This window comes from Mucilaginibacter terrae, assembly GCF_031951985.1.
GTDB lineage: Bacteria > Bacteroidota > Bacteroidia > Sphingobacteriales > Sphingobacteriaceae > Mucilaginibacter > Mucilaginibacter terrae_A.
Map to the genome: position 1 here is coordinate 3,632,687 of NZ_JAVLVU010000001.1, position 230,686 is coordinate 3,863,372.

220 protein-coding genes, 2 tRNA genes, 1 pseudogene and 2 riboswitches (2 of these 225 cut by a window edge) are annotated in these 230,686 nt (G+C 43.7%); of the genes and pseudogenes, 99 read left to right on the forward strand and 124 right to left on the reverse strand.

Going from position 1 to position 230,686, the window contains the following annotated elements; all coding sequences use genetic code 11:
* Both QE417_RS15425 and QE417_RS15430 read left to right on the forward strand, forming a co-directional pair.
* A protein-coding gene (locus QE417_RS15425) for a zinc finger domain-containing protein (RefSeq protein WP_311951360.1) crosses the window boundary here: on the forward strand, window positions 1–429 show its 3' portion. Its footprint begins 687 nt before the window's first position; the window shows 429 of its 1,116 coding nt (coding positions 688–1,116); the start codon falls outside the window, past its left edge; it ends in the stop codon at window positions 427–429.
* A gap of 102 nt (window positions 430–531) precedes the next feature.
* Window positions 532–2,976 (forward strand): AsmA family protein, encoded by a 2,445-nt coding sequence (locus QE417_RS15430; RefSeq protein ID WP_311951361.1) that lies wholly within the window; start codon window positions 532–534, stop codon window positions 2,974–2,976.
* Here QE417_RS15430 and QE417_RS15435 read toward each other — a convergent pair.
* The gene (locus QE417_RS15435) at window positions 2,973–3,848 is read right to left on the reverse strand and encodes a PfkB family carbohydrate kinase (protein WP_311951362.1); all 876 of its coding nucleotides are present in this window, start codon (window positions 3,846–3,848) and stop codon (window positions 2,973–2,975) included. The two genes, QE417_RS15430 and QE417_RS15435, sit on opposite strands and share 4 nt — an antisense overlap.
* 88 nt (window positions 3,849–3,936) lie before the next feature.
* On the opposite strand from QE417_RS15435, the gene QE417_RS15440 reads away from it, so the two are divergent.
* Window positions 3,937–4,356, forward strand: coding sequence for a DUF1801 domain-containing protein (locus QE417_RS15440; protein ID WP_311951363.1), 420 nt, complete (start codon window positions 3,937–3,939; stop codon window positions 4,354–4,356).
* On the opposite strand, the gene budA is transcribed toward QE417_RS15440, so the two are convergent.
* Window positions 4,357–5,160 (reverse strand): acetolactate decarboxylase, encoded by an 804-nt coding sequence (gene budA, locus QE417_RS15445; RefSeq protein WP_311951364.1) that lies wholly within the window; start codon window positions 5,158–5,160, stop codon window positions 4,357–4,359.
* A 44-nt stretch (window positions 5,161–5,204) separates the two neighbouring features.
* Here budA and QE417_RS15450 point away from each other — a divergent pair, with 44 nt between their 5' ends.
* Window positions 5,205–5,501, forward strand: coding sequence for a Dabb family protein (locus tag QE417_RS15450; protein ID WP_311951365.1), 297 nt, complete (start codon window positions 5,205–5,207; stop codon window positions 5,499–5,501).
* 66 nt (window positions 5,502–5,567) lie between these two features.
* Here QE417_RS15450 and QE417_RS15455 read toward each other — a convergent pair whose 3' ends face one another.
* The 3 genes from QE417_RS15455 to QE417_RS15465 form a co-directional block, all read right to left on the reverse strand.
* Window positions 5,568–6,671, reverse strand: a complete 1,104-nt coding sequence (locus QE417_RS15455) for an ABC transporter permease (protein ID WP_311954674.1) — start codon at window positions 6,669–6,671, stop codon at window positions 5,568–5,570.
* A 97-nt stretch (window positions 6,672–6,768) separates the two neighbouring features.
* Complete coding sequence (locus QE417_RS15460) at window positions 6,769–8,262, reverse strand: ABC transporter permease (protein ID WP_311951366.1); 1,494 nt, start codon at window positions 8,260–8,262, stop codon at window positions 6,769–6,771.
* A 216-nt stretch (window positions 8,263–8,478) separates the two neighbouring features.
* Window positions 8,479–9,357, reverse strand: a complete 879-nt coding sequence (locus QE417_RS15465) for an NmrA family NAD(P)-binding protein (RefSeq protein ID WP_311951367.1) — start codon at window positions 9,355–9,357, stop codon at window positions 8,479–8,481.
* An 81-nt stretch (window positions 9,358–9,438) separates the two neighbouring features.
* On the opposite strand from QE417_RS15465, the gene QE417_RS15470 reads away from it, so the two are divergent.
* Window positions 9,439–9,804, forward strand: coding sequence for a winged helix-turn-helix transcriptional regulator (locus tag QE417_RS15470; protein WP_311951368.1), 366 nt, complete (start codon window positions 9,439–9,441; stop codon window positions 9,802–9,804).
* 32 nt (window positions 9,805–9,836) lie between these two features.
* Here the strand turns inward: QE417_RS15470 and QE417_RS15475 are convergent, their stop codons facing one another.
* A complete protein-coding gene (locus QE417_RS15475) occupies window positions 9,837–10,391 on the reverse strand; it encodes a DUF4256 domain-containing protein (protein ID WP_311951369.1) in 555 nt (184 codons plus the stop codon).
* 157 nt (window positions 10,392–10,548) lie between these two features.
* Between QE417_RS15475 and QE417_RS15480 the strand changes: the two genes are divergently transcribed.
* Together QE417_RS15480 and QE417_RS15485 are read left to right on the forward strand one after the other, a co-directional pair.
* Window positions 10,549–11,298 carry a glucose 1-dehydrogenase gene (locus QE417_RS15480; RefSeq protein WP_311951370.1) on the forward strand — a complete coding sequence of 250 codons (750 nt, stop codon included), beginning with the start codon at window positions 10,549–10,551 and terminating at the stop codon, window positions 11,296–11,298.
* Between the two features lie 68 nt (window positions 11,299–11,366).
* Window positions 11,367–11,948, forward strand: coding sequence for a TetR/AcrR family transcriptional regulator (locus tag QE417_RS15485; RefSeq protein WP_311951371.1), 582 nt, complete (start codon window positions 11,367–11,369; stop codon window positions 11,946–11,948).
* A 285-nt stretch (window positions 11,949–12,233) separates the two neighbouring features.
* Here the strand turns inward: QE417_RS15485 and QE417_RS15490 are convergent.
* Both QE417_RS15490 and QE417_RS15495 read right to left on the reverse strand, forming a co-directional pair.
* Window positions 12,234–12,305: transfer RNA gene (locus QE417_RS15490), tRNA-Glu, on the reverse strand.
* Between the two features lie 66 nt (window positions 12,306–12,371).
* Window positions 12,372–12,443, reverse strand: a tRNA-Glu gene (locus QE417_RS15495).
* Window positions 12,444–12,701: 258 nt separating this feature from the next.
* Between QE417_RS15495 and QE417_RS15500 the strand changes: the two genes are divergently transcribed.
* The 7 genes from QE417_RS15500 to QE417_RS15530 all read left to right on the forward strand — a co-directional run bounded on the left by QE417_RS15500 (window position 12,702) and on the right by QE417_RS15530 (window position 20,213).
* Entirely contained in the window at window positions 12,702–12,983 is a 282-nt protein-coding gene (locus tag QE417_RS15500; RefSeq protein ID WP_311951372.1) for a DUF427 domain-containing protein, read from the forward strand.
* Window positions 12,980–14,362, forward strand: coding sequence for a mercuric reductase (locus tag QE417_RS15505; protein ID WP_311951373.1), 1,383 nt, complete (start codon window positions 12,980–12,982; stop codon window positions 14,360–14,362). The genes QE417_RS15500 and QE417_RS15505 overlap by 4 nt, the downstream gene beginning before the upstream one ends.
* Before the next feature lie 141 nt (window positions 14,363–14,503).
* Complete coding sequence (locus QE417_RS15510) at window positions 14,504–15,466, forward strand: ABC transporter ATP-binding protein (protein WP_311951374.1); 963 nt, start codon at window positions 14,504–14,506, stop codon at window positions 15,464–15,466.
* Complete coding sequence (locus QE417_RS15515; RefSeq protein WP_311951375.1) at window positions 15,463–17,034, forward strand: ABC transporter permease/substrate-binding protein; 1,572 nt, start codon at window positions 15,463–15,465, stop codon at window positions 17,032–17,034. Before QE417_RS15510 ends, QE417_RS15515 begins: the two co-directional genes overlap by 4 nt.
* A 5-nt stretch (window positions 17,035–17,039) precedes the next feature.
* Window positions 17,040–18,185 carry an ergothioneine biosynthesis protein EgtB gene (egtB, locus tag QE417_RS15520; RefSeq protein ID WP_311951376.1) on the forward strand — a complete coding sequence of 382 codons (1,146 nt, stop codon included), beginning with the start codon at window positions 17,040–17,042 and terminating at the stop codon, window positions 18,183–18,185.
* A 17-nt stretch (window positions 18,186–18,202) separates the two neighbouring features.
* Window positions 18,203–19,198: an L-histidine N(alpha)-methyltransferase gene (locus QE417_RS15525; RefSeq protein WP_311951377.1), complete on the forward strand. Its 996-nt coding sequence runs from the start codon at window positions 18,203–18,205 to the stop codon at window positions 19,196–19,198.
* Between the two features lie 202 nt (window positions 19,199–19,400).
* Complete coding sequence (locus QE417_RS15530) at window positions 19,401–20,213, forward strand: SDR family oxidoreductase (RefSeq protein ID WP_311951378.1); 813 nt, start codon at window positions 19,401–19,403, stop codon at window positions 20,211–20,213.
* Between the two features lie 207 nt (window positions 20,214–20,420).
* Here QE417_RS15530 and QE417_RS15535 read toward each other — a convergent pair whose 3' ends face one another.
* Window positions 20,421–21,050 carry a DNA-3-methyladenine glycosylase family protein gene (locus tag QE417_RS15535; protein WP_311951379.1) on the reverse strand — a complete coding sequence of 210 codons (630 nt, stop codon included), beginning with the start codon at window positions 21,048–21,050 and terminating at the stop codon, window positions 20,421–20,423.
* A 23-nt stretch (window positions 21,051–21,073) separates the two neighbouring features.
* Window positions 21,074–21,385 carry a hypothetical protein gene (locus tag QE417_RS15540; protein ID WP_311951380.1) on the reverse strand — a complete coding sequence of 104 codons (312 nt, stop codon included), beginning with the start codon at window positions 21,383–21,385 and terminating at the stop codon, window positions 21,074–21,076.
* A gap of 152 nt (window positions 21,386–21,537) precedes the next feature.
* On the opposite strand from QE417_RS15540, the gene QE417_RS15545 reads away from it, so the two are divergent.
* Window positions 21,538–21,708, forward strand: a complete 171-nt coding sequence (locus QE417_RS15545) for a hypothetical protein (RefSeq protein ID WP_311951381.1) — start codon at window positions 21,538–21,540, stop codon at window positions 21,706–21,708.
* A gap of 232 nt (window positions 21,709–21,940) precedes the next feature.
* On the opposite strand, the gene QE417_RS15550 is transcribed toward QE417_RS15545, so the two are convergent.
* The 3 genes from QE417_RS15550 to QE417_RS15560 form a co-directional block, all read right to left on the reverse strand.
* Window positions 21,941–22,372: a thioredoxin family protein gene (locus tag QE417_RS15550; protein WP_311951382.1), complete on the reverse strand. Its 432-nt coding sequence runs from the start codon at window positions 22,370–22,372 to the stop codon at window positions 21,941–21,943.
* 64 nt (window positions 22,373–22,436) lie between these two features.
* Window positions 22,437–22,919: a DinB family protein gene (locus tag QE417_RS15555; RefSeq protein ID WP_311951383.1), complete on the reverse strand. Its 483-nt coding sequence runs from the start codon at window positions 22,917–22,919 to the stop codon at window positions 22,437–22,439.
* Between the two features lie 10 nt (window positions 22,920–22,929).
* Entirely contained in the window at window positions 22,930–23,724 is a 795-nt protein-coding gene (locus tag QE417_RS15560) for a M90 family metallopeptidase (protein ID WP_311951384.1), read from the reverse strand.
* A 98-nt stretch (window positions 23,725–23,822) separates the two neighbouring features.
* Between QE417_RS15560 and QE417_RS15565 the strand changes: the two genes are divergently transcribed.
* Window positions 23,823–24,251, forward strand: coding sequence for a VOC family protein (locus QE417_RS15565; RefSeq protein ID WP_311951385.1), 429 nt, complete (start codon window positions 23,823–23,825; stop codon window positions 24,249–24,251).
* An 83-nt stretch (window positions 24,252–24,334) separates the two neighbouring features.
* On the opposite strand, the gene rfbB is transcribed toward QE417_RS15565, so the two are convergent.
* Both rfbB and galE read right to left on the reverse strand, forming a co-directional pair.
* A complete protein-coding gene (gene rfbB, locus QE417_RS15570; protein ID WP_311951386.1) occupies window positions 24,335–25,387 on the reverse strand; it encodes a dTDP-glucose 4,6-dehydratase in 1,053 nt (350 codons plus the stop codon).
* Between the two features lie 7 nt (window positions 25,388–25,394).
* Window positions 25,395–26,417: a UDP-glucose 4-epimerase GalE gene (gene galE, locus QE417_RS15575; protein ID WP_311951387.1), complete on the reverse strand. Its 1,023-nt coding sequence runs from the start codon at window positions 26,415–26,417 to the stop codon at window positions 25,395–25,397.
* A gap of 315 nt (window positions 26,418–26,732) precedes the next feature.
* Here galE and QE417_RS15580 point away from each other — a divergent pair, with 315 nt between their 5' ends.
* Window positions 26,733–27,947 (forward strand): 3-deoxy-D-manno-octulosonic acid transferase, encoded by a 1,215-nt coding sequence (locus QE417_RS15580; protein WP_311951388.1) that lies wholly within the window; start codon window positions 26,733–26,735, stop codon window positions 27,945–27,947.
* 55 nt (window positions 27,948–28,002) lie between these two features.
* On the forward strand, window positions 28,003–28,683 hold the full coding sequence (locus QE417_RS15585; RefSeq protein ID WP_311951389.1) for a response regulator transcription factor: 681 nt from the start codon (window positions 28,003–28,005) through the stop codon (window positions 28,681–28,683).
* Between the two features lie 5 nt (window positions 28,684–28,688).
* Here the strand turns inward: QE417_RS15585 and QE417_RS15590 are convergent, their stop codons facing one another.
* From QE417_RS15590 to QE417_RS15600, 3 genes are all read right to left on the reverse strand, one after another.
* Window positions 28,689–29,375 carry an SIR2 family NAD-dependent protein deacylase gene (locus QE417_RS15590; protein ID WP_311951390.1) on the reverse strand — a complete coding sequence of 229 codons (687 nt, stop codon included), beginning with the start codon at window positions 29,373–29,375 and terminating at the stop codon, window positions 28,689–28,691.
* Between the two features lie 179 nt (window positions 29,376–29,554).
* On the reverse strand, window positions 29,555–30,601 hold the full coding sequence (locus QE417_RS15595; protein WP_311951391.1) for an endonuclease/exonuclease/phosphatase family protein: 1,047 nt from the start codon (window positions 30,599–30,601) through the stop codon (window positions 29,555–29,557).
* A gap of 129 nt (window positions 30,602–30,730) precedes the next feature.
* On the reverse strand, window positions 30,731–32,302 hold the full coding sequence (locus QE417_RS15600; RefSeq protein ID WP_311951392.1) for a M28 family metallopeptidase: 1,572 nt from the start codon (window positions 32,300–32,302) through the stop codon (window positions 30,731–30,733).
* Between the two features lie 244 nt (window positions 32,303–32,546).
* On the opposite strand from QE417_RS15600, the gene QE417_RS15605 reads away from it, so the two are divergent.
* Complete coding sequence (locus QE417_RS15605) at window positions 32,547–32,927, forward strand: VOC family protein (protein ID WP_311951393.1); 381 nt, start codon at window positions 32,547–32,549, stop codon at window positions 32,925–32,927.
* Window positions 32,924–33,445 (forward strand): hypothetical protein, encoded by a 522-nt coding sequence (locus tag QE417_RS15610; RefSeq protein WP_311951394.1) that lies wholly within the window; start codon window positions 32,924–32,926, stop codon window positions 33,443–33,445. Before QE417_RS15605 ends, QE417_RS15610 begins: the two co-directional genes overlap by 4 nt.
* 72 nt (window positions 33,446–33,517) lie before the next feature.
* Here the strand turns inward: QE417_RS15610 and QE417_RS15615 are convergent, their stop codons facing one another.
* Window positions 33,518–33,727, reverse strand: a complete 210-nt coding sequence (locus tag QE417_RS15615) for a hypothetical protein (RefSeq protein ID WP_311951395.1) — start codon at window positions 33,725–33,727, stop codon at window positions 33,518–33,520.
* Window positions 33,728–33,946: 219 nt separating this feature from the next.
* On the opposite strand from QE417_RS15615, the gene bshA reads away from it, so the two are divergent.
* Window positions 33,947–35,083: an N-acetyl-alpha-D-glucosaminyl L-malate synthase BshA gene (gene bshA / locus QE417_RS15620; RefSeq protein WP_311951396.1), complete on the forward strand. Its 1,137-nt coding sequence runs from the start codon at window positions 33,947–33,949 to the stop codon at window positions 35,081–35,083.
* Between the two features lie 106 nt (window positions 35,084–35,189).
* Window positions 35,190–35,672: a hypothetical protein gene (locus QE417_RS15625; protein ID WP_311951397.1), complete on the forward strand. Its 483-nt coding sequence runs from the start codon at window positions 35,190–35,192 to the stop codon at window positions 35,670–35,672.
* 203 nt (window positions 35,673–35,875) lie between these two features.
* Here the strand turns inward: QE417_RS15625 and QE417_RS15630 are convergent, their stop codons facing one another.
* From QE417_RS15630 to QE417_RS15650, 5 genes are all read right to left on the reverse strand, one after another.
* A complete protein-coding gene (locus tag QE417_RS15630; RefSeq protein WP_311951398.1) occupies window positions 35,876–38,005 on the reverse strand; it encodes a hypothetical protein in 2,130 nt (709 codons plus the stop codon).
* 268 nt (window positions 38,006–38,273) lie between these two features.
* Entirely contained in the window at window positions 38,274–41,978 is a 3,705-nt protein-coding gene (locus QE417_RS15635; protein ID WP_311951399.1) for a DUF4450 domain-containing protein, read from the reverse strand.
* Between the two features lie 766 nt (window positions 41,979–42,744).
* Window positions 42,745–43,620, reverse strand: a complete 876-nt coding sequence (gene galU / locus QE417_RS15640; RefSeq protein WP_311951400.1) for a UTP--glucose-1-phosphate uridylyltransferase GalU — start codon at window positions 43,618–43,620, stop codon at window positions 42,745–42,747.
* Between the two features lies 1 nt (window position 43,621).
* Window positions 43,622–44,617, reverse strand: a complete 996-nt coding sequence (locus tag QE417_RS15645) for a mevalonate kinase family protein (RefSeq protein ID WP_311951401.1) — start codon at window positions 44,615–44,617, stop codon at window positions 43,622–43,624.
* A 172-nt stretch (window positions 44,618–44,789) separates the two neighbouring features.
* The gene (locus tag QE417_RS15650; protein WP_311951402.1) at window positions 44,790–47,279 is read right to left on the reverse strand and encodes a carboxypeptidase-like regulatory domain-containing protein; all 2,490 of its coding nucleotides are present in this window, start codon (window positions 47,277–47,279) and stop codon (window positions 44,790–44,792) included.
* A 771-nt stretch (window positions 47,280–48,050) separates the two neighbouring features.
* On the opposite strand from QE417_RS15650, the gene QE417_RS15655 reads away from it, so the two are divergent.
* From QE417_RS15655 to def, 10 genes are all read left to right on the forward strand, one after another.
* The gene (locus QE417_RS15655) at window positions 48,051–50,294 is read left to right on the forward strand and encodes a fasciclin domain-containing protein (RefSeq protein WP_311951403.1); all 2,244 of its coding nucleotides are present in this window, start codon (window positions 48,051–48,053) and stop codon (window positions 50,292–50,294) included.
* Window positions 50,295–50,309: 15 nt separating this feature from the next.
* Window positions 50,310–50,885 carry a carboxypeptidase-like regulatory domain-containing protein gene (locus QE417_RS15660; RefSeq protein ID WP_311951404.1) on the forward strand — a complete coding sequence of 192 codons (576 nt, stop codon included), beginning with the start codon at window positions 50,310–50,312 and terminating at the stop codon, window positions 50,883–50,885.
* On the forward strand, window positions 50,852–53,617 hold the full coding sequence (locus tag QE417_RS15665) for a SusC/RagA family TonB-linked outer membrane protein (RefSeq protein ID WP_311951405.1): 2,766 nt from the start codon (window positions 50,852–50,854) through the stop codon (window positions 53,615–53,617). The genes QE417_RS15660 and QE417_RS15665 overlap by 34 nt, the downstream gene beginning before the upstream one ends.
* Before the next feature lie 18 nt (window positions 53,618–53,635).
* Window positions 53,636–55,120 carry a RagB/SusD family nutrient uptake outer membrane protein gene (locus QE417_RS15670; RefSeq protein WP_311951406.1) on the forward strand — a complete coding sequence of 495 codons (1,485 nt, stop codon included), beginning with the start codon at window positions 53,636–53,638 and terminating at the stop codon, window positions 55,118–55,120.
* Window positions 55,121–55,148: 28 nt separating this feature from the next.
* A complete protein-coding gene (locus QE417_RS15675; RefSeq protein ID WP_311951407.1) occupies window positions 55,149–56,870 on the forward strand; it encodes a fasciclin domain-containing protein in 1,722 nt (573 codons plus the stop codon).
* A 45-nt stretch (window positions 56,871–56,915) separates the two neighbouring features.
* Window positions 56,916–58,550 (forward strand): fasciclin domain-containing protein, encoded by a 1,635-nt coding sequence (locus QE417_RS15680; protein WP_311951408.1) that lies wholly within the window; start codon window positions 56,916–56,918, stop codon window positions 58,548–58,550.
* Between the two features lie 16 nt (window positions 58,551–58,566).
* A complete protein-coding gene (locus QE417_RS15685; RefSeq protein ID WP_311951409.1) occupies window positions 58,567–61,791 on the forward strand; it encodes a SusC/RagA family TonB-linked outer membrane protein in 3,225 nt (1,074 codons plus the stop codon).
* A gap of 20 nt (window positions 61,792–61,811) precedes the next feature.
* Window positions 61,812–63,587 carry a RagB/SusD family nutrient uptake outer membrane protein gene (locus tag QE417_RS15690; RefSeq protein ID WP_311951410.1) on the forward strand — a complete coding sequence of 592 codons (1,776 nt, stop codon included), beginning with the start codon at window positions 61,812–61,814 and terminating at the stop codon, window positions 63,585–63,587.
* A 167-nt stretch (window positions 63,588–63,754) separates the two neighbouring features.
* Complete coding sequence (locus QE417_RS15695) at window positions 63,755–64,180, forward strand: hypothetical protein (protein ID WP_311951411.1); 426 nt, start codon at window positions 63,755–63,757, stop codon at window positions 64,178–64,180.
* Window positions 64,181–64,363: 183 nt separating this feature from the next.
* Window positions 64,364–64,936: a peptide deformylase gene (gene def, locus QE417_RS15700; RefSeq protein ID WP_311954675.1), complete on the forward strand. Its 573-nt coding sequence runs from the start codon at window positions 64,364–64,366 to the stop codon at window positions 64,934–64,936.
* A 333-nt stretch (window positions 64,937–65,269) separates the two neighbouring features.
* Here the strand turns inward: def and QE417_RS15705 are convergent, their stop codons facing one another.
* The gene (locus QE417_RS15705) at window positions 65,270–65,416 is read right to left on the reverse strand and encodes a hypothetical protein (protein WP_311951412.1); all 147 of its coding nucleotides are present in this window, start codon (window positions 65,414–65,416) and stop codon (window positions 65,270–65,272) included.
* A gap of 40 nt (window positions 65,417–65,456) precedes the next feature.
* Window positions 65,457–66,476 carry a dipeptide epimerase gene (locus QE417_RS15710; RefSeq protein WP_311951413.1) on the reverse strand — a complete coding sequence of 340 codons (1,020 nt, stop codon included), beginning with the start codon at window positions 66,474–66,476 and terminating at the stop codon, window positions 65,457–65,459.
* Between the two features lie 78 nt (window positions 66,477–66,554).
* Here QE417_RS15710 and QE417_RS15715 point away from each other — a divergent pair, with 78 nt between their 5' ends.
* Complete coding sequence (locus QE417_RS15715) at window positions 66,555–67,550, forward strand: hypothetical protein (RefSeq protein ID WP_311951414.1); 996 nt, start codon at window positions 66,555–66,557, stop codon at window positions 67,548–67,550.
* A 166-nt stretch (window positions 67,551–67,716) separates the two neighbouring features.
* Here the strand turns inward: QE417_RS15715 and QE417_RS15720 are convergent, their stop codons facing one another.
* A complete protein-coding gene (locus QE417_RS15720; protein ID WP_311951415.1) occupies window positions 67,717–69,912 on the reverse strand; it encodes a transglycosylase domain-containing protein in 2,196 nt (731 codons plus the stop codon).
* A 118-nt stretch (window positions 69,913–70,030) separates the two neighbouring features.
* Between QE417_RS15720 and QE417_RS15725 the strand changes: the two genes are divergently transcribed.
* The 3 genes from QE417_RS15725 to QE417_RS15735 all read left to right on the forward strand — a co-directional run bounded on the left by QE417_RS15725 (window position 70,031) and on the right by QE417_RS15735 (window position 72,182).
* Entirely contained in the window at window positions 70,031–71,119 is a 1,089-nt protein-coding gene (locus QE417_RS15725) for an Mrp/NBP35 family ATP-binding protein (RefSeq protein ID WP_311951416.1), read from the forward strand.
* Between the two features lie 37 nt (window positions 71,120–71,156).
* Window positions 71,157–71,435, forward strand: coding sequence for a NifU family protein (locus QE417_RS15730; RefSeq protein ID WP_311951417.1), 279 nt, complete (start codon window positions 71,157–71,159; stop codon window positions 71,433–71,435).
* A gap of 108 nt (window positions 71,436–71,543) precedes the next feature.
* On the forward strand, window positions 71,544–72,182 hold the full coding sequence (locus tag QE417_RS15735; RefSeq protein WP_311951418.1) for a hypothetical protein: 639 nt from the start codon (window positions 71,544–71,546) through the stop codon (window positions 72,180–72,182).
* 409 nt (window positions 72,183–72,591) lie between these two features.
* Here the strand turns inward: QE417_RS15735 and QE417_RS15740 are convergent, their stop codons facing one another.
* On the reverse strand, window positions 72,592–73,932 hold the full coding sequence (locus QE417_RS15740; RefSeq protein WP_311951419.1) for a glycoside hydrolase family 88/105 protein: 1,341 nt from the start codon (window positions 73,930–73,932) through the stop codon (window positions 72,592–72,594).
* Between the two features lie 349 nt (window positions 73,933–74,281).
* Here QE417_RS15740 and QE417_RS15745 point away from each other — a divergent pair, with 349 nt between their 5' ends.
* Together QE417_RS15745 and QE417_RS15750 are read left to right on the forward strand one after the other, a co-directional pair.
* Window positions 74,282–75,217 (forward strand): glycoside hydrolase family 43 protein, encoded by a 936-nt coding sequence (locus QE417_RS15745; RefSeq protein ID WP_311951420.1) that lies wholly within the window; start codon window positions 74,282–74,284, stop codon window positions 75,215–75,217.
* 261 nt (window positions 75,218–75,478) lie between these two features.
* Window positions 75,479–76,498 carry a family 43 glycosylhydrolase gene (locus tag QE417_RS15750; protein ID WP_311951421.1) on the forward strand — a complete coding sequence of 340 codons (1,020 nt, stop codon included), beginning with the start codon at window positions 75,479–75,481 and terminating at the stop codon, window positions 76,496–76,498.
* A 56-nt stretch (window positions 76,499–76,554) separates the two neighbouring features.
* Here QE417_RS15750 and QE417_RS15755 read toward each other — a convergent pair whose 3' ends face one another.
* From QE417_RS15755 to QE417_RS15790, 8 genes are all read right to left on the reverse strand, one after another.
* A complete protein-coding gene (locus tag QE417_RS15755; protein WP_311951422.1) occupies window positions 76,555–77,700 on the reverse strand; it encodes a glycoside hydrolase family 88/105 protein in 1,146 nt (381 codons plus the stop codon).
* Window positions 77,701–77,729: 29 nt separating this feature from the next.
* Window positions 77,730–78,530: a rhamnogalacturonan acetylesterase gene (locus QE417_RS15760; RefSeq protein ID WP_311951423.1), complete on the reverse strand. Its 801-nt coding sequence runs from the start codon at window positions 78,528–78,530 to the stop codon at window positions 77,730–77,732.
* A gap of 6 nt (window positions 78,531–78,536) precedes the next feature.
* Window positions 78,537–79,304, reverse strand: a complete 768-nt coding sequence (locus QE417_RS15765) for a rhamnogalacturonan acetylesterase (protein WP_311951424.1) — start codon at window positions 79,302–79,304, stop codon at window positions 78,537–78,539.
* Window positions 79,305–79,398: 94 nt separating this feature from the next.
* Complete coding sequence (locus QE417_RS15770) at window positions 79,399–81,711, reverse strand: glycoside hydrolase family 2 TIM barrel-domain containing protein (protein WP_311951425.1); 2,313 nt, start codon at window positions 81,709–81,711, stop codon at window positions 79,399–79,401.
* A gap of 26 nt (window positions 81,712–81,737) precedes the next feature.
* Complete coding sequence (locus tag QE417_RS15775) at window positions 81,738–83,135, reverse strand: glycoside hydrolase family 28 protein (protein WP_311951426.1); 1,398 nt, start codon at window positions 83,133–83,135, stop codon at window positions 81,738–81,740.
* Window positions 83,136–83,367: 232 nt separating this feature from the next.
* A complete protein-coding gene (locus QE417_RS15780; RefSeq protein ID WP_311951427.1) occupies window positions 83,368–84,591 on the reverse strand; it encodes an oligogalacturonate lyase family protein in 1,224 nt (407 codons plus the stop codon).
* 14 nt (window positions 84,592–84,605) lie between these two features.
* Entirely contained in the window at window positions 84,606–85,922 is a 1,317-nt protein-coding gene (locus tag QE417_RS15785) for a rhamnogalacturonan acetylesterase (protein ID WP_311951428.1), read from the reverse strand.
* A gap of 269 nt (window positions 85,923–86,191) precedes the next feature.
* Complete coding sequence (locus tag QE417_RS15790) at window positions 86,192–87,310, reverse strand: DUF4407 domain-containing protein (protein WP_311951429.1); 1,119 nt, start codon at window positions 87,308–87,310, stop codon at window positions 86,192–86,194.
* A 128-nt stretch (window positions 87,311–87,438) separates the two neighbouring features.
* Here QE417_RS15790 and QE417_RS15795 point away from each other — a divergent pair, with 128 nt between their 5' ends.
* On the forward strand, window positions 87,439–87,753 hold the full coding sequence (locus QE417_RS15795; protein WP_311951430.1) for a rhodanese-like domain-containing protein: 315 nt from the start codon (window positions 87,439–87,441) through the stop codon (window positions 87,751–87,753).
* 1 nt (window position 87,754) lies between these two features.
* Window positions 87,755–87,958 (forward strand): DUF6358 family protein, encoded by a 204-nt coding sequence (locus QE417_RS15800; protein ID WP_311951431.1) that lies wholly within the window; start codon window positions 87,755–87,757, stop codon window positions 87,956–87,958.
* A 152-nt stretch (window positions 87,959–88,110) separates the two neighbouring features.
* Here QE417_RS15800 and QE417_RS15805 read toward each other — a convergent pair whose 3' ends face one another.
* From QE417_RS15805 to QE417_RS15860, 12 genes are all read right to left on the reverse strand, one after another.
* A complete protein-coding gene (locus QE417_RS15805) occupies window positions 88,111–88,731 on the reverse strand; it encodes a tetratricopeptide repeat protein (protein WP_311951432.1) in 621 nt (206 codons plus the stop codon).
* On the reverse strand, window positions 88,719–89,909 hold the full coding sequence (locus tag QE417_RS15810; RefSeq protein WP_311951433.1) for a hypothetical protein: 1,191 nt from the start codon (window positions 89,907–89,909) through the stop codon (window positions 88,719–88,721). The genes QE417_RS15805 and QE417_RS15810 overlap by 13 nt, the downstream gene beginning before the upstream one ends.
* A complete protein-coding gene (locus QE417_RS15815) occupies window positions 89,885–92,056 on the reverse strand; it encodes an urea transporter (protein ID WP_311951434.1) in 2,172 nt (723 codons plus the stop codon). The genes QE417_RS15810 and QE417_RS15815 overlap by 25 nt, the downstream gene beginning before the upstream one ends.
* A gap of 337 nt (window positions 92,057–92,393) precedes the next feature.
* Window positions 92,394–93,761 carry a hypothetical protein gene (locus QE417_RS15820; RefSeq protein ID WP_311951435.1) on the reverse strand — a complete coding sequence of 456 codons (1,368 nt, stop codon included), beginning with the start codon at window positions 93,759–93,761 and terminating at the stop codon, window positions 92,394–92,396.
* 303 nt (window positions 93,762–94,064) lie between these two features.
* Entirely contained in the window at window positions 94,065–95,117 is a 1,053-nt protein-coding gene (locus QE417_RS15825) for an ATP-grasp domain-containing protein (protein WP_311951436.1), read from the reverse strand.
* Window positions 95,118–95,125: 8 nt separating this feature from the next.
* Window positions 95,126–95,368: a PqqD family protein gene (locus QE417_RS15830; RefSeq protein WP_311951437.1), complete on the reverse strand. Its 243-nt coding sequence runs from the start codon at window positions 95,366–95,368 to the stop codon at window positions 95,126–95,128.
* A 147-nt stretch (window positions 95,369–95,515) separates the two neighbouring features.
* The gene (locus QE417_RS15835; RefSeq protein ID WP_311951438.1) at window positions 95,516–95,656 is read right to left on the reverse strand and encodes a Sec-independent protein translocase subunit TatA/TatB; all 141 of its coding nucleotides are present in this window, start codon (window positions 95,654–95,656) and stop codon (window positions 95,516–95,518) included.
* A gap of 237 nt (window positions 95,657–95,893) precedes the next feature.
* Window positions 95,894–96,604 (reverse strand): pirin family protein, encoded by a 711-nt coding sequence (locus tag QE417_RS15840; RefSeq protein ID WP_311951439.1) that lies wholly within the window; start codon window positions 96,602–96,604, stop codon window positions 95,894–95,896.
* Window positions 96,601–97,113 (reverse strand): hypothetical protein, encoded by a 513-nt coding sequence (locus QE417_RS15845; RefSeq protein WP_311951440.1) that lies wholly within the window; start codon window positions 97,111–97,113, stop codon window positions 96,601–96,603. The genes QE417_RS15840 and QE417_RS15845 overlap by 4 nt, the downstream gene beginning before the upstream one ends.
* Window positions 97,114–97,182: 69 nt before the next feature.
* On the reverse strand, window positions 97,183–97,902 hold the full coding sequence (locus tag QE417_RS15850; RefSeq protein WP_311951441.1) for a dioxygenase family protein: 720 nt from the start codon (window positions 97,900–97,902) through the stop codon (window positions 97,183–97,185).
* A 115-nt stretch (window positions 97,903–98,017) separates the two neighbouring features.
* Window positions 98,018–98,380: a response regulator gene (locus tag QE417_RS15855; protein ID WP_311951442.1), complete on the reverse strand. Its 363-nt coding sequence runs from the start codon at window positions 98,378–98,380 to the stop codon at window positions 98,018–98,020.
* Between the two features lie 126 nt (window positions 98,381–98,506).
* Window positions 98,507–98,707 (reverse strand): YtxH domain-containing protein, encoded by a 201-nt coding sequence (locus tag QE417_RS15860; RefSeq protein WP_311951443.1) that lies wholly within the window; start codon window positions 98,705–98,707, stop codon window positions 98,507–98,509.
* A gap of 201 nt (window positions 98,708–98,908) precedes the next feature.
* Here QE417_RS15860 and QE417_RS15865 point away from each other — a divergent pair, with 201 nt between their 5' ends.
* Window positions 98,909–100,444 carry a SulP family inorganic anion transporter gene (locus tag QE417_RS15865; RefSeq protein ID WP_311951444.1) on the forward strand — a complete coding sequence of 512 codons (1,536 nt, stop codon included), beginning with the start codon at window positions 98,909–98,911 and terminating at the stop codon, window positions 100,442–100,444.
* 197 nt (window positions 100,445–100,641) lie between these two features.
* Here QE417_RS15865 and QE417_RS15870 read toward each other — a convergent pair whose 3' ends face one another.
* From QE417_RS15870 to rsfS, 3 genes are all read right to left on the reverse strand, one after another.
* Window positions 100,642–101,286 (reverse strand): LutC/YkgG family protein, encoded by a 645-nt coding sequence (locus tag QE417_RS15870; protein WP_311951445.1) that lies wholly within the window; start codon window positions 101,284–101,286, stop codon window positions 100,642–100,644.
* A gap of 58 nt (window positions 101,287–101,344) precedes the next feature.
* Window positions 101,345–103,438 (reverse strand): ATP-dependent zinc metalloprotease FtsH, encoded by a 2,094-nt coding sequence (ftsH, locus tag QE417_RS15875; protein ID WP_311951446.1) that lies wholly within the window; start codon window positions 103,436–103,438, stop codon window positions 101,345–101,347.
* A 64-nt stretch (window positions 103,439–103,502) separates the two neighbouring features.
* Window positions 103,503–103,877 carry a ribosome silencing factor gene (gene rsfS / locus QE417_RS15880; RefSeq protein ID WP_311951447.1) on the reverse strand — a complete coding sequence of 125 codons (375 nt, stop codon included), beginning with the start codon at window positions 103,875–103,877 and terminating at the stop codon, window positions 103,503–103,505.
* Window positions 103,878–103,936: 59 nt separating this feature from the next.
* Here rsfS and QE417_RS15885 point away from each other — a divergent pair, with 59 nt between their 5' ends.
* The 6 genes from QE417_RS15885 (at window position 103,937) to QE417_RS15910 (ending at window position 108,355) form a co-directional block, all read left to right on the forward strand.
* A complete protein-coding gene (locus QE417_RS15885; RefSeq protein WP_311951448.1) occupies window positions 103,937–104,707 on the forward strand; it encodes a biotin--[acetyl-CoA-carboxylase] ligase in 771 nt (256 codons plus the stop codon).
* A gap of 7 nt (window positions 104,708–104,714) precedes the next feature.
* Window positions 104,715–105,164, forward strand: coding sequence for a protein-disulfide reductase DsbD N-terminal domain-containing protein (locus tag QE417_RS15890; RefSeq protein WP_311951449.1), 450 nt, complete (start codon window positions 104,715–104,717; stop codon window positions 105,162–105,164).
* Window positions 105,165–105,177: 13 nt separating this feature from the next.
* On the forward strand, window positions 105,178–106,371 hold the full coding sequence (locus QE417_RS15895; protein ID WP_311951450.1) for a protein-disulfide reductase DsbD family protein: 1,194 nt from the start codon (window positions 105,178–105,180) through the stop codon (window positions 106,369–106,371).
* 115 nt (window positions 106,372–106,486) lie between these two features.
* The gene (locus QE417_RS15900) at window positions 106,487–106,909 is read left to right on the forward strand and encodes a thioredoxin family protein (RefSeq protein WP_311951451.1); all 423 of its coding nucleotides are present in this window, start codon (window positions 106,487–106,489) and stop codon (window positions 106,907–106,909) included.
* A complete protein-coding gene (pfkA, locus tag QE417_RS15905; RefSeq protein ID WP_311951452.1) occupies window positions 106,896–107,873 on the forward strand; it encodes a 6-phosphofructokinase in 978 nt (325 codons plus the stop codon). Before QE417_RS15900 ends, pfkA begins: the two co-directional genes overlap by 14 nt.
* Window positions 107,874–107,965: 92 nt before the next feature.
* Window positions 107,966–108,355, forward strand: coding sequence for a hypothetical protein (locus tag QE417_RS15910; protein WP_311951453.1), 390 nt, complete (start codon window positions 107,966–107,968; stop codon window positions 108,353–108,355).
* 3 nt (window positions 108,356–108,358) lie between these two features.
* Here the strand turns inward: QE417_RS15910 and QE417_RS15915 are convergent, their stop codons facing one another.
* Window positions 108,359–108,565 carry a hypothetical protein gene (locus tag QE417_RS15915; RefSeq protein ID WP_311951454.1) on the reverse strand — a complete coding sequence of 69 codons (207 nt, stop codon included), beginning with the start codon at window positions 108,563–108,565 and terminating at the stop codon, window positions 108,359–108,361.
* Window positions 108,566–108,619: 54 nt separating this feature from the next.
* Window positions 108,620–108,907, reverse strand: coding sequence for a Bor family protein (locus tag QE417_RS15920; RefSeq protein WP_311951455.1), 288 nt, complete (start codon window positions 108,905–108,907; stop codon window positions 108,620–108,622).
* 205 nt (window positions 108,908–109,112) lie between these two features.
* Between QE417_RS15920 and QE417_RS15925 the strand changes: the two genes are divergently transcribed.
* From QE417_RS15925 to rplS, 6 genes are all read left to right on the forward strand, one after another.
* Window positions 109,113–109,658, forward strand: a complete 546-nt coding sequence (locus QE417_RS15925) for a 30S ribosomal protein S16 (RefSeq protein ID WP_311951456.1) — start codon at window positions 109,113–109,115, stop codon at window positions 109,656–109,658.
* Window positions 109,659–109,850: 192 nt separating this feature from the next.
* Window positions 109,851–110,378: a ribosome maturation factor RimM gene (gene rimM, locus QE417_RS15930; protein WP_311951457.1), complete on the forward strand. Its 528-nt coding sequence runs from the start codon at window positions 109,851–109,853 to the stop codon at window positions 110,376–110,378.
* 130 nt (window positions 110,379–110,508) lie between these two features.
* Window positions 110,509–111,435, forward strand: coding sequence for a hypothetical protein (locus QE417_RS15935; RefSeq protein WP_311951458.1), 927 nt, complete (start codon window positions 110,509–110,511; stop codon window positions 111,433–111,435).
* A gap of 17 nt (window positions 111,436–111,452) precedes the next feature.
* Entirely contained in the window at window positions 111,453–111,653 is a 201-nt protein-coding gene (locus QE417_RS15940) for a helix-turn-helix transcriptional regulator (RefSeq protein ID WP_311951459.1), read from the forward strand.
* Window positions 111,654–111,784: 131 nt separating this feature from the next.
* Window positions 111,785–112,462 (forward strand): tRNA (guanosine(37)-N1)-methyltransferase TrmD, encoded by a 678-nt coding sequence (gene trmD, locus QE417_RS15945; RefSeq protein ID WP_311951460.1) that lies wholly within the window; start codon window positions 111,785–111,787, stop codon window positions 112,460–112,462.
* Window positions 112,463–112,664: 202 nt separating this feature from the next.
* Window positions 112,665–113,012: a 50S ribosomal protein L19 gene (gene rplS, locus QE417_RS15950; protein ID WP_376717530.1), complete on the forward strand. Its 348-nt coding sequence runs from the start codon at window positions 112,665–112,667 to the stop codon at window positions 113,010–113,012.
* 275 nt (window positions 113,013–113,287) lie between these two features.
* On the opposite strand, the gene QE417_RS15955 is transcribed toward rplS, so the two are convergent.
* The 4 genes from QE417_RS15955 to QE417_RS15970 form a co-directional block, all read right to left on the reverse strand.
* A complete protein-coding gene (locus QE417_RS15955; RefSeq protein WP_311951461.1) occupies window positions 113,288–113,965 on the reverse strand; it encodes a LytR/AlgR family response regulator transcription factor in 678 nt (225 codons plus the stop codon).
* On the reverse strand, window positions 113,966–115,495 hold the full coding sequence (locus QE417_RS15960) for a TlpA family protein disulfide reductase (RefSeq protein ID WP_311951462.1): 1,530 nt from the start codon (window positions 115,493–115,495) through the stop codon (window positions 113,966–113,968).
* Window positions 115,492–116,991 (reverse strand): sensor histidine kinase, encoded by a 1,500-nt coding sequence (locus tag QE417_RS15965; protein ID WP_311951463.1) that lies wholly within the window; start codon window positions 116,989–116,991, stop codon window positions 115,492–115,494. The genes QE417_RS15960 and QE417_RS15965 overlap by 4 nt, the downstream gene beginning before the upstream one ends.
* A gap of 86 nt (window positions 116,992–117,077) precedes the next feature.
* Entirely contained in the window at window positions 117,078–117,314 is a 237-nt protein-coding gene (locus QE417_RS15970; RefSeq protein ID WP_311951464.1) for a hypothetical protein, read from the reverse strand.
* Window positions 117,315–117,476: 162 nt separating this feature from the next.
* Between QE417_RS15970 and QE417_RS15975 the strand changes: the two genes are divergently transcribed.
* The 7 genes from QE417_RS15975 (at window position 117,477) to QE417_RS16005 (ending at window position 126,523) form a co-directional block, all read left to right on the forward strand.
* Window positions 117,477–118,061 (forward strand): RNA polymerase sigma factor, encoded by a 585-nt coding sequence (locus QE417_RS15975; protein WP_311951465.1) that lies wholly within the window; start codon window positions 117,477–117,479, stop codon window positions 118,059–118,061.
* A complete protein-coding gene (locus tag QE417_RS15980; protein WP_311951466.1) occupies window positions 118,058–119,767 on the forward strand; it encodes a hypothetical protein in 1,710 nt (569 codons plus the stop codon). Before QE417_RS15975 ends, QE417_RS15980 begins: the two co-directional genes overlap by 4 nt.
* Window positions 119,768–120,031: 264 nt before the next feature.
* On the forward strand, window positions 120,032–123,424 hold the full coding sequence (gene ileS, locus QE417_RS15985) for an isoleucine--tRNA ligase (RefSeq protein ID WP_311951467.1): 3,393 nt from the start codon (window positions 120,032–120,034) through the stop codon (window positions 123,422–123,424).
* Window positions 123,424–123,810: a TraR/DksA family transcriptional regulator gene (locus QE417_RS15990; protein ID WP_311951468.1), complete on the forward strand. Its 387-nt coding sequence runs from the start codon at window positions 123,424–123,426 to the stop codon at window positions 123,808–123,810. Before ileS ends, QE417_RS15990 begins: the two co-directional genes overlap by 1 nt.
* A 6-nt stretch (window positions 123,811–123,816) precedes the next feature.
* The gene (locus tag QE417_RS15995; RefSeq protein ID WP_311951469.1) at window positions 123,817–124,422 is read left to right on the forward strand and encodes a lipoprotein signal peptidase; all 606 of its coding nucleotides are present in this window, start codon (window positions 123,817–123,819) and stop codon (window positions 124,420–124,422) included.
* A 618-nt stretch (window positions 124,423–125,040) separates the two neighbouring features.
* Window positions 125,041–125,823, forward strand: coding sequence for a hypothetical protein (locus QE417_RS16000; protein WP_311951470.1), 783 nt, complete (start codon window positions 125,041–125,043; stop codon window positions 125,821–125,823).
* A 43-nt stretch (window positions 125,824–125,866) separates the two neighbouring features.
* On the forward strand, window positions 125,867–126,523 hold the full coding sequence (locus tag QE417_RS16005; RefSeq protein WP_311951471.1) for an HAD family hydrolase: 657 nt from the start codon (window positions 125,867–125,869) through the stop codon (window positions 126,521–126,523).
* Window positions 126,524–126,526: 3 nt separating this feature from the next.
* Here the strand turns inward: QE417_RS16005 and QE417_RS16010 are convergent, their stop codons facing one another.
* The 6 genes from QE417_RS16010 to QE417_RS16035 all read right to left on the reverse strand — a co-directional run bounded on the left by QE417_RS16010 (window position 126,527) and on the right by QE417_RS16035 (window position 134,819).
* A complete protein-coding gene (locus tag QE417_RS16010; RefSeq protein WP_311951472.1) occupies window positions 126,527–127,756 on the reverse strand; it encodes a hypothetical protein in 1,230 nt (409 codons plus the stop codon).
* 64 nt (window positions 127,757–127,820) lie between these two features.
* The gene (gene metF, locus QE417_RS16015; RefSeq protein ID WP_311951473.1) at window positions 127,821–128,777 is read right to left on the reverse strand and encodes a methylenetetrahydrofolate reductase [NAD(P)H]; all 957 of its coding nucleotides are present in this window, start codon (window positions 128,775–128,777) and stop codon (window positions 127,821–127,823) included.
* Between the two features lie 24 nt (window positions 128,778–128,801).
* Window positions 128,802–129,155 (reverse strand): four helix bundle protein, encoded by a 354-nt coding sequence (locus tag QE417_RS16020; RefSeq protein WP_311951474.1) that lies wholly within the window; start codon window positions 129,153–129,155, stop codon window positions 128,802–128,804.
* Window positions 129,156–129,195: 40 nt separating this feature from the next.
* Window positions 129,196–132,870 carry a methionine synthase gene (gene metH, locus QE417_RS16025; protein WP_311951475.1) on the reverse strand — a complete coding sequence of 1,225 codons (3,675 nt, stop codon included), beginning with the start codon at window positions 132,868–132,870 and terminating at the stop codon, window positions 129,196–129,198.
* A gap of 152 nt (window positions 132,871–133,022) precedes the next feature.
* A riboswitch (SAM riboswitch) is annotated at window positions 133,023–133,135 on the reverse strand.
* 107 nt (window positions 133,136–133,242) lie between these two features.
* Window positions 133,243–133,923 (reverse strand): OmpW/AlkL family protein, encoded by a 681-nt coding sequence (locus QE417_RS16030; protein ID WP_311951476.1) that lies wholly within the window; start codon window positions 133,921–133,923, stop codon window positions 133,243–133,245.
* A gap of 158 nt (window positions 133,924–134,081) precedes the next feature.
* Window positions 134,082–134,819, reverse strand: coding sequence for a Bax inhibitor-1/YccA family protein (locus tag QE417_RS16035; RefSeq protein WP_311951477.1), 738 nt, complete (start codon window positions 134,817–134,819; stop codon window positions 134,082–134,084).
* A gap of 274 nt (window positions 134,820–135,093) precedes the next feature.
* Here QE417_RS16035 and QE417_RS16040 point away from each other — a divergent pair, with 274 nt between their 5' ends.
* Entirely contained in the window at window positions 135,094–136,953 is a 1,860-nt protein-coding gene (locus tag QE417_RS16040) for an acyltransferase family protein (RefSeq protein ID WP_311951478.1), read from the forward strand.
* On the opposite strand, the gene nth is transcribed toward QE417_RS16040, so the two are convergent.
* The 3 genes from nth to QE417_RS16055 form a co-directional block, all read right to left on the reverse strand.
* Window positions 136,946–137,710 (reverse strand): endonuclease III, encoded by a 765-nt coding sequence (gene nth / locus QE417_RS16045; protein WP_311951479.1) that lies wholly within the window; start codon window positions 137,708–137,710, stop codon window positions 136,946–136,948. The genes QE417_RS16040 and nth overlap by 8 nt on opposite strands.
* Before the next feature lie 47 nt (window positions 137,711–137,757).
* The gene (locus QE417_RS16050) at window positions 137,758–137,958 is read right to left on the reverse strand and encodes a hypothetical protein (protein WP_311951480.1); all 201 of its coding nucleotides are present in this window, start codon (window positions 137,956–137,958) and stop codon (window positions 137,758–137,760) included.
* A 101-nt stretch (window positions 137,959–138,059) separates the two neighbouring features.
* Entirely contained in the window at window positions 138,060–138,644 is a 585-nt protein-coding gene (locus QE417_RS16055; protein ID WP_311951481.1) for an RNA polymerase sigma factor, read from the reverse strand.
* Window positions 138,645–139,191: 547 nt separating this feature from the next.
* Between QE417_RS16055 and uvrA the strand changes: the two genes are divergently transcribed.
* Complete coding sequence (gene uvrA / locus QE417_RS16060) at window positions 139,192–142,011, forward strand: excinuclease ABC subunit UvrA (RefSeq protein ID WP_311951482.1); 2,820 nt, start codon at window positions 139,192–139,194, stop codon at window positions 142,009–142,011.
* 115 nt (window positions 142,012–142,126) lie between these two features.
* Here uvrA and QE417_RS16065 read toward each other — a convergent pair whose 3' ends face one another.
* The 5 genes from QE417_RS16065 to QE417_RS16085 all read right to left on the reverse strand — a co-directional run bounded on the left by QE417_RS16065 (window position 142,127) and on the right by QE417_RS16085 (window position 146,193).
* Entirely contained in the window at window positions 142,127–142,384 is a 258-nt protein-coding gene (locus QE417_RS16065) for a Trm112 family protein (RefSeq protein WP_311951483.1), read from the reverse strand.
* A 2-nt stretch (window positions 142,385–142,386) separates the two neighbouring features.
* Window positions 142,387–143,031 carry a thiamine phosphate synthase gene (locus tag QE417_RS16070; RefSeq protein WP_311951484.1) on the reverse strand — a complete coding sequence of 215 codons (645 nt, stop codon included), beginning with the start codon at window positions 143,029–143,031 and terminating at the stop codon, window positions 142,387–142,389.
* Window positions 143,031–144,083, reverse strand: coding sequence for an AIR synthase-related protein (locus QE417_RS16075; protein WP_311951485.1), 1,053 nt, complete (start codon window positions 144,081–144,083; stop codon window positions 143,031–143,033). Before QE417_RS16075 ends, QE417_RS16070 begins: the two co-directional genes overlap by 1 nt.
* Before the next feature lie 5 nt (window positions 144,084–144,088).
* The gene (locus QE417_RS16080) at window positions 144,089–144,808 is read right to left on the reverse strand and encodes a class I SAM-dependent methyltransferase (protein WP_311951486.1); all 720 of its coding nucleotides are present in this window, start codon (window positions 144,806–144,808) and stop codon (window positions 144,089–144,091) included.
* A 117-nt stretch (window positions 144,809–144,925) separates the two neighbouring features.
* Window positions 144,926–145,026: riboswitch (TPP riboswitch) on the reverse strand.
* A 60-nt stretch (window positions 145,027–145,086) separates the two neighbouring features.
* On the reverse strand, window positions 145,087–146,193 hold the full coding sequence (locus QE417_RS16085) for a lipase family protein (RefSeq protein WP_311951487.1): 1,107 nt from the start codon (window positions 146,191–146,193) through the stop codon (window positions 145,087–145,089).
* 102 nt (window positions 146,194–146,295) lie between these two features.
* Between QE417_RS16085 and QE417_RS16090 the strand changes: the two genes are divergently transcribed.
* On the forward strand, window positions 146,296–147,036 hold the full coding sequence (locus QE417_RS16090) for a TlpA family protein disulfide reductase (RefSeq protein ID WP_311951488.1): 741 nt from the start codon (window positions 146,296–146,298) through the stop codon (window positions 147,034–147,036).
* Window positions 147,037–147,123: 87 nt separating this feature from the next.
* Here the strand turns inward: QE417_RS16090 and QE417_RS16095 are convergent, their stop codons facing one another.
* Entirely contained in the window at window positions 147,124–147,471 is a 348-nt protein-coding gene (locus tag QE417_RS16095) for a HesB/IscA family protein (RefSeq protein WP_311951489.1), read from the reverse strand.
* Window positions 147,472–147,566: 95 nt separating this feature from the next.
* Here QE417_RS16095 and QE417_RS16100 point away from each other — a divergent pair, with 95 nt between their 5' ends.
* From QE417_RS16100 to QE417_RS16110, 3 genes are all read left to right on the forward strand, one after another.
* A complete protein-coding gene (locus QE417_RS16100) occupies window positions 147,567–148,097 on the forward strand; it encodes a DUF7935 family protein (RefSeq protein WP_311951490.1) in 531 nt (176 codons plus the stop codon).
* 490 nt (window positions 148,098–148,587) lie between these two features.
* Window positions 148,588–150,015 carry a chromosomal replication initiator protein DnaA gene (gene dnaA / locus QE417_RS16105; RefSeq protein WP_311951491.1) on the forward strand — a complete coding sequence of 476 codons (1,428 nt, stop codon included), beginning with the start codon at window positions 148,588–148,590 and terminating at the stop codon, window positions 150,013–150,015.
* Window positions 150,016–150,125: 110 nt separating this feature from the next.
* Entirely contained in the window at window positions 150,126–150,584 is a 459-nt protein-coding gene (locus tag QE417_RS16110) for a nuclear transport factor 2 family protein (RefSeq protein ID WP_311951492.1), read from the forward strand.
* 4 nt (window positions 150,585–150,588) lie between these two features.
* Here QE417_RS16110 and QE417_RS16115 read toward each other — a convergent pair.
* The 6 genes and pseudogenes from QE417_RS16115 to QE417_RS16140 all read right to left on the reverse strand — a co-directional run.
* A pseudogene (locus QE417_RS16115) lies at window positions 150,589–150,996 on the reverse strand (Uma2 family endonuclease); the annotation flags it as partial.
* Between the two features lie 169 nt (window positions 150,997–151,165).
* Window positions 151,166–151,723, reverse strand: a complete 558-nt coding sequence (locus tag QE417_RS16120) for an NUDIX hydrolase (protein ID WP_311951493.1) — start codon at window positions 151,721–151,723, stop codon at window positions 151,166–151,168.
* Window positions 151,713–152,123 carry a hypothetical protein gene (locus QE417_RS16125; RefSeq protein WP_311951494.1) on the reverse strand — a complete coding sequence of 137 codons (411 nt, stop codon included), beginning with the start codon at window positions 152,121–152,123 and terminating at the stop codon, window positions 151,713–151,715. The genes QE417_RS16120 and QE417_RS16125 overlap by 11 nt, the downstream gene beginning before the upstream one ends.
* A gap of 11 nt (window positions 152,124–152,134) precedes the next feature.
* Entirely contained in the window at window positions 152,135–152,935 is an 801-nt protein-coding gene (locus QE417_RS16130; protein ID WP_311951495.1) for a TPM domain-containing protein, read from the reverse strand.
* 15 nt (window positions 152,936–152,950) lie between these two features.
* Entirely contained in the window at window positions 152,951–153,385 is a 435-nt protein-coding gene (locus QE417_RS16135; protein WP_311951496.1) for a TPM domain-containing protein, read from the reverse strand.
* Window positions 153,386–153,488: 103 nt separating this feature from the next.
* On the reverse strand, window positions 153,489–154,067 hold the full coding sequence (locus QE417_RS16140) for a LemA family protein (RefSeq protein ID WP_311951497.1): 579 nt from the start codon (window positions 154,065–154,067) through the stop codon (window positions 153,489–153,491).
* A 137-nt stretch (window positions 154,068–154,204) separates the two neighbouring features.
* Between QE417_RS16140 and QE417_RS16145 the strand changes: the two genes are divergently transcribed.
* Together QE417_RS16145 and QE417_RS16150 are read left to right on the forward strand one after the other, a co-directional pair.
* Window positions 154,205–156,508 carry a GH92 family glycosyl hydrolase gene (locus QE417_RS16145; RefSeq protein WP_311951498.1) on the forward strand — a complete coding sequence of 768 codons (2,304 nt, stop codon included), beginning with the start codon at window positions 154,205–154,207 and terminating at the stop codon, window positions 156,506–156,508.
* A gap of 75 nt (window positions 156,509–156,583) precedes the next feature.
* Window positions 156,584–157,144: an REP-associated tyrosine transposase gene (locus QE417_RS16150; protein WP_311951499.1), complete on the forward strand. Its 561-nt coding sequence runs from the start codon at window positions 156,584–156,586 to the stop codon at window positions 157,142–157,144.
* 167 nt (window positions 157,145–157,311) lie between these two features.
* Here QE417_RS16150 and trhO read toward each other — a convergent pair whose 3' ends face one another.
* The gene (gene trhO, locus QE417_RS16155; RefSeq protein WP_311951500.1) at window positions 157,312–158,271 is read right to left on the reverse strand and encodes an oxygen-dependent tRNA uridine(34) hydroxylase TrhO; all 960 of its coding nucleotides are present in this window, start codon (window positions 158,269–158,271) and stop codon (window positions 157,312–157,314) included.
* 143 nt (window positions 158,272–158,414) lie between these two features.
* Window positions 158,415–160,919, reverse strand: coding sequence for a DUF5686 family protein (locus QE417_RS16160; RefSeq protein WP_311951501.1), 2,505 nt, complete (start codon window positions 160,917–160,919; stop codon window positions 158,415–158,417).
* Window positions 160,920–161,051: 132 nt separating this feature from the next.
* On the opposite strand from QE417_RS16160, the gene kbl reads away from it, so the two are divergent.
* The 6 genes from kbl (at window position 161,052) to QE417_RS16190 (ending at window position 165,031) form a co-directional block, all read left to right on the forward strand.
* The gene (gene kbl / locus QE417_RS16165) at window positions 161,052–162,242 is read left to right on the forward strand and encodes a glycine C-acetyltransferase (protein ID WP_311951502.1); all 1,191 of its coding nucleotides are present in this window, start codon (window positions 161,052–161,054) and stop codon (window positions 162,240–162,242) included.
* A gap of 121 nt (window positions 162,243–162,363) precedes the next feature.
* Window positions 162,364–162,570 carry a hypothetical protein gene (locus tag QE417_RS16170; RefSeq protein WP_311951503.1) on the forward strand — a complete coding sequence of 69 codons (207 nt, stop codon included), beginning with the start codon at window positions 162,364–162,366 and terminating at the stop codon, window positions 162,568–162,570.
* Window positions 162,560–162,982 carry a PIN domain-containing protein gene (locus tag QE417_RS16175; protein ID WP_311951504.1) on the forward strand — a complete coding sequence of 141 codons (423 nt, stop codon included), beginning with the start codon at window positions 162,560–162,562 and terminating at the stop codon, window positions 162,980–162,982. Before QE417_RS16170 ends, QE417_RS16175 begins: the two co-directional genes overlap by 11 nt.
* 8 nt (window positions 162,983–162,990) lie before the next feature.
* The gene (gene pheS, locus QE417_RS16180) at window positions 162,991–164,025 is read left to right on the forward strand and encodes a phenylalanine--tRNA ligase subunit alpha (RefSeq protein ID WP_311951505.1); all 1,035 of its coding nucleotides are present in this window, start codon (window positions 162,991–162,993) and stop codon (window positions 164,023–164,025) included.
* A 4-nt stretch (window positions 164,026–164,029) separates the two neighbouring features.
* The gene (locus QE417_RS16185) at window positions 164,030–164,443 is read left to right on the forward strand and encodes a hypothetical protein (RefSeq protein WP_311951506.1); all 414 of its coding nucleotides are present in this window, start codon (window positions 164,030–164,032) and stop codon (window positions 164,441–164,443) included.
* A 3-nt stretch (window positions 164,444–164,446) separates the two neighbouring features.
* Window positions 164,447–165,031: a TetR/AcrR family transcriptional regulator gene (locus tag QE417_RS16190; protein ID WP_311951507.1), complete on the forward strand. Its 585-nt coding sequence runs from the start codon at window positions 164,447–164,449 to the stop codon at window positions 165,029–165,031.
* Between the two features lie 3 nt (window positions 165,032–165,034).
* Here the strand turns inward: QE417_RS16190 and QE417_RS16195 are convergent, their stop codons facing one another.
* From QE417_RS16195 to QE417_RS16205, 3 genes are all read right to left on the reverse strand, one after another.
* Window positions 165,035–166,258, reverse strand: coding sequence for a hypothetical protein (locus QE417_RS16195; protein WP_311951508.1), 1,224 nt, complete (start codon window positions 166,256–166,258; stop codon window positions 165,035–165,037).
* Between the two features lie 205 nt (window positions 166,259–166,463).
* Window positions 166,464–167,189: a YebC/PmpR family DNA-binding transcriptional regulator gene (locus QE417_RS16200; RefSeq protein ID WP_311951509.1), complete on the reverse strand. Its 726-nt coding sequence runs from the start codon at window positions 167,187–167,189 to the stop codon at window positions 166,464–166,466.
* A 137-nt stretch (window positions 167,190–167,326) separates the two neighbouring features.
* Window positions 167,327–168,283 (reverse strand): NAD-dependent epimerase/dehydratase family protein, encoded by a 957-nt coding sequence (locus QE417_RS16205; RefSeq protein WP_311951510.1) that lies wholly within the window; start codon window positions 168,281–168,283, stop codon window positions 167,327–167,329.
* A gap of 284 nt (window positions 168,284–168,567) precedes the next feature.
* Here QE417_RS16205 and QE417_RS16210 point away from each other — a divergent pair, with 284 nt between their 5' ends.
* Both QE417_RS16210 and QE417_RS16215 read left to right on the forward strand, forming a co-directional pair.
* Window positions 168,568–169,575 carry an aspartate-semialdehyde dehydrogenase gene (locus QE417_RS16210; protein WP_311951511.1) on the forward strand — a complete coding sequence of 336 codons (1,008 nt, stop codon included), beginning with the start codon at window positions 168,568–168,570 and terminating at the stop codon, window positions 169,573–169,575.
* Window positions 169,576–169,664: 89 nt separating this feature from the next.
* Window positions 169,665–170,429 carry a hypothetical protein gene (locus tag QE417_RS16215; protein WP_311951512.1) on the forward strand — a complete coding sequence of 255 codons (765 nt, stop codon included), beginning with the start codon at window positions 169,665–169,667 and terminating at the stop codon, window positions 170,427–170,429.
* Here QE417_RS16215 and QE417_RS16220 read toward each other — a convergent pair whose 3' ends face one another.
* Window positions 170,430–171,647, reverse strand: a complete 1,218-nt coding sequence (locus QE417_RS16220; protein WP_311951513.1) for a glycosyltransferase family 87 protein — start codon at window positions 171,645–171,647, stop codon at window positions 170,430–170,432.
* Window positions 171,648–171,757: 110 nt separating this feature from the next.
* On the opposite strand from QE417_RS16220, the gene QE417_RS16225 reads away from it, so the two are divergent.
* The 3 genes from QE417_RS16225 (at window position 171,758) to QE417_RS16235 (ending at window position 173,877) form a co-directional block, all read left to right on the forward strand.
* Window positions 171,758–172,651, forward strand: coding sequence for a LysR family transcriptional regulator (locus tag QE417_RS16225; protein ID WP_311951514.1), 894 nt, complete (start codon window positions 171,758–171,760; stop codon window positions 172,649–172,651).
* A 75-nt stretch (window positions 172,652–172,726) separates the two neighbouring features.
* Window positions 172,727–173,284: a type 1 glutamine amidotransferase domain-containing protein gene (locus tag QE417_RS16230; protein WP_311951515.1), complete on the forward strand. Its 558-nt coding sequence runs from the start codon at window positions 172,727–172,729 to the stop codon at window positions 173,282–173,284.
* Between the two features lie 98 nt (window positions 173,285–173,382).
* Window positions 173,383–173,877, forward strand: a complete 495-nt coding sequence (locus QE417_RS16235; RefSeq protein WP_311951516.1) for a GNAT family N-acetyltransferase — start codon at window positions 173,383–173,385, stop codon at window positions 173,875–173,877.
* Here the strand turns inward: QE417_RS16235 and QE417_RS16240 are convergent.
* From QE417_RS16240 to QE417_RS16250, 3 genes are all read right to left on the reverse strand, one after another.
* Complete coding sequence (locus tag QE417_RS16240; RefSeq protein WP_311951517.1) at window positions 173,874–174,386, reverse strand: GNAT family N-acetyltransferase; 513 nt, start codon at window positions 174,384–174,386, stop codon at window positions 173,874–173,876. The two genes, QE417_RS16235 and QE417_RS16240, sit on opposite strands and share 4 nt — an antisense overlap.
* Before the next feature lie 82 nt (window positions 174,387–174,468).
* Window positions 174,469–175,776: a M20/M25/M40 family metallo-hydrolase gene (locus QE417_RS16245; RefSeq protein WP_311951518.1), complete on the reverse strand. Its 1,308-nt coding sequence runs from the start codon at window positions 175,774–175,776 to the stop codon at window positions 174,469–174,471.
* A 1-nt stretch (window position 175,777) separates the two neighbouring features.
* On the reverse strand, window positions 175,778–177,643 hold the full coding sequence (locus tag QE417_RS16250; RefSeq protein WP_311951519.1) for a M61 family metallopeptidase: 1,866 nt from the start codon (window positions 177,641–177,643) through the stop codon (window positions 175,778–175,780).
* A gap of 259 nt (window positions 177,644–177,902) precedes the next feature.
* On the opposite strand from QE417_RS16250, the gene QE417_RS16255 reads away from it, so the two are divergent.
* Window positions 177,903–178,232 (forward strand): putative quinol monooxygenase, encoded by a 330-nt coding sequence (locus tag QE417_RS16255; RefSeq protein ID WP_311951520.1) that lies wholly within the window; start codon window positions 177,903–177,905, stop codon window positions 178,230–178,232.
* Between the two features lie 23 nt (window positions 178,233–178,255).
* Here the strand turns inward: QE417_RS16255 and hemH are convergent, their stop codons facing one another.
* From hemH to tilS, 12 genes are all read right to left on the reverse strand, one after another.
* On the reverse strand, window positions 178,256–179,269 hold the full coding sequence (gene hemH / locus QE417_RS16260) for a ferrochelatase (RefSeq protein WP_311951521.1): 1,014 nt from the start codon (window positions 179,267–179,269) through the stop codon (window positions 178,256–178,258).
* 108 nt (window positions 179,270–179,377) lie between these two features.
* A complete protein-coding gene (locus QE417_RS16265; protein ID WP_311951522.1) occupies window positions 179,378–179,602 on the reverse strand; it encodes a DUF4287 domain-containing protein in 225 nt (74 codons plus the stop codon).
* 84 nt (window positions 179,603–179,686) lie between these two features.
* Window positions 179,687–180,394, reverse strand: a complete 708-nt coding sequence (locus tag QE417_RS16270; protein WP_311951523.1) for a fatty acid desaturase — start codon at window positions 180,392–180,394, stop codon at window positions 179,687–179,689.
* 52 nt (window positions 180,395–180,446) lie between these two features.
* Window positions 180,447–181,298, reverse strand: coding sequence for a 4-hydroxy-3-methylbut-2-enyl diphosphate reductase (locus tag QE417_RS16275; RefSeq protein WP_311951524.1), 852 nt, complete (start codon window positions 181,296–181,298; stop codon window positions 180,447–180,449).
* A 143-nt stretch (window positions 181,299–181,441) separates the two neighbouring features.
* Window positions 181,442–182,092, reverse strand: a complete 651-nt coding sequence (locus tag QE417_RS16280; RefSeq protein WP_311951525.1) for a carotenoid biosynthesis protein — start codon at window positions 182,090–182,092, stop codon at window positions 181,442–181,444.
* Complete coding sequence (locus QE417_RS16285) at window positions 182,071–183,159, reverse strand: glycosyltransferase (protein WP_311951526.1); 1,089 nt, start codon at window positions 183,157–183,159, stop codon at window positions 182,071–182,073. Before QE417_RS16285 ends, QE417_RS16280 begins: the two co-directional genes overlap by 22 nt.
* A gap of 1 nt (window position 183,160) precedes the next feature.
* Entirely contained in the window at window positions 183,161–183,781 is a 621-nt protein-coding gene (locus QE417_RS16290; RefSeq protein ID WP_311951527.1) for a 1-acyl-sn-glycerol-3-phosphate acyltransferase, read from the reverse strand.
* A gap of 167 nt (window positions 183,782–183,948) precedes the next feature.
* Window positions 183,949–184,572, reverse strand: coding sequence for a lysophospholipid acyltransferase family protein (locus QE417_RS16295; RefSeq protein WP_311951528.1), 624 nt, complete (start codon window positions 184,570–184,572; stop codon window positions 183,949–183,951).
* Window positions 184,569–185,387, reverse strand: a complete 819-nt coding sequence (locus QE417_RS16300) for an alpha/beta fold hydrolase (RefSeq protein WP_311951529.1) — start codon at window positions 185,385–185,387, stop codon at window positions 184,569–184,571. Before QE417_RS16300 ends, QE417_RS16295 begins: the two co-directional genes overlap by 4 nt.
* A gap of 189 nt (window positions 185,388–185,576) precedes the next feature.
* Window positions 185,577–187,049, reverse strand: coding sequence for a 1-hydroxycarotenoid 3,4-desaturase CrtD (crtD, locus tag QE417_RS16305; protein ID WP_311951530.1), 1,473 nt, complete (start codon window positions 187,047–187,049; stop codon window positions 185,577–185,579).
* 15 nt (window positions 187,050–187,064) lie between these two features.
* The gene (locus QE417_RS16310) at window positions 187,065–187,550 is read right to left on the reverse strand and encodes a hypothetical protein (protein ID WP_311951531.1); all 486 of its coding nucleotides are present in this window, start codon (window positions 187,548–187,550) and stop codon (window positions 187,065–187,067) included.
* 6 nt (window positions 187,551–187,556) lie between these two features.
* Window positions 187,557–188,885, reverse strand: a complete 1,329-nt coding sequence (tilS, locus tag QE417_RS16315) for a tRNA lysidine(34) synthetase TilS (protein WP_311954678.1) — start codon at window positions 188,883–188,885, stop codon at window positions 187,557–187,559.
* Between the two features lie 50 nt (window positions 188,886–188,935).
* Between tilS and QE417_RS16320 the strand changes: the two genes are divergently transcribed.
* Window positions 188,936–191,308, forward strand: coding sequence for an OstA-like protein (locus QE417_RS16320; RefSeq protein ID WP_311951532.1), 2,373 nt, complete (start codon window positions 188,936–188,938; stop codon window positions 191,306–191,308).
* A 361-nt stretch (window positions 191,309–191,669) separates the two neighbouring features.
* Here the strand turns inward: QE417_RS16320 and QE417_RS16325 are convergent, their stop codons facing one another.
* The 3 genes from QE417_RS16325 to QE417_RS16335 all read right to left on the reverse strand — a co-directional run bounded on the left by QE417_RS16325 (window position 191,670) and on the right by QE417_RS16335 (window position 194,580).
* Entirely contained in the window at window positions 191,670–192,284 is a 615-nt protein-coding gene (locus QE417_RS16325) for an acyltransferase (protein ID WP_311951533.1), read from the reverse strand.
* 199 nt (window positions 192,285–192,483) lie between these two features.
* Window positions 192,484–193,653 carry a glycosyltransferase family 2 protein gene (locus QE417_RS16330; protein ID WP_311951534.1) on the reverse strand — a complete coding sequence of 390 codons (1,170 nt, stop codon included), beginning with the start codon at window positions 193,651–193,653 and terminating at the stop codon, window positions 192,484–192,486.
* A gap of 3 nt (window positions 193,654–193,656) precedes the next feature.
* A complete protein-coding gene (locus tag QE417_RS16335) occupies window positions 193,657–194,580 on the reverse strand; it encodes a glycosyltransferase family 2 protein (protein WP_311951535.1) in 924 nt (307 codons plus the stop codon).
* A gap of 57 nt (window positions 194,581–194,637) precedes the next feature.
* Between QE417_RS16335 and QE417_RS16340 the strand changes: the two genes are divergently transcribed.
* Genes QE417_RS16340 through QE417_RS16355 form a run of 4 tightly spaced genes read left to right on the forward strand, consistent with a single transcriptional unit; the run spans window position 194,638 to window position 197,174 of the window.
* Window positions 194,638–195,183: a hypothetical protein gene (locus QE417_RS16340; protein ID WP_311951536.1), complete on the forward strand. Its 546-nt coding sequence runs from the start codon at window positions 194,638–194,640 to the stop codon at window positions 195,181–195,183.
* Window position 195,184: 1 nt separating this feature from the next.
* Complete coding sequence (locus QE417_RS16345; RefSeq protein WP_311951537.1) at window positions 195,185–196,324, forward strand: fused response regulator/phosphatase; 1,140 nt, start codon at window positions 195,185–195,187, stop codon at window positions 196,322–196,324.
* Window positions 196,317–196,655, forward strand: coding sequence for an STAS domain-containing protein (locus QE417_RS16350; RefSeq protein WP_311951538.1), 339 nt, complete (start codon window positions 196,317–196,319; stop codon window positions 196,653–196,655). Before QE417_RS16345 ends, QE417_RS16350 begins: the two co-directional genes overlap by 8 nt.
* Before the next feature lie 6 nt (window positions 196,656–196,661).
* A complete protein-coding gene (locus tag QE417_RS16355) occupies window positions 196,662–197,174 on the forward strand; it encodes an ATP-binding protein (protein WP_311951539.1) in 513 nt (170 codons plus the stop codon).
* On the opposite strand, the gene QE417_RS16360 is transcribed toward QE417_RS16355, so the two are convergent.
* On the reverse strand, window positions 197,166–198,044 hold the full coding sequence (locus tag QE417_RS16360; RefSeq protein ID WP_311951540.1) for a beta-1,6-N-acetylglucosaminyltransferase: 879 nt from the start codon (window positions 198,042–198,044) through the stop codon (window positions 197,166–197,168). The two genes, QE417_RS16355 and QE417_RS16360, sit on opposite strands and share 9 nt — an antisense overlap.
* 56 nt (window positions 198,045–198,100) lie before the next feature.
* Window positions 198,101–199,450, reverse strand: coding sequence for an oligosaccharide flippase family protein (locus QE417_RS16365; RefSeq protein WP_311951541.1), 1,350 nt, complete (start codon window positions 199,448–199,450; stop codon window positions 198,101–198,103).
* Window positions 199,451–199,526: 76 nt separating this feature from the next.
* Here QE417_RS16365 and QE417_RS16370 point away from each other — a divergent pair, with 76 nt between their 5' ends.
* Complete coding sequence (locus QE417_RS16370; protein WP_311951542.1) at window positions 199,527–200,318, forward strand: glycosyltransferase; 792 nt, start codon at window positions 199,527–199,529, stop codon at window positions 200,316–200,318.
* Between the two features lie 149 nt (window positions 200,319–200,467).
* Entirely contained in the window at window positions 200,468–201,229 is a 762-nt protein-coding gene (locus QE417_RS16375) for a glycosyltransferase family 2 protein (RefSeq protein ID WP_311951543.1), read from the forward strand.
* Here the strand turns inward: QE417_RS16375 and QE417_RS16380 are convergent.
* The 9 genes from QE417_RS16380 to QE417_RS16420 form a co-directional block, all read right to left on the reverse strand.
* Window positions 201,201–202,421: a glycosyltransferase gene (locus QE417_RS16380; RefSeq protein WP_311951544.1), complete on the reverse strand. Its 1,221-nt coding sequence runs from the start codon at window positions 202,419–202,421 to the stop codon at window positions 201,201–201,203. The genes QE417_RS16375 and QE417_RS16380 overlap by 29 nt on opposite strands.
* Before the next feature lie 20 nt (window positions 202,422–202,441).
* The gene (locus QE417_RS16385) at window positions 202,442–203,965 is read right to left on the reverse strand and encodes an O-antigen ligase family protein (protein ID WP_311951545.1); all 1,524 of its coding nucleotides are present in this window, start codon (window positions 203,963–203,965) and stop codon (window positions 202,442–202,444) included.
* Window positions 203,966–204,078: 113 nt separating this feature from the next.
* A complete protein-coding gene (locus QE417_RS16390) occupies window positions 204,079–204,228 on the reverse strand; it encodes a hypothetical protein (RefSeq protein ID WP_311951546.1) in 150 nt (49 codons plus the stop codon).
* A 71-nt stretch (window positions 204,229–204,299) separates the two neighbouring features.
* On the reverse strand, window positions 204,300–205,406 hold the full coding sequence (locus tag QE417_RS16395; protein WP_311951547.1) for a glycosyltransferase: 1,107 nt from the start codon (window positions 205,404–205,406) through the stop codon (window positions 204,300–204,302).
* A gap of 11 nt (window positions 205,407–205,417) precedes the next feature.
* Window positions 205,418–207,586 carry an exopolysaccharide transport family protein gene (locus QE417_RS16400; protein ID WP_311951548.1) on the reverse strand — a complete coding sequence of 723 codons (2,169 nt, stop codon included), beginning with the start codon at window positions 207,584–207,586 and terminating at the stop codon, window positions 205,418–205,420.
* A complete protein-coding gene (locus tag QE417_RS16405) occupies window positions 207,586–208,317 on the reverse strand; it encodes a TolC family protein (RefSeq protein WP_311951549.1) in 732 nt (243 codons plus the stop codon). The genes QE417_RS16400 and QE417_RS16405 overlap by 1 nt, the downstream gene beginning before the upstream one ends.
* A gap of 413 nt (window positions 208,318–208,730) precedes the next feature.
* The gene (locus QE417_RS16410; RefSeq protein ID WP_311951550.1) at window positions 208,731–209,816 is read right to left on the reverse strand and encodes a DegT/DnrJ/EryC1/StrS family aminotransferase; all 1,086 of its coding nucleotides are present in this window, start codon (window positions 209,814–209,816) and stop codon (window positions 208,731–208,733) included.
* Window positions 209,813–210,199, reverse strand: coding sequence for a sugar 3,4-ketoisomerase (locus tag QE417_RS16415; protein WP_311951551.1), 387 nt, complete (start codon window positions 210,197–210,199; stop codon window positions 209,813–209,815). The genes QE417_RS16410 and QE417_RS16415 overlap by 4 nt, the downstream gene beginning before the upstream one ends.
* On the reverse strand, window positions 210,199–211,065 hold the full coding sequence (locus QE417_RS16420; RefSeq protein WP_311951552.1) for a beta-1,6-N-acetylglucosaminyltransferase: 867 nt from the start codon (window positions 211,063–211,065) through the stop codon (window positions 210,199–210,201). Before QE417_RS16420 ends, QE417_RS16415 begins: the two co-directional genes overlap by 1 nt.
* Window positions 211,066–211,278: 213 nt before the next feature.
* On the opposite strand from QE417_RS16420, the gene QE417_RS16425 reads away from it, so the two are divergent.
* The 5 genes from QE417_RS16425 to QE417_RS16445 all read left to right on the forward strand — a co-directional run bounded on the left by QE417_RS16425 (window position 211,279) and on the right by QE417_RS16445 (window position 216,979).
* Window positions 211,279–211,983, forward strand: coding sequence for an NUDIX hydrolase (locus tag QE417_RS16425; RefSeq protein WP_311951553.1), 705 nt, complete (start codon window positions 211,279–211,281; stop codon window positions 211,981–211,983).
* Between the two features lie 92 nt (window positions 211,984–212,075).
* Window positions 212,076–213,749: a ribulokinase gene (locus QE417_RS16430; protein WP_311951554.1), complete on the forward strand. Its 1,674-nt coding sequence runs from the start codon at window positions 212,076–212,078 to the stop codon at window positions 213,747–213,749.
* A gap of 98 nt (window positions 213,750–213,847) precedes the next feature.
* Window positions 213,848–214,552, forward strand: a complete 705-nt coding sequence (locus QE417_RS16435) for an L-ribulose-5-phosphate 4-epimerase (protein ID WP_311951555.1) — start codon at window positions 213,848–213,850, stop codon at window positions 214,550–214,552.
* A 121-nt stretch (window positions 214,553–214,673) separates the two neighbouring features.
* Window positions 214,674–216,176 (forward strand): L-arabinose isomerase, encoded by a 1,503-nt coding sequence (gene araA / locus QE417_RS16440; RefSeq protein ID WP_311951556.1) that lies wholly within the window; start codon window positions 214,674–214,676, stop codon window positions 216,174–216,176.
* Between the two features lie 122 nt (window positions 216,177–216,298).
* A complete protein-coding gene (locus QE417_RS16445) occupies window positions 216,299–216,979 on the forward strand; it encodes a hypothetical protein (RefSeq protein WP_311951557.1) in 681 nt (226 codons plus the stop codon).
* A gap of 53 nt (window positions 216,980–217,032) precedes the next feature.
* On the opposite strand, the gene QE417_RS16450 is transcribed toward QE417_RS16445, so the two are convergent.
* Window positions 217,033–217,692, reverse strand: a complete 660-nt coding sequence (locus QE417_RS16450; RefSeq protein WP_311951558.1) for a hypothetical protein — start codon at window positions 217,690–217,692, stop codon at window positions 217,033–217,035.
* 113 nt (window positions 217,693–217,805) lie between these two features.
* On the opposite strand from QE417_RS16450, the gene QE417_RS16455 reads away from it, so the two are divergent.
* Window positions 217,806–218,540: a head GIN domain-containing protein gene (locus QE417_RS16455; RefSeq protein WP_311951559.1), complete on the forward strand. Its 735-nt coding sequence runs from the start codon at window positions 217,806–217,808 to the stop codon at window positions 218,538–218,540.
* 134 nt (window positions 218,541–218,674) lie between these two features.
* Window positions 218,675–219,307 carry a DUF47 domain-containing protein gene (locus QE417_RS16460; protein WP_311951560.1) on the forward strand — a complete coding sequence of 211 codons (633 nt, stop codon included), beginning with the start codon at window positions 218,675–218,677 and terminating at the stop codon, window positions 219,305–219,307.
* 124 nt (window positions 219,308–219,431) lie between these two features.
* Here QE417_RS16460 and QE417_RS16465 read toward each other — a convergent pair whose 3' ends face one another.
* Window positions 219,432–220,835, reverse strand: coding sequence for a pectate lyase family protein (locus tag QE417_RS16465; protein WP_311951561.1), 1,404 nt, complete (start codon window positions 220,833–220,835; stop codon window positions 219,432–219,434).
* Between the two features lie 157 nt (window positions 220,836–220,992).
* A complete protein-coding gene (locus QE417_RS16470; protein WP_311951562.1) occupies window positions 220,993–221,736 on the reverse strand; it encodes an SDR family oxidoreductase in 744 nt (247 codons plus the stop codon).
* Between the two features lie 101 nt (window positions 221,737–221,837).
* Between QE417_RS16470 and QE417_RS16475 the strand changes: the two genes are divergently transcribed.
* Window positions 221,838–222,188, forward strand: a complete 351-nt coding sequence (locus QE417_RS16475; protein ID WP_311951563.1) for a winged helix-turn-helix transcriptional regulator — start codon at window positions 221,838–221,840, stop codon at window positions 222,186–222,188.
* Between the two features lie 21 nt (window positions 222,189–222,209).
* Here QE417_RS16475 and QE417_RS16480 read toward each other — a convergent pair whose 3' ends face one another.
* The 7 genes from QE417_RS16480 to QE417_RS16510 form a co-directional block, all read right to left on the reverse strand.
* Window positions 222,210–222,833, reverse strand: coding sequence for a polysaccharide deacetylase family protein (locus QE417_RS16480; RefSeq protein ID WP_311951564.1), 624 nt, complete (start codon window positions 222,831–222,833; stop codon window positions 222,210–222,212).
* A 52-nt stretch (window positions 222,834–222,885) separates the two neighbouring features.
* Window positions 222,886–223,233 carry a hypothetical protein gene (locus QE417_RS16485; RefSeq protein WP_311951565.1) on the reverse strand — a complete coding sequence of 116 codons (348 nt, stop codon included), beginning with the start codon at window positions 223,231–223,233 and terminating at the stop codon, window positions 222,886–222,888.
* Complete coding sequence (locus QE417_RS16490) at window positions 223,230–223,790, reverse strand: RNA polymerase sigma factor (protein WP_311951566.1); 561 nt, start codon at window positions 223,788–223,790, stop codon at window positions 223,230–223,232. Before QE417_RS16490 ends, QE417_RS16485 begins: the two co-directional genes overlap by 4 nt.
* Entirely contained in the window at window positions 223,780–224,112 is a 333-nt protein-coding gene (locus QE417_RS16495; RefSeq protein WP_311951567.1) for a DUF6249 domain-containing protein, read from the reverse strand. Before QE417_RS16495 ends, QE417_RS16490 begins: the two co-directional genes overlap by 11 nt.
* Window positions 224,113–224,251: 139 nt before the next feature.
* Window positions 224,252–225,253: a peroxiredoxin family protein gene (locus QE417_RS16500; RefSeq protein ID WP_311951568.1), complete on the reverse strand. Its 1,002-nt coding sequence runs from the start codon at window positions 225,251–225,253 to the stop codon at window positions 224,252–224,254.
* 275 nt (window positions 225,254–225,528) lie between these two features.
* Complete coding sequence (locus tag QE417_RS16505; protein ID WP_311951569.1) at window positions 225,529–225,717, reverse strand: DUF1398 family protein; 189 nt, start codon at window positions 225,715–225,717, stop codon at window positions 225,529–225,531.
* 91 nt (window positions 225,718–225,808) lie between these two features.
* Entirely contained in the window at window positions 225,809–227,293 is a 1,485-nt protein-coding gene (locus QE417_RS16510) for a phytoene desaturase family protein (protein ID WP_311951570.1), read from the reverse strand.
* A gap of 96 nt (window positions 227,294–227,389) precedes the next feature.
* Between QE417_RS16510 and QE417_RS16515 the strand changes: the two genes are divergently transcribed.
* From QE417_RS16515 to QE417_RS16530, 4 genes are read left to right on the forward strand one after another with little or no spacing between them, the layout of a single operon-like run.
* Entirely contained in the window at window positions 227,390–228,223 is an 834-nt protein-coding gene (locus tag QE417_RS16515) for a phytoene/squalene synthase family protein (RefSeq protein ID WP_311951571.1), read from the forward strand.
* A complete protein-coding gene (locus QE417_RS16520) occupies window positions 228,223–228,768 on the forward strand; it encodes a hypothetical protein (RefSeq protein WP_311951572.1) in 546 nt (181 codons plus the stop codon). The genes QE417_RS16515 and QE417_RS16520 overlap by 1 nt, the downstream gene beginning before the upstream one ends.
* Complete coding sequence (locus tag QE417_RS16525) at window positions 228,765–229,448, forward strand: lycopene cyclase domain-containing protein (RefSeq protein WP_311951573.1); 684 nt, start codon at window positions 228,765–228,767, stop codon at window positions 229,446–229,448. The genes QE417_RS16520 and QE417_RS16525 overlap by 4 nt, the downstream gene beginning before the upstream one ends.
* A complete protein-coding gene (locus QE417_RS16530; RefSeq protein WP_311951574.1) occupies window positions 229,445–229,678 on the forward strand; it encodes a cytochrome b5 domain-containing protein in 234 nt (77 codons plus the stop codon). The genes QE417_RS16525 and QE417_RS16530 overlap by 4 nt, the downstream gene beginning before the upstream one ends.
* A gap of 122 nt (window positions 229,679–229,800) precedes the next feature.
* Here the strand turns inward: QE417_RS16530 and QE417_RS16535 are convergent, their stop codons facing one another.
* Window positions 229,801–230,686: the 3' portion of a PfkB family carbohydrate kinase gene (locus QE417_RS16535; protein WP_311951575.1), read on the reverse strand. Its footprint extends 35 nt past the window's final position; the window shows 886 of its 921 coding nt (coding positions 36–921); its start codon lies off the right edge, out of view; it ends in the stop codon at window positions 229,801–229,803.

Genomic DNA, 230,686 nt, shown 5'->3' on the forward strand with positions numbered 1-230,686 from the left:
GCCGAAACTCTTACCGAGCTTAATCCCTGGAATTTTAAAGCGCTTAAAGCTTATGACGAAAGATACTTGAGCGGCCTAAGTGCCGAAACCTACCAGATAAAACCCGATGCTGGTTTGGAAATGGCCAAACAGATTATGGTTGATACTATTGAAGATGCCATACGTGATGATATTGGCGGCGATGAGCAACGTATATCAAGCCATCATAGTCAGTATAACAACGTGGCCATAAAATATGTGATGCTTCCTGTTTGGGTGAGCGCCTATATATACGGCAAAAAGGTTTACCAATTTACGGTTAATGCCTGCACCGGCGAGGTGGTTGGCAAAAGGCCATACAGCGCAATCAAAATTGCGCTGGCTATTATACTGGGTTTAATACTTATTGCCCTCATTATTGTAGCACTTGCTGCAAAACAAATACGTTAAGTGCAGGAGCTGATGCTTTTAAGTATCTAACTATTTAAACACAATTGCTCTATTTAAAACAAAAAGGTAACATTCAGGCTTTTATGAGGAAATATCCTCAAAATGCCTAAGTGGTTAAAAATCATATTAAAAATAGTTGCCGGTGTAGTATTGCTGTTTATGCTACTCTCAGTAGGGTTATTTATTTACATCAATACCAATAAAACCAAAGTACTCTCCTTAATTACCTCTACGCTTAATAAAAACCTGGATGGTAATCTGAGTATAGGGGATATGGAAACTACTTTTTTTAAAGGATTTCCGGGTATATCGGTATCGCTAAAAAATGTGATCATAAAAGATAAGCGCTGGGCCGAGCACAAGCATACCCTGCTGAGTGCTAAAGATTTTGATGTGTCGATAAATACCGCTGCTTTGTTACGCGGTACTATCCGCATCAGCAATATCGAAATAAGCAATGCGGCTATCGAACTGTATAAGGATAGTACCGGCTACAGTAATACTTCAGTCTTTAAAAAGAAAAAAGATCAGCCTAAAAAAACTACCGAAGATGATGGCGGAGGCAGTTCGGCAGAGTTTGGCAGGTTTACGCTGAACAATGTAAGTTTTGCGGTGAATAACCAAGCAAATAATAAGCTTTTTGCATTTGATATTAATAAACTGGCCGGTAAAATGGCTTACCCCGATAGCGGTTGGCGGGCAGCGCTTGACTTAAAAGTTATGGCGCGCAGCATGGCCTTTAATACCGATAAAGGCAGCTTTATTAAAGACAAAGAAATATCGGGACAAATGCTGGCCGGGTATAATGAGGAGAGCAATAAAATTTACGTTTCTTCAAAAGGATTGAAGATCGGGTACGATGTTTTCCAGGTAAACGCATTGTTCGATACCGGTAGAAAGGAAACTGAATTTGCCATTCACCTTAATGTGAATAAAATTATGTGGCGCAGCGCATCCCTGTTACTGGCCGACAACATCAGGAAAACGCTCGACAAGTTCAATATGTCAAAACCCATCGATCTTAAAGCCAGCATTTCAGGCAGCTTAGGTGGCGGCGACCCTTTTCTTTATGTGGAGGGCAAGATCAAGGATAACACGTTGACCATCCCCGGTAGTAAAATTGACAGCTGTACGTTTGATGCTGTTTTTACCAACCATGTAGACAAAACTAAAGGCTACGATGATGCAAACTCAGCTATACATTTATATAAGTTTTCGGGCCGGTACAATCATTTGCCTTTTATAATTGATACCGGTAGCATTGTTAACTTCGAAAAGCCTGTTGCCACCGGTAACTTCCGGTCGAGTTTTGCGCTGGCCAATATGAATTACCTGCTGGCCGATATAGCCAAATTTAGCAAGGGCAGTGCCGATATGAACCTGCGTTACAAGGCCGATGTGGTAAACTATACCATTAATAAGCCCTTTATTGCCGGGGTAATTAACTTTAAAAACGCCGACGCAGTTTACCTGCCGCGTAACCTTGCTTTTAAAAACACTTCGCTATCGCTCAACTTTATTAAGGGCAATTTAATACTTAACAACATTAGGGTACAAAGCGGCCACAGCGTGGTAATGATGAACGGGCGTGTAAATAATTTTTTAAACTTTTATTACGATGAGCCCGAGAAGATCTTACTCACCTGGAACATCAAAAGTCCGGAGTTAAGATTGGCAGAGTTTATGGGCTTTTTGGGCAACCGCAAGAACGTACAAACCAAAACAGTGCGCAGGGGAGGTAGTAACAGCGGCAACATTATCGATCAGTTGGGTAACGTGTTGGATAAGGGTAATGCCGAAATGCACATGGATGTAGCCAAGGTATACTATAAAAAGTTTTTAGCTACCGATGTAAGGGCAAATTTGTTGACAACTTCCGATGGTATCATTATTAAAGATGTTGGTTTAAAGCATGCAAATGGTACGTTGCGCTTAAATGGTAAGTTGTTACAAGGAGCCAATCTAAACAGATTTAACCTCAATACTACCGTTAGCAATGTAGATATACGCCAGTTTTTTTACTCGTTTGATAATTTTGGGTTGAGTGCCATTACTTACGAAAACCTGAAAGGATACTTATCTGCCAAAGCCAATATTACCGGCGGCGTAACTGATAATGGAACGTTAGTGCCCCGTTCAATTCATGGTACAACCTTAGTTAGTTTACGTAACAGCGCCCTGCTAAACTTCGATCCGTTGATTAAAGTTGGTAAGTTTGCCTTCCCGTTCCGCGATCTAAAGAATATCGAAATACCTAAGCTGGATGCCAAATTTGATTTAGAGGGCGATAAGATCATCATCAACCCCATGCAGTTTAGCTCGAGTGTGTTGAATGCTGATATTTCGGGGGTGTATGGCCTTAACCACGGTACTAATATAGCCTTTGATGTGCCTTTGCGTAACCCTAAAAAGGATGAGGACATTACCGATAAGGATGAGTTACAAAAGCGCCGCTACCGGGGCATTGTATTGCACCTGGCCGCTAAAGAAGATGAAACTGGTAAAGTTAAAATTGGCTTTAATAAGGATCGGAAGAAGAAAGATTAATCTTGTTTTACAGCCAAAAAGTTCATTACATCGGCCTCGGTGCCTGTAAATGCACCTGAATTGGCAATTTTAATACTGGCCATGGCTGCTGCAAATTCGCCGGCCTCTTGTATGTCAGCACCTTTAACGCGCTTAAATAAATAGCCTGCCATGTAAGTATCGCCGCAGCCGGTGGCATCGGTTACGCTATCGGGTATGTAAGCGGGTACGTTGTAAAATACGCCATCGGTGTATATTACCGAACCCATGCTGCCCAGCGTAATTACCACTTCTTTTACGCCCCAGTTGGCCAAAATAAGTGCGCCGGCTTTAATGTCGGTTTCACCGGTTAGTGCTTCCAGTTCGTGCTCGTTAACTTTGAGTATGCTGATGTATTGCAGGGCTTCCTGTTTTTGCGGCCAGTCTACTGCGTGTACTGCTAAATTACGCACCTCGCGTAAGTAGCCTTGTGCATCTAATGATAAGCGGCCTTTGCCAGCCAGGTATTTGATCACATCTAACGACATATCATCGGCCAGTAGCGGACCTAAATGGAAGATTTCGGCTTCTACATCCTGCAATTGGTCAATGCTAAAAGCATCGGCTTTTTGCAATACACGTTGTGTACGTTGGTCTTGGTTAGCGCTGTAACTGTTTTCGAAGTAAACCGAATGTGCACTGGTAAAGGCTGTAATTGGAGTGCCCTGCGACCGTAGCTTTTCAACCACAGGCATTTCGCTATTGCCCAGCGAGGTTACCAAACCGTAATTTACATCCATTAACTGCAACGCTTTTGAGAAATAGTACGATGTACCGCCAGCCATGTGTACCGTGTTGTGCGGAGTAATAACTTTATCTAACGTAATATGACCTATGCAGCAAATGTTTAACATGTAATTTACTTTAACCTAAACCGCAAATATACGTTGTTCATTATAATGTGAATGTCAATCGTTATCTTCATAGCTATATATCCTAAATATGCCTAAATCAAAAGACGTCCATGATCCTGAAGCTGTAAGTGCATATATTGAAAAACTGCCCCAGGCACGAGCCATGTTGGTTGAAGCCATAAGGCAGGCCATTTTAGGTACTGATACCGTTATTGGCGAACAAATTAAATGGAACGCACCTGCATACTTTTACAACGCGGAAATGAAAGCGTTTGATGCTAAAGAGTACAAGCGCGATATTGTAGTGTTTAACCTCAGGCAAAAAGACCATGTGCTGCTCATCTTCCCCACAGGGAACATTATTGCAAGTGATGCGGGGTTGTTACAAGGCGATTATGCCGATGGCCGCCGCATGGTGAAGATATTTGATATAATCGACTTACACGCCAAGCAGCAAGCTTTGCTACGGGCAATTAAAAGCTGGATTAATTTGGTGGAGAAGCCGTAATTAATTCTTCCCGTTTTCCACGCGTTTGAGTTCATCGCTGCGGTCTTTTTTAAAGTCGAAGTTGATAAAGTCTTTTGATGTAGGCAAATCAACGGTAAAAGATGTAAGCAGATCTATTTCGATGGTAATATCACCTGTTAATATGTCGATAATGTGGCCGCCATTCTGTTTATTGGCCGATAGGTAATGAAAGTGATAACCGCTGATGTTTGGCCCTTCCATGTAAGCCGGGATACGGTAGCCCACCAAATCGCCCTGGATATTATCAAAACTAAAAAAATGCTGCAAAGGCAACATAGTTGCCAAAGCTGTGTAAGGTTTTTGGCTAACCAGTGGAAAGGCCCGTGTTTTTATATTACCGAACGAACCTTTAATGTGAATGGCATAAATACTGTTTTGCTGCGGCAGAAGGCTGTCGAGATAGGCAAACAGTTTCTCTTTGTTCATGCGGGAGGTTACCCGTATAGTTTTATCGGCATGGAAGAAATTGACAACGGCAAAGGAAGTAAGTTCGGTATCCTTTACTTCGAAAGTTTTGCCGCTGGCCTGGGTTTGGTATATTTTGTTGTTGAGGATGAGCAACTCTCCATCTAATTTATCAGGTGCTCCCAAGCCAAAGTTACCATGCTGTTTAAGCTTGTTGTACGGGTAATAACCATCGTACAATCCGCCTATAAAAGCTGCGGCATGGCCGGCGGTAAAAAGCGTATTTTCCTGGCCGGGCTGTGTTTGGCCTTTAGCACCAATGGTAACTGCAAAAATGAATATGGTGATAATGAATATGCGATAAAGGTTTGTGCTCATTTAATGTAAATGTATAGATATATTTGGCAAAAAATATATCATCCATGTTAGCACATCACGTAATATTTTGGCTTAAAGCCGATACCACCGACGAACAAAAAACAGCTTTCCGCGCAAGCCTCGAAACTTTGGCCGGTGTAGAAACCGTTAAAACCATACACATTGGCACACCAGCTCCTATTGAGCGCGCCGTAGTTGATACTACTTATACCTTCAGCTTGGTATTGCTGTTTGAAGATATGGCCGGGCACGATGTGTACCAGGTTCACCCGCTGCACAAAGCGTTCTTAGAAGAATTTCGCGTGTACTTTGAAAAGGTTGTTATATACGACGCACAATAAGCATCAGGATAAAACAAAGAAAAGCGACTCAAAAGGTCGCTTTTCTTTGTTTTACAGCATTTGGGTTTATTCGGCTTTTAAACTACTCACCGGATTAACAATGGCTGCTTTAATAGCCTGGTATGCCACGGTTGAAAATGCAATAATGATAGAGCATAAGCCTGTTATGCCAAATATCCACCAGCTCAAATTAGTATGGTATGGGTAATGCGATAGCCATCCGCTCATCAACCACCAGGCAATAGGTGCGGCTATTACAAACGAAATGCAAATTAGGATTAAAAAGTCTTTAGTGAGCAGCGTGGCAATGCGCGTTACCGATGCCCCCAAAACTTTGCGTATACCTATCTCTTTTACCCGCCCTTCGGCCATACAAGCTGCCAGTGCAAACAAGCCCATGCATGATATAAAAATGGTTAAGCCGGCAAATACGGCGGCAATTTTACCGGTGTTTTTGTCGTCTTCAAACATTACACTGTACGAGTCGTCGTAAAACTTATAATCAAATGGGTAATCGGGATTGTACTTTTTAAATATTGAACTGATAGCACTAATATTCTTTGAAGTAGAATTATCACCATTAAGCCGTAACGATATGGTGCCAAATTCTTTTTTATTATGCCCTTGTATTACCATCGGCAAAGGTGGTGCATAAGGCGACCCGGCCACAAAATTTTTAACAACTCCAACCACCATTAAATTGCCTTTCCAGCTTTTAATGTGCTGGCCTACGGCATTGGTAAATCCCATGGTTTTGGCCGCGTGCTCATTTAGTAATACAGAAGCGGTATCGGCCGGGTACCGGTTCACATCAATATCACGGCCCTGAACAATTGGTAAGCCAAGCGTTTTGGCAAACATACCGTCGGTTATATATTCGGCAAAGCTTTGGCGGGTGTTGGGGTTTTTGCCAGGCCATTCGTACGAGTCGTTATTAGTCCATATATCCAAAGCAGGCGAATTTGTGCGGGTGATATTGGTAACTACACCGCTGCGCAATAGTTCGCTTTTGATGATGGGGTAGTTGCGGGCAATATCGCCCTTCATGTACACATATGCCAGGTTATTGAGGTCGTAGCCGGTATCGCGGTTTTGTGCAAACTTTATTTGCCGGTATATGACCACCGTACAAATAATAAAAGCAATGGCAAAGGTAAATTGAACTACCACCAAAAACTTACGCGGTGCAATAAGCGTGTTAGCCGCTTTAAAAGTGCCCTTTAAAGTATTGATAGGTTTAAAACCCGACAGGTAAAATGCGGGGTAACTACCCGATATAATGCCGGTAAATAAAATGAAACCAATGCCGGTTAACCAAAAAATGGGATTTGGTGTAAGGAATAACTAACTCTTTGCCAATAACGCTGTTAAACCACGGCAAACTCAACCAAACCAACGCCAAGCCAATAGCACCCGATACAAAGGCGATCAAAACCGATTCACCCAGAAATTGCTTGATCAGCCATTCCTTACCCGCGCCAGATACCTTGCGTATGCCGACCTCCTTAGCTCGCCTGGTACTGCGGGCGGTGCCCAAATTCATGTAGTTAATGCAGGCAATTATCATAATAAAAGCCGCAATAATCATAAACAAACGAACAATAACAATATGCCCAGCTACCAGTTGGCCGTTTTCAGAATTTGAATACAGCCACCATTTGGCCATGGGGTGTACAAATACTTCTTCGTTTTGCTCGCCGTTGTGCTGTTTATAAATGTTTTTAAATGCTTTATCGGCTGCCGCTAATGTTACGCCGGGTTTAAGTAGTGCGTAGGTATCTACCGAATGATTTTTCCATTCATTATTATCCCAGCCAACTTCTTTCATGTAGCTCCAGGGCACCAGGTACTCAAAGTTAAGCATGGTATTGTTGGGCAAATCTTGTAAAACGCCGGTCACGGTAAAATTTGCCGTGCTGTCAACTTTTACAATTTTGCCCATGGCGTTGGCATTGCCAAATAGTTTTTTGGCGAGTTTTTGTGTGAGTACGATATTATGCACACCGCTTAGCGCCTGTCCGGCATTACCCTCAATTAAAGGGAAACTAAATATTTTAAAGAAACCCGGATCAGTAGCATAGCCTGCCGTTTCCAGTTTTTTATCTCCGTTTTTGAGTACAAATGCGCCTATCCAGTTTAAGCGGGCAAAGTCTTCCACCTGCGGATAATTGGCTTTCAAGGTTGGTCCCAGCGGAATAGGGGTAACCCGCCAGGCCTGCATTTCGCCATCAACTTTGGCGCGGTTGTAAAGACGCACCACGCGGTCTTTATTTTGGTGAAACTGGTCGTAACTCACTTGGTTTTGCACCCATATGAGTATAACAATGGCGCTGGCAATGCCCACGGCTAATCCCACAATATTAATTAACGAAATAGCCCGGTTACGTTGCAAATTGCGGATGGCAATTTTAAAGAAATGGCCGGCCATAGTCAGCTCGCTTTGCAGCTTATTAATTAGATTTTGTGTACGCGTAGGAGCAGGCCATGCAGTAACCGTGTTGTATGGAATCTTTTTAGTTTTGTATAAATGATTTTTAACAGGAGTGGCGTCAGCTATCAGGTAATCTACCTCAGTTAAAAAGTGGTTTACCTGTGCCTGGGTAATTTGTGGTTCAGGGTCTTTATAGGTTGATAAAAATTCTTTTACCGATACATATAGTTCAGGATATACGGCCAGCAACTGTTGCAACTCACGCTGCTCGGCACCCGAGGCTTCACCCGAAATAAATTTCTCCACCAGAAACCATATATGCTCTTCCATAACCACGGCCTTTAATTAAATGTAAAGGTTAAATGGGTAAGCAGGAGCATATTATAAGCCATGTATTTAAAGTATTGAATTATAGATATTTGTGATTTGGTGTTAAAATGTAACTGTGCGTTTTCGTACAGTCAACCGTTCGGTTGAAGAACGATTACCTGAAATGCAAAAGCCGCCCTGCATATCGCAAAGCGGCTTTCAAATAGACCTTTAAATTCAAAACTTCGCTGCAAACTCCTTAGCAAAATCGTCAAGCTTAATGCTGCCTGTAACCGGCGAACCGCTTTGTTCAAAATGCTCAGGTATATTTCCGTTACGGAAACCTGTACCCATTTCGGTATACAACGCGGCAATTTCTTCGGGCACACCTGCCCCAACCATGCCTTGTAACGATTGATCATCGGTAAACTCAACCCAAGGTAACTCTGGTTTACCAATGGCTGCGCCAAATACTTTAGCTACCTGGGCAGGGGTAACTACATCGCTAACTACATAGCGTATGTTGCTACCAGTTGCCGGGCGTTGTAACTCTTCGGCTGCTGCGGTGGCAATATCAACCGGATGCACCAGCAGTAACTGAACGTTATCAGGATAATTTGCCCCAATAATATTGTTGTATTTGATGAGCGGCACGTCGTTATAATAGTTGGTATAAAAATACCCGGCACGTAAAAAAGTAAAGGCAATGCCGTCAAGCTGTTTGTATAGTTCCTCAATTTGATGTATACCGGCAATTGGTCCGTTACCAGCCGGTAAATGCCCGCCAATACTACTGAGCATTACTATGCGCTTTATCCCTGCTTGTTTAAATGCAGCCGCATAAGCCTTACCAGCTGCAACAGTATTGGCTATTATGTTGCTGCCACCCAGGTTGGGCGGAGTCATGGCAAACACGGCATCAGCACCGTTAAAAGTTTGGGCTAAAAAGTCGGCATTGCTAACCAATCCTATGGCGGCTTGGGCTCCAAGGTTCTCAATTTCAGCTTTGCGGTCGGCATTGCTGCTTACTACAGTTACCTGGTGCCCGGCGGCAACCAACTTTTGGGTTAAAGGCTTTCCTATATTTCCTAATGATCCTGTGATTACGATTTTCATTTTTTATTTGTTATTGATGTAAGACAAAGATATTTTTGTACTTACTTTTTTACAAGTACTTACCCTAAAGTATGTATTGCCATGACTGCCATTAAAGAAAATTCGACCATACAGGAAAACAAAAAGTACGCACTGGAAAAATGCCCGGTAACGCATACTATGGAGAAAATTGGTGGCTACTGGAAACCTATTATTCTGTACCACCTATCGCACGGCGACAGGCGCTACAGTGAACTGAAACGAGCTATTCCGGCTATTACCGAAAAGATGCTGATTCAGCATTTAAAGCAATTAGAAGTTGATAATATTGTAATAAGGGAATCGAAGCAGGTGATCCCACCTTACGTTACCTACAGGTTGAGCAACGCCGGTAAAGATCTTATGCCTGTTATAGATGCCATGGCCGAGTGGGCTCTTAAAGATATGGATGTTGCTTTTAATAAATAGCTGTGTAAGTAACTCAGCCTGCTATTTCCACCCTATACTTTTAAGCAGCCGCGGAAGCCCCGTGCTGCATAATAAGATTGTGCACCATTGTGATATACAAATACGGTATCATACCTGCGGTCACAAAACAACGAACCGCCAAGTTTGCGAATAGGGGCTGGCGTAGCTATCCAGCTGGAGGTTTTAAGGTCGAATTTGCCGAGCGTTTGAAGCATGCGGTATTGTTCTTCAGTTATAATTTCGATGCCCATTTCGGCGGCCATATTTACGGCACTGTTTTGCGGTTTGGCTTCTTTGCGTGCTTCTAAAGCTTCATGGTCATAACAAAAACTACGGCGACCGGCCGGGCTTTCGGCCGAGCAATCAAAAAAAATATACTCGCCGGTATTTTCATCATACCCCACTACATCGGGTTCGCCGCCGGTAATTTCCATTTCATTTAATACCCATAGCTTACTGGTATCAGCCTCAAGCTTTGCGCTAACTTTTTTCCATTCCACATTTTCATGCCGTTTTATGTTTTTAGCAAAACGGGTTTGCAAGGTGCTGAGTAATTCTTGCTGTTGTTGGGGCGAAAGGCTTTTCATGAGGTTTAATTGGGTAAAGTAAATATAGCTATATCCTTTCAAAAGAGCTATTGTCATCCTAACCTAATAAAAAATAATTACGGAACAATCGTTCCGAATTGAATTTATATTTGCGGAACGATTGTTCCAAACATAGAAATAACAATCACTCAAAATCATGAAAAAGTTAGAAAATAAAGTAGCCGTAGTAACAGGAGCTTCAAAAGGTATAGGTGCAGGTATTGCTAAAGGTTTAGCTGCAGAGGGCGCCAGCGTAGTGGTTAATTATGCATCGGCCAAAGCCGGAGCCGACCAGGTGGTAGCTGAAATTACCGCCGCAGGAGGTAAAGCCGTAGCCATACAAGCCAACGTATCAAACGAAGCTGATATAACCCGTTTGTTTGACGAAACTGCCAAGGCTTTCGGTGCGGTTAATATTTTGGTAAATAATGCAGGTGTTTACAAATTCAACACAATTGAAGAGGTAACTGCAGAGGAATTTCATAACCAGTTTAACACTAACGTACTGGGTTTATTGTTAGCCACCAAAGGCGCGGTAAAAAACTTTGCCCCTGAGGGTGGAAGCGTTATTAACATCGGTTCGGCTGTAACCGCTATTACCCCTCCTGCAAGTTCAATTTACACGGCAACTAAAGGCGCTGTTGATGCCATTACCGGTGTGCTGGCTAAAGAACTGGCTCCTAAAAAAATACGCGTGAACTCATTAAACCCCGGAATGGTTGAAACAGAAGGCACTCACACTGCCGGCTTTATAGGTAGCGATTTTCAGCACGAAATGGTGCGTACAACACCGCTTGGTCGTTTAGGTCAGCCTGATGATATTGCCGATGTAGCTGTGTTCCTGGCCTCCGAAGATTCGCGCTGGTTAACCGGCGAAACATTGCTTGCAAGCGGCGGTGTTAGATAATTGCCAGATTTAATAAATAATTAAAATTTGAATAGCTTTGCTTTTTACAGGCAAAGCTATTTTACGTTATGGCACGAACTAAAGATTTTGACGAGAACGAGGTGTTATGCAAAGCCATACAACTGTTTTGGCATAAGGGCTATAACGCTACATCGATGCAAGATCTGGTTGACGGACTGGGCATCAGCCGCTCAAGCTTGTACGATACTTATACCGATAAGCACACCCTATTCCTGAAAGCCCTGGAAAGCTATCAAACCAAAGGTGCTGCCAAAATTCAGGGTATAATTAATGAAGGCAACCCAACCAAAGAAACCATCAAAAAACTACTTCAACTGGCCACTAACGATTTAACGGCTGACGCACAGCAACGTGGCTGCTTTATGGTGAATGCCGAAATTGAAGTAGCGTCGAGCGATGAGGAAGTAAACCAAATGGTGTGCAAAAACGATCAGCAAATGGAAGAAGCATTTTACCAGGTAATTAAACGAGGACAGGATAACGGCGAAATAAAAAACAGCCGGGATGCCCGCGCGCTATCAAGGTTTATACTCAATACGCTGAAAGGTATGCGCGTTTCGGCCAAGTCAATTAGTGATAAAGTTTTTTTTGAAGATATTATTAATTTGACGGTATCGGTGTTGGGGTAGTAGCTATGTTTATAGAATTAAAAGCCGCTTTGCAAATTGTGAAGCGGCTTTTTCGTGAATGGTATTTTTTATCCTTTGTTAGAATAAGAGTTAAATATTTAGGATATATATATATCGAATGCTAATAATAGTACACCTAATGATATGAGTATAATTACTGTGTAATGCTTTGGGCTTGAGGGTGAGTGCCGGCAACTACTTGCACAGGCTAACCGGGATATTGACTGAATTGCATAACAACAAAAAAGCCGCTTTACAAAAAATATAGCGGCTTTTAAATTTCAGTAGTCCATAGGGGAATCGAACCCCTGTTTCCAGAATGAAAATCTGGCGTCCTAACCCCTAGACGAATAGACCGGTTATTCAATTGATTATAGCGAGAGTAGTGAATATTGGCTATTCACCATTAACAACTCACTACAGTAGTCCATAGGGGAATCGAACCCCTGTTTCCAGAATGAAAATCTGGCGTCCTAACCCCTAGACGAATAGACCAATTGTTAAATTGTTTTGCAGAGTGATGGTGTAAGCCATCGTTTGCGGGTTCAATTTTAAAGAACAATCCCTTATTTTGGGACTGCAAAGATAGATGTTTATCTGAAAAAATAAAAAATATTTAGGCAAAAAATTTAGATTTTTTTATACTCATTCTTTAAAGTGGTATTACCAAACAAAAGGGATATATTTTAATTTTACCTGTGTTGTTGAACCGGAGCATTATACAGGCACCTAAAACGTCGATAACATGAACCTATGAAAGCTGTATGGAACAACCAGGTTATAGCCGAAAGCGACCAAACTATAGTTGTAGATAACAATCATTACTTTCCTAAAGAAAGTGTTAAAGCAGATTTTTTAAAAGAATGCGAAACGCATACAACCTGCTCGTGGAAAGGGCTGGCATCCTATTATAACATAGAAGTAGACGGAAAACAAAACCTCGATGCTGCATGGTATTATGCTAATCCTAAGCCAGCAGCTGCACAAATAAAAGGTTACATAGCCTTTTGGAAGGGAGTGAAAATTACCGAATGAAACAGTACGACGTAATTATAATAGGGGCGGGCCAGGCTGGTAGTCCGTTAGCGCGCAAAATGGGCAAGGCCGGTAAAAAAACAGCCATTATTGAAAAACGCTGGATAGGCGGTACCTGCGTAAACGATGGCTGCACGCCAACCAAAACCTGGGTGGCATCGGCACGTGCGGCATATTTGGCCGGGCGTTGTAATAACCTGGGTGTACACATCGATGGCTACAGCATTGATATGCCGCAGATTAAAAAGCGCAAAGACGATATTGTGATGCATTCGCGCAGCGGCAATCAAAAAAGCCTGGAAGAAGATCCTAACATTGATGTGTTGTTTGGCGAGGCATCCTTTAGCGGTCATAAAACCCTCACCGTAAAATTGAATGATGGCGGTACCGAAGAAATTCTGGCCGAGCAAATATTCATCAACGCCGGGTTGCAAACCGTAATTCCTGATATTGAAGGATTAAGTGATATTGACTATCTAACTTCAACATCTATCCTTGAGTTAGAAACCGTACCTCAGCATATTTTAGTGATAGGTGGTAATTACATCGGCTTAGAGTTTGGGCAAATGTTCAGGCGCTTTGGTAGCCAGATCACTTTGCTCGAACGAGGCCCGCGCATTATGAGCCACGAGGATGAAGACGTATCGCATGAAGTGCATAATATTCTCGAAGAAGAGGGTATAGCCATTTTTACAAATACGCGTGCTACTAAATTCGAGAAAAACGCACATGGCCGTATACTGGCAACACTTGATATTGATGGGCGTACCGAAGTAATGGAAGTTACCCATGTGCTTGTTGCTGCAGGTCGTGAACCTCAAACCGAGGCATTGAAGATTGATGCAACCGGAGTTGAAACCGATGAAAAGGGTTTTGTTAAGGTAGATAATAAATTACAAACCAATGTGCCCGGCATTTATGCTTTGGGCGATATAACCGGTGGTCCGGCCTTTACCCATATATCATACAACGATTTTACCATAGTTTGGCGCAACCTGCTCATGGGCGAAAACCTGACCACAGATGACCGCCCGCTACCTTACTGTATGTTTACCGACCCGCAACTGGGCCGCGTGGGCATCACCGAAACCGAAGCCAAAAAGCAGGGCATCAATTATAAGGTAGCCGTACTTAAAATGACCGGCGTAGCCCGGGCCGTAGAAGTTGGCGAAACCCGCGGCCTCATGAAAGCCGTAGTAAATGCCGATACCAAAGAGATCCTGGGTGTGGCTATCCTGTCCGAAGAAGGCGGCGAAATTATGTCGGTTATGCAAATGGCCATGCAGGGCGGCATTACGTACGACCGTATCCGCTACTGCGTATTTGCGCACCCTACGTATTCCGAGTCGCTGAATAATTTGTTTATGAAGCTGGAATAGTTCCTCCAATCATTAAAACCGCGTCATTGCGAGGTACGAAGCAATCTCTGAACTTTGCATATCCGCTTTTCATCCACAGAGATTGCTTCGTACCTCGCAATGACGTTGTGTTTGATGCAATAATCTGTTTACCTTTAAAACATGATCAAGGTTCAAAACCTCAGTAAACAATATGGCCAAACGATGGCTGTCGATAACATCTCGTTCGAAGTAGCTGAGGGCGACAACCTGATACTTTTGGGTACAAGCGGTTGCGGTAAAACCACCACGCTTAAAATGCTCAACCGACTTATTGAGCCAACCGCCGGGCAAATATTTATCAACGGGCAAGACATTACCACACAACAACCCGAACTATTGCGCCGCAACATAGGCTACGTGTTGCAAAACAACGGACTCTTTCCGCATTATACCGTGGCCCAAAACATTGCCGTGGTGCCCAACCTGTTAAATTGGGATAAAGAGAAAATACGCAGTCGTACTTACGAACTGCTCGAAAAACTGCATTTATCAACTGAATTATTAGATAAGTATCCCGCACAGCTAAGCGGCGGCCAGCAACAACGTGTTGGGCTTGCCAGGGCACTTATGACCAATGCTCCGGTACTCTTAATGGACGAGCCCTTCGGTGCGCTCGATAATATTACCCGTGCCAAAATACAGCAAGAATTTAAGGCGCTGGATGAGTTGCAGCGCAAAACCATAGTAATGGTAACGCACGATGTGCAGGAAGCCTTTGAACTGGGTAACCGCATTGCCATTATGGATAAGGGGAAGATAGTGCAAATGGGTACACCTGCCGAACTGCTGTTTAAACCCGCTAACAATTTTGTTAATGATTTTCTCCATGCCCAACGCCTCCAGCTTGAATTGAAGGCTATTACCCTGCATAATGTTTGGTATAGCCTGCCATCGGCAAATGAAATGCCTGTTGCCGGTACCGAGGTTGATATTGAAGAGAGTATATGGCAGGCCATGCAACAGCTTAAAGGCGATGTAAAATATGTTACCCTTAAACTGCCGCAAACCAATGAGGTTAAATCGGTAAATTTTGAACAATTGATGGCCGCCTATCACCAATTTCAAATTACCCTGCCAGCATGAACGATCAACAACAAACCTTATGGCAGTTTATGCAGCAGCAAAGCGATAAGCTGCTCACCCAAACGCTCGAGCACATTGGGTTAACGCTGGTATCGTTGCTAATAGCCGTGGTTATTGGTTTGCCGCTGGGCATCCTCATTGCTCGCAAAAGGCAACTTTCGGGTACGGTATTGGGTATTGCCGGGGTTCTGCAAACTATACCAAGCATTGCCCTTTTGGGTTTTATGATACCGCTGTTGGGTATTGGTGCCAAGCCAGCTATTGTGGCTTTATTTTTATATGCACTGTTGCCCATTATCCGTAATACATACACGGGTATAACCGGGGTAGAGGCATCGGTTAAGGAAGCTGCCCTGGCTATGGGCATGAGCGCCCGGCAAATACTGTTTAAGGTTGAGCTGCCTTTGGCAATGCCGGTAATATTGGCGGGCATACGCACCGCAACGGTTATCAACGTAGGGGTAGCAACGCTGGCTTCATACATTGCGGCCGGTGGCCTGGGCGAATTTATCTTCGGTGGAATATCGCTTAATAATAGCAATATGATATTGGCGGGGGCCATACCGGCAGCCTTGCTGGCCATTTTGTTTGATGTGTTGTTGTCGGTAGTGCAGCGTGTCAGCTTTAAAAAATTGCAGTATGGTTTGTATGCCGTTCCGGTTATTGTAGTGGCATTTGCGCTATTCTACCTCATTACTTCGGCATCGGGCAACGAACTCACTGCTGGTTTTACGCCAGAGTTTATGGGTAGGCAAGACGGTAACCTCGGTCTTCAACAAAAGTACGGACTGAAAATTCATACCACGGTTATTAATGATGCCGTGATGTATAAAGCTGCTTTTGAGAAGCAAATAGACGTAATTAGCGGGTATTCTACCGATGGCCGCTTAAAAGCATTTAATTTGGTAGTGCTCGATGATGATAAAAAGATATTCCCACCATATTACGCCGCGCCGATTGTAAGGTCAGATGCATTGAAAAAATATCCCGGCCTCGAAGATGCCCTCAATCTGTTGTCTGGCCACATCAATGATTCGGTAATGACCGATTTGAATTACCGCACCGATCAATTGCACCAAACACCCGAACGTGTGGCTAAAGATTTTTTAGTAGCTAACAAGTTGTTTAAACCTAGTCGCAACGGAAAAGCAGGTGTTATTCGCATAGGCTCTAAAGTTTTTGGAGAACAATACATTTTGGCCGAAATGTACCGCATGCTTATTGAAGGTAATACGGAGTACACCACATTGGCCAAAACCGGTTTGGGTGGTACCAAAATATGTTTTGATGCCCTAACCAATAACCAAATTGATTTTTACCCCGAATATACGGGTACAGGCCTGCTGGTTTTATTACAGCCATCGGCACAAAAAGTTAAAGAAGTAACGGTTGATAAGCAGAAAACTTACGACTATGTGCAGCAGCAGTTTAATAAAAATTACCACATAAAGTGGTTAAAACCCATCGGCTTCAACAATGCCTATGCATTAATGATGCGAAAACAACAGGCAGATGACTTGGGCATTAAAACAATTTCGGACCTTAAACACTTTTTGGATAGGAACTAATTTACATGACTTTAGCTGAGCGTTATAAAACAGTGCGCCGCCGCACCGAAGATATTTGTAGTCACCTGCAAACCGAGGATTATGTGGTGCAACCCGTGGGTGATGTGAGCCCGCCTAAGTGGCATATTGGGCATACTACGTGGTTTTTCGAGACCTTTATACTCAAGGCCTATTTTATGGGCTACCAGGATTATAACCCCGATTACAACTACGTATTCAACAGCTATTACGAAACCGTAGGCGCACGCGTTATCCGTACCGATAGGGGCAACCTCAGCCGTCCAACCGTGTTGGATGTTTATCGCTACCGCGAATATGTGGACGAAGCCATTTACAAATTCCTATGCGAAGGGCCATCACCCGAAGTAGAAGAACTGTTTGTACTTGGTCTTAACCACGAGGAGCAGCACCAAGAACTCCTGTATTACGACATTAAATATATTTTGGGGCATAACCCGCTGTTTCCGGCATATAATCCGCAATATTCATCACCAAAAATTGAGGAACAACCAGGTTTCATCAGCATAAACGAAGGGGTTTATGAGGTAGGGCACACAGGAGAGGATTTTTGTTTTGACAATGAGTTGAGCCGCCACAAGGTATATCTCAATGCTTACCACATAAGTACGGCGCTGGTAACCAATGCCGAGTACCTGGAATTTATTAACAGCGGCGGCTATCAGGATTTTAGATATTGGCATGCCGAGGCCTGGGATTGGGTTAAAACCAACAATATTACAGCGCCTATGTACTGGCATAATATTGATGGCGAATGGCATAATTACACTCTGCGTGGTTTGGAGCCTTTGCATTTGCACGATAGCGTTCAGCATGTAAGTTTTTACGAGGCTTATGCTTATGCCTCGTGGAAAGGTATGCGCCTGCCTACCGAGTATGAGTGGGAGGTTGCCGCCACGCAATTTAACTGGGGTAAAAGCTGGGAATGGACCGAAAGTGCTTACCTGCCTTATCCGGGTTTCAGCAAAGCACCGGGAGCTATTGGCGAATACAACGGCAAATTTATGGTGAACCAAAAAGTGCTTCGCGGAGCATCTGAAGCTACACCGCCCGGGCATAGCCGCACTACCTACCGAAATTTTTTTCACCCTAACCTGCGCTGGCATTTTACCGGCATACGTTTGGCCCAATAATACAATACCATCTACCTATGAAAAATTTTGAGAACAACGTATTTACCGACACCACGCTTGAGGAGCAGGATTTTAACCAACAGTTTTGCAATGATGTGATCAAGGGACTTACCTCAACACCCAAATGTTTACAAGCCAAGTATTTTTATGATACCGTAGGCGATGAACTTTTTCAGAAAATTATGGGCAGCCCCGAGTACTATCCTACCAATTGCGAGCTGGAAATATTCACTCAGCAAACTCAAGAATTAGGTAAAGCCTTGATAGCCGATGGCAGTCCGTTTGATTTGATAGAGCTGGGTGCGGGCGATGCCATGAAATCCACCCATTTGCTGCGCCATTTGATGGATAAGGAAGTCGATTTCAGGTATGTACCTATCGATATTTCGGGACATGTGATTAACTATTTGAAAGAAACCTTGCCCGCAACCGTACCCGGCCTGCAAGTGATTGGATTAACGGGCGAATATTTTCACATGCTGAAAGAAGCCGCCGAACTATCGCCACGCCGTAAAGTGGTTTTGTTTTTGGGCTCCAACATTGGCAATATGCCGGTGGCCGAGGCCGAAGCGTTTTGTACTGAGCTCCGTAATCATTTAGCCAAAGGCGACAGGGTTTTAATGGGTGTGGATTTAAAAAAGCATCCTAAAACTATTTTGGCTGCTTATAATGATGCCGATGGCTATACCCGCGATTTTAATTTAAACCTACTCACCCGCATAAATCGCGAATTGGAGGCTGATTTTGATTTGTCGCAGTTTGAGCATTACCCTATGTACGACCCTGAAACCGGTGCCTGTAAAAGCTATTTGATTAGCCTGGCCGATCAGCAGGTAAATCTTTGCGATCAAACCATTCAGTTTGCAAAAGATGAGTACATATACATGGAGATATCGCAAAAATATACCGTTGCCCAAACTAACTACATGGCCTCATTTTCGGGCTTTAAACCGGTGCAGCATTTTTACGATATCCGTAACTGGTTTTTAGACGCAGTTTGGCTGGTAGAGTAGTAGAAACAAGAGCCAAGAAATTTAGAGTCAGGAATCAAGATTCAAGATAAAAAACTACGCCGCTGTATGTGTCCTCACATACAGCTTTTTTATTACAACCCCGCCTTTATCTGTGTCTTCACATACAGCTTTTTTTATACAACATTACTTAATTGAAGATATATTTGCATATCACCTTCCTCAAGGGGGTGGAATATAGACCATGAGCAACTTCTCGTTAAAAGACAAAGTAATTATTGTAACCGGTGGCACCGGCGTTTTGGGTGAGGCCTTTATTAATGGCATTGCCGAAGCGGGTGGCATTGTGGGTGTTTTAGGACGTAAACAAGAGGTAGCCCAGGAACGGGCCGATGCTATTATAGCCAAAGGCGGACAAGCCATTGCCCTTGTTGCCGATGTGATGAACGAAGCCGACCTTGTGGCAGCCCGTAATAAGGTAGTTGACACCTATGGCCGCATTGATGGTTTGGTTAACGGCGCAGGCGGTAGCATACCCGGTGCGGTGCTCACGCCCGAAACTAATTTGTTTGAGATGAACCTCGATGGTATGCGCCGCGTAATGGACCTTAACCTTTGGGGCAGCATTGTACCCACACAGGTATTTGGCGAAGTAATGGCTAAAGGCGGTAAGGGTAGTATTGTTAACATCTCATCAATGGCGGCACAACAGGCGGTTACTAAGGTATTGGGATACAGCATGGCCAAAGCTTCTATTGATATTTATACCAAGTGGTTTGCCCTCGAGGCAGCCAACCGCTACGGCGATTGCCTCCGCATGAACGCCATTGCTCCCGGCTTTTTCCTTACCGATCAAAACCGTGCCCTGCTCACCAACCCCGACGGTACCTATACCCAACGCGGCAATCTTGTACTCAACAACACACCCTATAAACGTTTCGGCAAACCCGAAGAATTGATAGGCGGCCTTATTTGGTTATTAAGTGATGCTTCGGCCTTTGTAACCGGCACCGTGGTTACTATTGACGGCGGATTTTCAATGTTTAGCGGAGTTTAAGATAGAGTCAAGAACCAAGAGCCAAGAATCAAGACTTTCTTTGCAATAGGGTAGATTTTCTCTCTACCTTGTCATTTCGAGGAACGAGAAATCTTTTCGACCTGAACAAGTTAGTCGCCTCGAAAAAATTTCTCTCTATCGTTCGAAATGACATATTTTTAATTATGTTGCAGGATAATCGTAGCTCCTAGTTCCTGGTTCTCGCTTCTATTTCCCCCGGCTTAAATAATAGTGCCACAATATCATAGTCGCAATGCTCCTGTACGGTTGCCATTGTTCGGCTATCAGCAGCAATTCGTCTTTGGTGGTAGCAGTTGGCAAACGTTTCAATCTTTTCATGGCATTCACAACGGCCAGGTCGCCAATAGGAAAAATGTTGGTACGGTGAAGGGTCATGAGCAGGTAAATATCGGCCGTCCAGTTGCCAATGCCTTTGAGGGAAGTGAGGCGGTGCCGCACCTTTTCATCAGGTAAATTCTCCAACTCTTCAAGCTTGAGTTGACCACTTAGCAAGGCTTCGGCCAGGTAGCGCACATAAGCCATTTTTTGGCGGCTAAAATAACAGGCCCGTAATTCTTCATCAGTTAATAAAAGCAAACGTGCAGGAGTCACTTCTTGTATATTCTCTTTCAGCTTATTTAAAGCTGCCAATGCCGATGCCAGCGATACTTGCTGTTCGAGTATTACATGTACTAAAGATTCAAATGTATTACTGCGCGACCAAAACCGCGGGTAGCCATAATGTTTGATAACCCAAGCCAGATCGGCATCCGCTAAGGCTAATTCATCGCATAAGCTATGCAGGGTTTGCTGGTTGAATATGAATTGGTTTTGCACCTGATAAATGTAAGTTAACAAACTTACATAGCAATATCCTGATCAATGCGTGGGTCTTCGGGTAAAATTTCCATGTCAGGGAAATCGATGTATTCCGCGTACCATTGTATTGCGTTAATTACGTCGAGCGCATCATCAGGCGAAATATTGATGGTTTCAAAAGCATATAGCTTTTTATCAGCATAGCCATAGAGTTGAATTTCGCTTGTGTCGGGCGTAAAGTTTTCGTTGGTAACACAGTAAACTTTCACCTTCAAGCCGGTATCACGCGAGTGAATTACGTCACGGCAAGCGTCATTCGGATCGGTTGCTAAAAGAAATACGGACTGTTCCATATTATCCTAACACAACAATTTATATATAGTTTATTATTAATGTGTTTAAATATTTAGCAATAGGTTGAAAATATAACCGCGGAATAATTTTAAGTTTCAAGAAAATCAGAACAATGATTTACCGACAATGTTAAAATTTTAAAGAAACTAACATGAAGCCAAGCCTCCAATATTTATTGATGTCATTATTAGCCATATTGCTGTACTCGTGCCATGAAGACCCGAAAAATAAGTTTGGAGGGCCATCGAATGCGCGGGATACAGCCACATCTCGCCGGGATACCAGTTCTGTAGGAACACGTACTGATGGACATGGTGAATAACCTTTGATTAAAAATATAAATGTGGAATTAATTATCCCAAATTCCACATTTGTGGGAAATTTTTCTACAAGAGAAAAATAATTAACTATGAAAGGTGCTGATTTTTGCTTGTAGAGGCCGGATTAAACCATTGGTACAAGAATTGTCTATGTATTAATGCCCTACTCAAAAGGGCTGTTTTTCATAGGTAGATGTAGAGTCGGATTACTGCGAGAGTTGTCCGACTTTCTTTTTATATATCTTTCCGTCGGCGCAAGGCTTCTTCTCCAAAGCTTATTAAATCTTTAGCCGTTATAAAGCCAACCGTGTTCAATACAATTTTTCCTTTGCTGTCAAATATAATGAGGGTAGGATAAGCCCGCATGCCCCATTGCTGTGCTAATTGCGGGTGGTTGCCTCTTTCCATATCTAATGCAACGTTTATAAAGTTTTGATTATAAAACGTTGCGGCATTTTTGTTTTTAAAGGTGGTTGCCTTCAGCATTTTGCACGGGCCGCACCAAGAGGCATAGGCATCTACAAAAATGTATTTATTTTGAGCAGCAGCCTGTTTCAGGGCTTCGGGCCATGAATTTTCAATAAAGTTTATCTGCTTATCGGTTTGTGCATACAGGGTGGCGCACATTGTGAGGGTAATAACCCATATAATCAATGTTCTTCTCAAGTAATTCATAATTATATACCAGTTTCTTTATTGGTAAAGTTGGACAAGCATTTGCAGCAAAGGATTAAAACCTGATCACATCCGTATCGGGCGGTATGTGGCCTAACAGCCTGAACATACTCAAAATTTGTCCTTTATGATGAAACTCGTGCGTAGCAACATGGGTGAAAATTTGTAATGGCGTTGACTGTGCCTGTTTGCCGCTGGCAGTAATTCCATTGATGGTTTCGGTAAGCCTGTTCTCGTAAGTGTTAATAAAGCTGATTACCAGTTGATCAACCTGAATATAAAAATTGCGTATGCTTTGTAAATCGGGATAGTCTTTTTCATCGGCATAAGGCATGTTCAGTTTCATTGTGAAATTGGCCATCCAGTGCAGGTATACGTTGGCGTTATGAACCCACAAGTAGGCAATGCTCTTATCAACAAAGGCAGGTACGGGCGTGTGCAATTGACCAGGTAAATTGGTTTCAGCAAACTGAAGTACCACACCGCGCGAACCGCGAATCATTTCGTATTGCTGATATAGGAGAGCTGCATTTTCCATGTATGTAAATTTAATTAGCTGCCGGGTCTTGTGCAAATATGCGGCTTAACTGCTCATACAATTCGGGATGTTTATCCTGCAACTGGTCAGGTTTCTCAAAAAAGTATTCAGACACCACGGCCAAAAACTCAGCCTCATTGGTGGCCGCGTAAGCATCAATGTCCGATTTGCCCCGCTCAATGCGGTTGATTTCCTGGTGCATCATTTTTAGCCAGGGTGTGGCATATTCGTGCGGTATCAGGTTTTCAGGCACGCCATCGGTTGCGCCGTCGCTTTTATCAAGCAGGTGTACAAACTCGTGTATGCCGGTGTTGCTTTTGCCCGATGATTTGCTAAACCCATGCAACAAAGCCGAACGCGATAGCAACATCTGACCGTTCATATACCCCGAGCCAACCATGCCCATAATGTTCCGGTTTTCATCGCCTTCAAACTGAAAATCGTTGTTAAAAGTATCGGGATAGAGTATTACATTGGTGAGGTTGTTATAACGCCACTCTTTGTAGCCAAAAATAGGAATTACGGCACTGGAGGCCACCAGCACCCGGTCAAGATCGGTTATCTCAAGCCCTACGCCTTCAATATGCACACGATCTAAAAATGCGGCTATCATGCTTTCAAAGCGTAATTGGTTAGCATCATCAAGGTTGGTGTAGTAGTCTACATGGTCGTTTAACAACTTTTTTAATGATTCATTTAACGATAAGGCAGGCGTATTATCCTTAGGTTTTTTGCCAAATAAGCTATATGCGGCTAAAATAAGCGCCAACACAATCAGCGCAGTAACAACAACAAATGTGTTCATGGTTTTGGGTAACGTTTGTGTTTGAATATAGTTCGGATGAATATAAGAATGCCTGAAGTTTGTAATTTGCAGTAAACAATATAAAACTAAACAAAACCATGAGAGCAATAAATCCTTGGATCAACTTCAATGGTAATGCCGAAGAAGCATTTAATTTTTACCAATCAGTTTTTGGTGGAGAATTTACCAGGATCACCCGTTTTAAAGACTTGGCAGGTCCTGATTTTGAGGTGCCGGAAGAGGAGGCCGATAAGATCATGCATATTGGTTTACCGCTTGGTAAAAACAATGTGCTGATAGGCAACGATGTTCCTGCCTTTTTTGGCAGTGTAAGCGAAGATGAAAACAGGTCGAAAATACATGTAAGCACCGAAAGCCGCGAAGAAGCTGATAAAATATTCAACAGCCTATCGGCAGGTGGAGATGTGGAAGGGCCAATCGACGACAGTCCATGGGGCACCTATGCCGGTATGTTCAGAGATAAGTATGGCATTGAATGGATCGTGGATTTTGACCCGAGTTTGTAATGAGTAAACTTTACATCTAATAAAAAAGGGCTGTTTTTAGAAAAAAAAACAGCCCCTTTTTTAATTTTATATATGATGAGGGATTACCGGTCGGTATACTGTTCATCGTAATATTGCTGATAGTGCCCTGATGTTACATCATTCAGCCATTCTTCGTTAGCCAGGTACCAGTCAACGGTTTTCTCCAAACCTTCTTCAAAGGTAATGCTTGGGGTCCAGCCTAACTCGTTTTTAAGTTTGGTGGCATCAATGGCGTAACGTAAATCGTGGCCGGCGCGGTCGGTTACGTAGGTGATCAGTTTTGCTGATGTGCCTGCTTCGCGACCTAATTTCTGGTCCATGATCTCGCACAAAAGCTTGATCAGTTCAATGTTCTGCCATTCGTTATGGCCGCCAATATTGTATGTTTCGCCTGATTTTGCTTTGTGAAAAATCACGTCAATAGCGCGGGCATGATCTTCAACCCATAACCAGTCGCGCACGTTTTCGCCTTTGCCGTAAATTGGTATAGGCTTGTTTTGCTTGATGTTATGTATTGAAAGCGGTATCAGCTTCTCGGGAAAATGATACGAGCCATAGTTGTTAGAGCAATTCGAGATCACGGCATCCATACCATAAGTATCCTGGTAGGCACGCACCATGTGGTCGGAGCTTGCCTTTGAGGCCGAGTACGGCGAATGCGGATCATAAGCGGTTTCTTCAGTAAACATTCCGGTTTCGCCTAATGTGCCGTAAACCTCATCGGTTGATACGTGGTAAAAACGGGTTTCATCGTAACGACCTTTCCAGTGGTAGCGAGCTGCGTTAAGCAGGTTTACCGTGCCCACCACGTTGGTCATTACAAATTCCAGCGGGTTCGATATAGAGCGGTCAACGTGCGATTCGGCAGCTAAATGGATAACCGCATCAGGCTTTTCGGCACCAAAAAGCTCATCTATAAACTGGGCATCAACAATATCACCTTTTACAAATTTATAGTTAGGCTCATTCTCAATGTCTTTAAGGTTAGCCAGGTTACCGGCATAGGTTAATTTATCAAGATTGATGATCTGGTATTCAGGGTGAAACTTCACAAACCTGCGCACCACATGCGACCCAATAAAGCCGGCACCGCCGGTAATGATAATTTTTTTCATATAAACCTTATAATGGTTTGTTGGCAATTGCTTTTTCCCACTCCCACGCCGATGCCATCATGGTATCAACATTCAGCTCGGCTTTCCATTTCAGCACTTCTGATGATTTGGTTACATCTCCCCAAACCTGCTCCACATCGCCCTCGCGGCGCGGACCAATGCTCCATGCAAATTTAACGCCGGTGGTGCGCTCAAAAGCATTTACTATTTCCAGTACCGAAGTGCCTTTGCCGGTACCGATGTTAAATACATCATAACCTTTAAAGCCTTCATCTTCCATATATTTTAATGCGGCAACGTGTGCTTTAGCCAAGTCAACCACATGAATATAGTCGCGTATACAGCTACCATCAGGCGTATTGTAATCATCACCAAAAACGGTTACTTTTTCGCGTTTGCCAATGGCGGTTTGAGTAATAAACGGTACCAGGTTTTGTGGTACACCAATTGGCAACTCGCCAATTAAGGCCGACTCATGCGCACCAACAGGGTTAAAGTAGCGTAATGATACCACTTTATAGTTAGCGCCCGAAGCGATCATGTCTTGCAGTATTTCTTCTGCAATTTGCTTGGTGTTACCATAAGGTGATTGCGCAGCTTTTACAGGTGCATCTTCGGTTACAGGCAAATGATCGGGCTGACCATAAACGGTGCAGCTTGATGAGAACACAAAGTTTAAGGGCTTGCCATAGTACCCGTTTAACAGGTTAAGCAGTGAGTAAAAATTGTTACGGTAGTATTTCAACGGATGAGCAACCGATTCGCCCACGGCCTTAAAGGCCGCAAAGTGAATAATGCCACTAACATCGGCAATTGAAGTTGCCAGGTTTTTTACTGCAGCTTCATCACAAAGGTCTACCTGGTGAAATTGTGGTTTAAAACCCAGAATGGTAGTTAATTGATCTAAAATGCTGATGTGCGAGTTAGACAGATCATCAATTATGACAGGTTCGTAACCAGCCTGCACCAGTTCAACAACCGTATGCGAGCCTATAAAACCCAATCCACCGGTTACCAATATTTTTTTCATAGAAATACTTTTCGCAATTATAATTATTATTTATTGTATTGAGAGAACTCCTTGTGTTCAATGATGTACTAAGGCAATGCTTAAAGCACTCGTAAGTAATCTTTAAAACCTCCTGGTGGTTTAACTCCACCTACCAGTTAAAATAGTTTTGGCTTTAGCCATGTCAAATAATTCTTACTCAGGATTATTAGGGCAGTTACCATTAAACCATGAACCATTACCAAAAAACTAAAGAGCATTTTAAGCATGTAATTAATTATGTTGCTGGTTAAATTGTTACTTTTACAGTCAACGAATATAATACTTATAACACGGATGCTTATTATCTACAATATTAGCATTAAATTATATTATCTGCTTGCCATTATTGCATCTAACTTTAGTGCCAAAGCTAAAGCATGGGTAAACGGACGCCGCACCCAAAAGGTTACACCGCTACCTAAAAGTATATGGTTCCATTTTGCTTCGTTAGGTGAGTTTGAGCAAGGCAGGCCGGTTTTAGAGCAAGCCAAACTTAAGTACCCCGATCATAAAATAGTAATAACATTCTTTTCGCCATCGGGCTACGAGATACGTAAGAATACCGTTTTTGCCGATACAGTGTACTATTTGCCATTAGATAGCGCCAAGAATGCCCGGCAATTTATTGAAGCCATAAAGCCATCGATAGTTGTTTTTACCAAGTACGAGTATTGGTACCATTATTTTAACGAGCTGCATAAACGGCAAATACCGCTTTACGTTATATCGGCCATATTTAGGCCTAATCAAATATTTTTTAAATGGTATGGTGGCCTTCACCGCAAAATTTTGAGCAAGGTTACCCGCTTTTTTGTGCAGGATGAGGCTTCAAAGGATCTGCTCAAAACCATAGGTGTTAACAACGTATTGATAAGCGGAGATACCCGTTTTGATCGGGTGTTTACGAATGCCAAATCTCCAAAGGCTTTGCCACTTATTGAAACTTTTATTGAAGATCAAAAGGTTTTTATAGCAGGTAGCACCTGGCCGCCTGATGAAGACCTGATCATTCCGCTGATTGAGCGCCACCCCGACTGGAAATTTATATTTGCCCCACACGAGATAGGGGAGGATAAAATATTACGGCTCACTAATGCTATTCCACAGAGTAAAATTATGCGTTTCTCGGAGTTTCCGCGCATGACTGATATTTCGGGTTACCAGGTTTTGGTCATCGATAATATCGGGATGCTTTCATCTCTTTATCAATACGGCAACATGGCTTACATTGGCGGTGGTTTTGGCGTTGGCATTCACAACACGCTCGAAGCTGCGGCGTTTGGTATCCCGGTAATATTTGGCCCCAACTACGAGCGATTTAAAGAAGCACGAGATTTAATCAGCCTGCGAGGCGGTTTCAGCATTAGCAATGCCGAAGAGCTAAAAAAGCTAACCGATAAGCTGGTGTTTGATAATGAGTTTCGCGAAGCTACCGGCCATATTTGCAGCGATTATGTTAACAAAAGCAAAGGTGCTACCGAGCTAATTATGACTACGCTGTTGCGCTAAATATTTAATCTATACTTTGGGTAGATTATTTATATTTGAGGTACAATAACCCCACTTGTCATATTCTACTTTGTCTACTGATACCTTTAACAAGCATATTGCCGAACTTGCCCGGCTGTCAAACACTCTTCCCGGGGTAGTAATTATTCATAAACTCGATGGCTCGGTGGTGTGGATGTCTGAACGTGGACTTGCCCTGCTGGGTATTACGCAAGAGGAAGCCACCCAACTTTCATCGGCCGAATACTACAACAAGTTTTTTAACGGAGAAGATGCCAAAGATTATGTGCCCAAGATATTAACTATGTTGGAGCATAATAATGATGATGAGTTTTGCACCTACTTTCAGCAGGTACGATATAAGGGGCAAGCAGATTATACCTGGCATATGAGCAGCGTTAAAATATGGATGCGCGATGCTGCAGGCGCACCACTTTACACCATTACTATGGCCTTCCCTGTAGAGGCTATGCACCACATGAAGGCCAAGGCCGAGCGCCTCTTGCAGGAAAATAATTTTTTGCGGCAGAATATTAATAAGTATGCATCATTAAGTCAGCGCGAACGCGACATACTGAAATATATGGCAGAAGGTAAAAGTTCGGGCGATACAGCAGCCGAGCTATTCATCTCATTCAATACAGTTGAAACACACCGTAAAAACATTAAAAGAAAGTTGGGCACCAACTCTTTTTACGAATTAAGCCAATATGCCCGCGCCTTTGACCTGATATAGTGTTTTTAATCTGCCAGCAGTTTTGCTACCACTTGCGGCACACCTATAGTTGCCTTCGCTTCAATTTTATGCACCAAAGCACTCTCGCGTACTTTCGGTATGTTAGGGTCTATGATGTATTTGGGAGAGTAATTGGGTACATAATTAATGAGCCCGGCTGCCGGGTATACTGCCAGTGAAGTACCGATCAGCATAAAAATATCAGCCTCTGAACATAGCTTTGCTGCAGTTTCTATCATGGGCACGTCCTCGCCAAACCAAACCACATGCGGGCGAAGCTGTGACCCCAATTCGCACAACTGACCAAATTTAAGTTCCCAGCCATCAATGGGGTAGGTTAAGGTTGGATCAATATCTGATTGCGACCGTATAATTACACCATGTAAGTGTTCCACCTTGCCTGATCCCGCCCGCTCGTGTAAATCATCAATGTTTTGGGTAATAATGGTTACATCGTACTTGTTTTCCAACTCAACCAGCGCATGATGGGCTGCATTAGGCTGGGCTTCCAAAACCGACTTTCGGCGCATGTTGTAAAACTCCTGTACCAACGCCGGATTTTTTCGCCAACCTTGCGGTGTAGCTACCTCTTCAATATCGTAACCTTCCCACAATCCATCACTGTCGCGAAAAGTTTTTAAGCCGCTCTCGGCACTGATGCCGGCCCCGGTTAGGATGATAAGTTTTTTCATAGATAGGCTCAAAATAAAAAAAGCCCCTGCATAATGCAAGGGCTTTGAGTGATAAGGCTTAAGAAATACTTTTAATAAGGATTTATAAGCGGAATTTTAAAACTATTTAAATAGCGCAATATGCCATTAAACTCTCGGCTAATCAATCACCGGAAATGGGTATTTTGCTATTAATTGGCTTAAATCTTAGCTTTCTTTTCCTGTGCTTCCTCAATCTCATCGGCGTCGGGCCTTAACGGCTCCTGCTCCTTTACGGCCTCGGGTTCAAATTGCATATTTAGGTAAATAGGAAAATGGTCGGACCCGAAATTGTTAAGGCGCTTTATTTGTTTGAGTTTGAAATGCCTTGATGTGAAGGCATGATCTAACGGAAAGCGCATAAAAGGATGATGCGCATTAAATGAATTAAAAAATCCTCTTCCCCTGCGTGGGTCAAGCAGTCCGCTCATTTTTAAAAACAGTTCTGTTGTATGGCTCCAGGCCACATCATTAAGGTCGCCTGCTACTATTACGGGCAGGTTGCATGCCTTGGCTAAATCGGCGACCAGCAATAATTCTTTATCGCGTTCGGTTGAGCGTACGTTTTCGCCGGGCACGGGAGGGGTGGGGTGCACGGCATACAATTGCACCGGCTGCCCGCAAGGCAATATAACGCGGGTATGTATGGATGGAATGTCCTTTTCCACAAGATACTTTACCGAGGTGTCTTCAAGCTTTAATTTTGAATAAAGCAAAAGTCCATAAGTGTTTTCTAACGGCACCCGCACATGATAGGTGTAGTTCTCTTCCAGTTTGCGGGTTTGCTCATCCCAGTTTTTATTGGTTTCCAGGAGGATTACTACATCAGGGTCGGCTTTTGCTATTTCGGCAAGGCATCCTTCGTAGTTGTCGTTATCTTCTAACACATTGGTTATCATAAGGCTAATACTTTGCCCCGGCCTACTTTTACTAACGGCCAATACCTGCTTTTTACCAAAGGGGGTAAACGGCCATATAAGCGTGGTAAGAAAAATGGTGTTAACAGATAATGCAACGAGGAATACCAGATCAATAATACTATCTCTTTGGTAAAATATTATCCATAAACCGATGCCTGTTATGTTCAGCACCAGCTTTTGTAATCGCGGATAATCAAATACCCGGAATATCCAGTAATCATGCCTCACGAGAGGCAACAGCGTGAAAACAAATAACAGCGACGAGTAAATGATGTTAAATATATGCAAGGCGTAAACAGCTAATAGTAATTGTTAGTGCAGCTAATTAATGCACAACTGCAGGTTTTGTTTTGCCATAAATAAAAAGCGGGCAATATCACTAAGATAGCCCGCTTGAAAGTCATAATAAAATTAAAATTAGTTGGTACCTGCTTTAGGTGCTTCTTTACGGGGAAGCATTTCGGCACGTTGCGAGGTGTGGTATACAAATGATGCAACAATGGTGGCTGCCTGTTTTAAATCATCTTCAACCAAACGGTCGTAAGTGTCCTGGTTACTGTGGTGGGTACGGGTATTGTAGTCCATACCATCCTGAATAAACTGGAAGCCTGGGATGTTAACTGCATCGAAAGATTGGTGGTCGGTACCGCCGGTATTGCCAATGGTAACGGTGGTAGCACCTAAATCTTTAAAAGGTTCTAACCAGCTTTGAAAAATAGGACCAACACCCGCATTACCTTGCTGGTAAACACCGCGAATTTTACCGGTACCGTTATCTAAGTTGTAATAGGCCGATACTTTGGCTTGCTCGGCTTTTAATGAATCTTTTTTGCCAAAGTGGGCAGCCACATAACCACGCGAGCCAAACAGGCCCTGCTCTTCAGAACTCCACAAAGCAATTCGGATGGTACGTTTTGGTTTAAAGCCAATGGTTTTCAGGATGCGCATTGCCTCCATCATTACGGCGCTGCCTGCGGCGTTATCGGTGGCACCGGTACCGGCATGCCACGAGTCAAAGTGACCACCCAGCATTACCACCTGGTCTTTCAGTTTTTTATCGGTGCCGGCAATTTCAGCCACTACGTTATAACCTTGCAGGTCATCATTGTAAAACTGGGTTTGTACATCGGCTTCCATGCTAACTTTTTGACCGGCACGCAACAGGCGCACAATGCGTAAAAAGTCTTCGCCACTGGTCTCTAATTCAGGGAGGGCTGCTTTCGCAGTATCAGCGTATGATGCGCCGTTAGTGGTAAACACTGTACCATCGGTACCACGGCCCTGGCTCAATATTAAGGCTACGTTTTCTTGCTGAAAGAATGCACTAATGGCACCACGCATAGCCGCAGCTTTTGCACGGGCAGCCATAAACGTAGCCATTTGCGGGTTACCGCCACCGCGCTGACCGCCGCGGGCGCCGCCAGCAGGTTGAGGCGTAGCAGCAGCCATTTTTGCTAATTCTTCATCCGTATAGCGCGACAAGTCGGGGTTTTTGCTGCGTACTAATGCAGGGGCATTATTATCAATAATTACAATTTTACCAGCTAACTGGCCTTTATATTTTTGCAGGTCGGTTACGGTATCAACTTTTAGCAGGGTAACATCACCTTTGATGGCACCTTTGGTACTGCTGGTCCAGGCTTTAGGAATGGCAATAATGGCGTGATAGTAAGGAACGGTAATAGCCGCATAGTTTTTGTTTACCTGCCAGCCTTTACCAAATTTACCCCACGGCTCTAATTTAGCATTTACCAGTCCGTAGCTTTTTAACTCGTTGGCAGCCCAGTTTTGAGCTTTTTTTAAACCCGGAGATCCTGACAAACGCGGACCCGCCACATCAGTTAAATAAAAGGCAGTTTTCATTACTTGCGAATGATTCAGGCCTTCTTCGCGTATTTTTTTTACCGCTTCGGCATCAATAACTTCCTGCGCTAATGCAGAAAAGCCCATCCCAGCGGTTAAAAGTGAAAGGAGTAGAGTTTTTTTCATGTTTGCGTTAATTAGTTGAGAGTTTCTTTCAAAACTATCGATTTATAAAACCAAATTTTATTCTGATAGCTAAAATCTTCGTTACAATTGTAAGTTATTAGTGCTTATTTTAATACCAAGCAAGCATAAAGCTAACTAAATAGCTATAGGCCCGGTTATTTCTTCTGGAAACCGCGAGATTTAACATGGATATTTGCGTTTGCCCAATTACTTGCTTAACTTGCTGATCACCAATTTGTCGATCATGGAAAACCTGAACATTCCTGCCGGTTACCAGCGTATTATGCCGTACCTTATTGTAAAAGATGCCGCTGCGTTTTTTACGTTCATGCAAACCGTTTTTGGTGCCACCGAAAAAATGAAGGTGATGCGCGATGAGCATACTTACATGCACGCCGAAATGCAGATTGGTGATGCCACCATCATGTTTACTGATGCCACAGAGCAATTTCCTGCACAAAACGCCGGATTGTTTATTTACGTTGCCGATTGTGACGGCACCTACAAAAAAGCCACGGATAACGGAGCCAGTACCATTATGCCACCCGCTAATCAGGATTACGGCCGTAGCTGTGGTGTGTTGGATGCCTTTGGTAATACGTGGTGGATTACGCAGGCCGTATGATTAAGAAGAGTTATGTTTTAGCCGAATTATTATGGGTGGTTGCTGTTTTGCTTTTCTGTTGGGGATTTGCCATATGGCTAACACCAGCTACAGGCTTGTTTAATTTAGATATTGAGGTAACTGTTTACACTATTCCGTTTATTGTTAAGGGCTTTGGATTAATTGTTTTTCCGTTTATGTTACTGGGGATAGTTATATATTATGTGAAGGAAAGCTTTTATAGTTACCGACGGTTTTTACCCAATACCATATTGCTTTGCTTTAATTTTTTGCTGTTGCTACTGATTATAAGTGTGCCACTGTTAATCTCTTATTTCTTTAATTTCAAAGAGCAAGGTATCACCATTTATCCGCCTTTATCGGCATTGCCCAAGGCTAACAGTGCTGAAATGTTGCTTGTAAATTTGGCTAAGGCAGGATATATATTATATGGTATTTTGATAGGCCTAATGATAAGTCTTGTAATATCGGCATTGTTAACAAGGAGAGCATGGAGCTACCTGCCTTTGCACCAATGATAACGTGGGTAAATTGAGGCTCAAGTATTCCGCGTTTGCTCCATTATCATAGTCACGTATTCCTGAAACCACCTACCGCATAAACCAATGCATAAAACCGCAACTGCTGCATACAAAGCACATGGCGGTACTATCTGTCCACTCTAAATTAAAAAAGGTGCGGGTGGGTGAGTGCAGTTGTTCTCGGCGGGTATAAAAGGTTTCGTTTTCGCAAAAAGTGCAAATCAGTTGCTTATTATCTATTTGATAAGGTTTTGCTTCTTCGGCGCTAAATAAGCCCATATATTAAGTGGTTTAGTGTTTAGTAAATATAGTAAACCAATGCCACATCGTCACAACCTTATAACAAACAACTTAGCTTTGTAAAGTTTACATATACATAACACATTTGCCGCTAAATGCTGTTAAACTTGCAGCCATGAAACCACGCTGTGCATTTCCTGCTTTATGTATGAGAGAAGCCATCGTGTGTTCATCTCAACTCTTAATCATACCATTTTCATGAAAATAGGCATTGTATGCTATCCTACCTTTGGCGGTAGCGGTGTAGTGGCCACCGAACTGGGTAAGGCCCTGGCCGACCGCGGTCATCAGGTTCACTTTGTTACTTATAACCAGCCCGTACGGCTCGATTTTTTCTCCGAAAACTTATTTTACCATGAGGTTGCCGTAAGCAAGTACCCGCTTTTTGAGTACCCGCCTTATGAGTTGGCCCTGGCCAGCCGTTTGGTTGATGTGGTGCGCTTTGAAAAACTCGACGTGCTGCATGTGCATTATGCTATTCCGCATGCATCGGCCGCTTATATGGCTAAGCAAATACTGGCCACCTACGGCATCAACATACCATTTATTACCACGCTGCACGGTACCGATATAACCCTTGTGGGAAATGACCGTACTTACAAACCCGTGGTAACTTTTTCTATTAACCAAAGCGATGGCGTAACCTCGGTGTCTGAACATTTGAAACAAGACACCTACAAGTTCTTCGACATTGAAAAAGACATTAAGGTAATTACCAACTTTATTGATCTGAAACGCTTTAACCATACCCCTAAAGAACACTTCAAAAAAGCTATTGCCCCCGAGGGCGAAAAGATACTGGTACACACCTCCAACTTTAGGCGGGTAAAGCGCACTGCAGATGTGATCAGCATTTTTGCCAAGGTAAATGCGGTAATACCCTCCAAGCTTTTAATGGTAGGCGATGGGCAAGACCGCCCCGAGTGCGAACAAATGGCGCGCGATTTAGGCGTAAGCCATAACGTACGCTTTTTGGGTAAGCAGGATGCCGTAGAAGAAATTATGTCGGTATCTGATCTGTTCCTGATGCCATCACAATCTGAAAGCTTTGGTTTGGCAGCATTAGAAGCCATGGCATGCCATGTGCCGGTTATTAGTACCAATGCCGGTGGTTTGCCCGAACTTAACGTGGAAGGCTATACCGGCTTTTTACGCGATGTAGGTGATGTGGACGGTATGGCCGAGCGCGCGATCTATATTTTAGAAGACGAAGCCCGGTTACAACAGTTTAAAGAAAATGCCCTTACCCACGCCCGTAAGTTCGATTTGGCTAATATTTTACCCGAATACGAAAACTTTTACATGCAGGTAATTGAAAACAGTAAACGTGTTTAATTAAACCGTTCGTCAACATAACGGTCTGAGTTAATAATAAAGCGCAAAACCTGTACAAACAAGCGTGCCGGTTTTGTGTATTATTATACATTCAATAAACACTACAATGAAAAGAATATTTCAAATCGTTTTAACTGCCGTTGTTATAGGGCTAACCTTTGCGGCTTGTTCTACACAAAATGCAGCCACCGGCGTTCAAAACGTTGGTCGTGGTAAATTTACCGGCACCTGGACCGTAAGCCGGGTAAGCTATGAAGGATTGGTTGAAAACGCCGTATCGAGCGCGTTCGACGAGGCCAAACCATCGGCCTTTGTAGGCAGTACCTGGAAACTGACCAACAGCGGTAATGGCATGTACACGCTGAGCAGTGGTGTATCGCAAACCATTTTCTGGTCGGTAAACAATACCGGCGCTAACGGACAAATGTTCCAGTTCAAAAAAATATTTGAGGGCGACAAAGCCAAAAACGTGCAACAAGGCTACCAGTTACTGGTAAGCAGCAACGATGGCAGCAAAATGGTGCTTAAAACCCCGGTTGCCATTGGCAACAGCACCGGCTATGTGGTGTATAGCTTCAGCAAGCAATAAGATAGTTTTTTTTCTTTTAATAAGGGAGCGCCGGTTAGTAATAGCCGGCGTTTTTTTGTGTGACATTTATTTTTGTGTCATTGCGAGGAGCGGAAAGGAAAAGAGCATTGGGGCGACGTGGCAATCTCAGCCAGGCAGGTATACAACCTTGCATGTGGAGATTGCCACGCTATCGCTCGCAATGGCACTGAAGGTTAGACACCTTACGGCATCCTCTTCAAACCTTCCCATTTCACCCTCCACTTCCCATCCTTAGGAAACCCCGGATTCATACCCTTACTACCATCCCAACCTGCACACATCATAGCTACTGCGGCTAACAAGCCACCGTTGCCGGGCAGGTACAGGCGCAGGCGATCGTCCTGATAGTTGTGTCCATTAATAAGGTATACGTTAGTATGGATGTTCATAAACAAGGCATCAACCGCCTTATCGGGTTTACCCAAACGGCCGGCTGTCATAGCTACCATCGGGAAATCCCAGCCCCAGGTGTCTTGCCAGTCCCAGGTGTTCCAAACCAGGTCAAATGTTTTATTCATTACGCCCATGTCGAGGCGTTTGTTGTAAGGTACCATACCTAAGGCACCCATTACCGATGGATGGTCGGTTTTGTACTTAAGATTGGTGTACGAGTCGGGAGCGCTTTCGGTAGCCAGGTAAACGCCATCAGCCTGTGGCAGGGCCGATAGTTTTTGCATCACCTCAGCATACTTTTTATTAGGCTGCATACCCAGGCGTTTGCGCCATTGCTGGGCTGTTTGGAGTGCCCAGTACCAATATTGAAGCTCGTAGGTTGGGTTAAATGTATCTTCGGCATTGTACCGTTCCTGTGCCGGTATAACGCCTTTACCTAAAATATAGCGGTTTTTATCCTTTTCATAATAAGGGAACGATGCCATGAAATCGGCCGTGGCCATTACGTTCTTTTTATAAGCGGCAAGCGTTTTGGCATTGGGGTGAGCACGGTAAGCCAGCTCGGCAAAGTAAATAAAGTGTGGCTGCTGCCAAATTAGTAGCGCACCTACCGATGATGGACTTTCGTTACCATCGGGGTCGGTCATTTTTTGCCAGCGGGCACCTTCGTAGCCCTGGCGTTGGGCAATTTTTACCGCATTATCATAAACATGGTCGTACCATTTCATGCCTTTTTCCAGTAGTTGCTCACGTCCCCAAAGGGCAAAGTGTATGCCGTGCCACCAGTGCATTTCAAGGTGGGGCTTGCCATACCAGCTGTTGTAAGTGAGACCAGTCTCTTGCGGAGGTTGCGAGCCTGCACATTGTATTTTAGTAAGGTATTGCGAGAGGATAACGCGACGCTCCAGTTCTTTGGCGCGTTTATCGGTACTGCCGCTAAAATCAATCGCACCACCGCTCATCCAAAACGCTTTCCAGTTTTGTATGCTGTTGGCATCAACCGCTGTAAAGGCGGCCAAGGTTGCTTGCTGGGTTTTGCTAAACAAACAGCTGAACTGTAAACTGCTGCCTCCTTTGGCTGATAACACAAAATCATGAGCTGCCGTGTTTGTAACGATAGCTGCACCGGTCCAGGCCAGTTCAGCATAGTAGGCATTGGTATCTAACTGGTGTTTAATAACTGCCATTTGCGCACCATTTTTAACTAACGATGAAGTATGCTTACTTGCATTTTTATAATTGGTAGCTACATCTGCCCATTCATTAGTAGGGAACGGGAAGCGCAAACGCACTTTTAACCGGCCTTGTTTCATCAGGTCCGATTGTATATTGAACGCCAGCAGATCCTGCTGCTGGTGCGAAACCGTGATTACTTTAACCGGCACACCATCAAACGTAAACGAACTGGTAATTTCTCCCGTCCATAAATTGAGGGTTTGAGTTATGTTTTTAATATCCGAAGGTTTGGCTTCACTACCATCCTTTTTGGTAAGCAATAGACCCAGGTTACCTAACTGCAAACGGTGCACATTTTGCCTGAACCAATCCGATGCCAACTTGCCACGCTCAGGCGTTTTTAGCTGTACCATGTAGCTCACCTTACGGCCATTAAGCATGTAATCCCTTAACGACTCCTCGGGTTTTAAATTCATGGTGTCTTTAAAACTGTGCCAGCCCCATTCTGATTGTGTGCCCAGCGGCACGCCTTTTTCGTATTTTTGCGGAAAGGTTTGCATGCCCGTAGCATCAACCGTGTAAGCAAATTTGCCATTGCCTACGGATAGCGACGACAATGAATCGATAGCCTTCACCACCACATTATGGCGTTTAACCAGCTGCTCGCGGTTAATACGCTGCGCATAGCCAGTTGAAGCCGCCACGCAACCCAGCGTAAATAAAATAATTTTAAGGTTCTTCATATTGGTTTTATTCTTGTGCTGCTCTTAAAAAGGGCAGTGTGTTTTGTTTTTCTGTTTACTGTCATGCTGAACTTGTTTCAGCATCCCACAGGCACCTCCTCCCCCTCACGTCATTGCGAGACAGCGGTGGATTGTGAAAGGGGCGTCGAAGCAATCTCTGCACTTGCTCGTCCTGCGCAGAGGTTGCTTCGTACCTCGCAATTACGAGAGGGTATTACCTCGCCAAACTATCTATCACGCCGTTGTCTGTGTCCTCACAAACAACAACCTACCTCACCAAACTAACCCCCATCAACCCAATCACCACATCGTTTGTAATGGTCTTTAACTCTAAACTCTTCAACTTCTTCGATGGGTCGAGCCACATATCCAGCACCGTGGCTGCACCACCGTCAATGCCCTTATTGCTGAAACCTTTTATGGTTGTAAAATCTTTAAAATCTAACGTAGCGGTGCCGGTTTTAAGGTAAACACGTAACGGTTTGGCAGCGCCGGGGTTAAAGGCAAAGCCATCGTTATCGTAATCCTGCTCAATAGGCCACCAGTTTTCGGGATTCCTTAATTCGAGTAACTGTTTACTGCCATCTTCATAAGTAATAGTCACCGTGCCGTTTACCAAACGGGTTTGCATAGGGTTGGTTGAACCGGCCATGAGCAAATAAGCATGCGATGCCGAACCGTTTAAAGGCACGTTCATACTACGAGGGTAATTATCCCATTGCGAGGTAAAGGCAATGTTTTTACCCGCGCTGCCCGGTGTTGCAAAGTTGATATGTTGTTGTAATTCGAGCAGGTTTTTATTGCCTGCTGCCTTGCGTAAACCACTATCATCAATATGTGCAGTAGTTAGCGGGTAGCACCAGTTGCCAATACCCTGCGTAGGCAGTTGCAGCGTTACACTTTTCGGCCGTGGCGAAAGGTATTGATTGGTGTAAATATGCGTAACCTCGTCGTTAAAGCGTGCCGACAGGTCAACCGGCTGCATAGCCTGACCGGTGTTCACCCGCCAGTTGATGATAGCTGTATCAATCACTTTACCTCCGTATTGCAGGCGTATATGATTACTGCCTGGCATTAAATGCTGTGCAGATACGGTTATTGGGGCCGATGTGCCTTTGGCGTCAACTTGTACGGTTTGCGTATAGGTCGATTTTAGTTCGGGATTAACCTGAACCTGAACAGCGCCCTCAGCCGCGTGGTTTATTACGGCAAACTTAATTTGATCAGCAGCTTGTTCTACATCAAATTTAAGCTCAACAGGCGAAGCGTGAACCAACACGTTAAGCGGTTGCCACCAGATTAAGGCACCTTGTTTAAGCTGAACAAACGCGGTGTGATTGCCGGTAATGGGCTTCAGCGTATAATTAAGCTGATTGGCTTTAAACGAGTGTGAGGCGAAAATACCTTGCGGGTCGTTTACCTTTAAAACACTGGCTTTGCCAAAAGATTGGTTGTAAGCCTGTCCCGCTATCCCTTCGGTTTCGGGTGTTGCTGCAATGATGGCTTCGGTACCCCAAACCAATTTAATTACGTATTGCTTTTGTGTTCCGGCGGCAATTTGGATAACCGGGTTACCCACTGCCGATGTTTGGCATGTCCATTTAACGGGTTTACCGTTTACTGTAACCTGTTTAACTTGTGCTGCTCGTGCGTTCAGTTCAAAATTTAAAGAGACGGTTTTTGGTAATGATGAACTGATGGTATAACTATCGGAATTACCGGTTCGCTTAAAATCAAAGCTCATATCGGGCACCTTAAGCGATGCATAAGCCCACCCGGCCGGTAAGCCGGGTTTAATGATAAGGCGGCTGTTGAGCATGTCGGGTTTTACGCCAAACAGGCCTTCAACCAGCGTGCGGGCGGTTATACCAATGGGGTCGCCAAAATCGCGATACAACTCGCCGCGTATGGCATCGTAGAAAGATAATTGCTGAAAATTACCCGGACTTGCGCCCAAATACATACTTTCGAGCAAAGTGCTTTTCCAAAGTTTATAGGCTTCTTCGGCACGGCCGCCCTGCCAGTAGGCCAAGGTGGTGTGCATGTTTTCGGCCATAGCCACATTATTGAGCGACCACGTGTAAGGCAGCCAATTGGTGGTAGACAGGAGGTAGTTATTTCCGGTTAAGCCTTTAGCCACAACAGGGATGTGCGGAATTTCGGTATCCACATATCTTAAGCTTTGGTAGGCCTGCATGGCATCGGGTATACCCTCGTCAATGGCATGGTAAATAGTCCACAACCCCGGCGAGGTATGCAGCAGTTTGTTTCCCAGCAAATCTTTAAATTCGGCATACGTGCCTTTGCCCGGCATCCATAGGTTTTTGGCAATAGCGGTTTTTATTTTTTCTGCCTCTTGCTTGTAGGGCGTGGCATCGTCGCCCGCTATTTGCGCCAGCTGGGCGGCAACAAAGTTAGCACGGTAATTATAGGCTGATGAATGCGTTACGCCACCGCCGCTGTATTGGAGGGCATCGCTGGCCCAAATGCAGCAGTAGGCATCGTAAAGGCCATCGCCATCGTGGTCGTAATTACGTTTTTCCCAAACGAGGTGACGTTTAATGGTAGGCCAGAGTTTTTTAACACTCGCTATGTCGCCCGTCCAGTAAAAGTGGGTGAGCATCTGATCAACAAAAACCAGGTTCATGTCATAATGGTGCGGCCGAATATCTCCGCCCGGATTACGTGCAATATATCCGCTGCTGAACATAGAATTACCCAGTTTTTCCTGCTGACGTGCCAGGTGCAGGGCGGTATCGGCAATCACAGGGCCGCTTTCGGGGTTAATAATTTGCGATAGGGCATAGCTACTGAAATGCTGCCATGCCCTATCATGCCATCCCAGCGGATCGGCCACGTAAGCACCGCGCCAGGCCGGTAAACGCATGCGCCAGGCCACTGCACCGTGCATGTATGAGGGCGCTTCCCATATGGCATCGGCAGCTACGGCAAGCGCTCCGCCCAAAGTATTAATGTATGGATCGGGCGTATTAAGCTGTACGCGCGAGGTTAGTTTTATACGTGCGGCTTCGGCCTTATTGGCTTCGGCAGCAAGTTGGGAATAGGATTTATCTAAACTTCCCCTGCCTATCATCCAGTATAAAGGCTTGGCCGTATCTTTAATTAAGCCGCATACCAATGGCTTGCCGGTGGAGGTTGAGTTATACAATTCCAAAGGTGCGCTTTGTTTATCGGCATCCGCTTGCTTTACAGCTACCGATGCAGGGTATACGCCTGTAATGCTGTTTTTAGAAACTTCGGCTTTGTTCTCCTTGATCGGGCTTTGTTCGTTTTCATACCGCGAAGCCTCAGTGGTTGCCTTTGCGGTAAAATCAAGCACAAAGGTTCCTGTTTTAAGCTGATAGCGGTTGTTAACGCAATATTCGGGTTTGAGATAAAAGGACGATTCCGGGTCGGCACCTATGTCGCCATCGCGCGAGAATTTTTTGCCCGTAGCACCGCCGTATGCCCATAAAAGCTGCACATCACCTGCGTTTTTCATCTCGGCTTTTAATATCAGGGTTTCGCTATTGGCCCCGGCCAGCACCTGTAAGTTGATGGTGCCTGCGCCCAGCATAGGGTCGGTGATGGTATATAGCATGGAACCCGGACGATACCTTGCTTCAATGTGTTGGGCATTGATGAGCCACTTGCTTTCGGTGCCTTTAATGAGGCCAAGTTTGAGATTGCCCCCCATGCCGGGCAGGTACAGGGCAAATTCAGGTAAATCCCCGGCCTCTATCCTAAACGCCGTGTTGGTTCCGTAAATGGCGCGGTTAAAGCGGCGGGTTCCGTTTTTAATCACAAAGTCTTGTCCGCTGGGTTGGTAACGTATGGTACGCTCTATGTTATGCCAGGGTTTTGCAGGAGTTTGCGCTTTAGTTTGCTGCGCCAAACAGCATAAACTGATAGGCGCGAGCCATAACGCCAGCGATTTGGGTAGCAATTTATTAAATATCACAGATAGAAACATGTATAGTTATTACGTTTTTAAGTAATGACTACGCTGCTTAATTGGTTTGCGCTAAGGTGGCTAAACTGAGGGTTAAATCAAAATTAATTGTGGAGGAGCAGGATAGATAAGGATGGAGGATGTGCAAAGTTGGTTAGGCATGGCGTCTACCGCTCATTGCCGCGGGGGCTATTTCTTTTGTCATAGCCACAAAAGAAACAAAAAGGCCTATTCATCGCAATCCCTCCCCACGCACGGGCAGCTCCCGGCCGGGTGCGCTGAATGCCCTGCGCTCCTTTTAGCTTCAATCAATTCTGTAAATTCTTTAATTCTGACCAATTCCAGTTCAGACAATTTCTCTGCCGTCGTCTCCCAGCTTCGGGGCGAAAGCGGGGCAGCACATGATGGCCTGTGCGGTAGGAAAGGGCCTTTTAGATTTTGCTGAAGGGGTGGCTTTTAGGGAACGAAGTTGGGCAAAAGATAAAAAGCCCGTGGTGCTGTCCTGTTTTGCAGCGTGGGGACTGTGCGACAAACGAAGCATTGTGGAGGTGACTTGATTTTTTGCTACCTTTTGTATCAAGACAAAAGTAGTAGCCCTCACGGCAATGAGCGGTATAAAAGCGATAAACTAACCGATAATATAGGCATTTACCACGCATTTCTTCGCCAGAAAACTCGGTAATTACTCCGAACAAGATTTCTCTCTATCGTTCGAAATGACAGCGGGGGATAAATGCAAAAAAGGCCGCTATTGTTATAGCGGCCTTCCTTATATTAATCAGTAATATTAAAACTGGTCTTTATGTGATTCTACGATCTCTTTCAGGAAGTTGTAAAACGGTTTGGCAAACTCCTTACGGCGCAGGGCAAACTCCACGTTAGTTTTCAGGAAATCGAGTTTGTTACCAATGTCGTAACGTTTACCTTCGATGGTGTGGGCATACATGCTTTCACTTTTCAGCAGGTTTACCATGGCATCGGTTAATTGTACCTCGTTGTTTTTTCCCGGAGGAGTTTTTTCAAGCGCGGTGTAAATTTCGGGCGTTAATACATACCTGCCGGCAATGGCCAGGTTTGATGGGGCACTTTCGGTTGATGGTTTCTCGATCAATTGGTCAAGGCTCATCAGTGTGTCAGACAGCATGCTGCCGCCTACAATACCATAACGTGATACCTTATCGTGCGGAACAGTTTCTACCGCAATAACAGTACTTTGGTATTGCTCGTAAATGTCAATTAATTGCTGGGTAACGGGTATTACCGAGTTGATAATGGTATCGCCCAGTAAAACGGCAAATGGCTCATTACCGGTGTGGTGACGGGCATAGTAAATGGCATCGCCCAGTCCGCTAATTTCTTTTTGGCGGATGAAGTGTATATTGGCCATGTCTGAAAGGTGCATGATCTCGTCATACATCTTGTCTTCTTTTTCCAGCAGGCGCTCTTCTAACTCAGGGTGGCGGTCAAAATGGTCTTCGATAGAACGTTTGCCCTTGCCCGAAATAATCAAAATATCTTCGATACCCGAGTCTACAGCTTCCTGAACAACGTATTGGATGGTTGGGGTATCAATTATAGGAAGCATTTCTTTTGGAGATGCCTTGGTAGCGGGTAAAAATCGGGTACCTAAACCTGCCGCTGGTATTACTGCTTTTTTTACCATTTTATATAATGTAAGGTTTTATAACTCTTGCGTTTAATTTTTTAAGACTGTATACCAGTTTCTTCAGCATTTCATCGTCTTGGTATGTACCAATAATTGCACCACCCGACCCGGTGAACGATGCTGATGCACCACAGTTGCGTGCTGTATTGATAAGTTCCATGTTGCTTTCGCTAATGGTCATGATTTTGCAACGGTTGTCAAAGTTGGCATTAATTAATTCGCCAAGCAAATTGTAATCTTGCGCTTCTATGGCTTTAATGCCTTCATCGGCCAGGCTGGCTATGGTTTGCAGGGTGGCTATAGTATGTTCATCCCCTTTGTCGTATTTAGCGCGAATTTCGTTCAGCACCTTGCCCGATACTTTGCCCAACTGGGTTTTATAAGCTAAATACAGTTTAGGCATTTTGTTAGGGTCCAGCGGGGTATAAACACCGTGGCCATGCTGTGCCATTTGGTCTTTGTTAAAGTCCATGTGTACAACACCTTCATAACATTGTATAACGCGGTCTTGCAAACCGGCGTTAATGCCCATTTCCTGGGTTTCGGCCTCTAAGGCAACGTTTGGCAGTATATGTAAAGGAATTTCAACCTGGTAAAACTGCATTAAGGCCTTAAGGGTAGCAATAATAATGGCACTTGAGCCAGCCATACCTACCTGGCGCGGTATGGTTGAATTATAGCGTATAGTAAAGTTTTTATTGGCCAGCCTGATGTTGTTAGTAATGCAGTAATCACAAAACTTTTTAATGGCCGCCTTAATAATGGGTATACCACCGTTATAGCCAATTAAAGCAGCAGTATCGCGCAGGTGATATATGTTGCGGAACGAATTGGCATCGGCTTCCTGCGGTTCAATAACCAACTCGGGCGATTGGAACAGTAAAATGTGAGCGCCAAAGTTTTTAATGCTCAGGCTTATGGTTTTGCCAAAATAGCCATCGCTTGGGTTACCAAGCAGGCCTGCCCTTGCATAGGCCCTTGAATCAATAATCATAGGTAATGTATTGTGTTATTGAATATGTTGTTTAAGTGTTTAATTGAAATTTATTATTATACAATTATAAAGCATTGGTGCAATATTTTCATTGTTTGCCTTAAATTGGTTATAAAAATATAATAATTATTATAAAGTTGTGAAAAAATGATACTTTATAAATTGATCGGTGTTATTGAATTTTGTAGGTTTTTATGCCGGCAACAGGTACGCCATTGCTGCCTATACCTTGCACAATAATACGTATTGTTGATTTACTATCACTATTATAAAAGCTAATATTGCTTTTTCCCGAATTGTTTACCGTTGCATTAGGCTGCCAGTATAAAGTAGGGCGGGCATCGGTGCGGTTATCGTTTTTTGATGGATTGTAAACCGGGCTGTAAAAGGTACGGGCCTCGTAATAACCGGTAATGTTGGCTTGGGTTGCGCCTACAGCCAGTTTGTTAAGCCCCTCGGGATTGAGGGTGATGTATATGGCAAACACAATACCTAAATCTTTACTGCTTTGAGTAGCGCGGCCGGCTGGGCTGGCTGCGGCAGTGGTTGCTGCCAGGCCTTCGGCATTTTCAACCATTAGGAGCGGGCCGCCAACCAGTTTTTTTATAACTACTTTTTTAACTGCCGAAATTGGTAACTCCAGGTAATGGTTCGACATCAGGTCTACCACATCCGGTGCATCATTATCGCTAAACGCGGCATCCTTATTATCAACTACTATGCGGGGGCGCACAAGTTTACCATCGGCTATGAAAACAAGATTGTTGCTATCATTAGTGCGAGCCTGGTTTGATTTTGCGAGGATGTAGTTGCGTAACGAGTTTAATTTCTCGTCTTCGGGCGTAACGGTTAGTACTTCGTCTTTATACCCCAAAGTGGTAACCATGCGGTCTACAAATTGTTGCCTGTTGGGCGTGCGCACTTCAACATCTTTTAGGCGGATGATGGTATCGCTCAGGCTACGCTGCCGAGCAAGGGCTACCTGTTTTATAAGCGAGGCTTTGGTTAGGGCCGGAAGTTGCGCCATAGCAGGTGTGTTATATAAAGTATTATTAGTAACGGGCAGGTGTTTGGCCGCTAATGAGTCGAGCGTTAGGCTGCCCAGTGGTTTGCCTTTAGCGTCTTTGGCGTTTAGTTTTACTTTTTGCTTGCCGAGTAATTGCAAATTGTCAAAAAAGTATTTACCCTGAGCATCGGTTTGTGCCCCAAATAATCTGCCGTTAATAGCGTTGGCAGCAATAAGGGTTACGTTGGCATTAGGGATGGGTACGTTCTTTTTATCGAGCACGGTACCCGAAAGACTAATGCCCTGCTCGGGGATGTAGGCTATGCGCAATGTAGTATCAGCAAGGCGTTTCCATATAAAATCGCGCCATCCCTGGGTTAGTAGTAGTATATCCAACTGTTTGTTATGTTGTACATTGGTAGTATCAAAATACCGGGCTGCATTTTTTATATCCCCCTTAAGTTCTGATTGCAGCATCAAGTAACTCAATATATTGCTCTCTTCAAGCGGGGAAATGGATGCATCAACCGCACTAACCGAAAGTTCTCCTTTTAAAGGCTGCCCCTTGGTATCGCTGAGTTGTATGTTTATTCCTACCTTTTCGCGGGTATTGTAAATCGGTTTGTTAAGGCTGAGTTTAAGTGTAGCTTTTTCGGTGCCGGTATTATATATAAGGCGTTCGCAGTTGGGTTTTTGCTCGCCATCATATAAAGTTATGGCTGCCAGCCCGCCGGGCATTTGCCAGGTAGGTATAACTACGGCTGCAGTATTTCCTTTAAGCTGAAAGCTTTGCTGAAAGGTTACCCGCCCAAAACTGCGGGCTTTAATAGATAAAGTTTGCTGCCCGTATGCGGCTACCGATTGTTCATTACAAGTAACTACTGCGTATAAGGATGTATCTTGTCTTACAATTTTTAAGGTAAGTCCGCTGTTTAATGCAGCGGGTAATGTGCTTTGTACGGGTTTACCTTTAATAAGGGTTTTAGCCTGGTAACTTTGCCCCTGTAAGGGTAGAAGTGTAAATATTCCCATCCCAAAACTGTCGGTAGTGTAATGGGCAACAGTATCGCCCGATGATGTATAAACAGCTCCGCGCACCGCATAGCCCTGTCCCGAGCTATCCTCGGCCTTTACAGCTACTATTGAGCCCAGCCCTGTAACCAGCGATCCTCCCTCGGGGAAAAATCGGACGATAAACTCACCTGCTTTTGTTACAGCGGGGGCTGATGGTTTGGTGCTTACAACAGTGAGTTTTTTTTCAAATATAAAGTTGTTGCCAAAATTGCGCATCCAGTTGGTGTAGGCACGCAGGCTGTAATTACCAGCGGCCAGCGAGTCGGGGAGTTTGAAATCACCATTGCCCAGGCCATTGTTTAGCGCAATCATTTCCTGGCCAATAATTTTATTATCGGGCGCAATTACTTCAACGTACAAGTTTTTGCTGGTGGCTACCAAATGATTGTCTTGCGCATTTAATAAATAAGCCTTAAACCATATATCATCGGCAGGAGTGTAAATCTGCCTGTCGGTATGAATGAATACTTTTTCAAAAAAAAGTTTAACCTGTTTTTGTGCAGGTGCGGTTTGTGCGTACACCGGTAATATATATATACATATCAAAAATGCATATACAATGCATAGAGCTGCTTTTTTCACGGGGCAAGAAGGTTTATAGTTACAGGAATGTATAATGGTTTACTGCATGCAATTTATGCAAGTTTTTAAATATTAAGCAATCATGCCATCCTGCTGCTACATGCTTTAATAATGCTTGAAAAATTACTGCCTGCTGAAGAAGCAGATGTATGGTTTAAAAGTTAAAAATCGCCACAATCTAATTGTATTCTAATGTTTATTATAACGCCGGTTCAAAGATATTTTTATAACGTATGTGATGTATTTAAGTGTTTTTAGGGATTGATGTTGCAACATTAATATGTAAATTTTAATACAGGATAGTTGATTTTGATTGGATATTAGCCCTTATTTGTTATAAATAACCCATATAAAATTTGGCTATTGTTAATGTTTGTGTTAAATAATTACTGATATGATAATTTATTTGGCTTATTATTCGTGAATTTAACAAAATTAACAAATAAAGGACAGTGCAGGATGGTTTGTGCGCCTGAAGTAGATAATTTTAGTTCAGATAAAATAGTATACAGACCCGCTAATATCGTATACAATATTTTTATTGATTAAACCAATTAAAACTCAACGAATGAATAAACTTTTACAAGACCATTTCTTGACCGTACGTGTCCCCAATTATTTAATTAGTCAAACCGACAATTATTAATAACCGATAGGTTTATCTATCGGCCTTTAGCGTTTTAGCTCACCCATTTCCATCTAACATATTTAGATATAAGTATGATGTATAAATTATTGAAAAATTTATTGCTATTGTTATGCGTAAGCATAGTGTTTACAAGCTGTCGTAAGGAGGCTTTAGACAACTATTACGGCAGGCCCGAAAATTTAGGCCCACCCATTTATCAAACCCTCGAAAGTAAAGGCAACTTTAAATCTTTGCTTGCCGTAATTGATAAGTCGGGGTATAAAAATACCTTGAGCGCAGCCGGTTATTGGACACTTTTTGCTCCTAACGATGCTGCTTTTCAGAAGTATTTTACCGATAACAGTACCAGCCTTGATAAAATTGACGCGGAAACTGCCCGTAAAATTGTTACCTATTGTTTAGTATATAACGCATACCAAACCGACCACATTGCCGACTTTCAGTCAACCACGCAGCCAGTGGGATGGGTTCCAAACAACGCTTATAAACGTCGTACCGCATATTATGATAGTTATTATACAGGCAATGGCCCTGACGGAGCCTCGACAACGCTTTTGAGCAGCAATCGTAACGGTATCCTTTATTTGTTAGGCGATAACAATAATAAGTACATTCCATACTTTTATTCAACTTACATGGCTACACGCGGCCTAACCGAAGCTGACTATAAGTATTTCTTTCCTAACGCTACTTACAGTGGCTTTAATGTGGTTGATGCCCAGGTTACCAACCGTAATATTTTAGCCGAAAACGGGGTTATACATGAAATTGACCGTGTGCTGCTGCCGCTGCCAAGCCTCGAAGATCAAATAACCAAAAATGCCCAGTACAGCCTTTACAAGCGTATACTCGACCAGTTTATGGTTACTTATTTAACCAGCCCGGATTTGAATAACCGTTACAGGGTTAATACCGGCAAATCAAACAGTGTATATGTAAAGTTATATTCAAACCTGCTGGCATACTCGCCAAACAATGAGAACTTTTTGAAGGTGCAGGATAATGACGGTCAGGCTGAAGGATATACGCTGTTTGCACCAACCAATGATGTATTGTATAAATACTTGAATGATGTGGTGCTGGAATTCTTCAAATCCACCCCAACGCAGCAACTTACCAATGCGCAAATTGATGCGCTGGTAAATACCCTTCCTCCGGGTATTATTGCCGATTTGCTGAATGCTCATATGTTTCAGGCAACAGTATGGCCTTCAAAATTTGCAACCACCAATAACTTTTTAAACGAACCTGCCCGTTTCAGTTCAACTGCCGATATTGTGCAGAAGCAGTTTTGCAGCAACGGCGTGTTTTACGGAGCCACTAAGGTACAGGCTACCAACGTGTTCAGTACGGTATATGCCAGGGCTTACCTCGATCCTAACAACTACTCTATCATGACCTTGCTGCTTAACCAGGGTTTGCGTATTGCCTTAACTAATCCGGGTATACGTTACACCGTGTTTATGATGCCTGATGCTGCTTTAAAAGCAGCCGGTTATAATTATGATGCAACTACAACCACCTTCAGCTACACCTCCAACGGTGCTACAGTTAGCGGTAATGCCGTGCGCGACCAATTGATACGCATACTGCAATTATCAATAGTGCCTACCCAAAACAACGAACTTAATGACCTTTCGGGCAGTGGTATCATCGAAACCAATAACGGCGAGTATATTCGCTGGAATAACAATACCATATCATCGGGCGGCACAGTTGAATCCGGTACTACCTTAAATGTAGTTGGCTCAAAAGATTACTCAAACGGAAGGGTTTATTATCTGGGTAATAACGGCATCATAACCTACCCGGTAAAAACACTACCGCAGCAAATTGCAGTTAATGCGGCAACTACAACTTCGCCTTATTATAATTTTTACCGTTACCTGGTTAACTCACAAATTTACAATGCTAACACGCAAGATTTGACCGGTTTAACCCTCGGCGCTAACTATACGGTGTTTATACCAACCAATGAGGCTATAGTTCAAGCCGTAAGAGATGGGGTATTACCCGGCAACGCAGCCACAGGTGTGCCAAACTTTACGCCAACAGCAACCCTGGACAAGGACAATGTGGCCAGGTTTATTTACTATCATTTTTTAAGCGGTATTACTATTGCTCCTGATGGTAAAAAATCACCTAATGGTACGGCGCAGCCCACTTTGCTTAAAAATGCCAATGGCGATGTGGTTAATATTACCGTTATTAACCAGCCTAATAACCTGCGGGTTGTAGATGTAAACGGTAGGCAGGCTACTGTTTTGCCACCTAACAACGCAAGTAACTTTCCGGCAACCAGTAACTACCTGGGTACACGCACCCTGTTTCACCAAATTAATAATTATTTAAAATACATTTATTAACAACCGGCCTTACTCATGAGAAGAATTTATACTACTGTTTTTTATACGGTTTTTGCCTTATGCGTAGCTCTTGTTAACGCACATGCGCAAACAGCCGAAAAAATATTAATAAAGGGCCGGGTAACCGACTCGCGCGATAAGCTGCCCGTTGTAGGGGCCACCGTTGTTGAGCAGGATAAGGACGGTCGTACCATTAGCGGCCAGGCTACTGATATTGATGGTAACTTTGTTCTTAAAATAACCGATGTTACTCACAAATTAGTTATATCGACCATTGGCTATAAGCCACGTACACTGGAGATCGGCCCAAAACGCCAGTTTAACGTTGCGCTTGAATCAAGCGCCCGCGCATTAACCGATGTGGTGGTAACAGCCCGCCCGCCGGTTAATAACGGTACGGGTTTATTGATCGATAAACGCGACCAAACCACTTCGACCGTTACGCTGAATGCTAAAGACGTTGAAGAATTAGCCGCAACCAGTATTGACCAGGCTATTCAAGGCCGTTTACCGGGTGTAGACATAATATCGAACTCGCGGGCGATCCGGGCGCTGGTATGTCAATCAAAATTCGTGGTACCTCAACCTTGAATGGTAATACCAACCCATTGATCGTGGTTGATGGTGTGCCTTTTCAAACCACTGTACCTAATGATTTTAACTTCAGTACAGCAGACCAAAATCAGTATGCCGATCTGTTGAGCATTGCCCCATCAGATATTAAAGATATATCGATCTTGAAAGATGCAGCCGCTACAGCAGTTTGGGGTGCACAAGCAGCCAACGGTGTGTTAATTATTAACACCAAACGTGGCCAAAAAGGTGCGCCAACTATCAGCTATACTTTTAAAGGTACCTTATCAAGACAGCCAAGCGCCATCCCGCTGCTTACCGGCGACCAGTATTCAACCTTCATCCCTGAGATGTATATGAACGTAGCCGGTGTGCCGCTACCAACCAGTACCATTAAGGAATTTGCTTATGATCCGTTGGATAAATATTATTACAATAACTACAGCCAAAATACTAATTGGGTAAAAGCCATTACGCAAGACGGCTACTTAACCGATAATAACCTATCCATATCGGGTGGTGGCGATAAAGCCCGTTATTTTGCATCGGTAGGTTACAACGGCCAAACAGGTACTACCGTAGGTACAGGCTTTAAGCGTTTAAATACCCGCTTAAACTTAGATTACATTGTATCGAGCAAAATAAGGTTTACTACATTTATTTCGTACGCTCACAACGTAACCGATTATAACTACTCAAACGCAAGCAACGGCACCGGACCTGATGGTGTACGTAACATAGCTATGATACGCATGCCCAACATGAGTATATATGAGTATAATGATGCAGGTGTGCTTACGCCAAACTTCTTTTCGCCGTCGGCCAATATACAAGGGGCATATAACCCAACTGCAAGGGTACCTATTTACAACCCTTTAGCTATGGCTACTGCCGCGCAAAACACCTTAATTACCGATAGGGTTATACCGCACTTCAATTTAACATATAACATCATCCCTGAAGTACTTAACCTCAATGGCGACATCGTTTTTGATATTGCCAATGGTAAACAAAACCGCTTTTTGCCGCAAATTGCCACAGGCCGTCCGTTTACCGAAACTTCGGTAAACCGCGCCGGTAGCTCGGATTATGATACTTACTCGGTTGCCTCAAAAACCAACCTTATTTTTACCCCGCGTTTAAACGAAAAGCATGCTTTAACCGGCTTACTTTCAATTCAAACCAATGATAATAAATCGGTAACTCAATCGCAGTTAATTGCTGGTACAGCTTCACCTTATTTGCAAGATCCATCGGTACCCGGCCGTATCACTAATAGCGATCTGTCTATCGGCTCGGGCCTGGTGCAGCAGCGTTCGGTTGCAGCTTTATTAAACGCGCAATACAAGTTTTTAGACCGCTACATTGTAAACGTTGCGTTACGCGGCGAGGGTAGCTCAAACGTTGGTCCTGAGCGCCGTTACGGCCTCTTCCCTTCGGCATCGTTCCGATACCGTTTTTCGGGCGAAAAATTCATGAAAAAGTTTGAAAGCTTTTTGGATGAGTTTAGTTTCCGTGGCGGTATTGGCCGCAGTGGTAACCCGCCGCCTTCAAGGTTCCCTTATATTTATTATAACACTTTTGTAAGTACGCCAAATAGCTATTTAGGACAAACTGGTTTATACTCAAATAATATTCAGCTCGATAACCTGCGCTGGGAGCAATTAACAGGTTTAGATGCCGGTGTTAACATCATATTATTTAAACAGCGTTTAAACATTGACTTTGGTATATACCGTAACCGTACCCGCGATCTGTTTTCGCCCAACCTCGGTATATCTAGCGTGACAGGTTATGACGCGGTATCGCTTAATGTGGGAACCATGGATAACCAAGGATACGAACTGAGCATATTTACTACACCTGTAAAAACCAAGAACTGGATAGTTGATTTCAACTTTAACATTGCGCAAAACATCAATGCTGTAAGGTCAATATCGCCGTTCTATCAAACTTCTTCAGGTAACGTTTCGGTAAACGGGCAGTATTTGCAATTGCTGCAGGTTAACAACCCGTTGGGCTCTTTTTACGGCTACAAATTTTCAGGTGTTTATAAAGATGCCGATGCCACCATTGCCCGCGATGCCAATGGCAATAAAATTGTTAGCCCAAGCGGCCAGCCGGTGCAAATGCGCTTCAATTACCCGGCAACCGATTACCTGTTCCAACAGGGCGATGCCATGTACGAAGACATTAACCACGATGGTAACATCAACTATCAGGACGTAGTTTACCTGGGTAATGGTAGCCCTAAGTTTACCGGTGGTTTTGGCCCGAGCATAACTTTTAAAGGCAATCTTAAAATACAAGGTTTCTTCTCGTTCCGTACCGGCAGCCAGATCATCAACTATACCAAAATGATCACCACCAACATGGCTTCATTTAATAACCAAAGTACTGCCATATTAAGAAGATGGCGCACAAGCGGAGATGTAACCGATATGCCGCGTGCTTTATACAATACAGGTTATAACTGGTTAGGCTCATCAAGGTATATTGAGAGTGGCACGTTCCTGAGGTTCCGTTCGGTAACAGCGCGTTACACCTTTGATAAGAAGTTTGCAAACAAGATTAAGGCCAAAAACCTGAGCGCTTATGTAACCGCCGAAAACCTGATGACCTTTACCCGCTATACCGGGCAAGATCCCGAGGTATCGTTAAGAGGTACGGGCATATTCCAGTTGGCGCAGGATGATAGTGCTACGCCACCTTTAAAGATGTTCACTTTAGGTTTAACCGCATCATTTTAAATATTAAACTGCATAATAATGTTTAACAAGAATTTTTATAAAGCAATATTACTTACTGTAATGATGGTGTTGGTAACGGCAACCTCATGCAACAAGTACCTGGAGTTGCGTCCGCAGGATGGCATAACGCGCGATAAGTTCTGGCAAACCAAAGAACAATTATCATCGGCAGTGATAGCATTATACAATGCTATGGGCAATACTACAGCCAATTTTTTCATTTGGGGCGAATTACGTGCCGACATGGTAATACCCGGACTAAACTCACGACAGGATGATATTAACGTAGTAAATAATAATATTTTATCAACTAATAGTATAACCGATTGGGGCGAATTTTACAGGGTAATTAACCTTTGTAATACCGTGCTCGATTTTGGTCCGCAGGTTATCAGTCGCGATGCTACCTTAACGCAAACCCAGTTAAATGCTTATCTGGCCGAAGCGTTGACCATTCGCTCCATCATGTATTTTTACCTGGCACGTACCTTTGGCGATGTTCCGCTTAAATTAAACTCAACCTCATCTGACTCGGATCTGGGCCAGTTACCTAAAAACCCTCAGGCCGAGATATTGAACCGCATAGTTGCCGATTTGCAAACAGCCGAAGGCTATGCCGTAATAAGTTATGGTAACAATGCATATGATAAAGGGCGTGTTACCAAATATAGTGTAAACGCCCTGCAGGCCGATGTTTACCTGTGGATGGAGCGCTATGCTGATTGTATTACCGCGTGCGATAAAATTATAAGCACAGGTAAGTTTGCCCTGGTACCTACCGAAAGTGGTTGGTTTAACCGGTTGTTCGTGGCAGGTAACTCACAGGAAGCCATTTTTGAACTGCAGTTTGACAACCAGTTTTTAAACCCGTTCTATACTATGTTTTTGCTCCCGATCCGTTTTAAGGCTCCGGGCGATATTATTGACAACTTTTGGGGGCAGGATGATTTTGACCCTATCAACGTTAGAGACGTAAGGGGCATTGATGCCTCGGTACGCCAAAGCGATCAATTTATATACAAATACATAGGCTTATCTTCCAATTCAGTACGATCAGTTGACAACTCGTTTGCTCACTGGATATTTTACCGCTATGCAGATGTTTTATTAATGAAAGCTGAGGCCTGTGCCAACAGCAACCGCGGGCAGGAAACACTTGATATTGTAAGTCAGATACGTACACGCGCCAGGGCTCTGCCAAAGTCGGCACAGGTTAATCCACAACCGGGAGATGTAAGCGGGCTTAATGATTACGTTTTACAGGAGCGTGCTCTTGAGCTTGCTTACGAAGGCAAACGTTGGTACGATTTAATTCGCCACGCCAAGCGTAACAATTATGCACGTATAGACGTATTGCTAAATGCTGTAATTAAGGTAATTCCGCCGGAAGCCCAGCAGGCAGCGCTGAATAAATTGCGCGATAAGAACAACCACTATCTGCCAATAAACCAATACGAAATACAAACAAACCCTAACCTGATTCAAAACCCATTCTACAAATAGTTTTTGCACCAACAAAATGAAGACTGATATGAGAAAAATATTTGACCGGATGCCTGCAATACTGATGGTATTGGGCTTCACCGTAATGATTGGTTTTAATAGTTGTAAACGGGAAGCGCTTACTTACACAACCACAAGTACGGTAAACATGTATTCGTACATTAAACAAAACCCCGATTACTCGCTGTTTAAGCAAATAGTTGATAAAGCAGGTTATGCAAGTTACCTGGATGCTTATGGCGCATACACCTTGTTTGTATCAAACAATGCCGGTGTAAATGCATATTTAAAAGCCACCAATAAAGCCAGTGTTGATGCTATTGATGAAGCTACGGCAAAAAAAATAGTATCGGTAAGTATGCTGGCCGATACTTTGAATACCAATTATTTTAAAGATGGCAAACTGCGTACCCCAACACAATCGGGCCAATATATAATCACCGGCACCCGTAGTGTAAACGGAGTAACTTCAATTGTAATTAACAAGCAAGCTAACTTTGTTACCGGTAATATTAAAACCGGTAACGGTTTAATTCACATTATTGATAACGTGCTTTTCCCGGCCGAGCTTACTTTGGCACGTACGCTGGAAACAAATCCTAAGTACAGCATTTTTACTACTGCCTTAAAGGAAACCGGTTTTTATGATACCTTGAATGTATCGAGTAATGCCAATACCAACGTTTCGCGTAAATTTTTAACGCTCATAGCCGAAACCGACAGTGCCTTTAACGCAAACGGTATAGCCAACTACAATGCCTTAAAAACCCGTTATTCAAAAACAGGCGATCCTAAAAACCATGCCGACAGCCTTTGGTTATTTTGTGCATACCGTGTGTGGCCCGAATTAGCTTACTTGTCAGATATTGCAACATCTACTGCACATGCCACATTGGCCCCTCTTGAGGTTACTACAAGCGAGCTGGATGGCCAAACCGTACTGCTAAATAACGATACTTTTAATGGTGTATTAGAACCCGGAATTGCGCTTGATCGCCCTAATAGTGATATATCTGCCAGCAATGGCGTATTGCACCGCCCATTAGGTACTTACAGAATAAAAGTGCGTTTCCCAACACCGGTTTATTTCGATGTGGCTAATCAACCCGAAATCAGGCGTTCTGGTTTCTATCGTGTGCCAGGGCAATCAGGCAAAATATTCAACTACGCATCACTTAGCGAAGTTGTATTGGTGGGCGAATCGAGTGATAATAACAGGTTGGCGTATTCGACTACTGCTGCAAACCCCGGACCAGAGGAATATTTTTTTGGAAACGATTACGTAAATATAGGATTACGTTTCAGAACCGGAGCCAAAACAAGTAATACATCACAGGCAACATTTACCACGCCTGTAATTGTGAAGGGGCGCTATAAAATATGGATCGATTATAAAGTTGGTGGCGGTAGTCAAAGTATACCTGTTGCTTTTGACGGTGTTACCCTACCTAACATTTTAAATCCTGCTGATGCACTTATTTATGGTGAAACAGAGGCACAAGCTGAGTCGAGAGGATTTAAAAGCTATTCAGAATGGCCTATAGCCAACTTTACTAAGGCCCCGTCGCATGTTGGCCGTTTGGTTGGTATTGTTAACGTAGCTACCACTGCACGTCACACCGTAACCCTAACGGCTACAGCATGTACAGGTTGTGCAACACAGTTTGTGCTCGACGCCATTGAATTCAGGCCGGTTGACATGGATCAGTTAAGACCTAAGCTGGGCCGTAGCGGCGGGTTGATACCTTAATATGAAGGTGTATTAATACTTAATAAATCTGAATTATCTGAAAGAATGAAGAGTTTCAAAAATAAATATATGATAGCCTTACTGCTGATAACCATAGCATTAAGCGCTTGTAAAAAACAGTGGGACGAGCGTACCGAGGCTGTTGACCAGCAATTGGATAAGAACGTTGTACAGCAAATACAAGAGAACGGTAACCTGAGCACTTTCTCGGGTTACCTAACCAAATTGGGGTATGATAAATTACTGGCAGGTTCAAAAACCTATACCATTTGGGCGCCTACCAACCAGGCGCTGCAGGGTATTGACCCGGCCACGGTGAATGATACGGCCAAACTTAAAAAGTTTGTAAATAACCATATTGCAAGCCAGGTTTATTTAACTACTGCCCCTAAACCAACCATGCGTGTACGTACCCTGGGCGGTAAAAATGTAACTTTTACTTCAACTACTGTTGAAGATGCCCAGATTACTACTGCTAACCAGTATGTAAGTAATGGTGTGATACATGTCATTGATAAGGCAATTCCGCCTAAAATGAACATCTCTGAATACATCAGAAGTTTAAATGGCGTAGCCGATAAGCACAAGGCTTATATATTACGTAACGATACCAATTATGTTGATACCTCAAAAGCTACAGTACAAAGCTACGACCCTAAAACAGGTAAACCCATACTGGTGCCCGGTACAGGTTTAGTGAGCATTAACAAGTACTTTAACCGTGTAGCCAGCCTGGCTAACGAAGATAGTACCTATACGTACTTTGTATTAACCGATGCTGCTTACGATGCCGAACGAAACAAAGTGAGCAAATACTTTGCAACCGTGACCAACTCTGAGGATACTACCATGAATATTTTGGCTGGCTTTAATGTATTGAAAGATGCCGCCGTACGTGGAATGGTTCCGCAAACCGGATTAAATAATTTAGTGTCGGTAAATAATGTACCCGTGCCTGCAGCAGCAACAGCTGTTGTGCAAAGTTACAGTGCCAGCAACGGTATGGTGTATGTGGTAAACAGCCTGCCTTTTGATATTAAAAACAAGATAACAGAAATTGTTATACAGGGTGAGCAACCTAGTTTTTTTGCCCGTACCGATGCCCGCGGCAGTATGTTTTACCGCAGCCGCCGCGATAAGAATGGCCTGACGTTAAATGATATCATGATAGGCACCACCGCAACATTACCGGCTAACTTTTTTGCTGCCTATAAATTACCAAACCTATACACCTGCCAGTATAAAATAGTTGTGCGTGCTATAAATGATATAAGCTTTACTACCCCAACCGATATTGTTGAGAGCTTCAATTTTGGACAGATAACAGCACCAACGATCTCTGGCGGTACCATCGCACCCAACGATGTGGTGAAATTCCCGGCGCAGCGCATGGGGCCGGTTAGCTTTAACGGTGTACCTTTAGTTAATTGGGATGAAGTTACTTTACCAACGCCGGCAAACAAAAGTGCAACCAGTTTGCTCACGCCGCCTACCAATATTGCGGGTGGTAATCCTACCACAACAGCAACCGCAGCAAATACCATTAATTTAACCAATGGTAACTTAACTGTGCTTAAGCGTACATCAATTAATATGTATGTGATAGGTGCAAATGCTACAGCAGCCAACACAAATAACATCACATTCGATTACGTAAAACTGGTACCTATTATACAATAACTTCTCAACCTTAACTATGCAAAATTTTACTAAATCATTTAGTTTACTGCTCTTTATATGCCTTTTATGGGGCGTAAAAGCCAAAGCGCAGGAAACAGATAGCGTATCAGTACGGCTTGCAGATAGTATTGCACGTTACAAGGCCGATTCTATAAGCCGGGCTAAAGGGCCAAAAATAAGCGGTGTTATTAAAGATGCCGCAACTAAACGCCCTATATCGGGCATCAACATTGGTGTGCCTTTATATTCATCGGCCATTAGTGACGAGAACGGACGTTTTACCATTAGCTTGCCCAATGCCGATGTGGTTTTAAACATAAGCGGCCAGGGCTACCAGGAAAAGAAAGTTCCGGTTAAAGGCCGTCGTACATCATTGCCTGATATTTTCCTTTTTGAGGGTTCATACAGTTCGGTTTATGATGTTGCCCGAATGCCATTTGGTGCTGTTCCGCATGCGTATGTTTCAAACGCAGTATCATCGGTAAATACACAGGGTGCCTGGGATCCGGTGTCGCAGGAAACCCCGGATAGTTATTTACAGGGTAAAGTGGCCGGCTTAGATGTTATCCGCCGTTCGGGTACGCCAAATATTGGTGCTAACTTATTTTTACGTGGTTATAACTCCTTATATGGAGGTAACGCTCCGCTGGTGTTAGTTGATGGTATGATATATGATACTTATCGCTACGGCCGTTCATTAATAAGCGGACACATCCACAACCCGTTTGCTAACCTCGATTTACACGATGTAGATAACTATACAATTTTAAAGGATGCTTCGGCAGGTATGTATGGTACAAAAGGTGCCAATGGTGTAATTTTAATAACCACCAACAATAACCCCGATTTAGCTACCAAAATTGATTTTTCGGCATACAGTGCTTACAATTATATGCCAACAGGCAATAAATTGCCTATCATGCAAGCCGGTGATTATCGTACTTACTTGTCTGACTTGCTGCGTACCACCAACCTTACTTCGTCACAAATTTCGGCATTGCCTTACATGAACGATGACCCTTCGCAGGCTAATTATTATGTATACCATAACAATACCGACTGGCAAAAACGCGCATTTAAAAACGGCTTCAACCAAAACTATAACCTGCGTGTATCGGGTGGTGATGATATTGCCCGTTACGTATTATCATTAGGCTATGGAGGTAATAAAGGCATTACCCCAATGACCGATTTGAGCAAGTTTAACACTCGTTTCAACGCCGATTTAAATATCAGCCGAAACTTTACGGTAAAGGCAAACCTGTCATTTCAGTACAACGAGCAAAACCTGCGCGACCAGGGTTTATCGCCAAATACCAATCAATTGTACCTGGGCTTAATTAAATCGCCATTACTCCGTACCAATGATGTAAATGCGCAGGGTATCGAATCGCCTAACCTGGCCGATACTGATATATTTGGCATCAGTAACCCTGCCGCTATTATAGCAAATTCAATAGGCCGTAACCGCAACTATCGCTTTTTTGGTAACCTTGTTTTCAGGTACCAGTTTAGCCGCAGCTTTGCTGCCCAAACCCTCATTGGCGTAACTACCGATAAGGTGCGCGAGAATACGTTTATGCCACGCGCCGGTGTTGCTAATGATACTACTGCTACTGTTGTTATTGATAGTCGCCTGGGTAGTCAAACCCAGCGTTTGTATAGCTTGTATAACGATACTTACCTATCGTACAACCGCACCTTTAACCGCGTACATACTTTGGGAGTTTACCTGGGTACAAGATTTACACACTTTACCTCGCAGTATAACGTTAACGGCAGCTACAACTCGGCTATCGATCAGCTGATTACCGTGAGTAACGGTTTGGCTACAACCCGTATGGTAGGCGGCGATATTGGTAAATACCGCTGGATGAACAATTATTTGAGTGCCAACTACCAATTATATAACAAATACATATTTGGCTTTAACTTAACCGCCGATGCGTCTTCGCGCTTTGGCTCACAGGCCGACGGTGTATCGTTAGGCGGTGTTAAAATGGCTGTATTACCATCGGCGTCGGCTGCATGGGTTATGTCGTCTGAAAAATTCATGGCCAACATCAACTTTATCGAATTACTTAAACTTCGCGCCAGCTACGGTTTAACCGGTAACGATAATATTGGTAACTACGCTTCTCGTCAGTATTATGTATCGCAAAACTTATTAGGCCTGCAAGGTTTGGTAAGGGCTAACTTTGGCAACCCTATGCTGCAATGGGAAATTGGTAAAAAGCTCGATATTGGTATCGATGCGGCCTTCTTTCAGGAGCGTTTGAGCATCACTGCTGATTACTTCAGAAACACTACCACCAAAATGATAACCCAGGAGCCCGTTGCTGCCGCAGGTGGTTTGGCTTATGCCGTTACCAACAATAGCGGTATGCGTACCAACGGTTTCGAGTTGTCGGTTAATGGCCGTGTAATCAGTCAGCCTAATTTTAAATGGGATTTAGGCTTTAATATAGCAGCTTACCGCAATAAAATAACCAGCTTGCCTGCTACCATGAAAACCCAGTACGCCGGTGCAACTATCCTAACCGAGGTTGGCCGCCCTGCAGGTGTATTTTACGGTTACAAAACAAATGGTGTATATACCACCAGTACCGAGGCCTCAACAGCCGGTTTATCATACCGCAACTCACAGGGTAGCTTAGTTCCGCTTCAAGGTGGCGATATGCGCTTTGTTGATGTAAATGGTGATAAGATTATAGACGCGCAGGATATGCAGGTAATAGGCAACCCTAACCCCGATTTTGTGGGTGGTATAAGTACCGGCATAGTTTACAAACGCTTTACTGTAAGTGCTTTGTTTACCTTTAGCAAGGGCAACCAGTTGTACAACTATACCCGTCGTCAAATTGAGTCGCAAAGCAACTACAACAACCAGTCGCTGGCCATTAACAACAGGTGGCGTGCCGATGGGCAGGTTACCTCAACCCCGCGTGCATCCTTTGGCGACCCAAGCGGAAACTCAAGTTTCTCTGACCGCTGGATCGAAGACGGATCATATTTTCGCCTGCGTACTTTAACCGTAAATTACGACGTAAACCTTAAAAAATTGAAGTTTCCTAAATATGTAAAAATTTATGCTACAGGTAACAACCTGGTAACCTTTACCAAGTATTTAGGCTACGATCCGGAGTTTGCAGCGAGCGAAAACCTGCTGTTGCGTGGTATTGATACTACGCTTGAGCCTCAGTTCAGAACGGTACAATTAGGAGTGCGTATAGGTATATAGTTAAGTTGACTAATCATATTATGAAAAGAAATTCATACAAATTTTTATATAAGGTTTTACTGGCGGGCGCATTAATGTCCTCTTTCTCGTGCCAAAAGCTCATGGACGTTAAGCCCGAAGATCAGGTTGATATTGCCAATCATTATCAAACCATTTACGATGCCAATGCAGCCGTAATTGGTATATACGGCCAGTTGCAGGGCATTGCCGACCGTTACATTGTGCTTAACGAGCTACGTGCCGATTTGATGAGCCCAACCGCAAATGCCGATCAGTATTTGAGGCAGTTAAACACGTTTAGCGTAACGCCTGACAACCCTTGGGCCGACCCTAAGCCATTCTATAAGATCATTTTAAACTGTAATGATGCCTTGAAGAATTTCGACATCATGCTGGCATCATCCAAATTAACCCAGGCTGATTACAATGAACGTTATGCCGATGTAAATGCTATGCGTTGCTTTTTATACCTGCAACTGGGTATGCACTGGGGCAGCGTACCTTACGTGACCGATCCGCTGGAAACAGTTGATGCATTAAAGGATGCCAACAAGTTCCCTAAGATCAGCTTTAATGATCTGCTGGATAAACTCATTGCTTCAATGGTAAGCCGTAGCTTGCAAGACTATTCAAGCACTAATATCACAGGATCAACCAGTACTTCTTTGAATACCACAGTTGATGGGTACCCTACCAACCTGTTTTTTGTAAACAAACGATGCTTACTGGCCGATTTATACCTGTGGAAAGGAAATTATAATGCTGCAGCAACGCTATACCGTTACGTTTCTGACACTGGTTATCGGAATATTGCAGGTGCAGGTGATGCCGGCTATTGGCAGTACAAGGCTAACTGGGGTGTATTCCTTATTACTTATAACCGTGCTGGCGACGAAAGCTCATTTTTAGACGATAATACCAATAAAAGTGGCTGGCGGGCAATATTTGGTAATCCTGTACAAGGTACCGATACAGGGTCGGAGTGGATATGGACCATACCTTTTGACCGTAATTTTGCACCGGTTAATCCGTTTATCGATTTGTTTTCGAATCAGGGCGGGCGCTATTTGCTAACCTCATCAAAACTTGCCTTAAATACCTGGGCTACACAAACACAGGCCAATGGTTTTGTTGGCGATGCTCGTGCAAAAATTTCGGTCAGAACTATAAATGGACAGCCGGTAATTGCAAAGCCGTTATATTATTATTTAAATGAAAGTACGCTAATACCCACAAACGTGTTGCAAAGGCAAGGCCGCTGGCTGCTATACCGTGGAAGTGCCTTAAACCTGCGCTTTGCCGAGGCCGCCTGCCGTGATAACCAGGTTAAAGTAGCTTATGCTTTAACTAATGTGGGCGTAAAAGGAGTTTACAATGGCGTGTTTCCGGGTACAGGCACCGTACCTTCAGATGTTACTAACATTATGCAAACAATGGCGCCAGCCCCATATGATATGGATGCCCGCGAAGGACAGGTACCTTACTATCGTAGCCCATGGTACCGTCAAATTGGTACCCGTACCCGCGCTAATATGCCTAACCTGCCGGCTACTTTGTTCCAAAATAATGATGTAACTGGTATGGAAAACGCTATTGTTGATGAAGATGCCGCCGAACTTGCTTTTGAAGGCTACCGTTGGGGCGATCTGTTGCGCATATCGTTACGCCGTAATGATATGAGCTTTTTGGCCGACAAAGTGTACAATAAATTAGTAAGCGAAGGCAACGCTTCGGCATCAACTGCCCGTGCCAAGATCATGAGCACAAACGGAGCTTATTTGCCGTTTAATTTATAAGACTAAAACAGGCAGTTTCTCAAAATAGAAACTGCCTGTTTTTTTTATCTCTCTTTTTCATTTTACCCCTATCTCATTTTAAGCAATTGATTTTTGTGTTTAACCAACGCAGAGGAAGCCGAAAATCTTAAACAGAGTAGGCGATCAATTATAAACCTATATTAGTTATGAAAAAGTTTTTAGTGCTATCATTTTTAATGGTGTTGTTTGCGTGTGCAGTAAGTTTTGCGCAAACAACAACCACAAGCCAGTGGACAACAAACGGGTATCATCGTGTACAGCCTAATTTTTCGTCCTACCTTAATTCGGCCGGCGATTTGGTGGTTGATATGGGAGCATCGGTTGATATCTTTACCAATCCCTTGCCGCCGGGAGTTACCATTACCCGCATTGCCGTAAACATTCTTAACGACTCGAACCACGAATTGCCAACCGGAGGATACACCTATGATTTTTATAACGAAGGTACCAGCGGCACTGTGTGGTTAAACGCTGTATTTACCGAATCGTTGTTTTACCGCACCCAGTACGAATTTTTGGTTGATTACTCTGATAATACTTATGAGAGCTACTCTATCCTTGTTCAAAGATAATTACACCTGTTAAGGTGTATACAGAAAAGCTACTCAACAATGTGCAGCTTTTCTGTAAATATGAGTTTGATTGAAGTTGCAGGCACGATTTTTTAGTATAATAATATGGCTTAATGCCATGGTTTAATCATATTGTAAATGCATGTTTTCGGTACAAATTATAAAATGCGTAATTTTGTAGCTATGAAATTGCCCATTGTAGCTTACGGCGACCCTGTTTTAAGAAAAAAAGCCACCGATTTTGCTCCCAAAGAAATTGCGGGATTAAAGCAATTGGTTGCCGATATGTACGAAACCATGTATAACGCCCGTGGTGTTGGGTTAGCCGCTCCGCAGGTTGGCCTGTCAAAACGTTTATTTGTAATTGATGCCACCCCGTTTGATGATGAAGAGCCCGAACTGAAAGATTTCAAAAAAGCATTTATTAACCCGCAAATACTGGAAGAAACAGGAGAGGAGTGGCCTTTTAATGAAGGCTGCCTGAGCATACCTGATGTGCGCGAAGATGTATATCGCCAGCCAGAAGTGCGCATGAGCTACTATGATGAAGACATGAAACCGCACGAAGAAACCTTTAAAGGCATGGCTGCACGTATCATTCAACACGAGTACGATCATATTGAAGGCAAATTGTTTACCGACAAGTTGAGCCCGCTGCGTAAACGCCTGTTAGAAAAACGCCTCAATGATATATCAAAAGGTGTTGTTAAGGTTGATTATAAAATGAAATTCCCTGCTGCCAAAAAAGGCAGATAATTCACATATAAAGTATTATACCCAAAGACACGATTATCGTGTCTTTTTTTTGTGATAATAAATACGTTATTACTGCGAGGCAGAGAGGATAAGATGTGTGTGACGCAATCTCTGAATTTTGTATAGCAGATATAAGTAGAAAAATTTATAAAGTGTTGTCATTGCGAGCGATAGCGTGGCAATATCTTCATGCAAAGTTGAAACGCGAGGAGATTGCCACGTCGCCCCATCACACACCTCCTCACCCGCTTCTCGCAATGACACGGGTTATAGAATTTGAAGCACAAAAAGCCTAACTCTGTCTCAAATTAACACTTAAAATTAAGCGATTGATCATTCACTTTTCGCAGACTGTGCCTGCCCATCTTTAACACCTTCCACAAAACCCTGCTTTACATCTTTCCAGTTTTTAATTATTACAATCAGCAGCACTATGAGTATGGCTGCTATCACTCTTTTTATAGTAATTCCATTGTGCATAAGGCAGTGTATTTGGTAATAGGCAATTTACGAAAATTAATTAAGCAACCGATGGTTGTAAGCCTAAGCCGGGTTCATTGGTTAAAACCCATTTACCGTTTTGTATTAATGGCGTTGCGTACGGGTTGTTACTGGTGAGCAAAGGCCCGTCAAGGTCGGCCCAGTTGCATTGCGGGGCAAGGGCGGCGGCGGCAAGGGTTGCGCAACTGGTTTCGCTCATGCAGCCTATCAGCACTTTTAAATCCAGCTCGCGTGCTTTATCTATCATCAGTTTAGCCTCATACATTCCGGCCGATTTCATGAGCTTTAAATTAATGCCATGATATATGCCTTTGGCCCGTTCCACATCAGGCAGGCGCTGCACCGCTTCATCGCCAATAATAGGGATGGGGCTGCGTTGCGTTAACCAGGCATTGCTATCTGAATCGGTTTTGGCAAATGGCTGCTCAATCAATTGCACGCCCTGTTCATGCAGCCAGTATACCATATCAAGACTTTTTTCGAGGCCGGTCCAGCCCTGGTTGGCATCTACATACAGCGGCACATTAGTTACTGAGCGTACAGTTTCAATCAACATTTTATCGGCCTCTCCGCTTAGCTTTACTTTAATAACTTTCATGCCGGCAGCTTCCTTGGCTTTTTGTATTACCACTTCGGGGGTATCAATACCAAGGGTAATACTGGTAAGGGGCATATGGCCTGGTTGGCTGCCAAGGAGCTGCCAGCAGGGCTTATGCATTAGTTTGCCTTCTAAATCGTGCAGGGCAATATCAATAGCGGCTTTGACAGCAGGATTACCAGAGGCAAGGCTATCCAGGTAAGCCATAATCTCCCCATAGTTAAACGGAAAGCTAAACCTGTTTACCTCAACTTTTTGCAGGAACTCCGTTGCTGTTTGTGTACTCTCGCCCAAATACGGAACCATCGATGCTTCGCCATAGCCCTTTTGTCCTTCGTGCTCAATTTGTACCAGCATAAGCGGCGTAGAAGTGCGTGAAAACTTAGCAATGGTAAAGCGGTGTTTCAGGATCAGTTCGAAAGGAGCGTAAGTGAGTTTCATGTAAGCCTAAACTAATCATTTTACAATTCATCCATATAATAAAACGGTGGGTTTGGGCAAGGTATTTATCTTTGCGGCATGTCGGCAATTTTGTATAACCCGTTCGAGCGCTTTAATTTCAGCAATCGTAACTGTTTTTTAACCGGGCAAACCCTAACATCCGAAGAGGAAAAGATTCAGGTTTTCCCGGCCTGGCTTATGAGCCGTTATGGTTTAGAAGACAAGGTAATTAAGCTGTTAGACGAAAGCTATGTGGGTTATAAAGATTTGAAAGTTCCATGCACTGCAGCAGTTAATGAGCAATACATAGCGCCGCTCGAAACTGAAATTGAGGCTGCCTTTACCCAGGGCTACGATGTCGTAAAGGAGTTAGAACCGCTTAAACTGTTTCAGTGGGCGGGTAAGTTATTGTATGGTATAATATTTAATGAGCTGCAGGCCGGTATTAAACAGCAGCATGCGCAGGGCGAAGCGTTCAACGTTTCGGAGGGTTTACAGCATAAGTTTAGCCACCTGCATTTAATGCTGCAAAGCCTTAACCAGCCCATCATATTTGACGAGTTTACGCCATACAGCCTGTTTTTGTTTAAGGTTGATAACCCCGAAAACGAGTTTGCGTACCGCGACGAAATTAACACCCTCACGTTCTCGTTACGTATTCAGGATTTTGGATTGATCATTTGTTTGCAGGATAACGGCGCTAACCGCCGCTACCACCAGGAACTGTTTGAAAAATTAGGCAACGATACGCTGCACCCCATTCAGTTTGAAGAAATTAACGCGAAAGTATTTTATTCGGCTTTTTTATTTAACCGTTTGCCCGAGTATGATATTATGCCCGTTGGCGATGAAATATACATTGAAGCCAACGCCCTGCGCGGCACCAGCGGCCGCCCGGTGTTTGACGAATGGCAAAATAAAACTTACGGCCAGGTGCTCGAAAACTTCTGGAAACGCTGGGGCTTTATCCTCCTCGAAATTATCAAAGACCCGGAACACCCCATGAGTTTTTTGTTTACTAAAGACGGGTATAAGATAGGTGCGGAGGCTTGCCCGTCAGAGAAGTTGTTGTAAAAACAAAAATACCTTGTCATTGCGAGGTACGAAGCAATCTCCGGCAGAAAAGCTGACGACTTTACAAGAGGAGATTGCCACTCCGCCTAAGGCGGATCGCAATAACATATTATTTTATACTTTAAACAAAAAGAGACACAAAGTATGGTGTCTCTACGGTATATCATTACATCAAGCCTCTCTCCCTTAGCTGCTTTTTACGCTCTTTTTCTAATCGTTTCTGCTCTCGCTTCGCGTCTTTTTCGCGTTTCTTGGCGGCGTCTATCGAGTCTTGTATGGCTTCTTTCTTTTTGTCGGTGCTATCTTTTTTACCGCCGCCAAACAAGCGCTGAAAGAAACCCGGTTTTTTATCTTCTTCTTTCCCTTCTTCAACCACACCCGGAATAATCATCCCATCACCATCCGGATCATCGGGGTCTTGCCTTAATAAGCTATCTACAACAGCGGTATCAATTGGCGCAATTTTTTGGCGCAAGCCTTCGCGTAAGCGTACATTATAAAATCCGTAGGCACTGCTGTCGGGCTGTGTCCAGCCACGTTTGGCCATTAAGTTACCAATGAGCCTGAAATAACCATGCAGCCTGTACCGTAAGGTTCCATCGGGTTCAAAGGCGTATAGGCCCTTTTTAGGGCTCGGCACAATGCTGGCCAGGTAAATACTCTCGCCTAAATTAAGTTCACTCGGGTGTTTGCCAAAATAGTAGCGCGATGCCTCGCCTATACCGTAAATATTGCGCCCCCACTCAATAATGTTGAGATATACTTCCAGCATACGGTTTTTGGTCATTACATCGCCGTTAACAATAAGCCATACGATGAGTATCTCCTCAAATTTGCGCGTAAGCGTTTTTTGCCTGCTCAGAAAAGCATTTTTAACCAATTGCATGGATATGGTACTTCCACCGCGTTTAAAGCGTTTCTCTTTAAAATCTTCGGCTATTGATTTGCGTAACGATTCCTGTACAAAGCCTTTGTTGCTGTAAAACGACGGATCTTCGGCCGTCATGAGTGCATTGCGTAGATTAGGCGATACTTGGTTTAACGACGTGTAATTAGGGTTAGCCGGCGAAATATTGCGTGGAGGCATGGGCTTACCCTTTTCGTACGGTGTGTATACAAATTCACGGTTCAATCTACCCAGGTCAACCTTGCCAAACTTCAGTATCCTGAAATCTTTTTTAGCCAGTCCCGATTCAAATTGCGTATTATCAGGGTCAGAGGTGTTTAAATACAGGTGTACATTATATTTCAACTGCCCGGCAACCTGTATACCATCTAACGATTCAAACAAGCCTTTAGGGAACGAGTCGAAAAAGTCCTGAGCATCCTGCCAATCGGTGTGCATTTTTACCGTGTAGGCTTTAACCGGGCGTATCTGGTACTTAATGTAAGGGTGCAGGTTAAGTTTTTTAATGTGTACCACCGATGAGCTGTCTAACGAAATATACCTGTCGCCCACAAAAATATTGGCATCTATAGAGCCATCAGGTACCACCACATCGGTATCTGACAGTGCCGGATGGTTTACCAGCATGTTTTTTACGGCCAGGTAAGTATAAACCTCGGTTTGTTCATCGCCCGCTTCCACTTTGTTTAAACGGGTGGTAAGGGTATCAAAATTAAATTTAAGGTTGAACTTTTTTTCCAGCAGCGGAAATTCTACTTTTTTGCCGTCGGCATAAAGCTTAACGTCGATCTCCTTATCGCCGGGGTGCAGCTTGCCGGCAAAGTGCCAGGTAGATTCATGGTCGTTCACGTCAATGGTCGACATCAGATCGCCATCGTCAATTTTGGCCGATTTAGCCAGCAACTTAATATGCGTGCTGTCGTCCTCAAAGCTCATTCTGAAGTTTTGCAGGTCGAGGTTTTCGGGTATTTTGTAGAGTACCTGGTTAATGAGGTTATCCACCAGTTCGTTAAGCCCCGATGAGGATTTGGTATTGGTCGAGTCTTTTTTGCGGTGGAACAGGAAATCAAAATTGCGCTGCCCTTTTTTGTCGGTCAAGTTCAAATAACCGTCTTTAAGGCTTACATCGGCCAGTTTGATTTTTCCGGCAATAAGCGGCATCAGCTTCACGCTTACGGCAAAATTATTAATGCGTACCAGGCTGTCGCGCTGCTCGGGCACTACGGTTATATTGGTAAAGGCTACGGTGCTGAGGCCGGTAAAACGGGCAGTGCCTATTTTTACATCTAAATTATAATCGCGCTTAGCTTTAGCCTTAGCTTTGTAAATGGCTTTTTCAAGCAAGGCTTCGCGCTTGGAATATGCTATAAAGCCGCCAACTATAAGTATGATGAAAAGTGCACCGGCTACAATTCCGGCTATACGAAGATATTTTCTAAAGTCAGGGCGATGCATCAGGTAAATTTTTCCAAAACTAAATCTTATCGGCTATAAAACGATTTTAGAACCACAATTATTTCTCTAACAAAAGCAAACCGCCCCTGTTTTAGTATTTTTGTACCATATTATAAATATGCAACTTACCAAAGAACAAGTATTACAAGCCCTTAGCCATGTTGAAGAGCCGGATCTGAAGAAAGACCTGGTTACGCTGAACATGATTCAGGACATTAACATAGATGGAAACAAGCTCGTGTTTTCGGTAGTATTAACTACGCCAGCCTGCCCTTTAAAGGATCTGATTGAAAATGCCTGCCGCAATGCCATCAAGCATTTCATCAGTCCCGAGGTTGAGGTTACCGTAAACATGACCTCGCGGGTTACTACGTTAAAAAATACCGGGGTACCGGGCGTTAAAAATATTATTGCGGTGGCATCGGGCAAAGGTGGTGTGGGTAAATCAACCGTGGCGGCTAATCTGGCTTTAGGCTTGGCAGCTACCGGTGCAAAAGTGGGTTTAATTGATGCCGATATTTACGGCCCATCGGTGCCTATTATGTTTGGGTTAGAGGGTGCACGCCCTAAAGCCACGCAGGAGAACGGCAAGACCCGCATCGAACCCATAGAGAAATATGGCATCAAGCTGTTATCAATCGGTTTCTTTACCGACCCTAACCAGCCCGTGCCGTGGCGCGGACCAATGGTTTCAACCGCGGTTAAGCAGTTATTTAACGATGCCGACTGGGGCGAACTGGATTACCTCGTGGTAGATCTTCCTCCGGGTACCGGCGATATACATATTACGGTTACGCAAAGCTTCCCTATTACCGGTGCCGTTATAGTAACCACGCCGCAAAACGTGGCTCTGGCCGATGCCAAGAAAGGTGTGGGTATGCTCATGATGGAATCTATAAACGTGCCTATACTGGGTGTGATCGAGAACATGTCATACTTTACACCTGCCGAACTGCCCGAAAATAAATACTATATTTTTGGCAAGGGTGGTGGCGCTAAACTGGCCGAAATGATAGGTGCGCCGTTTTTAGGCGAATTGCCTTTAGTGCGCAGTGTGAGCGAAAGCGGCGATGCCGGCAAACCGGTAGTACTAACCGATGATGGCATTATGGGCACTGCATTTAAGAATATTGCCGAGCGGGTTGCCCAGCAAATATCCATTAATAACGCTAAGGCGGCACACTATACCGATGTGATAAATCGTTAAAAATTAATATCTTTACATTCAGAATAAAATTATAAACATGAGTTTAGTTGAACAGGTAGAAACAGCACTTGATACCATCCGCCCTTATCTTGAAGCTGATGGTGGCAATGTTTCGGTGGAAGAGATAACTCCTGAAAAAGTGGTTAAGCTGAAGTTGTTGGGTTCATGTGGTTCATGCCCCATGAGCATTATGACACTGAAGGCAGGCATTGAGCAGGCTATTATGAAAGCCGTGCCCGAAATTACCGGTGTTGAAGCTATAAACCTTACAGATATAGATGATCCTAACGCGGTAATGCCCGCAAATATGCGTTAGTGTTAATAAGTGTTAAATGCTGAGAAGCATTACAACCGAAATTATATTTTTGCATAAAAAACTATTATAAACCCGGCGACGTATAAATTGTTGGGTTTTTATATATACATGAAAAAGTGCTTTTTAGCTTTATTAGTATGCCTGCTTACCGCAGCGGCCGCCTTTGCTCAAAAAGGCGATAAGCCACTTGTGCAGTTTACCGGTATAACTTATAATGCCGATAGTACCCGCATCATTATTCCGTACGTAACCATTACCAATCTTACTAATAAAGGTTCGGTAGTGGTGGCTAACTATAAAGGCTATTTTTCATTTGTAACTCGCGAAAACGATACCCTGCGCTTTACTGCCGTAGGTTATGCCCCGGTTGATATGGTTATACCTGCTAACCTCGAAAGCAAAAGCTACACGGTTAAGGTGTTAATGAAACCAGAGGTTATTGTGCTCCCGGCTTTTCATATGCTGCCATGGGCCACTACCGATGAGTTTAAAAAAGATTTTTTAACCATGAAGCTGGCCGACGACGACCTGGAGCTGGCGCGCAAAAACCTGAGCAAAGGGCTAACCGGCGTATCATACACCGAGCTACCGCGCGATGCCAGCGAAATACAATCGGCCGTGGCGTCTGATATGCACAACCGCATCCTTAACTCGCACTCGTTAATGCCCAACCCGCTGCTAAACCCACTGGCCTGGGGTAGCTTAATCAAGTCTATCTCGGCGGGCGATAAGAGCCGTAGCAATTAATCAGGCTTTCCCTCTATATACTTTTTTTGTCATTTCAAACGATAATCTTAGGCGCTTTGCAATCTTGTCGCGCATATAGGGTTTCCTCTTTGAGGTGAATGCTTCTTCGTTTTAAGAAATTAATAAGTCATCATTCAACTCAATGACTAATACTTGGGCGTTTCCGCCTCAGGCTGACTGCGCTATCCGCTACAATTCCTCACTTCGCTATGCTGCGTTCCGGGCTTTCCGCTACTATCGCTAACGCAAACTGCAATTTTCGTGAATCAGGGTTTACAGAATAATAACTCATGTTTGGAAACCCAAAGATTGCTTCGACAGCCAACGCTTTCTATAACGACGCGATGGGTAGGGCACTTCGAAAAGATTTCTCCTAACGTCGAAATGACAAGAGGTTGATTAATAATAATTAATTCTTCATCATTACCGCACTGTCATTCACTTCAAACGTGTGTTTCTTCAGCAAGTTAATTACTTCGGCACCGGCCAATAAAACCGGGCCGTAGCCGTGGGCGGCAAATACATTAACGGGGCGGTAATAGTAAAAAGCAGGGTCGAAGGCCATGCCGGTGCCCACGCAAACACCCTCCACCTGGCCTTGTGCGTTTACTTTGGTAGCGGTGGCGTTCCAGGCCAATAGGGTGGCAGGGCCAAAGGCTTTGCCGTTTAGCCAGCCGTTGTTAATGCCGCGGGCAAAGCAATAAGCATAAATAGCCGTGGCCGATGTTTCGAGGTAGCTGTCGTTACGGTCTACCAACTGGTGCCAAAAACCCAGGCTGGTTTGATAAGCTACCAAGCCTTTGGCTAATTTTTGGTATTGCTCCAATACGGCTTTACGGCCGGGGTGGGTTTCGGGCAGCACATCTAACAATTCGGTCATGGCCATTAAAGCCCAGCCGTTGGCGCGTCCCCAATGAAATTGCGGATGCACGTCCATTTCCTCAACCCAGCCATGCATGTAAACATTTTTTTCGTTGTTAAACATGCGCTTGCTGAATTGCAGTACCTGTTTTACCGCATCATCATAATACTTATTATCGCCGGTTAGCTTACCAAACTGGGCTATGGCGGGCACGCTCATAAACATATCATCCAGCCACAACGTGTTTTTAAGCGGACGGTTGCGGGCTAAAGTGCCATCGGCAAAGCGTTGTTGTTTAGTGGTTACAAAGTTGATAAAGCCATCGGCCAGTGGGCGCAAGCTGGCTGATGCACCTCCGGCACGAATAGTTTTTACCGAGGCTGCGCATAAAGCGCCGCAATCATCAAGCGCGCCGGGTTCCATCATAGAGTGCAGCGGGTTACGGCGGGCAACCTCTTTGCCTGTTTTTTTATATGCGGCAACGGCATCTGCCAAAAAGTTGAGGCGGGTTTTGGTGTATTCGGTATAGCGGTTGTCGCCGGTGGCTTGTCCGGCCAGTAACATACCGGCGTAGGTTACGCCCCATTCGTAGCTGGTTAGCCTGAAATCGCCGGGTTTAAATGTGGTTGAGGTATCAATAGCATTTAAAGCAACAGGCTGGTTGGTGCCGCGTTTAACAAACTGCGGCGGCGTGGTTTTGTCGAGGTATTCGAGCACACGGTCGAGTGTTTGCTTTACCTGGGCCGGGGTGGTAATATCGTACGGGGTAGGATAGTTTACCTTCATGGCATGTAAAGGCGTTACCACGTCGTTTACCTTTTGGCCAAAGGCAAGGTTGCAGGTTATTAGTCCGCAGCAAAGCAGCAGCGAGGCTTTAGTGGCTTTCATATTAGGTTGGTTGTGTTGAATAATTGGTTTGAGGAAAATGCAATAAGAGATCGTGCTTTTTAAAATTCCCCTCTTGAGAGGGGGCGGGCAAGACTGAGCGTTAGCAGGGGTGTGTAATTTGCAAACTTTGTATCTTCGAAAATACACACCCCTCCACCCCTCTCCAAAGGGGAACCGCACAAGTCCGTTGCGCTTTCTTTTAAAAGCTTTCCTGACAATGCACTCCTACACAAATAAAAACAAAATAACACAAACTATCTACCCAAAAACCGACAGTATAGGACGGTTAAACTATTTCAGGATTGCACAATCTCATTAACTTTGAAACATACCAATTAATCAACCCTACATGAGAAGTTTATACCTCTTCTTAATCCTGCTGCTTTCGGGCATAACGCGGGCACAAACTACCGATAACGGCGCATATGTGTTTTGTTATTTTAAAGGCAACAGCGCCGATGGCCTGCATTTAGCGTACAGCACCGACGGCCTTAAATGGCAAGCCCTCAAAAACGACAGCTCATTTTTAAGACCCGCCGTAGCCAAAGACCGCCTCATGCGCGACCCATGTATCATTCGTGGTGCCGATGGCTTGTTTCACATGGTTTGGACCGTAAGCTGGGCCGACAAAGGCATTGGTTACGCGAGTTCAAAAGACCTTATTACCTGGAGCGAACAGCAATTTGTGCCCGTAATGGCTAAAGAAGAAGGCGCGCGCAACTCATGGGCGCCCGAAATTACGTACGATGCCAAAAGCAAACAGTACATGATTTATTGGGCAACCACCATTAAAGGCCGTTTCCCGGCACCCGATAGTACTGCCGAGGCCGGCTACAATCACCGCATTTACTACACCCTTACTAAAGATTTTAAAACTTACAGCGATGTAAAACTGCTGTACGAACCGGGCTTTAACATTATTGATGCTACCATACTGCCTTACGGCAAAAAGTACCTCATGTTTTTTAAGGACGAAACCCTGAAACCGGTTCAAAAAAACATTAAGATAGCCTATGCCGATAAACTGACCGGCCCCTACAAACAAGACGGTGGCAAAATAACCGGCGACTACTGGGCCGAAGGACCAACTGCCCTGCAAAAAGGCAAAGAATGGATTGTGTACTTTGACAAGTACCGCAACCACAAGTACGGCGCAGTATCATCAAGCGACCTTAAAACCTGGACCGATATATCCGACCAGATTCAGCTGCCGTCGGGGATTCGTCATGGTACTATATTTAAGGTTACTACTGCCGAGTTGGAGAGGTTGAAGGCGGTGAAGTAATGGTATATCCACAATAAATACCCACCCTGTCATTTCGAACGATAGTGAGAAATCTTTTCTGATTGATAGGCTTATCGACTTGAAAAGATTTCTCGTACCTCGAAATGACAGGTTTGTGGTGCTCGTGAGAAGTGTAAATTCACGCCAGTACTAACAACCCCAACTGTAAACCTAATTCAGGACGGGTCAATATGTTTCATGAAACACTTTATGAAACACCGGGCAAAACCAGGCAATTTCGTGGTTTTTAACTGCAAAAAAATGGAACAGACAAAGATATTCAAGATACTTTCAATCCTGCTTTTGGCAATGCTGCTTTGTGACAATTTAGTAGCGCAAAATAACAAGCAAGGCAAATTAGCACCCAAGCCCGCCTTCCGCGACCCGGTCTACGACGGCGCTGCCGACCCGGTAGTGATATGGAATAAGGGAGAGAAGAAATGGTTTATGTTTTACACCAATCGCCGGGCAAAAGACACTACTATTAGCGGCGTGGAGTGGGTGCACGGCACCCGCATAGGCATAGCCGAATCAAAAGATGGCGCTACGTGGAAATACCGCGATACGGCCGATATTCAGTACCGCCCCACAGCGGGCTACACTCATTGGGCACCCGAAATTATTGAGCACAAGGGTTTGTACCATATGTACTTAACCTATGTTCCGGGTGTGTTTAGCGATTGGAACCACCCGCGTAACATACTGCACCTCACCAGCAAAAACCTGCTCAGCTGGAAGTACGAATCGACCCTGAAACTGGCTAATGATAAGGTAATTGATGCCTGTGTAATGCCCATGCCCGATGGCAGCTGGCGCATGTGGTACAATAACGAAAGAGACCGAAAATCAGTTTACTACGCCGATAGCAAAGACCTTTATAATTGGACCGACGGCAAAAAAGCCATAGCCGACCAGGGCGGCGAAGGCCCAAAAGTTTTTAAATGGAAAGGCAAATACTGGATGATAACCGATGTATGGAAAGGCCTGGCCGTTTACAGCTCAGTCGATATGCAAAACTGGACCCGCCAACCCGGCCAGATATTGCAAACGCCCGGCACCGGCCCCGATGATGGTGTTATAGGCGGCCATGCCGATGTGGTGGTAAACAACAACAGAGCATATATCTATTACTTTACGCATCCCGGCCGTACTACGCCGCCGGCATCAAGCCAGTATCAGCGTCAGCGAAGTTCCATACAGGTTGCCGAATTAAAAGAGGAAAACGGCGTTATATCCTGCGACAGGAATGCGCCAACTTACGTTAATCTCAAAGCTAACTAATAACAAAGGGCAGCAGTGTTACCACGCTGCCCTTCGTTATATTATCACGGATGCGATTATTTAGTTAAACCGTATATCTCGCTTCCGGCTAACAGGAAACAGCCTAAACCGTAATCCTCAAAATCGGGAATGTGGTCGTAGTTAACCGGTTGCCCGTCTTTTGGCTCTTTACCAGTGCCCTGCACAAAGCCCAGCATACCATCAGGGTGAATACACTCTTTGCTCATGGCGTTCCATGCTTTGGTAATAACCGGCAGGTATTTCTTTTTGCTTACAATGCCGTTTTTAACTCCCCAGGCCATGCCGTAAATAAACAGCGAGGTACCGGTAAGCTCTTTGCCACCGTAATTGGTTGGGTCCATCAAGCTTACGTTCCAGTAACCATCGGCACGTTGAAGTGGTACCAGTGCTTCCAGCATGTCTTTTAGCATGGTTACGTATTCCTGGCGGTGAGGGGCATTTTTAGGCATAACCTCCAGCACACGCACCATGGCGGCAACTACCCAACCATTACCGCGCGACCAGTAGCAATTAGCGCCGTTAGGCTCTTTATACGGTGGCACAAAGTCTTTATCTCTCCACCAAAGTTTTTCGGCAGGGTTGTATAAGCCGTTGCCGCCGTGCTTGGTTTTTGAGTAGTTGTAAATTTCGTACATCTTCTCATAGTAGCGATCGTCTTTATAAATGGCACCTAACTTAGCAAATATGGGCATAGCCATTTGTAGGGCATCAATCCAATGCCAATCGTCAACTTTATCGCTGGCAAGCATCAGGTCAATGTTTTTCTTGGTAGGCTCTATGTACTCAGGCTTTTTCTCGATCTGGTACAATTCAATATAAGTTTGGCTGCAGCATTGGTTATCGGCATTACGGGTATCCAAACCGTCGCGGGTTTCCCATTTGTGGTGGTTGCTCCAGTCCATGGCGTATTTGTAATATTTTTGCTGTTTATCAACTTTGTGCAATGCCATTAGGCCCTCATAGTAAACGGCGCGGGTCCACAGGTTACTGGTGCGTATGCGTTTAACGTTGGTTGGCGTAGCCGGGTCGGGCCATTTCTTCATAAAGTATTCATTGGCCAGGGCCATGTCGCTCACAATTTTGGCTTTAGATGGCAGCTTTTGCGCTTCGGCTCCTTTAAAAGGCGCAACCAGCATTAAACCCGCTATCACTACCGGTAAGGTTAGTTTACTCTTCAGCATATTTATAAGTTAAGTGTATTCTGTTGTTATTACTTTGCAAGGTACTTATTCAGGGCAAAATCTTTACTTTGTTTGATGCCTTGGGCTACCAGTTTGGCGTTTAGTATGGCACCTGCTTCAATGGTATGGGTATGGTCTTTATCATTAAAGTAGGTCGATTTTACTTTTGCTTCGCCCTCGGTATCATAATCATCGGCCACTAAGGTGTTGAGGTCTATGAAGGTTGCGCCGGCTTGTTTGGCAGCTTCGGCAGCCCACTTGCCGTAATCGTTGGTGCTGCGGGTTACTTTGCCGTCTTTCCAGCTGTTGCGAGGGATAAGCGAGCAAACAGCCACGGTTGCGCCCTTGGCTTTGGCCTCGGTAATCATTTTGCGCAAATACCAGCCATAGCTGTGTATCACCTCGTTCTTTTTGGTAAGCGGATTGTATAGCTCCTGCGATTCATCGCTATTGCTTTTTATAGTACCACGTGCGCGTGAAGTATCCACCAACGGGCTCGAATCATTATGACCGAACTGCATAATTACGTAGTCGCCCGGTTTAATTTTAGCAGCAACCTTGTCCCACCAACCCTGTGTTTGAAAGGTACGGCTACTGGTTCCGCCAAGCGCATCATTCTCTACGGTAATTTTTGTGGTATCGAAATGATTAGCCAGGTAACTACCCCAGCCCCACAGGCCGCCATCGCCCTTGCCTTTACCATTTTTCACGGTCGAATCACCAACCAGGTAAAGCGTAGTTTTTGATTTCTGTATAAATGAAAAAAGCGCACTTGCACCCGCAAGCAGCAGCACGGCAACAAAAAATACTTTGATATATCTGTTCAGCATCGTAATTTATTTTTTAAGGTATTTATTGAGTGCTATTGATTTATTGGCTTTGATACCCTCCACTACCGATTCGGCATTTACGGTAGCACCCATTTTATTGGTGTGGGTATGGTCGCCGGGGAAGAATTTCTTAACCGAATCGGCTCCCCATTTGTCGTATTTATCGGCCGATATGCCATTAAGGTTTACAAAGGCTACTTTTTCCTGTTCGGCAATTTCTTTAGCCCATTTGCCGTAGCTGCTATCAGCACGCAGCACTTTACCATTTTTAAATTGATTACGCGGAATCATCGACAATACAATCGGAGTAGCGCCTTTGGCTTTAGTTTCGCGGATGAATTTGCGCAGGTACCAGCCGTAAGTATGCACGGTTTCTTTAACGCCGTCTTTCCAGGTTAATTCTACGGTTTCTTCACCGGTGCCGCGCAATACGCCACGGTAGCCTGCTTTATTGGTGTCGGGCTTGCTGCCTTCGTTATGGCCAAACTGCATCAGCACATAATCGCCCGGTTTCAGCATCGAATCAACCCGGTGCCAGCGGTTTTCTTTAATAAAGGTACGGGTACTGCGACCGGCCATAGCCTGGTTATTTACGCTTATTTTACTCTCGTCAAAATAATTGCCTATGATGGAACCCCAGCCCCATTGTTCTTTGTCGTTATTATGAACGGTAGAATCGCCGATGAGGTAAATAACCGGTTTAGATGGCTGCTTAAAGGCCAGCGTTGCCGCCAGTGCTATCAGGCCTATCCCTGTGAACTTTAATAGTTTCATTTTAATTAGTATGGTTGGTTTGATTGGATAAAAGTAATATAGTTTAACCTCTCCCAACTCTTCCGTCTTAGGCGGAAGGGCTTTTGGATGCCTATTATTTAGTTATTTGTAATGCGATACTTGCCTCAGGTAAACCGGCTACGCTCACTTTTAAGGTGGCTGTACCCGAACCTGCCCCGGCTTTAACTATGGCAATACACTTACCCTGAAATGCTTTATGTTCGGTTCCCTGGTATTGCTCATGGCTGATGATGTCGCCGTTATCAACGGCCTGTAATATACCCGATCCGCTGATGCTGAATTTAACCATATTATCGGCATTGGCACATACGTTTCCTTCGGCATCAACAATACTAACCTTTACTATCGAAGCATCATCAAAATTGTGTGTTAGTTTATCCTGCGTAGCAGTTAACAATATTTTTGCAGGAGCACCGGCCGATTTAAATTCTTCAACCGCTACCTCTTTGCCTTTGTTACGGCCAACGGCTTTAAGGCTTCCTTTTTCAAAGGTTAAATCCCAATCGCGCGGAGAATCATCGGCCGGTTTGGGTTTTATGCCCTGCGATTTTCCGTTCAAAAACAATTCCACTTCATCGCAATTGCTGTATACCTGAACCTTAGCATTATCGTAGGTACCAAAGTCAACCGGGGTCCAGTCGGCTACCCAGTTGCCCGCGCCATCATTGTCTGATTTGCGTACCATGTGCACCACAGGTTTTTCGCTCCACCAGCTTTGGCGTTGTAGGCCTTGCTGTTTCCACTCACCGGTACGGGTAAACAGGCCCTGGTTATTAGTGGTTTCGGGCCAGGCAGCCTCGCCTAAATAATCAATCCCTGTCCATAAAAACTGACCGGCCATGTAAGGCTTGTCACGTAAAGCCAGCCACATGCTTAGTACGTGGGTATTTTCGGTGCCTATAACTTTCCAGTTGGGGTGAGCCTCGTGAGCAGCTATCAGCTCATTTTCACGGTAATTTTGACCTACCACGTCCATCATATCGGCAAAGCCGTTGGCATACACGCCCGATACGTTTGGCCTGAATAATGCCATGGTAACGGGACGACCGGGGTCGAGCTTGTGAATCAAATTTTGCTGGTCGCGATATTTTTTAAAGCCTACCGAATCTTTCAAACTGTCATGAATTTCGTTACCAACGCTGTAGAGCACTATGGATGGATGATTACGGTCGCGCATTACCATGTCGCGAGTATCGCGTTCCCACCACTCGGTAAAGTATAGGTTATAACCTTTTGCTGCACCGGGTTTTGAAGCGGTCCAGGTATCGAAGGTTTCGTCCATTACCACAAAACCCATGCGGTCGCATAAATCTAAAAACTCAGGCGCAACCGGGTTATGCGCGGTGCGGATGCCGTTTACACCAGCCTGTTTAAGCAATTTAAAACGTTGTTCCCAAACACTCAATGGCACTGCAGCGCCCACAGCGCCACCATCATGGTGTAAGCAAACGCCCTTAATTTTGATGTTTTGGCCATTGAGCCAAAAGCCTGTGGCCGCCTCAAACTTTGCTTCGCGAATGCCGACAGGCGTTTTAACCTCATCAATTATTTCGCTGCCTTTAGCAATGCGGGTTACAGCGGTGTATAGGTAAGGCTCGTCTAAATTCCATAACTTGGGGTTTGCCACCTGTGCATCAAAGCTAAAATCAACCGTTTGCCCTGCGGCAACAGTTTTTGCGCTGCCTGCTGTGCTAACCGTTTTACCGGCAGCATCTAAAACAGTGGTGGTTACCTTATACTCGCCTGCGACCTTGGTTGAATTAACAACCTGAGCCTGTATTTGTACGGTTGCCTTGGCAACAGTTGCCACTGGCGATTTTACATAAACACTCCACGGGGCAAAGTGAACCGTATTGTATGCCACCAATCTTACGTGCCTGTAAATGCCCGCACCGGTATAATAGCGTGATGCGGTTTGCAGGCTATTATCGGCCTTAACGGCAATTACATTGGGTTTGTCGTATGAAATATAAGGCGTTAAATCGTATATAAAACTGATGTAGCCATAAGGGCGCTTGCCTAAATGATGACCGTTGACCCAAACATCGCTGTTAGCCATTACACCGTCGAACTCAACGGTTACATTTTTACTCGCGTAGGTTTTACCAAGCGTAAATTGCTTGCGGTACCAGCCAATTCCGGCAGGTAAATAACCGCCGCCGCGGCTGGTTGGGTTGGCCTGGTCATAAGGCCCTTCAATACTCCAATCATGCGGAACGCTTAGCTTGCGCCAGGCTTTATCATTAAATGCAGTTTGCTCGGCACCCGTGGCATCACCTTTGTAAAATAGCCAGCTATCATCAAACGGGGTAATAATACGCGACTGCTGGGCATACAATGAAGCTGTTGCCAGCAAGAGGGAAATAAATAGGTAAATCTTCTTCATAAAGGTTGGTTTGGTTAGGCTTATATTTACTCAGGTATAGTTAGTTTGGTACCATCGGTAGCGGTAATGGTACTGTTCGTCCATTTCCATCCCTGGCTAAACTTTACATCGCCGGCTGTTTTGGCTTGAATGTTTACGTTGGTAAATTGAAAGTTTTGCAATTGCGATTCTGGCAAACCAATAGCATTTATAGCCTTTTTAGCCCCGGTTGCGTTAACGTTACTTATATATACATCCTTAAAATGCGGAATGCCTTTTGATGCCGGTTCAACTTTGGCAAGCAGCTTTTTCCAGTGTGGAGGGAGCGTGCTTTCGGTATAGCCATCGGGCAGTTTAGAGTAGCTGTAAGCCGGGTTCCAGTTGAGGGTAATTTGAAAGGCTGTACCCACGCCATTCATAGTAATATTTTGAAAGTGGATATCCTCCAATGTGCCGCCCCGCGTGGTGGCCGATTTAAGATTTAATCCGTTACTGGTGCCGTTTCCTTTTAGGTTGGTAGCCAATACGTGGCGTATACCGCCCGAGGTTTCACTGCCAAGTGTTAACAAACCGGCTCCTGCACGAGCCAGGCAATCGCGGATAACTACGTACTCTGTTGGCTTATTTACCCGTAATCCATCCCAATCGCGGCCGGATTTAAGACAAAAATTATCGTCGTTGCAATCAATATCACAGTTTTGAATCAGTATGCGGGTTGATGAATCCACGTCCACACCATCGGTGCTCGGGCCATGCCCGTCAACGTTATTGCGAATGGTTATGCCATCAACGGTTACCTGGTTTGAGTACAGGAGCTGCACCGTCCAAAAACCGGCTTGTTGCAGTGTAATGCCCTTGATGGTAACATCGGTTGAATTAGTAACCAGCAAAGTACGAGGGCGTTTGGCATCGTAATCCACAATCCAGCGCAGGCCTTTGGCTTCGTATTCTTTGCGCAGGTTCCAGTACATATCCCAAAAAGGTTTTCCCTGGGCATTTACCAAACCTTTGCCGGTTATAGCAGCATTGCTTTGGCTTGATATATTGAGCAAAGCGGCCGTCCATTTCATTTCGATGCCAGCCACACGAGTATCAATATCTGGGTAATCGGTAATGTTTTGACTTCCCATTAGTTCGGCACCTTCATCAAGCATAAAGTTCACATTGCTTTTGATAAACAGCGAACCGGTTAAATATTTGCCTGCCTTTACATGCACAATACCTCCACCCGCGCCCGCGCATTTATCAATAGCCAGCTGAATGCTCTTGGTATTGAGTGTTTTGCCATCGGCCACGGCACCAAAATCGGTCACTACAAATTCCCTGGTTTTGGCGGGGAACTTTTTAGCGCCTACAGTTTTCGCCCAGGCAGGTTCATCGGCCTTGGCGTTTGCCGCAGTTATGATGAATAATGCAAGAGTGAATATTTTGAGGTGTTTTTTCATTGATTATATTTTGATGGGATGGTTCGTGAGGACACACCCCTGCCCCTCTCAAGAGGGGAATTGAAAAATGTATTATTCGGTTTTTGATTTAGCCCAGTGCCAATTCAAGCGTCCACGCTTGAATTTATTCTCAAGTAAGCGTCCACGCTTACATTTTTAAATTATACAGGAGCGTGGACGCTCCAAAAAACTTAACTGTCAAGCGTGGACGCTTGACCGGGCATATTTATTATTATTCGGTTTTTGCTTTAGCTATCTCTACGGCATAAATTTCTTCGTGGCCTTCAAAATTGGCGCGGAAGATTACCCACTTTTCATCAGGCGAAAAATGCACGTTGGGTTCAAACTTGTAACCGTGATGCTTCATATTCACCAGTTTTTCTGATTTGAATTTGTCGCCATCAGGGCGGAACAGGTATATCCACATGCCATCCGGAGCCTTGGCTACCTGGCCCGGGTCGCCGCCATCGCCGCAAAATACCTTTTCATCAGCAGTAACGTTAAAGTGGATCGACCATTCGTTGCGGTTCATTTCATAGATTTTCTCTATGCCGGTTTTCATATCATACCCGGCTAAAAAGAAGGTTTGCCCTTTGGGCTTTTGTAAATCGAACCACTCGGTATTACCCCGTGGCGACCAAAATTCATGACCGGCAATTTCCATAGGCATGGTGCGCTTGTGTAATAGGGTCGACTTATTGGTTGCTATATTATAATTCCAAATACGGTCTACCTTTTCCCATGGCCCTTCGTGGCAATAAGATAATACGTTAGGATCGGTAGGAGAGAAGAGCAGGTGATTGGTCCATTCATTTTCGCGGTTAACCTCTTTAAGCTCTTTGGTTTTGGTATTAAGCACATATAATACATGTTCGATATGGGCATTATAGATACGCTGGAAATAATCCTTTTTTGCAGGGTATTGCTTGTAAATTTCGCGTTCCTGGTCACCTACGGCTTTTACGCAGGCCATGTAGGTACCATCGGCATTTATGGTGCCAACCCGCCCTTTAAACTCAGGGTCGAAGGCATAAATAAAGCGTTCTTTAAGAGTATTTACGTTGACTGCAAAAATGCTATCGCCGCATTGGTAATAAGCCTCACTGGTTTTGGGGCAAACCATTTCGCCGGCTACCTTGGCACGGTTGGTTAGTTGCTTAACTTCTTTAGTTTTAAGGTTGATGCTGAACAACTGTTTGCCTTTAGGCGTTCCTCCTGCAAATACCATTAAATTGCCCTCGGCTTTTAGCTGGGGCACAAATGGGTTGTTGTTGAAGTAGAAACTTGTGTTGCCTCCCTCGCGGTTAACCAAACGTACTACCCTATGGCCGGTATCCTTATCTATCCACTCGCTTACAGGCATAGGCTTTTGCCCGCCGGTTTCGAGTACTTGCTGGGCATTGGCAGCCAAACCAAAACAGCTTATTGCCAATAGCAGGTTTACGATTTTCTTCATAACAGGGTGGTTGATTAGTTGCCGTCGGGCTTAATCGTCGAATTTTTGGGGCTCATAGGCCAGCTAAAACTATCAAAAGCATCAGGGTGCGATGGATCGAATGCGGGGATATCAACCAAATATTTCTTCAATTTCAAGTCGCTTGCTTTAATCCCTTCCACAATACATTTTGCCAGTTCATAAGCCCCATACGGGTTAAAATGGGTATTGTCTTCTAAAGCCTTATCCTGACCGGGGAAGGTATTAGCGGGATAATGCACAAATGCCTTTTTAGACGGCTCTACACCCATGGCATCATAAAATTTGGCGGTCATGGCATTCAGGTCAATCAGGGTAACCTTCTCTTCTTCGGCTATTTTGCGGGCAGCGGCCGGGTAATCTCCCAATGTATTTACGGTTTTTCCGTCAGCATCAAAAGAGCGTCGTGAGGTAGAGGTTACAATAACCGGGATAGCGCCTTTCGCGCGCGCACGGCCGATGAAGGTTTTAAAACGCTCGGTATATGATTTGTACGGGCCGTCGTTAGGCCCTTTTTCTTTTTGGTCATTGTGTCCAAATTCAATGAACAGGTAGTCGCCGGGTTTAATAGTGCTCATTACCTTATCCAAACGCTTGCTGCCCATAAAGCTACCCAGCGTTAAGCCCGATTCGGCATGATTGGCAATGGCCACACCCGGTTTAAAAAAGCGCGGAATCATTTGTCCCCAGGCGGCCCAAGGCTCGTCGTCCTGGTCTACTACGGTCGAATTACCAGCCAGGTAAACGGTGATCTGGTTGTCCACCTTTTCTATTTCCATGGCGGCAATGCTGGGTTGCTCATCAAATTCAAGGGTTAGTTTATCATCCCAATCCAGTTTACCGTTTTCGCGGGGTTTTAGTTTTACGCGGTCGGTGGTGCCAATTTCGGGTTTACGCACATTTACTATAAAGCTTACCTTTTTAGTTTCGCCGGGTTGGGTGGCCACCTTTTCGAGCATCAAGCGGCGCGATTCGGCTTTTACGGTGGTTAAGCTGGCATCGGTACCGCCTAAGGTTAAAGTTACCTTGTAATTTCCCTCAGGCACGTTTACCGAAAAGTAAAAAGGCTTGTCAGCCGTAATGTATCCGCTGTTTTTGCCCTTTGCGGGCACGGTTTGTGCAGTGGTGCCAAAGTCAAAGCCGTAGGCATCAATGTATGTTTTATCGGTTTTTACTTGCGTAAAGCCCGATTTTACTTTGCTTGTACCAAAATCAAATTTGTAGGATGTGGCCTGCGCATTGGCATACAGAGTTATGCCCGCAAGTATAGTGGTTAGCGATAACGCTAATAATTCTGAAGAGGTTGACCTCATAAATTGCAGCTTAAAGTTTATAGCACAGTGGTTTATATTGCCGTTAGGGCATGCTTGGTTATTATACTGTTGGTCAAATTTATTTTAAGTAGGGTTGAAAGGTATCCTGTACCGTCCTGAAAATAGCTTCCGTCCTCTTGAATGGGGAGTTTGTAGCAGCATTGATACATTTGCTGTTCAAGTATTTAGGGCCGATGATGTGTTATAAAAAAAGCGGCCTGTTCATTTTCAGAACAGGCCGATTCGGTATTTTATTTTATCAGCAAACGTTAGTCATAACTATGCCGCTCAAGGTCATAGTCTGATTGTGCCGATATGATTTTCTTTTTCTTGTTAATGTCGGCACCAACCTGGTGGTCAAAAACTTCGTCGGTTACAATAATCTCACGGTCTTTGTCGCGCTCGGCGTAGTGGATGTTGGCTTCGGCCAGGCGGGCAACGGCCACATCATACGGGCCCCGGGGCGACATCAGCTTTACAAATACCGGCAAACACTCGAACAGGATAAACAAATACCCGATGAACGATTGCGCTAAGTAGGTATCCAAGTCTTTCGTTCCATCCTGCCTGAAGGAGAGTTGCCCCAAGGCCCAGTTACGGTCGGCAAAACCGGCAATATTGGCCAGGCTATCTAACTGTGTGTTGGTAAACAAACGGGTGCTGCTCAGTCCCTCGTAATCTTTACGCTGGCCTAAGTATTGTTCCATTTTGCCTAAATCTTCGGTAACGGTTTTCAGGCGGGCTTCTTTTTCCAGCAAAACGGATTCTTTTTGTTTGGCGTAAGTGCCATACCCTTGTATGCCCGATGTTTGGCTGGTTTTACCGCCAAATACCTCTTCGTTCAATTGTACCCGTGAGCGGTTAATGTCGCGCTCCAATGAGTCTTTTTCCTTTTTAAGATCGATGTTTTTGGTTAACTCCATGGCATACTTTTGTGAGTATGTTTTTTGGAGCGTATCAATTTTACGGTTCTGGCCTTTTATGTAGGCTTCCTTAAGTTTGCCACGAATTTCCTTGTCAAAAATTTTGAGTTCGAGCGGGCGCGAGATTACCACGCCTATCATGATGGCCAGTAAAATACGCGGTGTGGCCTGTAAAACCTGCTGATTGGTGCTGCCCTGTTTATTGATGCTCGATACAATGTACCTGTCCATATTAAAAATGGCCAGCCCCCACAATACGCCGAACAGTATGGCAAAAACCGTAGCCAACGGATTACCGCTGAACACGAAATACATGGCGTACCCGCCTGATAATGATGCAAATAAAGCCGTAAAGAATATAGTAGCCCCTATACCGAAATACCTGTTATGCTCAATAGGGTATTTTTTAAGGGTATCAATATGTGCTCCCGAACAGAACCAAAAAAAACGGGTTACTTTTTTCATCTATAACTAATGTACAAAAATTGTGCAGTATTTGTAATTGAAACGCCGCCCGGGGCTGATTGTTACACTATTACGACTGAATTATTATAAATTAAAACAATACCTTTGACCTCAAAATTTAATTACCGATGAAAGAAGTAACTGTAGAAGACCTGCAAAGGATGAAGGAAAACGGCGAAGATTTTCAGCTTATTGACGTGCGCGAAGATTTTGAATACCAGATGTCGAACCTTGAGGGCGAAAATATTCCGTTGAGCGGCGTGCTTATTGAGGCCGACAAAATTAGCCACGATAAACCGGTAGTTATTATGTGCCGTAGCGGTAAGCGCAGCGCCATGGCCGTTATGCAGTTAGAGCAGCAAGGTTACGAAAACCTGTACAACTTAAAAGGCGGTATACTGGCCTGGCAACAAGAAATTGATCCAACCATAAGCGTGTACTAAAATGGCTTTAAAGCTTTTATTAAACGTACTTTATACCATTGGCATTTTGGTGAGCCTGTATACCATTTACTGGGGTGTTACCAATGGCCGCTGGGAATTTATTGTGGGTGGTGCATTTGTGGGCATTATTTTCTTTTTGCTCAAAATAACGCTCATGAAAGAGGTAAGGGCTATGCAAAAGCCGGTGCCTAAGGGTAAAAAATAACCGTCATTGCGAGGAACGAAGCAATCTCTGCGGAGGACAGTCCGTTTGCATGTTCTACGCAGAGATTGCTTCGACGCCCCCGCTCTTACCCACTGCTGTCTCGCAATGACGTGGCTTATTTTAGCCCTCCCTCCCGGGGAGGGTTGCGGCACTTACTTACTCTTACTCAAACCATCCACACTCGACGCATCATCAGGCTTAATTAACAGTGCTTGCTCAAAATACGGACGCGCTTGTTGTTTTTTACCGGCAAGTAAATAACTCCAGGCCAGCATGTGGTTGCCATCATAATCAAACGGGTACAGGGTTACCACCTTTATAAAATATTGGGCGGCGGCATCGTACTGCTTACGGTAATAATGAATAATGCCGGCCCAGTAATTGGCCTGTGTATTTTGCGGATCGGTTTTTAAAATGGCATTGTATTGAGCCAGCACCTTGTCGTTTTTTTCGAGCAGCGAAAGGGGTTTTACATAACCAAACCGCGCCTCGATGGCGTTTGGTTTGAGGTTAACCGCCTTGGCATAATAAGCTTCGGATGCGGTGTAGTTTTTACTCAGAAAGTACAGCCATCCCAATCGAAGATTTGATTCATAATCGCTATCGCTGTAAAACGGCTTAATATCATTAATGGCTAAAATGTAATTCTTCTTACTCTCGTTGGTGTAGCTATTTTGATAAGCCTTTTGCATGGCCGCGGCCGATTGTGCCTGCACTTGTAAAGTAAGCAGGAGGCCTCCGGCTGCAAAAGCTATTCGTTTCAAAACTTCCATGTAAATCCTCCGGTTATTGAATGTTGATTATAATTGGTGGCGTGGTAATAATCGTCTTTACGTTCGTGTGTGTAATTTAAGTACAATAAGGCGTGCCTGGTTAACTGCCAAAAACCTGTTGCGCCGGCCCTAAATTTAATAATATCCAACGCATTATATAGGTATAAACCATCGGCCTCAAGGTAGTTGTTTTGGCTGCCCAAAACAGCATTGGTTTCCATCCACAATTTTGGTGTAAGCTTAAAGCCAAATAACTGGCTAAATACGCCGTTGGTATTGTTAATTTGATGCAATACCGAACCGCGTGTTATACTGTACAACGTTAAATTCCCTAACGGATATAAATTAAGTTGCGTATTGTACTGCCGCACATTATTATTGGTTATAGTACCCGAGCTAACATCGGCCTGTAAATCAAAATAAGGATGACTGTACTTTAATCCCAGTAAGGCAATATGGCTGTGATAAGTGGTTCGTTCGTATTTGGTGTTAAGGTAATGGTACGCTCCCCAAACAGCCAGCTTGTTACTCATGGTATAGCCCAGCTTGCCAAAATACTCGGCCTGATGAACCGAATTGCTGCGTACCTGCTGCAGGGGATAAGGCAGGTACGCAGGGAAGCGATAATTAATGCTTTGGCCAAAGTACGCTACCGATTGATCTAACTGAAACCTCCAGCCTAAACGGTTGGCCAGGTTAACCCTCGAGTACACGCCATTGCCCCGTAGTTTAATGATTGGTACTTTAATACTGGTTTCAAATCCGGCCTGTAAGAGGCCGTACGGGGTCAGTTTTTCCTCCTCAAGCGTTGCCTTACCCAAATAGCTTACATGATAATAGGCCGATGCATTACGGTTTAAGTATATATTACACAAATAGCTGTAATACCTTGCCGTAGAATTATGCGAATCATCGGCCAGTACCACGTGATATTGTTGGAGAGCTGCGCTATAATTTTGGAGCTCGAACTCGGCATAGGCCACGCGTAAACGCAATTGCGGAAAATCGGTGCCCGAGGCAATTACTTTTTGCCCGTAATTAACCAGTTCCTGCCAGGCGGCCGACTGGTATTGAGCCAGTGACACGCTATCGGCCTCCACAAAGTTAATTTGTTGTGCACGCGCTGATAGCCACACTGCGCAGCACAAAAACGCTAATAAGTACTTACGGTATACCATTGTGCTTCTGTTTTTTGCTTATTGCGGGTAAGTGTAAATCCGGCCACCCCATTGTTATCTATTTGTATGCAAGCCTCCATAACCTGCTTTTTACTACCGGCTGTTTCCTGGTATTCTGTTGCGTGAATGATGATTTTATTATGCTGATGCTGGCTGCAGCTTTGATAGCCACGCCTGTTAAAACGGTAAAACGGCGCAACCAAATCATGCAGCCACATGCCTATATGGGAGCCTTCCATTTGCAGCGGGTAGCTATCGGTAACGGTGGCCACATTGCCTACGCTATAAACCACGCGATAGGCGGCCAGGTAAAAGCTATACAATAACGATGATTGGTTGCCAAAAAAACTGGTAAAGTAAAACGAGGTATCGTTATTAACGAAGTAAGCCATCGAATCATCCTGCACACTGTACAAGTAGGTATGGTTAAGCGAATCGGTATGTACTTCCCAGGTTTGGGTTTCTCCATTAGCGGTAACCATGCTGGCAGTGTAACCCGGTTGCAAACTAAAAGCCGCTTTAAGCATTGGGTTAATTTCGAGGGAGCTAACCACTGTTCCGGCTTCGGGTATTTTAAAATTAAAGAGTTTTTCATCAGCACCCTGTTTGCCAATGTAAGCAGCAAAAGGGTATGGCACAGTACGCGATCCAATGTAAGGTGCAGCCTGTGCCTGGAAATGCAAATGCGGTAGGGGCGAGCGGCCGGAGTTTCCGCACAGAGCCAGTAAATCGCCCTGCTTAACAAAATCGCCCACGTTAACCTTTGCCGAATATTGTTTTAAATGCGATACCTGCGTGTACAAGCCGCTAAGGTGACGGATGACGATACAATTACCCCAGTTTTGTACGGTGTTTACCTGTCCAATTTCATTGTCGGGCACGTGGTTAATCAAGGAGTCCACCACGCCATCGGCGCAAGCTAAAACGGGTTTGCCAAAACAATAAAAGTGTTCTGGAAGGGTGGCATCGGGCAGGTGGCTTTGGCCGTCTTCGTCCAGTATGGCAAAATCCAGCGCATGCGCCCAGCCGCCTTTGTGGGTAATATCGCCGTGATACCCCTGGGTAACCGTCCAGCTGCCCATAAACGGCAGATTTAGCTTAAAGTACTGTGCATCGTGCTGGCGTTCGCGGTTGTTATAGTATTGGTATAAATTGGTTTCGGGCGAGTAATGCTGCACGGGTGTTAACTGTAATCTGCCGGGATTTGCCCGTAGTATAAAAAAGTACAACAATGATAAGGTGATAATGCAAAACGGTAATGATAGCACCGGCAAACTGTAAATACTCAACATTTTGGTACAGGCGCCCACCACCAAAAAGGCCACCGGTACACCCACCACCGCCCACAGGTACGACCGCCACGATGGTATCAGGAAGAACCCGCCGATAGCCACCGTAACCATCATAAAGTTAACCCCTAAGTGGTAGTGGCTAACCCCATCAGGATATATATGAGTAAGGCCGTTGAGCAGGCAGGCCGCAGCAAAACCCAGCACCAGTAAGCTAAAACTAATGCGCGAGTGAATAAACAAGCCAATGCTCATCACAATACCCGCCATTACATTATCCTGAAACAGCACCGCACTTAATGCCCTGAAGAAAAGACTTACGGTAGGTGGTAAAGGCATTTGATTAAACCCGGCAAAAAGCATGTTAGCGCTGCTATGATAACCGGGCGATAGCTCGTTGAGCATATAGCTTTCTTTAGGTAACAGCCCCATTTCGGTATAACCGGTTACGGCCGAAAGCAACAGCCAGAAAGCCAGTACAAAAGGCAATGATAATGCAGGCAAGCCATATTTACCTAACCAGGCCGTTAACGTAACTGATAGCACCACCGTTATTACACATGCTGCCCCCAGCCAAAGCCAAAAAGCTGTATTGTAATAATAGAAGGTACCTAACCCAATCCCTAACAGCAGCGAGTTAAACGTATAGAGCCCCGCTTGAATATTTTCTTTAACAAACCCCAACGCGTTTACCAGTAACAAACTTGCGCATACTGCCACCAAACCACTTAACCCCGCCGCCGGGTTAAAAAACGACACCACTACCAGCAAAGCACCCAGCACACTATTTTGCGAAAAAAACAAAATAGCATAGCTGTTGAGCAGCGCCTGGAAGAAGTGTAGTATGCGTTTTTTCAATTGTTTATCGGTTTGTTGTTTGTGAGGACACAAACAACGGCGTTTATTTTCTTTCTTTATAATTTCATGTCATTGCGAGCGACAGCGTGGCAATCTCCTCATGCAAGGTTGTTCAGCCATTCTGGTGGAGATTGCTTCGTACCTCGCAATGACACATTTTTTTATTTTATCACGTCATTGCGAGGCGGGGGCGGACTGTGCGTTTGGAGCCGAAGCAATCTCCGAGTGCTGTATAGTAACCTATGTTTGTGCTACTAACTCCCGGATTGCTTCGACGGCTTCAGCTCATGCCCTTACTGTCTCGCAATGACGTGTTCTTTATTTCTCAAAGTGCTTCCTACCGGGGAGGATTCAAAACAGGTTCCAAATGCACCGGCACCTGCTCCATCATTTCTATATATTCTAAATTTTCGGGTTTACGTATTTGGTGCGGCTGGCCCTGCTCATCAATCATGACCACGGCCGGGCGGGTGGTAATAAACTGCATCCACTGCGTCATGTTGTAGGCGCCAACTTTGTGTACTACCACGTTATCGCCTGCTTCCATCAAGGGTAGGTGGGCACTTTCGCGAACCATGTCAATGTTCATGCACAGCGGGCCATACAGTACCACATCTTCGGTATGTTGGCTGCCATCCTGCGCGGGGCTAATCTGGTGGTCGTACCAAAAGGCGGTAAACAACGTATTTACCCCGAAGTTAAGTACCATTGCACGGCGGCCATCGCTCAGGCGCTTATTAGCAACTACACTGCCCAGCAGGTAACCGGCATCGTCAATCAAAGCGCGACCTGTTTCCAATATCAGCAAAGGCAGTTCATCCTGCTTAAAGCCGAAGTTTAGTATAGTTGTAGTAATTGCCTCTGCAAAATCATCAACCAATTGTACGGTATCTACCCCCGGCAAATAAGCACCTTTTAAGGTATTGGTAGACGGAAAACCACCGCCCATATCTAAATACTGTATAGGGTTTTGTAGTTCGGTGCGGCAACGCATAAGCAAATCGCACATTTTACCAGCGGCTACGACATATGCCGCTGTTGACAGCATAAACGTACCAATATGGCAATGCAAGCCCACCAGCTGCATTTTGCCCGAAGCCACAATTTTGCCCATGGCATTCCAGGCCTGTCCGTTCTCGTAATTAAAGCCAAAGCGGTCCCATTGCGGGTAAACGCCCGTATCCATATTTACGCGGATGGCCACTCGGGGTTGTATATTCACCTCGTTGCACAGTTCAATGAGGTTAAACAATTCATCAAAGTTATCGATGTGGATTAACGAATTATTCTCCATGGCCAGCAGCAAATCTTCGCGGCGCTTTTCGGGGCCGTTAAATATGATCTGGTTGCCGGCAACGCCATTACCTAAAGCCTTGCGGTACTCAAAGCCCGACACCACCTCGGCCCAGCTCCCTTCCTGGTGAAAAACCTGGCAAACGGCATTGAGGTAGTTGGTTTTATAGCTCCAGGCAAACTGTACCCGTGGGTAACGGGTTTTAAATGCCCGCGCCGCAGCACGGTAGTTACGCCTGATCTGCCGCTCCGAAAGCACAAACACAGGCGAGCCAAACTGGGCCAGCAAACTTGCTACCGGCACACCGTCAATATGCTTAACCGGCTGTACGTTACTGCTCGTCCCAAATTTGTTCATCGACCCTATGTTCATCTTGCGAATGAACGGCCTTTCATATTTTAATTTTTGCATTGCAAAAAGGTTAAATCACGTTTTCTTTTATCATTTGTAGAGGCACAATAGTTTTTGTCTCTTTTCGATAATCATGGGCGTTTCCGCCTCAGGCGGCCCGGGCTATCCGCTGCAAGTCCTCGTTTCGCTCTGCTGCACTCCGGGCTTTACGCTACTATCCCTAACGCAAGCTTCGGCCACTTTCGACCTCCGTCATTGCGAGGAATGAAGCAATCTCTGAACTATACCAGTTAGGCTGCTTGTCCTACGCAGGGATTGCTTCGTTCCTCGCAATGACGGTTTTATTTAAAATTCCGAAACCTCCTAAAGCTCTCCAAACGCCGATAGCTGTTGAAACTCGCTCACATCCGTCACGTGGTCCCAGGCATAGCGGATGAAAATTTTGCCAACTTTATAATCAGTAAAGGGTTCAACCGGTTGTCCCAAAGCCATTTTTACCAATGCTGCAGGCTGATTTTGCCCCGCCGCAGCCGTTAAATATATCCATGCCGGGAAACGAGGGTTTACTTCCATAATAAAAAGCTTGCCGTTGTTATCGCGCATTATTTCCAGTTCAAAGCCGCCGCGCCAGTGGGTGGCCTGTGTAAAATCACGGGCCACTTGTAGCAAGCTGTCATCTTGTATAGTAATACCTGCCCAGGCCTTGCCCTTATCGGTTATATATAGTTTGCGCATGGGCACAATACTCAGGGTATTACCCTGGCCGTTGCCTAAGGCAGCTACGTTTATTTCGGTTCCTTTAACAAATTCCTGAACTATAACCGGTGTACCCCAACGCGCGCTTAAATGGTAAAATGCTTTTTTAGCCTGATCAATATTGTACACCACCTGTGCCTCGTAAAACCGGCCTTTAACCACCATGGGGTAATTCAATTCTTCGGCAACTTTAATTAGATCATTTGCATGGTGTATGTTTTTTGATTGCGGCACGTGCAGGTTGTACTTTTTACCAAATGCCGATAGGTTGAGCTTATCGCGGGCATCCAACTGCTCGTGAGAGGGTAAAAATGTATGTATGCCCATTAAGCGCAACTGTGCGCTTACCTTAATAAAGTTATATAGCTCGGCATCAAAATTAGGTATCAGCACATCCATATGTTCAATGGTTTGAATGTGCTCCAAACGTTCAACCAGTGCTTGTACCCCGGCCGATGGATAGGGGATATGATAGGTTTTATCAACCCAATCGTGCAGGTAAGCACCCGGTTCTAACGACTCGTATGCTAAACCAATAATGCGCACATTGCCTAACCCCTCGCGCAAGGCCCGTATAACGGCCACGCCAGGGCCCGGACTATCAATGGCATTGAGCCCGGTAACACCAATAACTAAGGGTTGAGTAGAGGTTTCGGTCATACGCAGGTTCAGGCTTCAAGCAGGTTGGCTTCTTTGAGTTGTAAAATCCAGTCTTCCCAGTCGCGGTTAAGTTGAGCGGGTTCTACATCGTATTTATTTAATAACTGCTGTTTAACTTCATCTGATGAATGCCCGGCTTTCATCAGGGCCAGTATATCGGCCGCAATGGCATTGCCCGAAAATGAATCGCCCGTGGCGGGGTTAAATATAAACCCGTTCTCGCTGGTGGCAATATTCTTCTTCAGTTTCATCAGTTTATGGGTTATGGTAGCTACAAAGCTAATATTTTATTGCTGCGGTGATTGTTCTTCTCTTAACCAAAAAAAATCCGACATGATAATTATTACAACCATGCCGGACTTCAATCACTCACTCTGCTTACTTATGCATTAACGTGCTCAGGCTTCACCCTTGGCATCATTAAACTCTTTTACGCCGCGGCCTAAGCCACGCATTAATTCGGGTAGTTTTTTGCCGCCAAAAAGCAATAGTATGGCTGCCACAATCAGTATCAGCTCCGGTGTTCCTAATCCGCCCATAATTTTTTAGATTTATATATGTTATACTAAACGTAGTTGCTCTCTTTTAAAATAAGGGCCTTGCGCTTCGCGCGCAAGACCCTCCACCTTATCATACAACACCAATTAGCAGAGGAAAAGTGCTGCACTTGATACAGCTTACTAATCCCCCTCTTGGATTATGATGTAAAGATGCGGCCATAGCGCATCATGTTTTTTAATGTATCGGTAAACCCGAGGTATGTATCGATAAACACCCTAAGCAGCTGTCAGTAGCTCGATAATCAGTATCAGGGCGTTATTGCTTAGTGCTTCTAAATCAACTTCTGCAGCATTCCACAAAGCTAATCCATCGCGCTCGTGCAAAAGGCGGCCCTGCATTTCAAATGCTCCGGCCAGGGCAAAGGCAAACAGTTGCGACCCCGATTTAGGCCGGTAAATGGCTTCTTTACGGCCACTAAACCTGCCTATGCTCAATGCAAATGGCAATATGTTATTTGTTGTAGGAATAACCGTTGCCAAATTATCTGGCTTTGCATCCAAATCAAGTTCAAACAGCATGTTTATCCGATCTTCTTCAAGAGTGTCCGCCTGTATATGAATTTGCAGGTAATTTATCCAATCAACCTCGTAAGGGTTGCTCAGGGTATAGCTGCTTTGGGCTGTTAAATAGCTTACGTAAACTTCGCCAACATCTACCACGGTTTTGCTGCCCAACGTGTCTCCATAATTTAATGCCCCGGTAACTGGTATGATCACTATATAAGTCGCCTCATCAACATTAGTTGCGGTACTTTGTAGTCCGGCCAGCATCTCATCGTTAAAAGCTTTTAACCGGCCTACCGGGTGCCGCGCATCGTCATAATAATTACCAAAATTAAGGGTACTGTATCGCTGCAAGCCGTTGGCTTGAGCAAAGCCGCGCCTATCGGCCAGGTAAATAGTGCCGGGAGTTAGGGTGCTCATCATTTTATAATTTTGAGTGAGTGGATATTAACATATGGCTGTATCTCAAACAGGTTGGTATGTATTTCTTCTCCATCTTCAACTACGGCTGCGGCATCAGATACGAGCATGAAATTCTGAATACTATCATGCCATACCAATGGCTCGGTATAAAAGTTAACGGCTACCTGGTGCCTGGCTTTATCGGTAATGCTGGAGTTAATTAGCTCGAACTGGAAGTTTTTGAACTGGAGAAACCTGCGGCCCAGGTTATTCAGTATATCGGGTACGGTTTCGTTCAACTGCTGTACATAGCTGATAACAGCCGGCGTAACCATGCCCGAAAGTTTGGCTGCATGGGGAACTTTGGCCAGCAACTCACCATAAGTAGTGTATGTTGACCCCTGCGCCATAAGCTGCGCCTGAATTTTAAATTCGAGGTAGCTGTCTTCAAAAACCGCCTTGTCCCAGGGTTTGGTTGAGGCGCCATCAATAATTTTACGGTAGCAGAGGGTGATAATTCGTTTTTCCATAAATAAAATAAAGCGCCGGGATGTTAGCTTCCCCGACGCTCCTGATTAATTAATAGAACACATTGCTTTTTAAACATTAATGAGCTTGGTTAGCTCAAAACCGGCGGCTATACTGCCCGTAACCGTGGCAATTTCAATGCCTGTGCTATCATCGCTAAAAACATTATCGCTTTTGTTGTAAGTGTAGCCGGTTAAGCCTTTGCCGTAACCATTTACAATAGCCACTGCCGAACCTGTACCTTCGGGAAAAGCAATTTGCGTTACCTTTAACGAGGTTCCCGATGAATTATACACGTGCACATGTATGTGCGTTGCCCGCCCCGAATACCAGCCCGGAAAAATAGTAGTAAACGTTACCACGCCGTTGGCATCGGTGGTTTGGCGGCCACGTAAAAAATGTACGGAGGTGTAGTTGGTGCTTTGCATGCCTGATCCGCCATATTCCGAATAGTTACCCTCGGCATCGCAATGCCAAATATCAACCATGGTATTAGCCAATGCCGCGCACGTACTGGTACTGTTTATGGTTATTTTAACCGTTGTTTTGTAGCCGCTGCGACCATCAGTAATATCGCTGCGCACGTATGATGCCGGAGCTTTTGTGGGGAAAGGGCCTTCGGTTTCGGTAGGGGCAACGGTACAACTGTTTGATGCCGAACTGCTGCCGGTGTTGCTTACGGTTTCGGTGCTTGCAGTGCTATCCGAACTATCTTTTTTACAGGCATCTAAAAATACCGGGGCCGATGCCGCGCCGATGATCAGGCTTCTTAAAAAATTCTTCCTCTCCATATCTTTATGTTTTAGTTGGGTGTATTTGTTTGTTGATGTAAAGATGGAGCTCTTCAACAAGCCTGTGGTAGGAGTATCGGTTAACTATGCCTTTGTATCGACGAACCGTTTTAGGTTACGAAGCCACCAGGTAGTTAATAGCTGAAGCGAGTTTTTCGGTATCTAAAGGTTTCATAAATAGGGCATCGTGGCTAAAGCTTTCCAGGTCTATTTTCTTATTCTGGTAGGCCGAAATAAGTATTACCGGAACATCTTTAAATTCCTCATCATGCTTAAAGGTTTCGCAAATGCTGGCATCGCGCTCTTCGATCAGTAAAAAATCGAGGATGATCAAATCGGGCTTGTAGTTTTTGGCGATCGAATACACCGAATGGCTGTCGGACGTGATGTGCACATCTGAGTATCCGTAATACATCATATCGTCAGCCAGGCGCAGAAGGTCGCCGTCGTTATCCAGTAATAATATCCTTTTTTGCATACCATGTTGTATTTAAGTATGACATAAAAGTGATTATTGGTGTGATGAATAGAAGTGATGTATCGGTAAACGGGGTGTTTGTGTGGATGAAGGGAATAAAAAAAGCCTCAATAGAGGCTTTTTTTATTATTGGTAATTTTCCCTGATTTTGCTGGTTGCTTTAGAAACAGCTTCATCAGTATATTGCTTGGCTTTTTCTATCCATTCCGGAGCTTTTTCGTTCCAATCGTCAATGATAGATTTGCCGTCTTCTTTACGTTTCTCGGTGATGTATTTGATGCCGTAGGCTGCAGCTGCACCAACAACTGCCCATTTCAATAAACCCATTTTATTTCGAATTTAAGTTGTTTCTATTTAATTATCTGTGTGTTATATAACAAGTTTAGTGCCAGCTTTTTTTAATATTTTATGGTTCATCCACCCGTTATTAATATTTAGATGCGTTGTACTTATGAAATGTTACAACTTATTGCTATTTCTTAATTTATGAGACTTAGTTGGGTATCACTGTTGTAATTTTGTACGAGCATGAATACAGCTTTCCGTCTTTTTAACTTTTCGCAAAAGGTAAACTATAAAAATGAGGTTTTGGCAGGTTTAACCGTGGCCATGACCATGATGCCCGAATCTCTTTCATTCGCCATATTGGCGGGGTTTCCGCCTTTGGTGGGTTTATATGCGGCTTTTATAATGGGTTTAGTAACAGCAGTGTTAGGCGGAAGACCGGGGCTGATCTCGGGCGGTGCCGGTGCTACGGTGGTAGTACTTATTGCGCTGATGAAATCGCACGGTATCGAGTATGTGTTTGCAGCCGTAGCTTTAGCCGGCGTTTTTCAAATATTAGTGGGCTTATTTAAGCTTGGAAAGTTTATAAGACTGGTGCCTCAACCCGTTATGTATGGTTTTGTAAACGGATTAGCTGTTATTATTTTCACAGCTCAGTTAGAACAATTTAAAACCGTTGTAAACGGGCAAACTACATGGCTAAGCGGTACACCCTTGCTTATTATGGGCGGATTAGTGGCCTTAACTATTGCCATTGTGTTCATATTTCCGCGTATTACCAAGGCGGTGCCTCCATCATTAGTAGCTATTATAGTGGTGTTTTTAATTGTGCTTGGTTTTGGTATTCACACTAAAACGGTTAAAGATATTGCTGCCGTTAGTGGTGGTTTTCCGCCTTTTCATATACCGGTTGTGCCTTTTGATTTTGATACGCTGAAACTTATATTTCCATACTCGTTGATTATGGCTGGCGTAGGTTTAACCGAAGGCTTACTTACCCTTAGCCTTGTTGATGAAATGACCGCCACCCGGGGCAATAGTAACCGCGAATGTGTAGCGCAGGGAACCGCCAATATTTTAAACGGCTTCTTTTTTGGGATGGGCGGTTGCCCTATGATCGCACAAACGCTGGTTAACCTGTCGGCAGGGGCAAGGGCCCGCTTGTCGGGCATTATTGCGGCTTTAACCATATTGCTGATCATCCTGTTTGGTGCGCCAATTATTGAGCGAGTGCCCATGGCGGCCTTAACCGGGGTAATGATCATGGTTGCTATCGGTACGTTTGAGTGGGCCAGTTTCCGCATCATCAACAAAATGCCTAAGCAGGATATTTTTGTGGGGATGTTGGTTGCGCTCATCACTATTTGGTTACATAATCTGGCCTTGGCCGTTTTAATTGGCGTAATTATTTCGGCACTGGTATTTGCGTGGGAAAGTGCCAAACGGATACGCGCCCGCAAATACATTGATGAACAAGGAACCAAGCATTACGAAATTTATGGTCCGCTGTTTTTTGGTTCGATAACGGCTTTTAACGAGAAATTTGATGTTGCCAACGACCCCGCCGAGGTGATCATTGATTTTAAAGACAGCCGTGTTGCCGACATGTCGGCCATTGAGGCCTTAAACAAGTTGACTGAACGTTACAAGCAAGCCGGTAAAACCCTTCACCTGCTTCACCTGAGTAATGATTGCCGCTTACTACTCAAAAATGCCGAAGATGTGATTGAACTAAATATTATGGAAGACCCGGGGTACAGGGTGGTTTCGAAAGGGTAGGGTTTAAGTTGTCTGTGAGGACACAGACAACGGCTTTTTTATAATCCGTCATTGCGAGGAACGAAGCAATCTCTGCGTAGGACAAGCGGCTGTGCATAGTTCAGAGATTGCTTCGTTCCTCGCAATGACGTGATAATTAATTTAGGCTAACTGCCACTGCTACTAATTCCTGCTACTCACCTCTGCTACTCAAAAACTTACCCATCTAATAAAAACACAAACAACTCCTTAGGACCATGCGCTCCTAATACCAGTGTTTTCTCAATATCGGCGGTACGGCTTGGACCTGTTACGGTGGTAATCATGCTGGGCAGGTGACGACCGTATTTATCCTGAATGAGCTTAAATCCGTCTTTTAGATCGAGTACCAGTTGTGAGGTGTAGGCCAGCACAATATGTACGGGCGGATAGATGCTTAACCGCCTGCCGGCCATACCCGCGTTACTGAGTAATATACTGCCATTGCGGGCTACCAGGGCTTCGCAAAGGGTAAAGCCAACTTCGGCTTGTTCAAAATCTTTGTCGGTTTCGTAGTATGGGTAATCGTATTGTGCCAGTATTTCCTGCAAGCCGGGCTCCCAACAGTATATTTTATGCCAGTTGCGTGCCTCGGCCAGGTTTAATAACGATTCAATGAACTGTATTTCGTCCTCACAAAAAACAAACTGACCGGCTACTGCTACAAACTCTTCGGCAAACATTACCTCCAGCAAATCATCCTCGGCGGGTGCTGCATATAAAGGCTGGTCTTCGAGGTTAGGGTATGGGTTGTCGCGGCGCTCAAGGAGTGCCTTGCGCACCTTTTTCAGCATTTTTTCTTTCGAGGTAGTGTTGTCCTTCATCTATAAAAATAAAAAGCCGCTATTTGCATAGCGGCTTTAAATATAAACACAATTTATATTAATTGTTTTCCTGGGTACCGTCTATACGGGCAGTTTCAGGGTTGGTAACGCTTTCGGGGATGGCATTATTATCCACTTCAGGGTTTAATGCAGCCTCACCATTTACAAACTTGTCGTAAGTGGTACGGTTTTCAAACGGGCGCTCACCCAATAGTTCAACCAAATCCTGTTGAAACAGTACTTCTTTTTCTAACAGTTTGGCAGCCAGTAACTCCAGGCCGTCGCGTTTTTCGTTCAACAGGTTTTTGGTACGTTGGTAAACGTCGTCAACCATTTGGCGCACCTCAGCATCTATCAGTTCGGCTGTAGTATCTGAATAGGGTTTGTTAAACTGGTATTCGCCCTGCGGATCATAAAACGACAGGTTACCTACTTTGGCGTTCATCCCATAAATTTTAACCATGGCGTAGGCCAGTTTGGTAATGCGTTCCAAATCGCTCAAGGCACCGGTCGATATACGTCCAAAAACAATATCTTCGGCAACACGGCCACCCATTGATACCACCATCTCGTCCATTAACTGCTCGGTAGTATGTAAGAACTGCTCCCTCGGTAAGTACTGGGCGTAACCTAAAGCGGCAACACCACGCGGTACAATAGATACTTTAACCAACGGATCGGCATGCTCCAAAAACCAGCCTGCAATAGCATGACCAGCCTCGTGGTAAGCCACTATGCGTTTTTCTTCGGGAGATATAATCTTGTTCTTTTTCTCTAAACCACCAATTACACGGTCAATAGCATCTTGAAAATCCTGCATGTCAACCGCAACTTTGTCGCGGCGGGCGGCTATCAGGGCTGCTTCGTTACAAACGTTGGCAATTTCGGCACCGGCAAAGCCCGGGGTTTGCGCCGATAGTTTTTTAGCATCCACACCTTCGGCCAGTTTTAACGGACCTAAGTGTACTTTAAATATTTGCTCGCGGCCAATCAAGTCTGGTTTATCAATTGATATCTGGCGGTCAAAACGTCCCGGACGAAGCAGGGCAGAGTCCAGTACATCAGGGCGGTTAGTTGCAGCCAGGATAATGATACCCGAATCGGTACCGAAACCATCCATCTCTACCAGTAACTGGTTCAGCGTGTTTTCGCGTTCATCGTTACCGCCTACAATATTATTTTTACCACGGGCGCGGCCAATAGCGTCGATCTCATCAATAAAGATGATACAAGGGGCCTTGTCTTTAGCTTGTTTAAACAGATCGCGTACACGTGATGCACCTACACCCACAAACATTTCCACAAAGTCGGAACCTGAAAGAGAGAAGAAAGGCACTTGTGCTTCGCCGGCAACGGCTTTAGCCATTAAGGTTTTACCGGTCCCCGGCGAACCTACCAATAACGCACCTTTAGGTATTTTACCACCCAGGTTGGTGTATTTTTTAGGGTTTTTAAGGAAATCAACAATTTCCATTACCTCTTCTTTGGCCTCTTGTAAACCGGCTACATCGTTAAACGTAACGTTGATCTGGGCTTCTTTATCAAACAAGGTAGCTTTTGATTTACCGATGTTGAAGATTTGACCGCCCGGGCCACCACCTGCACCACCACTCATGCGGCGCATAATGAATATCCATAAACCGGCCATCAGCAACAACATGATAATGCCTTGTACCAGCCAGTTTGACAGCCAGCTATCATGCGCAGGCTCAAATTGAATAGGCACTTTTGCGTTTTCAGGCAAGTCTTTTTCGGCTGCCAGTATCGATTGCTTCATGCTATCGAAAGAGGCATCGGTGAAGTAATACTGCGGGTTGGTAGTATTCATGCTGAGTGTGCGCTGGTCTTTCAACTTGGCATAATCAGGCTTTTTAAGGCTGTCTTTTTTAATATAAACTTCGGCAATGGTACGTTCGCCATCTTTATAGGCTACTACCTTTTCAACGTCGCCGTTGCGCAGCATGGTTACAAAACCGGGGTTAAAATCAATTTTGCTGCCGGGGCTGCCACCCAAAATATACGGAACCACCAGTAATGCTACAATTACAATGGCATACAGCCACATAAAATTAAAGCGGGGCGGCTTTGGGGTTATTTTTCTATTCGGAACCCTTCTGAATTTGGGCTTATTGTCTGATTTAGTGTCTTTCATTTTATTTAATACAGCTCATACATAACCATCATAATCATATTGCAGCGTTAAAAAAAGCAGATGGTTAAGCGCTTTTATAATACTTTATTTCGGCATCGCCCCACAAATCTTCTACGCCGTAAAACTCTCTTTTGTCGGTTTTAAAAATGTGTACAACTACATCTATATAATCCAGCAAAATCCACTCGGCATGTTCAAGACCCTCTTTACGCCAGGGCTCCTGTTGGGTGGCTTTAAAAATTTCGTCTTCTATACTGTTGGCAATGGCTTTTACCTGTGTGCTCGAATCGGCATGGCAAATTACAAAATAATCAGATACTGAACTTTTAATATTTCGCAGGTCTAATCTCACAATGTCATTCCCCTTTTTTTCCTGAATGCCGTGAATGGCTAACTCAGACAGGTAGGCAGATTCACTTAACGCTTTGTTTTTTACCATTAAAAACCTTTAATTTTGAACGATTTGAATGTAATAATTATTATTTAGACTTATATACTTTGCAAAATAACAATTTTTCGGAAGTATTTGTTGCACAAAATTTAGTCATCTTAAAAGAAGTTGACTCTACAAACACATTCCTTAAAAATATATTGTCAAATAATGAGCCAGTACCCGAGGGTACGGTCATATTGGCAGAAAGCCAAACCGCAGGCCGCGGGCAGCAGCAAAACAAGTGGTACAGCAGCAAGGGTGAGAGCTTAGCTTTCAGCCTGTTACTTAAGCCATCTTTTTTATCACTTGCACAACAATTTAACTTAATACGCATAGTTAGCTTAGGGGTATACGACGCCTTATTGCCCTTAGTTGGCAATTCACTCAAAATAAAATGGCCTAACGATATTTATATAGGCGACCGTAAGCTGGGAGGCATGTTAATTGAAAACCAGGTACAGGGAAGCACTATTAAAAGCTCGGTAGTGGGCATAGGATTGAATATTAATCAAAACAATTTTCCTGATTGGGTACCCAACCCAATATCTGTAAAGCAGATATTACATACAGATTATGATTTGAAGGCGTTAATGTTTGACATTTGTAACCGTATAGGCCAATGGTATATTAAACTAATGGCGGGTAACGAAAGTCAGATACAGGATGCTTATTTAAATACCTTGTATTGGTTAAACAAACCCGGACGCTTTAAAGCGCAAGATGCTATATTTGGTGGCATTATTAAAGGCGTAAGCAATGCCGGTCTTTTGCTGTTGGAATGTAACGGTAAAACAACCGCCTATAATTTAAAAGAGATTGAATTTTTAAACAAATAAACCCCTGATGAAAAAGGTACTATTAATGATGGTTGCCCTGTTTTTTACAGTTGCAGCTTTTGCCCAAATTGAAGCACCTGTTAAATGGAGCTATGCCGCTAAAAAAACAAGTGCAACCGAAGCTGTTGTGTTTGTAAAAGCCACCATTGAACCCGGATGGCATGTGTACTCGCAAAATATTAAAGAAGGCGGCCCTATTGCCACTACCTTCACCTTTACACCTGGCAAAGACTATACTTTAGTTGGCAAACCTGCCGAGCCTAAAGCCATTACCAAGTATGAAGATAACTTCAAAATGAACGTAAGCTACTTTGAAAACTCGGTTATATTTCAGCAAAAAGTTAAGCTAAAAGCTAAAGGCGAAACCACTGTGAAAGGGAAAGTGGAGTACATGACCTGCAACGACCGCAAGTGCTTACCACCCGATGAAGTTGAATTTAGCGTAAACGTAAAATAAGGCTGCTGTAGTAATGAACAACCGACATAGCCGCCTGGCATTTGTATTTATTTTAGCCCTCATTGCAGGGCTAACCTTTTTAATGCCTGCTTACCAGGCAAAAGCCGCTGTACAGCAAACTACCGATACGGTATCGACCGATGGCATAGAGTTTACCGATGTGGAAGCTCCTAAGCCTGGAGCCGCCAAAGTTGACACAGTTGCTGCACAAGTAAAAGCCGAAACTTCAAAAGCCGGAAAAGCAACCACAGCCGCTGCCGTAAAAACTACCGAAAAGCCTAAAACCATATGGCAAATATTTATTGAGGGATTTTTAGGCGGTTTTGCTGCACTAATTATGCCATGTATATATCCGTTATTGCCTTTAACGGTTAGCTTTTTTACCAAAAAGGCTGGCTCGCGTAGCAAAGGCATTATGCACTCGCTTATATATGGTATATCAATTATTGTAATTTATGTAGCATTAGGGTTGGTTATCACACTCATATTTGGGTCGGATGCGTTGAATGAGTTGGCCACCAGCGGTGCATTTAATTTGTTTTTCTTTGTGCTGCTCATTGTGTTCGGTATATCATTTTTGGGTGCGTTCGAATTACAGTTACCTACATCGCTGGCTAATAAGCTCGATGCCAATTCAGATAAAGGTGGCGTTGCCGGAATATTCTTTATGGCAGCTACCCTGGCCGTGGTATCATTCTCCTGTACGGGGCCAATAATTGGCTACCTGTTGGTTGAGGCCACCTCAAAAGGCGAACGTTTGGCACCAATTATGGGTATGCTGGGCTTTTCGTCGGCATTGGCAATTCCGTTTACTATATTTGCTTTATTCCCTTCGCTATTAAAATCGCTGCCAAAATCGGGTGGATGGCTAAACAGTGTAAAGGTTGTTTTAGGTTTCCTGGAACTGGCATTTGCGCTCAAGTTCCTATCGGGTGTTGATTTGGCTTACCACTGGAACTGGTTCGATCGCGAGGTGTTCTTGTCATTATGGATAGCTTTAGGTGTTTTGCTGTTCCTATACCTTATAGGCAAGATCAAGTTTTCGCATGATAGTGATTTACCGCATCTTTCGGTGCTGCGTACTTTTATTGCCATTTTGGTATTGGCGTTTACCGTATATATGATTCCCGGACTATGGGGCGCACCGTTAAAAGTAATTAGCGGGTTTTTTACCGCCGCCCGCCACACAGGATTTTATACTAAGTAACGGTGAATCAGGTAGTTCGGTAGCATCATCAACTCCAGCTGTCTCAATTAAAGAAAAAAAATACGAAGAAATATTTAAACGCGGCAAACATGCAGGGCTTAACGAGTGGTATGATATGGAGCAGGCCTTACAAGTTTCAAAAGAACTTAATAAGCCCATTTTAATTGATTTTACGGGTTGGTTTTGTGCCAACTGCCGCAGAATGGAGAATGAGGTTTGGAGTGACCCGCAGGTACATAAGCGCTTATCTGAAGATTATATTTTGCTCGAACTGTATGTGGATGAAAAGTTGGAATTGCCTAAAGATGAGCAATATGTCTCAAAATTTAGCGGAAAGACTATTAAAACCATAGGAAATAAGTGGAGCGATTATGAAGCTAAGAATTTTAATGTAAATTCGCAGCCGTATTACGTTATCGTTAATACTAAAGGCGATGTACTTGTGCCACCACAAGGTGCCAACTACAGCGTTCAGAATTATATTGAATTTTTAGATAGCGGCAAAGCCGCCTATGAGAAAAACAATGGCAGAAATTAAAAATATTGGTGTATATACTTCGGGTGGTGACTCGCCCGGTATGAATTCGGCTATACGTGCCGTTGTACGAACGGCTTTATATTATAACCTCGAAGTTACAGGCATACGCCGCGGGTATGAAGGTATGATCACCGGCGACTTGTTCCCAATGGATCGTAAATCGGTAGCCAACATTGTTCAGCGTGGTGGTACCATTTTAAAAACCGCCCGCAGCGAGGAGTTTCGCACTCCCGAAGGTCGCCAAAAAGCTTATAAACAACTAAAACGCTACGGTGTTGATGCCTTGGTGGGTATTGGCGGCGACGGTACTTTTACCGGTGCCAAAGTTTTCAGTAATGAGTTTGGTATTCCTATTGTAGGCTTGCCTGGTACTATTGATAACGATTTACAAGGAACCGATTTTACCATTGGTTATGATACCGCTTTAAATACTGTGGTTGAAGCGGTGGATAAAATTCGTGATACTGCCGAGTCGCACGATCGCCTTTTTATTGTTGAGGTGATGGGCCGCGATTCGGGCTTAATTGCCCTGCGCACCGGTATTGCATCGGGTGCCGAAGCCATCCTTATCCCCGAAACTAAAACCAACCTTGAGGCCCTTTATCATCGTTTAGAGCAAGGCCGCAGAGATAAATCATCAAAAATTTTAATTGTTGCCGAAGGTGACGAAGCCGGTGGTGCATTTGAGATAGGCCGTTTGGTTAAAGAGAAATATCCTAACTACGATACCCGCGTATCGGTATTAGGGCACATGCAACGTGGTGGTCACCCAAGCTGTATGGACCGTGTGCTGGCCAGCCGCGTAGGCGTAGCCGCTGTTGAAGCCCTTATGGCCGGACACAGCCACGAAATGATAGGTGTTATTAACGGACAAATTTCTTATACCCCGTTTGAAAATGCCATTAAACACAATGCCGAAATTGACAGCAACTTGTTAAGAATTGTAGATATTCTTTCATTGTAACATACACATTTGTATCAGTATAAAAAATGGACCGTTGGCTTAGCTTACGGTCCATTTTTGTTTTTTAGAGCTTATTGTTGTATTTTGGGCTTATGTTGAGGCTGTTAGCAATTGGTGTAATTTTAATGTTGTGCATTGCTGAAGCAGGGGCGCAGTCACTGCCCGACTCGATAGCAAAAGCTGTGGCTAAGCGGGATGCTTTGACTTTTAAACTCAAACAAAAGGACTTTAAAAAATTTATGCGAGCCCGTGAGGATAGCTTGTCGGATATGTTTAAGCCAAGTAAGCAATATGCGAGTGATACCATTTTGCTGACCGATTCGGGTTACAATTCCACTTTTCGCAACGCAGCATATCAAAAAACGCTGCATCGGTATTACGCCAACAGGCATGGGGCTGGTTATTTAGGTGCCATGGTAGCCGGCGTAATAGCTATAACTGCAATAGGAGGCATCTCGATATTGGTGCGGAAGATCTTTTAAATGTTAAACCTCCACTTCGCTTAGGCGTTTATATATTTTCTTTCCCGAAAAAAAGGCGGTTAATGAGAAAATAATGATCAGCAAAACAATGCCGGTAAGGTAACCATAACCAAAATTAGTAGTACGGCTAAGGTCAACAGGTAGCGAAGTTAGCTTTAACACCATTGCTGCAACAATCAGGCAGCTTACTGTAAAAACAAGATATTTCATGGCATTTAAATAATTCCGGGAAGCTGTTAAAACTTCTTCCCGGATCAAATACAATTACTTGGTAACAACAGTAGTTGTTGGTGAGTAAATACCAAAAGTAATAGCGTTTACTAAACCGTTCACAAAGCTGTGTTTAATGGTTACTGTGTAATCGGTAGCGCCACCGGCCATTTCTTTAGGGTCAGATACGCCAACAGGTGCAAGTCCAAATATCACATAATGGTTCCATTTTGATACGCTGGTGTTTGATTGTGCACCTTTACCAACGTTAAAAGTGTTTACGTAACAAGAAGATAATGACATTACAGCAACAACTGCTGCAGAGAAGAATGCTTTTTTCATAAAACTGTAAAAAGGTTTTTTGTTAATTGTAGCAAGTATAATCAAATTATATTTATGTCAAAATAGTGTCATGCAATTTACTTTGTATGTCATTATAAAACTCATTTAATTGCGTGCTTGTACATTACATATTTAATTTGTATCTTTGCGTCCCCGCAGAAATAGCTCCGGGGGAATGTTGAATACATAATCAAAGAGAAAAGAAATGGCAACTAAAATCAGATTGCAAAGACACGGTAAAAAAGGAAAACCTTTTTACTACATCGTAGTGGCCGACGCACGTGCTCCACGTGATGGTCGTTTTATTGAGCGTATAGGTTCATACAACCCTAATACCAATCCCGCTACTATCGATATTAACTTCGATAAAACTTTCGAATGGGTAAGCAATGGTGCACAGCCAACCGATACTTGTCGTGCTATCCTTTCTTACAAAGGTATATTATACAAAAAACACTTAGCAGGTGGCGTTAAAAAAGGTGCTTTAACTCAAGAGCAGGCTGATGCCAAATTTACTGCATGGTTAGATCAAAAAGACGGTAAAATTACCGGCAAAAAAGATAACTTAAGCACTGCTAAAGCTGATGCCCGTAAAGCCGCGTTAATTGCCGAAGCTAAAAAGAACGAAGACAGAGCTGCTGCTCTTGCCGCTAAAAATGCTCCTGTAGCTGAAGAAGTGGTAGAAGAAGAATCTCCGGCAACTGAAGAAGGTGCCGCTGCAGAATCAACTGAAGAAACTGCTGCTGAGTAATTTTTAAACTCATCAATTTACGCAATAGCGAAACAACCCTGTTGTTTCGCTATTGTTGTTTTAGGGAAAAGTGTAAATAGTACTCTCTCAAAAGCTGTCATTCGACACAAGTAGGAATCTTATAAGCCTGATAAGTCGCTTATATAAAATTCTTCTCTATCGTTCAGAATGACACAAAACCTTTAATATTAAATGAAAACAGAAGACCATTTCAGAATAGGCACCTTAACCAAAACCCGTGGCTTAAAAGGTGAATTACAGGTATACGTTGATTTTGACGGGCTGCAAGATATTGACTTTACTGCCATTTTTTTAGACGTAGCTGGTAAATTGGTTCCGTACTTTGTAAGCAGCATAAAGTATCCTATGCCCAATACTGCCTATTTATTTTTGGAGGAGATTGACCACATTGATAAGGCTACCCCGCTTGTAAAAAAGGATATTTACCTGCCCAATAAATTAAAGCCCGAAAAAGATCCTAACGATTTTACGCTGATGGACCTCGAAGGCTTTATAGCTATCGATGAAAACCACGGCGAACTGGGCGAAATTACCGATGTAACTGAATACCCGCAGCAGGTAATTGCTACAGTGCATTACCAAAACCGCGAGGTGTTATTTCCACTGAATACGGAATTTATTAAAGGCATAGACATTGAAGGCGGCGAAATATACCTCGATTTGCCCGAGGGTTTGTTGGATGTGTACCTTAATGATTAAGGTACTTTACTCTAAATGATATTGAAAAGCATGGTATTACAATGTTTTTTTTATTAAAAAAATAAAATGTAAAAAATACTTGACTTTTGTAAAGTTTACTTTACCTTTAGACTATTAAACTTTACACTTTATGAAATCAAGATTTTTATTTCCCCGTTATTTCCGGCCTTTGGGCTGGCTGCTTATTATTCCCGGTTTTATACTGGGTTACTTTGTTGTTTTTCAGTCTTACGAAATTGCCGGCTTTGGCCTGGTATTGCGCGAAAAAAGCTCAATGTTTATCCCCGCGTTTGAGAATCTCACTAACGAATTGGCGCTAACCATGGTAATCATCGGCTTGTTATTTGTTGCCTTTGCCCGGTTAAAGCAAGAGGACGAACTTACGGCATTGTTAAGGCTCAATGCCTTATACTGGGCCATATTGGTTAACTATATATTTTATGGAGTGCTTTTGCTGCTTATGTTATTTAACAGTATAGCTGCAACCAATGAAATTAACAGTACTATTAACTGGCTTACCGGTAATATGAAGTTTATGATTTATAACCTTTTTATGCCACTGGTGATATTTATTGGCAGGTTTTATTACTTGCTGCATAAAAGCAAAACAGAGTATCAGGTTAAACCACTTCGCTTTTTACCTCATAAACCTTATAATTTGATAGGGAAGGTGCTGAGTATTCCATTAATAATAATTGCTTTTCCATTACTATTTGGAATCATGGACTTTTTTGGAAAGTATAATAATTTTGCCGGAGTGTTATTCTGCATCCTGCCGTTTATAATGTTGATTTGGGTGTATTCAAAAGAAAAACAGGAAGACAAGTATATAAATCATATCAGGCTCGAAGCCATGCAAATAGCAGTATATGGCAACTATGCTATGTTGCTACTAAGTAATTTGTTTCTTTTTAGCGTATTATTTCTCCTGATATTATGGGTTAACTTAATTACCATACCGCTTATCTTTCTTATCGTGTTTAAATACCGCATGTGGAAGTTAAGCAAACAAGATAGTACAGCAAGAATAGACAGTTTAAAACTCGGTATTTTATAATTTAGCGCACTTCAAAAATGAAAAATACACTGCGTGTAGAACGCGCTATTAAAGATATAACCCAGGCTGATTTGGCCGAGAAAATAGGGGTATCGCGGCAAACTATCAATACTATTGAGAGCAATAAATACGTGCCATCAACCGTGCTTGCCCTCAAAATAGCCCGTGTGTTTGGCAAGCCAGTTGAACAGATTTTTAGTTTAGAAGAAGGAGATTAAGCACATGGCCGTTGTCTGTGTCGGCATATAAAATTACCTTTGCAGTCTTTAATACTCGAATACGGTTGGTTTGTACAGGTATTATTTGTAGTCTGTATTCTTGAATCTGTACTCTTTATTCTGAAAAAAATATGCGTTTTGATATCCTCACCGTATTGCCCGGCCTGCTCGAAAGTCCGTTTGCCCATTCAATTTTGCAGCGTGCCCAAAAAAAGGGTATAGCCGAAATACACGTACATAACCTGCGCGATTACTCCACCCTCAAGCATAAAAACGTTGACGATTACCCTTATGGTGGCGGTAGCGGCATGGTAATGATGATAGAGCCTTTTGCGCTATGCATCGAAAAACTAAAAAGCGAGCGCGAGTACGACGAGGTAATATTTATGACTCCCGATGGTATAACGCTCAACCAGGGCATTGCCAATGAGTTATCTATCAAGGGCAATATCATCATTCTTTGCGGGCATTATAAAGGGATCGATCAGCGTGTACGCGATTTGTATGTAACCCGTGAGCTGTCTATAGGCGATTACGTGCTATCGGGTGGTGAGTTGCCTGCGGCCGTGCTGGTCGATTCGGTAATAAGGTTGATACCGGGCGTACTGTCTGACGAAACATCGGCTTTGTCTGATTCTTTCCAGGGCGAATTGCTGGATGCCCCGGTTTACACCCGTCCGGCCGACTGGAAAGGACACCGTGTGCCCGATATTTTGCTGAGCGGTAACACGCCCGAAATTGAGAAATGGCGCTTTGAGCAATCGCTCGAACGCACCCGCCAGCGCAGGCCCGATTTGCTGGGAGAGTAGTAGAGCGAGGATTTTGGAGCGAAGAGCGTTTGTTGTTGAGTATCATTAATTTCTCTTAGTTTATACTCCGCTCCCCGCTCTTGTAGCCTCGCTCCATAACAAAATGAAATATTTTCAAAATCAACTTTCAAAATCAAAAAATTATCCCTATTATTGCAATCCGATTTTTACGGGTTAAAAATTGCATTAAGAGCTTAAAATCATGGATTTAATTAAATTTGTTGAAGAGCAGTCAGTAGAAAAAAAGCAAGTTCCTGAATTCAAATCAGGCGACACTGTAACTGTACACTATAAAATCAGAGAAGGTAACAAAGAGCGTGTGCAGCTATACCAAGGTGTAGTTATTCAACGTAACAGCACTGGTAGCACCGAAACTTTTACCGTACGTAAAGTATCAAACGGTATTGGTGTTGAGCGTATTTTTCCTGTAAATTCGCCAAATATCGACAAGATCGAGGTTAACAGCCGCGGTAAAGTACGTCGTGCTAAATTATTCTACCTGCGCGCCCTTACCGGTAAAGCTGCTCGTATCAAATCAAAACGCGTTTAATTACCGTTTTCGGTTAACAGCTTAGCTTCAGCTGCAATAAAATATTAAAAGGCCGTTCCGGGAATTTCCGGAACGGCCTTTTTGTGCTTTAGCCCTTAAACACTTTTAATTAAAGATATGAGAATGAGCGGTGGCTTGTCACAATGCCCGGCCGGGAGCTGCCTGTGTAGTGGAAGGGATCATTGTGACTTGTCCGCCTGAGGCGGATGTTACTTTTTGTTTCAAGACAAAAAGTAATGGGCATCTCCGGCCAAGAGGAGTAGACTAATTTTTAATCAAAATTTAGTCTCAGTACTTATATTTCCACTTACCGGTACCACATTTCCCCCAATATGCACCTGGTGCCGTTCCATCCGGTCTATTTTATGCTTATTTACAATAAACGAGCGGTGTACCCGGGCAAACTGCTCTGTGGGTAACATATCCAATGCTTCACTAATTGTTAGCCGGCTCATCACGCGTTTATCATCGGCCAAAACAAAGGTTACATAATTGCCCGCTGCTTCTAAAAATAAGATATCCTCAAAATTCACCCGTACCGATTCATAGCCCGACTTTACAAAAATGTTGTTCACCGGTTGTTTTTTGCCTTGTCGCAGTTGTAGCACATCATTAGCTTTGTGGCAGGCTTTCAGGAAACGGGCTAATGAAAAAGGTTTTAACAGGTAATCAACCGCGTTAAGTTCATAGCTCTGCACCGCATGCTCGGCATAAGCGGTAGTAAATATTACCAACGGCTTTTGCTGTAAACTCTCCACGAGTTCAATGCCCGATATATCGGGCATTTTTATATCTAAAAAAAGCAGGTCGACCGGGTTTTGTGCCAGGTATGCAATGGCCTCAAAAGCATTGGTAAAACAGGCCTTCAGCTCCATAAACGGTACCTTGGCCGCGTGCGAGCGTATTACCTCCAGTGCAAAGGGTTCATCATCAATGGCTATGGCGTTTATCATTTACAGGTATTGGGCTATTTGCTGGTACAACAGCATTTTATCACTTGGGCGCTTAATGTTATTTATAACGGGTTTCCCGCTCTTATCAAATATAAAATAAGTTGGGTAAGATCCCTGCTTGTTTTTATCAGGCTGCAGCTCATCCCAAAACTTTTGAATATCGGCATTGCTTTTACGCAGGTGTATGCCCGTCATGTTGTTTACTTTAATAAACTCACGCCAATGTGCTTCTTTAATATCATCATCCATATCCAAATAAACAAACACTACATCTTTGCCCTCAAATTGCTTTTTTAATTCGGGCACAAAGCGTAGCTCATCGCGGCAGGGGCCACACCAGGTACCCCATACATCAAGGTATACTACCTTGCCTTTATATTGGTTAACTATTTCGTATATCGAATTTATCTTCTTGTAACCTTCAACAATGTGAATAGCCTCATTGCTTTTATTAGTAACCAAGGCACTTTCCATATTGGCAATACGGGCGGACAGTTGAGCGCGGTATTTACTTTGCGGATACAGGCTTATCATTTCATCCATTAACGGGCGTGCTTCGGTCAGGTCTCTCTCGGCGCATTTGGCGGTAATAAATTGTGCCAGCATGACCTCGGCTACAGGTTTACTATAGTTGTTTTTTACAGCTAACCAGTTTACATACAATTTGCCTTTAGATTTTGAAAGAGTAATGGCATCATCAAAAGAAACATTAAAGTAGGGTAGAGGCGTTGTATTGGCTTTGTCCTTATCAAGCCCCTGCATAAAGATTACCGCCTGCGATTCCATGTACCCAATATAATCATCGGCAAACTGGTAAAACTGTGGCCCGGCGGGCAGTACCTCAGGCTCTGGCTTAATGTTGCTGTATAGCAGTTTGTATAATCCCATCAAATCGGTTTTATTGATGTTCATAATACCGCGCACAAGAAAGTTGAGCCAGTTGAGGGTTTCGGTACGTGTTTCCTGCGCTATAAGGCGTTTGTCGGCGGTGTTAAGTGTCGATGCCTGTACCTGTGCAACCCGGGTTTCGCCTAATGCCAGTTGGGGTTTAATTACCTTTTCGGTTATTTCGGCTACCGTACCTTTGGCATAGCTGTTCTTTCCTCGTGCACCGGCCGCAATAAACGCAGGTCTTTGCCCGGCATTAACCTCATGCAAAACTTTGTTTTCGGCAGCCACCGAACCTTTGAACGCTGTAACAGTAGTATCGGTGGCGTTAATAGTTACTTCCAGTTGTTTGCCGGGCTTCATCATAATGGTCCATAACCTTCCATGATACGTGAGCGTAGCAAACTTGGTGGCACTTAACTCAATGTTGGTGGTAAAAGTGCCTTGTTTGTTTAATGGTATGTGTCTTATGTTTTCATTATAATAGCCGTATACATATGGAATGTTCAGGTCAATAGTATCGGCTTTTTTCAGGTGTGCAACTGTGCCGCTTAGTTTAAACTGTGCCATGGTTTTGCCGGGTTTAAGCAGTAGAGCAAAGCTGGCACACAGGGTAAATAAAATGGTGATAAGTTTTTTCATTTGAGGTTAAGGGTTAAATAGATGAAAAATTCAGTTGGTTTTTGACGGATAACTAATTCGTGTTTTTGCGGATAGAGCAGCTGCAAACGCTGGCGCACGTTCTCGAGGCCAATGCCTGAGCGGGCACTTTCGGGGTCGTCGGCCGGGCGCTCGTGTACGCTGTTATGTACATCAAATTGCAGGGTGTCATTAGTAATTTGCAGGCTGATGCTTATCCCCGATTCTTCGCGCAGGCTGATGCCATGTTTATAAGCATTCTCCACAAATGGAATGAGCAGCATGGGCGCAATAGAATAGCTGCCTTCCACCTCGGGCAAATCAACCTCAATTTTGATGAGTGATGATGCAGCCGTGCGCATGTTTTGCAAATCGATGTAGTTGCGCAAATAATCGATCTCCTGTGATAGCGCAATTTTTTCGAGCGTGTTTTCATGCAGCATAAAACGCATCATATCGCCCAGTTTTTGTATGCCTTCGCCCGTTCTTTCGGCCTGCTCGGTAAGTGCCAGTCCGTACAGGGTATTGAGTGCATTAAACAAAAAGTGAGGATTAATTTGCGAGCGTAAAAATTGCAGATTGGCCGTTGAGGTGCCCAGGTCGGTACGTAAGCCCGATAGTTCGGCCTCCAAACTTTTGCGGTATTGATGAATGTAAAAACTTAGTGGAGTGATGAGCAGTAGTTGGCCAAACCAAAAAACACAGAATGCAAAAACATGCATTACCGGCGAGTAGGTTGCCTTTAGTGCAAAAATGCCGTTGAGTGGCAAATTAATGCCGAGTGTTATCAATAGCATTATGAACCAAAATCCCATCCGCTCGGAGCGCTGATCCCAATAAACAGGTATTAGCCAGTATAAAATGGTGATGTAGCACAAAAAAGCACACGGAAGAATCAAACCTAAAAATAAACTAACTCCCCAATAAGCTCTCAAAATAAAACAGCCTACCATCAAAGCCCCCCAAAACATCAGGAAGTAAGCCGTTTCGCGGCTAATACGCATGCGGACTTTGGTGTACTGTTGCGTTTTGTAACCCAGTAGCCATTGAATAAGTTGTTTGGCTATTTGATAACATAGTAGTGCAGCAAACCATAGGGTGGCCTGTGGTAGTTTTTTTATTAAAGCACGATAATGTAGATCATCATAATAAGGAAAATGAAGGGCATAATTAAGACAAAATAGTAGGAGGGTTACTATAAAACCTGCCGCAATAGCTGCCATTGCTTTTCCCCATTTTTGCGCTGAGAGGTATTTGTTAGGCAACAAACAGGCTACCCATACAAAAGACAAGTAATAACCTATATACTCAACCAGGTTAGGCAACAGGTAATTGATGGAGAATTGAAAAATATAGCCATGCTTTCTAAAAACGTCGGCACTGAATGAGTCGGCTGTGTAAAGGCCGCGCATGTAGCTATCGGCTGTGTTTAACTGGCCGTAGGAGTGGGTTAATAACAGTAATGTGGCTAAGGCAATTTCGAGGTGTTTAAGTTTCATGCTGCAATCATAAGCAGCATTGCATCCACCCGAAAATAAATGTGACGAAGCCCGCTAAAAATGTGACGAAATATTAAGGGCTGTTATTAAATCTTCTGCCTGTTGTTATATTCATCCAGTTCTCTTTGTGATAGCAGCCTGCCGCCCTGCCACTGGCAATGGTCGGGTTTAGTGAATTTTTCGGCATACCGTTTATTAAATTGGTTAGGGGTGGGTTTCCATATATGGGTAATGGCATGAATTAAGCTGCGCAATATGTTTTTCATGATAGGTTGTTGAACGGCATTAGCGGTAAGGCTAATGCCGTTTGTTGTTTTTAACATGGTCTTAGGTTTATAAGCTGTACATTTATATACGTTACCAAGGCTTGCAATGCTGGGTAAAACGGCTAAAAAATAAATTTTACAAATTGCCCAGCGTTTTGCCTTCGGCTTACGTAAGGTATAGTAGCTATTGCTATATGCCTTGTTGTTTTAATCATCTTAATGAGCCTCTTTACTAAAAAACTGCCCGCCGTTATAAAGGGCTGCAAGGCCAATAAGCGCCCGGACCAGGAGGCTTTATACAAGCTTTTTTATACCGATATGCTGCGGTTGTGCTACCGTTATTTAAAAAGCGACGAGCTGGCGCAGGAGGCTTTAAATGCTGGGTTTTTAAAAGTATTTCAAAATATAGGCGGCTTTAATGAGCAAAAAGGCGAACCCGGAGCCTGGATACATGCTATTATGGTTAACACCTGTATTGACCTTGGACGCAAGGAGGCACGTTTTAACGAGATTACAAGTACAGATGAACTGGGCGATGAGGCTTTTGTAGCGCCGGAAGTGTTAGATAAACTATATGTAGAAGACTTGCTCATAGCCATAAGGACGCTACCCGCTGCAACACAATTGGTGTTCAACCTTTCGGTGCTGGATGGGTATGCGCACCACGAAATAGCCGAACAGTTGCACATTACCGAAAGTACATCGCGCTGGCATTTATCTGAGGCAAAAAAGCAATTGCGCACGCTGCTTCAGCCCAAACAAACAAAAGTTACACCTACTGAAAACCCCCGTAAGGCCCAATGAAAAGTTCAGCATGGTATAATAAACTTTGGCGTAACAAGCTGAATAAATTGCCTGTTAAAGGCGATGCCGGTGCCGCGTGGGCAAACATGCAGCAAATGCTGGATGCGCACCTGCCTGTAAGCGGGGTGCCTGGAGCTTCCCCTGCGGCGGCTAAATCAATTGTGGCAAAAATTGTAAGCATGGCGGCTTATGTGCTACCCGCTGCCGCTATGGTTGGTGCCGCCACCTGGTTTGTGGTAAAACCTCCTGCCAGGCAAAAAATAGCCTTAAAGCCCGGCAAACAAAAAGAATATCATTTAAAGGCGGATTCTGTAAATCGTGAAAAAGGTTTTATAACCGATAATACAGTGGCTGCGGAGCGCATGGGCGCTGATACGGCCGGTAATAATCATGCTGATACAGTAGTTGCTTATGCCGATAATGCAAAGAATAATAGTTTACCGATCCCTGAAAACGGGACTACTGAAAGCATTAATAAATCTACCCCGGGTAAAACAGTTACCGGTGGCGATGTGCTGTTGGGCAAGAACGGAACAGCGGAAAAAGCATCATTAAAAGGTAAGCCAATTACTTCGGGTGGCAATAGCCCTCATGGCCCTGACCATTCAACTGCAACTCATAAAAGAATAGATAATGGCGCATTTCCATCGAACTATAAAGCTGCCGATAAAAGAGGCAATAGCCGCGTGCCGTTAGCCTATTTGACTAAGTTGGCAAACGGCAGTATTCATTCGGGGAGGAATAACTCAACCCGCATCAAAAATAACGGAACGTTAAGTAATGGCGGTATTAAAGCAGTTTGGGAGCATGATCAAAAAATTAATGCTGTTGCCAACCGGTATAAGGCTGAAATACCCAAAGAGCTTAACAATTATATTAGTGCGTCGTTGAATTTTAGTGGTTTACCCACCACTGCCAGTTCCCCGGTATTATATATTCCAAAAGATGCCTCAGGAAAAGTGGAGTTTAACAATTCGCTGCTTGTAGCCGAAGATAAGCCGGGTAAGGCTGTCAATAGCAGTGTGAATGAACTGGCTAATAACAAACCAGCCAGTGCAAAGCCGCCTAAAAACAAAGTACCTAAAGAGTTTAATACGCCTTTGTATAACTGGGGTTTGGAAGCAGGCCTTAACCTGAACAATGGTGCCGGTTGGTATGTTGGGATAGCGGCCGATTATGCCCTTACCAATCGCCTGCTTATTGGTGCGGGCTTACGGCTAACCAGTGGCAGCAAAATTAGTGGCAGCTATAAGCATCCCAGCTTTTTCCAGCCCGATTCGGCCGCTGCATTCACCATTACCGAAGAGCGTAAGATAAGCGCCATACAAGTGCCGTTTAACCTTACTTATAAAGTGAGTGATCTCATTAGTATCAAAGCCGGGGCGGTTATTAACTTTGCCGGTAGCTCAGGCAGTGCAAGTTATACATTGGGGTCGGTGGGCAGTTTTAGTGATACACTTAGGCGCACAAAAAGTATTGATACTGCGGTTAGCAAGTCGGTATTGGCGGGTAAGGTAAGCCTGGGTTTTACCGGCGGGGTTAGCCTTAACTTTAAAAACTTGAGTATTGATGCCCGGTACCTGGCCCTGCCTCCATACCAGGTTAACAATCCTTTGGGCAATTATTCCGGCTCGTATCACCCTTTTCAGGTTGGTGTAACTTACTGGTTTGATCAGGGGGCTAAAAAGCAGCCGGGGGCGAAATAATATTCATCAGTAAAATTCAGGTACTGACAGGATCTTGTCAGTGTTCAACCCGTTCAACTAAATTGAACACCGCGGAAAAATGGGGTAATTTCGCGGTTTTCAGAATAGAAAATCGGAGAGTAGCATAAGGGGGAGTGAGGGATCAGGAGCGAAGAGCGTTATACAGGTATTGGTCAAAGTAAATTCTATTTACTGTGCTAAAAACTAAATTATTACTTTAAAAATCCGTATTTTTGCACCTCTTAATTTTTGTGGAAACCACTGATGTACAAGGAATATAAACAGTTAAATTTATCACAGATAGGCAAGGATGTACTCGAGTTCTGGAAAGAGAACGGCATTTTCGAAAAAAGCATCAGTAGTCGCCCTGCCTCAAACCCCTATACATTTTACGAAGGGCCGCCATCGGCCAATGGTATGCCCGGCATTCACCATGCCATGGCACGGTCTATTAAAGATATATTTTGCCGCTACAAAACCTTAAAAGGCTACCAGGTTAAGCGTAAAGGCGGTTGGGACACCCACGGCCTGCCTATCGAGCTGGCGGTTGAAAAGTCGTTAGGCATAACCAAGGATGATATTGGCAAAAGCATTTCGGTAGATGATTATAACCAGGCCTGCCGCAAGGAGGTAATGCGTTATACCGATGTTTGGAATGACCTTACCCTCAAAATGGGCTACTGGGTTGATTTGGATAACCCCTACATTACCTACGAAAACGATTATATTGAAACCCTTTGGTGGATCTTAAAGCAGCTTTACAACAAAGGCTGGTTGTATAAAGGTTACACGGTACAACCGTACTCGCCAAAATCGGGTACGGGGCTAAGTTCTCATGAGCTTAACCAGCCGGGTACCTACAAAATGGTGAAGGATACCACCATTACGGCGCAGTTTCATTTAAAGAATGATCAGCAGCACCCGCTCATCTCAACCCTGTTTAGCGAAGCCGAAGAAGATACCGTTATACTGGCCTGGACAACTACGCCCTGGACACTGCCATCAAACTGTGCCCTGGCCGTTGGCGAGGATATTGACTATGTTAAAATATCCACCTTTAACCCATATACCTACAAACCGGTAAGCGTGGTTTTGGCCAAAGCACTGGTAGGTAAATACTTTAAAGCCGAAGGCGAAAATGCTTCGTTCGAGGATTATAAAGAAGGTGATAAAGTTATTCCGTGGACAGTTAAAGCCGAATTTAAAGGTTCAGAGCTGATTGGCTTACGCTATCACCAGTTAATGCCATACGTTACCAATGAGGAGCTGGAGAAAAATGCATTCCGCGTTATCCCGGCCGATTTTGTGACAACGGGCGATGGTACGGGTATCGTACACACCGCATCGGTTTTTGGTGCGGATGACTTTAGGGCCTGTAAAGAAAACAACGTACCATCGGTGATGGTGTTAGACGAAACAGGCAAGGAAGTGCCCTTGGTAAATAAACAAGGACGTTTTGTTGACGAGGTGATTGATTACGCCGGCCGTTACGTAAAAGAAGAATATTATAGCAAGGAAGAGCGCGAAGAACCCGGTTTTAAACCAACCGACGTGCTCATCTCTATTAAGCTGAAAGAAGATAACAAGGCATTCAACGTACAAAGATACGAGCACAGTTACCCACACTCGTGGCGTACCGATGAGCCAATTTTGTACTACCCGCTCGATAGCTGGTTTATTAAAACCACTGCCGTTAAGGATAAGCTTATCGAACTAAACAAAACCATCAACTGGAAACCCGAAGCTACCGGTACCGGTCGTTTTGGTAACTGGTTAGAAAACCTGGTTGACTGGAACTTATCGCGTTCACGCTACTGGGGTACCCCGCTGCCCATCTGGCGCGAGGAGAACGGTACCGAGGAAAAATGTATAGGTTCGGTTGAAGAACTGAACAAAGAAATTGACGCTTCTATTGCCGCAGGGTTTATGCCCGCAGGTTTCCGTTTGGCCGATATGCACCGCCCGTATGTGGATGATGTGATATTGGTTTCGGCCAACGGTAAAAAAATGCTGCGCGAGCCCGATCTGATCGACGTTTGGTTTGATTCGGGTGCTATGCCGTATGCACAATGGCATTTCCCGTTCGAGAACAAAGAGCAGTTTGCCGATGCCTACCCGGCCGATTTTATTGCTGAGGGTGTTGACCAAACCCGTGGCTGGTTTTTTACCCTGCACGCCATTGCCGTTATGCTAAGCGAGGCCAGCGACGAGGTAAAAGCCGTAAATGAAAAAGTAGGCAACCGCGGTATTGCATTTAAAAACGTGGTATCAAACGGTTTGGTGCTCGATAAAAACGGCAACAAAATGTCGAAACGTTTAGGCAACGCTGTCGATCCGTTTGAAACTATTGAACAATACGGTGCCGATGCCGCCCGCTGGTACATGATCAGCAATGCATCGCCATGGGATAACCTTAAATTCAATATCGAGGGGTTAGACGAGGTTCGTCGTAAATTCTTCGGTACTTTATATAACACCTACTCGTTCTTTTCGCTTTACGCCAACATCGATATGTTTGATTACAGCGCACCCGAAATAGAACTGAGCCAACGCCCCGAAATTGACCGTTGGATTTTATCGTTATTAAACACCTTAACCCAGGAGGTTGATGGTTTTTATGCCGATTTTGAGCCTACCAAAGCAGCCCGCGCTATTCAGGATTATGTGGATGCCCACCTGAGCAACTGGTACGTACGCCTGAGCCGCCGCCGTTTCTGGAAGTCAGACAATTCGGAAGATAAAACATCGGCTTACCAAACACTTTATACCTGTTTAGTTACCATAGCCAAACTCATGTCGCCCATTGCGCCGTTTTTTGCCGAGCGTTTGTATAACGATTTAAACACCGCTACCGGTAAAGAGCAATTCGAGTCGGTACACTTGACCAATTTCCCTGTCTATCAATCTGAAATAGTTGACAAGGAACTGGAAGAGCGTATGCAACTGGCGCAAGATATATCATCGTTAACCTTATCGTTACGTAAAAAGGTGGGCATCAACGTGCGCCAGCCTTTGAGCAAGATATTGTTGCCCATACTCGATAAAAACTTTGAGCACCAGGTGGAAGCCGTTAAGGAGCTGATCCTGTCGGAAACCAATATTAAGGCCATTGAGTATATTACCGATACAGCCGGTTTTATCAAGCGTAAAATAAAGCCAAACTTTAAGGCATTAGGTCAAAAAGTGGGTAAAGATATGAAGGCCGTGGCCGATGCCATTACCAACTTTACCCAGGATGATATTGCCAAATTGGAAAATGATGGTGAGATTGCCGTATTAGATAATAAATACATTATACTTGCTACAGAGGTTGAAATAACTGCCGAAGACGTTCCGGGGTGGCAGGTTGCTAATTTAGGCAAACTAACAGTAGCCTTAGATGTTACCCTAACCGAAGACCTGAAACAGGAAGGTATATCGCGCGAACTGATCAACCGTATACAAAACCTGCGTAAGAACAGCAATTTTGATGTTACCGATAAAATTAACGTACGCCTGAATTGCCCTATAGTAATTGCCGAAGCTTTAGATAAAAACAAGACCTATATTTGCGCCGAAATTTTGGCTGCGGATATAACAGTAGACAGTTTGCTGAATGATGGCGAGAAAACAACTATTGACGAAAACGAAGTAATTATTTCTATAAGTAAAATATAATGAGCACACCACAAACTGAAAAAACCAGATATTCTGACGCTGAGTTACAAGAGTTTAAAGACCTTATCTTAGACAAAATACGTATTGCACGCGAAGAGCTGAACGCACTTGCATCATCATTAAGTAACCCAAACACTAACGGTACTGATGATACTGCAGGCACCTATAAAACTTTAGAAGATGGATCTGCTACTTTAGAAAAAGAGCAAATTAATCAATTAGCTGCTCGTCAAAAGAAGTTTATTGAGCAGTTGGAGGCCGCTTTAGTACGCATCGAGACCAAAACTTATGGCATTTGCCGCGAAACAGGTAAGTTGATACAAAAGGAGCGCCTGCGTGCCGTGCCGCATACTACCCTGAGCATGGAAGCCAAACTGAAGCAGTAATTATACATGAAGGCATCGTACTTAAAACCTTTCCTTTTAGCTTTTTTGGTGGTACTGGCCGATCAGCTCATTAAAATATGGGTACGCGGCAACATGTACATGGGCCAGGAAATTCATTTTTTGGGCGATAGGGGCATGTTGCTTTACACCGAGAACAATGGTATGGCCTTTGGCTGGGAGTTGGGTGGTGTTGCCGGTAAACTGGCTTTAACCCTGTTCCGTATTGTTGCTGTTGGAGGTATAGGTTACGGCTTGTATTATTTAATAAAGCATAAACACAATCGCGGTCTTATCCTTTGCGTAGCCCTAATTTTTGCAGGTGCGTTGGGTAATATTATCGATTCTACTTTTTACGGCATTATATACGGTTATGCCCCTATATTTCAGGGCCGCGTAGTAGATATGTTCTATTTTCCGCTCATCAGAGGGCATTACCCAACCTGGGTGCCTAAAGTAGGCGGCGATCCGTTCATTTTCTTCCAGCCTATATTTAACCTGGCCGATTCGGCCATTTCGGTAGGCGTTATCCTGATACTTATTTTTCAGAATAAGTATTTTAAAAAGGAGGAAGAAGTAGCCAGCAGCCCTAATAGCGAGGTTGTTGAAGAATAAATTTTAAATGTTCAGATGCGCTAATATGCAAGTGTATATTTCTTAGAAATAAAAAAAGCCGCTCAATTTGAGCGGCTTTTTTTATTTTACAATAAGCGACTAAATTTTCTACTTCTTGGGATTGGCGCAAAGGTAATATGGTTCTAGGTTATCTTTTCCTATATTAATATATTTTGAAAATCAAGAAGTTATAGATTTTTTAAGAAAAAAACTATGTATAATTAAACCTTTAGTTGGCTGCCCTACTCTATAAGGTGCTTTTAATGACAAGGCAAAGCATTTATAAAGGCTGAGAAAAAATAATTTGACTGCCTGTAACAAATATGTTAGTACTTACGTCTTTGCTCTGTTATTAAAAGTATTTCAACCAAATCACAGTTCACAATGTCACTAAATCTACAACCTATATCACCAGTTAGTGCGCCGGCCAACCCCGGCGCCCAAACACCCTCCCTGCGGGGAGATGCTAAGACGATCCGCTCTTAGCTAACAAACAACCTGATCGGTATAACAATTTTAGGTAATGCTTTAGCATAACCCGGGAAAGGTATTGCTTACAATTTTTGTACGGTCAAATTATTAACAAACAAATTTTCAATCAAATCACAATTAAATTTTATGAAACCATTTACAATTTTCAATCGCTTCTTAACAATTACTTTAGCTTCGGCAGCTTTATTAACCACATCTTGTAAAAAAGATAATGAAAAAACACCCGATAATGGTGGAGCCAAACTTGTCAAAATAGAGGAATCGGCAAGTGAATATACCTCGTTTGGCTACAATGCTGCCGGAAAGGTTGATAAAATAACTTCAAAAGGTACCGATGGCGAAGAAACCATCCAAATCGCTTACGATGCCAATCATCCAACCACGGCAACAACGGCTGAGGGGAGCACAAAATTCATCTATGCTAATAATAAATTGGATATAGCCGAGCTATATGCTGGTACCACCAAGTTTGGCCAAATCAAAATCAACTATGTAAATGGCACCGTTAATAACGTAGTGGTATCGCACAACCTGCAGGGAAATTCTGTAAACTTTGCCAAAACCGTTTACGAGTACTATGCCAATGGCGATATTAAAAAGGAAACCGACTATGGCTGGAACATGGCAACCGAAACCTTTGTAATAAGCGGCTCTACTACGTTTGAGTACGATGATAAAAACAACCCATTACTGGCACTTGGCGATGTTTACCAGATCGCTTTCAGCCTGGCATCAAAACATAACCCGGTTAAACAAACCGAGTTTGATGAAGATGGTGCTTTAAATCAAACCACTACTTACACCTATACCTACAATAACAATGCATATCCAGTTACTGCCCAAAAGAAAGTTACCGTACCGGGCCAGGCTAACCCAACTGTTAGCAACATTAAATACACATACCAATAAAATTTGCTATTACCTGCTTACGGCAAGTTAATAATTACTAATATTGGCCGCTCTGCTTAACAAAGGCAGAGCGGCTTTTTACGCTTTACCTATGGCTATTAATACGATCATCTTCGACCTGGGCGCAGTTTTAATTGACTGGCACCCACATCACCTTTACAATAAAATATTTACCGAACCTGCGCAACGCGACTGGTTTTTAGAAAATATTTGTACCAACGATTGGAACGAAGAACAAGACGGAGGCCGTGCCCTGGCCGAAGGAACCGAACTGCGGGTGAAGCAATTTCCCGAGCATGAAGAAAATATCAGGGTCTTTTACGGCCGCTGGGTTGAAATGCTGAATGGCCCCATTGATGGCACTCCCGAAATATTCAGGCAGTTAAAAGAAAGTGGCAAGTATAAGATATATGCCCTCAGCAACTGGTCGGCCGAAACGATGGAGATAGCCTTTAGCCAGTTTGAGTTTTTAGATTGGTTTGACGGCATGGTAATTTCGGGCCTCGAAAAAATGCGCAAACCCGAACCTGTATTTTATCAGCTTTTATTAGACCGCTATAGCATTAAGCCTGAGGAAGCTTTGTTTATTGATGATAACAAACGCAATATTATAGCCGCCGAGAAGATGGGGATTAATAGTATTCATTTTATCAATGCAGCACAACTGGAAAAGGAGCTGAAAAGCCTGGATATTTTATAAGTGCTATTTACCAAAGCGGTAATTTACCCCAAGGCCATATACGGTACTGCTTACACTGAAATACAATTGATTTGAATAGGTAATTGGCGGTAAGTAAAGAAGGTTTATGTCAAATTTTTTGTATAAAATAAAGCCTGCCCTAATATTCACATTTGTCCAATAAGTTAAAAGGTGGGCAAGGTAATCATCTTGTACCGATGCCTTAGGTTCTGAAAATTCAGTGTAAGTGTTTTTTGGATATGTAGATAAATTAAGCCCGATCCCGGCACCCATGTAAAATTTAAAATTATCGGTATTATAAAAACTGTATAAAACTTGCGGAGTAAGGCTTGCCGAAAACTGGTTTATAGCATATTCACGTGGATATTGTTTATTATTTAATTTGAAGGATGCTTTAAGCATGGAAAAAGTTAATTCACCACGCCAAATGAGTTTTTGAGTATACTTATTTGTAAAAAGATCTATTCCGCCAGTTATACGCGGAAAGTAGGAAGTGGAAGGAATGCCACTGAAGTCAAAATTTCCCTTGAATTCGGTTGTAATGCGACTCATAATCACCCCGGCAAAAAACTTTGTACCTATCATACTCGGCGTATTTTTGCTTCTGTCGCTATTAATAATTTTGATAATTCTTACTATATCAGATTGTACAAAATCTGTTTTTTGGATATTTAGATTTATGTTTTTTGCAGTAGGGTTGTATTTATTGGATAGTTGATACAATACATCAATATAAGGGTTAGCGGTTGATAACTGGCTTGACTCATTATAATATTGATGCATTTTCAGTTCGGTAATGGGGCCGTTATTTTCCTGTACAAAATACCTGTACTTTTGATTGTCGCGTTGGCTTAATAAACTTAGTGGCTTGCCTGTGTAGCTCAAATGCAAAAAAACAGTATCAAGCTTTGTGGTAGTATCCAACTGTGAAGGTAGCTCCGGAAATATATTATTATCGGCACTTATACGGCCCATGTAGCTGATGTATCTATCAATATTGTTAATACCGAAGCCTGAAATTTGAGAAGGCTGAAATTTGGTAATACTTTTACTGCTCAAAGAAGGTTTAAACTCAATATTTTCTGGAGTTATATTCCACTCTCTGTAATTGATGTAGCCCTTTAATGTATCGCCGTTTAGCTTTAAAATGTAGGCAGGTTTAAAGTTTGATTGTGCATAAATAGCTGCAGGTAGAGCTAAAAGCAGCGCAACTAAAAGTCTGAAAGTTTTCATGATAAAGAAAAGGCGTTATCCTGCACCGAAGATAACGCCAATGTTTATATGATCAAACAATATGTTAAAAAATAGCCTGTGCAATACGCTTGGTAGGCTCGGGGTTACCCATGGTATAAAAGTGAAGCACAGGTACGCCAAAATCAATCAGCTCTTTACATTGGTTAATCATCCATTCAATGCCCACTTCTTTAACTTCTTTATCATTTTTACAGGCTTGCACGGCATCACATAAATCCTCCGGCATATCAATATGAAATATTTTGGGCAGATTGATGAGTTGTTTAGCAGTAGTAATAGGTTTTAAGCCCGGAATAATAGGCACATTAATACCATTTTCGCGACAAAGGTTCACAAAGGCCTTGTATTTAGTGTTATCAAAAAACATTTGGGTAACGATGAATTTAGCACCGCCATCAACCTTTTGTTTGAGGTACCTGAAATCGGTTTTCAGGTTGGGCGCTTCAAAATGTTTTTCGGGATAAGCCGCCACGCCTATACAAAAATCGGTTTTGTACGATGAATCCTGATACTCGTGCAAATAAATACCGTTGTTCATGTTGGTTACCTGTTCCAACAGTTCAGTAGCATAGCAGTGACCGCCGGGGGTTGGTATAAAACCCGAATCGGTTTTGCGGGCATCTCCACGGAGTACCAATACATTATCAATGCCTAAAAACTGCAAGTCGATGAGCGCATACTCGGTTTCCTCTTTGGTAAAGCCCCCGCAAATTAAGTGCGGAACCGTATCAACCTTATATTTATGCTGAATTGCCGCACATACCGCCACCGTACCCGGGCGCTTACGGTATGTTGCCTTTTGAATAATACCATCAGGGCTTTCCTTGTAAAACAGATCCTCGCGTGATGAGGTCACATCAATAAACGGCGGTTTAAACTCCATCAATGGGTCTATGGCTTTGTAAATACCATCCATGCTTTGCCCCTTAATGGGAGGCAGTAGTTCGAAAGAAAAAAGTGTTTTGCCTTGTGCGTTGGCTATGTGATCGGTGATTTTCATTGGTTTAGTAAAAAGTAGTAAGTACTAAGTAGAAAGAGTATTTCTTAATCCACTTAACATTTTCTGTATCTCGGTAATTTGAATGGTTAGTTGTTTTAATTGTTCGTCCGGAATATAGCTTAATTCATTGGCTATAATAATTTGTGTTTCTAATTCGTATGCTGAACCTAAAGCAATACTGAGGAAATGCTGAAACTCTTTACCTGATTTACGGCCGCAACCCTCTGCAATATTAGATGGGATAGAAACCGCCGACCTGGTAATTTGAGATGTTAATCCATATCTTTCTGTTGCCGGAAAGATATGAGCAACCTGATAAATAGATTTACATATTTGAATTCCGGCTTGCCATACTTTGAGCTCTCTGAAATTATGCATTTTAGTCTTTATACTAAGTACTTACTACTTTTTACTAACATCAATAATTCAAATTCGGCCCTAACCATCTTTCCACCGTTTCTACCGACATGCTTTTACGCTGTGCATAATCCTCAATCTGGTCTTTGCCAATTTTGCCCAAACCAAAATAACGGCTATCCGGGTGCGAAAAATAGAACCCGCTTACTGATGCCGTTGGCAGCATGGCCATGCTTTCGGTAAGGTGCATGTGGGCTTTATCTTCAGCTTTAAGCAAATCAAACAGCGTTACCTTTTCGGTATGCTCGGGGCAAGCGGGGTAGCCCGGTGCCGGGCGAATGCCCTGGTATTGTTCCTTAATTAAGTCCTCGTTGCTTAATTGCTCGTCTTTAGCATAACCCCAGTATTCGCGACGAACCAGTTCATGCATTTTTTCGGCAAAGGCTTCGGCAAGGCGGTCGGCTATGGCTTTGATCATGATGCTGTTGTAATCATCGTGGTCGGCCTCGTATTCGGCAACCAGTTCATCACAACCAATACCGGTGGTTACGGCAAAGCCGCCAAAGTAATCGGGCACGCCGGTTTCTTTAGGTGCAATAAAGTCAGACAGGGCATAGTAGGGCTCACCTTTGGCTTTTTCGGCTTGTTGGCGTAGCGTATGTATGCGGGTTAGCAATTGCGTGCGGCTTTCATCAGCATACAACTCAATGTCGTCTCCCACGCTGTTAGCCGGCCAAAAACCTATAACGCCGTTGGCTTGAAGCAGGTTTTCATCAATTACTTTATTTAATAAAGCCTTCGCATCGTCAAATAGCTTGGTGGCTTCAACCCCAACGTTTTTATCGGTTAATATTTTAGGATAGCTGCCGCGTAGCTCCCAGGTATGAAAAAACGGTGTCCAATCAATATAAGGCACCAGTTCTTTCAGCGGATAAGCTTCGAAAACCTTTGTGCCGGTGAATGATGGTTTGCAAGCCACCGCTCCGTCTAAATTTAGTTGAAACTTATTGGCGCGGGCTTCCTCTAAACTCAGGAAGCGTTTGTCGTTTCGTTTATTCAGGTGAGCTTCACGGGCTTTTTCGTATTCGGCTTTAATACCTTGAATATACTCATCGCGGTTTTCTTTGCTCATTAAAGTGCTGCAAACGGTTACGCTGCGCGATGCATCCAGCACATGGATGGCTGCGCCCGAATAATTAGGCGCAATTTTCACTGCTGCGTGAATACGTGAAGTAGTAGCCCCGCCCACAATTAACGGAATGGTAAAGCCTTGGCGCTCCATTTCTTTGGCAAAATGTACCATTTCATCAAGCGATGGGGTAATTAAACCGCTAAGCCCAATAATGTCTACGTTATGCTCCTTGGCTGCTTCAATAATTTTTTGTGCCGGCACCATCACCCCAAGGTCAATGATCTCGAAGTTGTTACAGGCCAGTACTACGCCAACAATGTTTTTACCAATATCATGTACATCGCCTTTAACGGTGGCCATCAATATTTTACCGGCATTGCTGCGCTGGTTGGCATCAGCATTTAATAGCTTTTCGGCTTCGATGAACGGTAGTAAATAAGCTACAGCCTTTTTCATTACCCTGGCCGATTTTACCACTTGTGGCAAGAACATTTTACCGGCTCCAAACAGGTCGCCTACTATGTTCATGCCGTCCATCAGCGGGCCTTCAATTACTTCCAGCGTACGGGCATATTGCACCCGCGCTTCTTCCACGTCGGCATCAATGTACTCCACAATACCTTTAACCAGCGCATGCGACAGTCGCTTTTGCACCGGCTCGTTGCGCCAGGCTTCGTCGCGTACTATTTCTTTGCCTTTTCTTTTAACCGTGTCGGCATATTCTACCAAACGCTCGGTGGCATCGGGGCGGCGGTTTAACAACACGTCTTCTACCAGTTCGAGCAATTCTTTAGGTATTTCCTCGTAAACCTCGAGCATACCTGCGTTTACAATGCCCATATCCATACCCGCCTTTATGGCGTGGTATAAAAATGCCGAGTGCATAGCCTCGCGCACCACATTGTTACCACGGAAAGAGAACGAAATATTACTTACCCCGCCGCTCACTTTGGCATGGGGCAGGTTTTGTTTTATCCAGCGGGTGGCTTTAATAAAATCTACCGCATAATTATTATGCTCCTCTAAACCGGTGGCTACGGTAAGGATGTTGGGGTCGAAAATAATATCTTCGGGAGGGAAGCCAATTTCGTTAACCAAAATATCATATGAGCGTTTGCATATTTCAACCCGGCGTTCATAATTATCAGCCTGGCCTTGCTCGTCAAACGCCATTACAACCGTAGCAGCTCCATAGCTTAATATTTTGCGGGCATATTCTTTAAACTTTTCTTCACCTTCTTTAAGCGATATAGAATTTACAATACCTTTTCCTTGCAAGCATTTCAAACCAGCCTCTATAACCGACCATTTCGATGAATCGACCATGATAGGCAACTTGGCAATGTCAGGCTCGGAGGCAACCAGGTTCAGGAATTTCACCATCACCGCTTCCGAATCAATCATGCCCTCATCCATGTTAATATCAATAACCTGGGCACCGCCCTCTACCTGCTGGCGGGCAACGGTAAGGGCTTCTTCATAGTTTTCGGCCAGTATCAGTTTCGAAAACTTGGGCGAACCGGTGATATTGGTACGCTCACCCACGTTTACAAAGTTGGTAAGCGGGGTAACGGTAACTGCTTCCAGGCCGCTAAGGCGCATATAGGTTTCTACCTCAGCTTTTTTGCGGGGCTGATATTTGGCTGCGCGATCGGCAATACATTTAATGTGCTCGGGTGTAGTACCGCAGCATCCGCCTACTATGTTTACCAGTCCGGCCTGCATAAAATCGTCAACCTGGTGCGCCGTTTCGTGCGGGGTTTCGTCGTATGCGCCAAATTCGTTAGGTAAACCGGCGTTAGGATAGGCTGATATAAATACGTTGGCTTTATCAGAGAGTTCCTCTAAATAGGGGCGCATTTCGCGCGCACCCAAAGCACAGTTTAAACCAACCGATAGTAGGTTAGCGTGGCGCACCGAATTCCAGAAAGCCTCCACCGTTTGCCCCGAAAGGGTGCGGCCCGAAGCATCGGTAATGGTACCCGAAATCATGATGGGTAGGTTTTTGCCGCTTTCTTCGGCATAACGCTGTGCGGCAAACAAAGCCGCCTTGGCATTCAGCGTATCAAATATGGTTTCAATAAGTAACAGGTGCGATCCACCGTCAACCAAACCGCGTATCTGCTCATAATAAGCTTCGGCCAAATTATCAAATGTTACCGCGCGGTAACCCGGGTCATTTACATCGGGAGATAACGAGGCCGTACGGTTAGTTGGGCCAACGGCACCGGCTACATAGCGGGGCTTATCAGGGTTATTTTGGGTATAAACATCAGCAACCTCACGGGCTAAACGGGCACCCTCAAAACTAAGTTCATAACCCAGCTCTTCCATATGGTAATCGGCCAGTGATATGCGCTGGGTACTGAAGGTATTTGTTTCAATAATGTCGGCCCCGGCATCCAGGTACTCGGCATGTATGGCTTTAATCACATCAGGACGGGTAAGATTTAAAAGGTCGTTATTGCCTTTTAAATCACTCGGGTGATCTTTAAAACGCTCTCCGCGAAAATCCTCCTCCGTCAATTGATAGCGCTGAATCATGGTACCCATGGCGCCGTCAATTATCAATATGCGTTTTTGTAGTTGTTCTCTAATGTCCATTGCTTAGTAAGAAAGTAGTAAGTAAAAAGTAGTAAGCAATATTCATTGATATACAAAGTATAAAGCTGTATAGTCTTAATACTTTGTACTTACTACTAAGTACTAACTAAAACAGCTTATATCGAAAAGTCGGTGTGTTGGAATTTGACTCTCGCTTATCCGTCTTAAAACCTTACAGTACGATTTTAAGTAGATTGTAGCACCTTGTAAGTACAGGTTGCTAAGACTTCGCAGGGTCCAGTCCCTCCATCTTTCTCTATAAGCGGTACAAATTTGCAAAATAACGGTGTGAATTGCAATAGCAGCAGAGGTATTATGCACAAAAGCCGTTTCATAATTTTATGAAACGGCTTAATACATAAGTGATGTAGCTTAAAACCGGTATCCAAGTCCTATGCCAACAACCCAGGGGTTAATTTTTACATCGGCATTAATATTTCTTAAAACAGGAGCCAGGGCAGGGCTGCCAGCAGGCGTTAAGTTAGATGCATCAACCGAAACATCTGTTGAAAGAAAGATCTTTTTAACATCGAGGTTGATGAACATACTTTTGCTGATGTCAAAATCAACGCCGAGCTGTGCGGCAAAGGCAAATTTGTTTTGGTATGATATATCCTGTACAACGGGTCCTTTATCAGCATTGTAAAATATAGTGTAGTTTGCGCCTGCACCAATATATGGTTTTACAAATGAGCCTGTTGGTAAATGGTATTGCAAGGTTAGGGTTGGAGGCAGCAGCCATACTTTACCCAAATCAACATCAGCTTGTGCTGCTCCGCCTATAGCACTCAGGTTTGATGCCTTCGTGCTTACCTTATGCCGGGTGGTTGCCAAAATAAGTTCGGCCGAGAAATTTTTGGCAAAAAAGTAGGTAAAGTCTAATTCGGGTACAAAAGTGTTGCTGATTTTGGCATCGCCGCCTATAACGCCTATTTCGGCACTTTCGGACGGTATAACGCCTATGCCTCTAAGCCGTATATTCCATTCATGTTTTTGCTGAGCAAAACTGGTAAAACCCATAAGTAGCAAAAAAGATAAGAGTAGATTTTTCATAATACAGTTGAATCAAATTATGTTTCAAATGTATCGGGCAGCATTTACCTTATTCTTGATTGGGGGCATGTACAAGAATGATACTCATCATTGATGCCTATAAACAACAAAAGCCACCCCTAAAGGCAGCTTTGTTATATTGAAGTAAGGGTTTAATATTAATCGCCGCGGCGGCCACCAAATATTCTTAATAATGATAAAAACAGGTTAATAAAATCGAGGTATAGGGTTAATGCACCCATAATGGCCATCTTTTTAGCATCAGCCATGCCGTATTCTAAACCTGCGCCAATGCGTTTTAGCTTTTGCACATCATAAGCGGTTAAGCCCACAAACACGGCCACACCTATATAGCTTAAAGCCTTGTTCATGCCCGGGCTTTGAATAAACATGTTCACCAATGATGCGATAACCATGCCCATTAGGCCCATTATCATGAGTGAGCCAAATTTTGTCAAGTCCTGGTTGGTAGTATAACCAGCCACAGCCATGATGCCAAACACTGCCGATGCCGTAATAAACACGCCTACCACCGACGATTGGGTATACACCATTAGCACAAAGCTTAAACCGGCACCCATAAGCACAGCAAACAAAAGAAACAGCAGGGTAAGCACCGGTGCCGAAAACTTGTTAATGCCAAAAGACATGGCAATTACAAAAACAATAGGCGCAAACATAACAATGGTGCCCAAGCCTGTGCGGCCACCGGTAACAGGGTCGAGCAGTAAGTTTGTGTATTGCTGATTGGTAGCAAATAAGTAAGCAACAAAAGCAGATACACCCAATGCCACAAACATCCACATAAACACATTGGCAATGAATTTACGCGATGAAGCATTTTCATCGAGCTGTACTACATTCTTGTATTGATAATTAAAATTATTGTTTTCCATTTTTAATAATTAGTCACACTGATAAGATAATGATACAAGATTATACCTTTTTGACTAATAATACAACGTGAAAAGGTGTGTATTTATTTTAGTTTGCATAGGGTTATGGTTACCTTAAAAATATAAAGAGTCGTATATATTTATATGGAACAGGTATTAGCATTTTAGCAAAAATAGGTTAGGTTTATTATTAGAGTATTATGATTATTGATTGCCGGGGTTAAATATTTAATTTATGGATATATTAGTAGCGTTTATGCTTAACTTATAACATATGGCCAACCCGGTTAATACCATTAAAGATTTCAGATACGATATTAATGCTTTGAGGGCAATTGCCATTATTGGAGTATTGTTTTTCCACTATAAGGTAAGTTATTTTGATGGTGGTTTTGCAGGCGTAGATGTTTTCTTCGTTATTTCGGGCTATTTAATGACCCGTATAATTGTAAAGGGGCTTGATAAGGGAGGATTTTCATTTGCCGATTTTTACGGAAAGCGGCTCAAACGTATATTACCTGCTTTACTTTTTTTAATACTGCTGCTTACCGTTGCCTGTTTTTTTATTTATTTCCCGGGCGACTACCGCACCGCTCAGCGTAATGCAGCAGCCAGTTTATTATTTGTGTCAAATATTTTATACTGGAAAACCACCAATTACTTTGCCACCGCTTCAGACGATAATATATTACTACACACCTGGTCATTATCTGCCGAGTGGCAGTTTTATTTGTTATACCCTGTATTGCTATTAGTCTTATACAAGGTAGTCCGTAATAAAAAGCTTCATTTGCCGGTATTTATTTTGGTAACCCTGGGACTATATGTAATGGCCGTTAAGTGGAGCCACCGCGATCAAACTTCGGCTTTTTACCTTTTGCCAACCCGCTCGTGGGAAATGTTGTTTGGCGGTATTGCTTTTTTAGCTCAAGACTATGTTAAGGCATTTAAGGCACGTTGGCTATTAGCCCTTGCCGGGTATGCCGCCATAATATTTTGTTACCTCACTTATAAAAGCGGAATGTTTTGGCCCGGTACAAAAACTATGGTGCCTGTTTTGGCCACGTTTTTAATCATCGTAGCCAACTGCGATTTTAAGGTACTCAGGTTTTCAGCGGTGCAATTCATCGGTAAAATATCATACTCATTGTACCTGTGGCACTGGCCGGTATTTGTTATAGGGCAATACCTGGGTTTTGATCTAACCCCGGTATCGGTTATAGTGTATACGTTAATAGCTGTTGTATGCGGATATATATCTTACCGTTTGGTTGAAACGCGTAACTATAACAGCAACCCGCAAATTTTAACAGCTGCTTTTACTTTATTAATTTTTACCGGTTGTTTTGCTTACTTGCCTGCAAACAACATTGTTTTTAAAAACAGCACGGTTAACATTGCTAATTATAAAGACATGCAAAATGAGAGTAAAAGCAAGCATGATGGGCCTCACTGCTGGATATCAAGAAACGTAAATGATTTTGATAAAGGAGAATGCCTTGCTATTATTCCGCAAAAGAAAAACTTTTTGTTGATAGGTGATAGTCATGCTGCCCAGTTTGCAGGTGTATTCAGGGAAGAGTTTAAAAAGCGCAACATCAATTTAATGCAAGCTACGGCAAGCGGTTGTTTTGCCATAAAACGGCCAAATGGCGAAGCGCGTTGCCGTGAGCTGATGGCTTATGTTTATGATGACTTTATAAAAAACAACAGTACCAAAATTGACGGTGTAATTATATGCGGAAACTGGGTTAGCGGGTATAAAACCCGTACTGATTTGGTAAACGATTTAAAAAACACTTTAGCTCATTTGCAAAAAAGCAACGTACCTGCTGTAATTATAGGGCAAAACGAAACTTACAAAATGACTTATCCTTACATATTGGCGCGTGAAAATGAGTATAATGTAAGCATAAGCAAAAAGTATCTCACCCCCGAATCGGTTGAAATAAACAAGTACCTGAAAAGTAATCTGAAAGATAGCTATATAGACGTATACAACTACGGGCAAACTCCAAAACCGGTTAACGATGTTCCATACATGTCTGACCGTAATCACCTGAGCACTCATGGGGCAAGGCTGGCCATGAATAAAATTTTGGCGAACCCAGCTTTTGTAAATATGCTCAATTAACAAACGTAACCTTTACATCGCCTACAACATCGGTTTTAGCAACTTTAACCTTTTTTGCAATGCTTGCTTTGGCAGTTTTCTTTTTAGCCACTTTAGCCGTTTTGCTAAACACCAACGCTGCTTTGCCGCTTTGGTAATACTTGCAAAAATGCGTTAACGGGCAAATCTCGCATTTAGGACGGCGTGCCAAGCAAATATAACGGCCATGTAATATGAGCCAGTGGTGTGCCATGGCTATAGTTTCTTTAGGCAAAAATTCTATCAATTGCTTTTCAACCGCCAAGGGTGTGCGTGCATTGGTGGTTAAACCAATGCGGTTACTTACCCTGAATACGTGGGTATCAACTGCCATGGCCGGGGCATTGTAAACTACCGAGGCAATTACATTGGCTGTTTTGCGGCCCACACCGGGCAGCTTTTGCAGCTCATTTAAGTCTGATGGTACCTGGCTGTTAAATTGTTCAACCAGCATTTTTCCCATCCCGGCCAGGTGTTTAGATTTGTTGTTAGGATAGCTTACGCTGCGTATATAAGTAAAAATCTCATCAGCATCAGCAGCCGCCAAATCTTCAGGAGTAGGGAAGCGCTTAAACAAGGCTGGCGTAACCTGGTTTATACGCTTATCAGTACATTGTGCCGATAAAATAACCGCCACCAGCAACTCGTATGGGTTGGAATAGTGCAGTTCCGTTTCGGCATCGGGCTGGTGTTTCGAAAAATATTCGACAAGTAACTGATAGCGTTCTTTTTTGAGCATTGCACAAATATAAAAAAAGCCCCGTTTTAGCGGGGCTTTGTAGTGCGTTAACGCAAGCTTTTAGAGTAGTTGAGCAAATTCTCAATGGTTTGCTTTTTAGGTTTTACCTGTAAAGCATCTAACTCTGTGCGCAGTGCATGATGGAACAATAGTTCGTCGGCATCTGCATATTCGGTCACATCTATTCCCTCAACCATATCCTTACTGTTAGTGATCGCGTTTAAAAATTTTGTAGAAGTTTCATCCATAAGCTTTACTTGTTGTGTTCGTGTGTGTTTGTCAACAAATAACGCCTAATCCTTAATGATTATTTTAATGAATGATATAAATTTTTAATTTTTTTTCACTATTAGTTCTTCAAGCTCAATTCTTTGGTCTGCATCATCTTGCGCAGGTTGTTAAGGGCATAGCGCATACGGCCCAAAGCCGTGTTAATACTCACCTCGGTAACGTCAGCAATTTCTTTAAAGCTCATGTCGCCAAAGTGGCGCATGATTAACACTTCTTTTTGCTCGGCAGGGAGTAAATGTATCAGCGCTTTTAAATCTTTATGGGTTTGCTCGCGTACCATGCGGTCTTCAGTACTTTCGTCATAATGGCCTAATACCTCAAAAATATCAAAGTCGTCGCCACTACTCACCAACGGAGCACGCTTTTCGCGACGGAAATGGTCAATAACCAAATTGTGTGCAATACGGCTTACCCAAGGTAAAAACTTACCTTCTTCATTATATTTACCGGCTTTGAGGGTATTAATTACCTTAATAAAGGTATCCTGAAAAATATCCTCGGCCAGATACTCGTCTTTAACCAATAAGTAAATGGAAGTGTAAATTTTAGACTTATAACGTCGGATAAGCTCAACAAGCCCCCCTTCATCGCCCGCTATGTATAGATGGATTAACTCCTGATCACTTTTCAAATTAAAATCCATAGAACTTCTACTTTAAAATCAATAAATTTAAATAAATCACGTTTTAAGTAAAGTTCTAATCTATAGGGGTTCCTCGCTTTTAATTTGTATCTCAAATAAAATGAATATTGTGTTAATATGCAAATATTTTTAAAACACAGGTGTTATAACACATTATAATGACAAACCCCGCAGTACTAAAATGCTGCTTTTTACGATTAAGAACATTTACCCGTAATGTGGGTTAGGTTGCTTAATAGTATATACGCAACCTGCTGGCACATTGTAACAACGGTTATTAAATGTTTGACTAAATCTTTCGTTTGAGGTTTAAGCAAACGGGGTAATTTATTGTGCAAAGCACGGAGTTTTTATCAAAGAAGAATTTAATGCATTATTAATATAGATACATCGTCATTTAATTAAAAAGGCTTGCATAATGCTAAACATTTTAGGATTTTTGCACTTTGAAATTAGTCCATAGCCCATGGACGATAGACCATAGCTAAGAGATTAGTACGATGGGTTTTACTATCGACTATGGGCCATTGACTATTGACCAAACAACATGTTAGAAACCGAAAAAGATCCACAACGTCATATTATTATAAAAGGTGCCCGTGTTCATAATTTAAAAAACATGGACATTGCCATACCCAAAAACCAACTGGTGGTGATAACGGGCATGTCGGGCTCGGGCAAATCGTCGTTGGCGTTTGATACGTTGTATGCCGAGGGGCAGCGCCGTTATGTGGAAAGTCTTTCATCATATGCCCGCCAGTTTTTGGGCCGTATGAATAAGCCCGATGTGGATTATATTAAAGGTATAGCCCCTGCCATAGCCATTGAGCAAAAGGTAATTACCAGTAACCCGCGTTCAACCGTGGGTACCAGTACCGAGATATATGATTACCTGAAGCTATTGTTCTCGCGCATTGGCAAAACAATATCGCCGGTATCGGGCGTACAGGTAAAAAAAGATACCGTTACCGATGTGGTTAACCTGGCTCAAACTATGCCCGATGATACGCAGCTAACTATACTGTGTCCGCTGCATCCGCATAACAACCGCAGCTTAAAAGAAGAGCTGGCCGTTTTGATGCAAAAAGGTTTTGTAAGGGTAGAGTACAACGGCAAAGTATCGCGCATTGAGGCTTTGCTGGAAGACGAGTCGATTACCAATGAGCCGCTTACGCCTAAGGATGAGTTACGCATAGTGATTGACCGTGTGACCATGAACCAGGAAGAGGAAACCATGAGCCGCATTGCCGATTCGGCCCAAACCGCGTTTTTTGAGGGTAAAGGTGATTGCTACGTACGCTACCAAAAGCCTGAAGAAGATAAAGAAACCGAAAACTTTTTTTGCGACCGCTTTGAGTTGGATGGCATCAGGTTTGAAGAGCCTACGCCCAACTTTTTCAGCTTTAATAATCCTTATGGGGCTTGCCGCAAATGTGAGGGGTACGGTAAGGTAATTGGTATTGATGAAGATTTGGTAATTCCGGACAAGAGCAAATCTATTTATGACAATGCCATTGCCCCTTGGCGTGGCGAAAAAATGGGCGAATGGAATCAGCGATTAATAACCCAGGCCGATAAATTCAACTTCCCTATTCATCGCCCATACAGCCAATTGAGCGATAAGGAAAAGAAAGTGTTATGGACCGGGAACAAATATTTTCAGGGACTGGATGCATTTTTTAAAGAAATAGAAGAGCAGACCTATAAAATACAGTACCGCGTAATACTTTCGCGCTACCGCGGAAAAACCACCTGCCCCGATTGTAAGGGCAGCCGCTTACGCCCCGATGCTACTTATGTGAAAATTGCCGGCCACTCTATTACCGATATTGTGTTGATGCCTTTGGATAAGGCAAAGGAATTTTTCAGTACGCTGCAATTAGACGAGCACGATGCCAAAATTGCCAAACGCTTGCTGATGGAAATAACTAACCGCATCAGCTTTTTAAATGATGTGGGCTTGGGTTATTTAACGCTTAACCGTTTGTCGAACACGCTTTCGGGCGGCGAATCGCAGCGTATTAACCTGGCAACCTCGCTGGGCAGCAGTTTGGTAGGTTCGGTCTATGTGCTGGATGAGCCAAGTATTGGTTTGCACCCGCGCGATACGCAAAGGTTGATCACCGTGCTAAAATCATTACGAGATGTAGGCAACACCGTTTTGGTGGTTGAGCACGAGGAAGAAATTATGCAGGCCGCCGATCATATTATTGATATTGGCCCGGAGGCAGGAACGCATGGAGGGCAACTGATATTCTCGGGCACGTACGACCAGATATTGACCGACGACAACAGTCTTACCGGCAAATACCTCAGTGGTCGCGAGGAGATCGAGCAACCCGAGTATCGCCGTAAATGGAACGATTTTGTGGAGATAAAAGGTGCCCGCGAAAATAACCTGCAAAACATCGATGTGAAATTTCCGCTGGGCGTACTTTCGGTAGTTACAGGTGTGTCGGGTTCGGGTAAAACCAGTTTGGTGAAGCGTATTCTGCACCCGGCCTTGCAAAAGGTATTGGGCAATTATTCGGGCGAGCAAACCGGTGCTTACGATAGTATTGAGGGCGATTACAGCAAGATAGAAGCCGTTGAAATGGTGGACCAAAACCCCATCGGCCGTTCATCGCGCTCAAACCCGGTAACTTATGTAAAAGCCTGGGATGAGATACGTAACCTGTATGCTGCCCAACCAGCCGCCAAAGCCGGCGGACTAAAGCCATCGGCATTTTCTTTTAACGTAGAAGGCGGCCGTTGCGATGTTTGCCAGGGCGAAGGAGAGGTGAAGATAGAGATGCAGTTTATGGCCGATATTTTCCTGCCTTGCGAAGCTTGTAATGGTAAACGCTTTAAACAGCACATACTGGATATTACCTACCAGGAAAAAAACGTATCGGAAGTGCTGGAAATGACCATCGATGAAGCCATTGAGTTTTTTGTTAATGAACCCAAGGTGCTTAATAAGATCAAGCCATTGCAGGATGTTGGCTTAGGATATGTTCAATTAGGGCAATCATCAAACACCCTTTCGGGTGGTGAGGCACAGCGTATTAAGCTGGCTTCATTCTTAATTAAAGGTAACAACGCCAGCAAAACCCTGTTCATATTTGATGAGCCGACTACCGGCCTGCACTTTGCCGATATTAAAAAGTTGCTCAAATCATTCAACGCCCTGTTAGAGCAGGGCAACACCATAATTGTAATTGAGCACAATATGGATGTGATAAAATGCGCCGATTGGATAATAGACATTGGCCCAGGTGGCGGCAACCACGGAGGCACTCTTGTTTTTGAGGGCTTACCTGAGGATTTGCTGAAAAACAAAAAAAGTTTTACCGGCCAGTTTTTAAAGGAGCGATTGGGTAAGTAATAAATAACCCACGTCATTGCGAGGTACGAAGCAATCTCTGCGGATGCAAAGCTAATATGCATAGTTCAGAGATTGCTACGTACCTCGCAATGACGTAATGGTGAGTTGTTGTAACCTACGGCAACAACTTCAAATCACTAATCCCATACTCCAATTTCCACCGCTCCATTACCGGCTGTTCCAGTTGTATCTGGCGGTATTCATCAGGGGCCATAATGGGTACGCCATAAACAATAGGGTATTTACGCTGGCAGTGGGTGCAGCTTAAAATGCCTTCTATAATACTTTCAGTGGTATCTTTTGCCAACACTTGTAAGGTGAGGTCGTGCTTATCAAACGGACAGCATAGCTTTTCAATGGTTTTGAGTTTCATAGTTATGGGTTGATGCTCAACGCATCTTTATAAGTTTGTACTTGTTGTTGAGGATCATCGGCGCTCAGTATGCCCGATATAACGGCCACGCCATCGAAGGGTGTTTTTTCTTTGAGGGCGATAATGTTTTGGGGAGTAATTCCACCCGAAACAAAGATTGGAAGCAAAGTGGATTCATGAGCCTTTTTTACAATTGCAGGCATCACAATACTACAACTCCCGGCCGATGGCGATGGAAACATGGCACAAAAAGAAACGTAATCTAATTGATTTTCATCGGCCCAGGCAACCGTATCTAAATCGCCCGAGCAAGTTATACCTGCCATAAAAGGTCGTTTAACTGTTTCTTTTATGAGGTTGTAGCCTTTGGGTATGGTATCAAAATGAACGCCATCTAAATAAAGTGTTTCGGTAAGTAATTGCCATTCCTCGTTAATAAACAACGGAACATTATATTGACGGCAAAGTGAACCAATAGCTTCTATCAACGTTAGTTTATCCGTGTCGGCATTCCAGTTATTCCATATCTGCACCACATTAATTTCGCCTTTGAGGGCGGCTTCCAGTTTTTGAAGGAGCAATGGCAGCGGCCTGGCCGGGTCAAGCACGAGGTAAATGCCGCCTGTTATTTTATGAGTTATTTCCATTACTTCCATCCGTTTTTGTAAGCATTAAAAAAGGCATCCCAGTATGGGTCTTTAGGGTAGTAGGGTAGGTCAGTTTCAGTACCGTTTTCAAGGAGCTTGTACCCTTGTTCATGTGGTGTAAACTCTCCTACAATTGTTGCTTTTACATGGACACTTGTTAAGCGCTGCAATACATTATCAGCATGTTCTTTTTTTACTGCCATAACCATAGCTCCCGCTCCAATGCAATACCGGCTATCGATACCAAATAAATTACAAATGCTTTGCTGTGCATTGCCTAAAGGAAGTTGCTCGTTGTAAACCCTAACTCCATTGCCAGATGCTATGGCCATTTCATAAATGGCACCCAATACACCGCCCTCGGTCACATCGTGCATGGCCGTAACCTCGTTGTATCGTGTTTGCAGCCCGGTAGCGGTAAGGGCATCAATTAATGATGATGTTTGATAAAACAACCCGCAGCCCTTATTATAAGCTTCGGTACCCAGCTTGTTTTTAACCGTTTGCGGGAAACACATAGCCAGCAATGCTGCCGATGACATGGCGCACTCTTTGGTAACAATAATTACATTACCGGCTTCGGCTTTATTGCTTAACAGTATATCGTTTACCGGAGCAGTGAGCAGCATAGTACCTCCGCCTGCAATAGTAGAATTTTGCCCTTCAATAGCACCCGTATGCCCACCGGTGATGGCAACGCCAATAGCCTCGCAATATTTGTGAATGTAACTCCAGTAAGTAGCAAAATCATCTTCGCTTAAAGTAGGCGGCAGGTTAAGTACCATTTGTGCATACATAGGTGCAAAGCCTGTGGTAGCCATATCATTGGCCATTAAATGAACCGATAACCAGGCCGACTCCTGCAAACCCAGCGATGGGATAAGTGAAAGCGGGTCGCTGGTGAGTGCAAGGCCTAAGCCGCCGGGCAGGTTAATAACCGACACATCTACACCGAAGGCTGGGCCGCTGGCAATTTCGGGGCGATGATAGCCGAGTTTGGGTAGTATGAACTGCTCAAAACCACCGCCCGATATTTTTCCGGATAGTGCCATGGCAGTTAATCGTTAAACTTAACATACAGGCCAAAAAAATCGCCCACGGGTACGCTCCATTGCTGTACCGGAAACCATTCGGGCAGGCCTGTGCAAGTCCACTCCAGGCTGTAGCTGCGACCTTGCAAAGCTTCATCAATTTTGCTGATGAGCATTTGGGGAGTATAAAAGGTAGCGGTAACGTAGAAAGGGTTTTTCCCAAACATTTGCTGCACCCGCCTGCGCAATACCTTGGGCGAGTTGCGGTTCATCATGCCAAAGGCTATGCCGTGTTTACCCACGCGGGCAGCCTCGCGTATTACCTGAACCGGGTCGCGGTAGTATTCAAACGTGGTTATAAAGGCTACGGCATCAAAGGTGTTATCTTTAAAAGGCATAAAGTGCGAATCGGCATTTACCAAATCGCCTTTAAACAGGTGCACGGCTTGGCCCAGCATAAAGGGGGACAAGTCGCCACCGGTTGCATCAATGCCTATTTCGTGCCACCAGCGGGTAAAACGGGTGGTGCCGCAACCAAATTCCAGGAGTTCTTTAACGCGCGCATCTTTTCCCAGTAGCTGGCCCATTACCTTTTTTTGCCATACTTCGGCCCTTTTGTAGCGGCCCTCGTACCATTGCTCGTAAGTATCAGTGTGCTCGCGGTTAAAGAACCACTCTTTGCGCCCCTGCCAGTTGGTAAGGCTTTGGGTCATGAGGCCGAAGCTGTTGTTTTTCTCTAATTCCATTTATTCAAAAAGTATAAAATGTAAAAAGCCTTGCTTCCGGCACCGTACAATAGCGGCTACAGAAACAAGGCTTTAATATCTATACTGAATAAACGGACTAACAGCCGCCAAAAGATAATATATAAGCCCATGCATCCCTACGCCGGTATTATCCGTATCAGGTTTCTCGGGTATTATCTCAGCCTTGGCTATTTGCCTTAGCACCCCGTGCAAGTATTCACAAATGTATTCTTTTTTATTTAATAACGATGATATGTGCTTTTAACTGAAAATTTAAATCAGGGCGTTTTGGGTTGCCTATATTCCTTTTCGGCTAAATAGTAATAAGGCCAAAACATATGGTTGGTAAACACATTCTTCGGGTCCTCAGGGAATTTTTGACGATAAACATCATCGGGCATTAAAATAACAGGTACCCCGCAACTGGTATACAGGTTGGCATCGGCATATTGAGGCTCAACAAACTGTGGTAGCGATTTTTTGATGAATTTATACACCATATGCCCTAAATATTTGCGGTTGTTTTTTACCGCCCGCAGTGGAGGTTTCCGCAGCCTGTTATATACATGTTTAATATACAGCTTCACAAAAAACGATTGCCCTTTAACCGCTGCATCAATACTGCCGAATGGGTTAGGATCAGCAAAATCATCAAGGGTTTGTATAGAGAACGGCGTTTGCGGTACCCAATCGGCCGCGTTGGTTACGGCTATACCCCAACCGCCACGGGTCAGGTAATTATAATCGTAGGCATAATATAGGTTGCCGGGTTTGGGAGGTGCGCTGCAATAGGTTTTAAAAGTAATATCAGCCGGAATAACCAGTTGTTTTTGTAACCAGGCCCAATGCGACCGCAATAAATAGGCTATGGCCGCTCCCTGGCTATGCCCCATAATGATGATGTTTTTATACCCCTGGCTTTTGTACAGTTTGTTAACTTGCTGTATTACAGTGGGCGATATATCGGCCATGCCCAATAACCAGCCCACGTGTACTGCAGCTTTAGGGTTTTCGGCCAGGTGGTAGTCAAATTTGGTGCTATCATTAAGTTGCAACTGTCCAATGGCCGGTACCATGGCTGCATAAAAGTTTTCGAGCCAGCTAATGCCTTCAGAGGTTGTACCGCGGATACTGATCACTGCCGTTTTATGTTCGGCATCGGCCCATAGTTCCCATCGGTTTACCAATGGACCAACAGCCGAGCGGTATGCCCGTTTATAATGCTGCGGCTTAGGCGTTTCATCAAATTTTATAGATGAGTCGGTTTGCTGGCGCGATATACGTAACATCTCCAGGTATTCCTGTATATCAAAACCTGGCTTTAATTGCGCTTTTGCTGATGTGTATATTGTGAGAGTTAATAATATGGTAAATATTGACCTCATATTTCTATTTCGTTAATAAAATGATAAAAAAATTATTTTAATAAGTTGATAATCAGTATTTATTAATAATATCTATATCTTAGAGCATTAATCCTTATCAATATGAAAAAGTTTATCCACTGCTTTTTTGTTTTGTTATGGTGCTTTTGTGTTAATCAAACAAAAGCCCAAGCACCCGTTACTGCTCCAGCCAAGGTATACAAAATGCCTAAGTTAGATGAGCGCTCTTTTGTGCGCGATTCATCGGGCAAGCGCTATGAATATACTGCCTGGAGCAGCATGGTAGCATCGGGGCGTTATGCGGTAAAGGTAGCCACTTTGCCTAACGAAAAGCCATCATTAATTATAGGTAGGTTAAATAAGGAGGAACGTAAGGAAGCCATGGGCAAACTGCCTCAGCCGGCCGAAAGTACATTCTTTAAAACAGGTGAAGCGTTTAAACCATTTAATGTGCCCGATATTACCGGACAGCCTGTGGACATGAAGCAACTGGCCGGAAAAACGGTAGTAATGAGTTTTTGGTTTATTAACAATAATAATTGCCGCCGCCAAATACCCGACCTTAACGATTTGGTAGAAACTTATAAAGGTGACCCCAATGTTATATTTATAAGTGTTGCTATGGATGATAAGGAAGCTTTGAACGAATTTTTGCAATTAACGCCATTTAAGTATCGCCACCTGGAGCGTGGAAAGAGCATTGCTTCAAAATATAATGTGAACCAGTTTCCAACTGATGTGGTGATTGATAAAACCGGGAAGGTGAAATTTCATACCTCGGGTTACTCGCCCGCTACCTATTACTGGATAGCTAAAACTATTGATGAAGTAAAAGCAAGCTAAATACAAGTCTAACGCTTACCATAAATAAAAACAGGCAACCCGTGTGAGTTGCCTGTTTTATTATATGGGTACAATAATGTACTTGGGTTATACCGAAAATGAGGTTCCGCAACCGCAGGTGCTTTGTGCATTAGGATTGTTAAATACAAATCCACGCGAGTTTAGTCCATCTTGAAAATCAACCTGCATACCGGCGAGGTACATGCCGTGTGCTTTATGCATGTATACTTTTATGCCGTCAATGTAGTATTCTTTATCGCCTTCTTTAGGCTGGTCAAAACCTAATATATAGTTCATGCCGGCACAGCCGCCGCCTTCAACGCCAACTCGCAAACCAAAATCGTCACTCAGTTCTTGCTGGTCTTTTAGTTTTCTTAATTCCTTTGCCGCGCCTTCGGTAAAAGTTACAGGTGCAATTTCAACAGCTACGCTCATAATATTTTTAAATTTAGCTAAGACAAATATAACTTAAAATGCGGATTTTTGCTCGCCTTTACATATTTATGACTTCTGCCTAACATTAACAAATTATGGTACTTTATGACATTTTAATTGATATTTTAAAGCTAACGGTTGCCGGCGTGGGCGTGGTTTGGGTGGCTTTTTATTTAATAAAACCCTATCTCGACAAAAACGAACGCCTGCAGGTGCTCGAGCTCAAAAAATCGGCCGATAACCAAACCCTGCCTTTGCGTTTACAGGCTTACGAGCGTATTACGTTACTAATTGAGCGCATTAACCCGGCAAGTTTGCTTTTGCGTGTAGGTAGTGCGGGCTTATCTTCCGCCGAGCTGCACCACCTGGCCGTGCAGGAGGTTAATAACGAATATCAGCATAACATAACCCAACAAGTATATGTAAGTAGCCGCGCCTGGGCGGTGGTACGCCGTTTAAAAGATGATACCATTGGTTTGCTCAACACTACCTATCGCTCGTTACCTCCCGATAGTGCTGCAATAGAGTTGAGCCGTGCCTTGCTTACCCATTTGAGCCAGGTAGAAAATAATCCTTACGAGGTAGCCGCCAGTATGATTCATAAAGATCTTGAGGAACTGTTTTAGTACTTAATATAACTGTATACAAACGTGGTGTGTTGTGCGCGGTAGTGTAGTTTTTACAACACTGTGCTTTTTACAACCTCACCATTTATTTAACTGGTAGTTTATTGTTGCAGATGCATAAAATTTTATATCTCCCAAAGTCAATAGCTTAGATTTTTTGACCCGGTTAAGCGGTAAAAATGGCTTAGTAATTGTTGCAAATGCGGTGTAATTTTGGGAGGGATGTGTGGTTTTCGTCAAAGAATAAATCTTAAACTTAAACACAATAAAAATGCAATCTAAAAATTTAAAAATGAGCAGGTTAAGTAGCTGTTGCAACTTGTATAATAACTGTTTTAAGCCCTATAGTATACCACAAAAAAAAAGCTCTCGCAAATTTAAAATTTAATTTTTTAATCCGCTTTTTTTTCGAATATTCGATGTTCCGTATCGCTCTCATCTGCGAGCAGCAATGGGCTTTGGAAATCAGCATTTTATCTTTAAATGATATATGGAAAAAACTTGTACTAATGTTTGGAATAGCTGCTTGCAGATTATTAAGGACAATATACCGACCCAAAGCTTCAAAACTTGGTTCGAGCCTATTAAGGCTTTGAGGTTGGATGGCAGCATTTTGACCATACAGGTACCGAGTTTATTTTTTTACGAGTGGTTGGAGGAACATTACGTGGGGTTGTTACGTAAAACAATAAAAAAGCAGTTGGGCGATGATGGCCGGCTGGAGTATAACATTGTGGTAGAACAGTCGTCTTCTAATAAGCCTTACACCACCAATATGCCTTCTAACGGCAATGGTGCCGAGGCTAAAAATCAAAGCATGCCGGTTCCTATCTCTTTAAATAAAGATATTAAGAACCCGTTTGTAATACCAGGCTTAAAAAAGCTGCATGTAGATCCGCAGTTAAATCAAAACTACACTTTCGAAAACTTTGTAGAGGGAGATTGTAACCGTTTGGCGCGTTCAGCAGGTTATGCTGTGGCAGCTAAACCGGGTGGCACCTCATTTAACCCGCTTATGATATATGGCGGCGTAGGTTTAGGTAAAACCCACCTGGCGCAAGCCATTGGTAACGAAATAAAACGTACCCTGCCCGATAAACTGGTGCTGTACGTATCGTGCGAAAAGTTTACCCAACAGTTTGTTGACGCCCTTAAGCATAATAACATAAATGATTTTGTGAACTTTTACCAGGCTATAGATGTACTCATTATGGATGATGTGCACAACTTTGCCGGTAAAGAAAAAACACAGGATTTCTTCTTCCATATATTCAACCACCTGCACCAGTCTGGCCGCCAGCTGATCATTACATCTGATAAAGCGCCTAAAGACCTGGCCGGTTTGGAAGAACGCCTATTGTCACGTTTTAAATGGGGCTTATCGGCCGATTTGCAAACGCCTGATCTGGAGACGCGCATGGCTATACTCAAAAACAAAACTTACCAGGACGGTATTGAGCTGCCTGATGATGTGATTGAGTATGTAGCCCATAACATTGATAACAACATTCGTGAGCTGGAAGGTGCCATGGTATCATTACTGGCACAATCAACCTTAATGCGCAGGGAAATTGATTTGGCATTGGCTAAAGCGATGTTGAAAAACTTTGTAAAAAATTCGGTTAAAGAAATTTCTATCGAGTATATACAAAGCCTGGTTTGCGAGTATTTTGAGGTACCGGTTGACATGGTGAAATCACAAACCCGCAAACGCGAAATTGTACAGGCCCGCCAAATATCGATGTACCTGGCTAAAGCACATACCAAAAGTTCGCTTAAATCAATAGGCAACTTCTTTGGTGGTCGTGACCACTCTACGGTGATCTATGCCTGTCAAACTGTTGAAGATTTGATCGATACCGACAAGAAATTCAAAGGTTATGTAGCCGACATTCAGAAGAAACTGAAAATGGCTTAATTCTTAATTCGTCCTTTTACTAACCAATTATAATCAGGCCCCGCCATTAGAGCGGGGCTTTTCTTTTAGGGTGAAATTTCTATATTAGTAAATACTTACACTTATCGCCCATGAAAAGAATATCCATTATATTATTGCTTTGCCTATGTGCCGCAATGGCGCATGCCCAAAACAATGAGCACGAAGCCGTTAAAAAAGTAGTGAACGATATGTTTACCGCCATGCGCACCGGCGACACGGTACTACTCAAATCGGTTTTTGCACCTGATGTGGTTTTGCAAAGTGTAGCCAATAAAAAAGACGGAACCACAGCGCTAATAACCGAAAAGGCAGCAGGCTTTATTAAACAGGTAGGCACTCCGCACAAAGCCGTTTACGACGAACGCATCACCATAACAGATGTGAAGATTGACGGCCCGCTGGCCAGCGTTTGGGCGCCCTATAGGTTCTATATAGGTACCACCTTTAGCCATTGTGGGGTAGACGTTTTTCAACTAATGAAAACAGCTGCTGGCTGGAAGATCATCTACATAGTAGACACGCGTCGGAAGGATAATTGCGTAGAATAGGGAATTAAAATGTTATCTCAAAATGGAGTTGCCTGATGGTTAGTTTACCATCAACAGTATCTGTTTGAGGCAAATACTTGCCATCCTGCAAAAGATAGTGCCAAACCTGTTTAGTTTCAGGGTCGATGATGATGTATTCAGGTACAGCGTTTCGCTCATAAAGTTCGAGCTTACGTTCCTGATCGTGTATTTTATTGGTTGATAGTATTTCGACAACCAGGTCAGGGGCACCTATAATGCCTTTTTTTTCGATGATATATTCGCGTTCTTTTGTAATGAAAAGCAGATCGGGGTGAATTACATTTTGTTCATAATTCAGGTAAACATCACAAGGCGCAATAAATGTCTCTCCAAGTTGATATTCTTCGGTATGCAATTGTAGCTTGGCAAAAAGCTTTCCTAATAAGCGTTGATGATCAGTTGTAGGTTAAGGTGACATATAAAGTGTATTGTCAATTACTTCGCATAAAGTTCCCTCTGGTAGCATATTGAATACTTCCATAGCAGTACGGGGTATATCTGTAATGTATTTCATGACAATAAACTAATATACTAATAATTGATAAAACGTTAAAATAGTTTTACCATTGTATGGCCTTCAACTTAGCAAGCGCGTAAAACAACGTACTTACGTGCAATGCCTGTGTTATCTTGTTTTCGGCCAGGAGTTGCTTTACTTCATCAATAGTGTATTCTTCAACTATGATCTGCTCCTGCTCATCTAACTGTTGAGTTTGCACTTTTTTACCTCCCCGGGCCAGGTAGCAATGCGTAATGTTATTACCGGTTGATGGGTTGGCATGAAGTTTACAAAGCAGCTCCATCTCGTTAAACGCGTAACCCGTTTCTTCCAGCAGTTCGCGTTTCATGCCTATGATGGGTTCTTCGCCGGGCTCAATAACCCCACCCGGTATTTCGAGCGATACCACACCTGCTGCATGGCGGTATTGGCGCACCATGAGTATTTTATTGTCTTCGGTCATGGCTACGGCGTTGGCCCAGTCAGGATACTCGAGCACATAATAGGCTGGTACAATTCGGCCATCGGGCATCTGGCACTTATCGCTGCGCAGGGTAGCCCAGGGGCCGCGGTGCAGGTATTCGGATGATAGTACGGTCCACTTTAATTCAGGCACCATATTGTTGTATAAATTGTTGAATGGATGCGCGTTTGCCTATATTTTCAAATGATTGCTGGTGATGTTCAAGCTCCAGCTTATCGTAAAGCACAATAACCTTTTGCAGCAGCAACAGGGTTTGTGGGTTTCGTTCAAATGGTTCGGCGCGTAAATGCAGCAGCTGAGCCAATGAATCTAACTTAACCGGACTAAAATCCTGCGCTGCCAGCCATTGTTTAAATTCATCTGAGTTGAGTTTTTGCAGCTCCTCGTCGGTAATGTTAAACTCATCAATCATGGCGTTATTGTACACCTGCTGCAATTCCTCGTGGCCTTCGGCTTTGTTTTTAAGACCGAGCAGCTTGGCTATCATTTGCGCCAGCCGTTGGGTTTCGTTCAAAAAGTAATCTCTACGGTACATACGTTGTTTATTTACCAGCTACCGCTGCTGCCACCGCCGCCCGAACTGCCTCCGCCGAAACCCCCAAAACCGCCGCCTCCGCTGCTGCCGCCACCCGAGAAGTCTCCCCAGTCGCTGCCGCTGCTACGGCCGCTGCCGCCCAGCATGTTGCCGGCTAAAAACCACCAAAACGGGCTTGCGCTGCCACGGCGACCAATTACCTGCCCGCCTCCGCCGCCACCTCTATTGCGGAATACCAACACAAGCACTATTACAACAATAATGATAATGCCAATGGGGCTACCGCCATCATCATTACCCTTGCGCGATTTTTTAGTGTTCTTGTCGGCCTTGTATTCGCCTGTGGTGTATTTTATAATTTCGTCGGTAGCTTCATCAAGCCCCTGGGCATAATTACCCGCCTTAAAATTGGGTTTAATGTTTTGCTGGATGATCTCCTGCGTGGAGGCATCGGTAAGGCTACCCTCAAGGCCGTAACCCACCTGTATGGTGATCTTGCGGTCGTTTATGGCAGCTAAAACTAAAACACCATTGTTCTTATCTTTTTGCCCTATGCCCCAGGCACGTATCAGTTTGGTGCCATATTCGTTAATATCGTAATCGCCAACCGATTTAATGAGCACTACCGCAATTTGGTTAGAGGTGGAATCATTATAAGCCACCAATTTGCTCTCCAGTCGTTGCTTATCTTCGGCCGATAGGGTATTGGTATAGTCGGTTACGAGCGTGTTAGATCGTGGCGGGAAGTCCTGCGCTAAGGCTATACTGCTTATAAGCAATACATTGAACAGGAACAGTAGTTTTTTAAGCATCTTCTAAAAATCTGATTATTCGCCGTCAATAAATACAATATCGTCCGACAGTTCATTCTTGTCGCCCGCGTTTACCGGGAAATAGCGTTGCAACTGCTTACCTGCATACTCAATACCTATGATAAGACCCTGGAGCACGTCGCCATCTTTAAAGTAGCTCAACATGCTCTCTTTGGTTTTGTCCCAAAAATTGGGAGGTACCAGATTGTTGATGCCCTGGTCGCCTATAATGGCAAACTTTTGGTCGTCGGTAGCCAGGTAAATGAGTACACCATTTCGCAAGCTTGTTTTCTCCATTCCCAGCTTATAAAAATAACTTGCAGCACGGTTTAGAGGGTCTTCATCCTTGCACGATTTCTCTACGCAGATACGTATCTCACCCGATGTGTTTTTTTCGGCCTGTTCAATAGCATGCCGTATACGCTGCTGGGCTTCTTCGTTAAATTTCATCGTTGTATATCAATGATTGAACGATAGAGGGAATGAATTAGAGAATGTATTAAGGAACTAAAAATACTCACTCATTCACTAATTCATCCCTTCACTCATTATATTAAAATTCCACCTTAGGTGCTGCCTTGGCACCAGCTTCGGCTTCAAAATAGCCTTTGGCGCTAAAGCCGCCAATACCTGCTAACAGGTTGGTAGGAAACGAACGTATTTTACTGTTATATGCCTGTACCGAACTGTTAAAATCCATACGGGCTACGGTGATCCGGTTTTCGGTACCCTCTAACTGGGCCTGTAACGAGGTAAAGTTCTCATTAGCTTTCAGGTCGGGGTAGTTTTCGGTAATGCTTAGTAAACGGCCTAAGGCTGTGCTAAGCTCACCTTGTGCCTGTTGGTAGCGTTGTACTGTTTCAGGGGTTAGTTTAGAAGCATCTACCTGTACCGATGTGGCTTTAGCGCGTGCTTCGGCAACCTGGGTTAACGTGCTTTTTTCAAAATTGGCTACACCTTTTACGGTAGCAACCAGGTTTGGAATAAGGTCGGCACGGCGTTGGTACTGGCTTTGCACGGCACCCCATTTTCCTTTGGTATCCTCATCTAATTTTACGATGCCGTTGTAGCTACAGGTTCCAAAACCTAAAACAATAACAGCTAACACAACAACAATGAGTAAATTTTTCATGTTTTTCTTCTTAATGTTTGATTAAAGTTGAACTTTGGTAGTTAGATTACAAATGCTGTACCGTTGTTACAAGCATATGCAAGTAATGCCAATATGGCAAATATGTTTCAAATCAACTCTTTAATATTCTGCAAAAAGTGAAAAAAAGTTATCTGCCTTTAATACTTCTTTCTTTAAGCGCTTTTTCGGGCTTTGCCCAAAAGAAACCTGCCGAAAAACTGGTGCCATACGTTAAGCCCATTATTGGTACCGAACGTATGGGGCATACCTATCCGGGCGCAACGGTGCCGTTTGGAATGGTGCAGTTAAGTCCTGAAACCGATAGCATTGGCTACGAACTTAACGGCAAATACAATCCGCGTGTGTATGAGTACTGCGCAGGTTACCAGTACGAAGATAAAACCATAACCGGCTTTAGCCATACTCACTTTAGCGGCACCGGGCACTCTGATTTAGGCGACTTTTTGGTGATGCCAACGGTGGGTGCTGTAAAATTAAACCCCGGCACGGCCGATAAACCAGGCAGCGGTTACCGCTCACGATATTCGCATCAAAACGAGGTGAGCGAGGCTGGTTACTACAAAGCCAAACTCGACGATTATAATATTACCGCCGAAATGACCGCCAGCACCCGCGTAGGTTTTCATCAGTACACCTTCCCTAAAGCCGATGATGCACACATTGTGCTCGACCTAACTGCCGGAATATACAACTACCCTGATAAAAACGTATGGACCTACATCCGTGTGGTGAATGATACATTGGTAACCGGCTACCGCCAAACAAACGGCTGGGCTAAAAACCGCGTGCTGTACTTTGCCATGCGTTTTTCAAAACCTATTATGTCGCATGGTTTCCGTAATGAGTCGACCAAACAGGTTTACCGTGGTTTTTGGGGGAAATTTAATCAGAATAAAAACTTTCCGGAGATTGCCGGTCAGCGTATAAAAGCTTACTTCGACTTTAAAACTACCGGTGGCGAGAAGGTGAAAATTAAAATGGCACTATCGCCGGTGAGCATGCAGGGTGCCATAAACAACATGCAGGCCGAAGTGCCGGGCTGGGATTTTGACAAGGTAAAAGCCGCTGCCCAGCAACAATGGGAGAGTGAACTGCAAAAAATTGTAATACAAACCCCAAGCAAAGCCACTAAAGAGAACTTTTACACCGCCGTTTACCACACCTTAATTAACCCCACCATTTATATGGATACCGACGGACAGTATAAGGGTTTAGATCAGAATGTGCACAAGGCCAATGGGTTTACTAATTACACTACCTTTTCGTTGTGGGATACTTACCGGGCGCTGCACCCGCTGTTTAATATTATTGATCCGCAGCGGAATAATGATATGGTAAAATCGATGCTGGCGCACTTTGACCAAAGCCCTGAACATATGTTGCCGGTGTGGTCAAACTCGGGTAACGAGAACTGGTGCATGTCGGGCTACCACAGCGTATCGGTAGTGGCTGATGCCATTATAAAAGGCAACGCCGCCGGTATTGATGTGAATAAGGCGCTTGAAGCCTGTGTTACCACCGCCCGTAAACGCGATTATGAAGGTATTGGCTATTATATGGATAAAGGTTACATTCCTGATGAGCGCAACGGGGTATCGGTATCGAGCACGCTGGAGTATGCTTATGATGATTGGTGTATTGCCCAGTTGGCTAAAAAGTTAGGCAAGCAGGATATTTACGAAGAGTTTAGCAAGCGTGCCCAAAATTACCGTAACGTATATGATAAAGCTTCGGGCTTTATGCGCCCGCGATTGGCAGATGGCAGCTTCAGGCCAAAATTTGACCCATTAACCACTATTGGCCAAGGTTTTATTGAAGGCAATGCCTGGAACTATACCTTGTTTGCCCCGCATGACCCTAAAGGACTGATAGAAATTATGGGCGGCAGCAAACGTGTAGTGCCATACCTCGATTCCTTGTTCACCATGCACCTGCCAGATAAGTTTTTTGAAGAAACCGAAGACATAACCCGTGACGGTATTATTGGAAACTACGTGCACGGCAACGAACCATCGCACCATGTAGCCTACCTCTACAACTGGACCAACCAGCCATGGAAAACCCAGGAACGCGTACGCATGATTTTGCCTAAAATGTACAAACCTACTCCAGATGGCTTAGGTGGCAATGATGATACTGGCCAAATGAGCGCCTGGTTCATTTTTACTAACCTCGGCTTTTACCCTGTTGCTCCGGGAAGTGATGAGTATTCCTTGGGCAGTCCGGCTATTCATAGTGCGGTAGTGCAGTTGCCCGGTGGCAAAACGTTTACTGTTACGGCAAAAAATCAGAGTGATAAAAATGTGTATGTGCAAAAGGTATTGTTGAATGGTAAGCCGTTGGATGGGTTAAGTATTAAACATGCTGACATTATGAATGGGGGAGAGTTGGTGTTTTTTATGGGGAATAAGCATAAGTAAGCTAAAAAAAATTTTCTGGCGCAAGTATGTAGGGCAGGAAAGTGCGGTGGCTACTTGTGCCTTAAACAATCATAAATGAGCAATAAATACAAATTTGGTAATAATGAGAAGCTTTATTTTATAAGCTTCTCGGTTGTTTATTGGATTGATCTGTTCATTCGGAACGATTTCAAACAAATTCTCATTAATAGCTGGAATTACTGTAAGAAGAATAAGGGATTAGAAATTTATGGATGGTGTATAATGACCAGCCACGTCCATATGATTATTGGTTCGGGCCAAGACAACCTTTCTGATATTGTGCGTGATATGAAAAGGCACACTTCACAGCAATTGAAGGAAGCAATAATGCATCATCCGCAGGAAAGTAGAAAGCAATGGATGTTATGGATGAAGCAGCGCGCTGGTAAAAGAAACGGTAATAATGCTAACTTTCAATTGTGGCAACAGGATAATCATCCAATAGAACTCAACACACATCAAATACTCCATCAAAAGCTTGATTATATTCATAATAACCCAATAGAAGCCGGATTTGTAGAGAAGCCTGAAGATTACCTATATAGTAGTGCCCGAAATTATTATGGTTTGTCTTCAATGATGGATGTGATATTGATTGATCCGTTGGTGGTCTGATTTTTGGCGCAAGTATGTATTAGGGACTGTGTAATGGCTACTTGTGCCTGAACGCAGGATAGGCACAAGTAGCCTTCGCTCGAAACCCTGCCCTACATACTTGCGCCAGAAATTTGGAAACTCTAATTAACAAACAAGAGGCCGCTCAAACGAGCGGCCTTTACTATTTATTCAGCTAATTGAACTTTACTTTTCTTAGTCAAATTTACCGGTTGCGGTACTTTAACATAATACCCTGTGCCATCATAAACGCGTTTACGCGGGTGGCTTTGGCATTCGGGTGAGCAGCTGCCTTCCAGTTGTGTGCCGCACTCGTCGCACTGGGTAAAGTGCTCGTTGCACTCGGGGTTGGCACAATTGATCATTTTATCGGTGGCCTTGCCGCAGTTGTAACAGGTTGATACCACGGTTGGGTTCACGCTGTTTACATCAACCGTTAAGCGGTTATCAAAAACGTAACATTTTCCTTCAAAATCTTCGCCGCCGGCTTCTTTGCCGTATTTAATAATGCCGCCGTGCAATTGGTATACATTCTCAAAACCTTCGTGCAGTAATAATGCCGATGCTTTTTCGCATTTGATGCCGCCGGTGCAGTAGGTTAATATCTTTTTGTCTTTATACTTAGCCAGCTCGTTAATTTTCGACGGAAAATCGCGGAAGTTCTCGATATCTAAAGTAACGGCATTTTTAAAACGACCAACCGAATGTTCATAGTTCGAACGCACGTCAAGCACAATCACGTCCTCATCATCTTTCATCGCCAAAAACTCGGTTGGCTCCAGGTGCTTGCCGGTTTGTTTTTTAGGGTCGATCATTTGAGGATCGCGTAAGCCGGAATGCACAATTTCAGATTTATAACGCACGTGCATTTTTACAAATGATGGTTCATCAACCTCATCTATTTTAAACTCAGTTGCGTTAAAACGGCCATCGGCATGTACGGCTTCCATGTAGGCTTTACACGCTTCGGGCGTACCCGACACAGTGCCGTTCAAGCCTTCATCGGCCACAATAATACGACCGGTTAAACCTAAGCTTTTACAAAATTTTAAATGATCGGCAGCAAATTGCTCCGCATCAGCTATTGTTGAATAACAATAGTACAGTAGTGTGTTATACTTCGCCATAAAAACATTGATACTGCTGCAAACAGCGTTTAATGAAGCGCAAAGATAAGAAACCCCACCTAAATCCTCCCCAAAGGAGAGGACTTTTATTGAAAAAGTGAGATTATAATAGCTCCCTGCCCTCGGGGAGGGCTGGGGTGGGGTTACCTTATCCCGTAAAATATCCGTATTCCCTGTACAACTTTACGGTTGCCGTCGAACGCCATACCGTAATCAACCCTTAATATAAAACGCTGTACACCAATATAAGCTTCGGTATAGCTGCCTTTTACAGGTTGCATAAGGCCTGTATTACTAACGGGAGTGCTGTTTTTGCCTTGTGCCAGGTAATTTACCCCAATCAGTTCTTCCAGTTTAAGTTTGCGCACGAATGGAATTTTGCTCAGAAAATTGCCGGCAAAGTTATGCTCGTAATGTGCCTCTATAAATGAGCGGTTTGTGCTGAACTCATAAAACGGCAGAAAATGAAAGCTACCGATGGTTGGATTAAACGTGGTTCCCTGATTACCAAAGAAGTGGTTATAATCCATAAAGTACAGGCTTTTACGATTTAAGAAAGTTCCGGCTGTAATTTTAAAGGCCGAAAAGCCGATCAATCCAACTTTCATCCGGTCGTCAAACACATCGATTGATGCAAAATCATAATTTACATCAGAACCCAGCACGCCGCTAACACCTTTACGATAGTTTATGCGTATTTTGGGGTATAACGAGGGTTCAATGTACTTGCCATCAGGGCGCACAATGTACTGCTGCCTGAAGGTATAAGTTAACGAGGCCTTAGCGGTTAAAGCCTGGTTAGTTGGAAACAACATCGACTCAACAGTTGGCGGGTTAGCCAGCGGGTTGTTAGCGGTGTACGTTTTATCTTTATTATCAAAAACGTGGTTGAACGATTGGTTGTACAACTGCTGCCGCTCGGCATATGAAACCTGCGTATTTAGCAATAAGCCATTGGTTAATTCATGCTGCCAGGCAACTACTCCAAAATTTGTACGGTAAAGTTTGATGTAATTATTTTCGTAAAACAGAGTGCTTAGAGTGTTAAAGAATAGTGAGCGTGTGCCGGCATTATTTAAATCCAGTACATCGCTGCCAAAGCGGGCCGATAAGGTTGACTGGCTTGACGGATTGTAGTTGTACGTAAAGCCCACGTTGGCATTCAGCATTTTAGCACCAAAGCCGTATCTAACCTCTGGGGTTATACTGTACGATTGCCCATTATCAAAACCTTTAATGTAACTAACTTTGGCATTAACACCCCAGCCCTCAACTGTATTGTAAAACACCGTTTGCAGGAAAGGATCGAGGTACCATGATTGCCGCTTTTCGCGATTATAGTTTTGGTAGCCAAATATGAGATAGCTTAAAGGAGCAAACCCGTTTTGGTCTTTATTCAGCGAGTCGAGATATTTTGGCGTGTGTTGTATGGCAAAAAGGCTGTCCTTCTTTTTATAATCCCGTTCCTCTAAAACAGTTAAAGGTACCGGCCGGTTATTTGCCCAATAGCGGCCATTTTTAGCGCTGGCCTGGGTGTCGATACGCATTACCTCGCCATTAAAAAAGCCTTTAGGAAATTGAGGGTTAATATTGTAATTATTGTAAATGGCTTGGTAATAGCCTTGAAACTTAAAGCCAAGCACATTTCCATGGAAGTCAAAATGGGTAGATGTAGGCAACCAAACACTATCCGTAATGGGTATATATTGCTGACTGATATTTAGCGTATCGACCAGGTTTATGTTGGCTTGTTCTTTAGTAAGGATAAGGTCTACACCATAAATGCGCCAGTCGCCCTCAACTACGTAAACATTGCCCAGGTAAACCGCCTCATTACGGCGCTTGGGAATTACCTGTATTTTTGCAATTCGCCTGCCGCTTTTTATAGATCTGCCTACCAGTTTATAATTGTAAAAGCGCAGTGCGTTAGAAGCAAAAGGCGACACAAATGCACGTGCGCTTAAACCCTCAATCTCAAAATTGTTCTGGTAAAAATTTACCTGTAAATCCGATGCTTTATTGTAACTAAAAGCCGCATTCTGTCCGGCCGTTTTAGAGGCTATCATTTCCTCGCGTACCCAATTAGGGTTACGGAAGTTGTACTTTGACAACGATTCGGACTGATACAAAATGCCTTTGCCGTTAGCATCCAGTTGCAATACCCGGCGTACATCGCGCGTCATGAGGTTTTGCGGTGCACTGGTTAAACGCTGTACGCCTTTTACAAAAACGGCGCACGAATATTCATCTACCTGGTTAAGGTAATATTCACGTTTATTAATTACTTTTTTGATGATGTCTTTACCGGGATTGCCTTCATCGCCGCTACCGGGTTCTTCCTGTAAGGAAAATGGCTCATTAGCAAGGGTTACATTAAATTCCTGATCCTGGTTGCTGATGGTTATTTTCTCGGTGCGTTCAATATTGCCCACCGAGCGAAAAACTACATTATATGTTCCGGCACTGAGTTTAAATTCATAAAATCCATCTTCGTTGGCAGTGGTGCCATAAGTTGAATTACGGATATATACGGAAGCAAATGAAACAGGCGCTTTTTTTTCATCGCTGATACGGCCGGCTAAACGGTAGGTTTGGGCATGAACCTGTAACGCTGCGGCTAAAAAAAATATAAATAAACGTGCTTTCATAAGTTGAATGTTCTATGTATATATCATTTATCACGAAAATGTTTGTTTTATAGCTAATTAATTTCTAATAAGTGCGTTATTGTGGCTAATGGGCAATAATGCTTACCTTTGCATTTTAAAAAAATATAACTGATGTACGATACCCTGAAACCGGTTTTGCAGCAAGAACTTGCCGACATTGAAGCGGCCGGATTATATAAAAGAGAACGCATTATTACATCGCCTCAAGGCGCCGATATTAAAGTATTGGGCGGACAGGAAGTAATAAACTTTTGCGCCAACAATTACCTTGGCTTATCATCGCATCCGCAAGTTATTGAGGCTGCTAAAAAGGCCATCGATGATCATGGCTACGGCTTATCGTCGGTACGTTTTATTTGCGGTACGCAGGATGTACATAAAGAGCTGGAAGCTAAGCTTTCGGAGTTTTTAGGTACCGAAGATACTATCCTTTACGCAGCAGCTTTTGATGCCAACGGTGGTGTTTTTGAGCCTTTGTTTAATGATCAGGATGCCATTATATCCGATGAACTGAACCATGCCTCCATCATTGACGGCATTCGTTTATGCAAAGCCCAGCGCCATCGTTATAAACACGATGACATGGCCAACCTGGAAGAAAAGCTGAAAGCTACTCAGGAACTTCGTCATCGCATTATTGTAACTGATGGTGCATTCAGCATGGATGGCACCGTTGCCCAGCTCGATAAAATTTGCGACCTGGCCGATAAATATAATGCCCTGGTAATGATAGACGAGAGCCATTGCTCGGGTTTTATGGGTAAAACCGGTCGTGGAACGCATGAGCACCACAATGTGATGGGCCGTATTGATATTATTACCGGTACTTTGGGTAAAGCCCTTGGCGGTGCATCGGGCGGTTTCACATCGGGCCGTAAAGAGGTTATTGATATGCTGCGCCAGCGTTCGCGCCCGTACCTGTTCTCTAACACTTTAGCACCATCAATTGCCGGAGCATCCATCGCGGTATTGAACATGCTAAGTGAGGCTACAACCCTGCGCGATAAGCTGGAGGCTAACACCCAATACTTCCGTGAGAAAATGACGGAGGCTGGTTTTGACATTAAACCGGGTGTGCACCCCATTGTGCCGGTTATGTTGTACGATGCCAAGTTATCGCAGCAATTTGCTGCCCGCATGCTCGAAGAAGGTATTTACGTAATTGGTTTTTATTATCCGGTAGTACCACAAGGCAAAGCGCGTATACGTGTGCAAATATCGGCAGGGCACGAGCAGCACCATTTGGATAAGGCTATTGCGGCCTTTACTAAGGTGGGTAAGGAGTTGGACGTAATTAAATAGGCGTATTTATGCTATATTTGTGTTGAGGAGGTAGATATGACAACTATTCAGGTTACATTAGATTTGGACGATAGCGTAGCAGAAAATAATTAAAAGCTACGCCGAAGAAAAGCATACTGATTTGAATGCTCTGCTCAAAGCATATGTAGTTGATGTTGCTCAATCGCAACGTATTGAAAGCAAGGGGAAAGGAAGTGAGGTAGATTTGAATGGGAATCAATTATCTGCTAATATATTAGCGTTAACAGGTGTTATCAAAGGTGATTATACTGATGAACAGATCGATAACATGAAGTATGAGTACCTGAAAGAAAAGTATGGCCTCTAAAAAAGTGTTTGTTGATAGCGATATTATTTTAGACCTGCTACTCAAACGTGAGCCTTTTTTTAGATTTAGCCAAACGCTGTTAAACGCTGCTGATAAATACAGTTTTACACTTTATACATCTACATTAGTAATTGCAAACGTTCATTACTTTTTAAACAAATCGTTAAAGGATAAAGCAACCGCCAGGCTTCATATTAAGCTACTTGCTGAAATTATTGCCATTCTATCGGTTGTTACTGCAGAAGATATTGATTTTGCAATAAACAGTAACAATAATGATTTTGAAGATGCAATACAGATTAGCGTTGCCGAAAATGCTAAAGCCGACATCATTATCACCCGAAACACAAAAGACTATAAACACTCGACCATCCCCGTTTTAACGGCCGAGCAATTTTTAAGAACATTATAACACCTGAAATGCAGGAACTAATAGATAAATACACCGCGGAGGTTGAAGTATTTTCGCCGGCTAACGCCGAGGAACTGGAAACTTTTCGTATTAAGTTTTTAGGTACCAAGGGCTTAATTAAAGACCTTTTTGAACAGTTTAAAAACACCACGCCCGAAGAAAAACGCACTTTAGGAAAAGTGCTTAACCAGTTTAAGCAACTAATTGAGGGTAAACATCAGACTTATAAAGAGCAGTTTGACTCACAACTGACAACTGACAACTCACAACAAGATTTAACCCTGCCGGGCGAAGGCTTTGCAGTTGGCTCACGTCACCCGTTGTCGCTGGTACGTAACGAGATCATCGATATATTTAAACGTTTAGGTTTCGTAGTGGCCGAGGGACCGGAGATCGAGGACGACTGGCATAACTTTTCGGCACTAAACTTCCCCGAGGAGCACCCTGCCCGCGATATGCAGGATACTTTCTTTATCACTAAAGATGGGGGACAAGACAGCATTGCCTTGCGTACCCACACTTCATCGGTACAAGTACGTATGATGGAAAGCGGCAAACCACCATTCCGTGCTATTATGCCGGGGCGTGTTTACCGTAATGAGGCTATATCGGCACGTGCACATTGCTTTTTTCACCAGGTAGAGGGTTTGTATGTGGATGAGAACGTATCGTTTGCCGATTTAAAGCAAACGCTATTTCACTTTGTGCAGGAGTTGTATGGAGAGGGAACTAAGGTTCGTTTCCGCCCGTCGTATTTCCCTTTCACCGAGCCATCGGCCGAAATGGATATATCGTGCACCATTTGTAAAGGAGCCGGCTGTAATATGTGTAAACACAGCGGCTGGGTCGAAATTTTAGGCTGCGGTATGGTTGATCCTAACGTGCTCGAAAATTGCGGTATCGACAGCAAGAAATACACCGGCTTTGCCTTTGGTATGGGTATTGAGCGTATTACCAACCTTAAATATGTGATACGTGATTTACGCTTGTTCTCAGAAAACGACGTACGCTTTTTAAGGCAGTTTAAAACGGATATTGTTTAAGGTAATGAAAAAACTGGTTTGCCTGATAGGGTTTTTAATAACACTTGCCGCATGCGGAAAAGCAGACCAGAGCTATATACCCAGTGTTGCGGTAAACTTTCAGGCACCGCTTACCGACCCGCGTTTGAGTCGTTTAAATGCGGTTGGCGGTGCTGTAACTGTTGCAGGCGGTGTTTCGGGTATTGTTATTTACCGCGCATCGGCCACTAATTATGTAGCGTTCGACCGTTGCAGCAGCTACCAGCCCGAAAAGCGTTGCGCCGTAACCATTGATGATACCGGCCTTACCGCTACCGACCCGTGCAGTGGTTCAAAATTCTTACTGAGCGATGGTTCGCCGGTTAAGGCACCGGCAACGCGCTCATTGCGCACGTATAGCGTGTCAGTTAATAATGTTAGCATATTTGTGTATAATTGATACATGGAAGCCGATAAAATAAGAGAGAGCATAAAGCGCTCGGCGCAGGAGCTGTTTCGCAAGTTTGGCTACCATAAAACCAGCGTTAATGAAATTGCCAAAAGGACTAAAATAGCCAAGGCAACCATTTATAAGTACTTTGAAAGTAAGGAGGCCATTTTGCACTCCCTGCTCATGGATTACATACAGGTAAGTGTTGATGAGCTGATTCATACCGACACCCCCGAAATGGATGAGGAAACTCACCTCACCAACCTCATTATGAAAACCTGCCGCTTATCATACACGGTGTGTAACGAGTTTATAGGGTGGGATTTCATTCGCGAATCGGCCAACTCACAGGAGTTTTTGCGTAACCTATCAAACGAGTTGGAAGACCTGTTGGTTAGCTCATTTATGCGCCTTACCGGTATCCGCAAGCATGACAGCTATCAGCAGCGTATAAGGTTTTTAATTAAGTGCAGTAAAAATATCGTGTTTAGCTTTGCCTTTACCTCCGTAAGCGATGCAGATGTGCGCAAAAACTTCGTATCATTCCAAAAAGAAATATTGCCTTATTTAGTTAAGGCTGCCATTACCGTAAACTAACAGCTACTCGCTTTCGCTTTCGGTAGGTGGTTTAGGCTTTATCATGCCTGGAGTAAACCGTGGCTTATAAGGCTGTTTGACTGCCGGAGCTTCAGGCTTTGGTTCTTCCTTTGGTTCATCAGCAACAGGCTCATCCGCTTTTAATTCAGATTTTGCAACAACTTCCTCAGCTGGTTTAGTAGTGGTTACACCAGCCTTAAACCTCGGTTTAAAACCTAATTTGGGTGCCTCCGAAACAGCGGGTTGTGCAGCCGGAATTTCTTCTGTAGGTTTCTCTTCCGCTTTTTCTTCAACAGCTTTAGTTTCCGGCTGTTCTAAAGGAGCAGCTTCTTCCGTTGATTTGATAGTAGTTACGCCAGCTTTAAACCTTGGTTTAAAACCCAATTTTGGCGCAGCAGGTGTATCGTTGGTTTCGGTCGATGGTGTTTCAGTAATATTATCCGCTGCCTCTGTTGGTTTAGCCTCTGCTTTTGTTTCTAAAGAAACAGGTGCTTCTTCGGCAGGTTTACTGGTAGTAACCCCTGCTTTAAATCGTGGTTTGAAACCCAATTTAGCTGGCTGCTCTGTCGGTTCTGCTGGTGTTTCAAAAGGCTCTGTTTTAGAGTCTTCCTGCGCAACGTTATCCTCAACAGGTTTATTAGAAGTAACCCCTGCTTTGAAACGCGGCTTAAATCCTAATTGGGCAGGTTGTTTTGCGTTTTCTGATGCCGTTTCGTTTGGCGCTGTTTTAGGCTCTTCGGGTGCTGTGTTTTCAGTTGCAGGCTTCGGAGTTGTACCGGCCTTGAAGCGCGGTTTAAAACCAATTTTTGCAGGTGTATCAGCGGCAGGCGTTTCAGGGTTATCTGTACTTGCTGCGGGTGCTTGCGCCTCATTAACCGGTTCAGCAGTTTTTTCGGCAGCTGGGGCTGGTATGGTTGTAGTGCCTGCTTTAAACTTAGGCTTGAAACCTAATTTAGGAGCCCCTGTTTGTGGAGTAGGTTCGGTTAAAGCTTCGGCAACGGTTTGTTCGGCAAGCTGATTTTCAATATGTACTTTATCAATCTTAGCCTCTGCAGGTAGCGGATACTCGTGCCTCAACCGGTTAAACCAGTATTTTTTGGTATGATCGAAACTCTTTTCGCCCATCTGTGCGTAGTGCTCTTTAAATTCCAAAAATAGCTCGGGCTGCCCTTTTTCGAGGGTAGTGAGATTTATTTTCTTCTTTTTAAAAAACTCTTCGAATAACATAGGGTGATTTCGGAATTCGGATGTTCGATTTCGGATTTGGTTTTGTATACGTCATTGCGAGGTACGAAGCAATCTCTGAACTTTACCGGCATAGCTGATATGCTTGCGCAGAGATTGCTTCGTACCTCGCAATGACGAGTTGGGGCTATTGGGGAGAAGTTAAGTAAAGTCTCGATTCTATACTCTTGATTCTTGACTCTATACCTTACTCTGCCATATTATGGTAAACCGCCTGCACGTCGTCGTCCTCTTCCAATTTGTCAATTAGCTTCAGTACATCTGCAGCGGCTTCTTCGCTAATTTCGGTGGTTGATAATGAAATACGCTCCAGCTTGGCCGATTTTAGCTCGATGCCCAGCGCTTCTAAAGTTTTCTGCATTTTGCCAAAGTCTTCGTAAGCAGCGTGTATAACGGCAACGTCTTTGCCCTCTTCGTCGGTTTCAACAAAAAGTTCTTCAAGGCCTGCGTCTATCAGTTCAAACTCCAACTCTTCTAAATCGCGTTCTCCCGGGTCGAAACGGAAAACAGATTTACGGCTGAAAATAAAATCCAGCGAACCTGTTTTGCCTAACGTGCCGCCAACTTTGGTAAAGTAGCTGCGTACATTGGCCACGGTACGGTTGGTGTTATCGGTTGCGGTTTCAACCAGTACGGCTACGCCATGAGGGGCATAACCTTCGTATACTAATTCTTCGTAATCTTTTTCGTCTTTGCTCGATGCGCGTTTAATAGCAGCCTCAACACGGTCTTTAGGCATGTTTACCGCTTTGGCGTTTTGCATGGCGGTACGCAGGCGCGAGTTGCTTTCAGGATTAGGACCGCCATCTTTAACAGCCATCACAATCTCTTTACCTAAACGGGTAAACTGAACGGCCATTTTGGCCCAACGCTTAAATTTTCTTTCTTTACGAAACTCAAATGCTCTTCCCATTTTTATAGCGAATAGTTGCTTGTTATATATTTATTCCAGGTTGTCATTTCGAACGGAGAGAGTAATCTTATACAACGTTATATACAACTTGTACAGGATTTCTCGTTGTCACTCTAAATAACAGTTAGGAAATCAGACTACAAAACTAAACTATTCTTTAAATTTTTCAGCATTTCGCTGGTAAGGCGTTCAATATCATATTCAGGTTTCCAGTCCCAGTCGGTTTGAGCAGAGGTGTCGTCGATAGATTGCGGCCAGCTATCGGCAATAGCCTGGCGCGGGTCGTTATCGGTATAAGAGAGTGTGAATTCTGGTATATGTTGCTTTATTTGTGCGGCAAGGGCCTCGGGTGTAAAGCTGATGCCGCCTAAATTGTAGCTCGAGCGTATGGTAAGGCGTTCGGCCGGCGCATCCATCAGGCTTAATGTAGCGCGAATGGCATCATCCATATACATCATAGGCAAGGCCGTATTGGCTGATAAAAAGCTTTGATAGGTGCCGCTTTGCAGGGCTTCATGGAAAATATGCACAGCATAATCGGTAGTGCCACCACCCGGGTTGGTTTTCCAGCTGATGAGGCCCGGATAGCGTATGCTGCGCACATCAAGCCCGTATTTGGCATGGTAGTACTCGCACCAGCGTTCGCCGGCCAGTTTACTGAAACCGTAAACAGTGTTCGGGTCCATTACGCAGTATTGAGGCGTATTTTGTTTTGGTGAGTGCGGGCCAAACACTGCAATAGAGCTTGGCCAAAATACTCGCTTCACCCCAAACTCAACAGCCAGATCGAGCACGTGGATAAGGCCGTTCATGTTTAAATCCCACGCCAGTTTTGGTTTTTGCTCGCCCACGGCAGATAGTATGGCCGCCAGCAGGTAAACCTGTGTTGGGCGGTGCTGTTCAAATATATGTTGCAGATTGTCCTTATCAAGCACGTTGGCAATTTCGAAAGGGCCACCGTTGCGTATGGCATCAACCGGCGCATTTATATCAGAGGCAATAACATGATCTGCGCCATGTTTTTTGCGTAAGGCTAAAACCAGTTCGCTACCAATTTGTCCGTTAGCGCCAATAACCAATACTTTCTCGCTCATTGCCATATAATATTTGGGTGTACGCAAATTTACAAAAATGTACGTAAATGTGTTTGATATACAGGTTTAAAAGTGATGTTGTTTTGAATATTGTACCGATGTTTTTACAGTTAATGTAATTAAAGAAAAATTGATGCCAAATAATATTTTGTATTAAAGATGAAATTTATCAATGCACATCATCTCAAAAACCTTATAAATAAAGCGTTTAAGGCTTTTATTGTTTAAAAAACCATACATTTGAAAATTAACATTTTATTAATTACATAATTTATTCGAGACAAATGAAAGTCGCAGTAGTAGGTGCTACCGGTTTGGTAGGCACTAAAATGTTGCAGATTCTTGAAGAACGCAACTTTCCGGTAACAGAATTGATCCCAGTGGCATCCGCAAAAAGTGTAGGTAAAGAAGTTATCTATAAGGGTAAGCCATATAAGGTGGTAGCTGTTGAGGATGCGATAAAGCAGAAGCCCGATATTGCCTTGTTTTCGGCGGGCGGAAGTACTTCATTAGAGCAGGCTCCTTTATTTGCCGAAGCGGGTATTACCGTTATCGATAATTCATCGGCCTGGCGCATGGACCCAACTAAAAAACTGGTTGTGCCCGAGGTTAACGCCGATGTATTAACTGCCGAAGATAAAATTATTGCCAACCCTAACTGCTCAACCATACAAATGGTAGTGGCCTTAAAGCCACTGCACGATAAATATAAAATTAAACGTGTAGTGGTGTCAACCTACCAATCGGTAACCGGAACTGGAGTTAAGGCTGTGGATCAGCTGTTTAACGAGCGTAAAGGCATCGAAGGCCCAATGGCTTACCCCTATCAAATTGACCTGAACGTATTGCCGCACATCGACGTGTTTACTGAGAATGGCTACACCAAGGAAGAGATGAAAATGATCAAAGAAACCAAAAAGATCATGGGCGACGACAGCATCCGAGTAACGGCAACAACCGTGCGTATCCCGGTTATGGGCGGTCACTCTGAGTCGGTTAATATTGAGTTTGAGAAAGATTTTGATTTGGACGAATTACGTACCCTGCTGAGCGAATCTCCGGGCATTATAGTGGTTGACGATGTGGCCAACCTGAAATACCCAATGCCTTTAGACGCTCATGAAAAAGATGATGTATTTGTAGGTCGTTTACGCCGCGATGAAACGCAGGAGAACACACTGAATGCATGGATCGTATCAGATAACCTGCGTAAAGGCGCTGCAACCAACGCCGTACAAATTGCCGAGTATTTGGTAGCTAACCATTTGGTTGGTCAGGCTGTAGAAGCGTAACTCGCCCCCTAACCCCCTGGAGGGGGAACAGGAGAATATATTGAAGGGATAGTCTTTTGGGCTATCCCTTTTTTGTTGATATTGTGTGTATGAAAAAATGCTTTTTTTTAGTCCAGTTTATGCTTGTGGCCGGTGGTTTGTTTGCTCAACCGGAGAGGATAAAACTGGAGCAGGACATTCAAAAGAAAGTTGACAGAATAAGCTATTGGGCGGAGAGTAATAGTGATACTAAGTATGATTCGCTGGATAAAGCCAATCAAAATTTAAGTAATTATCTCTTAACTGTGACAAAAAGCATCCCGGCAAGTTTGGGATGGAAGTTTAATATAAAGCAATTAACCACTGCCACATCGCCCGATGGTTTGCTGCGAATATATTCGTGGGATACATGGACAGGCGGAACAATGCATTACTTTCAAAATGTTGTGCAATATAGGGTTGGTAATAAAGTAAATTCGACGGGAATTGAAGATAAGGATGGAGACGGCGATGCCGGTTATTACTACGAGAATATCTATTTATTAAAAAAGGGAGATAAAAGCTATTACCTTGTCAATTATAAAGGTATCTATTCATCCAAAGATATTAGTGAAGGCCTGCGTGTATTCAACTTTCAGAATGGGCAATTGCTTGCCAATACTAAGCTAATTAAAACCTTAAGCGGTTTACATAACAGTATTGAATACTCGTATGATTTTTTTTCGATTGTTGATTGGAAAGTAAGGCCATCTATTTTATATGATAGTGTAAAAAAGGAAATCAAAATTCCATTGGTAGATGAAAGTGGGAGGGTAACCAAGCGCTTTATAACTTATAAATTTACCGGCCAATATTTTGAAAAGGTTAAGAGCTAATTATTCTTTAACTAACACCTCTTCTTTTTTCCTAAATATCAATATCGCAAACGTCACAAATACCATTAACAAAGTAACAAAGCTATAGTGCTTTAAAATATCGGTTAGGGTTTGCCCTATGGCATTTTTGGTAATGAGGTTGGTGAGCATACCCAGTAAGCAGGTAACCACAAGCAGTGCGGTTCGTTTTTGCTTTATGAGGATGAAGCAGAGGTAAGTATAAATAAACCCGGTGCACACATGATGATGTGCCCAAACCCGGCCGGGCAGCAGGAGCGTAACCATAAAAATGAGGCAAACATCGGTAGCCGAAAAATTTTCAAAGCCTTTTATATACCTGTCATAAGCAAACTTTGCTAAGAGGGCTAACATGCTTGTAGCCTGAAAGATAATTATGATAAGTTTTAATGCCGATGCCGATAAATGAAAAATGGGTGCGATCCCAACTTCGGCATTACCGGTGTTCATTTTATTAAGTAAGGCTGGTATGCCCAGGCTAATAATGTTTTCGTCAATTTTTCCTTTGCTAAATGGGGCTACAAATGCTTCGTAATAATCTTTCCAATCGTTAATGCCGGTGGGTAAACCGCGCAGTATGGCGGGTATAATGATGAATGGCAGTGCGGTAAGTACAATTTTAGGCCAGTGTTTAGGTCCGCGTTTAATGGCTACAAAAATAAGGAACAATACCGGGGTGATCTTAAAAAAAGTTCCGGCCATAAAAAATACATAGCTCCAGCCGTATTGCTTCCGCTGGTAGTATAACACGCCTAAAAGGGTAAGGCAAAGTACCGGCAGGTTAGAGTTCATCCATATAAAGTTATGCCAGTAAAAACCTGCCGATAAGGCAACCGAAATAACAAGCGGCCATTTAAGATCTTCATGAGGGTAATAAGCCCTCATTATTCTGCGAATGAGCACGAAAGAGGCTATCCATAAGCCATAGTTCACCAAAAAAGTAAATAGGAATGCCGACACATGAAATGGCAAGAACGAGAACAAGCTGAAAAACAATGCTGCAAAAGGAGGGTAGGTAAAGCCACCATCAACTAAACCCGGCGTGTAAAGTTTTTCGCCGCTGAGGTAGTGCTTGCCGGTTTCCCAGTAAATGTAATAGTCGCCATTAACATCGGCACGCATGCCACGCCCGTACGATATAATGGCGAATGCAATGGTAATAATGATGAATATAGCGAGGTAGAGTTTATTGTTGCGCATGTGAGTGTGCCGGGCAGATTTGACAGCGCAATTTACATATTTGAATTTTTGGAGATAGTTAAAGATATGTTATTGTCACTCATCACATAAAAAAGTTACTTTTGAGCGGTATGATCTCCTTTGCGCACCGTGTTTTTTTAGAAGTTGCTGCCAACCTGAGTTTTTCAAAGGCGGCACAGGTGCTGTTTATTACACAGCCTGCTATAAGCAAACACGTAAAAGCGTTGGAAGATCAGTATAAACTCCCGCTTTTTGAACGCAAAGGCAACAGTATTATGCTCACCGAGGCCGGTACCAAACTAAACGAATACCTGCTGCAAGCTACCGAAATTGAACGCAAAGCCGAGTACGATATGGCCTTGCTAAGCAATCAATCGTACGCTGCGGGGCATTTGCGTTTGGGGGCAAGCACCACTATAGCGCTGTATATTTTACCACCAATTTTGTCGGGATTTCAGCATAAATATGCCAATGTGGGTGTGCAGTTGGTTAACCGTAACTCCGAGTATATTTTAAATGCCCTGCTCAACCACGAGGTTGATATTGGCATTATTGAGGTTGATAATAAACTCACCAATGTATCGTACCAATCATTTATGACCGATGAAGTTATACCCGTATGTTCGGCTAAAAGTGCGTTGGCGGGTAAATCGCTTAGCTTAAAGCAATTGGTTAAAACACCACTGGCGCTGCGCGAGCGCGGCTCTGGTACGCTTAACGCGCTGCTCAAATCACTGGCCGACCATCATATTAAACCGGCCGATCTGTCTGTAAAAATACGCTTGGGCGGCACCGAGGCACTCAAAAATTTCCTCCTGGCCGATCAATGCCTTGGCTTTATGCCGCGCCCATCCATTAAGCGCGAACTGGCCGAAGGGGATTTGGTGGAAGTGCCGATCGAAGGATTAAAAATTATCCGCAACTTTTATTTCATCCGTCGGAAGGGAACAGAAGACTACGGGCTTACCAGTAATTTTATGAATTATGCGTTGGAACACTATTAATTGAAATTTCTTGAAACTTTAAATATTTAACCGTGTAGTATAAATGGAATTCAACTAATAAAGAATTATACTATTATGGCAAATTTAAATAACCGTAAGGTAGCTATCCTTACCGAAGATGGGTTTGAACAAGTGGAACTAACCAGCCCGAAAGAGGCGTTAGAGGCGGCAGGTGCTACGGTGCACGTTATATCGCCTAAAACAGGTACCGTTAAAGCATGGGATAAGGACCATTGGGGTATTGAAGTAAACGTTGATAAACTGTTAACCGATGTAAGCCCCGATGATTATGACGCGCTGGTATTACCAGGCGGCGTGCTTAACCCTGACAAACTACGCCAGAATAAAGATGCAGTCGCGTTTGTATCGGCATTTTTAGATGAAGGCAAGCCGCTGGCCGCTATATGCCACGGCCCGCAAATGCTGATCGAAACTGGTATGCTTAAAGGTCGTAAGTTAACCTCGTACCCATCATTACAAACCGATTTAAAAAATGCCGGTGCCGAATGGGTAGATGAGCAGGTTGTTACCGACAATGGATTGGTAACCAGCCGTACGCCCGACGATTTGGAAGCTTTTAACAAAAAGACCATTGAAGAAATTGGTGAAGGGGTGCATGAACCCCATGCATAAAGCATAATAAGCCAAAAAATAAAGCCATCTTACGCACGTTATCGTAAGGTGGCTTTGTTGTTTAACAGTCAAATACTTATTAATTTTTAATAACTTATATGCTTAATATCCGACCTGCTACTTTAGCCGATGCCGATCATATTGTTAAAATTGCCCATCAAACCTGGTGGCCTACTTACCGGTCAATTTTATCAACCGAGCAAATCACTTATATGCTGGATACGATGTACGTATCAGATAAAATTGCCGACCAAATGGACAAAGGCGAGCAATTATACCTTATACTGGAAGAAGAAGGAATTCCGGTGGCATTTGCTTCATACTCGCCACGAACTGAGGATGAGAATATTTATAAACTGCACAAGCTTTACTGCCACCCATCAACCCAGGGAAAAGGCCATGGCCGTAAACTGGTTGAAGCTGTAATGGAAGCTGCCCGTAAAGCCGGTAAAAGTGCTTTAGACCTTAACGTAAACCGGAACAACAATGCCAAAAGCTTTTACGAAAAAATGGGCTTTACCGTGTTACACGATGAAGATATTGCTATTGGACCGTACTGGATGAACGACCATGTGATGCGTATTGCGCTTTAGCTTTCGGCGTCTTTAATAAACATCATCAGTTCATGCCCATCTGCCCATATGTTTTTATCATAAGTGAAGCCAAGTTTATTAAGTAGTTTGATTGAACGCTGATTTTGAATGTTGGTAATAGCGGCAAGCGTTTGTTGGTTAAGCTGGTTAAAAGAATATTCGACAGTAGCTGCAGCAGCTTCGTAGGCATAACCATTGCCTTCATATTGGGGCAGTAGGGCATACCCAATATCTAAATGTGCTAAATATTCACGTTTTAATAAACCGCACATACCTATGGGTTCTCCTGAACCGCGCAGCTCAACCATATACAGGCCAAACCCATTTACGGCATAGTTCATCAGCGGAACCTTAACCAGGTAGGTTTGCGCATCGGCAATAGAAGTTAAGCCCCGGTCGCCTATATATTGTTTCCAGGTAGAGGTATTAAGTAACTCCAGTATAAAAGGCGCATCAGTTATATTGAACTTGCGCAGTACCAGTCTTTCGGTTTCGAGAATGATGGACATTTAGTATTATAACGGCTTAACACAAACGTAAATAAAAAAACCACAGGCAGTACCTGTGGTTTTCAAATGCTTTAACTATTTCTTAGCGTTCTTCCAGTTTGGGTATACGGGCTGGCGTGTCTTTACCGGCTACAATACTGCGCGAGCTTAGTGCAATGGCGCGTATGGTTGCAGTTATGTTAGCTACATCCAGCGAACTATATTCATCTTTTACGCTATGGTAAAGTTTATCGGTATCAATCTGATCGGTTGATATGGTATGCGCCGGTACACCTAAGCGGGCAAGGGTAGCATTGTCGCTGCGGTAAAACAGGTTTTGTTCAGGGTATGGGTCTGGGTGAAAAGTAAAGGCTGTACCCTGTAAATTGCTTTGCAGTATCTTACCAAAATCCGAACGCTCATAACCCGTAATAAAGGCGGTGTTTTTGCCAAATTTCGATTCCTTGCCTATCATCTCGATGTTAAACATGGCTACCACTTTTTCGGGCGGTAATTGTTTAGAAAAATAACGGGCACCGTAGCCGCCAATTTCTTCGGCAGTAAATGCTACAAATATTAAAGTGCGCTCATTGTTATTTAGTTTTTTATAATACTTGGCCAGGCTAATCATGGCTGTGGTTCCCGATGCGTCATCATCGGCACCGTTGGCAATGCTATCGCCCTGCATGGCGGGCTGAATGCCTAAATGGTCATAATGACCCGAGAATACCACGTACTCATCCTTTTTGCTTTTACCCGGAATCATGCCCGCAACGTTAAATATGGGCGGGTTTTCAGTTTTATCTTTAAAGCTAACTTCAAAAGTTTTAACACCTTCATAACTGCCCAGTACCATTACCACTTGCTGCGGATTATCGGTTGGTTGTGGTTCAGTGGTTATTACGCCGCTGTTAATGTAATTATGTAAGCGTGTATAAAAGGCTTTAAACTTAGGATCAACGATTATTAAGGTCTTTTTCCCGCTGCGCATGTATTTGCGGTATTCGGTTTGAAAGTTTTGGTCGGCACTAATTTTAATGATCTGCACATCTTCATTCGTGTTCCAGGTAAATGCTTTTCCGGCAGCTATGGTAACATTTTCGGCCGGTACGGCCTGCCCATCAAGCTTTACCAGGGTTTCAACCGGAACAGTGCGGTAAACTTTAAAGTTTTGACGGAAGCCGGTGGCTCCGGTTAACGGTTGTAAACCTGCTTGTTTAAATTCACCCTCAATAAAGGTGGCGGCTTTGTCAATGCCGGGTGTAAAAGTGCCGCGTCCCTGCATATCATCGGCGCTAAGGGTTTTAATTAAACGCTCTACATCTTTTTCGTTAATTAACTTGTTTACATCCTGGGCAAAACCGCCCAGGCTTACGGCCATAAAGGCTAATGCTATACTGTATTTCTTCATATTATTTTACTTTAGAATTTAATAATCCATTGCGAAACTGGATTTGCGCGGCCGATGGTTCTTTACCCGCAGCTTCGTAAGTCACCACCTCCAAAGCCGGGTTCTCTTCGAGTGTTACCGTGGTTTCATGGTTGCCGGTGCGGTTTTTATAAGCAATGGTAATCTTATCGCCAGGCTTTTTGGTATTTAGTGCCTCTATCAGGCTTTGGCCGCTGGCCTGTATGGCATTGCCGTCCACGCTTAATAAAACATCGCCGGCGTCTAATCCTGCTTTATAAAAGGGGGTGTTCATGGCCAGGCTTGTGCCAATCAGTAACCCAGTATTATCAACACCAACCGACTGGCCTGAACGGCCACGACCACCCGCGCCCCCAAGAGCGCCGGCCCAGGCTTTACCCGGTTGGGCTTTGCGCAAAATTAAACCGGCATAATCCAATAACTTAGCGTAATCATTTTTTTCGAAACCGTTAATGTAGCGTTTAAAAAAGTCGGCAGCAAAGGCGGCGTCTTTAGTAAAAGCGGCCAAAATGTTTTGCAGATCGGCAATGGTGTAGGGCTTTTCGGTTTTGCCATGGGCCAGCCATACCGCACGCATATAATCATCAAGGGTTAATTTAAACTGGCTGCGTAAACGTAAATCAAGCGCCAGGGCAGTAGCGCCGCCATAAGTATAATAACTGGTAAATACGTTGGCATTGTTGTTTTGATCAACCGATACACCGGCATCGGCAAATACCGCATAACGGCTCATTTGCGCTGGCGAGTAATGATTGGCTGCCGGTGAATTTAAAACAGTGTTGATCAAACCGGCCATAGTGCGGTTATAATCAGCAGGCGAAACAAAACCGGCGCGTTCTAAAATTAAGCCGCCGTAGTATTGTGTAAAGCCTTCGGCAAACCAAAGCTCGTTACTCATGTTGGCGTGCTCAAAGTTAAACGGCTCCAAAGTTTTTGGCCGAATACGCTCTACGTTCCAGCTATGAAAATATTCGTGCGAAAAAGTGCCTAATAAACGGGCCTCGTTACCGGCAATTTTAGGCGTGCTTTGTACAATGCTGGTGGAGTTACGGTGTTCCATACCGTCGCCCGCGTTGGTAGATGCCACATCGTGTAAAAACACGTAGTTTCCGTAATCGTAAGCAGGCAGTTCTCCAAAAACGGCCTGGGCCTCAATGGTTGCCTTTTTTACCATTTGCCCAAAGGCATCAATGGTAGCCTGGTCGTCATCGCTGTGCGAGGTAAGGTGTACGGCTTGTTTTTTGCCATCGGGATTGCTTATATCCCAGCTATATATTTTGTACGGAGCCAGTGAAATAGGGCTATCCATCATGTACTGCAAATCGCGGGCATAATAGGTGCCACCAGCTTCAGGTTTAAGTTGTGTGGCAACTTTCCAGCCATACTTGTCAAGGTTGTTGAATTTAAAACGTGCCGGGCGCTGTTCCATGCCTTTAACCCACATTAAGGTGGCGGGCATATTAAGGTGTGCCGTACTGGCATCAATGCCCACATAAGTGCCATCAACATGATTGCCAAAAAGGGTATAGCTAATAATTACCGTACTACCGTGCTGCGCAATTTCCCAAACATCGCCCTCCACCTGTTTAAGAATTAGTGGCTTGTTGTTTTCGCCTACGGCTTTTACGTTATAAACGTTTTTTCCAAACTCGTGTGTAGCATAACGGCCCGGCGATGAGCGGCTCATTCTAAAACGCATAACACCGGCCGGAACCTGTGGCACTCTCATGCTTATTTCGGCCTCGTGATGTACGGCATTAGGGAATGATAGGGTATAAGAAATTTCGGTTTGAGCAAAAGCGGTAGCCGACAGCAATAAGGCCGCCGCCGACAGATAAAGATTCTTCATTGTATGAGTAGTAGTTTCGGCCTTGAAATTACTGATTTTTATGGTGAATGCAGTATGCTGAGTTGTGAATTGTTACATTGTCCTATACCGTTAGCGTGTACAATTACGTTAATGTTTAAATAATCAAAATGCTTGATGCCGCGGCAGGCAACACTGATACATGAACAAATTGATATTAAATTTAAAAAAAGTAACAGCTTGCAAAGGATTGTTATTTATAACTGCTCTCTTCCATTGTCTTATTTCAGTAAACAGTGTTATGGCACAAAAAAATAAACAAATGGTGAGGCTGGCTAAAATTCAGGTAGATCCATTACAGCTTAAAGCATACAATGCTGCACTAAATGAGCAAATGGCCGCCGCCGTAAGTAAGGAATTGGGAGTGTTAACCTATTATGCCGTTGCTGATAAAAAGAACCCGGCACATATTACCATACTCGAAATATATGCCGACACTGCCGCCTACAAATCACATATTGAAACGCCTCATTTTAAAAAGTATAAGGCAACCGTTCAAAATATGGTTAAAGCACTTGAGTTGGTTGACGTGGATATAATTGGCTCGGCCCGTAAGCCCGACACTCAATAACCAAATAACTCAATAACCACTAACTAAGCACCGCGCACCATACGCTCTAAAGCGTCGATCCATAATGGTGAATCGTTCAGGCTTTCTACCAGTTGTACGTGTTCGCCGCCGGCATGTTTAAACTCCTCATTATATTCAACCGAAACCTCGAAAATGGTTTCTAAACAATCGGCTACAAACGCCGGGCAAAATACCAGTAGTTTTTTTATGCCCTTTTTAGCCAGTTGATCAATTACCTCGCTGGTATAAGGCTGCATCCATGGGTCGCGGCCCAGGCGAGATTGAAACGTAAGGGTGTATTTTTCTTTGGGAATATTCAACCGCTCGGCAATTAAACGGGCAGTAGCGTGGCATTGTGCGCTGTAACAAAAACGGTTTGCACCAGTAATGGTATCGCAGCAGTTAGCCACTTTAAGGCAGTGTTTGCCGGTTTCGTCGGCCTTGATCATTTGCCTTTGCGGCAAGCCGTGAAAACTGAATAGTATGTGGTCGTACTCTTCGGGCTTGTGCTTGGCCCCGTTTTGGGCATAGGCCTCGATGATCAGATCATCATCGTAAAAGGAATTAACGAAGCTCATGGACGGTATGGTTTGCCACTTGCTCACAATTTCCATTACTTTTTGATGTACCGATCCGGTAGAAGCCGAAGCATATTGCGGAAACAGTGGAATAACTTGTATAGAGGTTACCTGCGCGGCACGCAACTTAGCCAAAGCCGACTCGATTGACGGGCTTTGGTAACGCATAGCCATTTCAACATGGTATTCGTCGCCCAGGCGTTGTTTTAATAGCTCGGTGGTTTTAACGGTGTAGATCATTAACGGCGATCCTTCTTCGGTCCATATTTCCTGGTATGATTTTGCCGATTTTGGTCCGCGGAAAGGAACAATGATACCTTTAATAAGCATAAAACGGCTAAAGGCATTAATATCAATTACCCGTTCATCCATTAAAAACTCATTCAGGTACTTGCGAACAGCCGGTGTTTGCGGATTATCGGGCGTACCTAAATTTACTAATAAAACTCCTTTTTTCATATACTTATCAGCTCCCTAAAGGGGCGCGTTGAGGGACTGCAAATATCTGATTTATTTTGTCAAACTAAAGCAATACTGATGCCTGAGCCATATAAATGACCAAGATCACTATTGATAAGTTTTATCGCCTTTGAGCAAAGCATAAATAGCCATGGCATGCCCATGTCCCAATTCAAAATCGGCTTTAAGCCAGTTGGTAATTTCGGTAGCTTTTACGCCAGGTTTGATCTTTCCGTTCTCGGTATAGCCTTTTTCTTCGGCCAGCTTTTTAAAATCTTCGGGACCTTTGCCTGTTTTAGCTTCGATATTGTTGAGATATGCTTGAAATGACATAGCTTATTGGATTTTAGTTTGATACAAATAAAGCAAATGAGAGCCATAGCAGGCGGGCGTAATTACGCCAAACATCAGGGTGAATCACGACTTTGTTTTCCATAACATCCACCATGGCGTACCGGGCGAGGCATGGTGCTCATAATGATACCCAAAAAAGTAGCACGACAAGAATGCGAACACATGGTTCTTTTTTTGCGTGGTAGAATGGTATTGATTATCGTGTTCGCCTTTATGTGGCTGATAGGTGCCAAAATAAAATAGCTGTAAAGTACTCAATAAGGATGGCACTACCCAAAACAGGATGAGGTTAGGTTGCGGTATCCATATTTTTAAAACGTTGAACAGCGCCGCCATAAATACTACCTGCCATATCGATAAATAGTTACGGATAAACCTGGAGTACCAGGCCCAGAAACTGCCTTTGTGGTAATCCGGGTCTTCATCAGTATGTACGTGGCTGTGGTGCTTGTGGTGTTTTTTTAATAACGTAGGATACCAAAATGCGGCATATAGAAACGTGGTAATATACCCGGCTGCGTTATTTACAGTTTTATTGGCCGATACCGTGCGATGCATAGCATCGTGTGCGGTAATAAACAAACCGGTATACAAGTGCATTTGCACCAGTATAAAAACATAAAGTAAAGGATTGGCAAAATTTACCTGCCACTGCATAAGCAGGATGGTAGAAAGTGCCCAGAGAGAAATAACCAGCAGCGCTACCCAAGCTCCAGCCCCCCAGCTTCCTACAGGGGAAGTAATTTTAATGTGCGGAGTATTATCTGCCATTTTACAATAACGTAGGTATTGACATAATGTTCCCCCTTAGGGGGTAGGGGGCTTAATATCTTTCCAGTTCGGCTTTAATAAGCTCCATCAACCACATAGGGGTAGAGGTGGCTCCGCTAATGCCTATGGTATCGCCGGGGTTAAACATAGAGGGGCTTAGCTCATCTACCGAAGATACGAAGTAGGTATCGGGGTTATGCTTGCGGCATACCTCAAACAACACTTTACCGTTAGATGATTTTTTGCCCGATACGAATACGATCTTGTTATATCTTTTAGCAAATTCAGGCAAGTCTTTGTCGCGGTTCGATACCTGGCGGCAAATGGTATCGTTAGCCTTTACTTCGTAGCCTTTACCTACCAGGTGATCTTTGATCTGGTAAAATTTATCGGTGCTTTTGGTGGTTTGGCTGTACAGGGTAATTTGCTGCGGAAGCTCCAATGTATCCAGCTCGGTAATATCCTGAAATACCAACGCTTCACCATTGGTTTGCCCTTGCAGACCTATAACTTCGGCATGGCCGTGTTTGCCAAAAATTACGATATTCTCATTAGCATCGTGCGACGTTTTAATGCGGTTCTGCAATTTCAGTACCACCGGGCACGAGGCATCGATCAGGGTAATGTTATGCTCTAATGCCAGCCGGTAAGTTTCGGGAGCTTCGCCGTGGGCGCGGATGAGTACTTTTTCATTGTATAAGTCGGCCAGTTGGGAGTGATCAATAATGCGAAGGCCTTTGGCTTTTAAGCGCTCAACTTCTTCATCGTTATGTACAATATCGCCCAGGCAATAGAGATAGCCATCCTCGGCCAAAATCTCTTCGGCCATGTCAATGGCATACACCACGCCAAAACAAAAGCCCGAATCCTGATCAATCTCAACCTGTAACTGATATGCTCCCATAAATGCAAAATTACGGTAAAAAAAGTTAATGATTATACTACTTGCGTCATTGCGAGGTACGAAGCAATCTCTGCGGATACAAAGCGTACATTGAATGGTTCAGAGATTGCTTCGTACCTCGCAATGACGATCTTTTTTAACTGTCAAGCTAACTGCAATACCCCAAAAAATACAAACTGCACTATCAACAGCACCGGAGCCACAATGGTTTGCGGTTTAAATTTGAACAGTTCGAACACGCTTAAAAACAAGGCACTAACCCCAAACCAGCCCACATAGTTTTTAAGCGGCGGATGTCCATTGGTCCAGCTCCAGTAGTCGAATTTAATAGCAACCGGCTCTATCAGTAAATCGAGCGCAACCAGCACTATTGCCCCTGTTATAATGCGGGCTATGGTGCTTTTTAAACGGCTTCTTTGCATCAGTACACCGGTGGCATAAACCAGCATCAGCCAGTTAACCCCAATCATCAGCGGAATGTCGGCCACTTTAACGCCCAGTGTTTTGCCGTAAGTATAATCGCCAAAAATCCAGTGTTTATGCACGCCTATCCACTCGGCGGTGTACCCTCCTGCAAAAATAAGCAGGGCAAAAAGCCAAAACTTTTCATCGGGCCTGTAATGGTTAATTAATACAACCGCAAGCATAAGCAGCAGGTGAAACGGCACCAACTTTAAAAAGTAAGGCGTTAAGGGCGGCACCAAAAAGCCCACCAGCCCTACCACGTGAAAAAGAATAATGATGATAATGGGTATCCTGGTGTTTTTTAAAACTATACCCTGCGACCTTTCCATGTGGTGTTTTTTGTTAAATGATTTTGAATGGCTAAAATGCCGATGGCCAGCAAACTGGTCATTTGCAAAGGATGCAGCACGGTGTTAAAAAATGCGTTTTGACCAGATGATAGCGATATCATTACGCGGCTCAGCAGTATTAATCCGCACATTAGGGTAATTAAAGGCAAATTAAGCGTTGCTATAACCACCAGCGGACCACCAACTACCAGTAGCAGGTAACATATAAACCCAATGATGCTGTAGTTAAACGGAGCTAAAAAGTTTTTACTGAAACCTTTTATCCCGTCGATATAGTTGGTATACATGCGGCAGCTGATCAACCCGTTTGCCAACAGGCTTTCGCCCAAATACTTTTCGGCTTTTACCAGCTTCATTATTTCCACGTCTTCTACCACGCGGTCTTTAACCAGTTCGTGCCATTGGTTTTGGCGGTACAACTCGGCATGAAACATCATGAACTGACCACTTGCCGCTGCAAAAGCAGGGTTCTTGGTTAAATAAATTAAGCGTATGGGTAACAGGTTAAGCAATAAATAGTGCATAAGCGGCACTACTGTGCGTTCGCCTAAGGTTTGCATTTCCTGGTTGGTAAATAAGCTGAGCAAGGCAAGGTGCTTTGCCTTTACCCGATGAACGGCACTGTTCAATAAATCATCATAAATACGTTCATCAGCATCTAAAAACAATAAAAAACTGCCGCGGGCTTGTTTAGCTAACTGGTAGCAGGCATAATTTTTACCCAGCCATCCCTGAGGTAAAATATTGCCTTTAATTACTTTAAAACGCGGGTGTTGTGCCGCAAAGGCCTGGCAAATGGCAAACGTATTATCGTCCGAATCATCATCAAGCACGATAACCTCATAGTTTGGATAATCCTGATTATGGATAGATTGCAGTAAGGCTAAAATATTGGCTTCTTCGTTACGGGCAGGAATGAGGATAGACACCATTTCTTCCTGCATACGGTTTACCCGCCGCAGTTTAGGGTCAGATATGAAGTTGAACAGGGTTACCACAAAACGCAATACGAGGAAGAAGAAGATTACGGATAGAATGATAGTCACCTTATATTACAATTTGTGTTTGCTGTGCTTTTGCCGATCGATAATGTTGTTGAAATGCCTGCTTCAATTCGTCAAGATTATTTATATCCTCAACGTAATTTTGAACATAAACGTTTACCGTTGGTTTTTTGTGCTCAAAATTTTCAATAAAAGTGTTGGCAAATACATACTGGAATTTGCCTGCCGCCTGCTTGATGATTTTTGTCAGTCCGCCTTCAAAATGAATATCGTTGGTAAAATTAGAATACAATTTAGCCTGCGGAAATACGAGCACCAGATTTTGCGGATTGTTTAACAACTCGGCCGTAAAGTTCAACGATTCGATCATCGACCGTGAATTTTTAAGCACCGAGTAAGCACCGAGGTATTTTAGGAAGAACACCTTTTTTACGGTGTCTTCGAGCACCATGACATGGAATTTTTTTTGGAACAGCAGGTTATTGAGCCAGTACAGCAAAAAACCATCCCACCAGCTGAAATGATTAGCCAGCAATAAAATCGATTTGCCGGCATCAACTTCGATAGTATTAAAATTAAACGCCCTGAAGTTTTTGCCAATAATATACCCAATGTAGCGGTGAAAGAAACCGCTGATGAGTTTGTTATTTTTGGGGTAGATCATGGTAGGGGCAAGATAAGGAAAATAGTGGTTTATCTGTCCAGCGCTGTCATCTTGAACGATAGTGAGAGAACTTTTTGAGTTGATAAGCTAATCGCTTTGAAAAGATTTCTCGTTCTTCGAAATGACATATTTTATTATACTTGCTCCCCCTTCAGGGGGCTGGGGGGTTAATGCTCCACATTAACCTGATTAGCCAAAGCCTGTTTATGAAAGCCGTTAATGTTTTCTACCAACTCATTAAATGGTACTTCGCCAGCCACACCGCAATCAAACAAGTGAATAAACGCCGATGGTTTGAGGCTTTCGAAATAATCAATTAATACGCACGAGTACACAATTTGGCAAGGGCCTTTAATGTGTTTAATAAGGCGTTCGATACCTTTTTCGATGGATATGCTGGTGGCATGATTGGATACCAGTTCGCCCTGTGGGAAAACCACTACTAAGTTTTCGGGCGTGTTTAATAAATCGGCCGCGTAGTGTAATGATTTGAGCATTTCGCGGGTACCTTTCTCAATCGAAAATCCGCCGAAGAGGTTGAACAACATCCGCTTTTCAAGATGGTCGTGCTGCATCATTATGTACAGCTTGCGGTTGAGATGGTAGTAAGCCAGGTAATTACCAAAAAAGCCATCCCACCAGCTAAAATGATTGCAAAGCAAAAGTACCGAATGCCCCGGCTTAGGCTCAAACGGCAAAACCACCACGCGGTTAAAGGCCTTACGCATACGGTAACGCATGTACACAGCAAACCAGTTGCTGAATAAGTTTACACGCCGGGCAGGTATCATAAATTGTAATTTACCATATAATCATCTAACTGAGCAGTAACCAGCCAATGGCCTAAAGGTACCTCATGTACCACCGGGTTAGTTAACTTTTGTATAAAACCCGCTGCCGAGCTTTTAGGGAACAGCATATCATGCTTACCAAATATCAGGTGGCATTTAATGTTATGTGCATTAATTTGGCTTGTTACCTTAACCACATCGGGCTGTAACTGTTTGATGAGGTTGAGGGTGTAATACACATCCTGCCGTTTTTGCGGCGTATCCATTTCGCTGTAAGCAATCTTGTAAAGGCTTTCGTCAATAAATCTTATACGGCGCAAGCCTTTTAACACACCCGGAGCCAGCCAGTTGCTTTTGGTTACAGTTTTAAACATCAGCTTACCGGCAGCATGGTGCATTAAAAAGTTAAAGCCTTTATATACCGATAATCCATCGGGTGCCATGAGTATCACTTCTTCAATAAACTCCGGAAACTCTTCAACCAAAACCAGCGCCAGGTTGGCACCAATGGAGTAAGCCATTAAGCTGATGCGTTGGCGGCCATGTGCTTTAAACCATTCTTCGAGGTAAGCGCGCATCATGGCTTTGGGCATACCGGCCAGTATTTGCTGCTCGGTCCAGTTTTCTATTTTAGTTTGGCCATGAAAAAAGTGGTCGAAACTATAAACCCGGTACTGGGTAAGGATGGATTTTTGAAGTACCTCAAATTGCCTGCCCGTCATGCCATAGCCATGAAAAGCCAGCATAGGCTTTGCGCCTGCGCCATATTCATGATAATAAACCTGTCCTAAACCGGGTAGATGTAAAAACGCCATAAACAGGCAATATTAATTATTATTTCGGAGTTGTTTATTATTTCGAATGTTCAATTTCGAATTTTATACAGCTTGTATCATTGTGTCATTGCGAGCGATAGCGTGGCAATCTCCTCATGCAAAGTTGTTCAGCTTTTCGACGGAGATTGCTTCGTACCTCGCAATGACATGTAGTGTAGAAATTCGAAATCAATCCACCCATTCACTCACGATCCTACCCGATAGCAACGCCAGCGGAATACCGCCGCCAGGGTGAACACTGCCTCCGCAGAAGTAGAGGTTTTTTATTTTGGATGAACGGTTGGCGTGGCGCAAAAACGCCGCAAACTGGCTATTTGAGCTGGTGCCGTATAAGGAGCCTTGGTATGATGAGGTACGGCTTTCGATACTGCGCGGGTCGAGAATGCTTTCGGATTCAATGAGTGGGGTAATATTTTCGCCCAATTGCGCCGATAGTTTTTTGATGATGTTTTGACGGGCTTCTTTTATCAGCTCATCCCAATTTTGGCCGGTATTGGCCGGTACATTAATCATCGTAAACCAGTTTTCGTGGCCTGCTGGAGCATCCGTTTGTTGGTGTTTTGAGCTGATGTTAAGGTAAACGGTAGGGTCTTGGTGAATGCTTTTTTGTTTCCAAATGGCATTAAACTCGGCCTCGTAATCGGCACTGAAAAAGATGTTATGCAAATCCAACTGGTCGAACTGCTTTTTAATTCCCCAGTAAAATATCAGTGCCGAACTGCTGCGTTCCTGATTCAGTATTTTTTCGGGGAATAGCTGCGGGTGTTTGTTAAGCAACTTACGGTAGGTAAACCAAACATCCATGTTCGAGACCACTACATCGGCACCAATAAAATCATCATTAACTTTAATACCTGATGCTTTTTTTCCGGCAAGTACAATTTCATCAATAGGGAAATTATAATGAAACTGCACGCCTGATTCTTCGGCCAGTTTAACCAAGCTGCTGATAATGCTGTACATGCCACCCTTTGGAAAGTAGGCACCAAAGTGCTGCTCCAAATGCGGAATTACATTCAGCGTAGCCGGAGCCTGGTATGGGTTCGAGCCATTGTAAGTAGCATACCGGTCGTAAAACTGCACCAGCCGCTTGTCTTTAAAAAAGCTTTGATTGGCCGCGTTCATAGTGCGAAAGGCATCTATCTGGAAAAGCCTGAGTATTGATTTTAGCGTTTTACTGCTGAGGTAAGTTTGCAGCCGGTGTAATGATTGCTCTAAGAAAACGTGATTGGTAATATCGTAAATACGTGCGCTGTTGCGGTTGTATTGATTGATGGCTTCGGCAGTTTCGCCTGTTTGTAGTTTTATTTCCGCAGCAAATTTATCTGGGTCGGCATAGGCTTTAAGTCGGCTGCCATCGGGATAAAAGTAATTACAAACTACATCGAGCTTTTGGTAGGTAAAATAATCTTTAGGGTTTTTACCGGCCAGTTTAAAAAGTTCATCCACATATTGCGGCATGGTAAACAGGCTGGGGCCGGCATCAAAGCGGTAGCCTTGCTGTTCAAATTCCGATAGCTTGCCGCCCGGGTAGCTGTTGGCTTCAAAAACCTGTACATGGTAACCCTTTACCGCCAGGCGAATAGCCGTGGCAATACCGGCAATACCTGCGCCTATAATAAGTGCTTGGGGTTGTGGCATGGCGCAAGGGGCTATTTAGTTGGCCATTTCGGCCTGTATGGCACGCAAAAAATCGTTGCTGTGTAACGAGCCAATGATGTAAACAAGGCCGTCGCGGTCGGTAAGGTGAATGGCCTCGCTGCCTGCGGTGTAGAAGCGTATGGTGCCTTTGCTGTGCAGGTTATATACCGGGTTATTCACCAGGTAGCGGCTATAGCTGCCTTTTTCGGCTTTTACAATGCTGTTGAGGTCTATTTTAACCAGCTTGGTGGTCCACAGCCCGCTAAGTAATATACTTTTATTTTGAACGCGGATGGTAAAGTGCACCACAAAACCCAGGATAATAGAGATGATAACGATACCAAAACCTACTACAAGCAGCAAATCGGCATTGCGCTCGTTAGCATCGGTAAAAAAGAAAATGGCGAAACACAACATGGCCAGCACCAGCCGTATGGTAACCGGAATCCACTCGCGGCCAAGGTATTGCTTTTCAATATAAACCGGTTTCGTATCAGTCATGGGCTATTATAATAATTCGAAGATAGCAACTTTTTTAGTTTGAGGAGTTAATTTATAGCGGTCGTCCAGCCGGTAGCCCGCTATCCATATCATATCGCCGTTGCCATTCACTAAAACCGGTATGCGTGATTTTTGATGGAGTGGTACTTTCCGGCTTACAAAAAAGTCGCTCAACTTTTTACGCCCTTGCATACCCAGCGGTATAAAATAATCGCCCTCCTGCCAACTCCTGATGGTAAGCGGGTAAACCAATGTATCGGCATCGGTAACGGTGATGTATTTATTGTCGGGTATGTCGGTTAAACCATTAAGGTAAGTAATCTTTAAAGTTTGGCCATTGTAAACAGCCTGTTCATCATCTTGATAAATAGATACCGATGCATTCTCGTTACCCAATTGCGGGGCAAGTATCAGCTTATCCCTATCCAGAATGAGCATATGCGTAGCCGATTCAAATATCCGTCCGCTATGTTTGTCGAGTGATGCAATGAGGTCGACTATTGTTGTATCGTTAAATCCATAATCTTTTAATAACGCCGATAAAAGTAGTTTTTGAGGATGCAGTTGCTTAACGCCTTCAATAGATATATGCACTTCGTTACCATATTCAACCCAAAGTTGCTGTTTAACTAATGCTACCTGTTGTTCGAGCAGCTGTTCCAGTTCCCTGAAATGGCTGAGGTTCCGTTCAAAAGTTTGCTCCAGGTTAGGATTTAACTCTTTAAGCTTTGGGATAACCTCGTGCCTGAGTTTGTTGCGGGCATACTTGGTAGATGCGTTGGAGCTGTCCTCACGGTAAGCTAATTGGTTTTGGCTAATCAGCGTCTGAATTTCTTCCCGCGTTAAAAATAGTAATGGCCTTACCCACTGGTTGTTTTTGGGTAAAATGCCATGCAAGCCGGCAATTCCGGTACCGCGTGTAAGGTTTAACAATATAGTTTCAATTGCATCGTTTTGGTGGTGTGCCAGCGCAACGGCAGCGTAATTATGCGCTTGTTGCAATTGCTCAAACCACTGGTAACGGAGCTCGCGGGCGGCCATTTGTATAGATAGCTTTTGCTCGCGGGCGTAGGCCGAAGTATCAAAATTGATGGTATGAAATTCAACGCCCGTATCATGAGCCAGTTGGCGGCAAAACTGCTGATCAGCATTGGCATCGGAACCTCGCAGCTGAAAATTGCAATGGGCAATGGCAAACGGGTAACCGGCAGCTTTTAATAAATGCACCATCAGTACCGAATCCATACCGCCGCTTACGGCAGCAAGCACCGGAACACCAGTTTTAAAGAGCTGGTTTTGTTGTATAAAATCTTTAAAACGTTCCACCGGCAGCATTGCCAAAATTATTAATTTAATAAGCGCATCCAAACAGCTAATTTTACAGCGTGAGAAAATATCTCTTTACATACATCCTGTTAATCGTGGCGGTGGCTGCAATGGCCCAGCGTAAGCCTAAAACAACTATTGTTAAAATTTTAAGTTCAACCAGTTCGGTGGGTGTTAAAATAAATGGTGAGGATGTGCTCAAAGTTTACAAAGGGGTATTTCAGCAGGAAAGCACAACACTGCGCTCAGACAGTGCCTACTTTTATCAGAAGCGAAACTCATTTGATGCATTTGGCAACGTAAATATAAACCAGGGCGATACGCTGAACGTGTATGGCGATAAGCTGTATTATAATGGCAATACCCACGTAGCCCTTGTTACCGACAATGTGCGTATGGTTGACCGCGACGCCACCCTTACCACCAATTATTTAACCTACAATACGGCCACCAAAATTGGTACTTACACCGGTGGGGGTAAGCTGGTTAATAAAGATAACACCCTGGTAAGCCAAAATGGGTACTATTTTTCGGGTTCGCGCGATGCCTATTTCAGGTACAATGTAGTTTTAACTACTGTTGACGCAATTATAAAAACGGATACCCTGCGCTATAACTCAGGTACTCGTATATCATACTTTTACGGTCCCACGCACATTTATGGTAAAGATAAAGACACGCTTTATACAGAAAAGGGCGAGTACCACACCATTACCGAGCAGGCTTTTTTTAGCAAGAACAATCAATACACCCAAACCTCAAAATCATTAAAAGGAGATAGCCTGTTTTACGACCGCCTTAAAGGATATGGCCGTGCAGTAAGGAATGTTACTTTTAATGATAATGAGCAAAAGGTAACCATTAAGGGGCACCTGGGCACTTATTACCGTGCCGAAGACCGCGCCGTGGTAACGCAAAACCCTTACGTAATTATGGTGACGGAGGATAAAGACACCACCAAAGCCGATACCGTTATTGACGCTGCACCCATAATTGCGAAGAAGGATAAAACTGCCGTAGCTAAAAAAACGCCACCTGTTGTAAAAGGTAAGCCGGCTACTAATAAAGCCACCGACGAGACCACCGCAGTAACTGATTCTACAACGGTTAAGCCCGCACCCAAAATTAAACGCGATACCATATACTGGGGAGCCGATACCCTCGAAACCCGTATTGTAACTTACAAAGTGCTGCGCGAATTGCAGGAAAAAATGCGACAGGCCGGAATAAAAGACACATCACTTAAAGACAAGTCGCAAACCGTCAAGAAAATACCGTTAAAGCTATCTACCACTAAAAATTTGATAGCCATGCCACCGGCGGGTATTAAAATGGATACCAGCTTTTTTAAATCAGAGTACTTTGGCAAACCTAAAAAAACGGTAGTTGATAGTGCTAAATTGAAAAAGGCTTTGGCCGACTCGCTGCCTAAAAAGGCAAAAATGATTAAAGATATCAGCGCTAAAAAGCTAACAACTACTCCAAAGGTTGTAAAGCTTGATTCGGTTTACCTGCAGCGTAAGTTCGATTTAAAAGATACCGCGCGCATACGTATTTTAACGGCTCATCATAACTCAAAAATTTTCAAGTCGGATCTGCAGGCCAAAGCCGATTCGATGTTTTACAGTTATGCCGACTCTACCATGCGCATGTTCGTAGCCCCTATACTTTGGACGCAGGGTTCGCAAATTTCGGGAGATACGATATACTTTCAGCTTAAGAACAAAAAGCTGGATAATATGGATGTATGGCCCTCGGCGCTTACCGTAAATATTGAGGGTACAGATTCTACGTATTTTAACCAGGTGGCCGGTAAAAAAATACGGGGTTACTTTGTGAGCAATAAGCTGCAGCGCATGTTTGTAGATGGTAATGCCGAAACCATTTACTTTAACCGCGACAGCACCAAAAAAGTAACCGAAATGATGCGCTCGGTAAGTAGCCGCATACGCGTGAATTTTAAAGATAACAAAGCCGAAAACGTTACCCTGTACACCAAGGTTGGTCAGGATATTTACCCGGTTGATAAAACAAAGGATGATGATAAAATATTAAAAGGCTTTTTATGGAAACCCAAAGAACGCCCGGCAAATAAGGAAGCTATTACGTCGCCGGTAAGAGTAAAGAAGATCACACCTGCTAAGAAGCCTGCAACAAAGGCACCGCCCGGAAAAGGCAAGGTAACCCCTGCAATCGGCAAGAAAACCGCCCCTGCCGATTCATCCCAAGGCAAGCCGCTTAAACCCGACTCGGCAGCCCTGAATGGCAGGCCCATGCGCCCCGATTCAGCGGGAAGCGAATCGGTAGCTGATACAGTAATTAAAGCTAAAACCGCACCTGCCAAACCATTGGTTCCACCAGCCGACAGTACCAAAAGGAAATTGGTAAGAGATACCACAGCAGCAATAAAAAAGCCCAAAGAACAAGAGTAAGCAAAGAAAATATCCCGTAGGGCAATGTTCATTAAGTTAAGAAAGAAGACGCCTGTGAGGACACAGGCATCGGCTAACCCGCCGTGGTCTGTGTCCTCACAGACCACTTTACTGATATCATATCTTGCATAAATAGAAACTATCTATCCTTAACTTAATGACATTGCCTCGTTAGAGGCTACCCATCAAATTTCAAGGGTAGCCTCTAACGAGGCATAAATTCATTTACAATGGTTGCTATAAATAGGTAGCTCCTACGGAGCATAATTGCCTAAGGTGAAACACTTGCACTCAAACCCTCGCTCCCCGCCCCTAAGATCTCCGCTCCTCATCTTGGCTCTTGATTCCTGACTCTCTCCCCTCAAACTCTCACCCAATCCTGCTTCTCAAAATCATACTGCTTGATTATTTTGGCCGGGTTACCCGCCACAACCGAAAACGGCGGAACATTTTTAGTCACCACCGCATTGGCTGCAACCACACTATGCTTACCAATGGTAACGCCCGAGGTAATTACCGAATTGGCGGCTATCCAGCAATCATCCTCAATAACAATAGGATTGGTTAATATTTTCTGGGCCTGAATAGACATGGTAACATCGCGGTACTCATGGTTTAGTGCGCTTACCACAATGTTTTGCGCCATAATTACATTGTTGCCAATATTAACCGGGCCAATAATTACATTGCTCATACCCACCAAACTATTATCACCAATAATTACATCGCCCACGCCATTATTAATGGTGCAAAAATCTTCAATGGTTGAGCCTTTGCCCATTTCAAACTTGTTGAACGGCAACACATCAATCCGCGTACGACGACGAATTTTAGAGCCACTACCTTTTTTATGTAAAAACGGATTCAAAAACCACTTTACCCAAAGCCGTGGTGCTGCTTCACCTTTGGGTATGAGCATACGGTGCACCAGCTTTTTAAGCCCGGGGTTATCCTTTATTTTATCTTTAAGCGACATACGCTAAATGTTTAATCTTTTCTTTAATCCCCCTCTTGAGAGGGGCGGGGGGCCTATGCATTGGCAGGGGTGTGTTCTCGCCGCTATGTAAACTCAACAACCGGACTAAAGGACACACCCCTAACCCCTCTCAAGAGGGGAAATCAAGTCGGCATCAAAAGCCCTTCCGCCTCAGGCGGAGAGGGTTTGGGCTGGGGGGTTACTTTCGCTTACTTTTCTCCCACGCTGCGCTTTGCGTACCCGCCATATACCTGAATATACCCCTGATCACCGCATAATTCATCATACAAAAGTAATAGGGGATGAACAAGGCTTTAACTTTAATCTCGCGCCGCTCCAACAACCATCCGGCTAATGAGGCACCGTAAAACGCTACCTGACCTAAAAGTAATAATTGGTATATAATACCTCCGCCTGCGGCCACAATGGCGGCGTTCAATATCAATGATAATATCATTAAAAATGGCACCACCGTCCACCGTAAAACACGGTGGCTAATGTATTGAAACGATAACAGCGGCTGTCGGAACGGGTTAAGCAAACTCTTTAACCAAACAATAGACTGTATACCACCCGCGGCAATACGTATCTTACGTTTTAGCTCTTCCTTTACATCGGCCGATGAAGTTTCCGTAGCATAAGCTTCAGGTTCGTATAACACACGGTATCCCTCTTCGGCCACCAATAACGAAATCATGAAATCATCCAAAATAGCATTGGGCGATACTGGTCGGTATAATGAAGTACGTATACTGAACAACTCACCAGCTGCACCAACCACGGTATGCAGCTCTGCATCCCAGGTCTTTAGTTTTGATTCATATTTCCAGTAGAAACCTTCGCCAGCAGTGGCATCGGCAGTGGCATCAATGTGTATACGTTTTTCGCCGGCAATGGCACCTACTTTAGAGTTGGCGTAGTGGCGGCAAATTTTTAGCAGGGCATCGGGGTTTAAATAGGTATTGGCATCGGTGAACACCACCACATCGGTGGTAATGGTATCCATAGCACGATGTATGGCCGCAATTTTACCCCTGCGCTCGGGCGAGTGCATTAGCCGTATTTGCGGGTACGTAGCTATCAGCTCGGGCGTGCGGTCGCTCGATCCATCGGTAATAAAAACCAGGTCGAGTTTATCGGCAGGGTATTGCAGTTCGAGGGTGTTTTTTATTTTTTCGATGATAAACCCTTCCTCGTTATAAGCTGCAATTACTAAGCTACAGGTAGGCAAATCGGCATCGGCAACTACGGGGGCTACCGGCTTTCCGCGTAAAGCGCGTTTTATTTTAATAATGATAAACAGCAAAATGCCGTACCCAAAAAAGGCATAAAAAACTATAAACAAGCTGAGCCAAAGTGCAATTTCCATAATTTAGTTTAGCTTATAGCCCAAATTGGTACTGTTTTTTGCGTTTGTAAAGTTCCACCATATAGCTTTTAGTAAAAGAGCCGTAAACCCTTTATACTCGCTGCCTTTGTGGTTATAATTAATAATGTTGCGGGGGGTAACCAGCACAATAAAGTAAACGTAAAATATCATGATGGCTAAAGCCGATGGCGCATTACGACGGATGAACAAAATTCGGTTACGGTTCATAAAGTACTCCTTTAAGCCGCTAACGCGCCCTACCGAAACTGATTCTTTGTGATAAATAAGCGTTTTAGGCTCTACCCAAATTTGGTAACCGGCACGTCTAATATGGTCGTTCCAGTCCATTTCTTCATAATATAAAAAAAAGTTTTCGGCCATTAAGCCTCCTTTTTCAATGGCTTCGCGGCGCACCATCATGGCGGCACCGTGTATGTAGCCGGTAGGGCCGGTATAGTTATCATACTGGCCTTTATCTTCCTCAAACTGCCCAATAGTGCTGTTACGCATAAAGTAGTAGTTCATGGGCGTGTAGCCTGCATATTGCAATAGGGTGGGCTGGTCAAAGTATCTTATTTTGGGCGATACCATACCCACCTTGGGGTTCTCGTCCATTATTTTTACCAACCCGGCCACCAGACCTTCGGTAAACTCGGTATCGTTGTTCACAAAAAACAAATAGTCGCCTTTAGCTGCTTTTACACCTAAATTGTTGCCACCGGCAAAACCCAGGTTAACATCCGAACGTATAAAGGTAATATCGGGGTATTGCGTTGTCCATGCAGGTACGGGATTATCTTTGCTGGCATTATCAACCACAATAATTTCAATGTTTTGATAAGTATTGGTTGCAGCTACCGAGGCCAGTAATTGTTCGGTAATGTAACTTTGATTATAATTGACCGTAATGATGGAAACCAATTTCATTAATGTAGTTTACGATTGTTGGGCCGTAAAAGTTTGTGATGAATTTATTACTTTAAATTGAGTAAGCACGAAAATATAAAAAAAGAGGTTGAGCAGTTGCAGCAGGCAGCCGGCAACAACGTAGCTATTGATGCCAAGCTCGATGAGTTATTGGCCCTGCTTGCCCAAAGCGATATTGACAGCGAAAAGGCCAAGCAGGTAAAGCAACGTTTAAATGATGCCCTGCCCAACGCCATTAGTTACCGCAATAACATTGATGCGTTTAAACACATTACCGACAATGGTACTGATGACCGCGCCAACATGCTTGATGAGTTTAGCGTAATGCTGGCCAGCCATGAGGTGGATAGTAAAATGGCTAAAAAATACCTCAGGGGTGAGCGCATAGCTAAAACAGTGTTGGCTATTATAGGTCTGGTTCTCATCATGTTGGGCTTTGCCATGATTATTATGCCTGCACCGCCTTATTTTGAAATGTTCACCATTTTTTACTTTAACCCCAATGACGGGGTTACATTAATGGATGTTATTTCATTACTAATCATTCTTTCGGGTGTATATTTACTGGTAAAATCTATCTACAAAAAACTGAGTACCGATTAATATGGAAAGCTCGTCAAAACATATTTTATTGGTTGATGATAATCCGCTGTTTTTAAAACTGCTGATCAAATCTTTCACGCGGAAGGGATTTTCCTGCAATTCCGCCCATGATGCTATTCAGGCGCTCGAACTTTTAAAGGGGATGGCTCCTGATGTTATTATATCTGACTATGAAATGCCGGTGATGAACGGTCTTGAATTCAGACAGCAGGTTTTGGCCGATGAGCGCCTGCGCGATATACCGTTTATGTTTTTGACAGGGTTTGAGGGCGAGGATGTAATGTACAAGGGTCTTGATTTACAAGCAATAGACTATGTATCTAAAGATACACCCGTTGACGTTATTATAGCCAAAATCAATAACCTGTTGCACACCGTAAGCAAGCAACGAGAACTTTCCGAACTCGAAATTAAGAAAACCGTAGCGGCCCTCAACATTAAGGCCGTGCCCGATAAACTACCCTTAATTGAAGGGTTTAATATCGACTTTTGGCATCGCGATTACCAGGACATTCCGGGTGGCGACTTTATAGATTTTATTGATGCGGCCCAATATCTTTACATCATCCTGGGCGATATTATGGGCAAAAAGTGGAAAGCCTGGTTTTACACTTTTACTTATCTCAGCTACATCAGGGCGGCGGTGCGCTTCGGCATATCGGGCAGTGATCATTCGGCTGCGGGTATAATGCAAAAAATAAACGAGGTTATTTGTGATGATGAAGGCTTGCGCGATATTTTGTCGAGTGTGTCTCTCATCCGCATTCACAAACCGAGCGGCAAATTTACTTACACCGGTGCAGGTGATTTGCCCTTGTTACATTATCGCCCCTTAACCCGGCAGGTGAGCCAAATTACATCATCGGGCTTTTTATTAGGATTGATGGCTAATGGCAGCTACACTGAACAGGAAATTGATTTAGCAGAAGGCGATCAGCTTTTTATTTTTACCGACGGATTAATAGATTTTGCTGCTAATGAAAGCAAAAAGAGCGATTATGCGTTATTTGCTAAAGAGCTGGAGCAGCTTTTAAACAGCGGGCAAACATTTGCAGCCTTAAAAAATCGCTTACAGGACTCCGAAGCAATGGTTGACGACAGCAGCATTATACAAATACATAAACCTACCACCTATGTTTAACATACTTAAAGAAGAACCCGGCCACCTGTTGGTACAATTAACCCTCACGGAGGCCAACCTAAGCCACGCCGATCATTTTAAAGAAGAACTGATAGCCTTGCTAAACCTCAAAAAACGCAACGTATGGCTCAATTTAAGTGAGGTAGCGTATGTTGACAGCTCTTTTTTAGGGGCACTGGTAGCAGGGCTTAAGCATGCCATTGCCATGCAGTGCGATGTGGTGCTTTTGGGTTTGCAAAAAGATATTGAAGATTTATTAAAACTCATTCGCCTTGATAAGGTTTTTAAGATATATAGCAACGAGCAGGAAGCTCAACAAGCTGTACAATAAAAACCAATGACAGCCTCACAGTCGTTTACTTTTGATAACCAGGCGGCTAACATAACTGTTTGTTCGCGGCAAATGCTCGATTATTTAGACGAGCTGCTCACCACGCACGGCCTTTCGCGAGCGGTAAAACTCAGGGCGAAATTCATCATTGCCGAGTTACTCAATAATGCTGTAAAGCATTCGGGTACTCATGAAAGCACCTTAGCAATAGCATTACAAGAAAAGGCACTTTTAATCAGCAAAACCGATGAAGGTAAACCGTTTGATTTAGTAACCGAGATAGAAAAGAAAAATGCCCAGCTTATGGTAAGCTCAGATGCTATGCACCTGCTTTACGCCGTTAAAAAGGAAGATAACCTGGTAAGCTTTTATTGTAAAGAAAACCTCACTTTTGAGTTGGATGTGAACCAACTGGCTGAGCACCTCGGCTTACTCATTATCACTAAGTCGGCCGATGAATTTACGTACCGCTATCATAAACCAGTAAATGTTTTTTGCGCTCAAATTAAATTAGGCTGATATAACTGCCGAATTACCCTCATTATTATCGTCTAACCGGGCATCAATAGCTTGTATAACATCGGCATGATTAGTTAGGTCAAACTTGCGGGCAAATAGCTTGTCGCTGCATAACAAAACGCTCTTATCGGCAATGGTATAAGTTTTCGGACTTGGGTTTCTTTCCGACCAGTCAATACATCTTAAATTATCGTTCACCATTTGCTCCCGGTATTTCGAGTTATATAAAATGGTTTGAAATACGAACTCATCGGGGGCCCAGGTGTGCTCAATAAAGCGTTTAAAGGCTTTATTCTGGTCAATATAATCAACCATGTATTTAATACACTCGGCAGGGGCGGTAAACCATTGCGAGCGGCCAACCGGTGTCATCCGGTTGGGCATGCGGCGTTTGGGCAATAACCGGTTCATGATGCTTTGCAGCAGGTAACGGCCTTTAAAATTATAGTTGGTTAAATGGTACCGCTCAACCCGGCTTAAAGCCTCCTGCCAATTGGTACGCATCAACTCAAACTCCATAAATATTTTACCCGGGTTGGCTTGCAAAAAGTTGTGTACGGTTGCCGGGTTTTGCAAAGGATAATCGCAGCCACTCAAAAGGTTCACCACATCAATGTTAAAGGGCGAAGCCAAAATTTCGCGAAAGCCGTTTAGTGTAGCTTCAACAATGCTGTAAGCACCCCAACCCACCTTAGCGCGTTCTTTAATAAAAAATACGTTGGGCAAGTTTCCAATATGCTCAAAGGGGGCAGCATCTGTTTTTTTGTCCAGGTGAATAAACACCATATCATCGGCGTAAATTAAGCGCCTTACCAGTACTTCTAACTGCTGAGGGTTATTGTGAGCCAGTATGAGGTGCGCAATTCTCATCGAACTTTCAAACGGGTGGTTGATATATCTTACGTACACAATGTATGGAATTAAATTTACAAAATTTGAACTGAACGCTTACGGCTGTGAATTGAATTTAGCCAAATTTTAACCTGCGTATAGCCGGTAGTATACACGCTCCACAAGCTAAACGGACAATATTTATTTAATGCGCGGTAGCCTATAAGCGTACCAATTAATACAGGTACCACGGTAGCAATGGCTATACCATAAATACTGCCTAAAAGTTTTACACCTAACCAATCGAAAGTGATATTAGCCACCAGCATAATCAGTACTTTATAAAAGTTAACTTTTGGCTGATGTATCACATCCAGCGTAAGGGCAAAAAAGCGATCGGCAGGGTAAAGCAGGGCAAACGTTAAAAAAATACGGAACACGTTGGCAGCATCGGTACCCATGTATTTGTGTCCGCCAATGAGGTTAATGGGTAAATCGGCCAGCAGGCAACCGGCAATAATTGCGGGCACCAATACCACGCTTATAGTCCCGGTGTATTTTTTCATAATACCTATTACGGAAATGGGATTGTTTTGGTTGTATGCAGCCGATAATTCGGGCATGGCCGTAGCCGCAAAACTCCGCAAAGGTATTTCGACCAGTTGCATCAAGGTTTGGCCCAAGTTATAAATGGCCACTGCTTGTTTATTGAGCAAAAAGTTGATCACGAAAGTATCTGAAGTGCGAAACAGGTTTGAACTAAGTGTAGTACCCAAACTGAATTTACCAAAGTTGGCCATTTCAACAGTCAGGGTTTGGTTACGATGAGTGATGTTGCGGATGCGTGTCCAGCGCATGAGCAAGGTATAAACGCTGGTAATTAAGTTAGAAGCGGTGTAAGCATATAATACGCCCAATATGGTTACCCCGCTTGTAAAATAGAGCAGTAACACACCTGCCACAAACGTAAGTTGATTAATCAGGCGAACGTACAATAACTGGTCAAAGCGTTGTTCGCCCTGTAAAATGCAGGTGGCCATAAACCAGGGTAGCGATAGCAGGTAGCTCACGCCAAACCATTTGCAAAATAAAACAATGCTGTAATCACTGATGTAAGGCGCGGCAAAATATGCAGGAATGTTGGCGAGTAATAAAATACCGGTAATGAGTAAGGCAATCCACCATGCCGAACCGGCTACCTCAACCTTGCGGCCGGGTGTAGCACCCGCGTAAAACTTGATGAAAGCGGTGGTTAAAAAGCCAGAGCGGAAGGTTTCGACTAAAATTAATATCGACTGAAAAAATACCCAAATACCTGCATCAGTTACTGATAGCGCATGGTAAATGAGCACCATGGTTACGAGCGCCAGGCCCGACATGATCACATTACCCGCCAGCGACAGGAAGTGTTTGTTTTTAATCAGGGTAATAACTTTTAACCACATATCACGTACAATACACTAATCAAAGCAAACAAAGTGCCTGTAACAACAGAACATTATTAGCATATTAGCTTGAATTATGGATGTAAACGTAAAAATCTTTCCAGAAGTTACCTTATTAATAACACATTACAGCCGGAGCCAATCGCTCGAACGTTTGCTCAATACCTTTCGCGAGCAGCAAATTAGCTTTGGCGGCATCGTGGTAAGTGACGATTGCAGCAAGCCCGAGCATCTTGCAAGATTACATAAAATGCAGCCCGAGTATGGTTATAAATTAATAACTACACCCACTAATAAAGGCTTAGGAAACAACATCAATAAAGGTCAGGATGGAGTAACCACACCATATACTTTATACGTACAGGAAGATTTTGAACCGAAGCCCGAATTTGCACAGCACTTTAGAGATGCTTTAGATTATATGGAGGCCGATAAAGGTTTAGATATTGTCCGTTTTTACGCCTACTTTAGCTACCCGTACACCAAGCCATACGGTAAGGGTTTTGTAGAGATGCTGTTTAAACCGCAGCTATGGTTTAATAACCACCTTAAGTTTTATGTTTACAGCGATCATCCGCACCTGCGCCGCACCTCTTTTTTCGAAAAATTTGGCCGTTATGCCGAGGGTGTTAAGGGTGACATTACCGAATATCGCATGGCCAAATCGTTCATCCAAAATAAAGGTCGCGGCTTGTTCTTCGAGAATTTTAACGACCTGTTCTATCAAAAGAACTCGGCCGATGAGCCCAGCACCATGAACAGGGCCGGCTGGCGCGAAAGTAGAAATCCGCTGGCGCTTGCTTTACGTTATGTATACCTGCAGGTGAAGCTGACAAGGTGGACGTATGATGTGTTGTATAAGAAGTAGCTTTTCCCCTCTTGAGAGGGGTAGGGGTGTGTCCTTTCGCAAATAATTATAGTATAGCAAATGTACTAACACACCCCCGCCATTACACATGCCATCACACCCCCTCTCAAGAGGGGAATTAGAACAAAAACAAAGCATAACAATATAAAATGCCAACCCAATACCCAACCGTAACGCTTTTAGTAACGCATTATAACCGTAGCCAGTCGTTAGAGCGGCTGTTGCAGGCTTTTCAAAAACAGGAGATTAAGTTTGGCGATATTGTGGTGAGCGATGATGGCAGCAAGCCCGAGCACCAGGAGAGGTTGAAGGAGATAGCGCCACTATATAATTTCAGGCTTATTACCACGCCTAAAAACGGTGGGTTAGGCAACAATATTAATAAAGGGCAAGATGCGGTTAAAACAGCCTACACCTTATATGTGCAGGAAGATTTCGACCCGTTTCCGGGATATGCCGAACGTTTAACTGATGCGCTTGGTATCATGGATGAACGCGCCGATGTAGATTTGGTGCGCTTTTATGCTTACTTTAAATATCCTTACTTAAAGCCGTTCCGCAAAGGGTTTTCGGAAATGATCTTTAAGATATGGTATCCCGGCTATAAAAAATTTCATGTGTACAGCGATCATCCGCACTTGCGCCGAACCACGTTCTTTGAAAAGTTTGGCCGTTACGCCGAAGGTATAAAAGGCGACCGCACCGAGTTTTTAATGAACTTGTCGTTCATTAAAAAGAAAGGCAAAGCCATGTTTTACGAGGATTTCAAAGGTGTGTTTGACCAGATCAACTCAAGCGACGAGCCCAGCACCATGACCCGTAGCGATATACGCCAAAGCAATAACCCGTTGATGGTGTTTGCCCGGGCCATTTACCGCAACGTTAAGCATACGTGGGAAGTGCTTTTTTAACGGCTTTATAAATTTCGGCTACGTTGTTTTCCCAGGTGTGTGTGCTTGCAAAGGCAACACGCTCCTGTTGTTTGGCGGGGCTGTCTTCGGCCAGGGCCTGGTCTATCAGGCGTACGTAATCTTCTTTGGTATCGCCCAAATATACATGGCTTTCAAAGGCGCTCATGGCTTCGGTACGGGTGGCCACAGTGGGTTTACCCATAGCCAAATACTCATCAATTTTACGCGGATAATTGCCTATGGTAACCTGGTTAACAATTTGCGGATTTAAGCAAACGTCAAACGCATTAATGTACGCCGGCAGCATATCGGGGTTTTTAGCACCGAGGAAATGCACGTTAGGTATTTTATGCAAATCACTTTTCTGAAATTCACCATCTTCGGGACCAACCAACACAATGTTCCATTGCGGGCGTTGGCGGGCAACATAGCGTAAAATTTCCATATCCAGCCTGATGCTTTGCAGCGCGCCTACATAACCAATAACAGGTTTAGGGATGTGTAAAATGTCTTTAGGAACAGGCTTGTTCTGGTCGTACCCGGTAAAGGAATCCAGATCGCAACCCTGACCTACGTAAAACGAGTTTTGATTATATTGTTTGCAGTAATTAGCCAGGTAAGTGGAGTTAGCCACACATAAATCACTTTTAGCAATCAGCTCAGGTTCCATCTTGGTGCCGTGCAGTTTCCAGTAGTCAACGGCCAGCATAAAATCGCGTGAGTAGTAAATGCTTACGGCAGGTTTCAGCAACTCTTTCAGGTAAAAGCTTCTGAACATATCGTTATCATTAAACAAGATGTAATCTTTAAAGCCTAACTGCTTAATGGCCTTTTGTATCGAACCTGCAAAACGCTTGTTGTTAAGCTTATTTAAAAAGGTATAAATGGAATTGTTCTTTATCCAGTTAACCGACTCAATAATGCCATCCGGATAGTAATTCCACAGGTTTTCCTGCAAGCGGATAAGGCCGTTTACCTTGCCTTTTATAATTTCGAGGCGTTTTTTAACGTTAGGATTGTTTTTGTATTTGAGCAGGGTAATACGATCGAGCGGTGAGTTTATATACAGCACCCGGTTGTGTTTGCTAAACTCAAGTGCAATGTTTTTACAGTTACTGCCAATTTCAACATCCCAGGGTTGCTGGCCCACAATAATGATATCTCTGTTTTTAATAATTGCGCCACTGCTCATAGGTAAAGTTTTATACGGAATTATATGTTTGCCGGATTTAATACTTGTAAGGCCTCTGCCTCTTTCTGTTTGGCCTGATCGAGCCTGAAAGTCACTTCAATTAAAGCCACCTCGAGGTAAAAGAATACGTTACTGGGATATTGTACCAGTGCCTCCTGCGGAAAGTTAGCAATATTATAGGCAAATACTACCAACGTCATAGCCAAACAATAGGTTTTAAGCTCAGGATCTTTCATTTGGTAGTAGTTGTTAATGCCTTTTTTCATAATGGTAAACATCATGAGGCAAAACAAACCTAAACCAAGCCAGCCTTCTTCAACAGCCACACGTATATAACCGCTATCGGGCGGAAAACTGGCCAAAAAAGAACCCGGTGCAAATTTTTTGCCCCAATCGCCTGTGGCGCCTAAGCCGCCGCCCATGGGGTGGGTAAGGATGTAGGGTTGAATGCGTTTTTGGTTTTGCTTACGCAGGTTGTACGAGTCGTCGTTATTAGGGCGAAACGCTGTTTGGAAACGCTGAATGTTGGGATTGCCCGTAGGGATATTGATCAATACCAGCAGGAATACCGCTGCCACGCAGGTAAAAATTAACACCTTTTGGCTGTAATTCAGTATAGCAAAAAGCAGCAAAGCGGCAGGCAAAAGTACGTTAGCACCACGTGTACCCGAAAACAACATAGACGACATGTACAGAAAGGCGCAAACCAGTAATACGATTTTTTTCCAGGGTTTAAACTTGCCGGCAATAACGCAAACGCACAAAATGGTGGGCATTACCATATTGTAGGAGAACGAAACCGGGTCGGAAAAAGTGGAGAACTTACGCCAGTGCCCGGCTATGAAAAGCAATGAAGCAATGGCAGGGTCAGAGTGTAAATATGCTTCCTCGGCATCTGAAAAGCCGATGTACTCCTGTTTGTAAGCATATAGGGCAGCAATAAGAGCCATAGCCAGCCACAGCTTAAAAATATAACGTATAAATTGTACCGAACGGATGCTGTACAGGTGTACAAAGTAACCTAAGAGCACAATGGCCACGGTACGTATGGTGTACATCCACGCCATGCGCGATTCGGCAAAGGGGTTGCCAAACTCCAGTATATTATAGCCCAGCCAAATAAGTAGTACAGTGGTAATAGGGCTTTTAAAATAACCCCAGTTATTATCATCGTTTTTTACCCGTACGGCCAGCCCCAGCAATAGCAAAAACTGTATGCCGTCCATTAGCGTACCAATTGGTCCGGGTACGCCTATCCTGCCCAGCATAAACAGGAAGTAGGCCATGATGAGCTGCAGGGTAATACCAAATTTGGGGTAGCTGGTTATAGCATGCAATAACGGCAGTACCCCAATAGCCAGCATCAGCAAAATGCCAAAGGGAAGCCCCATATAAACCGTACCCGCAGCAATTACGCCTCCGGCAGCCAATAGCAATGCCATACCCACCGGCGTTTTTAGCTTCTGGATGAGAAACAGGTTAACCAGCCACTGTTTAATGCTGCCTGTTTTACTGCCTGGTATGGTTGCCTGTAGCTCGGTCATCTATCTCTCTTTTTTCTCACGTCATTGCGAGGTACGAAGCAATCTCTGAACTATGTTTAATAAATTACCATCACCGCAGGGATTGCTTCGTACCTCGCAATGACGTTTTGAGCTTAGAGGAACATTATTTTGATCATCAAAAAAAAAGTACTTACAAATGCTACTACAATGGCTACAATACGGGTTACCTTGTTAATGCGATCCTGCACGGCAGGATCGGGCTGGTTGCCATTTAATGCCCTTGGCGATGGATTAATTTTCATTACCCAAAGGTTTAACTGGTTCAACTGCGGTACCGCGGGTAGCTACCGAATGCTGGTTGGCCTTACGGGCCTTAAGCAACGATAGTATTTGGAAGTATATAAAATTTGGGTATGTTGATGAGCGATTGGTAAATACGGGCATCGGTATGCGATTTGGCCAGTGCTATATAAAAACCCAGCACAAACAGCAAAAATCCCGCCATCCACAAGGCTACTGCCACCCAACTGATAAACACATTGGCCAGCATACAAAATACCGACAGTATTAAAAAAATGAACAGCGGTGGGCGCAGCAATATTAAGCCAAATACAAACTGGTTTAAACTAAAGTTTTTAAGCGAATAGCCCAGCATAGTAAAGCCATACTTAAAATATTTGAACCAGGTATTTATCCAGCGGGCGCGTTGTTTTACCAATTGGTCGGAGTGGGTGGTTTTTTCGTCCCACACAATGGCTTTATCGGTAAATGCTATGCGTTTGTTCTGGCTTAAAATGGCGGCTTGTAATACCTTGTCAAAACCGGCGCCACTTACATCGCGGTTTTCCAGGCAATTACGGTATAATTTGGTGGTAAACGCCATGCCTGATCCGGCCAGCGTGGCCGATGAGCCTACCTGGAACAGGATCTTACCATCATAAAAATGGTAATAAATATCGCGGGCACCGTCTAAACGGGCATAGGTGGTATCCAGGTTTTTGGCTTCGCGGATGCCTTGCACGGCTTCAAAACCCTGGTTAAAGAGTTTATTCAGCTCATTAAGGTACTCGGGTTCAACCAGGTTATCGCTATCAATAATGGTCAGGCGTTCGTGTTCTCTCCTGAAACGATTAATGGCGTAAAAATGCGAACGTACGTTGCCTGCCAGCGTTTCTTCGGGACGAAGAATAATTACACGCGGGTCATCAAAATGCAGGCTGCTAATGTCGCATTTATCAGCTACCACGTAAATAAGGTAGTTATTGTAATTGAGCTGTAGTAACGAATTTACCACCTCCGGGATGGCCGTTACCCACTCGTAGGCGGTAACAATAATGGCATAATCGACTTCGGCAGGGGCGGAGGCGAGTATTTGTGGCTTACTTTTAAGGCTGTAAAAAATATACAACAGTATGGGCAAAACCAGGTTATACCCAATGAGCACCTGAAACACGATCCATATCACATTAACTACTGCCATGTTGTTGAATTTTAGCCCTGCTGGTCGGCAGGCACCTGTCCTTTAGCTACCTCGTTTAACACCCAGCCAATAAACTGGCCGTTTAATCCTTTAAGGTAATTAATATGAAGGTTTTTGTGTTCTTTAAGTGTTTGGCCTGCTTTTAACACAGTTACCACTTTGTCTGACGCCACGATCCACTCTTTGGCCTTATTAAGCGAGTTTAACGCCGGCGACTCGATAATAATAATATCAAACACCGCTTTTAAAGCATTAAGCTTGTTCCTGATGTCGCTCTCCGAGTCAATTTGCAATAAAGATATATCGCCGCCACGGTTACCCATGGTAGTAATTTTACCGTTTGCGTTCAGTTCATAATCGGTTGCATTACGCAACAGGAAATCTTCGAGGTAGTATTGCGGATTAACCGCCTTGGTAACATCGGGGCGGGTAAAATCGCCATCAATTAACAATACCTTTTTATTTACCTGCGAGTAAGCATAGGCCAGGTTCAATGCCAAAAATGTTTTGCCTTCATCTTGTGCTAAACTGTTTACCAGTAATATTTTCGAGCCGTTCATCTCGGTATCTATCTCAAAACGGATAGACTGCATGAGGTTTTTAAACTTGCGATGCTCTTCGGTATTGTCTTTACCGCTCCATATATGCCCCAGATCAAACGATGCCCCGCTGAGTTTAAACAGGAAACCCAGTACCGGTATTTTGGTGGCATTGGCCAGTTCGCGCGGGGTTTTGATGGTATTATCCAAATAGAACAATACAAACAATACCAGCAAGCAAAATATAAAGCTTACCACACCGCTGATAATAACCAGCAGCATTTTTTTAGAGGGTTGGGCAGCACCCGGCATAGCCGATTCTATTTGCCTTAACAGCACCGAAAACGTTGATTCCAGTTGCTTTTGATTGTACTTGTTCAGTATGTCCATGTACTCGTCCTGCGCAATCTGGATGGCGCTTTCGTCGGCCTGTACAACGGCTTCGTGGGGTACCAGCTCGGTAAGTTTAACGTTTAAGCGCGCCAGCTCTCTTTCAATAGAGCGTGAACTGCTTTTAGCCAAATCGTACTGAATTTGCATGGTTAGCTTTTGCTCAATGAGGTTTTGCTTGGCAACCATAGGATTGGTAATGTACTTGTCTGATGCCCGGCCGATCTGGCTGCTCATAACATTGGTAAGCGAATCTACCCGTTGTTTGTACTCGGGCTTAAAGCTGCTTTCTATATAATCATTGTTCGCGCTTTCGAGTTGAGCACGGGTAGCAATAAGCCGCTGATTAAGGCGCACCATAGAACTTTCCACATAACGACGATCAGAAGGGTCGAATTGCTTATCAATATCATCAATAGCCGCTTTATAAGCTATGGCATCTTTTGAGGCCTGTTGCCTGCGGGTTTCAAAGTCAGATAGTTGTGCGTACAGTGATTTGGCCTGTTCGCTCAGGCTTAACACCTTGTTGCGTATTTTATAATCTTTAAGGCGTTCCAAACGTCTGTTCAGTGTGTCTTCTTTAGCCTTTAACAAATCGGCATAAAAATTAACCGCTTTAATTTGGTTTTGCTTAACCAGTAATGAGTAGTAAGCTATAAACTCGCGGCACAAATCATTAACCACTTTGGCCGACAGGTTGGGGTCTTCGGCCTCAAACTGCACAAATATAAAATCGCTGTTACCATCGCGGTAAATGGTCAGTTTTTGTAGTAACGACTGGTCGTCGTACTTCATCGAACCCAATAAGTCGTGCAGACCACGTTGATCGGGGTCAAAAAGCGACAGGGTTTGCCTGTTTTTGTAAAAGGTAGTAAACCGCTCAACCGCGTGCGCACGGGCACTGGCATTCATGCTTTCAAGCGTTTTGCTTGGCTTTCTGAAAGGTTTATTACTCGTAAGGTCATGTATCATGAGTTGATACGAAACCTGGTCAATTACCTTTTTTGACCGCATAATGGCCATCAGGTTACCAAACTCCTGGCTAACTTGTGCATCCTGCAACATGTCTGATGAGGCGCTGAGCGTTTTAAGACTTTGGTCTACTATACCGGTAGCAATTTGCGCGTTAGACAAATAGCTGTCGGGCTGGTTGCGTACTAAAAAAAAGGTAATAATAACCGTGGCCAACGGAATTAAGATCAGCGTGTATTTATGCCGTAATAAAACCTTTACAAAACTGCTTAAATCCATTATCTGATGTTTTCTAATTTTTCGCCCAGTAATTCCTCTAAATCGGCTTTGGCAGTAAATAAATCGGTTTCGGCTGTAATTTTTGCCTGTATTTGCTGGGTATTGCTAATGCGTGCCTGGTTGTAACTTTCAACAGTAACCTCACCTTTTTCAAAGCGGTATTTTACATCCTTCATTACCCCTTCGGCATCAATAGCGGCCTGGGTTTGCAACTTGAGCGAAGCTATGCGTTGTACATAAGTATAGTAACGCTTACGTACTTGGGTAGCTAAAGTAAGCAGGTATTCCTGCACATCGTTATTGGCAATGGTGAGCTCGCGGCGGGCCTGCTTTACCGCAAACGGTTTTTGCAGATACGAGCCCAGGTTAAAAAACAAACCAAATTGCGTTCCTTTAAATATGCTGGTACGGTTATTAACCCCAGTAGCCGAACCATCAACATTGCCCGGTTGCAGTGCGTTAAGGTTAAGCGTGGTGTTGGGCTGGTATACGTACGAAAAGGTTAATGCGTCGAGATATGACAAGCGCTGGCGGCTAACATTGTTTTGAGCGATCGCTACGCGCTCATCCAATGATTTTACACGGGGGTAATTGGCTTTTGCCGTAGCTATAAGCTTTTGAAGATAAGGCTCCGAAATATCGGACACGATTGAGTTTTGTGCCCTGAGACTTTGGGGTGCGGCAAAAGCAGTAAGCAGTAAAACTATAACAACGGTAAATATTCTGTTCATTAATGTGCTGTTTGCTGGTTGAGGCCACAAAACCCAAATAGTGGGAAAAGTACTCAAAATACCTTTATACGTCAAAAATATTAAAGTGGTTTATATTTTGGGTGCATTTAGGTAAAAAACTATAGTTTGATTAAAATTGATTGTATTATTTTTCTACGCCTGTCATTTCGAACGATAGAGAGAAATCTTATACAAGCGATAAGTTTGGCGTATAGAATTCCTCCTTAGATCGAAATAACAAGAGGTTTTTAAAACTACTTAACTTAATTAACCATGCACTAATCAGCAAAAATTTGGGCGTTGCCTCCGGCCCGGGCTATCCACTGCAAGTCCTCGTTTCGCGATGCTACACTGCGGGCTTTCCGCTACTATCCCTAACGCAAACTTAGGCATGGTGAAATTATCGGGCTGCATCAAAACCCATTCATCGCCTCAACAACCTGCTCAATCTGCTCTTCAGTGTGCCAGTAAGAACAGGGTAGGCTCAATGTGGTTTGGTGAATCTCTTTGGCTATTGGGAAATTCTGCCCCTTTAATACCTCCTGCATGGCCTTTTGCTCGTGCGGTGGTACGGGATAATGTATTTCGGTGCCGATGCATTTTTCAAGGAGGTAGGCTTTCAAATCATCGCGGCGCTCGTGGCGTACGTTAAAAATGTGGTAAACATCTTCGTAACCGTCTTCTACAACAGGTAAAATAAAATCTGATTTCAAATGCTGTAAATACAAGTTAGCCAACTTGCGTTTGTGATTGTTTATATCATCAAGAGCTTCCAGCTTTACGCTCAAAAATGCAGCCTGCAGTTCATCCAGCCGTGAGTTGGTGCCTATGCGTTCGTTATAATATTTCTTGTCCGACCCATAGTTACGCAATTGCATGATGATGCCAGCCAAACGTTCATCGTTGGTGTTGACAGCCCCGGCATCGCCCAGTGCCCCTAAGTTTTTGGTTGGGTAAAAGCTGAACGCGCCAAACTCGCCAAAGGTTCCGGTTTTTTGCCCGTTTAAAGTTGCACCGTGTGCCTGGGCGCAGTCTTCAACCAAAACTAAATTGTGCTTGTTTTTAATTGTCAGTATGGCTTCCATAGCACAGCACTTGCCGTACAGGTGTACCGCCATAATGGCGCGGGTACGCGGCGTAATGGCTTGCTCAATTAGTTTAGGGTCGATGTTGTAAGTACGTATGTCAGGCTCAACCAATACCGGTGTTAGGTTGTTGTTGAGGATAGCCAATATAGTAGCGATATAGGTATTGGAAGGTACAATAACCTCGCTTCCGGGTTCAAAGTTATAGGCCTTTAAAGCCAGCGTAAGTGCGTCCAGTCCGTTGGCAACACCAATGCAGTAAGTGGAATTATTCCAGGCAGCATATTCCTGCTCAAATTTTTTAACCGAATTCCCCAATATGTACCAGCCCGATGCCAAGAACTCATCAAACTGTTGTTTAAAACGCGCTGTAAAAGGTTTGTTCAGTTCCAGCAGGTTTTCGTAGGCTATCATGACGGTTGTTGTTGATTGTGATCGTAAGGGGTAAAGATATAATCGGAAGCATCAAATGGCGTGCTGGCCAAAACCAATAAAATGGCATCAGCGCTAAAATTAGTCATCACGTGCCAGTCTTTAGTTTCTAATATCAGGCATTTTCGAGGTGTGTCCAGTTCAATATGCTCAATAGTATCCCCATCATCGTTAATAATGGTGCAGCTGCCCTGAATGCATATAGCCGCCTGCACGGTTTGGTGGTGACGGTGTCCACCACGTGCCGAATTATCTACGCCGTAAATGTAAAACAAGCGTTTAATTTGAAATGGAATGGCTTCATCTAATACCGTTAAATTACCCCGGCTATCGCTAAAGGTGGGAATATCAATTAAGTAAGCCATTATGTTGTTGCGGCCTGTGCCGACTGTGAAATAAAATTATCAAGTTCGTCTAAAAGTTTGCCGCTTTTTTCGGCATTTACCTTGCGGGCAAACAGATCCTCAGTTTTTTTGAGGGCTTCCAGGTCGCTTAAATTAAGCACCTTAGGGTGCGCACCTCCGGCCGACCAGTCAATGTACCGGTAATCGTTGTTTACCAATTCATTTTTATAAGGCGAATTCATTAAAACGGTTTGGAAAACAAATTCGTCGCTTCCCCAGGTTAGTAGAAAAAAACGCTCTAATTGAGGATTGTTTTCTACATAATTAACAACATACATTGCCCGTTCAGGGTTCATCATCCAAAACATAGCCTTGCCGTAGGGTTTTAAATCAAGCGGCAAACTACGTTTGGGTGTGAGTTTATTGATCAGCCATTCCAGGCGGTGACGACCTTTGAACGTAAAATTGGTAAAGTGATACTTGGTAATCCGCGGCTGCGCTTCCACCCAAACGCGCTCAATGCTTTGGTATTCAATAAACTGTTTACCTTTATTATGCTCAAAAAAATTGAGCATATACTCGGCAGATTTTAGCGGATAATCCTGCCCGCTCATGAAGTTAATGTATTCGTACTCAATGCCGGTAGCCACAATTTCTTTAATGCATTTAAAGGTGGCTTTTATGGTATTGTAACCTGCCCAGCGCACATCTTCGCGGTCTTTTATAAAATATACATTAGGGTATTTGCGCAGATATAAATAAGGCTCGATCGAAAACTTTTTATCAACGTGGATATAGAAATCAAATTGCGGATGAGCGATTGCTTTGATCAGCCTCTCGGTTAACTGGGGGTTAGTATAAGTAAGAATTAAATGCGCGATCTTCATAAAAACAGTAACTCTCAATTACTAAGAGTTAACTTTAAGTACAGGTATATACGACAAAACTATGCCAAGTTATTTAACAAATATTAAGGTTTGTTAAAAACAGGATGTGTTTCTTAGAGCAAATGGCTCTAAATAGGTTGTAACACGCATTTGACAAGGCGACTTTTTATTTAATTAACTAAAATGTTACATTAGCCCATTGTATTGTATTAAATGAGGAATAAAAAGGCGCCGCATATTAGTGTGGCTATTGATTGTATTGTTTTTGGGTTTGATGGTTCGGACATGAAACTACTGTTGATACAGCGTGGTTTTGACCCCGAGCGGAACAAATGGAGCCTTATGGGCGGTTATGTTGATGAAGATGAAAGCGTTGATGCAGCATCGGGCCGAATACTTGAAAACCTTACTGGGCTAAGCGGGGTATACCTCGAACAACTGCATACTTTTGGCTCGGTAAAGCGCGATACCAACGAACGCACCATCAGCATCACCTATTTTGCCCTTATTGATATTGCCAAATACAAGCAGCAATTAAGTGCCGATTATCATGCCGAGTGGTTCCCGGTAAATAATATTCCTAAGTTGATTTTCGACCATAATGAGATGGTGGAAATGGCTAAAAAACGCCTGCAATACAAAGCCGCCCTGCACCCCGTGGTGTTTGAACTGCTGCCCGAAAAATTTACCCTGCCGCAAATACAAAGCATGTACGATGCTATTTACGAGGTGAATTTTGATAAGCGTAACTTTAGCCGTAAGCTGCTTTCAACCGGTTTGTTGATTAAACTGAACGAAAAAGACAAGATGGGCTCGAAAAAAGGGGCCTTTTATTACACGCTTGATAAAGACAAGTATGAAGAGAACCTGTTTAAAATTTTCAGCCTTATTATTACCCCTGATCACCTGCAGTTTTAGTAGCAAAAAATTTTTGCAGAGGCACAAGATAACCCCTACATTTACATCCTGAAATATTAAACGTCAAAATAACGTTTAATTGAAAAATAACCATGACTGATAAACCTCAATATGTAATTGGCGTTGATTACGGCTCGGACTCGGTACGCTCTGTAATTGTTAACGCTGCCGACGGTAAAGAACTGGCTACCTCGGTGTTCTATTATCCGCGCTGGCAAAAACAACAGTACTGCGATGCCGCCAACAACCAATTCCGCCAGCATCCTTTAGATTATGTTGAAGGCCTGGAAAGCACTATTAAAGCATGTATTGCCAAAGCCGGAGCCGAAGTGGCCTCACAAATAAAAGCCATTGCGGTTGATACCACAGGTTCTACACCGGTAGCGGTAAACAAAGCCGGTGTGCCATTGGCATTATTACCCGAATTTGAGCACCACCCGGCTGCCATGTTTGTGCTTTGGAAAGACCATACCTCGGTTAAAGAAGCTGCCGAAATAAACGAACACGCCACTAAATTCGATATTAACTACCTGCAATACGTAGGTGGTATTTACTCGTCAGAGTGGTTTTGGGCAAAGTTGCTGCACATCCTTCGTACCGATGAGATAGTGCGCAACAATATATACTCTTGGGTTGAGCATTGCGACTGGATTCCGTTTTTATTAACCGGCGGTACCGATGCCGACCAAATTATGCGTGGCCGTTGTTCATCAGGCCATAAAGGTTTATGGGCTGCCGAGTTTGGTGGTTTACCTCCTGATGAGTTCTTCTCCTCGTTAGACCCGCTTTTAAAAGGATTTACTGAGCGTTTATATAAAGAAACTTATACATCAGATGTTCCTGCCGGAAACTTATCTCCTGAGTGGGCTGAACGTTTAGGCCTATCAACCGATGTATTGGTAGGTGTTGGTGCATTTGATGCCCACATGGGTGCCGTTGGCGGCCAAATTGAGCCTTATCACCTGAGCAAGGTAATGGGAACCTCAACCTGTGATATTTTGGTTGCCCCAAACCGCGATATGGAAGGCAAACTGGTTAAAGGTATTTGCGGACAGGTTGACGGCTCGGTTATTCCAGGCATGGCAGGTTTAGAAGCCGGTCAATCGGCCTTTGGCGATACGTATGCCTGGTTTAAAAACCTGTTGGCCTGGCCTATTCAAAACCTGCTGAATGATTCGGCCGTAGTTGACGTGCAAACCGCCGAAGCTTTAAAAGAAGAAATGATCGGTAAGATCATCCCCGAACTAAGCAAAGCCGCCGCAGCTTTACCGTTAGACGAGAAAGCCGAACTGGCTACCGATTGGTTTAACGGCCGCCGTACGCCCGATGCCAACCAACTGTTAAAAGGTACCATTACCGGTTTAGGTTTAGGCAGCGATGCCCCGCGCGTTTTCCGTGCACTGGCCGAGGCTACCTGCTTTGGTGCACGCAGTATAGTGGAGCGTTTCAGGAGCGAAGGGGTGCCGGTTGAAGGTATTATTGGTATTGGCGGTGTGGCTAAAAAATCACCCTACATTATGCAAATGATGGCTGACGTACTGCAAATGCCAATCCGTATTCACCAGTTTGAGCATACCTGTGCCTTAGGCGCGGCTATGTTTGCTGCCACTGTTGCGGGCATCTACCCTAAAGTAGAAGACGCCATGGAAGCTATGGGTGGTGGCTTTGATGTGGAGTACTTCCCTGAAGCTGCCAATACCGAGTTTTATAACAAGCGCTACGCGCAATATAATACCTTAGGTAAGTTTACCGAAACAACTGTATAACTTCTGAACCGGAATTTTAGGAATTAGTAGAATTTTCAGAATTCTGTTCTTTCTATAAATTCCTAAAATTCCGGTTCAAGACAAATAACATATTCGAAATGAGTAAATACGATCATATAAAACAGGCCGCCTACGCCGCCAATATGGAACTGCCCAAACTTGGTCTGGTTATTTTTACCTTTGGTAACGTGAGCGCCGCCGACCATGATTTAGGCGTGTTTGCCATTAAACCAAGCGGTGTACCTTACGAAGATCTTTCGCCCGAGAAAATGGTGATCGTTGATTTTGACGGCAATACTATTGAAGGTGATTTACGTCCGTCGTCAGACACCAAAACCCACGCCGTTTTATATAAAACCTGGGGACCGGCAATTGGTGGTGTTTGCCATACGCACTCTACCTACGGTACTGCCTGGGCACAATCACAGCGCGATATTCCGATCTTCGGCACCACCCACGCCGATTATAACACGGTAGACATCCCGTGCGCGCCGCCAATGATCGACGAGTACATTGCCGGCGATTACGAGTACAAAACAGGTTTCCAGATCATGGATGTGTTTGAGGAAAAAGGCTTGGATTATAAAGAGGTTGAAATGGTATTGGTGGGCAATCACGCACCGTTTACCTGGGGTAAAACCGCTGCCAAAGCCGTGCATAATAGTGCGGTGTTAGAAGCAATTGCTAAAATGGCCCTGCTAACCGAACAAATTAACCCACAGGCCCCACGCCTAAAAGATGCTTTAATACGTAAGCACTACGAGCGAAAACACGGACCTGATTCATATTATGGACAGAGCTAAGTGAGTGGTTGAATGGTTGATTGGTGAGTAGTTGATACTACCATGGCATATCATCCGTTCTCCTTTAAAAAACTACTTAACTCAATCAACTAATCAACTACTTAACAATTCAACAAAAAGAATGATTAATTTAAAAGAACTTGAAGTTTGGTTTGTAACCGGCAGCCAGGACCTTTACGGCGAGGATACGCTGAAACAGGTTGCCGAGCACTCGCAGGAAATTGCACGTGGTTTAGATGCCAACGCTGCTGTTCCGGTGAAAGTGGTTTTTAAACCAACTGTTAAATCATCTGAAGAGATATACAGCCTCATTCAGGAAGCCAACGTAACGCCTAACTGTATTGGCTTAATTACCTGGATGCACACTTTCTCGCCCGCTAAAATGTGGATTCGCGGATTGAGCATCCTTAAAAAGCCTGTGCTTCACCTGCATACCCAGTTCAATGCCCAAATTCCTTGGAGCAGCATTGACATGGACTTTATGAATCTTAACCAAAGCGCCCACGGCGACCGTGAGTTTGGTTTTATGATGAGCCGTATGCGCTTACGCCGTAAGGTGGTTGTTGGTCACTGGCAAGAGGAAGAAGTAGCCAACCAAATTAGCGTTTGGGCACGTGCTGCTGCCGGTTGGCATGATTGGCAAGGCGCTAAATTTGCCCGCTTTGGCGATAACATGCGCTACGTTGCCGTTACCGATGGTGATAAGGTAGAAGCCGAATTACAATTTGGTTTCTCGGTGAATACTTACGGTATTGGTGATCTGGTAGGCGTTATTAACGCGTTAGATTACTCGTTAATTGACCAGCAAATTGCCGAATACCACGACTTATACGATGTAGCTGCCGAACTGCAAAAAGGCGGCGCTCAGCATCAGTCGTTAATTGAGGCTGCTAAAATTGAGGTAGGTTTACGTACCTTCTTGAAACAAGGCGGCTTTAAAGGTTTCAGCGATACGTTTGAAGACCTGCACGGGATGGTACAATTACCGGGCATTGGCGCACAACGCCTGATGGCCGAAGGTTACGGTTTTGCCGGCGAAGGTGACTGGAAAACCGCTGCCCTGGTACGCGCCATGAAAGTAATGGGCGCCGGCCTGCCGGGTGGTAACGCCTTTATGGAAGATTACACTTACCATTTTGACGGTGCTAACTCTATGGTTTTAGGCTCGCACATGCTGGAGGTTGATCCGGCTATATCAACAGGTAAACCAAAGGTTGAGGTGCATCCCTTAGGTATTGGTGGTAAGGCCGATCCTGTTCGTTTGGTATTTAACGTGGCCGGTGGTGCTGCTTTGAACGCATCTATTGTGGATATGGGTAACCGTTTCCGTATGATCGTGAACGAGGTTGAGGCTGTTGAGCCAACCAACGATTTACCTAAACTGCCGGTAGCCCGTGTGCTTTGGAAACCATACCCGAACATGAAAGACGGATGTGCGGCCTGGATATATGCCGGTGGCGCTCACCATACCTGCTACAGCCAAAACTTAACCGACGAGCATTTACACGCCTTTGCCGAAATGGCGGGCATTGAGTACCTGTTGATAGGTAAAGAAACCAAGTTGCGCGAATTCCAGAAAGAGATTGCCTGGAACGATGCTTACTACAAAATGGGTAAATATTAATTAGCCCAACTTATATAATAAAGCTCCTGTATCGGTCATGATGCAGGGGCTTTTTATTTAGGTACAGCTGTTACAATGCGTTGAAAACCTGCGTATAAGTAATAAAACTATCTAAATCTGTTATGAAGAAGCTTCTACTTGTTTTATTAACCGGCCTGTCTCTTGCCGCTTGTATTAAAGAAAAGGATAATAATGAGATAACCGGCCCCGAACCGATGCCCGAGAAAGTACTGTCGCGCGACACAATAAAAAGCGGCCAGCTATGGGGCTTTGCCATCGGGCAAACCAGTGCCCAGGTTTATGCCAAAGCACAGGAGATAAGTGTTGAACGCAAAATAGCTTACATGAGTGTGGTTGGTAATGTTTTTACCTCACTCGAGCCTCTCGAAAACAAGATACCGCTGTACACCACCATTCTTTTAGACCAAACCATTGGCACCGGTACCGGCATACAAATTTACTTTGCCGACAATAAGGTAAAGAGCATGTGGACAAATGACGGCGTGCAAATGGGAAGATGGCCTGTTGTAACCGGCAGTAATTCATCAATAGCTGTTGAAGACCATATAAATGATGTGTACGCCAAACTGGTGAACATTAAAAAAATTAGCGCATATGCCAATAAATTTGAGCGTATTTCAATGTTCGATAAAGATTTTAGTAAAGCTTACGATCCGCAAATGGCCGCCTCGCGCCTGTGGTATGTAAACGGCAATATAGATGATAAGCAATATTACCGCTTAGAACTTAACTTTGTAGCAGGTAAGCTGGTTTCTATTTATTCTGCGCTGTTAGAAAAGTAGTTAGTTTTCCAAGACTATTAAAAGCCATTGCCTCGTACATAATGCAATGGCTTTTATTTGCCATCCTCTAAAATACTTATATCAAGCTTTCGGGATGATAGCTTGTCCTTATTTACCGTCCACAATTTCCAGTGCTTGTTTGATGGGGTAAAAGGTAATTGAGATTTGATCGCTTTAATGTACTCAATAGCATAAGCGTCCAGTTCTTCAAAAGGGAGAACAAACCAAACCGAAACGCTGTATTTGGAGCCGCACCTGAAACGTATTTGCGAATTGTGCAGCCGAACATCTATTATGGGGATGGTATCCTGCCCGGGCAATACTCTTTTATTCACCGGATTGATAAAATGGAAACGCCATGTTACCGAAAAGGTTATTTTGTTGAACTTTTCGTGAAATGCCAGTGCTTCATCAACTTGCCTTGCAACAATATTCCAGGTCCAAACGGAGGTTCCGGAACCAATATATTGACTTAATGACCACGACGGTAGCCCAAAGCGTTTAATTGTTTCCCACAGCAACTTAAACGAAATTTTTTCTCCCTGGAAAAAGCTATTAAACTCCAACTGAACGCCCAGGGGCTGAGGTGCATTGGTGAAATGATTGGCAAAGTCTATCAATCGCTTGTATAATTCTGAAGCAGCAAATTTATTTATATAATGAGCACCGCCCGATTTTAGTGGCAAGCCATCGTATGTAATGAATTTTTGCATGTTTTGTGGTGGTTGGGTGGTGCTTATAAATATAATACTGATTTTTATTTTTTACTGTAACCATTTGCCCTTTACCTGCATCTTATAAATAAGAACAACAAAACCATAATATCATGAAAACTATAGCCACCATATTATTAGCCACTGCATTGGTTGCAGGAGCAACCCAAACCTTTGCTAAGCCAGCCATTACGGTTAAAGCCTACCATACCGACGAGCAGGACCGCAAACTGTCGGGTTTTTCATCGGTAAGTGTATCGGGTTCATTCGATGTTTATCTTACACAGGGCAGCATCGAATCGGTTAAAGTGGAAGCTGATGCCGATGAGATAGATAAAATTGTGACTGAAGTTGATAACGGGGTTCTGAAAATTTATACCAAACGCACTACCGGCTTAACCTGGAACTGGGGAGGTAACAAAAAACGAATTGTACGTGTTGTGGCTAAAGACCTGCACAAAATTGGTCTGTCGGGTTCAGGAGATGTATTCTTTACCGATGGTTTCCGTACGCAGGATATGGTGGTAAGCTTGAGCGGTTCGGGTGATATTAAAGGTAAACTGGATGTTAAAAAGCTCGACGTATCCATCGTTGGTTCGGGTGATATCAGCCTTAGTGGTAGGGCCGAAACTTCGGCTGTTAAAGTATCAGGCTCGGGCGATTACAAGGGAAGTTCATTAACCACCGTGTCAACCTCAGTGAGAGTGGTAGGCTCGGGCGATGCCTCGGTAAACGTAAGTGGGAAATTGGATGCCTCGGTAGCTGGTTCGGGTGATATCCGCTACACCGGCGGGGTTAAACAAATATCAACCTCTAAAGCAGGTAGCGGCGATATACATAAGTTTTAAGCTTGATAATATAAATACTACAAAAGGCGCTTTATGCGCCTTTTGTAGTTTAAGTACGTAATATAACCATAAAGTTTGCCCAATATGGGCTTAACACTAAGAGCATAGTTTTACAATTAAACCTGTAAGTGGCTATGTTCAAATTTTTTGTACCAAAAAGCAATGTGTTCTTTAACCTGTTCAACCAGTCGGCATCCAATAATGTGCGTATATCCGAGCTGTTGTACAAGGCCGTAAGCAGCGATTCGCCACATGAGGAAAAGATGCATTTTAACCAGATAGCCCGGCTTAAAACCATTGGTAATGATTTAAAGCACCAGGTTTACACCGTGTCGTCGCGCTCGTTAATTTCGCCGTTTGAGCGTAATGATATGTATGCACTGGCATCAGCCATTAACCAGGTTTGCGATACCATGCACGTAGCCGCCCGCCGTTTAAGCCTGTATCAGTTAAGCACGGTAGAACCTGCCATTAAAGAAATTTCGGGCTTAATTATTGAAGCCAGCATGGAGCTCGACAAAAGCGTGAACTACCTGAGCAACCTGAGCCTGGCAGCCGATATAGCCGCCTGCTGCAAAAAAATACGTCAACTGGAAAACTACGCCGATCAGGTGTACGATAAGGCACTCTCATCTTTAGCCCATAACGAAACCAACGGCATCGAACTTATTAAATACACCGAAATACTGGCCGCTTTAGAGCGCGCAACCGACCGTTGCGAGGATGCTACAGATGTGATAGAGAGTATTGTAGTAAAGAATACGTAGAAGTTAAAACTTGCGCTCGTTTATAACGAGTGCTTAACATGGCTTTGCGTTTATAACGCAACTTATTGCATAATCCACAATATAATCATTCATCACAAACAAGCGTAATAGTGCATATAAAGCCTTATTTAATACTATTCAAATAAACCTCCAGCATAGTATAACCACTTTTGTGCAGTTTATTCCGGTCGGCTGCGTTGTTTTTATCTAAGCCGTTGGCTGTTTCCCAGGCATCGGGTATGCCGTCGTGGTCGGTATCGGCAGGAGCTGGTGCCATGTTATAAGCAGGCCAGCCACCTACGGCCAATGCATCATCAATAATGCCTGCTTTATTTAAACTGCCCATGCCTTTGGGGTTATTGTTTTTTACTTCGTTAACAACACGGCTGTCCACCGCGTCGCGTTTGGGGAGCAGTGCCCCGGCTTTTTCCAGTACCGAGGTATAGGCATCAGCAGCTTTTTGGGTGTTGATGTTTTCTGCCTTGAATGCGGTGCTCGTTAGCACGCTGCTGCGTTTATCCTGGGGCAACCGGTTAAGGTCTAAACCTGCATTATTATTGGCGCTTAGTGCGGCATCGCCTTCCATCATGTTGCCGTTTAAGTACCATTGCCCGGTTCCGGCTTCGTGGTAGGCTTCGCAAAACAGCTTTTTAACCCCCTCGGTTGCCGGACCGGGTTTGTAATAGTTGTTCACCATATTAATTTCCGACCGTCCGCCGGGAATTTTAATTTCGCCACCATAGCAGGCGCCGCTGCGCCCCCAGTTATAAATAACATTGTTGCGGTAATCTATCAACGCAATGGTATCATGCGCGCGTGAGCCATTAAAACGTACGGCGCGGCTATATTGATTGGCAATTAAGTTGTGGTGGTAGGTTACATACTGCCCGCCCCAAACGCCGCCGTAACTGCGCACGCCTTTTAAATGCCCTGCGTTATATAAACCCTCGCTTACTATGCACCATTGCACGGTTACGTTTTTAATATCGTACATGGCGGCGCACTCTTCATTTGCCCAGCTAAACGAGCAATGATCGATAATGATGTTTCGCATGTTTTCCATATCGAAACCATAAATGCCTGATGCGGCTTTACCTCCCGGTCTCGACCGCAGATAGCGGATAATAATGTTTCCGTTTTTGCCGCCACCGTTTAGGATGAAAGAATTGCCTTTAAGGCAAATGCCGTCAACGGGCGCGGTTTGACCTGCAATGGTAAGGTTGGAGCGGTTGATTTTTATAGCCGATTGTAACTCAATAATTCCGGCAACTTTAAATATAACAGTAAGCGGTTCAGTAGGGTAAGCCTTTAAAGCCTCCCTAAAGCTACCCGGGCCCGAATCATTTAGGTTGGTAACTTCGGCTACCTGTCCGCCACGGCCGCCCGTTGCATATTTGCCAAAACCTTCGGCTCCGGGGAAAGCCACAAGTTTATCATCCGATGGATTTATTATATAAGTGGGTTGCTTAAAGGAGAATAAATAAAAGGCTCCGCAACATAGTAATGCAGCTATTAATGCTTTTTTCATATAAGTATAATATGGTTTACAAACTTAAATGATTAAAGCAATTAACAGTTTAAAAGCCTTGTATTGGGGTGTAAAAGTTTGGGTACATTCGTTGTCAAAGCATGTACCTGAGCGGCAAACATCGCTCAGGTACAGGTAATATAAGGTTATTTGCTAATTATTTCAATCCGTAATTAAGATAGCCACCATCAGCTACTATTTCTGTTCCGGTAATAAAACTTGCGGCATCTGAAGCCAGGAACAACACCGTTTTTGCAATTTCATCAGCATCGCCTAATCTTTGCAGCGCTGTGGCCGAGGCTAAATATGCTTTTGCTTCGGGAGGTACAGCATATTCTAAACCGGGTGTTTGAACCGGCCCCGGGCTAATAATATTTACGCGGATCTTTCTATCTGCCAACTCGTTTGCAGCAATTTGGGCAATTTTATTTAATGCGCCTTTTGTTGCCGAATATATACTGGTTCCTAAATTGGAGGCCGTAGCCACTGTTGATGAGGTAAATACTACGGCCGCACCGTTTGCCAAATACGGAATAAGCTTTTGCAGGGTAAAGAAATGGCCTTTTACATTGGTGTTAAATTGCGCATCAAACTCAGCCTCTGTTGCTTGTTCAATAGGGGTAAATATGCCTATTCCGGCATTAAGGAATAAAATATCCAATTTTTCGCCGCTATCGGCAATTGCTTTTTCCAGTATCGAAATATCGGCCAGATTAGCTGTATCTGAAACCACGGTTCTCAATTTGGTGCTGTCGATCTCGGCAGCAGCGTTCTGTAAATTTTTGCTGTTTCTGCCGGTAATCCAAACATTAGCACCTGCATTAATAAATGCCTTAGCAGTTGCCAAACCAATTCCTGTGGTTCCGCCTGTTATAACTACGTTTTTATTTGTGAAATTCATTGTTATATTTTTTGTTTACAATGCAAACTTATAACACATAAATTTATTTTGGTAACTTTGTAACCAAAAGTAACAGTAACATTTGGGTAACAAGGTAACTTATGGTTGATAACGCTTGTATTTTAGGGCATAAAAAAGAGGTGATGGCTGTACATGATGCCATGGACGTGCTGAACGGAAAATGGAAGATTTCCATCATCTCGTCTATTTGCTTTTACAATGAAAGGCGATTTTCAGACATTCTAAACGATGTGAATGGAATATCAAATAAAATGCTGAGTAAGGAGCTAAAGGAACTGGAGGCAAATAAACTGATAAAGCGAAGCGTGTTAGATACACAGCCTGTAACGGTAAAGTATAACCTTACAGAATACGGACGTACGTTGCAAACCATTATCAACAATCTTGCCGAGTGGGGTATGGAGCACAGGAGAGTAATTACCGGGAAATAGTATTTGTAATACAACCTCTCTTTACAAAGTTAGGGCACAAAAGGTATACCCTTGTTTACTCCAAGCTTCTAAAGCTCTGGGCAGCGTATACTCCAGCCGGTTAAAGGCTTTTAAGCTATCATGAAACACCACTATCGAGCCGTTTTCGGTATGTTTAAGTACGCCTTTAAGGCAATCTTTGGGTTTAAGCGACATATCGAAATCTCCGCTTAATACATCCCACATTATAATTTTGAGGTGGGGTTTTAAAGTAAACAACCTTTGCGCTTGTGAGCGTTTAACACGGCCATAAGGCGGGCGGAATAATGACGTGCCCAATTGCTCATCGGCCTTTAAATAATTGGCTACGTAGTTATCATCGTCGGTTTTCCAGCCTTTGAGGTGATTATAGGTATGGTTGCCAATAGCATGGCCATCGGCTTTTACCTGTTCAAAAATGTCGGGGTGTTTATGTACGTTATCGCCAATGCAAAAAAAGGTGGCTTTGGCATTATACTGTTTAAGAGTTTTAAGTACAAACGGGGTAACTACCGGTATGGGGCCATCATCAAACGTAAGGTAAATAACCGGCTCGTTGCGCGCTGCGTTCCAGGTGAATTTGGGATAGAGCTTTTTGAGCAGCCAGGGCGATTTTACCAGGTACATACGCAAATAAAAGCATTTTTATTGAGAGACAGCAATCACCAATAAGGTAAGCTTACCGCCCCTGCAAAGGTTTAGCCTTAAAATATTTAATAAAATGATCGGCCCCAATTAGCAGGCAAAATACAAACCCCGCCTCAAAAATCAGCTTCAACACTTTTGCCGGTACGCCCGATAGCATAGCCACATAGCCCGGGAGCAAATAATTACCCGCCAGGCCAACCAAGGTAAACATGGCAAAGCATAGCAGCGAATACCTGATGTATTTGTAGTTGTTTTTGCGCTGTATTTGATGCTGCATACGGGCCATAACCTGTTGCTCAAAGCTGGCATTGGGCATAGTGAGCCTGCTTTTGCTAATGGCTTTTCCTAATTCAAAATCTTTATCTTCAAACTCGTTCATGCCTTTTGCTTTTTTTGTTGCTCAATGATGGACTGCATGCGTTTGCGGCCACGGTGCAATAATACTTTAATATTGGCTTCGGTATAGCCGGTTATAATACAAATATCCTTAATGCTGCTTTCTTCTAAATAAAACAGGCGCAGGGCAATAGCCTCGTTAGGGGGCATCAGTTTAAAAGCAAAGTTTATCATTTCAAATCGTTCACTTTCTTGCAAATTATTTAAACTATCGGTGTCGGCAATATCCATCTCATAGTCTTCACAGTATACCAACTGTTGCTTTTTTTCTTTTTTTAGCCGCATAAAAGCCTCGTTTACTATTATGCGGTAAAACCAGGTTTTAAAAGCCGATTGCTGGCTGAACGATGCAATGCCGTTGAATGCTTTAATAAACGCATCCTGTGCTACCTCCTCGGCCACAAAATCATCTTTTACTATAGATACGGCCAGTGTAAATGCCATGTCTTCGTAAGTTCGGATAAAATAGCGGTAAGCGCTTTCCTCGCCGGCAATAAGCTGTTTAATATAAAAGCTTTCGGTAGATGGGCTATTTGCCATTTACCTTGCCGGCTTTATTAGCTATAATCATTGAAATACCACCCGAAATACCCAAAATAGGTAAACCCAGCTGAGCATGAACGGCTACAAATTTGTCGAGCACGTAAATAAACAATAAGCCGATGCTGAGGCCAATGATGATGATACCTACTTTAAGTAATGAGGCACCGGGCATTTTGTCAACTGTTTCTTTAGGGTCGAGGCCTTTCTCCAGCAAAAACAAACGCTCTTTGGAGTTGGCCCTGTGCCAAAAGTACCAGGTTAAAAATAAACAGGTGGTTATGGTTACGGTGGCAACACTTACTACTAATGCTTTTTCCATGTTGTGTGAAGTTAAATTTACCTGTTTGATTATTAAATTTTTCAAAAGGTTACAACTTGCAATATTTTATAGAAAATACTTGTCGTAGGCATTCACAGAATTTAATATTCCGCTTCCTGAAGAGATAGAGAGTCTTATCTTACTTGTTCAACAACTTCTCAATATGAGCGGTAACATTCTGTTCAAAATCATCATCATAGCCCACCAGCGTGCTTGCCACTTTGCCGTCTTTGTCAATAAAATAATATGTCGGGAATGCAGTAACATGATAGGCTTTAACCACGTTTGCGGCATCAATGCAGCCCGGATACTTGATCGTGTATTGCTTTTCAAATGCTAAAACCGCTTTCTGTTTGTCTCGTTCACTAAGGCTTATAATCACGACATCCTTATTTTTATACTTTTCGTAGATCGCATTCAATGGTTTAACAGATAGCATGCACCCTGCACAACCAATAAAGTAAAAATCCATCACCACAACTTTGCCTTTCATCTCACTTAACGAAACCTTATTACCATTTACATCATGCAAAGTCCAGTCTGGTGCCGCTGTGCCCGAGGTTAGTAAGGTTGGTTGCGCGGCGTTTTCCTTTCTGGGGTTAAAGCGGGTGGGTACGGCAAAACGTGAAGTATTTACACCGGTTTGGTTAAACTTGTAATCAAAATATCTTTTCTCATCATAATAGGTTGTTACCATGTTACGATAATTATATCTTCCTTTAATAGTTGCCAAAATCGGCAATCCGGTTCTTTTGTTAATATAAAATTCTCTGCGCGAGTATATATGTTCGTTATCTTCAATCGTATCTAATACGTTAACTACAATATGCGAGGCTGTTATATTATTGATGATAGTGTCCTCAACCATTTTGATAGGAAAATGGCGTTTATCATGAAAGTTTCTTACAAATCTCAGGCTGCCAATAAGTGACTGATCGTATGCCGATGATGATTTCTCTAAGAAAAAGGTAGTATCTGCAATTGATAAAACTTGTATGCCTTCTCCATTGTACAAATCAATTCTGTGAAAGCTTTCGTTTTGGTGGTCGGTTTCGATGCTATAATAATATCCAACTTGCTTATCATCAGCATTTTTAAGAAAGAGTTCATGGTTATGAGCCACGGTGGTATCAATGCCCATATCTCTTCGCTTGTTAACAGAACGATAACTGAAGTTTTGATAGCTTTCTAATTTGGAGATGAGGGAATTGATTAAGGACACCTGTGCCTTAGCGCTGCTGCTACATAGCAGTAATATTATATACAGAATTGGTTTAACAAGCTTTTTAGTGGTATAAGGCATACGGATAGATTAATTACAAGGCAACAAGTCGATTCTGTAAAGCTATGAAGGATTTAAAGAAGAGCAAATGCTTTAACTTATTTTAACTAACCGTCAATAACCCTTCACTGAATTTAATATTCCGCTTGAGGAATAGGCTCGGCAACCAGGGCATTGCCCTGCAAATCATAATAGGTGCACAGCATGGCTTGGGTGTCAATTACCCATTTTTCAACCCCGGCATCGGCCGCCTGCTGGCAAAAGGTAGCAAAATCAGTTTGCCCTTGCTGGTGTATGCGTTCAAGGTGCTCAATACGTTTCATGAAACACTAAACTGAACACCGGGTAATTTCGGAACTTTTCCGGGTAATTTCGCGGTTTTCAGAAGAAAAAATTGAAGGAACACAGGGGACTTTATTTTTGCTTGTTAAGTAGTTTTAATGCCTCTGCCGCTACAACCCGCCCCGATATTAACGCCGGCGGCACACCCGGACCAGGTACAGTAAGCTGCCCGGTATAGAGCATGTTTTTTATTTTCTTTGCCCGCATGGCCGGTTTTAAAAATGCGGTTTGACTAAGCGTGTTGGCCAATCCGTAGGCATTACCTTTAAAGGAATGGTAATCGGCCTTAAAATCGTTCATGGCGTAGCTGCGTTTTACCACAATATTTTGGCGGATACTTTGCCCGGTGATGGCCTCAAAACGATTGAGCATCAGGTCAAAGTATTTTTCGCGCAGGGCTTCATCATCGTGCAATCCCGGTGCCAGCGGCATCAAAAAAAACAGGTTCTCATGCCCCTCGGGCGCTACGGTAGCATCTGTTTTTGAGGCGCACGATACGTAGAATAATGGCTTGGTTGGCCATTTAGGGTCGGTATATATTTCGCGGGCATGCAGCTCAAAATCTTCATCAAAGAACAGGTTATGATGCTCAATACCCTCAACCCGCTTATCTAAACCTATATAATAAAGTAAACTTGAGGGCGACATGGTGCGGCTATTCCAGTACTGCGGCGTATAATTACGGTTTTCTTTGGGGATGAGTTGCTGGTCGGTATGCTCATAATCGGCCCCCGAAATGATCAGGTCAGCAGTAAATGATCCTGCTTTAGTATGCACCTGCCCGGCTTTGCCGTTTTGTATGTCGATGGCTGTTACCTCGGTATTGAGTTTAATTTCAACCCCATAGCTTTCGGCCAGGCTAACCATGGCTTTAACAATCTGGTTCATGCCGCCTTGAGGGTACCAGGTGCCCAATACCAGGTCGGCATAATTCATCATGCTGTACATGGCCGGGGTATTTTGCGGCGTGGCTCCCAAAAACAACACCGGAAACTCCAGCAACTTAATAAGCTTGGGGTTTTTAAAGTATTTGCGCACATGCTTGCTCATGCTGGTGAGCAACTGTATACCAAGGCTTTTCTTTAACAAGTTAAGATCCATGTACTCGGTAATGGAGTGCGATGGTTTAAAAACGTATTCGCCCATACCCACCCTGTACTTGTATTCGGCCTGTTTCAAAAACTCGTCGAGCGCCTGGCTGCTGCCGGGTTCAATGCGCTCAAATAAGGCTTTTAGCTTGTCCATATCGGCGGCTACGTCAATATGGTCGTTTTGGGCATAGTAAACACGATAACCTGGGTCGAGGCGTGTTAAGTGGTAATAATCAGATGGTTTTTTACCAAACAGGGCAAAGTAATCTTCAAAAACATCGGGCATCCAATACCAGCTTGGGCCCATATCAAAGGTAAACCCTTCGTGCTGCCATATACGGGCGCGGCCGCCGGGCTGGTCGTTCTTTTCTAAAATAGTAACTTCGCAGCCTTCTTTAGCCAGCAGCGTGGCTGCTGCCAGACCCGAAAATCCTGCACCAATAACAATAACCTTTTTTTTGCTCATGCCGTGTTTACAAGGGCAAAGTAAGCAAATTGTTTGGCGCGGCGGTCAAACAATGTAGCTTCAATTATGTACATTTGGTTGATTACCTGCTAACCGATGAATTTATTTGACGAAACCTGCTTTGAGTGCAGCAAAATTATTACTTCTAAGTACAGTACATCGTTTAGCAAAGGTATCATGGCTTTTGATAAGCGTTTCCGTTATCCCATTTATGCCATATACGGTTTTGTACGCTACGCCGACGAAATTGTAGATACATTTCATGACTACGATAAAGCCGCGCTTATTGCAAGTTTCAGGGCGCAAACCTTTGAAGCCATCGCGCAAAAAATAAGCTTGAACCCGGTTTTGCATGCATTTCAGCAGGTGGTTAATCAATTTGGTATCGACCATGAATTGATCGATGCTTTTCTGCGCTCCATGGAAATGGACCTTGATAAAACGGCTTATGATAGTGCAACCTATCAAACCTACATTTATGGTTCGGCAGAGGTGGTTGGCCTGATGTGCCTGCACATATTTTGCGATAATAACAAAGAGCAATATGAGCAACTGGTGCCAATGGCGCGCAGCTTGGGCGCAGCGTTTCAAAAAGTGAATTTTTTGCGCGATGTAAAGTCTGATTTTGAAGAGCGCGGCCGTACCTACTTCCCTCTTGTTGACTTTAGGCGCTTTAGCGAGCAGGACAAAAAAGATATTGAGGCCGATATTGAAAAGGATTTTGATGATGCTTTCAAAGGCATTAAACAATTGCCCGGCGGTACACGCCTGGGTGTTTATGTGGCCTATATTTACTACCGCCAATTATTCAAAAAAATAAGCCGTACACCGGCCAATACTATACTGCAAAAACGTATTCGTATATCTGATGCGCAAAAAACGGCGTTATACTTCAAAGCTGTTTTGCATCAAAAGTTAAATGTGATTTAATGAAGTTTAGTTGCCCGTTTTTTGCTTTCCTGTTTTTTATACTTACCACTACCAGTATTTGCAGGGCCGATGTGCCTGAACCGCAGGTTATACGTAAGCAATTATTAGTAGCACTCGAAAAGCGCAGTTTAACCGACTCGCTTTACAAAGCCCTTACCAACGAGCCTAATAAAACACCCCTGCTTACCTGTTATCTTGGCGTAGTGCAAGCCCTTAAAGCCAAACATGCCTGGAACCCATATTTTAAAGTGAAGTACTTAAACGATGCCGAAAAGACATTAAAAACCGCGGTAGCGGGGCAGCCTGATAATATTGAAATTCGTTTTATGCGCTTTTCAATAGAGCATAACGTGCCGGGCTTTTTGGGCTATACCAAGCATTTGGTAGCCGATAGGGAGGAGATGATTAAACAGCTGAATCGAAAGCATTACACCACGGCCGATGAAAGCGTGGTACGTACTATCATTAAGTTTCTTATCGACTCGAAACGTTGCACCCCGCACGAAACCGAAACCCTGCATAAACAATTAGCCGCCTTAAAGTGAAATACGCTTACCTGCTCATCAACTTTTTGACTGTTATATTTCCCGTGCTGTTATCATTTGATAAACGCGTGGCTTTTCATAAAAGCTGGAAATTTATTTGGCCGGGCATGGCTATCACCGGTTTGGTGTTTTTGTTTTGGGATGTGCTGTTTACGCTCAAAGGTGTATGGTCATTTAATGATAACTACATTGTTGGCATCCGCTTTTGGGGGCTTCCGTTAGAAGAAGTGCTGTTCTTTCTCACTGTGCCCTTCTCCTGCATTTTTATTTATGCCTGTTTAAACTATTACATAAAGTGGCAGTTTCCGGCTGGCATAAGCAAATGGATTTCCAACCTCATGATCTTGTTGAGTATGGTGATGCTTGCTATGTATTTCGACAGGTTATATACTACGGTTACCTTTGGGCTGCTTTTGGTAATGATATTTGCCGTTCAGTATGTATTAAAATCGGTTTGGCTGCCACGCTTTTATATGGCTTACATTGTATCGCTGCTGCCGTTTTATATTGTTAACGGCATACTTACTTCGGTACCCATTGTACTTTATAATAATGCCGAAAACATAGGCAGGCGGGTTGGCACTATTCCTTTTGAAGATCACTTTTACTCATTGACCTTGCTACTCATGAACGTTGCCTTTTTTGAGTATTTTAAAAACAAGCGTAGCTTAGCAGCATGAGTTTGCCTGTATATACCCGCTCGCAACTGGCCCTGCGTAATGGGCAAGACAAGCCCCAGATTTGGGTAGCTTACCGCGGAACCATTTATGATGTAGGCAAAAGCCGCTTATGGCGCGATGGTAAACACTATGAACACTGGGCCGGGCAGGATCTCACAGAGGAAATGCTGGATGCCCCGCACGCCGATGATGTGTTTAAGCGCTTTGAGGTAGTAGGGGTGCTGGGTTGACTCTTATAAAAACGTCATTGCGAGGTACGAAGCAATCTCTGAACTATGCAAGAATGAATATCTTACGCAGAGATTGCTTCGTACCTCGCAATGACGGAAGTTTTTATATCATAGATCTAAGTTTATAGCTCAATTTCAAACTGCGCCAGGTTTATAAATTCCTGCACACGACCTGCAACTTCTTCTTGGGTAAGATTCTTTATTTTTTCGGTACCAAATTTCTCCACACAAAAAGAAGCTAATGCTGAGCCAAAAATGATGGCGTTTTTCATATTGTTGAAGTTGATGGTACCAACCTTAGCCAAATAACCAATAAAACCACCGGCAAAAGTATCACCGGCACCGGTTGGGTCAAATACATCTGCCAACGGCAGGGCAGGGGCCGAGAACACTTTATCTTCGTGGAACAGCAAAGCACCGTGCTCACCTTTTTTAATGATGAGGTATTTAGGGCCCATGCCTAAAATTTTACGGGCAGCTTTTACCAATGAGTATTCGCCGCTTAACTGGCGGGCTTCAGCATCATTAATGGTTAAAACGTCAACCATTTTGATAGTTTCGAGCAAATCATCCAGTGCAATGTCCATCCAGAAGTTCATGGTATCCATTACTACGAGCTTAGGGCGGTTTTTAAGGCGTTTAATAACCGTTTGCTGCACCTGTGGGGTAAGATTGCCCAGCATCAAAAATTCGCAGTCCTGATACGACTCTGGGATGATGGGGTCAAAATCAGCCAGTACGTTTAGTTCGGTAGCCAAAGTATCGCGGCTGTTCATATCATTATGGTAGCGTCCGCTCCAAAAAAACGATTTTTCGCCTTGCTTTACCTGCAGGCCTTCGGTACTAATATGATGTTGCTGAAAATCGGCAATCTCACTTTCGGGAAAATCGTCGCCTACCACGGCAACAATTTTTACATCGTTATAAAAGTATGATGCGGCCAAACTGGCATAGGTAGCAGCCCCGCCAACAATTTTATCGGTTTTACCAAAGGGGGTTTCGATAGCG

Bases quoted from the DNA above. Each gene is read 5' to 3' on its own strand.
- QE417_RS15430 (WP_311951361.1), top strand. From the start codon at position 532: ATGCCTAAGTGGTTAAAAATCATATTAAAAATAGTTGCCGGTGTAGTA.
- QE417_RS15435 (WP_311951362.1), bottom strand. From the start codon at position 3,848: ATGTTAAACATTTGCTGCATAGGTCATATTACGTTAGATAAAGTTATT.
- QE417_RS15440 (WP_311951363.1), top strand. From the start codon at position 3,937: ATGCCTAAATCAAAAGACGTCCATGATCCTGAAGCTGTAAGTGCATAT.
- budA (WP_311951364.1), bottom strand. From the start codon at position 5,160: ATGAGCACAAACCTTTATCGCATATTCATTATCACCATATTCATTTTT.
- QE417_RS15450 (WP_311951365.1), top strand. From the start codon at position 5,205: ATGTTAGCACATCACGTAATATTTTGGCTTAAAGCCGATACCACCGAC.
- QE417_RS15460 (WP_311951366.1), bottom strand. From the start codon at position 8,262: ATGGAAGAGCATATATGGTTTCTGGTGGAGAAATTTATTTCGGGTGAA.
- QE417_RS15465 (WP_311951367.1), bottom strand. From the start codon at position 9,357: ATGAAAATCGTAATCACAGGATCATTAGGAAATATAGGAAAGCCTTTA.
- QE417_RS15470 (WP_311951368.1), top strand. From the start codon at position 9,439: ATGACTGCCATTAAAGAAAATTCGACCATACAGGAAAACAAAAAGTAC.
- QE417_RS15475 (WP_311951369.1), bottom strand. From the start codon at position 10,391: ATGAAAAGCCTTTCGCCCCAACAACAGCAAGAATTACTCAGCACCTTG.
- QE417_RS15480 (WP_311951370.1), top strand. From the start codon at position 10,549: ATGAAAAAGTTAGAAAATAAAGTAGCCGTAGTAACAGGAGCTTCAAAA.
- QE417_RS15485 (WP_311951371.1), top strand. From the start codon at position 11,367: ATGGCACGAACTAAAGATTTTGACGAGAACGAGGTGTTATGCAAAGCC.
- QE417_RS15500 (WP_311951372.1), top strand. From the start codon at position 12,702: ATGAAAGCTGTATGGAACAACCAGGTTATAGCCGAAAGCGACCAAACT.
- QE417_RS15505 (WP_311951373.1), top strand. From the start codon at position 12,980: ATGAAACAGTACGACGTAATTATAATAGGGGCGGGCCAGGCTGGTAGT.
- QE417_RS15510 (WP_311951374.1), top strand. From the start codon at position 14,504: ATGATCAAGGTTCAAAACCTCAGTAAACAATATGGCCAAACGATGGCT.
- QE417_RS15515 (WP_311951375.1), top strand. From the start codon at position 15,463: ATGAACGATCAACAACAAACCTTATGGCAGTTTATGCAGCAGCAAAGC.
- egtB (WP_311951376.1), top strand. From the start codon at position 17,040: ATGACTTTAGCTGAGCGTTATAAAACAGTGCGCCGCCGCACCGAAGAT.
- QE417_RS15525 (WP_311951377.1), top strand. From the start codon at position 18,203: ATGAAAAATTTTGAGAACAACGTATTTACCGACACCACGCTTGAGGAG.
- QE417_RS15530 (WP_311951378.1), top strand. From the start codon at position 19,401: ATGAGCAACTTCTCGTTAAAAGACAAAGTAATTATTGTAACCGGTGGC.
- QE417_RS15540 (WP_311951380.1), bottom strand. From the start codon at position 21,385: ATGGAACAGTCCGTATTTCTTTTAGCAACCGATCCGAATGACGCTTGC.
- QE417_RS15545 (WP_311951381.1), top strand. From the start codon at position 21,538: ATGAAGCCAAGCCTCCAATATTTATTGATGTCATTATTAGCCATATTG.
- QE417_RS15555 (WP_311951383.1), bottom strand. From the start codon at position 22,919: ATGGAAAATGCAGCTCTCCTATATCAGCAATACGAAATGATTCGCGGT.
- QE417_RS15560 (WP_311951384.1), bottom strand. From the start codon at position 23,724: ATGAACACATTTGTTGTTGTTACTGCGCTGATTGTGTTGGCGCTTATT.
- QE417_RS15565 (WP_311951385.1), top strand. From the start codon at position 23,823: ATGAGAGCAATAAATCCTTGGATCAACTTCAATGGTAATGCCGAAGAA.
- rfbB (WP_311951386.1), bottom strand. From the start codon at position 25,387: ATGAAAAAAATTATCATTACCGGCGGTGCCGGCTTTATTGGGTCGCAT.
- galE (WP_311951387.1), bottom strand. From the start codon at position 26,417: ATGAAAAAAATATTGGTAACCGGTGGATTGGGTTTTATAGGCTCGCAT.
- QE417_RS15580 (WP_311951388.1), top strand. From the start codon at position 26,733: ATGCTTATTATCTACAATATTAGCATTAAATTATATTATCTGCTTGCC.
- QE417_RS15590 (WP_311951390.1), bottom strand. From the start codon at position 29,375: ATGAAAAAACTTATCATCCTAACCGGGGCCGGCATCAGTGCCGAGAGC.
- QE417_RS15600 (WP_311951392.1), bottom strand. From the start codon at position 32,302: ATGAAAAAAACTCTACTCCTTTCACTTTTAACCGCTGGGATGGGCTTT.
- QE417_RS15605 (WP_311951393.1), top strand. From the start codon at position 32,547: ATGGAAAACCTGAACATTCCTGCCGGTTACCAGCGTATTATGCCGTAC.
- QE417_RS15610 (WP_311951394.1), top strand. From the start codon at position 32,924: ATGATTAAGAAGAGTTATGTTTTAGCCGAATTATTATGGGTGGTTGCT.
- QE417_RS15615 (WP_311951395.1), bottom strand. From the start codon at position 33,727: ATGGGCTTATTTAGCGCCGAAGAAGCAAAACCTTATCAAATAGATAAT.
- bshA (WP_311951396.1), top strand. From the start codon at position 33,947: ATGAAAATAGGCATTGTATGCTATCCTACCTTTGGCGGTAGCGGTGTA.
- QE417_RS15625 (WP_311951397.1), top strand. From the start codon at position 35,190: ATGAAAAGAATATTTCAAATCGTTTTAACTGCCGTTGTTATAGGGCTA.
- QE417_RS15630 (WP_311951398.1), bottom strand. From the start codon at position 38,005: ATGAAGAACCTTAAAATTATTTTATTTACGCTGGGTTGCGTGGCGGCT.
- QE417_RS15635 (WP_311951399.1), bottom strand. From the start codon at position 41,978: ATGTTTCTATCTGTGATATTTAATAAATTGCTACCCAAATCGCTGGCG.
- galU (WP_311951400.1), bottom strand. From the start codon at position 43,620: ATGGTAAAAAAAGCAGTAATACCAGCGGCAGGTTTAGGTACCCGATTT.
- QE417_RS15645 (WP_311951401.1), bottom strand. From the start codon at position 44,617: ATGATTATTGATTCAAGGGCCTATGCAAGGGCAGGCCTGCTTGGTAAC.
- QE417_RS15660 (WP_311951404.1), top strand. From the start codon at position 50,310: ATGAGAAGAATTTATACTACTGTTTTTTATACGGTTTTTGCCTTATGC.
- QE417_RS15665 (WP_311951405.1), top strand. From the start codon at position 50,852: ATGTCAATCAAAATTCGTGGTACCTCAACCTTGAATGGTAATACCAAC.
- QE417_RS15670 (WP_311951406.1), top strand. From the start codon at position 53,636: ATGTTTAACAAGAATTTTTATAAAGCAATATTACTTACTGTAATGATG.
- QE417_RS15675 (WP_311951407.1), top strand. From the start codon at position 55,149: ATGAGAAAAATATTTGACCGGATGCCTGCAATACTGATGGTATTGGGC.
- QE417_RS15680 (WP_311951408.1), top strand. From the start codon at position 56,916: ATGAAGAGTTTCAAAAATAAATATATGATAGCCTTACTGCTGATAACC.
- QE417_RS15685 (WP_311951409.1), top strand. From the start codon at position 58,567: ATGCAAAATTTTACTAAATCATTTAGTTTACTGCTCTTTATATGCCTT.
- QE417_RS15690 (WP_311951410.1), top strand. From the start codon at position 61,812: ATGAAAAGAAATTCATACAAATTTTTATATAAGGTTTTACTGGCGGGC.
- QE417_RS15695 (WP_311951411.1), top strand. From the start codon at position 63,755: ATGAAAAAGTTTTTAGTGCTATCATTTTTAATGGTGTTGTTTGCGTGT.
- def (WP_311954675.1), top strand. From the start codon at position 64,364: ATGAAATTGCCCATTGTAGCTTACGGCGACCCTGTTTTAAGAAAAAAA.
- QE417_RS15705 (WP_311951412.1), bottom strand. From the start codon at position 65,416: ATGCACAATGGAATTACTATAAAAAGAGTGATAGCAGCCATACTCATA.
- QE417_RS15710 (WP_311951413.1), bottom strand. From the start codon at position 66,476: ATGAAACTCACTTACGCTCCTTTCGAACTGATCCTGAAACACCGCTTT.
- QE417_RS15715 (WP_311951414.1), top strand. From the start codon at position 66,555: ATGTCGGCAATTTTGTATAACCCGTTCGAGCGCTTTAATTTCAGCAAT.
- QE417_RS15720 (WP_311951415.1), bottom strand. From the start codon at position 69,912: ATGCATCGCCCTGACTTTAGAAAATATCTTCGTATAGCCGGAATTGTA.
- QE417_RS15725 (WP_311951416.1), top strand. From the start codon at position 70,031: ATGCAACTTACCAAAGAACAAGTATTACAAGCCCTTAGCCATGTTGAA.
- QE417_RS15730 (WP_311951417.1), top strand. From the start codon at position 71,157: ATGAGTTTAGTTGAACAGGTAGAAACAGCACTTGATACCATCCGCCCT.
- QE417_RS15735 (WP_311951418.1), top strand. From the start codon at position 71,544: ATGAAAAAGTGCTTTTTAGCTTTATTAGTATGCCTGCTTACCGCAGCG.
- QE417_RS15740 (WP_311951419.1), bottom strand. From the start codon at position 73,932: ATGAAAGCCACTAAAGCCTCGCTGCTGCTTTGCTGCGGACTAATAACC.
- QE417_RS15745 (WP_311951420.1), top strand. From the start codon at position 74,282: ATGAGAAGTTTATACCTCTTCTTAATCCTGCTGCTTTCGGGCATAACG.
- QE417_RS15750 (WP_311951421.1), top strand. From the start codon at position 75,479: ATGGAACAGACAAAGATATTCAAGATACTTTCAATCCTGCTTTTGGCA.
- QE417_RS15755 (WP_311951422.1), bottom strand. From the start codon at position 77,700: ATGCTGAAGAGTAAACTAACCTTACCGGTAGTGATAGCGGGTTTAATG.
- QE417_RS15760 (WP_311951423.1), bottom strand. From the start codon at position 78,530: ATGCTGAACAGATATATCAAAGTATTTTTTGTTGCCGTGCTGCTGCTT.
- QE417_RS15765 (WP_311951424.1), bottom strand. From the start codon at position 79,304: ATGAAACTATTAAAGTTCACAGGGATAGGCCTGATAGCACTGGCGGCA.
- QE417_RS15770 (WP_311951425.1), bottom strand. From the start codon at position 81,711: ATGAAGAAGATTTACCTATTTATTTCCCTCTTGCTGGCAACAGCTTCA.
- QE417_RS15775 (WP_311951426.1), bottom strand. From the start codon at position 83,135: ATGAAAAAACACCTCAAAATATTCACTCTTGCATTATTCATCATAACT.
- QE417_RS15780 (WP_311951427.1), bottom strand. From the start codon at position 84,591: ATGAAGAAAATCGTAAACCTGCTATTGGCAATAAGCTGTTTTGGTTTG.
- QE417_RS15785 (WP_311951428.1), bottom strand. From the start codon at position 85,922: ATGAGGTCAACCTCTTCAGAATTATTAGCGTTATCGCTAACCACTATA.
- QE417_RS15790 (WP_311951429.1), bottom strand. From the start codon at position 87,310: ATGAAAAAAGTAACCCGTTTTTTTTGGTTCTGTTCGGGAGCACATATT.
- QE417_RS15795 (WP_311951430.1), top strand. From the start codon at position 87,439: ATGAAAGAAGTAACTGTAGAAGACCTGCAAAGGATGAAGGAAAACGGC.
- QE417_RS15800 (WP_311951431.1), top strand. From the start codon at position 87,755: ATGGCTTTAAAGCTTTTATTAAACGTACTTTATACCATTGGCATTTTG.
- QE417_RS15805 (WP_311951432.1), bottom strand. From the start codon at position 88,731: ATGGAAGTTTTGAAACGAATAGCTTTTGCAGCCGGAGGCCTCCTGCTT.
- QE417_RS15810 (WP_311951433.1), bottom strand. From the start codon at position 89,909: ATGGTATACCGTAAGTACTTATTAGCGTTTTTGTGCTGCGCAGTGTGG.
- QE417_RS15820 (WP_311951435.1), bottom strand. From the start codon at position 93,761: ATGCAAAAATTAAAATATGAAAGGCCGTTCATTCGCAAGATGAACATA.
- QE417_RS15825 (WP_311951436.1), bottom strand. From the start codon at position 95,117: ATGACCGAAACCTCTACTCAACCCTTAGTTATTGGTGTTACCGGGCTC.
- QE417_RS15830 (WP_311951437.1), bottom strand. From the start codon at position 95,368: ATGAAACTGAAGAAGAATATTGCCACCAGCGAGAACGGGTTTATATTT.
- QE417_RS15835 (WP_311951438.1), bottom strand. From the start codon at position 95,656: ATGGGCGGATTAGGAACACCGGAGCTGATACTGATTGTGGCAGCCATA.
- QE417_RS15840 (WP_311951439.1), bottom strand. From the start codon at position 96,604: ATGATGAGCACCCTAACTCCCGGCACTATTTACCTGGCCGATAGGCGC.
- QE417_RS15845 (WP_311951440.1), bottom strand. From the start codon at position 97,113: ATGGAAAAACGAATTATCACCCTCTGCTACCGTAAAATTATTGATGGC.
- QE417_RS15850 (WP_311951441.1), bottom strand. From the start codon at position 97,902: ATGGAGAGGAAGAATTTTTTAAGAAGCCTGATCATCGGCGCGGCATCG.
- QE417_RS15855 (WP_311951442.1), bottom strand. From the start codon at position 98,380: ATGCAAAAAAGGATATTATTACTGGATAACGACGGCGACCTTCTGCGC.
- QE417_RS15860 (WP_311951443.1), bottom strand. From the start codon at position 98,707: ATGGGTTTATTGAAATGGGCAGTTGTTGGTGCAGCTGCAGCCTACGGC.
- QE417_RS15865 (WP_311951444.1), top strand. From the start codon at position 98,909: ATGAATACAGCTTTCCGTCTTTTTAACTTTTCGCAAAAGGTAAACTAT.
- QE417_RS15870 (WP_311951445.1), bottom strand. From the start codon at position 101,286: ATGAAGGACAACACTACCTCGAAAGAAAAAATGCTGAAAAAGGTGCGC.
- ftsH (WP_311951446.1), bottom strand. From the start codon at position 103,438: ATGAAAGACACTAAATCAGACAATAAGCCCAAATTCAGAAGGGTTCCG.
- rsfS (WP_311951447.1), bottom strand. From the start codon at position 103,877: ATGGTAAAAAACAAAGCGTTAAGTGAATCTGCCTACCTGTCTGAGTTA.
- QE417_RS15890 (WP_311951449.1), top strand. From the start codon at position 104,715: ATGAAAAAGGTACTATTAATGATGGTTGCCCTGTTTTTTACAGTTGCA.
- QE417_RS15895 (WP_311951450.1), top strand. From the start codon at position 105,178: ATGAACAACCGACATAGCCGCCTGGCATTTGTATTTATTTTAGCCCTC.
- QE417_RS15900 (WP_311951451.1), top strand. From the start codon at position 106,487: ATGGAGCAGGCCTTACAAGTTTCAAAAGAACTTAATAAGCCCATTTTA.
- pfkA (WP_311951452.1), top strand. From the start codon at position 106,896: ATGGCAGAAATTAAAAATATTGGTGTATATACTTCGGGTGGTGACTCG.
- QE417_RS15910 (WP_311951453.1), top strand. From the start codon at position 107,966: ATGTTGAGGCTGTTAGCAATTGGTGTAATTTTAATGTTGTGCATTGCT.
- QE417_RS15915 (WP_311951454.1), bottom strand. From the start codon at position 108,565: ATGAAATATCTTGTTTTTACAGTAAGCTGCCTGATTGTTGCAGCAATG.
- QE417_RS15920 (WP_311951455.1), bottom strand. From the start codon at position 108,907: ATGAAAAAAGCATTCTTCTCTGCAGCAGTTGTTGCTGTAATGTCATTA.
- QE417_RS15925 (WP_311951456.1), top strand. From the start codon at position 109,113: ATGGCAACTAAAATCAGATTGCAAAGACACGGTAAAAAAGGAAAACCT.
- rimM (WP_311951457.1), top strand. From the start codon at position 109,851: ATGAAAACAGAAGACCATTTCAGAATAGGCACCTTAACCAAAACCCGT.
- QE417_RS15935 (WP_311951458.1), top strand. From the start codon at position 110,509: ATGAAATCAAGATTTTTATTTCCCCGTTATTTCCGGCCTTTGGGCTGG.
- QE417_RS15940 (WP_311951459.1), top strand. From the start codon at position 111,453: ATGAAAAATACACTGCGTGTAGAACGCGCTATTAAAGATATAACCCAG.
- trmD (WP_311951460.1), top strand. From the start codon at position 111,785: ATGCGTTTTGATATCCTCACCGTATTGCCCGGCCTGCTCGAAAGTCCG.
- rplS (WP_376717530.1), top strand. From the start codon at position 112,665: ATGGATTTAATTAAATTTGTTGAAGAGCAGTCAGTAGAAAAAAAGCAA.
- QE417_RS15955 (WP_311951461.1), bottom strand. From the start codon at position 113,965: ATGATAAACGCCATAGCCATTGATGATGAACCCTTTGCACTGGAGGTA.
- QE417_RS15960 (WP_311951462.1), bottom strand. From the start codon at position 115,495: ATGAAAAAACTTATCACCATTTTATTTACCCTGTGTGCCAGCTTTGCT.
- QE417_RS15965 (WP_311951463.1), bottom strand. From the start codon at position 116,991: ATGAAACTTAAACACCTCGAAATTGCCTTAGCCACATTACTGTTATTA.
- QE417_RS15970 (WP_311951464.1), bottom strand. From the start codon at position 117,314: ATGTTAAAAACAACAAACGGCATTAGCCTTACCGCTAATGCCGTTCAA.
- QE417_RS15975 (WP_311951465.1), top strand. From the start codon at position 117,477: ATGAGCCTCTTTACTAAAAAACTGCCCGCCGTTATAAAGGGCTGCAAG.
- QE417_RS15980 (WP_311951466.1), top strand. From the start codon at position 118,058: ATGAAAAGTTCAGCATGGTATAATAAACTTTGGCGTAACAAGCTGAAT.
- ileS (WP_311951467.1), top strand. From the start codon at position 120,032: ATGTACAAGGAATATAAACAGTTAAATTTATCACAGATAGGCAAGGAT.
- QE417_RS15990 (WP_311951468.1), top strand. From the start codon at position 123,424: ATGAGCACACCACAAACTGAAAAAACCAGATATTCTGACGCTGAGTTA.
- QE417_RS15995 (WP_311951469.1), top strand. From the start codon at position 123,817: ATGAAGGCATCGTACTTAAAACCTTTCCTTTTAGCTTTTTTGGTGGTA.
- QE417_RS16000 (WP_311951470.1), top strand. From the start codon at position 125,041: ATGAAACCATTTACAATTTTCAATCGCTTCTTAACAATTACTTTAGCT.
- QE417_RS16010 (WP_311951472.1), bottom strand. From the start codon at position 127,756: ATGAAAACTTTCAGACTTTTAGTTGCGCTGCTTTTAGCTCTACCTGCA.
- metF (WP_311951473.1), bottom strand. From the start codon at position 128,777: ATGAAAATCACCGATCACATAGCCAACGCACAAGGCAAAACACTTTTT.
- QE417_RS16020 (WP_311951474.1), bottom strand. From the start codon at position 129,155: ATGCATAATTTCAGAGAGCTCAAAGTATGGCAAGCCGGAATTCAAATA.
- metH (WP_311951475.1), bottom strand. From the start codon at position 132,870: ATGGACATTAGAGAACAACTACAAAAACGCATATTGATAATTGACGGC.
- QE417_RS16030 (WP_311951476.1), bottom strand. From the start codon at position 133,923: ATGAAAAATCTACTCTTATCTTTTTTGCTACTTATGGGTTTTACCAGT.
- QE417_RS16035 (WP_311951477.1), bottom strand. From the start codon at position 134,819: ATGGAAAACAATAATTTTAATTATCAATACAAGAATGTAGTACAGCTC.
- QE417_RS16040 (WP_311951478.1), top strand. From the start codon at position 135,094: ATGGCCAACCCGGTTAATACCATTAAAGATTTCAGATACGATATTAAT.
- nth (WP_311951479.1), bottom strand. From the start codon at position 137,710: ATGCTCAAAAAAGAACGCTATCAGTTACTTGTCGAATATTTTTCGAAA.
- QE417_RS16050 (WP_311951480.1), bottom strand. From the start codon at position 137,958: ATGGATGAAACTTCTACAAAATTTTTAAACGCGATCACTAACAGTAAG.
- QE417_RS16055 (WP_311951481.1), bottom strand. From the start codon at position 138,644: ATGGATTTTAATTTGAAAAGTGATCAGGAGTTAATCCATCTATACATA.
- uvrA (WP_311951482.1), top strand. From the start codon at position 139,192: ATGTTAGAAACCGAAAAAGATCCACAACGTCATATTATTATAAAAGGT.
- QE417_RS16065 (WP_311951483.1), bottom strand. From the start codon at position 142,384: ATGAAACTCAAAACCATTGAAAAGCTATGCTGTCCGTTTGATAAGCAC.
- QE417_RS16070 (WP_311951484.1), bottom strand. From the start codon at position 143,031: ATGGAAATAACTCATAAAATAACAGGCGGCATTTACCTCGTGCTTGAC.
- QE417_RS16075 (WP_311951485.1), bottom strand. From the start codon at position 144,083: ATGGCACTATCCGGAAAAATATCGGGCGGTGGTTTTGAGCAGTTCATA.
- QE417_RS16080 (WP_311951486.1), bottom strand. From the start codon at position 144,808: ATGGAATTAGAGAAAAACAACAGCTTCGGCCTCATGACCCAAAGCCTT.
- QE417_RS16085 (WP_311951487.1), bottom strand. From the start codon at position 146,193: ATGAGGTCAATATTTACCATATTATTAACTCTCACAATATACACATCA.
- QE417_RS16090 (WP_311951488.1), top strand. From the start codon at position 146,296: ATGAAAAAGTTTATCCACTGCTTTTTTGTTTTGTTATGGTGCTTTTGT.
- QE417_RS16095 (WP_311951489.1), bottom strand. From the start codon at position 147,471: ATGAGCGTAGCTGTTGAAATTGCACCTGTAACTTTTACCGAAGGCGCG.
- QE417_RS16100 (WP_311951490.1), top strand. From the start codon at position 147,567: ATGGTACTTTATGACATTTTAATTGATATTTTAAAGCTAACGGTTGCC.
- dnaA (WP_311951491.1), top strand. From the start codon at position 148,588: ATGGAAAAAACTTGTACTAATGTTTGGAATAGCTGCTTGCAGATTATT.
- QE417_RS16110 (WP_311951492.1), top strand. From the start codon at position 150,126: ATGAAAAGAATATCCATTATATTATTGCTTTGCCTATGTGCCGCAATG.
- QE417_RS16120 (WP_311951493.1), bottom strand. From the start codon at position 151,723: ATGGTGCCTGAATTAAAGTGGACCGTACTATCATCCGAATACCTGCAC.
- QE417_RS16125 (WP_311951494.1), bottom strand. From the start codon at position 152,123: ATGTACCGTAGAGATTACTTTTTGAACGAAACCCAACGGCTGGCGCAA.
- QE417_RS16130 (WP_311951495.1), bottom strand. From the start codon at position 152,935: ATGCTTAAAAAACTACTGTTCCTGTTCAATGTATTGCTTATAAGCAGT.
- QE417_RS16135 (WP_311951496.1), bottom strand. From the start codon at position 153,385: ATGAAATTTAACGAAGAAGCCCAGCAGCGTATACGGCATGCTATTGAA.
- QE417_RS16140 (WP_311951497.1), bottom strand. From the start codon at position 154,067: ATGAAAAATTTACTCATTGTTGTTGTGTTAGCTGTTATTGTTTTAGGT.
- QE417_RS16150 (WP_311951499.1), top strand. From the start codon at position 156,584: ATGAGCAATAAATACAAATTTGGTAATAATGAGAAGCTTTATTTTATA.
- trhO (WP_311951500.1), bottom strand. From the start codon at position 158,271: ATGGCGAAGTATAACACACTACTGTACTATTGTTATTCAACAATAGCT.
- QE417_RS16160 (WP_311951501.1), bottom strand. From the start codon at position 160,919: ATGAAAGCACGTTTATTTATATTTTTTTTAGCCGCAGCGTTACAGGTT.
- kbl (WP_311951502.1), top strand. From the start codon at position 161,052: ATGTACGATACCCTGAAACCGGTTTTGCAGCAAGAACTTGCCGACATT.
- QE417_RS16175 (WP_311951504.1), top strand. From the start codon at position 162,560: ATGGCCTCTAAAAAAGTGTTTGTTGATAGCGATATTATTTTAGACCTG.
- pheS (WP_311951505.1), top strand. From the start codon at position 162,991: ATGCAGGAACTAATAGATAAATACACCGCGGAGGTTGAAGTATTTTCG.
- QE417_RS16185 (WP_311951506.1), top strand. From the start codon at position 164,030: ATGAAAAAACTGGTTTGCCTGATAGGGTTTTTAATAACACTTGCCGCA.
- QE417_RS16190 (WP_311951507.1), top strand. From the start codon at position 164,447: ATGGAAGCCGATAAAATAAGAGAGAGCATAAAGCGCTCGGCGCAGGAG.
- QE417_RS16195 (WP_311951508.1), bottom strand. From the start codon at position 166,258: ATGTTATTCGAAGAGTTTTTTAAAAAGAAGAAAATAAATCTCACTACC.
- QE417_RS16200 (WP_311951509.1), bottom strand. From the start codon at position 167,189: ATGGGAAGAGCATTTGAGTTTCGTAAAGAAAGAAAATTTAAGCGTTGG.
- QE417_RS16205 (WP_311951510.1), bottom strand. From the start codon at position 168,283: ATGAGCGAGAAAGTATTGGTTATTGGCGCTAACGGACAAATTGGTAGC.
- QE417_RS16210 (WP_311951511.1), top strand. From the start codon at position 168,568: ATGAAAGTCGCAGTAGTAGGTGCTACCGGTTTGGTAGGCACTAAAATG.
- QE417_RS16215 (WP_311951512.1), top strand. From the start codon at position 169,665: ATGAAAAAATGCTTTTTTTTAGTCCAGTTTATGCTTGTGGCCGGTGGT.
- QE417_RS16220 (WP_311951513.1), bottom strand. From the start codon at position 171,647: ATGCGCAACAATAAACTCTACCTCGCTATATTCATCATTATTACCATT.
- QE417_RS16225 (WP_311951514.1), top strand. From the start codon at position 171,758: ATGATCTCCTTTGCGCACCGTGTTTTTTTAGAAGTTGCTGCCAACCTG.
- QE417_RS16230 (WP_311951515.1), top strand. From the start codon at position 172,727: ATGGCAAATTTAAATAACCGTAAGGTAGCTATCCTTACCGAAGATGGG.
- QE417_RS16235 (WP_311951516.1), top strand. From the start codon at position 173,383: ATGCTTAATATCCGACCTGCTACTTTAGCCGATGCCGATCATATTGTT.
- QE417_RS16240 (WP_311951517.1), bottom strand. From the start codon at position 174,386: ATGTCCATCATTCTCGAAACCGAAAGACTGGTACTGCGCAAGTTCAAT.
- QE417_RS16245 (WP_311951518.1), bottom strand. From the start codon at position 175,776: ATGAAGAAATACAGTATAGCATTAGCCTTTATGGCCGTAAGCCTGGGC.
- QE417_RS16250 (WP_311951519.1), bottom strand. From the start codon at position 177,643: ATGAAGAATCTTTATCTGTCGGCGGCGGCCTTATTGCTGTCGGCTACC.
- QE417_RS16255 (WP_311951520.1), top strand. From the start codon at position 177,903: ATGGCACAAAAAAATAAACAAATGGTGAGGCTGGCTAAAATTCAGGTA.
- hemH (WP_311951521.1), bottom strand. From the start codon at position 179,269: ATGAAAAAAGGAGTTTTATTAGTAAATTTAGGTACGCCCGATAATCCG.
- QE417_RS16265 (WP_311951522.1), bottom strand. From the start codon at position 179,602: ATGTCATTTCAAGCATATCTCAACAATATCGAAGCTAAAACAGGCAAA.
- QE417_RS16270 (WP_311951523.1), bottom strand. From the start codon at position 180,394: ATGGCAGATAATACTCCGCACATTAAAATTACTTCCCCTGTAGGAAGC.
- QE417_RS16275 (WP_311951524.1), bottom strand. From the start codon at position 181,298: ATGGGAGCATATCAGTTACAGGTTGAGATTGATCAGGATTCGGGCTTT.
- QE417_RS16280 (WP_311951525.1), bottom strand. From the start codon at position 182,092: ATGGAAAGGTCGCAGGGTATAGTTTTAAAAAACACCAGGATACCCATT.
- QE417_RS16290 (WP_311951527.1), bottom strand. From the start codon at position 183,781: ATGATCTACCCCAAAAATAACAAACTCATCAGCGGTTTCTTTCACCGC.
- QE417_RS16295 (WP_311951528.1), bottom strand. From the start codon at position 184,572: ATGATACCTGCCCGGCGTGTAAACTTATTCAGCAACTGGTTTGCTGTG.
- QE417_RS16300 (WP_311951529.1), bottom strand. From the start codon at position 185,387: ATGGCGTTTTTACATCTACCCGGTTTAGGACAGGTTTATTATCATGAA.
- crtD (WP_311951530.1), bottom strand. From the start codon at position 187,049: ATGCCACAACCCCAAGCACTTATTATAGGCGCAGGTATTGCCGGTATT.
- QE417_RS16310 (WP_311951531.1), bottom strand. From the start codon at position 187,550: ATGACTGATACGAAACCGGTTTATATTGAAAAGCAATACCTTGGCCGC.
- tilS (WP_311954678.1), bottom strand. From the start codon at position 188,885: ATGCTGCCGGTGGAACGTTTTAAAGATTTTATACAACAAAACCAGCTC.
- QE417_RS16325 (WP_311951533.1), bottom strand. From the start codon at position 192,284: ATGTCGCTTAAAGATAAAATAAAGGATAACCCCGGGCTTAAAAAGCTG.
- QE417_RS16330 (WP_311951534.1), bottom strand. From the start codon at position 193,653: ATGGAAATTGCACTTTGGCTCAGCTTGTTTATAGTTTTTTATGCCTTT.
- QE417_RS16335 (WP_311951535.1), bottom strand. From the start codon at position 194,580: ATGAAATTGGTTTCCATCATTACGGTCAATTATAATCAAAGTTACATT.
- QE417_RS16345 (WP_311951537.1), top strand. From the start codon at position 195,185: ATGGAAAGCTCGTCAAAACATATTTTATTGGTTGATGATAATCCGCTG.
- QE417_RS16350 (WP_311951538.1), top strand. From the start codon at position 196,317: ATGTTTAACATACTTAAAGAAGAACCCGGCCACCTGTTGGTACAATTA.
- QE417_RS16355 (WP_311951539.1), top strand. From the start codon at position 196,662: ATGACAGCCTCACAGTCGTTTACTTTTGATAACCAGGCGGCTAACATA.
- QE417_RS16360 (WP_311951540.1), bottom strand. From the start codon at position 198,044: ATGAGAATTGCGCACCTCATACTGGCTCACAATAACCCTCAGCAGTTA.
- QE417_RS16365 (WP_311951541.1), bottom strand. From the start codon at position 199,450: ATGTGGTTAAAAGTTATTACCCTGATTAAAAACAAACACTTCCTGTCG.
- QE417_RS16370 (WP_311951542.1), top strand. From the start codon at position 199,527: ATGGATGTAAACGTAAAAATCTTTCCAGAAGTTACCTTATTAATAACA.
- QE417_RS16375 (WP_311951543.1), top strand. From the start codon at position 200,468: ATGCCAACCCAATACCCAACCGTAACGCTTTTAGTAACGCATTATAAC.
- QE417_RS16380 (WP_311951544.1), bottom strand. From the start codon at position 202,421: ATGAGCAGTGGCGCAATTATTAAAAACAGAGATATCATTATTGTGGGC.
- QE417_RS16385 (WP_311951545.1), bottom strand. From the start codon at position 203,965: ATGACCGAGCTACAGGCAACCATACCAGGCAGTAAAACAGGCAGCATT.
- QE417_RS16390 (WP_311951546.1), bottom strand. From the start codon at position 204,228: ATGAAAATTAATCCATCGCCAAGGGCATTAAATGGCAACCAGCCCGAT.
- QE417_RS16395 (WP_311951547.1), bottom strand. From the start codon at position 205,406: ATGGCAGTAGTTAATGTGATATGGATCGTGTTTCAGGTGCTCATTGGG.
- QE417_RS16400 (WP_311951548.1), bottom strand. From the start codon at position 207,586: ATGGATTTAAGCAGTTTTGTAAAGGTTTTATTACGGCATAAATACACG.
- QE417_RS16405 (WP_311951549.1), bottom strand. From the start codon at position 208,317: ATGAACAGAATATTTACCGTTGTTATAGTTTTACTGCTTACTGCTTTT.
- QE417_RS16410 (WP_311951550.1), bottom strand. From the start codon at position 209,816: ATGATAGCCTACGAAAACCTGCTGGAACTGAACAAACCTTTTACAGCG.
- QE417_RS16415 (WP_311951551.1), bottom strand. From the start codon at position 210,199: ATGGCTTACTTAATTGATATTCCCACCTTTAGCGATAGCCGGGGTAAT.
- QE417_RS16420 (WP_311951552.1), bottom strand. From the start codon at position 211,065: ATGAAGATCGCGCATTTAATTCTTACTTATACTAACCCCCAGTTAACC.
- QE417_RS16425 (WP_311951553.1), top strand. From the start codon at position 211,279: ATGAGGAATAAAAAGGCGCCGCATATTAGTGTGGCTATTGATTGTATT.
- QE417_RS16430 (WP_311951554.1), top strand. From the start codon at position 212,076: ATGACTGATAAACCTCAATATGTAATTGGCGTTGATTACGGCTCGGAC.
- QE417_RS16435 (WP_311951555.1), top strand. From the start codon at position 213,848: ATGAGTAAATACGATCATATAAAACAGGCCGCCTACGCCGCCAATATG.
- araA (WP_311951556.1), top strand. From the start codon at position 214,674: ATGATTAATTTAAAAGAACTTGAAGTTTGGTTTGTAACCGGCAGCCAG.
- QE417_RS16445 (WP_311951557.1), top strand. From the start codon at position 216,299: ATGAAGAAGCTTCTACTTGTTTTATTAACCGGCCTGTCTCTTGCCGCT.
- QE417_RS16450 (WP_311951558.1), bottom strand. From the start codon at position 217,692: ATGCAAAAATTCATTACATACGATGGCTTGCCACTAAAATCGGGCGGT.
- QE417_RS16455 (WP_311951559.1), top strand. From the start codon at position 217,806: ATGAAAACTATAGCCACCATATTATTAGCCACTGCATTGGTTGCAGGA.
- QE417_RS16460 (WP_311951560.1), top strand. From the start codon at position 218,675: ATGTTCAAATTTTTTGTACCAAAAAGCAATGTGTTCTTTAACCTGTTC.
- QE417_RS16465 (WP_311951561.1), bottom strand. From the start codon at position 220,835: ATGAAAAAAGCATTAATAGCTGCATTACTATGTTGCGGAGCCTTTTAT.
- QE417_RS16470 (WP_311951562.1), bottom strand. From the start codon at position 221,736: ATGAATTTCACAAATAAAAACGTAGTTATAACAGGCGGAACCACAGGA.
- QE417_RS16475 (WP_311951563.1), top strand. From the start codon at position 221,838: ATGGTTGATAACGCTTGTATTTTAGGGCATAAAAAAGAGGTGATGGCT.
- QE417_RS16480 (WP_311951564.1), bottom strand. From the start codon at position 222,833: ATGTACCTGGTAAAATCGCCCTGGCTGCTCAAAAAGCTCTATCCCAAA.
- QE417_RS16485 (WP_311951565.1), bottom strand. From the start codon at position 223,233: ATGAACGAGTTTGAAGATAAAGATTTTGAATTAGGAAAAGCCATTAGC.
- QE417_RS16490 (WP_311951566.1), bottom strand. From the start codon at position 223,790: ATGGCAAATAGCCCATCTACCGAAAGCTTTTATATTAAACAGCTTATT.
- QE417_RS16495 (WP_311951567.1), bottom strand. From the start codon at position 224,112: ATGGAAAAAGCATTAGTAGTAAGTGTTGCCACCGTAACCATAACCACC.
- QE417_RS16500 (WP_311951568.1), bottom strand. From the start codon at position 225,253: ATGGGCATTGATACCACCGTGGCTCATAACCATGAACTCTTTCTTAAA.
- QE417_RS16505 (WP_311951569.1), bottom strand. From the start codon at position 225,717: ATGAAACGTATTGAGCACCTTGAACGCATACACCAGCAAGGGCAAACT.
- QE417_RS16510 (WP_311951570.1), bottom strand. From the start codon at position 227,293: ATGAGCAAAAAAAAGGTTATTGTTATTGGTGCAGGATTTTCGGGTCTG.
- QE417_RS16515 (WP_311951571.1), top strand. From the start codon at position 227,390: ATGAATTTATTTGACGAAACCTGCTTTGAGTGCAGCAAAATTATTACT.
- QE417_RS16520 (WP_311951572.1), top strand. From the start codon at position 228,223: ATGAAGTTTAGTTGCCCGTTTTTTGCTTTCCTGTTTTTTATACTTACC.
- QE417_RS16530 (WP_311951574.1), top strand. From the start codon at position 229,445: ATGAGTTTGCCTGTATATACCCGCTCGCAACTGGCCCTGCGTAATGGG.